Here is a 167,895-nt window from a genome sequence, read left to right as displayed (position 1 = left end):
CGTATCACCGTGGAGGCACGGGGCGAGATCCTGGAGCTGAAGACGACGATCAACACCATGGTCGACCAGCTCTCCGCCTTCGCCGACGAGGTCACCCGCGTCGCCCGCGAGGTCGGCACCGAAGGAAACCTGGGCGGTCAGGCGCAGGTCAGGGACGTCTCCGGGGTCTGGAAAGACCTCACCGACAACGTCAACTTCATGGCGCTCAACCTGACATCCCAGGTCCGCAACATCGCCCAGGTCACCACCGCCGTGGCCAACGGCGATCTGTCCAAGAAGATCGACGTGGATGCGCGCGGCGAGATCCTGGAGCTCAAGGACACGGTCAACACGATGGTCCAGCAGCTGCGGGCGTTCGCGGACGAGGTCACCCGCGTCGCCCGCGAGGTCGGCACCGAAGGCCGGCTCGGCGGCCGCGCCCAGGTGCACGGCGTCTCCGGTGTCTGGAAGAACCTCACCGACAACGTCAACTCCATGGCCGACAACCTGACGTCCCAGGTCCGCAACATCGCCCAGGTCGCCACCGCCGTCGCGAAGGGTGACCTCTCCAAGAAGATCGACGTCGATGCCCGCGGCGAGATCCTCGAACTGAAGACGACGATCAACACGATGGTCGACACCCTCTCCTCGTTCTCCTCCGAGGTGACCCGGGTGGCCCGCGAGGTGGGCAGCGAGGGCCAGCTCGGCGGCCAGGCCCGGGTCGAGGGCGTCTACGGCACCTGGAAGCGGCTGACCACCAGCGTCAATGAGCTGGCACTGAACCTGACGACACAGGTCCGGGCGATCGCCGAGGTGGCCAGCGCGGTCACCCAGGGCGATATGTCCGGCTCGATCACCGTGGACGCCCAGGGCGAGGTCGCCGCCCTGAAGAACAACGTCAATCTGATGGTCGCCAACCTCCGCGAGACCACCCGCGCCAAGGACTGGCTGGAGTCCAACCTCGCCCGTATCGCCAGTCTGATGCAGGGCCACCGCGACCTCGTCGAGGTCGCCGATCTGATCCTGCGCGAGCTGACCCCGCTGGTGAACGCGCAGTTCGGCGCGTTCTTCCTGGCCGAGGCGGGTGCCGAACCGGGCGAAGGCCTGGAGCTGATCGCCGGGTACGGCACCGGCCAGCCCGAGGGCCGCCGCACCCTGCCGCGGCTGCGCCTGGGCACCCCCGGCTGGGGCCTGATCACCCAGGCCGCCATGGAGAAGAAGCGCATCGTCGTCGAGGCCGTCCCGCCCGACTACATCACCATCAGCTCCGGCCTCGGCGCCGCCGCCCCGGCCAGCATCGTCATCCTCCCCATCCTCTTCGAGGACCAGGTGCTCGGCGTCATCGAGCTGGCCTCCTTCAGCCGGTTCAGCGAGGTCCACCTCGCCTTCATCGACCAGTTCGTGAACACCATCGGCGTCTCGATCAACACCATCATCGCCAACTCCCGTACGGAGTCCCTGCTTTCCGAGTCCCAGCGGCTCACCGCCGAGCTGCGCCAGCGCTCCGACGAGCTCCAGCTGACCAACGCCGAGCTGGAGGAGAAGGCGGCCCTCCTCGCCACCTCCTCCCAGTACAAGTCGGAATTCCTGGCGAACATGTCGCATGAGCTGCGCACCCCGCTGAACTCCCTGCTGGTGCTCTCCCGGCTCCTCGCCGACAACCCCGACGGCCGGCTCTCCACCCAGGAGGTGGAATTCGCCGTCACCATCCACCGCGCGGGCTCCGACCTCCTCCAGCTCATCAACGACATCCTCGATCTGTCGAAGATCGAGGCCGGCCGGATGGACGTCCACCCCAAGGCCCTGCCGCTGATCAAACTGCTCGACTACGTCCGCGCCACCTTCAAGCCGCTCACCGTCGACCGCGGCCTCGCCTTCGACGTCCAGGTAGGCGAGCACGTCCCCAAGGAACTGTTCTCCGACGAGCAGCGCCTCCAGCAGATCCTGCGCAACCTCCTGTCCAACGCGGTGAAGTTCACCTCCACCGGCAGCGTGGAACTCATCGTCCGGCGCGTACCGGGCACGGATTTCGCGGAGGAGTCCCTCCGCACCGCCGACGACGTCATCGCCCTCTCCGTGAAAGACACCGGAATCGGCATCCCGCCGGAGAAACTCGACGGCATCTTCGAGGCGTTCCAGCAGTCCGACGGCACCACCAACCGCAAATACGGCGGCACCGGCCTCGGCCTCTCCATCAGCCGCGACATGGCGGCGCTGCTCGGCGGCCGGATCCTCGCCGAGAGCGAGCCCGGAGTCGGCTCGACCTTCACCCTGTACGTGCCCGCGCGCTACACCGGCCCCTTCCCCGCGCCGAGCCCCACCGCCGCGACCCGCCCCGCCGACAGCACCGCACAGGCCGGCCCCGCCCGCCCCGTCCTCGCCGAACAGCTCACGGCCACACCCCCCGGCCCCACGAGCACCACGAGCACCACACGCAGCTCCTCGTCCGGGGACGTCTTCGCCACCAAGGGGGCACAGGAACAGACCCCGCACCTGGGAGGCCACTCCGCCGACGGCGGCGATGTCACCTGGCCCGAGACCACCCGCCTCAAGGACTGGCTCAGCGGACGCCCCGGCGAGGTGCTGGCCAATCGCCGGATCCTCATCGTCGACGACGACATCCGCAATGTCTTCGCGCTCACGCACGTACTGGGCCGGGTCGGCATCAGCGTGAAGTACGCGGAGAACGGCCGCGAGGGGCTGGAGGTCCTCGACCGGACGCCGGACGTCTCGCTGGTGCTGATGGACATCATGATGCCCGAAATGGACGGTTACGAGATGATCAAGGCGATCCGACATGCACCTCGATTCGCGGCCCTGCCGGTCATCGCGCTCACCGCGAAGGCCATGCCGGGCGACCGCGAAAAGGCGATCGAGAGCGGGGCCAACGACTACATCCCCAAACCGGTGGACGTGGACCGGCTGCTGACCGTGATCTGCGGCCTCCTGGACCCCCGGAACGGCGACGATGGCGGCGACGACGGCAAGGGCGGCGGCGCCGGCGAGGAGACGGGCCAGGACGGCCGGGGAACGACGGGTGAGCAGTCATGACGACCACACCGGACACCTCCCCCAGCATCCTCATCGTCGACGACATGGAGGAGAACCTCGTCGCGCTGGAAGCCGTACTGGGCTCCCTCACCCAGAAAGTGGTCCGTGCGCGGTCCGGCGAAGAGGCCCTCAAGGCCATGCTCCGCGAGGAATTCGCGGTCGTCCTCATCGATGTGCTGATGCCGGGCATGAACGGTTTCGAGACGGCCGCCAACATCAAGGGCCTGGACCAGACGAAGGACGTCCCGGTCATTCTCCTCACCGGCGCGTCGGTCGACCCCAACTACGCCTACCGCGGCTACACGGTCGGCGCCGCCGACTTCCTGATCAAGCCGTTCGACCCCTGGCTGCTGCGCACCAAGGTGAATGTCTTCCTCGAACTCTTCCGCAAGAACCGCCAACTGGCCGCCCAGGCCGAGCAGTTGAAACGGCTCCTGACCTCGGACGACCAAGCCGGCGACGAGGTGGCCCCGCACACCACGGCGACGCCGCCGACCAGGACGGAAACGGCCTTGCCCACCGCCTCGCCCCTCGCCTCGGGCTCGGCCTCGGCACCCCCCTCGGTCACGACCTCGGCACCGGCAGCCCAGGAACGCCCCGGGCCCCAGCAGCCCCAGCGCCCCCAGCACCCCCGGCAGTCGGCCGCCCCGCACCCCCCGATTCCCCCGGAGAACCCCGCGACCCCGGCGCCTTCCGAGCCGCCCCCGCAGCCCGCCGCACCCGCCGCCGCCGACGCCTCCCGCCTCGCGGAAATCGCCGGTCAGCTCGCCGAGGTGGAACTCCTCCTGCGCGACGCCAAGGGCTCCGACAAGACCCGCCTGGCCGACCGCATCGCCGAGTTGGAGCAGGCGGTGGGGCGGTTGATGGTGGGCCGGGGGGCCTGAGAACTGAGTAGGGTCGGGGACCGGCGCGGTGGCTGATGCAGCTCGCACAACGTGTCCCCGCGCACGGTCGGGCAGTCGAAGAGGTCGTCCCGGAAGCGTGACGCCACCGCGAACGCTTCCCGCCGGACGCCGGGTTGCAGCAGACTCGTTCCCCCACGGCCTTCGTGCCGGCCATGTGCTTCTTTGGTCGGAGCACATGACCAGACGAAGGCCGTGTTCACGTCCCCGCAATCCTTGTACGAGCGATTACGTCCGGGGAATCGTTCAGGGTCAGACCATGGAGAACAAGCTCAGCGCATCCACTCAATGTAGAAGTTGGGGAGTCCGGGCTGGGGGTCGCTCTGGCAGGTGGCCTCGTGGTACTTGGGGTTCAGCGGCAGGTCACTCTTCAGCTGGTCGACGCACTGCTGAAAGGAGCCGAACGACTCGCCACCGACCTGCACCCAGCCGTCATTGGGCTGGGTGTCGGCGAAAGCGGCCGTGGCGGTCAGCGGCATGGTGACCGCGGCGGCGCCCACGGCGAGTCCGAGAGCGATACGAGTGCGCCAGGACTTCATGAATTCCTCCATTGGTTGGTTTCCGGTCGTTCTCCGCACAGCTCTCCTGGAGAGACGCTGCGGCCGAAAGCCGCCTGAGCTGTGCGTCGTTCACCAGGTTTGATGCGCGCACCGGGCCAGACGTTCACCAGAGGTGGCAAGTTTTTCGGGCCGGTGTGCCCGGGGGCCGGGAAGGAGGCGCTCCCGGAGGCGCGGTGGACAAGAGGAGCCTTAGACAAGGAGCACCTCGCCGACCACATCCCCGAATTGGGGCAGGCGGTGGGGCGGTTGATGGTGAGCTGGGGGCTTGACGAGCGTCCGCGCGGACGGTCCATGGCGGCCCAAAACCGGACCGAGCCCACGACCGAGCCTACGACCGCGACCGCGACCGTGGTGCAAACTTGCTATTCGACAAGCAAGTTAGTTCGGGTGCATGCGGCACGCTCGCGTTCATGCCGCCCGAACAGCCCGCCCCGACCCGCAGGGCGCGTCGCACCCAGGAGCAGCGGCGCACCGAGACTTCCTGCGTGCGGCTCTTCACTCTTTTGATTCACCTGGTGGCGGCAGTCGCGGCAAAGACCCGGGACGGGGGCGCGGAAGGCACGCTCGCAGCCGTCGCAGGTTTGGAGCGGTGGTGGGTCCGGGGGCCTGGGGGCGGAGGGGAGTGCCGCCGGGAGGGGTGGGGGCAAGAGCTCCGTGAGGCGGTGGGCGAGTAAGGCTGCCGGGTGGTGGAGGGTGGGTGGGAGGCCGCTGGTCAGGGCGCTGCGTACGGCGTCCGGGGACGCGCCGCGTTCCAGCCAGGCGGCCACGGGCGGGGTGAGGCGGTGGATGTCCCGTACGGAGAGCAGGAGGCGGGGGTCGTCGCGGCGGAGGTTCGCCAGGAGGGCGGCGGCCGGGGTGTGGTGCGCGCGGGTGCGGGGCTGAGGTGGCTGCGGGTGCGCTGACGGTCGGCGTGGCGGGGGTGCGGGCTCGGTTGGTCGGCGGGGAGGCTCAAGGGCCGAAGCCGGGGCCGGGGTCGGGGTCGGGGTCGGGTCTGAGATCGGGGCCGAGGTCGGGGCCGAGGTCGGGGCCGGGGTCGGGGCCGAGGCCGGGGCCGAGGCCGGAGCCGAGGCCGGAGCCAGGGCCGAGGTCGGGGCCGGGACAGCAGGGGGCGGTTCGACAGCAGCGCGGCGTTTGGCCTGCTCGGCGGCCTCGCGGGCGCGGCGGGCGCGGGTGGCTTCGGGGTTGTTGTACGAGATCGTGACCGTGACCACCCGCCCGTCATCGGTGCGCCGTCGGACCCGTTCGAGATAGCCGTGCGCCTCCAACTCCCGTAAGGCGGCGGCGATGCGGTCGCGGCCCTCGGGGAACCTCTTCGCGAGCGTACGGATGTCGACCGGCGCGCCCTCGGGCAGCGACTGGATGTGGGCGGCAAGCCCGATCGCCAGGCCCGACAGGGAGCGGTGCTGGGCGAGGTGGTTGCCGACGATCGTGTAGCCGGGGTCCTGGAATTCGGTGACTTTGCGGACGCCGGACGGGGATCGCCGAATCTCGTACCGGTCGCGCGCAGGCGCATTAAGCTTTTGCTCAGCCATCAGGAAGCGTCTCTTCCTCGTTGGTCAGGCCCTCGATCGGGATGCCAGTCCCGGCCGGGGGCCGTCGCATGTGTGCGGGTGGATGCGGGTTTTCGGGGTGTCATTACCGAGAGTGCACGGACGGAGGCCGCGGAGGCCAGTCTTCCGGTCGTGGATCACCCGAGTGAGTGACGGCGGTGCGGCCAGGGCCGGTTGGGCTGGGTGGGGTGGGTTTCTGTACCTGGGGTGATGAGGTCTTTTACGGGCCGAAACCCCGGCGCGCGGCTCACCGAAGCACGGTTTTCCGGCCTCCGGTTGACGGGCGGCCGGCCGATTCACCGGCCCCACATCGGCAGGTCGAACTCCGCCCAGACCGTCTTGCAGGGGAACGGTCCCTGCCGGGTGCCCCAGCGATCGGCGAGCACGTCGACCAGGACCAGGCCATGGCCCGATTCCCGCAGGCCTGAGCCCTGTGGGTCCGGGAGCCGGTCACCGCGTGCATCCGTCACCTCGATACGGAGCGTGTCCGCGTCGGACAGGACGGCGAGGCGGAAGTCCCGGCCCGGTACGCGTCCGTGCGTCGCGGCGTTCGCGGCCAGCTCGGCGATGACCTGCGCCGGTGATTCGAACGGCACGCCCCAGGAGCGGAGTTGTTCGGTGGCAAGGAGCCGTGCGAGGCGCGCGCCCCGGCGGGTGGCGGAGAGCTGGACCGTGAACTGCAGCTTGTGCTCGGCAATTTCCTGATTCATGTCACTCAGCGTGGTCGGGCGTGCTTACGCTGAACAGTGCTACGGCCGGTACGCACGGTGACTGTCCTGGCGTTGTCCAGGAGTGTCCCCGCTGTCCAGGAGGTGGGAGCGGATGAATATTGACGGAGCGGACGAGGCGGGTTGGGACGTCGATCCGGAAGACGAAACACAAGCCCTCGTCGAGGCGGTCGGCCGTCAGTTGAAACTCTGGCGTAAGGCTGCGGGCCTGCGCCCAGCGGAGTTCGGTGCGGCCCTGGGGTACGGGGAGAACCTGATCTACAAGATCGAGCGGGGTGCGCGTATTCCCCGCCCGGAGTTCCTCGACAAGGCAGACGAAGCGCTGGGAGCAGGCGGCAAGATCGCCGCGATGAAGAAGGACATGGAACAAGCCACTTACCCCAAGAAAGTCCGGGACCTGGCCAAGCTGGAGGCGAAGGCAGTCGAACTCGGCGCGTACGGCAACCACAACCCGCACGGATTACTGCAGACGAAGGAGTATGCGCGGGCGCTGATCCAAACGTGGCGTCCTGCCTACTCGCAAGACGAAGTGGAACGGATGGTGGCCGCGCGCATGGCACGGCGGTCCATCTTCGAGCGCTCACCCGCACCATCGCTCACTTTCGTCCAGGAAGAAGTGACGCTTCGTCGCCCCGTAGGGGGCAGAATGGTTCTGCGTCGGCAGCTCGAACGCCTGTTGGAGGTGGGTCAGTTGCGGAACGTCGAAATCCAGGTGATGCCGACCGACTGCGACGATCACGCCGGGATGGGCGGTCGGATCCAGGCGCTGAAGTTCGGAGATGGCTCAGCGGTGGGGCGTGACGAGGGCCAGGTCACCAGCCGTCCGCTGACCGACCCGAAAGAGATCCGAGTCCTTGAGCTGCGCTATGGCATCATCCGGGCCCAGGCACTCACCCCCCGGGAGTCGCTGGCCTTCATCGAAAAAGCGCTGGGAGAGACATGCCCCTGAAGCCCTCTGCGGTGAACGTTTCTGAGCTGGAGTGGACGAAGAGCAGCTACAGCGACAGCAGCAACGGCCACGACTGCGTCGAAGTCGCCTGGCAGAAGAGCAGCTACAGCGGCGACAGCAACAGCAACGAATGCCTCGAAGTCGCCACCACCCCCGACACCATCCGCATCCGCGACTCCAAGAACCCCCACGGCCCACAGCTCCACCTGCGCCCCGCCGCCTGGGCAGACTTCGTCGCCTACGCCGCCGCCGAGGGCTGAGTCAGCTCAGGACCTCGGCCGCCTTGGTCAGAGATCAGGTCAGGAGGCTCACCTCGTGGCGCGTGCTCCGGCCGTCGGGGGAAATGCGCAGCCGGTGTCTGTGCACGCCGGGGCGGCCGGCGGTCACGTACTCCTCGTAGGCCTGGGCAACCTCGTCCCACAGCTTCCTCGCGCCGTGCTGGGCCACCGCGAAAGCCGCCGTCTGCCGTCCGTCGTAGTCCACGCAGGCCCAGCCGGCCGCCTGGCCGTCGGCCAGCCACAGTCGCGTATGGGCCTCTTCCGCCTCGGTGTCCCACACATGCCAGACTCCCGGCACCCGTAGGCCGATATACATCTGCGCATCGAGGTCCTGCCCGGCAACTGCCCAGGGGGACAGTCCCGTCGTGGAACGCTCGGGCTCCCGACCCTCGTGACGGATGGCGCCCCGTAGTTCCGCGTCGACCTGCTGGGCGCGCATGAGCATGAACGAGCCGTACGGGGCGAGCGAGCCCTCGGCGGTTCCGTCGGCCTGCTTCGTGGCGATGAGAGTCCCGAAATTGCACCACGGGGTGTCCCACGGGATGACGAGGCGGCCACCGGTCACGGTCTGCTCCAGCCAAGGGAGCGGCACGGTCCTGACGGAGCAGGTGGCGATGATCCGGTCGTAGGGCGCGTTCGGCCGCCAACCGTCCGCGCCGTCCGCACAGACCACCTCCGGCCGCTGCCCGCTCGCCTTCAGCGCCCGCTGAGCCTCGCGGGCCAGCCGGGGGTCGACTTCGAGCGAGGTCACGTTCTCGGCACCGAAGAGGAAGGAGAGGAGGGCCGCATTGAATCCGGTACCGGTGCCGATCTCCAGTACGCGGTGTCCCGGCTGCACGTCCAGCTGCACGTCGAGGTCCCTCAGCATCCGTACGACCATGCTGGGCATCGACGCGGAGGAGGACGGCACCGTGTCGCCGTCGGAAAGCTCGGTGAACTGGGTGACCAGGGGGGCGTCACGGTAGGCCGTGCTCCACCAGCGATCGGGGTCCTGATCCCGGTCGCACGGCTCGTAACTGCCCTTTCCGTCACGCAACCACACTGTGGGCGGCAGAAAGAGAGGGCGAGGAACGGCCTGCAGGGCCGCGCGCAGAGGGGCGGGGACGGAGGAACCGAGCACTTCGGCGATCTCGTCCAGCAGATCGCTGATGGCTTCGTCCGGCACCGGGTGCGAGTTCAACGGGCCTGCTCGGGTTTCGGCGGCGGAGTCGGCTCCGGGGCCGGTGGGATCGGTCGGCCCGGCTGCTGTCCGTCCTCTCCGATCGGACTGCGATGCTTGCCCACTTCGTCCCCCTTCGCCGGATAGAGCCAAAGCCACAGAGAGCGTATGGCCGGCCTGAGAAGCGGTGGAAGGGCGCAGAGGGTGCATGCACCGGGCGCGCCCGGGTGGGCCGCACTCGGTGTCCAGATCAGGCCGAGATCATGGCAAGCTCCGGGTCCTCCCTGAGTTTGGCCAGGGCGCGGGAGACGGCGCTCTTGACCGTGCCGATAGAGACCTCCATGACCTCCGCGGTCTGGGCCTCGCTGAGATCCTCGTAATACCTGAGGACGACCATGGCCCGCTGGCGGGCGGGCAGGCGCATCACCGCGCGCCACATCGCGTCACGCAATCCCTGAAGTTCGGCCGGGTCGGGCACCGGCAGCGGGTCCGGCTCCGGCAGCTCGTCGACGGCGAATTCGTCGACCTTGCGCTTGCGCCACTGGGAGGTGCGGGTGTTGATCAGCGCGCGGCGGACGTAGCCGTCCAGGGCGCGGTGGTCCTCGATGCGGTCCCAGGCCACGAAGGTCTTGGTCAGCGCGGTCTGGAGGAGGTCCTCGGCGTCGTTCGGGTTGGCGGACAGCGACCGCGCAGTGCGCAGCAGGACCGGCCCCCGGGCCCGTACATAGGACGAGAACGTCGGGAACACAGCGGCGGTCGAAGCGCTTGTGCACACTGGCGTGGTCATGTGGACCACGCTAGAAGCGAGGGTGGTGCGGGGGGATCGCCCCAAGGTGCCGAAGCCCCATCCGTCTCAAGTTGTACGGGTAGGGCTTGCCCCACCTCCTCTGGGGGGACGGGCCGTCGTGTTCCCCTGAGTTCCATGAGTCATGAGCCATGAACAATAAACAATGAGCTATGAGCTATGAGCTATGAGCTATGAGCTATGAGCTATGAGCTATGGTCCGCGCCGGCGGTCGGGGCACTCAACCGTCCGCGCCCAGGATCAGCCCCGAGGTCGGGACGCCGGTCCCGGCCGTGACCAGGACACGGGCGGGGCGGCCGGCCTGGTTGACGGAGGTGCCGCGGAGCTGGCGGACGGCCTCGGCGATGCCGTTCATGCCGTGCAGGTAGGCCTCGCCGAGCTGGCCGCCGTGGGTGTTGAGGGGGAGGGTGTCCGCGGCGACGAAGTCCGCGGCCTCGCCCGGGGCGCAGAAGCCGAACTCCTCCAGCTGCATCAGCACGAACGGGGTGAAGTGGTCGTAGAGGATGGCGACATCGATATCGGCGGGGGTGAGGGCGGCGGTGCGCCAGAGCTGGCGGGCGACGACGTTCATTTCCGGGAGGCCGGTCAGGTCGTCGCGGTAGAAGCTGGTCATCTGCTCCTGGGCGCGGCCCGCACCCTGCGCCGCGGCCGTGATCAGCGCCGGTGGGTGGGGCAGCGCGCGGGCCCGCTCGGGCGAGGTCACCACGATCGCCTGGGCACCGTCCGTCTCCTGGCAGCAGTCCAGCAGCCGCAGCGGCTCCACGATCCAGCGCGAGGCGGCATGGTCGGCGAGGGTGATGGGCTTGCCGTAGAAGTACGCGGCCGGGTTGCGGGCGGCGTGGCGGCGGTCGGTGACCGCGACCGGCCCGAAGGCGTCCGGGGTCAGGCCGTAGGTGTGCAGGTAACGCTGGGCGGCCATGGCGACCCAGGAGGCGGGGGTGAGCAGGCCGAAGGGGAGGTTCCAGCCGAGCGCCGCGCCCTCGGCGGTGGGCTCGCGCTGCTGTACGCCGGAGCCGAAGCGGCGGCCGGATCGCTCGTTGAACGCGCGGTAGCAGACGACGACTTCGGCGATGCCGGTGGCGACCGCCAGGGCCGCCTGCTGGATGGTGGCGCAGGCCGCGCCGCCCCCGTAGTGGACACGTGAGAAGAAGGACAGCTCGCCGATGCCGGCCGCCTGCGCGACGGTGATCTCGGGGTTCGTGTCCATGGTGAAGGTCACCAGGCCGTCGACGTCCGCGGGGGTCAGCCCGGCGTCGTCGAGGGCGGCGCGTACGGCCTCGACGGCGAGCGTCAGTTCGCTGCGGCCGGAGTCCTTGGAGAACTCGGTCGCGCCGATGCCGGCGATGGCGGCCCGGCCGCCGAGGGAGTCGGGGCGGTGGACGCTCATGCCGTGCCCTCCGGGAGGCTTACCGCGCCCTCCGGGAGGCTTGCGGTGCCCTCCGGGAGGCCTACCGCGCCCTCCGGGAGGCTTGCGGTGCCCTCCGGGAGGCTTACGGTCACCGTGCCGGTGACGTGGTGGCCGATGCCGTTCGCTCCGACGACCCGCACCACCGCCGTGCCGTCCGCCACCTCGATGACGGTTCCGCTCAACACCATGGTGTCTCCGGGGTAGTTGGGGGCGCCGAGGCGGATGGCGACCTTGCGCAGGGTGCAGCGCGACCCGAAGTGGTCGGTGATGTAGCGGCCGACGAGCCCGTTGGTGGTGAGGATGTTCATGAAGATGTCCGGGGAGCCCTTCTCCTGAGCTGCCGCGGTGTCGTGGTGCACGTCCTGGTAGTCGCGGGAGGCGAGCGCTCCGGCGATGATCAGGGTGCGGGTGACGGGGAGGGTGAGGGGCGGCAGCTCGTCACCGGCCTTCATACGGGCTCCTTTCGGGCCGCCGGGGTGGCTCGGACGGCTGGGACGGCTGGGACGGCTGGGACGGCTGGGACGGCTGGGACGGCTGGGGTGGTGCGGGTGGCGCGGGTGGCGCGTCCGGACCGGCCCTTCCGTCCCGCCATGCGAGCAACTCACCCAATTCGTCCAGGACTTCGGCACCCGACCCCAGGTATCCGGCCAGCTGCCTGCCCCACAGGAAGTGCCGGTGGACGGGGTGGTCCACGTCGGCGCCGATACCGCCGTGCAGATGCTGGCCGGTGTGCACCACGCGGGTGCCCGCCTCGGACGCCCACCAGGCCGCGGTCAGCGCATGCGGACCGGCGTCCAGGCCCGCGTCCCGGCGCCAGGCCGCCTCGTAGGCGGTGACGCGGATCGCCTCGGTGTCCATGTAGGCGTCGGCGGCGCGCAGCTGCACGCCCTGGTTCGTACAGAGCGGGCGGCCGAACTGCTCACGGGTGGTGGTGTGGGACACCGCACGGGCCAGGGAACCGGCGCAGACCCCGGCCTGGAGACCGGCGAAGGCGGTGCGGGCGAGGGCCAGGACATCGGCGTAGGCGCAGGCGTAGGTGCCTGTGCGGGTGTCTGTGTGGGCGTCTGTATGGGCGCCTGTGCGGGTACCTGTATGTGCGTCTGTGCGGGTACCTGTATGGGCGTCTGAAATGTGTCCGCCCAGCGATTCGGCAGGGGCGTCATCCAGGGTGAGCCGGCCCGCCGACCACGGTGCGGTGGTGTCGACCGGGTCCCGCCGTACCCCGGTGTCGTCGGTGCGTACGAGCCACAGCGTGTGCGTCGTCCCGTCCGGCACCAGCACATGGGTGGCCTCGCGCAGCCACGGCACCACCGGGACGGTGCCGGTCAGCCGCCCCCTACCGTTCGCCGTGCCGTCCGCCGTGCCGTCCGCCGCCCCCTCGGCCCGTACGCCGCCCCGCCGCGCCGGGAAGGCCCCGGTGGCGACCGCTTCGCCGTCCCGCAGCGCCGGCAGCAGCCGCGCCCGCTGTTCCTGGTCCCCGTACGCACCGATCGCCAGCACGCCGTACACGCAGGTCGCGGCGAACGGTACCTGCGCCGTCGTACGCCCCTGTTCCTCCAGCATCAGTACGAGTCCGAGCAGCCCGGTCTCCTCCACGGCGCCGGGCAGTCCGGCCGCGCACAGCGCCTTCCACAGTGCGGCGTCCGTGCCGCTGCCGCAGGCGCCGAGGCGGTCCGGTGTGGCCAGGTCGCCGAATATCCGCGCCGCCAGCTCACGGGCCGCCGCCTGTTCCGGGGTGGGCGTGAAGTCCATCTCACCCCTCACCGCCCTCTGCCGCACGGAAGACCGGCAGCTCCAACTCCTCGTCCGTACGCAGGAATTCAAGCCGTACCGGCATCCCGATCCGCACCTTGTCGTAGGGCACGCCGACGACATTGCTGACGATCCGCACCCCCTCCGCCAGCGCGATCAGCCCGACCGCGTAGGGGCCGACGGCGTCGGAGCCGGGCGCGTCCGGGGAAGGGCCCGGGGGCTCCGGCGTCTCCCCGCCGGGCTCGGGCAGCGTGAACGCGGGGAAGGGCGGATGGTGCATCACAACATAGGAGAAGACCGTGCCCTCACCGCTCGCCTCGACGGTGTCCCACTCCGGCGACCCGCAAGCATTGCACCCCGGCAGCCAGGGAAAACGCAGCGCCCGGCATCCGGTGCAGCGCTGGATCAGCAGCCGGTGCCCGCGGACGCCCTCCCAGAAGCCGGCGTTGTCGCGGTTGATGACGGGGCGGGGCCGCCGGACTTCGCGCCGCCGGACTTCGGGCTGCTGAGGTGCGTCGAGCATCTTGGACTGCTGGGGCGTCTCGGACTGCCGGGAAGGGGTCGGCGGTTCGGCCGGGGGCTTGGGCGTCCGCACCGGCGGGGCGTATTTGAGGATCCGGAAGCGGTGCGTGCCGGCCGGTTCGCCGTCCGCGCGGACGTCCATCCGGGTCGTGATGAAGTGCCCCGTCCCCAGCTTCGTCGTCTTGAGCTCCGAGACCGACTCGATCACCGCGTCGAAGGTGATCCGCTCGCCGGACCGCAGCGGCCGCAGATACTCCTGCTCGCAGTCGGTGGCGACCACGGAGGTGTAGCCGGCGCCGTCCAGCAGTCCGGACAGTTCGTCGTACGCCCCCGAGCGGTCGGTGTGGCCGGAGAGGCCGCCCATCGTCCAGGCCTGGAGCATGGTCGGCGGAGCGACGGCGTCCGGCCCTTGGTAGGCGGGGTTGGTGTCGCCCACGGCCTCGCACCAGTGCCTGATCATCGGCCCGTTGACCAGGTCCTTTCCCACGCCGGCGGTCGCGGCCGGCCGGCCCTCGAAGGCCTTGAGCCGCTCGTGGGTGAGCAGCTCGTGGGTCGGCCCCTCGTGGGTAGGCCCCTCGTGCTCGTGGGTGAGCCGCTCCGCGCTCATCGCCGCCCCCTTCGCATCCCCAGCCGCATCGTCGCGACGATCTCCCGCTGGACCTCGCTCACTCCGCCCCCGAAGGTGTTGATCTGCGCCGCACGGTTCATCCGCTCCAGCTCGCCGTCCCCGAAGGCGCCCGGCGAACCGGCCCGCACCAGGGCGGCGTCGCCCACCACCTCCTGGCACATCCGGTAGACCTCGACGGTGCTCTCCGTGCCGGCGAACTTCACCCCGCCGGCGTCGCCGGGCGTCAGCGTCCCGGCGCCCACATCGCCGACCAGCCGCCAGTTCAGCAGCCGGGTGGCGGCCAGCCGGGCGTGCGCCTCGGCGAGCCGGGACCGCACCCAAGGGCGGTCGGCGGGCCGCTCGCCGGTCTCCGGTTCCGGCGTACGGGCATGGGCCAGCGCCGCGTCGAAGGCGTCCTCGGCCTGCATCCCGATCGCGGCCAGCGCCACACGTTCATGGTTGAGCTGATTGGTGATCAGCTGCCACCCGGCGTTCTCCTCGCCGACGAGATTCCCGGCCGGGACGCGTACGCCGTCGTAGTACGTGGCGGTGGTCGTCAGCCCGCCGACCGTCTCGATCGGCGTCCAGGAGAAGCCGGGTGCGCCGGTGGGCACGAGGATGATCGAGATGCCCTTGTGCTTGGGCGCGTCGGGATCGGTCCGGCAGGCGAGCCAGATCCAGTCGGCCTGCTGGGCATTGCTGGTGAAGCTCTTGACGCCGTTGATCAGCCAGTGGGTGTCGCGGGCGTCGGGCTCGCCGGGGGAGGAGGCGGAGCCGGGACCGGAGGCGGGACCGGGACCGGAGCCGGGACCGGAGGCGGGGCCCGGGACACGGCCGGGGCCCGAGCCGGGACCCTGGCCCGAGCCGGCGCCGCGCCCCTCGACGCCCCCCGCTTGTCGCACCGCGCGGGTGCGGAGCGCGGCGAGGTCGGTGCCGGCCTCGGGTTCCGTATAGCCGATCGCGAAGACCAGCTCGCCACTGAGAATCCGTGGCAGGAAGGAGTCCTTCTGCCGCTGGGTGCCGTACTTCATCAGGGTCGGGCCAACGGTGTTGAGGGTGACCATCGAGACCGGGGCGCCCGCGCGGTACGCCTCGTCGAAGAACACGAACTGCTCGTCGGGACCGCGCCCCTGCCCTCCGTACGCGGTCGGCCAGCCCAGGCCCAGCATGCTGTCGGCACCGATCCGGCGTAGCACCGCACGCTGCGCCGCGGGGTCCTGGACCGGCCCGTCCGGCAGCAACTCGCGGAAGTACGCCCGCAGTTCGGTGCGCAACTGCTCCTGTCGCGCGGTGGGGGCGAGGTGCACGTCGGCGGCTCCCCTTCTGATGGCCGTACGCCCGGTGCACAGAACGGTTGCGGGCATACGAACGAGCGAGCGGGTTTCTGACTGTCCGTCAGAAACCCGCTCGCTGTCAAGGTCGGCGCAGTGAACTCCGGAGAAGCCCCATTCTCTCCGTACCGGCCCTGACGTATCACCCCTCGGTCAGCCGCCGCTTCCCCTTGCGGCGGGCCGGGTCACCAGAGCTTGGTGAAGTTGACGGTGGCGTTGCTCTGGTCGATGCGCGTGGGGCCGGAGCCGTTCACGCTCGCGGTGTTGTTCTGATTGGAGGCGCCGGCGCCGTTGGCGACCTGCTGACCGGTGGTCGAGTTGCCGAGGTTGCTGCCGCCGACTCCGGTCCCCGTCTGGCTCGTGGCCGCCGAGCTCGACCCGTTGTTCGCAAGGCCGCCGTTATCGGCCTGCGCCACGCCGGTGAAGAGTGCAGCCGCAAGGGGCGGTGCGGCCGCAAGGGCGATGACGCGGGCGGCACGGGTGCTTGCCATGTCTGATTCCTCCTACGGAACACGACTTCTGGATCGCTGGAACTCCGCTTGCTCACCGGGCAGTTGGCCAACAACCACGGTGCCTGCTTCGACGTCGCGCACTCAGGCTTGCCCACGAATCCCCGGCGAACCCGCCGCCACGGAGCGATTCCCCCGCAAGCATGAGGAACCCCCGGTAAACCCCGTCGCCGCACGGCATGCCCGCCTGCACCCTCCTCAACGGCCCGGCAAGCCGCCTCAACCCGCCCGCAGCAAGGCCCGTGCACCCCACACGCCCGACCATCACAACCGGCGCACGCGGCCGCGACCGATGCGCCCCCTTCCCTTTCTCGAACATTCATACGAAAATAAAGCCATGGCACCGCACCGACGCCATAACGGAACACCGACGGACGACCGGTCCGAGCCGCGGCCCGAGCCGCGGCCCGACCGGCCCGCGGATGCGCATACCGCCGCCCTGACTCACGCCCTCCTTGCCGCCGCCCACGGCTACCCCGTCATCCCGCTGACCCGCAGCAAGCTTCCGGCCATCCGGTCCCCCCACCGCGGGCACCCCGAGGTCCCGCCCTGCCGCGGGGAATGCGGCCGGCTCGGACACGGCGTCCACGACGCGAGCACCGACCCGCTCACCATCCGCCGGATGTTCGCCACCGCCCCGTGGGCCACCGGCTACGGCCTCGCCTGCGGACTGCCCCCGCACCACCTCATCGGCATCGACCTCGACACCAAGAACGGCGCCGACGGCCTGACCGCCCTCCGGTTCCTCGCCGAACAACACGGCTTCCCGATACCGCCGACGGTCACGGTCCGCACCCCCAGCGGCGGCCGCCACCTCTGGCTCACCGGCCCGCCGTCCCCACCCGTCCCGAATTCGGCCGGCCGGCTCGCCCCCGGTATCGACATCCGCGGCGCCGGCGGCTATCTCGTCGGCCCCGGCTCGCTCACCGCCCGCGGGCACTACGCCCTCGCACCGGACACACCGCACCGTCCCGCCCCCGTGCCGGGCGCCCTGCTCGCCCTCCTCACGGCCCCGCCCGCGTCCGGCCGGCGCGAGCCCCCGGCCGGAGTCCCACCCCAGCCCGCCGCGGCGCTCGTACGGTTCGTCCGCGCCTCCCCGCCCGGCCAACGCAACGCCCGCCTCTTCTGGGCCGCCTGCCGCGCCGACGCGTCCGGCCTCGGCCAGGAACTCGCCACCAGACTGGCGGAGGCGGCCTGCCTCACCGGCCTGTCCGCGCAGGAGGCCCGCGCAACGATCGCCTCAGCGGCCCGACATCGGTAGGAGCCACCGGCCACGGCAGCCGGTAACCGGCAGTCGGTAACCGGTAGTCAGCCGCCGGTAGTCGGTAACCGGGCACGGAACATCAGCTCCGACGCGCCTCGATCAAGAACCGGGTCGTATGCGCCACGAACGCCCCCTCCCTGCGGATCAACTCATCCAACTCCCGCAAACGATCCCGGTATTGGACAACCGTGAATCCCGGAACCATCCACACCACCTTCCGCAGGAAGTAGACGACCGCCCCGATGTCGAAGAACTCGGTCCGCAGCGACTCCCTCCGCAGATCGACCACCTCTAGGCCCGCCGCCTCCGCCGCCCGCCGCGCGTCCTCGGGATGACGGCCCCGCCGTACGTGCTCCGGCTGCGGCCCCAGGAAGTACTCGACCAGCTCGAACACACTGGCCGGTCCCACCTGCTGAGAGAAGTACGTGCCCGAGGGCCGCAGTACGCGGGCGATCTCCTCCCACCACACGGTCACCGGATGACGACTCGTGACCAGGTCGAACGCCGCATCACCGAACGGCAGCGGCGGCTCATCCGCGTCGGCCACCACGACCGCGCCGCGCGGATGCAGCAGCGCGGTGGCCTTGGCGACATTCGGCGGCCAGGACTCCGTCGCCACCATCACCGGCGGCAGCTTCGCCGCCCCGGCGAGCACCTCACCGCCGCCCGTCTGGAGGTCCAACGCCGCCGAGGCCCGCGCCAACCGCTCGCTCATCGCCCGTTGATAGCCCCACGAGGGCCGCTCCTCCGTGGCCCGCCCCGCCAGCCACGAGAAGTCCCACCCCTCGACCGATACGGCATCGGCCTCAGCCACCAGCTCCTCAAAAGATCTCGTCATACCTCCACCCTCAACGGAGACGGACCTCACAGCCAACGATTTACTCCCGCCCCCGCCCCCGCCCTCGCCCCCGCTCCCCGGCCACTCCCCTTCCCCCCTATTCCCTTTCTCCCCTACTCCCCCACCAGGAATTCGAGTTCCGGACGGTCCCACATCACCGCCGGCGGCCTCGCCGGCACCGTGCCAATCGGCCGAGCGCCCACACTGCGGTAAAAACCCTCGGCAGGCGGATGCGAAACCACCCGCACCCTCTCGATTCCCGCACTCCGCGCCTCGCCCCGCATGTGCTCGACCAGCTGACGCCCGATGCCGTACCCCTGCGCCTGGTCCGCCACGAACATCAGATCCAGCTCAGCCGACTCCACCACGAGCGAATAAAACCCCCACACCCGCTCACCGGAACTCCCCGCCCCATCCCCGGGATTCTCCCCCACGGCTACAAAAACCCGATGCGCCGCAAGGTAATCCGGCCCCACCCGATACCCCTCGACCATCGCGGCATACCGCCCCTCATACGCCCGAGACCTCCGCACCAGCCGCGTAAGCCGCCCGGCGTCCCGTCCCTCAGCCCGCCGAATCACCAAAACTCCGCGCCGTCCCCCACCCGCTACCCCCGCCCTCCGCACACCCACGGTGACCACCACCCACTTTCCGCAGCACACCTAAAACGCAATCCACATTTCCCCCATCAGCCTACCGCGCCCACCAAAGAGCAATTATCGAGCCCAGGGAAAATATCCCATCACCCAGCATCCGCTTTCACACGGCAGAAACTTTCACCAAAACCCGGAAAAGCTAGAAACCAATTCGCCACGCACGCACCATAAGCATCCTTACAGGGTTTTCCCCTCTCCCGCTTTCCTCAGGAATGGGGAAAACAGCGGCCCCTGCAATTCAGACGAGACCCACCCGATCAGCATGCGCCAAGCCAGTCGGCTGATCACGGGCAGCGATGAACGGTCAGTCACCGCCGAAGAAACTGACCGCCTGGCAGCTGACCGTTCCGGTCCCTGTGGGGCGGGGCGCCTGCAGTTGCGGCCTGTGACCTGTCGGGACCCCTGGTTCCGGCACACAGCCGCGCGCCTCCCCACCAGGCGGACGCGCCTGGTTCTTCGGGTTCTCCTCGGCGTCCTTCCCCTGCTCACAGCCGTGTTAGCCGGATGTTAGCGGTACAGCAGGCTTGCGATAGCGGCCCCGGCCAGAGTGGTGGACGTACCGAGGAGAGAACAGCACCGACTGCCCGGGGGGACCCGAAATGAGCTCCAGCACCACTGTCCGCACCGCCCGTCGCCGCACCCTGCGCATTGCCGTCGCGGCCCTGACCGCAGCCGCCGGCCTCAGCCTGACCGCCTGCTCCGGCTCGGACGCCACCGCCGCCAAGCCCGCGGGCCAGACGGGCACGGGCGTGACCGCCGAGGCCGGCAGCACGGGCTCCTCCGCCGGAGCACAGGGCTCCGATGTCCAGGCGAGCCCCGATTCCCAGGCGGGCGCCGGTGCCCAGACGAGTGCCGGTGCCAAGGCCGACACCAAGGTGGACGCTGCGGACAAGCAGTCGGGCAGCGCGCAGTCCGCTGCCGGTGGCCGGGCGAGCTCGGGAGCCCAGCGCTGCCACACCTCCGGCCTGAAGGCGTCGTTCGCCACGGGCGGCGATGCGGCCCCGGACCCGAACGCGAGTGGGGACACGACCACCAGCATCGTGCTGACCAACAAGGGCAGCCGCGCCTGCGTGATCGGCGGCTTCCCGGGCGTGGACCTCAAGTCCGAGAACGGCGGTGAGCCCTGGTCGCTGGCCCGCTCGTCGAAGAAGTTCAGCTCGATCACCCTGCAGCCCGGGGACAGCACCGACTTCACGATCAACGTCGCCATGACCAAGGAAGAGACGGGCTTCTACCAGCCCGCCTATGCAGAGGTCACCCCGCCCAACGAGACCACCTCGCTGACCGTGCAGTGGCCCTGGGGCACGCTCGTCGACCAGCGGGGCGCCACGCACCCGGCCACCTTCGTCAACCCCATCGGCTGACCACCCCGGCGCTGCCCTGGACATGAGCCGAGAACAATTCTGAGCGGGACCAGCGTCGGTGGCCTGCGGCACCCGTCCGACACTGCGCCAAGACAGTCCGCTGCCCCGAGTGACACACCGGGGCAGCGGACTTTCGCTGCGCACAACGTCCAGCAGGGGTTACGCCTCGATCTCGCTCATCAGCATGCGCAGGGTGAGAGAGTGCTTCTCAGGCGGGAGCTTGTCGAGCGCCGCACGGGCGTAGGCAGTCCCGCCTGCCTTGTCGCCAGCCCGAGCAAGCATGAGGCCACGGTGCATCTCCAGATGCGTGGCGAAGCGCGGCAAGGAGGCCGGCAACTCCGCACGGGCCTGGCCCTGGGCCTCTACGGCACCCTTCTCATCTCCCAGCCGGGCGAGCAGCAAGGAGCGGAAGACGTTCATGCGCCACCAGGGCACGGCGTAGTCCGAGGTCTGTTCCTCCGAGGCGGCTTTGTCGAACACCCGCCGCCCCACGGAGTCGAGCTTCATCGCCGCTTCCCTGTCGCCGCGCAGCGCGGCAGCATGCGCCTTGCCCATGATGGCGTTGAGGAGGCCCAGGGACGGCTTGTTGCCGATCGCCATCGCCTGCTCGGCCAGAACGTCAGCGACGCCCAAGGATGCGCCCTCGTAGCCCAGGGCGATCGCGGCTCGGCCGCGGACCCAGACGCGGGTATCGCGGTCACCTGATTCGTCGGCAGCTTGGGCGGCCATCCGGTACCACGAGACGGCCTTCGCTCCGTCGGAGCCGGGGAACGTCTTGGCGTACAGGGTCATGAGCCGGGAGGCCACGGACCACAGATGCGGGGTGTCCAATTGCTGTTGGACCACGACCAATTCACCTGAGACACGACGTTGGATGTCGGCGGCACCCAGACTCATGTACTCGGTGCCATAGGTGGCCAGCTTCGCCTCCCACGCATCCGCGGAGGGACCTCCGTTCAGCCGGGCCGCGAAGCCGGAGGCGAGGAGGTCAGATGCGACCACAGGCGCTATGGCGGCTCCTGCGGCGTCGGTGAGGAACGTACGTCGTTTCACTTCGTCCTCTTCCAGAGCAGCTGAAGGGGCGTCGAGCACAGCGGACAGCGCCCTGAGGTAGAAGGCGCCGGGCCTGTGCTTGGAACACTCCCAGTTGCTGACGTACTCCCGGGAAAGAGTGGTCCCGAAGCGCTCGTTGACCATGGCGGCCAACTGGCCCTGGGAGAGGCCCCGAGCCAGACGAAGGTCCCTGATCAGCACCCCGATGCACATAGCCGCATCTTCCCTCCCGGTCGCCCTCCACGCCATCAGAAAGCCTCTGTGGCAGGCAACTTCACACTGGACATCACACTAGGCAGCGGCTATGGGCCTCGGGAGTCTGTAAGCGACTCGCTACGGAGGGAAACGAGGATCGCATGAACTCGCCGACCGACGAACAGCCCGAATACCCGAGCCAGGACCCGGCGCTTCAGAAGCGCACCATCGCCAGGGACATTGTGCGAGAACGCGTCGGCAAGGTGATGGACTACTTGCACGGCCTCTACTACCTCCGCCCCCTCGAAGGCGGCAAGGAGTGGTCCGCCGAGCACCACGAGCTGACTCCGATCCCTCTCAGCGAAGCACTGCGCGGCACCGTCGCCGATGTGAACCAGCGCCACCGGCCGACACCGTAAGCCCCCAGTACCCGAACCGTCCCATGCCGGTCGGCCCCACTTCGAAGCGGGCCGCACCACCGGCGACAACCCGATTGGAGAGGTATGCCCAGCAGCATCGAGTACGAAGTGAAGGTTCTGGAAGTCGACCCCGTGGAGATCGCGCAGCGGATCAAAAGCGCCGGCGGAACCTTCCACGGTGACCGCTTGATGCGCCGCTACGTCTACGACACGATCCCGGCGCAGAAAGGACGGTGGGTACGCCTGCGCGACACCGGGGCCGCCATCACTCTGTGCGTGAAGGAAATCTCCTCCGACCGGATCGACGGTACGCGGGAGACGGAGACCACGGTCGGCTCCTTCGAGGAGACCCACGCCTTGCTCGGACTCATGGGCCTTCGCCACCGCGGCTATCAGGAGAACTGCCGCAGTTCCTGGCTGCTGAACGGAGTGCGGCTGGAGATCGACCAGTGGCCGAGGATTCCGGCCTACCTGGAGATCGAAGGAGACGACGACCAGCAGGTCTGGAACGCTGCCGAACTCCTTGGCATCGAGCGGGACCAGCTCACCGGCAAGAACACGGATGCCGTCTACGCCGAGTACGGCATCGACCTGGACTCCATCACCGATCTTCGCTTCGAGTAGATCCGCCGTCGCAGTCGCCGGCCGGCGCACGAAAGCTCCGGTCGGCGTGGACAAGGAGGTCCACATGCACGACACGAGGAATCTGCCGGTGGAAGTCAGGCCGGATCGCACGTTACGGGTGAAGATCATCGACGCCTGCGGACTCGCCTGCTCGTTCGGCCACAACGAAGGCACCCCCGTAGCCACCGACAACCGCGACCGTGAGCCGGCCCAGTTCACCGGGACCCCCGGGGCTTCCGGTCGAGTCTCGATCTACCTCAAGACCAACGGCGCCGACTTCCTCCCGGCGCGCATCACCGCAGACTCCGACTTCGCCCTGGCGCTGGCAGCCGTACGCGGAAGCCTGCCGACCAACGAGGTCCACTTCACCGGCGGCGAACCGACACTTCACCCCGACCTTCCCGGCCTGATCACCATCGCACGACGACTCGGACTCACCGTCGGCCTCACATCCAACGGCGAGAACGGTGCAGCCGTGATGCCGGACTGCGCAGCCGCAGGACTCGACAGGGTGAACCTCTCGGTGTTCGGAACCACCCCGGAGGAGCTGGCGGCCGTCCAGGCACCACGCCTCGCGACCCCCAAGTTGGCGGCACGGAAGTTGGCCGCGCTGGACGAGACGATTGAGGCCGCCACTACGCACGGGATCAAGGTCTCGGCAAACATCGTGATTCCCAACCGGGGCCACGTGGAGCGTGTGCTGCGCATCATTCAGCGACACGGCCGCACGGTCGTTGTGCGCATGCTCGTATCTCTCGAAGACGACGGCGCTTCGCTGGAAGCCATGCAGGAAGTCGTCGATCACCTCGGAGGCATTCCCGACAGGCACATCGTCACAGCCGGCGCATCGGACCAACGAGTGCGCTACCGGCTCCCCGACGGGCGCACCTTGTACGCCAAGAGCATCCGCCCCGTCCGCCTGCCGTCCACCTGCGCCACCTGTCAGTTCAACAATCCCGACGACTGCCAGGAGGGCTACTACGGCATCCGCATGTACCGGGCCCAGAACGGCCCCTTCATGATCGGCGTGTGCATCCAGCGCATGGACTTGTGCCAGCCCCTCGGTCAGTTCGTGATGAGCCAGACCTGCCGAGAGGTGGCAGCCTTCCGCGAGGACGAGACCGCGAGGCTTATGCGGCTTCACAACGTTCCGGCGGCTGCAAAGTGACCATGTAGCCAACAAGGCTCCGACGCGCACCCTCGAGTGCCAGATCCGTGCCAGACGTGGTGGTAAGAGCCGGTCCCGAGCGGTCACCCACGGGCACACAACCACCAGGACATGCAACGGACCCTGACCGGGATTTCCCTGGTCAGGGACCATCTACCTGCGGAGGCTGTGGGATTTGAACCCACGGTGACGTTGCCGCCACGACAGTTTTCAAGACAAGGCCCGTGGATGCCGCGTCATGGCCCCTGACCTGCTTCGCGAGGCGCGAACGGTGGGTTTTGGCGCTGGCTCGTCCACGCCTCGTCCACAGGACCCGAAGACGATGGGCTACCCACCCACGCCCGCGACCGCTCGGGCGTGGTCCTTCCCCCAGACTGGAGGCAGCATGTCCCTTGCCTATTACGCTGGTATGCACCACCTCAGAACGGAGAGTGCTCCACGGATGGGACCGAAGACGACGAAGGTCTACGAGACGATTCGTGATCGGCTCGCTGCTGGCGAGTACGCTCCCGGCGCCAAATTCCCCTCAGAACGGACACTCGTAGAGGAACTCGGCATTGGCCGCACCGCACTGCGGCAAGTGCTGGCCCGGCTCGTGGCCGAAGGCGCCCTGGAGGTACGAGGCCGGAGTTCGTACCGGGTTCCCGGGGCCGTGAGCGTCAAGGCGCCCGAAGGGTTGGAACCCTGGCGCATCCACGGCGAGCGGGACCTCTACGACAGCCAATGGGTCAAACTCCAGCTCTGGGACGTGGAGCCACCGGGGGTAGAGCGCTTCGAGCATCACGTGGTGAAGCTTCACCACGTCGCCGTCACTGCAGTTCTGGACGACCAGGACCGCGTCCTGATGATGTGGCGATACCGCTTCGTCCCGCAGCAGTGGGGGTGGGAACTTCCTGGCGGCATCGTTGACGAGGGCGAGGACCCCTCAGAGACGGCACTGCGGGAAGTCGTGGAAGAGACCGGGTGGCGGCCTACGTCAGTGGAACACGTGGTCACCTATCAGCCCATGGTCGGCATGGTCGATTCGCCTCACGAGATCTTCGTGGCGGACGGGGCTGAACAAGTCGGTGCACCAACGGACCTCGAAGAAGCAGGGCATATCGAGTGGGTGCCGTTGGCCGACATTCCAGGGCTCATGGCACGCGGTGAGCTTATGGGGTCTGGCACTCTCGTCGGGTTGCTGCACATCCTGGCGAACCGCGGCAAGCAGGGGGTCACAGCCGCGCGCTGAGAAGGTCAACACGGCGCCGCTGACGTACGGAACCGGTGCGGCTCGCCAAGAGCCGCGCCTGCCTGAGGTGGGTGTTTGCGTCGTCGTACTCGGCGCGCGCGAGATGAGCTTGCGCGAGATCGGTGTGGAGTCCGGCCTGAGCACGGACAAACGTCGGGTCCGCCATCTCCAGGGCCCCGTACAGGCTGGTTACCGCGTCGCCGTCGCCCAGCAGGCCAAGGACGTTGCCGCGCCACCGGGCGAAGTGCCCGCCATTCAGGAAGATGCTCAGCATGTCAGGGTCTCGATCCTCGGGGCCCGGCGGGATGCTCGCCGCTGCCGCATCGAGCGCCCGCCGGCAGTCATCAGGCATTCCCGTGTGGGCGCACAACTCCGCTTCAGTCGCGTATAGCCATGCCCGCAGGCGGGGCGATCCGGCTTTGCCGAGGACACGCTGAGCATCGCGGACCAGGTCAAGGCCGAGAGACGGTCGGCCAGCCTCGCAGAGTACGTATGCCTGTTCGCCCATCGCGTGGGCGAGGTACATCGGGGCTTCGGCGTCGCGCGCGGCTCGCTTCGCAAGCTCGTAATGCCGCCAAGCCCGTTCGACTGCCCCTGAATCGATCGCTTGCCATGCAGCAAGGGTCGATGCTCCCGCGAGTGCGAGCGCCACCGGTCGGCGTGCGCTAGGGAGCACCGCGAAGTTCAGTGCATCTTCAAGCGCAGTGAGGTGCCCAGTCATCTGGTCCACGAGACCGGCCGCGCCCATCTGACGGTCCATGGTGCGCAGCAGTTCGGTCTGGTCGTTGAACGCCTTCACCATGGATTCACTGACGCTGCTGGCTGAGTCGATCCTGCTCAGGAGTTCGTCGTACCCATCGGCCACCGGTGGCGCCGCGGTGAGTTGCGCCCCCCTCAACTCCGCATCCGTGACGCCGAGAAGCTGACGCAGGATCGCCGCATAACGGTCCGAGATGGTGCGCTTACCGTTCTCCCACTCAGACACGTAGACCCGCAAACTCGCGATCGAGGCGACATCGGTGACGTGCCGTCGGGCGTACTGCCCAATCTCGCGAACCAGTCGTTCCTGAGACCAGCCACGCGCCGTTCGCGCACTCCGAAGTCCTGAAATCACAGGCCACCGCCCGGCGATAGGTCCACTCACTGACCTTCTCAGCATGCCTCACAACGCCGCAGGTCAACAGGGGTTAACAGTCCCCGAGTTAAGCCCTGTTGGCTACCGACACCCCTGCCCTGACGGGTCTTCTAGAGATGCACCGAGACGGACAACCGCCGCTCGAATGGGCGAAGGACCTTGACTCTGGTGCGCACCAGATGCCAACCTACTGGTGCGCACCAGATGATGGAGTCGCCTCCGATTCACGGTGCACAAAGGGTCGGGCCTCCTGTGCCGCTCCTTCGGTGAGGCGCCCGGACACCCCGGTGACAGGGGGTGGAAGGAAGCGCTCGTTGCTTGAGAACTCAACAGTGTGCGGGTTTCTGAGCCGTCTCCCCCGTAAGTGACGGCCGCGCGGGTGCAAGACCGCGCATGCACGACCTCAGACACGTCGCAGCCATAGCGCTGCGGCCGGTTGCCTCCTCCGCCCGTCCGGCTTCGCGCCGTACGGGCGGGGTTGAGGGGAGCCGGGACCGACTCCAACGGCAAGCGGCCCCCGGGGTGCCACCCGGGAGCCGCGTTCGGGCCGTTTCTCTCTGGAAGGAACCACGACCCATGAACCACATCGTCACTGTTCAGGACGCTGTTACCGCGTTCGAGCCGTGGATGGAACCCACGGATGCAGAGCTGGACGCGATCGAGCAGGAGATGCCCGTGATCCTGGCGGGCGTCGACCTGGTCGACGCTCAGATCGTCGCCCTTGACCACACCCCGAACCAGGTGGACAACCAGCGCATCCGCCGGGCCCGCCGCCGGGTGCTGGCCGCCCGCCGGGACCTCGCCAACCGTGCGGCCGGCGCGACACTGCCCGGGGGTGCCGCGTGAGTGCCACCGACCGGGACCTGACCGCCGCGCACGCTGAGGTGAAGGCGGAGATTGCACGGACGGACACCAAGACGGCGTTGTTGCTGGCGTTCGTCGGCGCGGTGCTCGCCGGTGCCTGGACGGTCGCCCGCGACGTGTCACTGACCGTGCCCGCCATCGTTGCGGGCGGTCTCGGCCTGGCGCTGCTGGTCGGTGCAGCCGGTCTGCTGCTGCGGTCGGTCCGCCCGAACCTGGGCGGCCGTCACGGCTTCCCCCTATGGGCAACCCTCGCCGCCGACGAGATCGGCGCCGCTGTCGCCCGTGATCTGGCCGCCGACATCGCCGGACTGTCCCGGCTGGCGGTCGCGAAGTTCACGTGCCTGCGCCGCGCGGTCGACCTCACCCTGACCGGCGGCGCCCTGCTCATCCTCGCCGCCCTGATCACGGCGGGGGGCGCGCTGTGACGCTGGACAACCTCATGGTCCCCCTGCGGGCGCTGCGGCTGCTGGCCGTCGACTTCCCGCACCTCCCCGCCCCCGACGTGGACGTGTCCCCCCTCTACCCGGAGCGGCTGCGACTGTCCTTCCACGACACCACGAGCGAGAGCCTGGCCGCGTTCGAGCAGTGGCGCACCGCGCTGCGCATCGCCCCGGAGGCGGTCAACTCCCGCACCCAGAACGACGGCTGCACCCGCGTGCTCGTGGCTGATGGGCTGTTCGCCGGCGCGGTCGTCGTGCTGACCGCGTACGCCGACGTTCCGGCCACCGACCGTGCCCCGGCGGGGCAGGCAGGAGGTGCCCTGTGACCCTCTACTCGATCGTTTACGGCCCCTGCCCCGGCAGGAACGCGGACTTCCTGACGCTGCTCGACCGGGCGTTGGCGGCCAACGTGGTCATGGCCCGTGCCTGCCTGCTGGCCGGTGACCGCGTGAATGAGGCGCTCCACCACCGCGAGATCAACAAACTGCTCGACCTGCGCGAGCAGGAAGGTGGTGTCCTGTGAAGGCGAAGACCGTGCTGCCGGCCGTCGCGATGACGGCCGTGTCCATGGTGCTGACCCTGGCCGTGGTCGTGATGTGGCTGGGCACCGCCGTGCCGTGGCCGGTGGCCGTGGTCGTCGGTCTCGGCATCGACGGCGGATGGCTGGCCACCCTCGCCTACGAACGCCGTCTCGCCGCGCAGGGCGACCACAACCGGGCCGTGACCGCCGTCGGCTGGTCCTTCGGAATCCTCGCCGCCGGCGTCCTGGTCGCGCACGCTCTGACCGCCGACCACTCCGCCGGCGCCTGGCTCGCCGTCGCCTGGCTGCCCATCGCCGCCAAGGCCCTGTGGCTGGTCCACAGCCTGTGGGAGCGGACCGCACTCACCCCGCGCGCGCTGGACGCGATCCGAGGCGTTCAGCAGGAGGCACGCGACGAGGCGGCCGTGGCTCGCGCTCGCCTGCGGGCGGAAGCGGCCACCGAGGAGACGCGGCTGACGGCCGTGACGGCCGCCGGGGCACGCGTCGCCCACGTCCAGGCCAAGACCGCCAAGACGCTCTCCAAGGCGTGGTCGACGCTGGAGGAGACGCGGGATGGAGCGGAGACCGGGCGGGCGCTGACCAGCGTGACGACCCCCGTCACGCCCGGTGTCACACCCCGCTGGGACCTGCCCGTCTGGGGCCCCACAGAGCCCGTACCCGCGCTCACCGGCGAAGCGCTCGCTGCCACGTTCGGCGGGACCGCCCTCGATCCCACTCCAGCCGCAAATGCGGAGGAATCTGCCGAGACCGAGAGGAAACGGTCTACGGCTGACCTGCCTGAATCGACCCCGGACCCGGTGGTGACGCTGACCCGGCTGACTCTGCCCGATCCGGTCGCGGTCGACCTGGGTAAGTCGACGCCGCTCAAGCCCCTCCCGCCGATCGGCCCTGCTCCGGTCGCCTCGATCAAGCGGCGTGAGGTGGCGGCCGAGTCGACCCGACCGCGCCGCGCCACCGGACGCGTCCCGGATGCGGCGAAGCCGAGTCGACCGAAGCGCACGCCGGAACAGTTGCTCGCCGAAGCGCGGGCGGCGACAGCCGATTGGCCGGACACGAAGGTGACCGCCGAGGGCATCCGCCGAGCGGTCCACACGTCGCCGGCGAACGCCCGAATGTTGCGGGACACGATCCTCGCCGAACGCGCCACATCGGCTGAGGCTGCGTGATGGCGGCGCTGCCGGTCTACCGGTGGCGCCTGGCCCCGGACGGCTACGCCACCCGCCGCCAACTCCGGGCGCGCGGCTTGCGGCCGGGTGGTCAGTGCGTGGCCGCTGAGCTCGAACGGCCACGCCGCCGCCGGGGGCCGTTGGTGGCCTCCCTCTACCGCCTCGACCTGGCCAAGCCCGTCCGGCCGATGACGCCGGGCCGGTGGGCTGCCTTGGCCAAGGCGAACGCTGCCCGCCGCATCTGCCCGCAGTGCCGTGCGGATGCGGGATACGTCATCCCCGCCTCGCTCGGTACGTGCGTGACCTGCGCTTACCCCGACCCTGCCGACTCTCCGAGGAGCGTCTGACCATGCGCAATGCCGATATCCGCCGCCTGGAGCGCGAGATCCAGGCGACCACGAAGAAGCTGGAAGCGGTCCGCCGGGGCGAGTCGTGGCCGATGAACGGCAGCGAGCGCCGCGCGATGGCCCGTGCCCTGGCCAGCGGCTCCTACCGCGCCGCGCGGGGCCGCAGCACGGGCCGTGCCGAGACGCAGATCGACTCTCTCGGCAGTGCTGCCGAGATGCGGCTGAACGCGGAGCTGACCGCCCTGCACGGCGAGCGTCAGCGGCTCATCACCGAAGCCGCCCGCGACAAGGCCAAGAAGAAGCCGACCGGCTGGTTCTGACCAGCCTCATTCGGCGCCGGGGCGGCCGCCTCTTTCCACGGACACGGCCACCCCGGCCCTCCCCCTCACTCCCGCCCCCGAGAGGGGCAGTCAGGAGCACTTCCAGCATGTCTGAGAACGTCGTCCACCTCCACAAGCCCACCGACCCCCCGACCCCCGACACCGCCCCCACCGTGCTCACGGTCGTGCCCGACGCGCCACCGGCCCGGCCTGTGCCGCTGTGGGTCCGCTCCGGACACGCGGTCAAGACCGCCGCCACCCACGAGTCGACCCGGGCCACGGTCCGCGCGGCAGCCCGGCACAGCCTCTACACCCTCAACGGCGGCCGGATCGTGGCCCGTCGGACGTGGGACGGCCGTACCGGGTCCCGGTATGAGCGGATGATCCGGGCGGCGGAAGCCGCGGGGAACCTGGAAGCGGCCGAAGAGTGGGAGGAGCGGTTGCAGCGCTTCCGCGCCGCCCGCCACCACCGCCGCATGGACCTCCTGCACTCGCCCGTGGAAGCCGCCAAGGGTGTGGCCGTCGGCGCCGGCATGAGTGCCGGTGTCCTGGTCGCCCTGGGCGTCGTCATGGCGCTCAACACCGGGCACGTCGGCGACGTGATCACGCCGCTGGCCGCAACCATCGACTTCATCGCCCTGCTGATCCGGATCGTGCAGGTCGTCTGGGGGCCCGCCCTTGCGATCGGCCCGTTCCTCGCGCTGCTCGCCCTGTGGTCCGTGGGCCGCAAGCAGCAAGCCGCCCCGAACTGGGCACTCCCGGCGAACGCGCGGTCCGACGAGGGCGAGCCGATCACCCCGTCGATCGTGGTCAAGGCCCTGCGCGACCTCGGAGTCCCGGCACTGCGCAACGCCATCAAGGAAATGGGCGACGCCGGCGCGTCCATGCTCGGTCCGATCACCATCGCCGGATGCGGTGTGGAAGTCGACGTGACCCTTCCCTCCGGGGTGTCGACCAACGAGGTGCAGAGCAAGCGCCGCAAGCTTGCCGAAAACCTGACCCGGCACGAGCACGAGGTGTTCATCACCATCCCAACCGCCGCGCGGACCGTGCGGCTGTGGGTGGCTGATTCCGGGGCGTTGGATGAGCCGATCGGGCCGTCGCCGCTGGTCACCGACGACACGATGACCGCCGACTACGCCAAGGGCAAGGCGCCCTGGGGTCAGGACCTGCGCGGAGATGCTGCCGCGCTGAGTCTGTACCAGCGCCACCTGCTGATCACGGGCCTGTCGAACCAGGGCAAGACCGTGGCCCTGCGCTCCCTGGCCCTGTGGCTCGCGCTCGACAGGTCGGTGCAGTTCCTCATGGGCGACCTCAAGGGCGTGGGCGACTGGGCCATGTTCGACGGGCTCGCCACGACCCTGATCCAGGGGCCGACGGATGAGCACGTGATCCAGGTGACCGAGATGGTCGAGAGCGCGGTGGACGAGATGAATCGCCGTATCCAGGCCCCGCCCGGCACCGTGTTCCCGCCGCTGATCGTGCTGGTTGACGAAGCGCAGGTGGCGTTCATGTGCCCGGCCAAGGACGCCGAAAAGCGCCCCTACGGCGGGTCGAAGGCCAACTCCCGGTACTTCATGGCCGTCCGCAAGATCCACAACCAGGGACGGGCCGTGAACGTCCTGATGTGGCAGGGCACCCAGGACCCGACCAACGAGAACCTGCCCAAGCTGGTCCGCGAAGGCGCCCACACCCGCGCCTCCCTCGCCCTCGGTACCGAATCCCAAGCCCGCATGGCCCTGGGAGACAAGGCCGTTGACGGCGGGGCGGCGCCGAACCTGCTGCGTCCGGGCCTGGACCGGGGAACCCTGGTTGTCGCCTCCGACGGTGTCACCATCCCGGCCGGACAGTCGTCCATCACCGTGCGCACGCACTACATCGACGACGACGCAGCCGAAGCCATCACCGACCGGGCCAAGGCCCTGCGCGACGGCGTGGCCACCCTGCACGCCATCGACCGCAGCGAGACCAGTGACCCGCTCGCCGACATCGCTTCCGTGGTTGGCGACGCCGAACGCGTTCTCACGCGGGACATCCTCAAGCGGCTCGACGTACTCAACCACGAGGCCTACGGCGACTGGACGTTCGCCGGCCTCAAGGCCGTGGTGGAGGCAGCCGGAGTCGAGCCGTACAAGTCGCACGGCCTGATGAACATCCGCCGGGGCGACGTCCTCGCCGCCCTCGCCGAACGCAACGCAGAGGGTTCCGCTTCCGCCTCCGAGTAGCGGGGAGGCGCACCCGCCCGACGCGGGGAGACGGGGAGAACTCCCCAACCGCCTCCCCGCCCCACGTCCCCCGCTCTGATCAGCGGAAACATCGTTTCGGGGAGGCGGGGAGGCATCCCAGGTCAGCCCCCTGAAACCCCCTCCACAACGCCCCCGGCAGGGGGTGTCTCTGCCTCCCTGGCCACGCGCCGGAAGGGATTCCGCATGTACCCCGACCACACCCACCACCCGCCCGTACAGCGGGCCGTGGAAGTCCACCAACCCACCCCGCTCCCACCCGCCGTCGCCACCCCGGCACCGGTCGTTGCGGTGCAACCGGGCCACGTTCCGACGGTGGCGAGCATCGTCCTCCCGGACGGACGCGTCGTCACCGGCTACGCCATTAACCCCACCCAGCCCGAGCCGGTCGCCGCCAAGCCGGCCGTCTCCCGCACGGCCGTGAACGTCGCCCTCGGGGGCGTTGGCTTCCTCGCGGTGTGCGGCGGGCTGCTCCTGCTCACCTCGTTCATCGCCGCGCTCACCGCGTTCATCACCCAGCTCATCATCCTGGCCGCCGTCATCTTCGGCGGATGGATCGCCGTGCAGCTCTTCAGCGCAAGCGGCCACCAGGGCGGCATCACCGTGAACATCCGCAAGGCCACGTTCAAGCGCAACCACTTCCACGGCTGACAGGAGACCAATCACCATGCTCCGACTCCGCTTCAAGGCCATCGGCTGGACCCGTCGGGCGCTGGTCCTGACCGACACGCCCCGCCCCGACTGCCCCGTCTGCCAGGGCGACGGCGGCACCGCACACGACTACGGCGACCACAACGGCGAGTACGCCGGCACCGAGTGGGAGCCCTGCACCTGCTGGAACGAAGACCGGCGCTGGCTCTTGACACCGCTGCCGCGCATGCCCCGCGCGCTGCGGCGGACGCCGCCCGGCGGCTACAGCGACGAACCGCCCTTCTAACGACGCCAAGGGCGGCCCACCCTCGTCACCCGTCCAGCACGAAGAGGAGGCATCCAGCGGCACGGGGCCGCAGCTCCCCACACCACTCTTCGGCCCGGAAATGCGGCTGAGCGGAGACCGGCATGCCACTGCTCGACTGGCGCGACAGCAAACACTTCGACCCCCACCAAAACCTGCCGTGCGTGCTGTGCGGCGGGCCCACCCCGATGCGCTCCCACGACCGCGAACCCGTCCACAAGGTGTGCGCCGAAACCTGGAACGAGCAGGCCGACGCGCCCCGCTACCTCATCAAAGTCGGCGAACGCCTCCGGGACGTGGGAACCCACCGATTCCACGACGACACCCCCACCCAACCGACCAAGGCCCCCACCGCACAAGCGAAACGCGATCGGCCCGCGCACGCCCCGTTCCCGCTCAGCGCCTGACCCAGCACACGCCAAGGGCGGCCCCTCTCACGCCAATGAATCGGGCCGCCCTCACCATCCAGCACTCATAAGGAACTGGAGACCTCCAGCATGACTCAACCCACCCCACAAATGCACCTGCGCACCGCGCTGAACCTGGCCGCCACCGGCGTGCCGGTCCTGCCCCTCAGCCGAGGCAAACGCCCCTTCGCCAACTGCTCGGACTGCGAGAAGAGCGCCTGCGGCGACCGGCCGCACATGAAAGCCGCCGGCCCCTGCCAGTGCCCGCGGCCGTGCCACGGCTGGGCCGCCGCCACCATCGACCCCGCAGTCCTCACGTCTCCGGAGTGGGCGGGAGCGTGGCGTGAGGCCTCAGCCGTCGCCTACCACCCCGCCGACGCCGGACTCACAGTCGTCGACCTGGACGACGCCGACGCCGTCGCATGGGCCCGCCGGTCCCTGCCGCCCACCCGGACCGTGCGCACGACGCGGGGGCAGCACTGGATCTACTTCCGCACAATGCAGTCCGCCAACCGGGTGCGCCCAGGAGTGGACATCAAATCCCGCATGTCGTACGCCCGTTGGCTCGGCCCCGGCACCGGCACCATGTCGGAGCTACCGGCAGCCGTCCGCGCCCTGGTCGAAGGAGAAGAGACCACCCCGCGCGAGGTGGTGGTCTCTTCTGTCTCCACTCGTATCACCGTTGACCGCACCGGGTCCACCGGGTGCCGCCACACCGAACGGTACGTCCTCACCGGCCTCATGCGCGGACTCGAAAAGATCCGCGCCCGCACCAAAACCGGCGCCGGATCCCAGGCATACGGCGCCGCCAGCTTCCTGGCCGCCCAGCACGCCGACTGCCCCGGACCGTGCGGCCTGGAAGCCCTCGGCCGACAGATCGTGGAGGCGGCCGTGTCCGTCGGCGTCCCGGAGCCCTACGCCCAGCGAGCCGTCACCCGCGGCCTCAACACCGCCACGGTGAGGGCATCGTGACCCGCGACCGCATCAGCTCCGCCGAACCGGCCCCCACCCCCACCGGCAGTGGTGCGCCGAGGGTCGTCGCCCGTCAGGGCGTCCTTTCAGCTCTTCGCCGTGACCAGCACCCGGGCACTCAGCCCGGCCAGCAGCCGGTCTTCTACGGGCTGCACATCGTCGCCCCGCCCGACTGGAACGCGCCCACCAGCGCCACCGCCGCGTGCCCGTGCAGCTACCAGCGCAGCGCCCAGGGCCGCGCCGCTGTCCTGCGCCTGGTCGAGGACTACACCGAACACAAAGAGACCACCTGCCCCCGTCACATCGGCATCGCCGAGAGGAGGAACGTCGCATGAGCACACAGCCCGTAGACGGTTCTGACCTGTGGGCGGGCTTCAACGCCCTCGACGCCCAGCAGGCCACCTCGGCCCCTTGGGAGGACCCCGCACCGCTCAAGGGCCCCCGCACCCTCACGGTCTTCCCCATCCATGCTCTGCCCGGCTGGCTACGTGACTTCGTGGCCGCGGTGGCCGAGGAGACGCAGACCCCGGCAGATCTGGCGGGGTGCATCGCGCTGTCAGTGCTGGCAACTGCTGCCGGTGGCAGGTCAGTGGTGCACGTGCGCGGAGCCTGGAGGGAGCCCACCAACCTGTACGTGGTGGTGGCCCTTCCCCCGGCGAACCGCAAAAGCGCCGTATTCGCGCTGCTGTCCGATCCACTCTTCGACGCCGAGGAGAAGCTGAAGGAGGTCACGGCGCCAGCCATTGTGGAAGCACAGATGACCGCGCGCCTGGCCAAGGAAGCCGCAGACAAGGCCACCTCAAAGGCCGCCACGGCGAAGCCGGACGAGCGCGATGAACTGGTGGCATCGGCGCTGGCACTGGCACAGACGGCGGAGTCGGTGAAGGTGCCGGTGGAGCCGCAGTTGCTCGCCGACGACGCCACCGCCGAGACCGTCACCAGCCGCCTGGCCGAGCAGGGCGACCGCATCTCCGTCATGTCGGCGGAGGGCGAGATCTTCGACATCATGGCCGGCCGCTACACCAGCGGCGGCGTCAACCTCGGCGTCTTCCTCAAGGGCCACGCTGGCGACCGGCTGCGCGTGGACCGGCAGACCCGCAAGGAGTACATCGAGAACCCCGCCGTGACCATGGGCATCTGCGTCCAGCCGCAGGTACTGGAGGCGATCGGCCGCAACGAAGCCGCCCGCGGGCGGGGCCTCCTCGGACGGTTCCTGTACTCCCTGCCGGTGTCCCTGGTCGGCTACCGCAAGTCGGAACCCGACCCCATCCCCGACGAGGTCAAGGCCACCTACAACCGCAACATCATCGGCCTGACCCTGGCGCTGGCCGACTGGACCGATCCCGCCGTCATCCAGCTCACCCCCGACGCATACGCGGCCCTGAAGCAGTTCCAAGACCGCGTAGAGCCCAAACTGCGGCAGCGGGAAGGCTCGTTGGGCCACATCTCCGACTGGGCGGGCAAGGTCGTCGGTGCCACCGCCCGCATCGCAGGTCTCCTCCACCTCGCCGAGCATCTCGACACCGGCCACACACAGCCGGTCTCGGAGGAGACGATGTGCGGCGCCATCGAGCTGGGCGAGTACTTCACCAGCCACGGCCTGGCCGCCTTCGACGCAATGGGAGCCGACCACACCGCCGACCGCGCCGGCAACCTGCTGGAGACGCTACGGACGCACGGCTGGGACGAGTTCAGCAAGCGAGACCTGATGCTCAAGGTCTCCCGCTCCGAATTCCCCACCGCCGATGCCCTCGACCCGGCCCTGGGACTCCTGGAAGACCACGGTTACATCCGCGCCCTGCCCGTCCAGCGCACCGGCGGACGCGGCCGACCGCCCTCCCCCCGCTACCTCACCCACCCCCGACTGACCACCCCGAACCACTGACCCCCGCCACAGAAACCACAGAAACGCAGAAATAACCCCGCACCGCCCCTGACCTGCGGCAACGATAGTGCGGAGGGGCGGTGTCTGGCTCACACAGAATTCCGCGGAAGTCGCACAGAAATGAGCCTGGCTCCGCTGGCAGCTCCACCAGGCGAACCGGCCAGTGGGGGGGAGCCGCAGGACTCCCGAGCCCCGCAGCTATTTCTGTGTGACTTTCCGCGATTTCTGTGTGAGCCCGCCTGGAGAACCCGAACCTGCCGTTCTCGCAGGTCAGATCATGCGTCCCGGCTTTCTGTGTATTTCGTGGTTTCTGTGGCGGCCTCCTGACACTCACACGGTTCAGCCCATGACAAAGGAGCACCTCAGTGTCCAGCCCGAAGATGCTCAAGCTCCCCGAAGTCCTCGCCGAACTCGACATGTCTCGCGCCGCCTTCTACCGCATGCGCGCCCGGGGCCAGGGGCCCCGGATCGTGAAGCTCCCGAATCACCAGATCCGCATCCGCCGCGCTGACCTCGACAACTGGCTGACCGAGCAGGAAGAACAGCTTGCCGCCTGATCTGTCCGCTCATCAGCGGGCCCGGCGACCTGCCGGGCCCGCTTCGTATTTCTGGAGCCAACCTTGCTGACCTTCGAATTCAAGATGTACGCGATCCGTGTGCGCCCGCAGTATCCGAAGCCCTACCAGGTCCGCTGGAAGGTCGGGATCAAGCCGCATGCCCAGAGCTTCCCTACCAAGACCCTGGCCGACGGTCGCCGGGCCCAACTCATGACTGCCGCCCACAGGGGCGAACAGTTCGATGTCGAGACCGGCCTTCCCAGGTCTGAGCTTGTCGCTCTCACGCCCCAGTTGACGTGGTTCGACCACGCCAAGGACTACGCCAAGATGAAGTGGGATGAGGCAGCGTCAGCGAAGGGCCGGGCCACGCGCGCAGACGGTCTTGCGTCCGTCACCGCCGCTCTGGTCAAGGACACGAAGGGGGCGCCAGCCCCGGCAGTCCTACGGCGGGCACTGACCGGCTATGCATTCAACTTCTCGGAGCACCGTGCGCCGCCGCCCGAACCTCTGGCCGCGGCTCTCACGTGGATCGCGTCCAAAGCCCTCCCCATGCCTGCACTGGAGGAGGACTCGGAGACGATCCGCGTCGCGCTGAAAGCGTTGAGTACGCGGCTCAACGGAAAGCGCGCAGCTGCGACCACCATCACGAACCGCCGCACGGTCTTCAACAATGCTTTCCGGTACGCAGTGGAACGGAAGCGCCTCACAGCTAACCCGTTGGTGTCCATCGACTGGTCTCCGCCGCCGACAGATGACGAGATCGACTGGCGCTATGTCCCCAACCCACAGCAAGCCATGGCGCTCATTGAAGCCGTTGGAAAGCTGGGTCCCCGTGGCGAGCATCTGCAAGCGTTCTTCGGGTGCTGCTATCACGCAGCCACTCGGCCGGCCGAGGCCATGAACCTCAGGAGGGCCGACTGCACGCTTCCCGAGACCGGGTGGGGGGTGGTGCTGCTCTCCGGAAGTTCGTCCCGTGTGGGTTCCGCCTGGACGGACGACGGTAAGTCCTACGAGGAACGGGGCCTGAAGCGTCGGGCTCGATCGTCCGTACGCGACGTGCCGATCCCGCCGGAGCTGGTGAAGCTTCTGCGCGCCCACATCGACCGCTACGGGGTGGCACCAGACGGACGGCTGTTCCGCGCGGCGCAGGGGGGAGTCCTGCTCAGCAAGGAGTACCCGGAAGTCTGGAAGGAGGCCCGGAAGGCGGTGCTCACCAACGAGCAGATCGCCAGCCCGTTCGCAGAGGTCCCCTACTGCCTACGGAAGGCCGGCATCTCGTTCTGGCTCGCCTCGGGTGTCGACCCGACCGAGGTCGCCCGCCGCGCCGGCCACAGCGTGGCTGTCCTCTACAAGTTCTACGCCAAGGTGCTGGACGGCAGGCGTGACCAGGCCAATGCGCTGATCGAACGGGCCATGCGCGCGGCGACTCAGGAACCCGAAGGAGCCTGAGCCCCGTCCACACCCCGTCCACACAGGCTGGTCAAAACCGGGATACGGGCGATCCAGGGTGAGACAACATGAACGCAGAAGGGGTGCCCGATTAGCTCGGGCACCCCTTCTGAACAGCTACTTCGCTGACCTGGGCGGAGGCTGTGGGATTTGAACCCACGGTGACGTTGCCGCCACGACAGTTTTCAAGACTGTTCCCTTAGGCCGCTCGGGCAAGCCTCCCCGCGGCACCGGCGCGCAGGGCGTGCGGGTGTCGCGGGATCAGACTAGCGCGTCACTTGTCGCCCGTGCGCTGGCCCAGGGTGACGTGGGCGGTGTGCTCCTTGCCGCCTCGCTTGTAAGTCAGGGTGATCTGGTCGCCGGGCTTGTGCTGCCAGATCTCGCTGATGAGGGTGGGGCCGCTGTCGATCACCGTGTCGTCGAGCTTGGTGATCGTGTCGCCGGGCTTCAGGCCCGCCTTGTCGGCCGGGCCGTTCGGGGTGACCGCATCGGAGCCGTTGTTGCCGGTCTGGGCGATCGTCGCGCCGTTGCCGCTGTCCCGCATGCCGACCTGGACGCCGATCTGGGGGTAGACCGGCTTGCCGGTCTTGATCAGGTCCTGTGCCACCCGCCGCGCCTGGTCGATGGGGATCGCGAAGCCCAGGCCGATGCTGCCGGACTGCTGGGAGTCGCCGCCCATCCCGCTGCCGTTGCCGGCCGACTGGATGGCGGAGTTGATGCCGATGACATTGCCGGCGGCGTCCATCAGCGGGCCGCCGGAGTTGCCGGGGTTTATCGAGGCGTCCGTCTGGAGGGCGCTCATGTACGAGGCGCTGGTGCCGCCCCCGTCGCTGGAGGCCACCGGGCGGTCCTTGGCGCTGATGATGCCGGTGGTGACCGTGCCGGACAGGCCGAAGGGCGCGCCGATGGCGATCGTGGCGTCGCCGACCTGCACATTGGAAGACTTGCCGAGCGGGAGCGGGTTGAGCGGGGCGCCGGAGGCGTTCTTCAGCTTGATCACGGCGACGTCGTAGCCCTGGGCATGGCCGACGACCTCGGCGTCGTACTTCTTGCCGTTGGAGAACGTCGCAGTGAGCTTGCCGCCGTCGGCCGCGCTGGCAACGACGTGGTTGTTGGTGAGGATGTGGCCCTGCTTGTCGTAGATGAAGCCGGTACCCGTGCCGCCCTCGCCGGTGGCCCCCTGCGCCTCGATCGTCACGACGCTCGGCAGCGCCTTCTGCGCTATCCCCGAGACGGAGGTCGGCTTGCGGTTCAGCGCCCCGGGGTCGCCGGACGCGGAGACCGTCGTCGAGGCGCTGTCGTTCTGGCCCGCGGCCCAGAAGCCGATGCCGCCGCCGACACCGCCGGCGACCAGCGCGGCCACCAGGACGGCCGCGATCAGGCCGCCGTTGCGCCGCTTGGGGGCGGGGCTGCCGGTCGTGCCCCAGGGGTCGCCGCCGCCACCGTAGGGAGGCTGCTGGCCCCAGCCGCCGCCGGCGCCTGCGCCGGGGGCGCCGTGTCCCGCTGCCGAGTAGGGGGGCAACTGGCTGGTCGGCTCGCCTGCGGGGTCGCCGGCGGGGTGGCCCTGGCCGGGCTGCGGGGGGCGTTGGGTGCCGTACTCCGGCGGCATCCGGCCCGGCTCGTCGAAGCCGCCGCCGGAGCCTTGGGCGACGGTCGGGGCGAAGTCCGGCGGCGGGGGCGCCGCGGGCGGAGCGCCCGGCGCGGGCGGGGCGCCGGGAGTCTGGGCGCCGGAGGCGGACGCGCGGTCCGGCTGCGGTCCGGTCGGCGGCTTGGCCTCCGACGGGACGGCGGCTCCCTCGTTCTCGGTGCTCACAGCTCTCTCCTCAGCTTCACGACTGTCGGCGCCCACGGCCCCGGCAGGAGGGTGTCCTGTCCGCCTCGTCCCTCAGCCATGTCTGAGTGCCGGGACGGGCCGTTTCTTCCGGCTTGCAGTTCGGCCGGACCCTGGGGTGGGTGCGTCCGGGTGGTGCGGTTGTGGTGGTCCGGCGGGCCGTGCGGTCCGTCGGGTGGTGCGGTTCCTGCGGTCGGCAGGCCCGCGGGCCTGTCCGTTCCTCTCTTCCGGTCCGGCGGGCCTGGCGGGCCCTCCGGGTCGTACGGCTCCTCCGTGCCGGTCGTACGGTTCCTCCGTGCCGGAGGACGGGGACCCGGTACTCCAGGATTAAGGATCCGGGCGGTACGGGCGAGTCCCGGCCCGCCGGTCCGGGCCGGCGGACCCTGATCCGCAGGCCCCGTCCCGCAGATCCCGGCTCTCGCGAGTCCCGGTCCGCAGGTCCGGCCGGGCACTGCCGGCCGGACGGTACGGGCGAGTCTCCCTGCAAGCCTTTCCCACCGCGCGTCAGAGCGCCGTAAGCCGAGGCTGTGACTGCCCCCTCATCCTTTATGCCGGACAAAACCGGCGCATCCCCTGTTCCGCGCCCGAGGCACGCGCCCGGCGGCCCGGCAACGGTGGATGGCACGATAACTCGGTGACCTATGCACGCCCCGCCCAGGCCCGTCCGGACCGTCCGGCTATTTCCGTCGTCGCCCATCGCGGCGCCTCCGAGGACGCCCCCGAACACACCCTCGCCGCCTACCGCAGAGCGATCGAGGACGGCGCGGACGCCCTGGAGTGCGATGTCCGGCTGACCGCGGACGGCCATCTCGTCTGCGTCCACGACCGGCGGGTGAACCGCACCTCGAACGGGCGCGGCTCGGTCTCCGCCCTCGAACTCGCCGACCTCGCCACGCTCGACTTCGGCTCCTGGAAGGACGACGGGTCCGCGAACGAGGCGCCGGACCGGCAGCACGAGGATCCCGAGCGGACCTCGGTGCTGACGCTGGAGCGCCTGCTGGAGCTGGTCGCCGACGCCGACCGCCGGGTCGAGCTGGCCATCGAGACCAAACACCCGACGCGCTGGGCCGGACAGGTGGAGGAGCGGCTGGTCGAGCTGCTCACCCGGTTCGGGCACACGAAACCGGCCACGGGGGCCGACCGGGACCCCGCGGTCCGGGTCATGAGCTTCTCGGCGCGCTCGCTGCATCGCGTACGGGCCGCGGCGCCCGGCATCCCCGGTGTGTACCTCATGCAATTCCTCACCCCGCGGCACCGCGACGGCCGGCTCCCGCCCGGCGTGGGCATCGCGGGACCCGGTATGCGGATCCTGCGCGCCCACCCCGACTACGTCGCCAGGGCGCACCGGGCCAGCCACCGGGTCCACGTCTGGACCGTCAATGACACCGCAGATGTCGAGCTGTGTCGGGAATTGGGCGTGGACGCGGTGATTACAAATCGCCCCAAACAGGTGCGAATCCAGCTCGGCCTTGATTAAAACTCCTCACAGGGTGTGCACCGGCGCATTCGAACCGTATGCGGTTATGTCCAGTGCGTCACTGTGTGCCGCTTGGCCGGTTTCCGGTCCAGTCCATTGGGGCATTCATCCCGTGGCGTGGGGCAAAGGAGGTCTCGGGGGTGGCGTTGATGGTGGCACAAGAGGTGCCGACGTCGTCGATCATGGCCGTACCTCATGGCCCAGTGGGTGTGGGCATGGCCAGGCGACGCATGCGAGAAGAGCTGTTGGCAAGTGGAGTTCAGGACACAGTCGTCGATGACGCGGTCCTGGTCCTTTCGGAACTGTTGAGCAATTCGTGTCGCCATGCGCGTCCGATATACGAAAACGGATCACCGGGTTCCGCAACGCCCGATACAAAGGACGCCCCCTTGGCATCCATCCGGGCTTCCTGGCGCATTGACGCGCAGGGCAGGCTGACCGTCGCGGTGACGGACGGCGGCGGCCCGACCCGGCCACTTCCGGCCACTCCGTCGGTCACGGCGCGCGGCGGCCGCGGACTGGCGATCATCCGGTCGCTCGCCAAGGACTGGGGCGTACGCGACACCATTGGCGGCGAGGTCACGGTCTGGGCTGTGCTCTCCCTTCAAGGCGCGTTCGCTACGCGCGTGGATCTGACGCCGGATCTGCCGCCCGCGCTCAGCACGGGCGCGGGCATCAGCACCCGGCGGACGTTGGGGCCGGCCTTCCCTGACTTCGGCGATCTGACCGATCTGACCGATCTGACGTAACGGCACGGCGGGACACGCCGGTGTCTGCCGCACCACGGCCGGACACGCCGCCGTCTGCCGCACCACGGCCGGACACGCCGGTGTCCGCGGCACGAGGGCGGGACACGGCCCGGCGCGCAACCGGACGCGACCTCGTACGCAATCCTCTAGGCTCGCGCCGAAACGCGTCCGCACGCCCAGGATCGACCAGGAGACACCGTCGCCATGGCCAAGAAGCGCCGTCCCCAGCCCCAGGCCGCAGCACCGCAGACCAAGGACGGCGAGGTGCCGGTCGTCGGCGCTCGTGAGCCCTGCCCGTGCGGCTCCGGCCGCCGGTACAAGGCCTGTCACGGGCGGCAGGCGGCACACGCCGCCACCGAGCTCGTACAGCGCCCCTTCGAGGGCTTGCCCGGTGAGTGCGACTGGGTGGCGCTGCGCGAGCTGGTGCCCGCCGCCACCGCCGAGTTGACGCTGAAGGGCGGGCTGCCCGAGGGCGTCCCGTCCGTGACGCTGGCGACCGTGCTGCCGATGGCCTGGCCCGCGCTGCGCCGCGACAACGGCGCGGTGCTGCTCGGCCTGCAGAACGACACCGCCTCCGGCGACCTCAGCCGCGACCTCGCGGACACCCTGCAGCGCGCGCTGGCCACGGAACCCGGCAACCCGGTCGCCGCCGGGCGGCACACCACCGACGGTCCGCGGCTGCAGGATCTGCTCGACCCGGACGCGGCTTTTGAGCCGGTCGTCCACACCGGCTTCGAGTTCTGGGTGGAGAACGCCGAAAACGCCACCGGCGAGGTCGCCGCCTCTCTGGAGCGGGCCAACGCCGCGGCCATCCCGACCGCCCGGATCCCCGGGCTGGAGGGCGCGTACTGGTGCCAGGCCCCGGAGAAGAACCACCTGCGCTGGGTCACCGGGCACCCCGAGGAGCAGCTGCTGGACGCGCTCGCCCGGCTGCATGTCGCGGGCGCCTCCTCGCTCGGTGAAGACACCCGTCTGGTGGGCTCGTTCCGCGCCCATGGACTGGTCGTTCCGGTCTGGGACCTGCCCTCGTCGATGAGCGCCGAGGACGTCGCCGAGCCGGCCGCGGCGTTCGCCGAGCGGCTGGCGAAGGCCCTGGCGTCGGACGCCCCGCTGACCCCCGAGGAGCGCCGGGCGCGCGGCGGCCTCACCAACCGTCAGGTCACCCTGAGCTGACCGTGCCGCCCGCATCGTGCGGACCGGACGCCGCCGCGGGACCCCGGGAGTGACGCCTGTCACAACTCCCCGTAACTGCCGGTAAATAGGCGTCCGGAAATCCACGATCGAATTTGCGAACCGCCGATCTCTTGTTACGGTTCTAGAAGCCCGGTCGCTGGTGCATCCCCCGTCGCCAGCGACCGGGCGCTTCCATGTCCGGAACCAGGCATTCCGCTTGGATCCGCCGGCCCTCTCCCGGCCCGCACCCTCAGCGGTCCGAAGAGCTGCCTTCCGGGGATGAGTTGCCGCCTTCCGCGGATGAGTTGCTGCCGGAGCGCAGCAGCAGCCGCTCCCCCGCCGCATCGGCGATCTCCGCGACCGCGGCGTACGGCAGCCGGCTCCGGTGCACGGTCGGTCCGGCGGGCGTCTCGCACATGCCCGGCGCGCCGCCCGGCCCCACCTCGCAGTTCACCTGGACGGTCCGGCCGTCCGGCCGCAGCAGCGTCAGCACGGCGCGCAGCCGGCCGCCGGTGCGGTTGCGGTAGTACGTACGCCCCCACGTCAGGCCGCCCTCGGCAAGGACGCAGGTCTGGGCCTGGATCCCTTGAGAAGCGGTGAGTTCGGGGCCGCAGCGGGAGGTGCGGCCGGCGAGGTGCGGCAGGCCGGGGCGGACGGAGGAACCGGCCCGCCCCTGGGAGCCGGCGGCGGCAACGGCGGGCCGTTTGCCCGACTTGGCGCCGTTGTCGGAGCTGTCTCCCTTTTCTTCCACAGGGCTGTTTTCGGCCTTGCCCGGCTCCCCGGCCCCCGTCCCCGAAGCCGGGCTTGTGGCCGGTCCGGCCATCGCGGCGCCCAGCGGCACGGCGATGGCGAGCAGCGCCGCGCCGGCGAGACCGATCATGCGGAGATTCTGCGCACGCTGCATGGGCCCCACCTGCGATTGAGATGCCGCTGACGACGGCTTGACGGTGGGCCGAACCTATCGGCCGACGGGGGTGACCCCGGACACCCGGACACCCGTTTCCCCATGAGATCGGGGCAGGTCACACCCGTACGGGTGATCCGCCACGGATGGTCTCGTCCGCCCGCGTCACCCGCCCGCCTCGCCCGCCTCGCCCGCCTCGCCCGCCTCGCCCGCCCGTCCGCCGGGCGTCCGTCGCTCACGCGGGGTCGGCGGTCGGGAAGGGGCAGGCCGCCCCGGCACCACGGACACCCATGCTCGACGGGCACCCGCACAGGACGGGCACTCGCACAGGACGGACGCCCCGGCGCACCACCGGCGCCCAGGGCATCCGCAGGCGTCAGTACGCGAGCCGGCTGCCGCCGTCGGGGGTGCTGGTGCTCGCCGTGACCAGTGCGTCCACGATCGTGGCCACCTTCGGCAGCCAGGGCGCGGCCGGGGTGACGGCCGGCGGCCGCTCCCAGCGGACCCGGCCGGCGCCGATCTGGGAGGGCGGGAGCACCACATAGCCGCCCCCGCCGTGGAACCGCAGCGAACTGGGCACCCAGTCCTGGGAGTGCAGCAGCTCGCCCAACTCCGGAAGGCCGTACGGCGATACGAGCAGCGACCAGCGGGTGGGCGTGGCCACGACGGGGCCCAGGCGTACGCCGAAGTGGTCCAGGGCCGCCAGTGCGCGGGCACCGGCGACGGCGGGCAGGCTCACCGCGCAGGGCGCGCTGCCGCCGGTGGCCAGCACGACCGGGGCATCGGGGCGGTTCGTCCACCACCACCGCACCATCCGGGCATCGGTGGTGGCCGCCAGCAGGCCGGGGTCGAAGGGGTGCGCGCCGGGCACCACACAGTCGGGGTCGGGGCAGCTGCACCGACGGGTGGTCCGCTCGCCGAGGCCGAGCAGGGCGCCGGCCGGCTGCCGGCCGGCGGACCTGAGTCCCACACCGGGAAGAACCGGCCACTGCCACTCGGTGGCGTAATGGAGCGCCGCACCGAGCTGCGCCGACCTTCCGCCGCGCCGGAACAGGAGCTTGCGTCGCCTTCCGAGGATCTCGCGCATGAGCGCTCGTTCCTTTCCGTTAACGCCGAGGGCTTTGTCCATCGCACTACAGGGCACTACAGGGCACTACAAGGTCCGGTTCACCATCGTTTCGCGCCGTGCCGCATCCTGCCGTTGTGGGGCGTGTCCTGCGGCCCGGCCGTGGAACCCGGGGTCGATCGCGGATCGATCACGCCACGTGGATCACTGGATCACCGCGTGTACAAGGCAGCGCATCACGCCGTACGCCGAGCGTGAAACATGGCGAGGGGTGGCGCGCGTAGGGCGCTTGCGCTTCCGTGGTGCAGTCCCCGCCGCTTGGGAGTGCGTCGCGGCCCGTCGCCGTCTTAGACGCCGGTGCCCGCCGGAGAGTTCCGGTGCGGCGCCAACTGACCCCGCACCTTTCCGAGTACGTACCCGCCACTGTGGTGATGACGCGCTGCTGATCGCCGTCAGTCGACCTCAAATTGACGTTCGGGGGGATTTTTTCAGGCCAATCTACAGACCTCGTTGACACCACAAACCCCATGGGGACAATGCTGGACATCACATCGCTGGTGCGTGTACATGTGGAGGCATTAATAGCGGAGCAGCATGACATGGGGGTTTGCGATGCTATTGAGGAAATTGAGCGGCCAACCGTACCGCACAACATCACTCAACAAGATGCCGCGCTCCCAACCAAAAAGCGGCCTGACCTGGGGCAATGCCAGGCGCGACGCGAGCCGTCGGCCATGACCGCCCCGCACGTACCGAAAGTGGCTGGAATCGAACCAGCCCTTCCCGCCCCCGCGCACACTGTCGACCCGCGCGTGGCGAAAGCCGCCGTGGACCCCGCCTCGGACACCCCGTCCGACGGCGCATCGGACGGTGCGTCAGACGGCCTGTCCGGCACCCCGGCAGGCACCTCCCGGGGCACCGCACCCGACGCCGCACCCGGCGCCCCCGACATCTCCGCCGCCGACCAACTCGCCGCCGTCCAGGACCGGCTGGCCGGCTGGATCTCCGACCTCAGCACCCTGCACGACCTGACCGAGCAGCTCGCACGCACCCGCACGCTGGAGGACGCCCTCCACGAGCTGCTGCGCGCCGGTGCCTCCCTGGTCGGCGCGCGCCGCGGCCTGGTCGTCCTCGCACCGTCCGACGGCCTCGGCCCGGAGACCACCGTCGGCCTCGGCCTCGGCCACGCCGACATCGGTCACATCGAGACCATCCCGCGCCACGCCCTGTCGTACGCGCGGATACTGGACGGCCTCCCGGAGCGGGACCCCGGCGACGACGCCCGGACCGACCCGCTCGACGACACCCGTCACGGGACGGGCGACGAGGGCCGTCCCCCCGGCCCCCGCACCGATGCGCCGCCCGGACCCTGCACCGAGATCGCCGAACCCGACATCCCCGGTGAGAAGGACCTCGACCCGCGGCTGCGCGAGGTCGCGGCGCGGCTCGGGTACGCCGCCAGCTACGCGGTCCCGCTCTGCGCCGACCCGATCGGCAGGACCGGCGCCGCGGTCTGGCTCTACGACGAGCCGGCCGAGCCCACCGAACGGCAGCGCCACCTCGTCGGCCTCTACCGCGCGCACGCCGCCGAGCACCTCGCCCGGCTCCTCGAACTCCACCGCAGCCGCCAGGCCAACCGGACCCTCCGCGAGGAGCTGCTGCCCCGCCGGCTGCCGCGGATCCCCGGCGTACGCCTCGCGGTGCGGCACAGCACCGGGCCGCGCGGCGGCGGCGACTGGTACGACGCGCTGCCGCTGCCCGACGGCGCACTGGGGCTGGCCGTCGGTTCGGTGACCGGCTCCGGGCCGAGCGCGGTGGCGGCCATGGGGCGGCTGCGGGCGTCGCTGCGCGCCTACGCCGTCATGGAGGGCGAGGACCCGGTCGCGGTCCTCTCCGACCTCGAACTGCTGCTCCGGCTGACCGAGCCGGCCCGCAGCGCCACCGCGCTGTTCGCCTTCACCGAGCCGCCGGCCGGCGCGCCGGGCGGCCCGCCCGCGGCGGCCGTGCCGGGCGGCATCACCGACCCCTTCGCCCGCAAGCTCGTGCTGGCCGGGGCCGGCCACTGCCCGCCGCTGATCCTCGGCGATCTGCGGACCGAGTTCGTGGAGACCTCGCTGTCCGCGCCGCTGGGCATGCTGGCCTGCTGGGAAGCGCCGAGCGTGGAGATCGAACCGGCCGGCGGCGAGACCCTGCTGCTCTACAGCGACGGGCTGCTGCACCGCACCGGTGAGCCCATGGACCGCGCCTTCACCCGGCTGCACAAGGCCGCCACGGGGGTCCCCCGGGCGGTCCGGCACGACCCGGAGGCCGTCGTCGACCACATCGTGCGCACGATGCTGCCGCAGGGCCTGGACGATCCGTCGTCGGAGGAGGACGTGGTGCTGCTCGCGGCGTACTTCGAGGAGTAGGCGCCGTTCTTCGAGGAGTAGGCGCCGTTCTTCGAGGAGTAAGAGCAGCAGGAGGAGCACAGGAGGAGCAGGGGAGGAAGGCGGGACGGCCGCCCGCCCTCCGGCGCACACCGGAGACCGGGCCCGGCCCCCCCGGACCGCCCCCGTGGGCGCGATGCACCCTATGACCGGAGTGCCGGAGAGGTCACACCTTTTTGCCCCTGGACCGCTTTCGATCCGCACATACGATGGAAAGCGGTTCAGTCTTTAAAAGGAGGCATTGTGACCGACGAGCTCACGCCGGAGACCCCGGACGAGGACGAGCAGCCGATCAAGCAGCGCAAGAACGGCCTTTACCCGGGCGTCTCGGACGAGCTCGCGGAGAACATGAAGGGCGGCTGGGCCGACACCGAGCTGCACGATCTGCAGCCGATCGAGCAGGCCCCGAACGCCGCCCGCCGGCGCGCCGCGCTGTCCGCGCGCTTCCCCGGCGAGCGGCTGGTGATCCCGGCGGGCAACCTGAAGACCCGCTCCAACGACACCGAGTACGGCTTCCGCGCCTCGACGGAGTACGTCTACCTCACCGGCGACCAGACCGACGACAGCGTCCTGGTCCTGGAGCCCACGAAGAGCGGCCACCGGGCGACGATCCACCGGCTGCCCCGGTCCAACCGCGAGAACGGCGAGTTCTGGCTCGACGGCATGGGCGAGCTGTGGGTCGGCCGGCGGCACAGCCTGACCGAGGCCGAGGCGCTGCTCGGCGTCCCCTGCGAGGACGTACGCGAGCTGGCCGGCGCGCTCAAGGAAGCCACCGGCCCGGTCCGGGTCGTGCGCGGCCATGACGCCGGCGTCGAGGCCGCGCTGACCGACAAGGTCACCGCCGAGCGCGACGAGGAACTGCGGGTCTTCCTCTCCGAAGCACGCGCGGTCAAGGACGAGTTCGAGATCGGCGAGCTGCAGAAGGCCGTCGACTCGACCGTGCGCGGCTTCGAGGACGTCGTCAAGGTCCTGGACAAGGCCGAGGCGACCAGCGAGCGCTACATCGAGGGCACGTTCTTCCTGCGCGCCCGCGTCGAGGGCAACGACGTCGGCTACGGCTCGATCTGCGCCGCGGGACCGCACGCCACCACCCTGCACTGGGTCCGCAACAACGGCGAGGTGCGCTCGGGCGATCTGCTGCTGCTGGACGCCGGTGTGGAGACCACCACCCTCTACACCGCGGACGTCACCCGCACCCTGCCGGTCAACGGCCGCTACACCGACCTCCAGCGCACGGTCTACGACGCGGTGTACGAGGCCCAGGAGGCGGGCATCGCGGCGGTCAAGCCGGGCGCGGCCTACCGCGACTTCCACGACGCGGCACAGCGGGTGCTCACCGAGAAGCTGGTCGAGTGGGGTCTGGTCGAGGGCCCGGTCGAGCGGGTGTTGGAGCTGGGGCTGCAGCGCCGCTGGACCCTGCACGGCACCGGCCACATGCTCGGCCTCGACGTGCACGACTGCGCTGCGGCCCGCACCGAGCACTACGTCAACGGCACGCTGGAGCCCGGCATGGTGCTGACCGTCGAGCCCGGTCTGTACTTCCAGGCGGACGATCTGACGGTGCCCGAGGAGTACCGCGGCATCGGCGTGCGGATCGAGGACGACATCCTGGTGACGGACGACGGCAACCGGAACCTGTCGGCCGGGCTGCCGCGGCGGTCGGACGAGGTCGAGGCGTGGATGGCGGGGCTGCTCGGCAAGTAGCCGCGCCGTACAGCGCGAGAGGGCGGGGCGGCCCCGGGGCGGCTGGTGCGGCCGGGGCGGCTGGCGCGGCCGGGGCGGCTGGCGCGGCCGGGGCGGAGCGCCCGCCGCAGGTGTCCGACCGTCCGGCGGACGGGGCCGGTTACCCGCTCTTGACGTCTCCCGGTGGCATCAGCCGCCGGGAGACGCCCCGTTCGCCGGCGCGTCGCCCTTCCGTACGTACGCACCGGCCCGCGCCGCCGCCCAGACGGCGCTGGCGGCCGACTCGGCGAGGTCCCGGTCGACGGGGCGACGGGCAATCAGCATCCGGTAGTGGAAGGGCGCGCCGAGCGCCGACATCACCTTCTCCGGGTCGGTGTCCACGGGCAATTCGCCGCGGTCGACGGCCCGTTGCACCATCCGGCCGGCCAGCGCCAGCCGCTCGCCGAAGAAGGTCCGCAGCACCGTCGCCGCCTGTGGGTCGCGGGCCGCGGCGGAGACCACCGCCTCGATCAGCCCGCGCATCCGTGCCTCCCCGTAGAAGGCGGCTATCGAGCGGGCCAGCGCCTGCAGATCCCCGGGCAGGGTGCCGGAGTCCGGCAGCGGCACATCGGCGCTCAGATCGGTCAGCAGGTCGCACACCAGACCCTCGGTACTGCGCCAGCGACGGTAGAGCGTCGCCACATGAATTCCCGAGCGCAGTGCGACCTTCTCCATGGTCAGCCCGGCGAACCCGGCTTCGCCCAACTCCTCGAAGACGGCGGTCAATACGGCGTGGCGGGTGCGGGCGGTGCGCCCGCCGGGCCTGGTCTCGCCCGGGGCATGGTGCGCTGTCATCACGACGGCTCCGTATTGCAGTGCGGGATCACGCCAAGTATTGTCCGGGAAAGGTTAACGCGAGCAACTTCGTGTTAACCATGGTGCGCGCTGGTCTCGCAGGGTCAGGGGACGCCGCGGGGGAGGTTCTCTCACCGCGAGACCGCGCTGCCCACTTCCCGCAATGGGCGATTTCCAGCCAGATTTCCGACTGCCGACGCCGATGCCGAACCGGATTGACAGCCCCGCCCGGCTTCCCCGCCCGGCTTCCCCGCCGGCTCAGGACGCCATCGGCAGCGCCGCGCCCTCGCGCCACTTGAGGATCAAATGCCGGGGCGGGCGGGTGACCCGCGGATTTGCCGTGAGAGCACTGCGGACCAGGAGCAACTACGCTCGGTAGTTCCACTGGTCCGTAGCGTTTTCCGGTGGGCCGTGCCCTGGTTGTGCCCCCGCGGGCACGCCTCCTCAGTCGGCGTAAGTCGCGACCAGGCGCACTTCGAGCTTCTTGGGGCCTCCGAATATTGGGCCGGGTTGATGACCTGCAGCGCTTCTTGCTGCAGGTCATTGACCGGGCCTTTTCCTGATTGATGGCGGTGGGGTATGACGGCCTTGATCGAGTGTCTTGCGAACTGCGTGGGGACCGACCCGGAGACCAGGGGTCGTCGTCCATTAGTTAGTACGGACCGCCCGGATGCAGGAGTCGATCCACCTACAGAGTTCGTCGAGGGCAGCCTCAGTCCGCTCCCGATCCCCCGTAATGAGCAAATCCCCCTGCAGGCTGGAGTAGGCGCCGTTGAGCAGCGTTGCCTTGGTAAGTGCGCTTCTCTCGGACATGCCACGCCGCATGAGGCAGGAGGCAACGAACTCGGCCCGCCCGCGGACGAATCCGGCACTCGGAAGCGGGAGCCGTCCCGCTGCTGCCAGCCCTTCGATCTCCCTGATCAGCCGGGTCATGGCGAGTTCCTGCGGAGCGAGGTTGCGCTCCCAAGCCGACCGGACGATGGAGCCGACCGTGACCTCCGGATCGTCCCAGCCCGGTGTCGACAGCAGAGCGGCATGCTGTCGCTCATCCAGCCGCAAGAGGACCGCCGCGAGAAGAGCGTTCTTGTCGGCGAAGTGATGGGTGAGGACGCGGGTGCTCTGCCCGATGCCCTCCGCCAGCGTACGGAGAGAGAAGCTGCCGATCCCCGTGGCGGCGAGCTGCTCGATCGCCGCGTCAGTCACCTCACGCCGGCGCTCCGGGTTGACGGGCCTAGGCACTCGGACACCCCCTTGGTTGGCGCACTCATACTCTGACACACCATTAAGGAAACGACTGTTACCCTCATGGTGTGAAGTCCTTGACGCGCACCCGTCCGGTGTGGCTGCTCGCCCTCACGCTCGCTGCCTTCGCCGTACAGACGGACGACTACATCATCATCGGGGTCCTCCCGGCGGTCTCGGACACCGTGCACCTGTCCGAGACCGCCACGGGCCAGTTGGTAACCGTCTACTCACTGACCTACGCCCTAGCCGCCCCGATGTGGGCACTCTTGCCGGTCAGGATCGGACGCAAGTGGGCGCTGTGCGGGGCACTCACCGCGTTCGGCGCCGCGAACTTCGCCGTTCTGCTCGTCGATTCGTATCCGGTACTCATGACACTCCGGGTCGTCGCCGCACTCGCTGCAGCCGTAGTCCTGCCTTCCGCGCTCGCTGCGGCCAGCGAGGAGGCTCCACCGGATCGGCGAGGCCGTTATCTGGCCACCGTCATGACCGGTCTGACCGGGGCGGTTCTGCTGGGCGTCCCCGCCGGCACCTGGATCGGTGCTGCCTTCGGCTGGAGGGCGACCTTCGTGTTCGGTGGTCTCCTCGGAATCTGTGCGCTCGTCATGCTCGTACGCACCATTCCCCGGACCGAGTCGTATGCGGCGGAGGGGCGCAAAACTCTCTCGTCCATGGTTCGGCCCCTGCTCAACGGCACCGTCACGGTAATCCTCATCGCCACCGTGCTCGCGGTTGCCGGCAACCTAGCGTTCCAGACGTATATCGCGCTCTTCCTTTCGAAGGTCTCGGGTGTGACGCCGACCGTGCTCGCTGTTCTGCTGGTCTGCTCCGGATGCGGAGGACTGCTGGGTACGCAGGCGTCCGGCCGCCTTATCGACCGGTACAGCCCTGGGAGAGTCTTTGCCGTAACGAGCTTGTTGTTCTGCGCGGCCATGCTGGCCTTTGCTGGGCTCTGGCTCATCCGACCGGTTCCGGTGATTCTTACCGCTGTGCTGTTGGTGTGCTGGTCGGCCGCCGCGTGGGCCGTCCCGCCTGGCATCCAGACACTGATGCTTGCCCGTGCGGGCAGGGAGGCAGCCGGCCAGGCAATGGCGGTGCAGAGCAGCTCCGTCTACATCGGGGCGGCACTCGGGGGAGCGGTCGGCGGGGGCGTCATCGCCGCCGGCATGGGCTTCATCCCGGCCGCTGCCGCGGTCCTGGCATTCCTCGGCCTCCTGGTCCTGCTGCCCGTCATGCGGAGCCCCACCCCCACGACGGAAACGAGGGGCGTCCAGGCAGAAAAGGCCCGCGAGACGACGTAACCGCCGCGCCCGGAACGCCTTCCGACGGAGACCGGCTCCGCTCACCGGCCAGACAGGCGGTGAGCACCTCGCCGGACACGGCAGGACCCGAGCCCGGATCATCGGCCCCCCTCCAGGACGAGCCCCCTAGGTACAGCCCCTTCTCGTCAGGTCGATCTGGTGGCGATGCCGAAGCCCAGCCCCGTTCGTCAAGTGCCGGAACTCGTTCTCCGTCAGATCCGCCCAGCAGCGCAAGCATGGCCATATCCCGTCGACTCCCGGCCAGTTGGTCTCGGGACTTCTGGTCCCGGCGTCGTCCGGCACAGCGCCCGCGAACCCCGAGGGCACACCCGCCGAGGCGCCATCCTCCGCCATGTGCCCTACCTGTGGCCTGCCCGCCTGAACGCAGCCGGTGAAGGGCGACCCAAGGGCCCAGCCCGACCATCCCAGCACAGCGGGTTTCAGCAGGTCAGAGCCCGGTTTCCCGCGCCCGACCGGTCACGACGCCATCGGCAGCGCCGCGCCCTCGCGCCACTTGAGGATCTTGTCGAAGCTGACGACCGCGCCGGGGCGGCCCGTGCGGTTGCGGTAGCGGACGTGGTCGGTGAGCGCCTCGATCAGAAAGAGCCCCCGGCCGTCCTCCGCAAAGACGGGGGCCTGTGCGGGGGTGGGCGCGGGGGCCGGCGGGAGGGCGCGGTCCTCGGCGGTATGGGGTGGGGCGGGGGGTGCGGGGCAGTGGCGGAAGCCGGGGCCCGAGTCGGTGACCTCGATGCGGCAGGTGTCGCCGTCGATGAAGGCCGTGACGCGGTAGTCCTCGGTGGCGGCGTCGCCGCCGTGCTCGACCGCGTTCGCGCAGGCCTCGGAGAGGGCCACCGCAAGGTCGTAACAGATGTCCGGGTCGACGCCCGCTGTCTCCATCGTGCCCAGGAGCAGACGACGGGCCAGCGGCACGCTCGCAGCCTCACGGCGCAAATGGAGTGACCACCAGATGCTCATCGCTCCAGCCTCCTGGCCGCGGCTCGACATATCGATACCTATTGCCGCGCCGCAAGGTCCGTAAGCATGTCCGGGACGTGATACCGCTCATTCGGCGGATGCGAAGAGCGAGCGCATCGGTGTAGGCGAAGCGCCGCCTCTGCGCTGCCACGCGCCCCGCCGCCCTCCCTGGACACCCGCCAGGGCGCCCCTCGGCGCCGCCCTGGCGTAGGCGGGAGGTGAGCACAGTGGGATGATGGCGCGGCCATGACTCCACCGCCCGCCTCCACAGCGCGCGCAGCCGCCGACCTTCGGCTGTTGAGGGCCGCGGTCTTCACCGCGGTCTGTGTTGCGCTGTCCGCGTGCGGGCACATCGCCGCGTCGTGCGCCTCGGTCCCGCTGTGGACCCTGGGGGTCGCGGCCGCCGCGGTGTTCGCGGTGGCGTCCGCGCTGGCCGGGCGGGAACGCTCGCTGCCGGGGATCGCCGCGGGTCTTGCCGCGGGGCAGCTCGCCCTGCACGCACTGTTCACCTGGGGCCAGCTTCCGATGCCCGCCATGGCGGGCGGCGGTGGCAGCGGCTCCCGCGACGGCGGGCTGTCCGACCGGGCCGCGATCGTCCTTGCCCAGCAGGTGATGTGCGGGCTCGGCACCGGCCCTGTGGACGGCGCGCAGGCGCGCCGGATTCTCGGTTCGGGCGGCTTCGATACGGCCTCCGCCGCCGGGATGGCCGCACCGGCCGGATCCGGACCGGCCGGTGGCACGACCGCCGCCGGCCCCGCGATGATGCACGGTCTGCTGCCGTCGCCGCCCATGCTGCTGGGGCATCTGCTGGCGGCGCTGGCCGTCGGCTGGCTGCTGCGGCGTGGCGAGGCGGCGCTGTGGCGGCTGGTCCGGCTGTCGGCTCCGGCGTACGAGATGGCGGTTCAGGCGCTGGTCGGTGCGGTGCGCGGGGCGCTCGCCCTCGTCCGTGCCCTGCTCACAGGCCTGAAAACGGCGCACGACAATGCACTGCGCGCCCCCGTTTCGTACGGGGATGACAAACCCGGCCCGAAGAACCTCGCACTCCACCACAGTGTCGTCAGGCGAGGGCCACCCACTCTTGCCCTCGCGGCCTGACGACGCGAAGCACGCCCCCACAGGACGGGTACGGGCTCACGCGCCGTTGCCGCACGCGCGCCACCTGCACCGTCACCAGCACCTCTCTCCTTCCTGTGGAGTGTTCTCGATGTCGAAGAATCCAAAGATGGCGAAGATGTCGCGGCAGCGGTCGGACGCGTCGCTCGCGCGCCGGCTCGCGCGGCGGCTGCCGCTCGTGGGCGCCGCCGCGGCCGGCAGCGTGCTGCTGCTCGCCGCCCCGGCCTTTGCGCACGTCAGCGTGCAGCCGTCGGGCCCGGCCGCCAAGGGCGGCTTTGCCACCGTCAACTTCAAGGTGCCCAACGAGAAGGACAACGCCTCGACGGTGAAGCTCGAGGTCACGCTGCCGACCGACCACCCGCTGGCGTCCGTGATGCCGCAGCCGGTGCCGGGCTGGAAGATCTCGGTCACCAAGACCAAGCTCGCCAAGCCGATCGAGATGGAGGGCGAGAAGATCAACGAGGCGCCCTCGAAGATCACCTGGACCGCCGACGGCAAGGGTGTGGAGCCCGGCCAGTTCCAGCAGTTCCCGCTCTCCGTCGGGCAGCTGCCCAAGGACGCCGACCAGCTCGTCTTCAAGGCCCTCCAGACGTACGACAACAAGGAGGTCGTGCGCTGGATCGAGCCGACGAAGGAGGGCGCCCCGGAGCCGGAGAACCCGGCTCCGGTCCTCAAGCTCACCGCGGCCGGGGACGACGGCCACGGCGCCGCCGCGAACGGCAAGAGCGGCGCCACGGCCGGCATGAAGGACACGGCAGCCGCCACGGACGCGTCCGGCAGTGACACCACGGCGCGCGTCCTGGGCGCCCTCGGCATCGTCGTCGGCATCATCGGCGTCGCCTTCGGCGTGTTCGCCGGCCGGCGCCGCAACGCCTGAATCACCGGCCGGGCCGGCGCCCGACCCGCGCCGGCCCGCCCCCGCCCCCTTCCCGGACCCCCGGGATTCCACGACACAGGATTCATCTGCCATGCACAGAAGGACTCTGCTCGCGTCCGCCCTCGCAGCGACCGCGGCCCTCAGCCTGACCGCCTGCAACAGCGACGACGGCAAGCCCGCCGCCGTTGTCTCCGGCGGCACCGCGGCCAAGCCGATCGTCACGCTCGACAGCCCGATGGAGAAGCCGGACCTCGTCCTGACCGACACCAACGGCAAGAAGTACGACCTGCTGGAGAAGACCAAGGGCCATCCGACGCTGATCTACTTCGGCTACACCAACTGCCCGGACGTCTGCCCGCTGACGATGGCCAACATCGCGGTCGCGGTGAAGCAGCTGCCGCAGGCCGAACGGAAGGACCTGCGGGTCGTCTTCGTCACCTCCGACCCGGAGCGTGACACCCCGGGCGCGCTCAAGAAGTGGCTCGGCGGCATCGACACGGACTTCACCGGTCTGACCGGCAAGTTCGACACCATCCAGGCCGGTGCGCGCAGCGTGAACATCGGGATCGAGAAGCCGGTCAAGAAGAAGAACGGCGATGTCGTCTCCACCCATGGCGCGCAGGTTCTGCTGAGCTCCCCCAAGGACGACAAGATCCACTGGATGGGCATGCAGGAGGCGACCTCCGACAACTACACCAAGGCACTTCCGAAGATCGTCAAGGGACAGAACCCGTGAACCGCCGCACCACCCTCACCGCCGCCCTCACCCTGACCGCCTCACTCGCGCTGGCCGGCTGCGGCGGCGCGGACGACGCCCCCCGCCTCAAGGTCGCCGACCCGTACATGCCGCAGCCGGTCGACCAGAACATGGCCGGTGCGTACTTCACCGTCAAGAACAACGGCGGCACCGCCGACAAGCTCACCTCGGTCACCAGCGACCTGTCGAAGGACATCACGATCCACAAGACTGTCGGCACCAAGATGGAGCAGGTCAATTCGCTGGCGATACCGGCGGGCGGCGAGCTCCGGCTCGGCCGCGGCGGCAACCACCTGATGTTCATGGGTCTGAAGAAAAAGCCGGCCGAGGGCGACACGGTCACCCTCGAGCTGCACTTCGCCACCGCCGGGCCGATCAAGGTCTCGGTGCCGGTCAAGGCCGTCACCTACGCGCCGAAGAAGTAGCAGAGGACCGCACAACCGCACAGGCCCGGACAGACAACGGGAGTAAGGGGAGCGATCACTATGGTCACCACCGGGCTCGGGCCGCGACGCCCGGCCGTGCTGCGCCTGCTGGTCGTCGCGGTGGCGCTGGCCGGCGCGCTGATCGGCGGGCTCGGCGGCGCCGCCCCGGCCTCGGCGCATGCCGCGCTGACCGGGAGCACACCCGCGCAGGGCTCGGTGGTGGACCATGCCCCCGAGCAGGTGACGCTCACCTTCTCCGAGGGCGTCGCCATGGGCAACGACTCGATCCGGGTGCTCGATCCGCGGGGCAAACGGGTGGACCGCGGCAAGCTGCGCAACCTGTGCAGCGACAGCATCGTCAAATACGGCGCGGGGCTGCCGCCGGGGCTGGGCAACGGTACGTACACCGTCACCTGGCAGGCGGTCTCCGCCGACAGCCACCCCGTGGCCGGCGCCTTCACCTTCTCGGTCGGCGCGCCCTCCAAGACCAGCGCCCCGGTACCCGAGCAGAAGGCCGGCGGCGGGCTGGTCGGCGCGCTCTACGGCATCGCCCGCTACCTCGCCTACGCCGGGTTCGTGCTGCTCGTCGGCGGCGCCGCCTTCGTGGTGGCCTGCCGGCCCGCCGCGGCCCTCGTACGGTCCGTACAGCGGTTGGTCGTACAGGGCTGGGCGCTGCTGGCGGGCACCACCGTCGCGATGCTGCTGCTGCGCACTCCGTACACCGGGTCCGGCGATCTCGCCGATGCCTTCGACCTCGGCGGCCTCCAGCAGGTCCTGGTCACCAAGCCGGGCGCGGCGCTGGTCTCCCGGCTGCTGCTGCTCGCCGCGGCGGCGCTATTCGTGGCCGTGCTCTTCGGGACGTATGCGCGGCTGCACGAGCCGGCGGAGGGGTTGACGGAGGTGCCGGCGGGCGAGCCGGCGGAGGTGCCGGCCGCGGACGCCGGGGAGAAGGGCGCGGGCGACGCCGGGGGGAAGGACGCGGGCGACGACGACACCGGGCAGCGGCCCATGAGCGCCTCCGAGCAGGCCAGGCAGCGCAAGGACCTCACGTACGGGCTCGCCATCGGCGGTGTGGTCGTCGCCACCGGGCTCGCCGCGACCTGGGCACTGGCCGAACACGCCTCGACCGGTCTGCAGCCGGCCGTCGCGATGCCGGTCGATGTGCTGCATCTGCTCGCGGTCGCCACCTGGCTGGGCGGGCTGGCGGCGCTGCTGGTGTCCCTGTACTGGGGGCCGCCCGTCGAGCGGACCGCCGTACGCCGCTTCTCGCGGATCGCGTTCGGCTCCGTGGTGGTGCTGGCGGCCACCGGCGTCTACCAGTCCTGGCGGCAGGTCGGCACCTGGCGCGCGCTGACCGACACCACGTACGGGTGGCTGCTGCTGCTCAAGGTGAGCCTGGTCGTGGTGCTCGTCGGGATCGCGTGGGTGTCGCGGCGGTGGACGGGGCGGCTGACGGAGGTCCGGACGGCAACGGTTCCGGTGTCCGGGGCCGGGACGGCGGAGGGGCTTGCCTCGGAGGGCAAGCCCTCGGAAGCCAAAACGTCGGAGGAGATCCGGGCGGCGGAGACCGGCCGGGAGACGGTGAACGACCGGGAGACCGAGAAGGACCGGGAGACCGAGAGGGCGGCCGTCGGCGCCTCGGCGGCTGCCCGCGCCGTTCCTGCCTCCGCCTCCGCCTCCGCGCCCGCGCCCGCGCCCGCTCCGCACGGCGCGCCCGCCCCCGACGGGGGCCCGGCCGGCAACGGCTCCCCCGACCCCGCCCGCGCCGCCCAACTCGCGCGTCAGCAGGCCGCGTTGCGGAGCGCCCGCACCAAGCGGCAGCGCGATGCCGACCCGGAGCGGCTGGCGCTGCGCCGGTCCGTGCTGGCCGAGGCGTCGGTCGCGGCCGTACTGCTCGTGGTGACCACGGTGCTGACCGCCACCGAACCGGCCCGTACCGAGGAGGCGGTCAAGGCCGCCTCGGGCGGGCAGTCCACCGCGGCCGGCCAGCCGCAGGTGCTGAACATCCCGTTCGACACCGGCGGCCCGCACGGCAAGGGCACCGCCCGCCTCGACCTCGACCCGGGGCGCAGCGGCAGCGCCAACGCGCTGCGGCTGCGGATCTCGGACCCGTCGGGCAAGGCGGTCGACGTCCCGGAGGTGAAGGTGTCCTTCACCCAGAAGGCCAAGAAGATCGGGCCGCTGCCGGTCGTCCCGAAGCACACCGGCAAGGGCCACTGGCAGGCGGACGGGGTCCAGCTGCCGGTACCCGGGCAGTGGCAGCTGTCGCTGCTCGTACGGACCTCCGACATCGACCAGGTGACCGAGATCAAGAACGTGAAGATCGGCTGATGAGCAACAAGCAGACGTCCAGCAAGAAGACACCGGGGACGAAGGCACCAAGGACGAAGGTACCCGGGACGAAGGCACCCGGCACCGGGTCCGGCGGGCCGGGCAGCGGGGCGACAGTGCCCGCCCCGGCCGCCGCCCCGGCATCCGAGACCGACGGCTCCCCCTCCCTGGAGCTCTCGCGCCGCCGGCTGCTCGGCACCGTCGGCGCGGCGGGCGCGGCCGGTCTGGTCGTCGGCGGGGCCGGTGGCGCCATCGGGGTCTTTGCGGCGCAGCCGGCCGGGCCGGACGCGGCCGCCAAGGCCGTGACCACGATCGGTTCGACCGAGGTGGCGTTCCGGGCGGCGCGCGCCGGGCACCAGGCGGGGATCACCACCCCGTTGCAGGCCAAGGGGCATCTCGTCGCCTTCGACCTGGCACCGGGGGCGGACCGCAAGGCCGCGGCCGCGCTGCTGCGCCGCTGGTCGCGGACGGCCGAGGAGCTGATGGCCGGGCACACCCCGGACGCCGACACGGGGGTCGCGCTCGACGCGGGCCCCTCCTCGCTGACCGTCACCTTCGGCTTCGGGCACAGCTTCTTCGGCCGTACGGGCCTGACGAAGCGGCGCCCCGTCCAGCTCGACCCGCTGCCCGACTTCTCCGCCGATGCGCTGGACCCCCGGCGCAGCAACGGCGATCTGTGGATACAGATCGGCGCCGACGATGCGCTGGTCGCCTTCCATGCGCTGCGCGCGCTGCAGAAGGACGCGGCCGGCACGGCGCGGCTGCGCTGGCAGATGAACGGCTTCAACCGCACACCGGGCGCCACCGCGCACCCGATGACCGCCCGCAATCTGATGGGCCAGATCGACGGCACCAACAACCCCAAGCCGTCGGACCGGGACTTCGACGAGCGGATCTTCGTGGGGCGGAACGCGGACCAGGCCTGGATGCACGGCGGCTCGTACGCCGTCGTCCGCCGGATCCGGATGCTGCTGGACGACTGGGAGAAGCGGTCACGGGGCGAACAGGAGAAGGTCATCGGACGCCGCAAGGACACCGGCGCACCGCTGACCGGCGGTTCCGAGACCACCCCGATGCGGCTGGACGCGAGCGGCCCCGACGGGCTGCCGGTCATCCCGGCCAATGCGCACGCACGGATCGCGGCGCCGGAGTCCAACCAGGGCGCGGCGATGCTGCGCCGCCCGTTCTCCTTCCACGACGGGTTCCGGGAGGACGGCGCCCCGGACGCCGGGCTGCTCTTCGTCTGCTGGCAGGCCGACCCGCTGCGCGCCTTCACCCAGGTCCAGCGGAAGCTGGACCGCGGGGACGCGCTGTCGCCGTTCCTGCGGCACGAGGCGAGCGGACTGTTCGCGGTGCCCCCGGCCGCCGAGCCGGGCGGCTATGTGGGCCGGCCACTGCTGGAGGGCTGAGGGACCGGCCGGCCGGCGGCGGCCCCCGGGGCCGGGCCCGCCGGGGAAGTCCCGCCCGGCCCGGGAAGGGCTGGGTATCGTGGCAGGGCAGGGAGAAGATCGGCGGGTTGCCCCCGCAGTGACGCGAGGGAGTCCTGATCCATGTCGGTCAGTCGCTATACCTATCTCGGCCCCGCGGGGACCTTCACGGAGGCCGCGCTGCGCAGCCTGCCCGAGGCGGCGACCCGCGAGCTGGTGCCCATGGTGTCGGTACCGGCCGCTCTGGACGCGGTGCGCGCCGGTGAGGCCGCCGCGGCGCTGGTGCCGATCGAGAACTCCGTCGAGGGCGGAGTGACCACCACCGTCGACGAACTCGCCTCCGGCAAACCGCTGATGATCTACCGCGAGGTGCTGCTGCCGATCGCCTTCGCGCTGCTCGTCCGCCCCGGTACGGTCCTCAGCGGGGTGAAGACGGTGACCGGGCACCCGGTCGCCCAGCCGCAGGTGCGCAAGTGGCTGGCGGCCCAACTCCCCGAGGCCGTATGGGAGTCGGCGGCCTCGAACGCCGACGGCGCACGGCTGGTGCAGGAGGGCCGCTACGACGGCGCGTTCGCCGGCGCGTTCGCGGCGGCGACCTACGGCCTGGAGCCGCTGGTCACCGACATCCATGACGCGCAGAACGCGGCCACCCGCTTCGTGCTGGTGGGCCGCCCGGCCCGGCCCGCGGCGCCCACCGGTGCCGACAAGACCTCGGTTGCGCTGTGGCTGGCCGAGGACCACCCCGGTGCGCTGCTCGAACTGCTGCAGGAGTACGCGGTGCGCGGGGTGAACATGATGCGGATCGAGTCCCGGCCGACCGGCGAGGGCATCGGACGTTACTGCTTCTCCGTGGACTGCGAGGGGCATGTCACCGACCGCCGGGTCAGTGAGGTGCTGATGGGCCTCAAGCGGATCTGCCGCGAGGTGCGGTTCCTCGGGTCCTATCCGCGGGCGGACGAGGTGGCGCCGAGCGTACGGCGGCAGATGACGGACGGCGCGTTCACCGAGGCGTCGGACTGGCTGGCGCGCTGTCTGGACGGACGGGGCTGAACCGGATCCGGGTGCTTCACGGACCGGCCGGCCGACCCGACGAAACAGCACGACCTGCGACTTTGGGCGGCCCGTGGGTTATCCACAAAGTTATCCACAGGCGCGGTTCTCGACCTGTGGGTAAGTCGACATGCGAGTCGGACAGAATCGACATATCGCCCTACTGGCCGCACACCCCTCCACAGCACCCCACGTCGGACACCGTCAGCACAATTCACGTGTCCAATCCTTTAGGGCGAGGCAATCCCACACGAAAGAGTGCGTGAACAGGGTTTGGACAAGGAATCCATAGCCGAGCATTTCGGGGGCGGAATGATCAGTTCCGACTTCCACAGATCTCACACACAGCCTGTGGATAAGAATCCCGAAACCTCGCCCCCCTGTGGACAACTGGGGGACCCCGGGGGATAACCAGGCCCCCGCACCCCCCTCCGACGCCCCCCAACTCCCCTTGTCCACACCGTGGATCACCCGGCACGCAGACCGCAAAAGCCCCGACACGGACACCGCGAAGATCTCGTGGCGGACGCCGCGAGGCCCCCGCCGAGCCTCGCGACGCCCCCGCCGGCCACGGGAAATCCGTCACCCGGCCGCCGCTGCACCGTGGAATACGCGCGAATTGCCCACCCGCATTTCCTCTCCCCTTCTCTCCCGCTCGCAAGGGAATAAATACCTCAAAACGGGCAAAATGACATGCCGGGGAATATCGCGTCGAGGGGCGGGGCAGCGCCCGGTAGCCTGGTGGGGTGATTGACCTTCGCCTGCTTCGTGAGGACCCAGACCGTGTGCGCGCGTCCCAGCGCGCCCGTGGAGAGGACGTCGCACTCGTCGACGCGCTTCTCTCCGCCGACGAACGGCGCAGGTCGTCCAGCGTCCGCTTCGATGAGCTGCGCGCCGAGCAGAAGGCGCTCGGCAAGCTCATCCCCAAGGCCGCCGGCGACGAGAAGGCCGTGCTGCTGAAGAAGGCCGGGGAGCTGTCCGCCGCCGTCAAGGCCGCCGATGCCGCCCAGGACGAGGCCAAGGAGGAGACGCAGCAGCTGCTGCGCAAGCTCGGCAACCTCGTCCACCCCGACGTGCCCGTGGGCGGCGAGGAGGACTTCACCGTCCTGGAGACGCACGGCACGATCCGTGACTTCACCGCCGAGGGCTTCGCGCCCAAGGACCACCTGGAGATCGGCGAGCTGCTCGGCGCCATCGACGTCGAGCGCGGCGCCAAGGTGTCCGGCTCCCGCTTCTACTACCTCACGGGCGTCGGCGCGCTGCTGGAGCTCGCGCTGGTCAACGCCGCCATCGCGCAGGCCACCGCGGCCGGCTTCACGCCGATGCTGACCCCGGCCCTGGTGCGCCCGCGGGCCATGGAGGGCACGGGCTTCCTCGGCCAGGCCGCGGAGAACGTCTACCACCTGGAGAAGGACGACTACTACCTGGTCGGCACCTCCGAGGTCCCGCTCGCCGCGTACCACATGGACGAGATCGTGGACGCCGCCAAGCTGCCGCTGCGCTACGCCGGTTTCTCGCCGTGCTTCCGCCGCGAGGCCGGCACCTACGGCAAGGACACCCGCGGCATCTTCCGGGTCCACCAGTTCGACAAGGTCGAGATGTTCTCGTACGTCGCGCCCGAGGACGCCCAGGCCGAGCACCAGCGGCTGCTGGACTGGGAGAAGCAGTGGCTGACCGGTCTGGAGCTGCCCTTCCAGGTGATCGATGTCGCCACCGGTGACCTCGGTGCCTCCGCCTCCCGGAAGTTCGACTGCGAGGCCTGGATCCCCACCCAGGGCAAGTACCGCGAGCTGACCTCGGCCTCCAACTGCGACGAGTTCCAGGCCCGCCGGCTCTCGGTCCGGATGCGCGAGACCGTCGACGGCAAGCAGAAGGTCCAGCCGCTGGCGACCCTGAACGGCACGCTCTGCGCCGTACCGCGCACCATCGTGGCGATCTTCGAGAACCACCAGCAGGCGGACGGCTCCGTGCGCGTCCCCGAGGTGCTCCGCCCCTACCTGGGCGGCCGGGAGATCCTGGAGCCCGTCGCCAAGTGAGCCCGTCCGCTCCGCTGCCCTACAAGCTCATCGCGACGGATCTCGACGGGACGCTGCTGCGCCACGACGAGACCGTCTCCGAGCGCACCCGCCAGGCGCTCGCCGCGGCCACCGCGGCGGGCGCGGCACATATCGTCGTCACCGGCCGGGCCGTGCCCTGGACCCGGCACATCCTCGACGCCCTGGAGTACAAGGGCCTTGCGGTGTGCGGACAGGGCGGCCAGGTCTACCACGCCGGTGAGCACCGGCTGCTGACGTCGGTGACGCTCGACCGCCGGCTGGCCGGCCTCGCCCTGTCCAAGATCGAGGCGGAGACCGGTCCGCTGCATCTGGCGGCGAGCCGGGACGGCCTGGAGGGCGAGGTGCTGGTCGGCCCCGGCTACCGCGTCCAGGAAGGCCCGCTGCCGAACGTCATGATGGACGACCCCGGCGAGCTGTGGGCGGCCCCGCTCAACAAGGTCTACATCCAGCACCCGACCCTGGACGACGATGCGCTGGCGCGGGCCGCGCGCCGGGTCGCCGGGGATCTGGTGGGCGTGACGGTGGCCGGCGAGGGCATCGTCGAACTGCTGCCGCTGGGGCTGTCGAAGGCCACCGGACTGTCGCTGGCCGCCCGCCGGCTGGGCGTCACCGCGAAGGAGACCCTGGCCTTTGGTGATATGCCCAACGACATCCCGATGTTCGCCTGGTCCGCGCACGGCGTGGCGATGGCCAACGCCCATGACGAGCTGAAGGCCGTCGCCGGCGAACTCACCGCCTCCAACGAGGAGGACGGTGTCGCGGTGGTGCTGGAGCGGCTCTACCTGTCCTGACGGCCCTCTTGACGGCCCTCCTGACGGCCCTCCTGACGGCCCTCTTGACCAGGATCCGGGTCCGGGGGTGGCCCGGCGGCCGGTTCCGTGGGCTGCTCAACGGGCTCCGGCTCCGGCTCCGGCTCCGGCTCCGGTGCCGGCCCCTCGGCCGCCGCCGGGGTCAGCGGCCAGGCCGCAAAGCCCATGACCAGCGCGATGGCATGGCCGAAGTCGGTGAACGAGGCGCCGGTCAGCAGCGGGATGGCGAAGAAGATCAGTACCGCGGAGAGATAGCCGTAGCGCCAGGGCGGCCGCAGCCGGTACGTCAGCACACCGGCGGCCGCCGCCAGCCCGTACGAGACGCCGATGTCCACGACATGGGTCATCGAACGCGGCAGCTGATGGCCCTCGATGGCCAGCAGGACGAGCTCCTGGCTGGCGAGGGTGGCGGCGACATGCGCCCCGCCGACGGTCAGCAGCCAGCGCGCGCTGCCCGTCCAGCGCTCCACATTGGCATGCACCAGCTCGAACATCACCACGTAGAGCAGGAACGACGCGGGGCGTTCGATCCAGAAGCCGCTGATGAGCAGCGACGGCAGCGGATGCTCGTTCAGCTCGTGGATATTGCTGCTGGTGCGGTGGACGAGGAACTGGCCCAGCCCCTCGGACGCGGAGGCGATGACCAGGCTGGTGATGCCGATGACCAGCAGCCAGATATGGGTGCCGGGACTGCTGCGTACCCAGTCCTTCACCCAGGTCAGGGGGTTGCCGGGGGACGGCTGCCGGCCGCCGCGGGGCGGCTCCATCAGGGGCCTCACCGCCGGCGCCCGGCGGCGGGAGAGGTGGTGATCAGCGGCCCCGGCCCCTTGACGTGCCGGATGCGGGGCGCGCTCTCCATCGCCCGTACGCCGGGCAGCGCCGAGACCTGGGTCGTCAGATACGTGTAGAGCGCGCCGACGCTCTGGCACATCACGGACGCGAAGAGGTTGTGGGGCCCGGTGGTGGCGCAGGCGAAGGCGACCTCGGGGTGTGCCGCCAGGGCCTCGCCGGTGGCGGCGAGTTCGGCGGGCGCGACGGACAGCCAGAGGGCGACCATCACGCCGTAGCCGAACTGCCGCAGGTCGTAGTCCACGTCGTAGTAGAGGACACCGTCCGCGCGCAGCTCCGCGAGCCGGCGGCGGACGGTGGTGGGCGACCAGCCGGTGACGGCGGCGAGCCCGCCCAGTGGTGCACGGCCGTCGCGGGCGAGCGCGTCGAAGAGCCGGCGGTCGGCGTCGGTGAGCGTCACCGGGGTGGCCGGCGGGTCCGGTGGCGGCGGGCTCAGTGCGGCGATCTGGGCGTCGGTGAGCGCCCCGGACTTGCTGATCAGGCTCTGCGGGCCGCCGAAGAACTCATGGAGCAGACAGTGCGCGGTGACGCCGACGACGCTCGGGGTGCGCGGCAGTTTCTGCAGCAGCAGCGCATCGCTGTGGTCGCTGCTCGCCGCGCGGCAGACCGCGCTGATCTCGGTGCCGCCGGACATCAGACTCACCCAGGACGTGTCCGAGCGACGGGCCAGCGCCTCGGCGACGGAGACGGCGGCGTCCGGCGTGCACTGGACCCGCACCAGCCATTCGACTTCGCCCAGCGCCTGGGCGTCGGCCAGCCCCAGCACCTTGAGCCCGCCGGTGGTGCGGTGCCGGGTGTAGCGCCGGGCGACGGTCTGGTCGGAGACGCCGAGCACGGCGGCGATCCGGCTGAACGGCGCCCGGCCGTCCAGCTGCAGCGCATGCACCAGCCGGCGGTCGAGGGGGTCGAAGCCGGTGGGGGCGCCGAGGGGGTGGGCGGTGACTCTCCCCTGGACCGTTCCGTCGGACTTCCGGTCGGACTTCCGGTCGGACTTCCCGTCGGACTTCCCATCGGACATTCCGTCGGACTTCCCATCGGACTCTCCGTCGGTTTTCACCATTCGAGGCTAGCGCGTGTCGGAATGCGCCGCCGGGAACCCGGTGGCTGGGAGAGCGGGCGGCGCGGGCCGCACGGTGGCGTCGGCACCACGGGGCGGTGCCGCAGCGCGCCGCCCCGGCAACACGAGTGGAGGAAAGATCATGGGGAGCGCACCGGAGCGGGGGACCGCGGTGGGCGGCCGGGCGGCGGGCACGGGCGGCAGACCGGGTGACGGACCGGGCGGCGGCGGACCGGGTAACGGACCGGGCGGCGGTAGACCGGGCGGCGGCGGACCGGATGCGGGCCCGGAGGGCGGCCGGGCCGGGAGGTGGTGGCCGCTGGTCGCCATCACCCTCGGCAACTTCCTGCTGCTGGTCGATGTGACGATCGTGAACACCGCGCTGCCCCGGATAGCCGACGGCCTGGGCGCCTCCTTCACCTCTCTCCAGTGGGTGATGGACATCTATGCGCTGGCGCTGGCCGCGCTGCTGATGGCGGCGGGCTCGGCCGCGGACCTCTTCGGGCGGCGCCGGCTGTACGTGGCCGGGCTGACGCTGTTCGCACTCGCCTCGCTGGCCTGCGGTCTGGCCCCGGACGCGGGCCTGCTGGTCGCGGCCCGCGCCGTGCAGGGCATGGGTGCGGCGGCGATGTTCGCCACCAACACCCCGCTGCTGATGGCGGCTTATCAGGGCCGGGACCGCGGTGTGGCGTTCGGCGTCTGGGGCGGCACCAGCGGCGCCGCCGCCGCGATCGGCCCCGTACTGGGCGGCCTGCTCACCGAATACGTGGACTGGCGGGCGATCTTCCTGGTCAATCTGCCGCTGACCGCCGTCGCGGTGTGGATCACCCTGCGCCGGGTCCAGGAGTCGTACGGCGGCCTCCCCCGGTCCCGGACGAATTCGGCCGGGCAGACCCCCGTCGCCCGTATCGACTGGCCGGGCGCCGCTTCCTTCACGGCCTGCGCGGGCGCGCTGACGTACGGGCTGATCCGCGGCGGCGAGCAGGGCTGGACCGAGGCCGGGACGCTCGCCTCGCTCGGCGGCGCGGCGCTCGCACTGCTGGTGTTCGTCGCCGTCGAGCGGCGGGTGCGCCGGCCGCTGCTGGACCTGCGGCTGCTGCGCCGGCCGTCGTTCGCGGTGCTGATGGCGGCGGCACTGCTGCTGCAGGCCGCGGCGTTCCCGTATCTGTCGTTCGTGGGGCTGTGGCTGCAGAACATCGTCGGCCTGAGCCCGGTGCAGGGGGGTCTCGCGGTGACACCGATGGCGCTGATGTCCCTGCTGGTCGGCGCGCTGGGCGGCAGGCTGCTGCAGCGGATGGCACCCCAACTCCCGGTCGGGGCCGGCATGTTGCTGGTCGGGGCCGGGGCGCTGCTGCAGTACGCGCTGCTGGACGACGGCTCCGGGTGGGCGGCGCTGGTCCCCGGGCTCGCGATGAGCGGGCTGGGCATCGGGATGGCGATGCCGGTCCTGGTCTCGGCGGCGCTCGGCGCGGCGCCCCCGCAGCGGGCGGGCATGGCGAGCGGCGCCGTGAACACCTTCCGGCAGCTGGGCTACGCCCTGGGCATCGCGGTCCTCGGCACCGTCTTCTCCTCCGCACTGCACGGCGCCGTACGGCCCGGCGCCTCCCGTACGGCCGTCGGGGCCGCCTATGTCTCCGGGCTGACGGACATCCTGCTGATCTCCGGGGTGGTGGCCCTGGCGGGCGGACTGCTGGTCCTTGCGGTGGTACGGCGCGGGGAGGGCGGTGACGGTCCGGCCGACCGACACGAGCGGCGGGCCGCGGCGGGGGCCGGGAACGGGGCCGGGGAGGGATCCGCGGCGGGATCCGGGGAGGGATCCGCGGCGGGATCCGCGGCGGCTCCAGTGCGGGCGGGTGCGCGAGCGGAGGCATAGCCGCGACGGAACACGCCCCTGCGCGGGTCGGCACCCGGAACCGTACGGCCGTACGCGGTTCCGGGTTGCCGCCCTGGGCCCTGCGACGAGCTTCCCCGTGTGCGCATACCCAAGTCAATCCTCGGGTTTCCTTCCAAATCCCTTAGAAAGAGCTTGGGTTGACGGCTACCGTGCACGCGTGACCCTCGACGATCTGCGCGTCTTCGTGGCCGTCTGCGAGGCAGGCAGTCTCAGTGCCGTCGCCCGTGAGCTCGGATGCACCCAGTCGGCCGTGAGCCAGCGCATCAAACGCCTCGAACGGGAGGCGGGCATCGGCCTGTTGGAGCGCCGGCCGCGCGGTGTGGCGCCGACCCAGGCGGGCCGGATCCTGCACCGCGCGGCGGCGGACGGCATCGGCGGGCTGGACCTGGCACTGCGCCGGCTGGCCGATCTGCGCGCGGGCGACGGCGGCACGGTCCGGGTGACCACCGGCGCCACAACCGTCCGGCACTTCATGTCCGAGGCCGTGGTCGCCTTCCGCGCCCGCCATCCGCACGTCAACCTGGAGTTCCAGACCGAGAGTTCCAGCCGGCGCTGCTTCGAGGCCGTCGCGGACGGCGGCTCCGAGCTGGCCTGGATCACCATAGGGCCGCCGGTACGCGGCATCGAGCAGCATCCGGTGGTCCGGCTGCCCTGGGTGCTCGCCGTACGCGCCGATGACCCGCTGGCCGGCCGGGAGCGGATCGAGCCCGAGGAGCTGGCCGGTATCCGGCACATCCGGCTGCCGGAGAACTCCACCTCCCGTATGCGCCTCGACGGACACCTCGGTCACCGGGAAGCCGGCCCCGTCCCGCCCCCGAGCACCACCAGCGTCGCCGACTGGGACACCGCCCTGCTGCTCGCCGAACTCGGCGTCGGCCATGCGGTCGTCCCCCAACTGCCGGGCCTGCACGCCGCCGCCCATCCGGCACTGCGGCTGATCCCGGTCGCCGCGCTGCCCCCACTGGCCACCGGCTGGGCGGTGCGCCAGTGGGAGGCGCTGAGCCCGGCGGCGGTGGCGTTCGCCGAGACGGTCACCGCGTGCCTGGGCGGCGGCGACACGGAGCGCCTCAGGCCCTGACCACCGGCTCCTGGATCTCGGTGACCCAGTTCTCCTGGTCCGGCGGGCACTCCGGATACCGCTCGCGGGCGTACCCGGCGGAGCGGTAGCCGTTGGCGCCGATCCAGTGCGCGAGGTTCTGGGCGGCGCCTCATGGGTGATCACCCTCCCCTCGTGGACGCGGATGGCGTCGCCGGCCGGGGCTGCGACCGGGTCGGTAGGGGCCGGGCGCAGCAGCCCGGTCGCGTCGTAGTGGCCCGGTCGCGTCGTAGTGGCGCAGCATGCGGGCCGGCACACGGCCGTACTGGGCGGAATCTCCGATGGTGAAACTGACGCCTTCCAGTGGAGTGCTCTCCCCAGTGTCAAGGTCAAGCGCGGCGGTCCACGGATGAGGGACGGTCCGGCGGACGCGGGACACGGCGACGGGCCAGGACTCGCACCGGAGCCGTGCCGCAGCCGTGCCGTACCCGCTCCGGAGCCGCGCCGGCACCGCCCCGGGCCCACGCCCGGCCGGCACCCGGCCGGCGCCGGGTCCTCCGCCGCAGCTGGACGGACCGCGCCTCAGCCGCACGGACCGCGCCTCAGCGTCACCATCACCGCACAATCGGCCACCGGACACCAGCATCGCGTCAAGTAGCGTCCACAACCCGTCAATGACGCGTCAGCGGACGGCGGAGTGCCCCGTTCCCCGGGAATAGCGTCAGGGCCGAGCCCCGGCATACGCGTTTCCCACCGGTCCGGGGCCGAGGTCCTGTTCGAGGAGCAACGCCGTGTCCCACCTCCTGTACGCGGAAGATCCCGAGCCTGCCGATCGTGTCCCGGCCGGGCTTCTCTTCGTCCCTGTCCGGTCGGGCCCCGCGGGCTGCACGGCCCGCCTGTTCCGCACTCCGCTCGGCGGCCGTACCGCCGTCGGCTTCACCTCGCCCCAGCGCCTCGCCGCGGCCCTCGGCAGCGACCAGCCCTGGGTCAGGCTCTCCGAGCCCGCGCTGCGTGCACTGGCCGAACCCGTCGGAGCGACGGTCCTGACCGTCGATCCGCGGTTCGCCCCGGCCATTCCCCGTGGTCACCACCTACAGGCCGTCTGAGGGAGGGGCATCCACCATGAGCCACAGCACACTGCCCCGGACCGCCCACGGCGCCGCCGCCCCGTCGCCGGCCACCGCCGTGGCGACCCCACGGCCCGGTGCCACCCGGCAGCCGTCCGGCGGCGAACCGCTGTCCATCTGGCCCGCTTCCACGGCGCCGCTCGGGCAGGACGACCTCGCCGTGGGCGGCGTCCCGCTCACCGAGGTCGCCGACCGCTTCGGCACCCCCGCCTATGTCCTGGACGAGGACGAGGTGCGCCACCGCTGCCGCGCCTACCTACGGGCCTTCCCCGATGCCGAGGTCTTCTACGCCGCCAAGGCGTTCCTGTGCCGTGCCATGGCGCACTGGGTGCGGGAGGAGGGGCTCGGCCTGGACGTCTGCTCCGCCGGCGAACTGGAGCTGGCCGTCACCACCGGCTTCCCGCCCGAGCGGATCGTGCTGCACGGCAACGCCAAGAGCCCGGCCGACCTGCGGGCCGCGCTACGGCTCGGCGTCGGCCGGATCGTCATCGACAGCACCTCGGAGATCGCCCGGCTGGCCGCCGCGGTCCCGGCGGGCAGCCGGCAGCGGGTGCTGATCCGGGTCGTGCCGGGCATCGCCGCCGGCGGCCACGCCAAGATCCGTACCGGGACGGACGACCAGAAGTTCGGGCTGTCGATCACCGATGGCTCCGCGCAGCACGCCATCGCCCGCATACTCAGTCAGCCACGGCTCGAACTGGTCGGCCTGCACTGCCACTTGGGCTCGCAGATCACCACTGTGAAACCCTATCTGTCGGCCGTACGCCGGCTGATCGGCCTGCTGGCCCGGATTCACGAGCAGCACGGCATCACGCTGCCCGAGCTGGACCTCGGGGGCGGCCACGGCGTCGCCTACCGCCCCGGCGAGCCCGTGCTCGACCTCTCCTCGCTCAGCGTCAAGATCCGTGCCGAACTGGCCGGCGGCTGCGCGGCGGCCGGGCTGCCGGTGCCACGCCTCGCCGTGGAACCGGGCCGCGCCATCGCGGGCCCGGCCGGCGTCGTCCTCTACCGGGTACTGTCCGTCAAACGGACCGGTGCGCACACCTTCGTGGCGGTGGACGGCGGGATGAGCGACAACCCGCGGCCCGCGCTGTACGGGGTGCGCTATGCGCCGCGGCTGGTCGGCCGCCGCCCGTCCGCCGCGCCGGAACCGGTCACCGTGGTCGGACGGCACTGCGAGGCCGGTGATGTGCTCGCCGCCGATGTCCCGCTGCCCGGCGACATCCGTCCCGGCGATCTGCTGGCCGTCCCCGTCGCCGGTGCGTACCACCTCTCGATGGCCTCCGGTTACAACCTCGTCGGCCGGCCGCCGGTCGTCGCCGTCACCGAAGGGCGGGCCCGCCTTCTCGTGCGGCGCGAATCCCTCGCGGACATCCAGGAGCGGGACATCGGGCTGTGAGGCCCGAGGGCCCGCCGGCCGCCCCGCGTTCCCGGGGGTGGCCGGCGGGCCCTCGTCGGCATGCGTCCCTCTGACAGCTCCCGCGGTTTCCACGGCTCTCACGGCTCTCACGGCTCTCACGGTTGCCACGACTCTCATGGCTGCCACGGCTCTCACGGTTGCCACGACTCCCATGGCTCCCACGACTCTCATGGTTGCCACCAGCCACAGATTCCCCAGTTTTCGTGTATGGTGAATGCATTATTTGTAGGATGACCGGGTGATCGGGCAAGGGGGATTTCGGCGATGGCGCTGCAGGCAGCGGGACGGCAATCCCTCGTGGACACCGTCGTCGACGCCCTGCGGTCCCAACTGGCGGCCGGGGAGTGGCGGGTGGGCTCCCGCATCCCCACCGAGCACGCGCTCGCCGAGCAGCTCCAGGTCGGCCGTAACACCGTCCGTGAGGCGGTGCGGGTGCTCGTGCATGCCGGGATGCTGCGCTCACGGCAGGGCGAGGGCACCTTCGTCGTCTCCACCGCGGACCCGGGCGAGATCATGCGCGGCGTCCAGCGGGCCGGTATCCGCGACGTACTGGAGCTGCGGATCGCCCTGGAGGCGGAGGCCGCCCGGCTGGCCGCGCTGCGCCATCGGCCCGCCGACCTGGAGCGGATGCGGGCGGCCCTGGATGCCCAGACCGAACTGGCGGACGCGGAGGGCCAGCCCCACTCCGACAGCCTGGAGCTCTATGCCGATCACGACATCGCCTTCCACAAGGCCGTCGTCGAGGCCGCGCACAACACCGCGCTGACGGCGACCTACGGCTGGTTCAGCAGCTCCGTAAAGGAGTCGCTGGTCAACTACCTCGACGACCGGGCGATGCCGAAAATCGTGCACGGCGATCATGTCGCGGTGATGGACGCGATCGCGGCGGGCGACCCGGAGGCCGCTCAACAGGCCATCCGCGACCTGCTGGAGAAGCCGAAGCGGGCCGTGGAGGCCCTGCTGGAAACCCGCTGATCCACGTTCGTTCCCCGCGATCCACGTTCGCTCCCCGTGATGCACGCTCGTTTCCCGCGATCCACGTTCGTTTCCCACGACCCACGTTCGCTCCGCGTGACGCACTTTCGTTTCCCTCGATCCACGTTCGTTCCGCGCGATCCGCGCTCTTTTCCCGCTTCTCGCGCCCTCTTCTCTCCCCCCGTTTCTCACTCACCGATCTGCTCTCCGAACACCGATCTCCTTTCTGAACGCACACTCCGATCGCACACCACTCTTGGCGAGGTACGCACGTATGGCAGGGCCCACGTTCGACGCACCCCTGATAGACGCTGAGGAAGATCTGGTCGCGGCACCGCCGGTCGCCGCGGCCCGCCGACGGCTGCGGGCTCACCCGGCCCTGCTCATGGCCGGAATCATCCTGGCCGCGCTCAACATGCGGGCGGCGCTGGCCGGGGTCTCGCCGTTGCTCAGCGAGATCGGCCGGCACTTCCGGCTGACCGCGACCGCCAGCAGCCTGGTGACGACCATCCCGCTGATCTTCATGGGCCTCGGCTCGATCCTCGCGCCGAAACTGGCACGTCGCTGGGGCACGGAGGCGGCACTGTGCGGGGCACTGGTGGCACTGTGCGGCGGCATCGTGCTGCGGATCGCCCCGCCGGTGGTCGCACTGTTCGTCGGGTGTGCGGTGGTCGGTGCCTCGATAGCCCTGCTGAACGTGCTGATGCCGGGCCTGATCAAGCGGGACTTCCCCGAGCATGCGGCAAGCATGACGGCGTTGTACTCGACCGCGATGATCCTGGGTGCGACCGTCTCGGCCGCCTCCGCGGTCCCGCTGGAGAGTGCACTCGGCAGCTGGCAGGGTGCACTGGTCTCCTGGTCGCTGCTGGCCGCCGTCGCCGCGGCCGTCTGGATCCCGCAGACGGTCATGGCCCGGCGGGGCACCCGCCATGGCGCGGCCGCGGCCACCCCGCTCCACGTCAGCGAGGACGGACCGAAGCTCAGCCGCTCCGCGCTGGCCTGGCAGGTCACGCTCTTCATGGGCTCGCAGTCGCTGATCGCGTACGTGAACATCGCCTGGATGCCGACGATCTTCACCGATCACGGCCTGGGCAAGGGCGAGGCGGGCCTGGTCTTCGCCTTCAGCACGCTGCTGCAGATGGTCGGTTCGTTCATCGTGCCGCTGCTGGCGGGTCGGATGCGGCGTCAGCGGATGCTGGGTGTGGCCGTGTCCGCGCTGATGGCCTGCGGTGTCATCGGGCTGCTGGTGGCGCCGGTGGCCGGTGCCTGGCTGTGGGCCGCGTTCCTCGGCATCGGGCAGGGCGGCGCACTGGGCCTGGCCCTCACGATGATGGTGCTGCGCTCCGACAACGCCCACACCGCTGCCCGCCTCTCCGGCATGGCCCAGGCCGGCGGGTACCTTCTGGCCGCCGTGGGGCCGCTCGCCATGGGAGCACTGCACCAGGTCACCAACGGCTGGACCCTGCCCCTCCTGCTGCTGATCGTGGTCTGCGCCGGCCTGGCCCTGTTGGGCTTGGGCGCGGGGCGGGACCAGCGGATCGGGGTACCGGCTGACCCGCGGATCGGGGTACCGGCGGACCGGCGCTGAAGTCGGCCGGCGCGCCGCCCGCCGGCGACTGGCTCTGCTTCGTCACCGTCAAACCGGGCGGCACCCGCCTCACCGCCGGCTACCGGGAGCATCTGCGGAACGTGGCGGAACGTGCAGGAGTTCAAGACCGTCGGCGGGGCACCGGAAGCAGCGACGGGAGCGACGGGAGCGACGACGGGACCTGGCTCGGCGTTCACCCTCAGCTCAGTGAGGGTTGAGGGTGAGGGTTGTGACCCGTCCGCCTCGCCGACCCGCCGCGCCGCGCCGCGCCCCGCCGCGCCCGGAGCGTCGTTTACTCCTCGCCCGCCAGGGTGAGCGCCTTCAGACGGCGGGCGGCGTACCAGCCGGCGAGGGCCGTGAGCGCCACCAGCAGGCCGACCGCCAGCGGCAGTTGGACATCGGACGTGATCGCGCCCTCCGCGGCCGCCTTCTGGCCGACCGCCAGCGCCCACTGCTGGATGCTGAGGGTCTTCGCACCGGGGACGAGGGTGCCCACCAGCGCCTCCCAGACCAGGGCGTAGACCAGGCCGAACACGACGGCGTGCCGGGTGATCGTGCCGAAGAGGAGGAACAGGGCGCTGTAGGCGACCGATGCGACGGCCGCAGCCACGGCGTATCCCACGGCCATCTGCTGGCTGTTGCCGTTGAGGAGGAAGCCGGCGAGCAGGACGGGGAGGGCCGAGAAGGCGACCGTGACGCCTATCGCGACCAGGAGTTTGGTGAAGATGATCGTCGGCCGGGACACCGGCTTGGCCAGGAGATAGACCACCGAGCCGTCGTCGATCTCCGGGCCGATCGCGCCCGTACCGGCGATGACACCGATCAGCGGCACCATCGTGCCCAGAGCGAAGCCGCCGAGGATGCCGCCGGCGGTGGAGTCGTCGGCGCCGGCCAGCACACGGACGGCGACCGCGAGCACCACCAGCAGAGCGGGCAGCACGAAGAGGATCAGGGCCCGCCGCCGGCCGAGCAGGGCACGGTAGGTGAGCCGGGCGACGGTCGGGTGGAACAGTGAGGCCTTGGGCGCGCCGGGGGTCACGGGCTTGGCCGTCGGAGTGGTCGTGGACATGCGTCAGGGCTCCTTTCAGGCCTCAGGCCGCTACGAGGTAGGAGAAGACGGATTCCAGCGACTCGTCGGAGGGCGAGACCGTCAGAAGGCGGATGCCGTGGTCGCGGGCGACCCGCGGCAGGAGTTCGGTGAAGCGGCCGAAGTCGACCGCCTGGATGCGCAGCGCGCCTTCGGCGAGGTCCACCTCGATGCCGGACGTCGAGGGGTCGGCGATCAGCGCACCGGCCAGCGCCCGGTCGTTGTCGGACCGGACCAGATAGCGGTGCGGGCGGTCCGTCATCAGTCGGCGGATCTTGCGGAAGTCACCGGAAGCGGCATGCCGCCCGGCCACCACCACCTCGATGTGTGAGGCGAGTTGCTCGACCTCTTCGAGGATGTGCGAGGAGAACAGGACCGTACGGCCCTCGTCGCCCATCCGCCGCAGCAGCTCCATCAGCTGCATCCGCTGGCGGGGGTCCATACCGTTGAAGGGCTCGTCGAGCAGCAGCACGGACGGGTCGTGGACCAGCGCGGACGCCATCTTCACGCGCTGCCGCATGCCCTTGCTGTACGTCGAGATCTTGCGGTCCTGGGCGTGCTCCATCTCGACGGTGGCCAGGGCCCTGGCCGCCTCCGCCCGGCCGAGGCCGTGCAACTCCGCATTGGCGAGGACGAATTCGCGCCCCGTGAGGAAGTCGTACATCGCCTCGCGCTCCGGAACGATGCCGATGTGGCGGTAGATTCCGGCGTTGCGCCAGATCGTCGTCCCGTCGAGGGTGACGGAGCCGTTGGAGGGCGCGAGGAAGCCGCCCATCATGTTGATGAGGGTGGATTTGCCGGCGCCATTGGGGCCGAGCAGGCCGGTGACGCCGGGGCCGATGGTCATCGTGATGTCGTTGACGGCGACGACATTGCCGAACCAGCGCGAGACATGGTCGATGGTGAGAGTGCTCATGGGCGCAGCCCATTCCTTCGGAGGGTGGTGGTCGGGCCGGGGGTGCCGGCCGGCCGGAACCGGCGGCGGGAGGTGGTCACAGTCCGGCCTTCCGGTAGCGGCGCATCAGCAGGCCGTAGCAGCCGGCGATGATGCCCAGCGTGACGAGGAGATAGATGAATCCGGCACCCGTCGACGGCGCCAGGCCGTTGGGGAAGGAGCTGGTGCCGCCGAGGAAGGCCGACTGCACTCCGTCGATCAGCGTGATGGGGGAGAACAGCCCCAGCCAGCCGACGGCGGACTCGTTGCCCTGGACGAAGGAGATCCCCTGGACTGCGCTCACCGCACCGTACGGAATGGTGAGTACGGCGATCACCGCGGCGACGCCGAAGCCCCGCCGGGGTGTGACCGCGGAGACGACCAGGCCGATCCCGGCGAACAGCAGCGAGAGCAGGACCACGGAGACCAGCCCCTGCGCCAGCCCCTTGGTCTGGTCGACGAAGTCCAGCTTCGCCAGCAGCGCCCCGACGTAGAGGACCAGCAGCGGGGCGCCGGTGAGGAGGAACAGGGCGCTCGCCATGGCCGCGAACTTCGATGCCACATAGTCGACCCGCTCGATGGGGCGGGAGAAGTACAGCGGTATGGACTTGAAGCGCAGATCGCGCGAGACCGACTGCGGGGCCTGGGCGGCCAGAAAGAGGCCGATGACGGCCTGGAGGTAAATGGCGTAGCGGGAGTAGCCGACCGGGAGGCTGCTCGCCTTGGTGAACACCGCCACCGCGACCATGATCGCGGCGGGCAGGCACATCACCGCGAACAGCAGCATCGGCAGCACCTTGCTCTTGGCCGAACGGCCCAGCCCGTAGGCGCCGCGCAGGCTCTGGGAGAAGAGCGAGCGGCGGGCGTAGGCCCGGCCCAGGCGGGGGCCGTCGTAGTGGCGGTAGCCGATGTTGTGGATGTAGGCGCCGCCCGGCGCGGCGGTTGCGGACGTCGTGGACGCCGGCGTCATGGGCTCAGGCGACATCGTGGGCGCCTCCGTCCTGGGTGGCGTGCGGGGCGCCCGGGGCGCCTGCGGTGACGGGGCTGGCAGGGGTGACGGGGGCGGCGGGGGTGGCGGGGGTGGCATGCGCCGCGTCCGCGTCGCGGAAGACCTCGGCGATCCGGTGCCGGCGCTGTTCCATCCGGATCAGGCCGAGGCCGAGGCCGGCGACGGTGTCCCGTACCAGGTCGTAGGTCTCCTCACCGGCCGTCTCCACGTACAGGAGGTGTCCGGCGGAGGCGAGGCTCTCCGAGCCCGCGGCGCCGGTGGTCACCGTGGCTCCTGCGGCGGCCAGGGCCGCGCGCAGCGCTCCGGTGCCGTCCGGATGGGCGTCGGAGTCCGTGACCTCGACCGCCAGCGAGGTCGTGACCTGCGTGAACTCATCGGTAGAGGAGGAGCGCAGCAGTGCGCCGCCGTCGATGACGACGACATGGTCACAGGTGCGCTCCAGCTCGCCGAGGAGGTGGGAGGTCACCAGGACGGAGATCCCGAAGTCGGTGTGAACGCGCCGGATCAGGCCGAGCATCTCGTCCCGCCCGGCCGGGTCGAGGCCGTTGGTGGGCTCGTCGAGGAACACCAGCTGTGGGTCGTGGACCAGCGCCTGGGCCAGCTTCACCCGCTGCTTCATGCCCGTCGAATAGCCGCCGATGGGGCGGTAGCGCTCCTCGTAGAGGCCGACATGGCGCAGGGTGTCCGCGGTGCGCTCACGGGCGGCGGCCGGCGGCAGACCGGACATCCGGGCCATGTGCACGACGAATTCGGTGGCCGAGACGTCCGGCGGCAGGCAGTCGTGCTCGGGCATGTAGCCGACCCGCTCACGAATGGTGCCGCCGTCCTTGGTCACGTCCAGGCCGAGAACATGCGCGGTCCCTTCGGTGGCCGGGGCCAGTCCGAGAAGGATCTTGATCAGGGTGGACTTGCCGGCACCGTTGGCACCCACCAGGCCCGTTACGCCGGGGGCGATGTCAAGGGAGAGCCGGTCCAACGCGGTCACCCGCGGGTACCGCTTGCTCAGGCTTTCGGTCACGATCACAGTCACGTCCTCGACGGTAGTGGCGCCGGCCACACCGGTCGTCAGACCAGACGATGGGATGTGCCTCCCCCTGCGGTATTACGTGCCCGTAGGGGTCTCCTGCTGGGAGCGGTCCCGGCGTCGGGGTGCGGCGCATGCCCGTACACCCTCTTGACGCAGCCGCCGGTCATTGTCAGATTCATCGGTGCCAAGTTACGGACACGTACCGCGATGCACCCCTCACGGACGGACGGGGTGGCGATGGCCTCAGGCACCACAGCGACCGCACCGCCTTCACCAACTTCCGCGTACCGCTGCAGTTCTTCCCGACCCACCGCGAGCTGGCGCCGGGGATGGCCTTCATCCTCGACATGGAGTGCATCTGCGGTTGATGCGGCCGGCGTCGACACCCGCTCCGGGCACCAGACCGGTGACGCGCCCTGATCCGACGGGGAGTCGTGTGGCGACAGCCGGAGCCTTTTCCTTCCGACGGCCGGGACCTGTCCCGACGGCCGGGACCTGTCCCGGCCGTACCGCCGTACCCACTCTTGAGTTGTCAAAGATCAGGCGGTGCGCGGCCCCACCGCGCCCTTCGGCTACGTCAACTGACCGGATCCGGAAGCCAGTTGCCGTGGAAGCCGTACGGCACTCGCTGCGGGAGATGGACCGTGGCAACCGGGTCGGCGGATATGTCTTCCGCGTCCAGTACGACGAGATCGCTGGTGTCGGTGGATGCGTCGTAGACATAGGTGATCAGCCAGCCCGGCCCTCCCGGACGGTCGTCCGCCGGGGCGAACACCGCCTCGGCCGGAGTGCGCCCCGGGCCGAAGTCATGGCGGACGACGCCACCGGTCTGCAGGTCGTAGCGGAGCAGGGCACCGGGCACCGGGCCGCTGTCCGGCAGCTCGCCGGTGGTGGCGTGGCCGAAGCGGGCCGGCAGCCCGGCGAGCCGGTCGTCCACCCTGGGGAACTCGCAGAACCGGTCGTCGAGCTGTTCCTCGGAGACCGTGCCCCGGGCGAGGTCGATCGTCCAGCGCCAGAGACAGGCCGGGGCCCTGCCGCCGTATTCGGCATAACGGGACACATACAGGACGATCCGCTGATCGCCCTCGTCATGGGCGTTCAGGGCGTGGAAGACATAGCAGGGGTCAATGGGCAGCCAGCGGACCTCGCCATAGGGGTCGTCACGCCGCAGCACACCGAGCCGGGCGCCGTACTCCGGGTTCCAGTGGAACGGCATGCCGGGGCGGCTGCGGTCGAAGACCACGGGAAGGTCCATGAAGATGACGTGTCCGGCGGTCAGATGGAAGTCGTGCATCATCGTGAACCCCGGGACATCGATGGGGCGGCTGATCACCAGCTCCCCTGACGCATCGGCGCGGTGGTAGGTGAGATGGGGCGGAGTGGGCCCGCCGTATCCGAAGAAATGCAGCTCGCCGGTGGTGGGGCACGTCTTGGGGTGGGCCGTCATGGCCGTGGTGAGCCGGCCCCCGAAGTCATGGGCGCCGATGGTCTCCAGCTCATGGCCGGGGCGGCAGTCGATTTCATAGGGGAGCGACGACTCGACCAGGGCGAGGGTGCGTCCGGCATGCCGGACGATATGGGTGTTGGCCACACCCGCCGCCAGATTGCGGCGGCCCTGCCCGTCCACCGACCGCACGCCGTCGGTGAAGGTGGAGGTACGGACCCAGCGGTTGCGGTAGGCGACGGCCCGGCCGCCCTCCAGGCGCAGGCCGTGGACCATACCGTCGCCGAAGAACCAGTGAGGAGTGGCGGCGTCCCTCGGGTTGGGGCCGTTGCGGAGGAACCAGCCGGTGAGTTCGGGCGGGATGGTGCCCGTGACCGGGAGGTCGTAGGCGGTCAGCTCGTCCTTCACCGGGGCGAAGTTGCCTGCCATGTGGGGGGCGGGGGCAGAGGATTCGGTTGCGGTGGTCGGGGGTGTGGTGGTCATAAGGCCAGGCCTCCTTGGGCGTCGGACCGCGCGCCGGAGTTCTCCATGAAGCGGGCGCGAGCACGCTCCGGGTAGGCGGCGGTGAAGTGGAAGGGAAGGACGAATCCGGCGATCTGGATGACGATCGAGAAGATGGCGTTCAACTCATAGGCGGAGACGACGGTCTGGGCGATCGCGGTGAGGGTGAAGGACAACGCCCATGCGGCCGTGAGCACCACATTGATGCGGCGGAACAGCGGGGTGCGCCAGACCTCCGGCGGGGCCATCCGTCGCGCGATCGCCATCGTGAAGGGCCGCTGCACGGCGATCGACACCCAGGCGATCAGCGCCAGCCAGCCCATCGAGAGGGCACTGCTGTACAGCTGGAGACCGCTGTCGGGACGGGCGAAGGCCAGCACGCCGAGGGCGGCGAAGAACACGATCGTGCCGTACTCCAGCAGGCGCTGGTCGAGCGAAAGACCCGCGGCCCGGTCGGCGATGAGCAGCGCGACGGATATCGCCAGGGCCGCGAGCGCCCCCCACTGCCAGCCGGCGGAAGACACCCCGGCAAAGACCAGCCACGGAATGAAGCTCCGCAGGTAGTTCATGATTCCCCCTCTTCACTCACGAACCGCGCGCCGCAACGCCGGGACGAGTCGCTGCATCTGCAACACATTCCAACTTCGACATGTCGAAGATAGAACACCCACCTTTGACATGTCAACACTGGAAGGTAAAGTGCCGACCATGAGCCTGAAACATGCCGTGCTGGGCCTGCTGGCCGAAGCACCGGCGAGCGGATACGACCTGATGAAGCTGTTCAACGCCTCGCTTCCGAATGTCTGGCCGGCGACCCAGAGCCAGGTGTACGGCGAGCTCACCAAGCTCACGACCGCCGGCCTCGTCGAGGTCGCCGCCCACGGCCCCCGCGGCCGCAAGGAGTACGCGATCACCGAGGACGGCCTGACGGAGCTGCGCCACTGGCTCACCGAGGTGGAGCCCAGCGGCCCCCAGCGCCATGACGGCTTGCTGCGCGTCTTCTTCCTCGGCATCGTCACGCCGCTCGAAGCACAGACGTTTCTCCTGCATCAGGCCGAACGCGCCGCGCGTACCCGCGCCACGCTCCAGCACATCGAAGAGACCGCGGACTGGGACGAGGAAATGATTTCGGTCTACGGGCGGATCGCCCTGGAGTACGGCCTGCGGATTTCGGCGACCCAGGAGGAATGGGCCCGTTGGGCAGCCGATGAGGTGACCAGCGCAAAGGCGAGAAGGGCGAGCGGACTCGCAAGGGCTCAGCACCCGGAGGACCGGCCGGGCGAAGAGGAGTGACGGGCCGGGCGACGACTGTCGGAGCCACCGGTCCCCCAGGCCGGCGGAACGACGACGGTCAGCGCCGCGCCGCACCTGCCGCAGCCGTCCCGGGCCCGCAAATTCAGGTGCCGTCGCACAGCGCGCGCGGCACGCTGGAGTAGGACCGGCCTGGCATCACCGCCCCCAGAGGGCCGGGCCCGGTGAGCCGCACGCGCCCCTCAGAGCCCCGGCGCACCCCACACCGGGAACCACCGGGCCAGATCCTGCTCGATCGTCAGATCGTCCCCGAGCATCGCCCGCACCTGCAGCTCCAGTGGATTGTCACGCTTCTCGCCGCCTCCCAGGTCCGGGGCGAAGGGGTAGAACGCGCCGCGCTTGTAGAGGTAGACGAGCGCCAGCGACCGCCCCCGCTCATCGCGGAAGCCGACCAGCGAACACAGCAGCTGCGGGCCGAAACCCGCCTCCTCCAGGGACGTGTTGACCGCGTGCAAGTCGTTGACCAGGCCCGCCACGTCCTCCGGCGGATGCCGTGCGAGCAGCCACGTATAGCCGTACGCGTCCTGCGTGAACTCCACCGAACCGTCCAGGAGGGACCGTGCCTCCTCCTGGATACGGGAAAACGTCCCGCCCTCGACGCTCGCGAAACACACCGACCCCAGGCCGGTGGGTTCAAAACCGGCCGCGGCCTGCAGCGTCACCGCGGCGGACGGCAGCGCGAAGAGCTGGTCGAGATCGGGGCGTACCGGCTTGCTGCGGCCGAGGAGGGCATCCAGAAATCCCATGCGCGACTTACTCCTTGCTCGTTACGGCCGGTCTCACTGCATCGTTCTTCACGTCCGTCCTTCACGCCCGTCCTTCACGTCCGTCCTTCACGTCCGTCCTTCACGTCCGCCGCAACTGCACCGTCCATCACGCCCGCCCCAGCTCCGCCGCGATCCTGGCCAGCTGGTCCAGCCGCTGTTCCAGCGTCGGGTGCGAGGACAGCAGACGGCTGAAGCTCTCCTTGTTGAACGCCGGGGCGAAGTAGAAGGCGTTGAACGGCTGGGCCTTGCGCAGATCTTCGGTCGGGATCCGCGCGATCTGGCCGGTGACCTTGGTCAGCGCGGCGGCCAGCGCCGAGGGACGGCCGGTGAGCAGCGCGGCGGCGCGGTCGGCGGACAGCTCGCGGTATCGGGACAGCAGCCGGGTCAGCAGGAAACTGATCGCGTAGACGACCACGCTCACGGCGGTCACGATGAGCACGGCGATGGCCGCGTTCTGGTCACGGTTGTTGCGGCCGATGCCGCTCCACAGCGCGGCCCGGGTGATGATCCCGGCCAGTACGCCGAGGAACGAGGCGATGGTCATCACCGCGACATCGCGGTGCGCGACATGCGAGAGCTCGTGGGCGAGCACCCCCTCCAGTTCCTCCGGCTCCAGCCGTCTGAGCAGTCCGGTGGTGGCACACACCATCGAGTTCTTCTGGTTGCGGCCGGTGGCGAACGCGTTCGGCACATCCGACTCGGCGATCGCGACCCGCGGCTTGGGCATGTCGGCCAGCGCACACAGCCGGTCGACGGCGCCGTGCAGCTCGGGTGCCTGCTCCGGCGTGACCTCGCGCGCGCCCATGCTGAACGCCGCGATCCGGTCGCTGAACCAGAACTGCGCGACGAAGAGGCCGCCCGCGATCACCAGCACCACCACCCAGGCGCCCTTGAGCAGCACCACCAGCACGCTGACGACGACCACGTACAGCAGCCCGATGAAAAACATCGTCATGACCATGCGTGAGGTCAGCCCGCGGTCCGGGGCGAATCGGGTCTGTGCCATGGTTCCTCCGCAACGCCGCACTTCGCGCAGTGTGCCGACCCGCTCGCGCGCCGTCCTCATACCGCACGCCACGGACCCCACACTGCGCCGCTGTCCCAATTCTCCCTCTTAACGGCTATATACGGGGTAAAGCCCAGGCCAGGGGACGGTCGGGCGCGTCGGGCCGACGGTATGGGACCGCCGGGCCGCGCCCCGCCTACCGGGCGAGCTGCGCCAACCCCTCCGTGGCAATCCGCTCGAAGACGGCGATATCGGTCTCGAAGACCGAATCGGCGATCGGCCAGTGGAGGACCAGCTCGTCGATGCCCAGCTCGGCATGACGCCCGGCGAAGTCGACAAAGGCGTCCACGGAGTCCAGCGGACGGTCCGGAGTGAAGCCGGTCAGCATGATCTTCCGCAGGTCAGCGAGGTCCCGGCCCTGATCCGCGCAGGCCTTCCCCAGCCGTTCGAGCTGTCCGCGGACCGCCTCGCGCGACTCGTCCGGCGTACCGCCCCCGTTGGAGACCTTGGGGTCGCCGGTCGTCACCCAGGCCTGGCCGTACTGGGCGGCCAGCTTCAGCCCGCGCGGCCCGGTGGCCGCCACCGCGAACGGCAGCCGCGGCCGCTGCACACAGCCGGGGATGTTGCGCACCTCGTGCGCGGAGTAGTGGTCGCCGGCGTAGGAGACGACATCCTGGGACAGCAGCCGGTCGAGCAGCCCGACGAACTCGGCGAAGCGGTCGGCCCGTTCCCGCGGCGCCCACGGCTCCTGGCCGAGCGCGGTGGCGTCGAAGCCGTTGCCGCCGGCGCCGATGCCCAGGGTGATCCGGCCCTCGCTGATGTCGTCGAGCGAGATCAGCTCCTTGGCGAGAGTGACCGGGTGCCGGAAGTTCGGCGAGGTGACGAGGGTGCCCAGCCGCATCCGGGAGGTCGCGGCGGCGGCCGCGGTCAGCGTCGGAAGGGCGCCGAACCAGGCCTGGTCGCGGAAGCTCCGCCACGAAAGGTGGTCATAGGTGTACGCGGCGTGGAAGCCCAGTTCCTCAGCGCGCTGCCAGACCTCCCGCCCGCCTTCGGACCAACGGCGGACGGGGAGTATCACGGTGCTCAGTCGCATACCCCCGAGCGTACGGCCGTCCGGACGGTACGGATGATGCGCCTCCGTGGCATGGACACATCCGTCCCCGCTGCCCGCACTCCGTCCCCGGCCGCCCGTACGCCCTCGCCCCGGCCCGGCCCGGCCCGGCCCGTCCCGGCCCGGCCACCGTGGGCTCATGCCCGCAACCCGCCGTGGGCTCATGCGCGCAACCCACCGCACGCTTGTGCACGGCGGTACGGGAAGATGGCCCCGTGACTGATGCCCCCGCCACGCCACCACGGGCGCCCGAAACGACCGTTGTGCCCCGGCTGATCGCCACCGACCTCGACGGCACCCTGCTGCGCGACGACAAGACGGTCTCCGGCCGGACGATCGCCGCGCTCGCCGCCGCGGAGCGGGCCGGCATCGAGGTGTTCTTCGTCACCGGGCGCCCGGCCCGCTGGATGGGCGTGGTCAGCGACCATGTACACGGTCACGGCCTGGCAATCTGCGCGAACGGCGCGGCCGTCGTCGACCTGCACCGTGGGGGCCGGATCGTCGAGGTCAGCCCCCTGGAGCGGGCCGTCGCCCTCGCCGTCGTGGACGCGCTGCGCAGCGCCGCGCCCGGCACCTCGTTCGCGGTCGAGCGCACCGGCGGCATCCACTACGAGCCGCAGTACCCGCCGCTTTTCCTGGACCCGGCCGCGGTCGTCGCACCTGCGGAGAAGCTGCTCGCCGAGGACTTCGTCACCACGCTGTGTCCGCACACGGCCGCGGCCGACGATGTCCGCGGGCCGCACGCCCCGTCCGAGGGCACCGACAGCTCCCTCGATCCCGCCGGCCCGGCCTTCCCCGACCAGCCCGTGATCAAGCTCCTGGCGCACCACCCCGAACTGGACCCCGACGCCTTCCTCGCGCTGGCCCGTACGGCGGCGGGCGGTCTCGCCTCCTTCACCCGCTCCAGTCCCACCGCCCTCCTGGAGATCAGCGGGCCCGGCGTCAGCAAGGCCGGCACCCTCGCCCACTGCTGTGCGGAGCGCGGTATCTCCCCGCAGGAGGTCGTCGCCTTCGGGGACATGCCGAACGACATAGAGATGCTGACCTGGGCCGGTACCTCCTACGCCATGGCCAACGCGCACCCGGACGTGCTGGCCGCCACTACGGGCCGGACCGAGTCCAACAACGACGACGGCGTCGCGGCCGTCATCGAGCGGATCCTGCAAAACGGCCCCCCACGGGCCGACCGGTAGCGGTGAGGCGGGGGCGCCACGGCGGCCGCCGCCCTCGCGTCCACGCCCGCAGCCGTCCCGCCCCCTCACAGCGGCGCCTCCCACCTGACCGTCGTCCCCGTGCCGTCCTCGCCCAGCCCCGGGCCGTACGAGCTGGAGCCGCCCAGCGACTCCGCGCGCTTGGCGAGGTTCTTGAGGCCGCTGCGGCGACCACCGTCCGAGATGCCGATGCCGTCGTCGGCGACGGTCAGGCGGACTCCGTCGGTGCCGTCCGGAAGCCGGATCGTGGCGTCGACGACGACCTCGATCCGGGAGGCCTGGGCGTGCCGGAAGGCGTTCGACAGCGCCTCGCGCAGTGCGGCGATCAGGTTTTTGCCGGTCAGCTCGCCGACCCGGGAGTCGACCGGGCCGATGAAGCCGGCCGACGGCTGGAAGCCGAGGGGGACGGCGGCGGTGCCGGTCTCGCGCAGGACCCGGGTCCGCAGACCGGACGGCGCCTCGGCCGGGCCCTGTTGAAGGGCGAAGATCGCGGTTCTGATCTCCTGAATGGTGACGTCCAGCTCGTCGACGGCCTTGCCGACGCCCTGTGCCACCTCGGGCACCACGGATCTGCGCTGGGCGCTCTCCAGGATCATGCCGGTCGCGAACAGCCGTTGAATGACGAGATCGTGCAGGTCACGGGCGATCCGGTCGCGGTCTTCGTAGACGGCGAGCCGCTCGCGGTCGCGCTGGGCGTCGGCCAGCACCAGCGCCAGCGCGGCCTGCGCCGCGAACTGGGTGGCGAGCGTCCGCTCGGCACCGGTGAACGGGCGCGCGCCCCGGGACCGCGGTGTCGCAAGGGTGCCGAGCACCCGGCCGCCGCTTTTGAGCGGCAGCATCATGCTGGGGCCGAAGCGGGCCGCGATGTCCGTGACCATCCGGGGGTCGGTGGCCGAATCGTGCACGAACACCGGTTCCCCGGCGAGGAGTTGTTCGGCCACCGGGCTGTCCGGCGGAATCTGTGTCCCCATGATCCCGGTGGGGTCGTCCGCCGAGACCGCGACGATCTCCAGACCGCCCTCCTCGTCGGGCAGCAGCACGATGCCGGCCGCCGAATCCGCCAGCTTGCGGGCCTGCTCGGCGACCACCGCGAGCGCATCGTCGACATCGCTGCCGGCCAGGAGTTCGGTGGTCACCGCCACGGAGCCGTCGATCCACCGCTCCCGCTGCCGGGTTGCCGCGTGCAGCCGGGCGTTGCCGATCGCGATCCCGGCCTCGGTGGCCAGCACCCGCATCATGTGCAGGTCTTCCTCGCTGAACTCCCCGCCGTCGCGCTTCTCCGTGAGATAGAGGTTGCCGAAGATCTCGCCCTGGACGCGGATCGGCACCCCGAGGAACGTCCGCATCGGCGGGTGTCCGGGCGGGAACCCGGCCGAGCGGGAGTCCTGCGTGAGGTCATCGAGGCGCAGCGGCTTGGGATCATGGATCAGCGCGCCGAGCAGGCCCTTGTGACCGTCGGGCAGCGCGCCGATCCGCTCGTGCACATCCGTGGTCACGCCGTACGTCACGAAGTCCGACAGCCCGTCGCGGGCATCGTCGATGATCCCGATCGCGGCATAGCGGGCATCGGCGAGTTCGGCGGCGGTCTCCGCGATCCGGTCCAGGGTGATGTGCAGATCAAGCCCCGCGCCGACCGTACGCATCGCTTCCAGCAGCTGCGGCACCCGGGCGGTCAGCTCGGACGACAGGCCCTGCAGACTGCGGGTCGCCTCGGTGGCGGCGTCCATGGGGTCGGGAACCGCGTTCGCGCCCACGCTCCCGAGATCCCTGGGGTCCGAGGGCGGGGGTTCTGCCATGGCTGCCATGCCTTGAGCCTAATAAAGGCTGTTTTCAGGGGAAAGTTCAGTTATGCGGAGGGGGGCGGCGGCGTGGCCCGACCGTCGCCGGGGGGCCGAGTCCGGCGCACATGGCGACGGCACGGCCGGGCGCGGGACGAAGCCGGGGCACGACATGGCCGGGGCCGGAGCACGGCATGGCCGGAGCCGGGACGAAGCGGTGCACGACACCGGACCGCCGGGTGCGGGACGAGGCCGGTGCCCGGTGCCCTGTCTCCTGCCGCCCGCCCCGTGTCGGCCTTACGCCACCGGCTGCGCCCCGCCGTACGCCGCGTCCACCGCCCGCTCGCGCTCCAGCATCCGCCGGAACGGGCCGTCGGCCGCGGCCAGCTCCGCGTACGTCCCGCGCTGCACGGCTCGCCCCCGGCCCAGGACCAGTACCTCGTCGACCGCGTCGAGGCCGGTGAGCCGGTGGGTGATCAGGACCGTCGTACGGCCCGCGGTCGCGGCCAGCAGATCGGCGGTCAGCGCATCGGCGGTGGCCAGATCGAGGTGTTCGGCGGGCTCGTCCAGGACGAGCACCGGGAAGTCCGCGAGCAGCGCACGCGCCAGGGCCAGTCGTTGCCGCTGGCCACCGGACAACCGGGCGCCGTGCTCCCCGACCATGGTGTCCAGGCCGTCGGGCAGGCTCCGCACCCAGTCCGCGAGCCGCGCCCGGCCGAGCGCGTCCCAGAGGTCCTGGTCCTCGTCGCCCGAGATGTCGTGCCGGTCCCGGCGGGCGAGCTTGAGGTTCTCCCGCAGCGAGCTGTCGAAGAGGTGCGCGTCCTGCGCACACAGCCCCACCAGGCGCCGGACCGCATCACCGTCCACCGTCCGGGCATCCGTGCCACCCAGCGTGTACGTCCCCGACTCCCGGTCCAGGAAGCGCAGCAGCACCTGCGCCAGCGTGGTCTTGCCGGAGCCGGACGGGCCGACGACGGCGAGCCGGCGACCGGACGCCACGGTGAAACCGACGCCGTCCAGGGCCGGCCGGTGCTGTCCCGGGTGGCGCGCGGTCAGATTCCGTACCGCAAGCGGGAACGGCGTCTCGGGAGCGTCGGCCGGGGAGACCGGCTCCTGCACCGGGACCGGGGCGTCCAGCACCTCGAAGACCCGCTCGACGGCATGCCGGGTACGCCGCCGGTACTGCACGGCGAGCGGCAGCCCCGCCACCGCCTCGAACGCGGCGAGCGGCGTCAGCACGACGACGGCCAACGCCACACCCGGCAACCGGCCCGCGTGGACGGCCTGGACACCGGCCACCGCCGCCGCGGCGACCGTCAGCCCGCACAGCAGCGCCGACAGCCCCGCGCCGGTCCCGGCCACGGCGGCCGAGCGGGAGGCGATCCGGGTCAGGTCCCGGTCCGCGCGCCGCACCGATTCCGTACGGGCAGGAAGGGCACCGGCCACCGTCAACTCGGCGGTGCCGGTGAGCACATCGACGACACGGGTGGCCAGCCGTCCGCGCGCCGGGGCCAGTTGGCGCTCCGCCCGCCGGGCCAGCGCACCCGAGAGCGCCGGCACCGCCACCCCTGCGAGCAGCAGTCCGGCGGCGAGAATCGCACCGGCCTCCGGCAACAGCCATCCGGTGAAACCGACCGCGCCCGCGCCGACCAGCGCTGCCGCCCCGACGGGCAGCAGCCAGCGCAGGAAGTAGTCCTGCCCCGCGTCGACATCGGCCACCAGCCGCGACAGCAGATCGCCGCGGCTGCGCTCCTTGAGACCGGCCGGCGCCAGCCGCTCCAGCCGCCGGAAGACGGCGACGCGTACATCGGCGAGCATCCGGAACACCGCGTCATGGGCGACCAGCCGCTCGGCATACCGGAAGACCGCACGGCCGATACCGAACGCCCGGGTCGCGGTGACCGCCACCATCAGATACAGCACCGGTGGCTGCTGCGCGGCCCGCGAGATCAGCCAGCCGGAGGTCGCCATCAGGCCCACCGCGCTGCCCAGCGCAAGGCTCCCGAGCAGCAGCGCCAGCGCGAACTGCGCCCGATGGGCACGGGCCGTCCGGCGCAGCCGGGTGAGTGCCGAGCCCCGGGAGAGGGCGGCCTCGGTGCCGGGTTCCGAGGACGGCGCGCCGTCCTCAGCCGGCTCTTCGGGCACACTGTCCGCTTCCGGGACCCCGGCCGCTGATCCGCCGGAGCCCCGGCCCCCGGCCGCCGGGTCCGCGGCCACCACCACGGCCGTCTCCAGGGGCGACGCCGCCGCGGCCACCCCGGCGCGCGGGCCCGCATCCACCGCGCCCATCGCCTCCGCCGTGCCCGTCGGCCCCGCCGGGTCCGGCAGCCGTACCACCCGGTCGGCCACCGCCAGCAGCGCCGGCCGGTGGACGACCAGCAAAACCGTGCGACCGGCAGCGAGCCGGCGGACCGCGGCCACGATCGCCTCCTCGGTCTCGCCGTCGAGGTTCGCGGTGGGCTCGTCCAGGAGCAGGACCGGGCGGTCGGCGAGGAAGGCGCGGGCGAGCGCGAGGCGCTGGCGCTGGCCGGCGGAGAGCCCGGCACCGGACTCGCCGAGGCGGGTCGCCATACCGTCCGGGAGCGCGTCGATGAAGTCCCGTGCGCCCGCGTCGCCCAGAGCGGTGCGTACCGCGGCGTCGTCCGCGTCCGGCCGGGCCAGCCGTACGTTCTCGGCGATGGTGCCGGCGAAGAGGTGCGGGTGCTGCGGCACCCAGGCGATCCGCTGCCGCCAGCTGTCGGGGGAGAGCGAGGCGATGTCCCGGCCGTCGACGAGGGCCCGGCCGCGGTACGGCTCGGTGAAGCCGAGCAGCACGCTCAGCAGTGTGGACTTGCCGGCGCCGGAGGGACCGACCAGCGCGACGGTCTCGCCGGGCCGGACCGCGAACGAGGTCGCTGGGAGCGAGTCGGCACTGCGACCGGGGTGGCGGACCACCAGGTCCTCGACGGCCAGCGCGGTGCCCTCGGGCGCGGGTGCGGTGCCGGTGGTACGCAGCGGTGTCTCCAGTACCGCAAAGACCTCCTCCGCGGCCGAGAGCCCCTCGGCCGCGGCGTGGTACTGCGCGCCGACCTGCCGCAGCGGCAGATACGCCTCGGGCGCCAGCACCAGCACCATCAGGCCGGTGTAGAGGTCGAGTTCGCCGTTCACCAGCCGCATCCCGATGCCGACCGCGACCAGCGCGACGGAGAGGGTCGCGAGGAGTTCGAGCGCGAAGGAGGAGAGGAAGGCGATCCGCAGGGTGCGCAGCGTGGCCCGGCGATAGGCGCCGGTGATGGCCCGGATGGAGGCGGCCTGGGCCTTGGCCCGGCCGAAGACCTTGAGAGTCGGCAGGCCCTCGACAACATCGAGGAAGTGGCCCGACAGCCGGGCGAGCAGCCGCCACTGGCGGTCCATCCGCGCTTGGGTGGCCCAGCCGATGAGGATCATGAACAGCGGGATCAGCGGGAGGGTGAGGACGATGGTGAGCGCCGAGATCCAGTCACCGGTGACGATCCGGGCCAGCACCGCGAGAGGGACGACGACGGCCAGTCCCAGCTGCGGCAGATAGCGGGCGAAGTAGTCGTCCAGGGCGTCGATACCGCGGGTGACGAGGGTGGTGAGTTCGCCGGTGCGCATCTCCAGGGTTCCCGCACCGGCGAGTGTGCCCGCACCGGCGGCCTCCCGGTCCTGAGCGCCGTCGTCCGTACGGCCGGTCACCGCGCCGGGCCCCAGCCGGGCCGCCCGCTCGATCAGCCGCATCCGCAGCTCGGACTTGACCGCCGCTCCGGCGCGGTGCGCGGCCAGCTCGGTGAGCCAGGAGACCAGGCCACGCCCGACGGAGACCGCGGCGAGCAACGCCAGCGGCGTGGTCAGGGCGCCGAGACCGAGATCGTGCTGGAACGCCCCGACCACGATCTCGGCGATCAGCATGGCCTGGCCGATGACCAGGCCCGCTCCGGCAAGCCCGAGGACCACCACCGCGACCAGGAAGCCGCGGGTGGCGTGGGCGTAGCGGAGCAGACGCGGGTCGACCGGTTTCACGTGAAACATCCGTCCTGCTGAGCCGCCCCGGAGGGCGGCGGCTCAGCTAGTGGGCATCGGCGATGTGCTGGGTACCGATTCGCTTACGGAACACCCAGTACGTCCACCCTTGGTAGAGCATCACCAGCGGTGTGGCGAAACCGGCACACCACGTGATGATCTTCAAGGTGTAGGGGCTGGACGAGGCGTTGCCGACCGTGAGGCTCCAGCTCTCGTTCAGCGTGGACGGCATGACGTTCGGGAAGAGCGTCAGGAACAGCATCGCGACCACGGCGACGACCGTGATGCCGGAGAAGGCGAACGCCCAGCCCTCCCGCCCGAGCTTGTTGGCCCAGAGCGCCGCGACCAGCGCGACGACCGCGACGATCATGGTGATCAGGCTGGTGCCGTCGCCCTTGTCGGCCTGGGTCCAGCCGAGGAAGCCGGCCACCGGCACCAGGGTGACCGGTCCGAGGACGGTCACCATCCGGCGCGCCCGGTCCCGGATGTCACCCGTCGTCTTGAGCGAGGCGAACACCGCACCGTGGAAGGTGAACAGCGTCAGCGTGACCAGCCCGCCCAGGATCGCGTACGGGTTCAGCAGGTCGAGCACGCTCCCCGCATATTCCTTGTGTGCGTCGATCTTGACGCCGTGCACGATGTTGCCGAACACGACGCCCCACAGCACCGCGGGCAGCAGCGAGGCCCAGAAGATCGCGTTTTCCCAGTTCCGCTGCCAGTGCTCCTCGGTCCGCTTGGCGCGGTACTCGAAGGCGACCCCGCGCACGATCAGGCACACGAGGATCAGCAGCAGCGGCAGGTAGAAGCCGGAGAAGAGGGTGGCGTACCAGTCGGGGAAGGCAGCAAAGGTCGCACCGGCCGCGCTGATCAGCCAGACCTCGTTGCCGTCCCAGACCGGGCCGATGGTGTTGATCAGTACGCGCTTCTCACGCCGGTCGCGGGCAAGGAGCTTGGTGTGGATGCCGATTCCGAAGTCGAAGCCTTCGAGGAAGAAGTACCCGGTCCAGAGGACGGCGATAAGGACGAACCAGACGTCGTGGAGTTGCACAGTCGCCTCCTAGTACGAGAAGGCCATCGGCCGGTCGGCGTCCGTGCTGTCGCCGCCGATCTTGGTGGGCGGGTTGAGGTCGGAGTCGGTGAGCTCCTGCGGACCGGCCTTGATGTACTTCACCAGCAGCTTGATCTCGACCACGGCGAGGATCGCGTAGAGCGCGGTGAAGACGATCATCGAGGTGATCACCTCGCCCTGTGAGACGCCCGGGGACACCGCGTCCGAGGTGCGCAGCACGCCGTAGACGGCCCAGGGCTGGCGGCCCATCTCGGTGAAGATCCAGCCCCACGAGTTCGCGATGAGCGGGAAGCCGAGGGTGACAAAGGCGAGCGACCAGTACCACTTGCTCAGACGGGCACCGAGCACCTTGTTCTTGGTGAGCGCGAGATGCGGTGGCTCCTCGTCCCCCGTACGCAGCCCCGGTGCCAGCCAGAACTTCTTACGGGTGAGCCAGAGCCCGGCGAGCCCGATGGCGAAGGACGACATCCCGAAGCCGATCATCCAGCGGAAGCCCCAGTAGGCAACCGGGATGTTGGGCCGGTAGTCGCCGGGGCCGAACTTCTGCTGCTCGGACTTGTTGACGTCGTTGATGCCGGGGACCGGCGAGGTGAAGTCGCTGTGCGCGAGGAAGGAGAGCAGGCCGGGTATCTCGATGGCGACGGTGTTGTGGCCCTTGTCGACATCGCCGTAGGCGAAGACCGAGAACGGCGCCGGCTGTTCCTTGTCCCACAGCGCCTCGGCCGCGGCCATCTTCATCGGCTGCTGCTTGAACATGACCTTGCCGAGCGAGTCACCGCTGACCGCGGTGAGGATGCCCGATATGACCAGTGTGATCAGCCCGAGCCGCAGCGACGTCCGCATGACCTTGATGTGCTTCTTGCGCATCAGATGGAAGGCGGCGATGCCGACCATGAACGCGGCGCCGGTCAGGAAGGCCGCGGTCAGTGTGTGGAAGGCGACGACCAGGGTGGTGTCCTGGGTCAGCACCTTCCAGAAGTCGGTCAGCTCGGCACGGCCGTTCGCGGCGTTGTACCGGTAGCCGACCGGGTGCTGCATCCAGGAGTTCGCCGCGAGGATGAAGTAGGCCGACAGGATCGTGCCGATCGAGACCATCCACATGCAGAAGCAGTGGATCTTCTTCGGCAGCTTGTCCCAGCCGAAGATCCACAGCCCGATGAAGGTGGACTCGAAGAAGAACGCGATGAGCGCCTCGAAGGCCAGCGGGGCGCCGAAGACGTCTCCGACGAACCGCGAGTAGGCGGACCAGTTCATACCGAACTGGAACTCCTGGACGATGCCGGTGACGACACCCATCGCGATATTGATCAGAAACAGCTTGCCCCAGAACTTGGTGGCCTTGAGGTACTTCTGCTTACCCGTCCGTACCCATGCGGTCTCGAGTCCGGCCACCAGAGCGGCGAGGGAGATCGTCAGGGGGACGAACAGGAAGTGGTAGACGGTGGTGATGCCGAATTGCCATCGCGCCAGAGTCTCTGGCGCCAACGCCAGCTCCATGCCGTGCTCCTTACGTCGCCGTTTGCACTACGGCAGTGCCCTGTATGCACCACATAAAGCGGCACATACAGGGACGCGCTTGTGAACGCGTTCACATTCACAAGCAATTATCTCCTACGGGTCTCAGCCATCTCCGCCGGGGGTACGTGACTGCGGTCACCCCGGATTCCAGGCCCTGCGACGCCCGCCCTCCGCCCCGTCCTGGGCCGCATCCACGGCGGCCACCGCGCCCTGACCACGCTCCGCGCAGTGGCGGAAACCGGGCACCCACGACGCGGGGCCGCAGGTCAGCAGACCCACGGCCCCGGAGCAACGTCGTGCGACGTTGGTGCCACGCCTTACGAACGGCCTACAGCGCCTTGCGGAACTCCTCCGCGGCCTGCAGGAACAGGTCCATCGCCGGGCTCTCGCCGATCGTCACCCGTACGCCCTCGCCGGCGAACGGCCGTACGACCACCCCGGCCCGCTCGCACGCCGCCGCAAAGTCGGTCGTACGGTCCCCCAGCCGCAGCCAGACGAAGTTCGCCTGGGTCTCCGGGACGGTCCAGCCCTGCCCGGTCAGGCCGTCCACGACCCGTGCCCGCTCGGTCACCAGCGCATCGACCCGCTCCAGCAGCGCCGCCTCGCAGCGCAGCGACGCCACCGCCGCCTCCTGCGCCAGCTGGCTCACTCCGAACGGCACCGCCGTCTTGCGCAGCGCGGCGGCCACCGGCTCATGGGCCACCGCAAAGCCGACCCGCAGTCCCGCCAGGCCGTACGCCTTGGAGAAGGTACGCAGCACACACACATTGGGGCGGTCGCGGTAGAGCTCGATGCCGTCCGGCACCTGGGGATCGCGCACGAACTCGCAGTACGCCTCGTCCAGCACCACCAGGACATCGCCGGGCACCCGGTCCAGGAAGGACTCCAGCTCCGCACGGCGCACGATGGTGCCGGTGGGGTTGTTGGGGTTGCAGACGAAGATCAACCGGGTCCGGTCGGTGATCGCGGCGAGCATCGCGTCCAGGTCGTGCACCTCGCCCGAGGTCAGCGGGACCTGCACGGAAGTGGCGCCGGAGACCTGGGTGACGATCGGGTACGCCTCGAAAGACCGCCACGCGTAGATCACTTCGTCGCCGGGCCCGGCCGTCGACTGGACCAGCTGCTGGGCCACACCGACCGAACCGGTGCCGGTCGCCAGATGCTCCAGGGGCACCGAGAACCGCTCGGACAGCTCCGCCATCAGGCCCGTACAGGCCAAGTCCGGGTAACGGTTGAAGGAGCCAGCCGCGGTCACCGCGGTCTCCAGGACCCCCGGCAGCGGCGGATAGGGGTTCTCGTTGGAGGACAGCTTGTACGTGACGGGGCCGCCGGCCGCCGCCGGCCGGCCCGGCTTGTAGGTGGGGACGCCGTCCAGCGCGGCACGCAGCTTCGGGCTCTTCTCGCTCACCGCAGGTCCTCCTCGACCGTCCGCTTCTCCCATACTGCACACCTTATGAGGATTGACCCGTTCGGCGGCAGCCCCGAACCGCCGCCGGGCCCACGCATCCCCCTGCCCGCCGCCTGGAAAGCCCCGCGCAGATCCTCCAGGGGGCGCCGTCCAATCCGGCGTGCGCCGGTGGCTTACGCCCTGGCGCGCATCCCCCGTCAAGGTGACTTGAGACCCCGTCGAGGCCTGAACCGATCGATAGGTGGAGGCACCATATCTCCCCCTGAACGATCAACTATTCCGCCAACTCCCTTTGTTTTCCCGAGAATTGCGCATTGATCGCCATGCAGAAACGTACCTCTTCACAGCCATCGGCCATGACCCGCGAATGGCCCTAATGAGCCCTACTATCGGCTCGCCATGACAGCAGCAGGGAAGCACCAGGTGAGCCGGTCGACCGGCCGCCGGCTGGGGCGGGCGGGCATCCGGGACGTGGCCGCCGCAGCCGGTGTGTCGATCACGACCGTCTCCGACGCGCTCAACGGCAAGGGCCGGCTTCCGGATGCCACCCGTAGCCATGTCCGCGAGGTGGCCGACCGGCTGGGCTATCGCCCGTCCGCAGCCGCCCGCACCCTCCGTACCGGCAAGTCAGGTCTCCTCGGACTGACCGTGACCACATACGGGGATGAGCCTTTCACCTTCACCGAATTCGCGTACTTCGCCGAGATGGCCAGAGCCGCCACCTCCGCGGCCCTGGCCCGCGGCTATGCGCTGGTCATCCTCCCCGCGACCTCCCGCCACGACGTGTGGTCCAACGTCGCCCTGGACGGCACCGTCGTCATCGACCCCGCCGACGGCGACCCCGTCGTCACCGAACTCGTCCGGCACGGCATCCCCGTCGTCTCCGACGGCCGCCCCGGCGGCGCCCTGCCCGTCACCGGCTGGGTCGACAACGATCACGAGGCGGCCGTCCTCGGTCTGCTCGACCATCTCGCCGACGCCGGCGCCCGCCGCATCGGACTGCTCACGGGCAACACCACCGACACCTACACCCGGCTGTCGACCACCGCCTATCTGCACTGGTGCAAACGCGTCGGCCAGGATCCGGTGTACGAGTCCTACCCGGCACACGACCCGTGCGCGGGCGCGGTCGCCGCCGACCGGCTGCTGGCCCGCCCGGACCGCCCGGACGCCGTCTACGGGCTCTTCGACCCCAACGGCACGGACCTGCTCGCCGCCGCCCGGCGCTACGGCCTGAGAGTGCCGGAGGACCTGCTGCTGGTCTGCTGCAGCGAGTCCACCCTCTACGCCGCCACCGAACCGCCCGTCACCACACTGTCCCTCAAGCCGCGCCGCATCGGGACCGCCGTCGTGCAGATCCTCATCGACGCCATCGAAGGCCTCGACAACGGCCGGCCCGTCGAACAGGTGATACCGACCGACCTGATCGTCCGGGCCTCGTCCCAGCGACGTTCGCCGAGAACGACCGTCAGTCCACCACGAGGACCCACCGGCGACTGAGCGTGCTCCCACATACGGGCGACGGGTCGATCTCTTCGACGAGGAAAAAACCGGGTGATCCCGGGATAAATCAGCAGTGAATGCCGGGCTTCGGCGGATTGACCACCCCCGGGTGCGTCACAACCTGCGATCGGCATTCCTATGATGGGCGCACGACACCGCGGACCGCCGTCGACCAGGCAAAGGTCCGAGAGGTGCACGGCGGCGCGACGGTGGAGGGGTCGATGACTCAGGGGGCCAGTCAGGGACCCATGGTGTGGACCATGGGGGGAGAAGCTCCGGCGTCTGCTCCGCCGCCCGGAGTGCCCTCCGGCGCGCCCGCCGGGTCCCCCGTGCCGCCGGTCGGCCCGCCGCTCCACCTGCCCGCCGGTTCTCAGCCCGCGCCTCCGGCAGCGCCCCCCGTGGTGCCGCCCGCCGCTCCGCCGGCCGAGCTGCCCGAGGAGTACACCCCGACCGCGCGCGACCTCCCGGTCATCGAGCCCGGCCGGACGGACACCCTCATCGACCACCCCGCCGTCGTACCGGTGCCCGAACCGGCCCATGGCCCCGACGCGCCCGAGGCCATGGGCCCGCTGTACGTCGTCGGCGATGTGCACGGCTACTACGACGAGCTGCGCGAGGCACTGGCCGCCGAGGGCCTGATCGACGCCGACGGCAACTGGGCCGCCGGCAACGCCCGGCTCTGGTTCCTCGGCGACTTCACCGACCGCGGCCCGGACGGCATCGGCGTCATCGACCTCGTCATGCAGCTCTCCGCGGAGGCCGCGGCGGCCGGCGGCTACTGCAAGGCCCTGATGGGCAACCACGAACTCCTGCTGCTGGGCGCCAAGCGGTTCGGCGACACCCCCGTACAGTCCGGTGCCGGCACCGCCTCCTTCCAGGCGGCGTGGCTCCTCAACGGCGGTCAGAAGACCGATATGGACCGCCTGGAGGACCACCACCTCCAGTGGATGGCCCGGCTGGACGCCGTGATGGAGGAGGACGGGCATCTGCTCGTGCACTCCGACACCACCGCCTACCTCGACTACGGCGACTCCATCGAGGCCGTCAACGACACCGTCCACGACGTGCTCACCCGCAGCGAGGCGGACGAAGTCTGGGATCTGTTCCGCAAGTTCACCAAGCGCTTCGCCTTCCGCGACGAGTCCGGCTCACAGGCCGTCCGCGAACTCCTCGACGCCTACGGCGGTGACCGCGTCGTACACGGCCACAGCCCGATTCCCTATCTGCTGGGCGAGGTCGGCACGGAGGAAGGCGAGAGCGAGAGCGTCGCGGTCGACGGACCGCATGTCTACGCCGACGGTCTGGCCATCGCCATGGACGGCGGCATCACCATGGCCGGAAAGCTTTTGGTCGTTCAACTTCCGCTGGCCGGCTGAGCATTACCGGGGCAGGCGTGCGGCGGTCCCTGCCAGGGGCGGCCGGCCCGCCGTCGGGGGCGGCACGGGCGGAAACCGGTCGTGGCATTACTCAAATTCCGTAAACTCTCTGTCACCCCGCGCCGGAGTCGCTCTACCATCGGTCTATCCGTAGCAGGCTCTCCTCCGTTTCCGCCCACTGCCCGGCCACGCGCCGGCCGTACGGCCCTACGGAGCATCGGGGGATCCACATGAACAGCGCTCCGCACCTGCTGAACGAGGACCGCGCGGAATTTGCGCGACTCCTTGATGAGGCGCTGCGTACCGCCGCATACCGCCCGGACGACTTCACCGCCGTCGCGGGAAACCACCTCAATACCGAGCAGTTGCGCACGATGGCGCTCAGCGCGACCACCGCCATTGCCGCGTGCGCCACGGCCGAATACCAACGCTATGTGCAGCTCCGCACCGAGTTGCGCGCGCCGGCTCCCGTACCGTCCCGTGCCGAAGCGGAGGACGCGGCGCCGGAGGCGGCGGCCGACGGGGAACCAGGACCGGCCACCCCCACCGACCTGACCGAGTCCAAAACCACCGGTGCCGGACTCACCGCCATGGTCGCCGTCCTCGCCCCCGTCCTCGCGGGCATCGCCGCGGTCCTCTTCCTCCTCATCGGCTATGTGCTGCGCGCCATCAGCCCCGACAAGTCCCTGGCGCAGCCACTGATCAGCGTCGGCTGGATCTTCGCCGCGCTGACCGCCGCGGGCACACTCGTCGCGATGGCCGGCCTGGTCGTCACGGCGCTGCGCAACGGCTCGTCCACCCAGGCCACCAGAGCCGGTGAACCGAGTGAGGCACTGGACACCGCTCGCGAGGCCTGGCGCCATGCCCTCCTGGCGCGCGGCCTGCTGCCGTTTCTCCGTGAGGCTCTCGCCGACCCCGGAGCCACCCCGGACGACGACCCGGCCCGCTACGTCCCCCGCCGCGCCCCGGCCCGCGAGAGCCGCATCCCCACGCTCGGCTACACCCGTCCCGAGTTCACCAGCCCCGACAGCGGCTCCTCGGGGTCCCGGCCGCGCTACTCCAGCCCGGACTTCACCAGCCCGGATCACGGGGGGCCGGACCGCCGGCCGGATTAGGGCCTGTCTTCACCTTCCTGTCCGCCCCGGTACCCACGAGCGTCACGGCACGCGCCGCCGCCACTACCCCGGCCCGGGAAGGCGGAGGGCCCCCGCCATGCGGCAGGGGCCCTCCCACGCAGGCGTCCGGACTCCGGACTAATCCGCGATCGGCAGATACACGCGGTTGCCCGAAGCCGCGAACTCCTTCGACTTCTCGGCCATCCCGGCCTCGGGGTCGATCGCCAGGTCACCGCCGTGTTCGCGGCGGATGTCCTGGCTGATCTTCATCGAGCAGAACTTCGGACCGCACATCGAGCAGAAGTGGGCCGTCTTCGCCGGTTCGGCGGGCAGCGTCTCGTCGTGGAAGGCCCGCGCCGTGTCCGGGTCGAGAGCCAGGTTGAACTGGTCCTCCCAGCGGAACTCGAAGCGGGCGTCGGAGAGCGCGTCGTCCCAATCCTGGGCGCCCGGGTGGCCCTTGGCCAGATCGGCCGCATGTGCCGCGATCTTGTACGTGATGACGCCGGTCTTGACGTCGTCCCGGTCCGGCAGGCCCAGATGCTCCTTGGGCGTGACGTAGCAGAGCATTGCGGTGCCCCACCAGGCGATCATCGCGGCGCCGATACCGGACGTGATGTGGTCGTAGGCGGGCGCGATATCGGTGGTCAGCGGGCCGAGCGTATAGAACGGGGCCTCCTCGCAGATCTCTTGCTGGAGGTCGATGTTCTCCTTGATCTTGTGCATCGGGACATGTCCCGGACCCTCGATCATCGTCTGTACGCCGTGCCGTTTGGCGAGGGTGTTCAGCTCACCGAGCGTCCGCAGCTCCGCGAACTGCGCCTCGTCGTTGGCGTCCGCGATGGAGCCGGGGCGCAGGCCGTCACCGAGCGAGTAGGTGACGTCGTAGGAGGCGAGGATCTCGCAGAGCTCCTCGAAGTGGGTGTAGAGGAACGACTCCTGGTGGTGCGCCAGGCACCAGGCGGCCATGATCGATCCGCCGCGGGACACGATGCCGGTCTTTCGGCGGGCCGTGAGGGGGACGTAGCGGAGCAGCACGCCGGCGTGCACCGTCATGTAGTCGACGCCCTGTTCGGCCTGCTCGATGACGGTGTCCTTATAGATCTCCCAGGTCAGCTCCTCGGCTTTGCCGTCGACCTTCTCCAGTGCCTGGTAGAGGGGGACGGTACCGATGGGGACGGGGGAGTTGCGCAGCACCCATTCGCGGGTGGTGTGGATATTGCGGCCGGTGGACAGATCCATGACCGTGTCGGCACCCCAGCGGGTCGCCCAGGTCATCTTCTCCACCTCCTCCTCGATGGAGGAAGTGACCGCAGAATTGCCGATGTTGGCGTTCACCTTCACCAGGAAGTTCTTGCCGATGATCATCGGCTCGATCTCCGGGTGGTTGATGTTGGACGGCAGCACCGCACGGCCGGCCGCGATCTCCTCGCGTACGAACTCGGGCGTGACGTTCTCGCGGAGGGCGACGTACTCCATCTCTGCAGTGATCTCGCCACGCTGGGCGTAGGCGAGCTGGGTGACCGGGGCACCGTCACGGCCGCGGCGCGGCTGACGGGGACGGCCCGGGAAGACCGCGTCAAGGTTCTTGAGACCACCACGCGGCGAGGTGTGCTTGAGGCCGTCGTCCTCCGGCTGTATGGGACGGCCCGCGTACTCCTCGGTGTCGCCGCGGGCGATGATCCAGTTCTCCCGCAGCGGCGCCAGACCACGGCGGACGTCGGTATCGATATGCGGGTCGGTGTACGGCCCTGACGTGTCGTACAGCGTCACGTCCTTGCCGTTGGTGAGGTGCACCCGTCGGACCGGAACCCGAAGGTCCGAGCGCGATCCGGAGACATAGCCCTTGTGCCAGCCGATCTGCGGCTCGCCGCCGCCGGCACCGTTTCCGTTTTCGGGCGTGCGTGCATCCTGCAGAGTCATGAGACCCAACTCCCTACGCCGGCATTACCCGGTAACAGGTTCGGCGGTCGACGCAGCGGCTTCCGTCCATGGGCGTTTCACGTGAAACGCCACTGGGGCGAAGGTCAGCGCCCTCTCAGCCCGGTGCTCCGAGCTCCCGCGATTGCAAAGGTGGCACCACGGTAGCGGCCGATGTGGCGGAGTGAACAGGGGGCCCCGAGAGTTCTTGCGATGATCGGGCGGTGAGCCCTTATGAGTCCCCTCACCCTTCCGCCGCGCACTCCCATGGGCACGGACATGGCCCTGCCACCCCCGTCTCCCGGCATCTGCGCAAGGTCATCGCGGCAGTGCTGATCCCCTTCGCGGCCGCGGTGGTGGTCGGTCTCGTCGTGCTCTGGCCGGGCGGCGCGCCACCCCACAAACCCTCCGGCGTCGGCTTCGACCAGCCCACGGAGCAAGCCAGAGTCATCAAGGTGGCGGAGGTGAACTGTGCGGATGTCCATGCCGAGCAGCAGCCCCAGCCGCCGTCTCCGACAGGACAGCCGCCGGCCGGGGGAGCGTCCAGGAACAAGCCCTGCCAACAGACGACGATCAAGGTCACCACGGGGGAGAACGCCGGGCGCACCTTCCAGACGGTGGTGACACCGGACGCCCTGCGCCACTACACCACCGGCCAGGACGTGGTGGTGGCTTACTCCCCCAAGGCGCCGAAGGATCTGCAGTACTCGGTCAGCGATGTCGACCGGACGCTCCCGATGTGGGTGCTGGCTGCGATCTTCGCCTTCGCGGTGGTGATCGTCGGCCGACTGCGCGGGGTCCTCGCGCTGGTGGCACTGGCGGCCAGCTTTGTGGTCCTCACGCTGTTCATCCTCCCGGCGATCCTGCAGGGCTCCAATCCCCTGGTGGTGGCGGTGGTCGGGGGGAGCGCGATCATGCTGATCGCGCTGTACCTGTGCCATGGACTGACGGCGCGTACTTCGGTGGCCGTGCTGGGCACCCTCGCCTCACTGCTGCTGATCGCACTGCTCGGGTCGGTATTCATCAACTGGGCGCTGCTCACCGGCAATACCGACGACACCACCGGGCTGGTGCACGGTCTGTACCCCGACATCGAGATCCGCGGCCTGCTGCTCGCGGGGATCATCATCGGGTCGCTGGGTGTGCTCGACGATGTGACGGTGACGCAGACCGCCGCGGTCTGGGAGCTCAAAGAGGCCGACCCCGCGGGCGGCTGGCGCAAGCTGTACGGCGCCGCGATGCGGATCGGCCGGGATCACATCGCCTCCGTCGTCAACACCCTGGTGCTGGCGTACGCGGGCGCCGCGCTGCCGCTGCTTTTGCTGTTTTCGATCGCACAGAGCAGCGTCGGCACGGTCGCCACGAGCGAGGTGGTCGCGGAAGAGATCGTCCGGACGCTCGTGGGCAGCATCGGCCTGGTCGCCGCGGTGCCGCTGACGACCTTGCTGGCAGCGCTGGTCGTCTCGGCGGACCGGAAGGGGCATGGCATTTCGGAGGGTGACGACGGCGGCGCAGGAGCCGGACGTGGATCCGGGGCAGGTGCGGAAGCCGGGGTAGCTGCCGGTGTACCGAGGGGCACCATGGAGGTCCGGCCGGGCCGGCGCGGGGGACGAGGCAAGCGGCGCAAGCGGTGAAGGGCCGGTAAGTACGGCCCGCGGCGGGCGACTTCAGGCGCGCGCCGCGGGCCGCAAAGGGAGCACGGGCATGGTCGGGTACGGGTGCGCGTAGACGGCGGACGGGGGCAACACGGGTACGCGGGATGACCGGCATACCCGCTGCGGCGCCGCCATGGACGGTCCGTCCGGCTCGGGATCAGCCGGCCGGCGCCTCCGTGAGGATCCGGTCCAGCACGGCCTCCAGTGTGTCGCAGACCTCTTCCTTGCCGAGCGGCACCAGCCGGTCCGTACGGTCCAGAAAGGCGACCAGCGGCGCCGCACTCACCCGGAACAGCGCACGCTCGGCGCCGACTTGCAGGCTGATGAAGACATCGCTGAGGCGCGCGGGGGAGGCAGGCTCGATGCGTACATCACCCTCACCGGACGGCCGGCTCAGCCCGTCCAGCAGCAGCTCTCGGCCGAACGCCCAGGTCACGGGCGCATCGCCGGGCAGATCGAAGGTGAGACTCACGGCGTACGGATCGGCGCTGGCAAAGTCCAGCTGCACCGGGATCCGGAACGCGAGCTCCTCCGAGACAACGAAGCTCATGATCACTTCTGCCTGAACTGTGTCGGTCATCAACCACTGCCCCGCACTTGATCGGAGATGGCCGGGAAACATCCCCCGTAGCCCTATTGGCGCCATCGTCTGCCACGCGCAAGCAGATCACAAGGAGTGAGTTTTCAGATACTGACAGAGAAGGCGAGTGTCGTTAGTGTCGCCTCCGCCATTTTTCGTAGTCGGTCTGTAACGGACCGCAATCGATGCAGTTCGTCCATGAGCGGATAAAGCGCCGGCGCCCCGGCGGCGGCCCCGGCCTGGACGGGGATGGCCGGACACACCGCGCCCAGGGCATATTTCCGATACCGGAAAGCCCTGCGATGACCACGCACCGTATCCAAAAGGTGCAGCAAATCGTCCTGAGATCGCACGGAAAAGGGTGTTATCGACTGGACAGGATGGGGTGCGAGACACTCGCCGCTCGATAAGCCGCTCGATACCTCGTCAAGCTGCGCGAGCAGACAGTGCCCGATCAGCTGGGCGTCCGCGGCGGTACGGAAGCCGACCCACTCCGTCACCGGCCGCGGGTCCCGATCGTCGGCAGCCGCGACCCACTCGACATCACCCTTGCGGTAGACGGCGAAGTAGACGACGGTGCGAAATCCTGCTCCGCGACGGTCGTCGCTTCGGGGATCCGGGCCGGTGCCGTCGTTCGGCTCCGGCCCGGCCGACGACCTGGGCGAGAGGCGGATTCGCTGTTCACGATTGCCAACGCCGGCTCCCTGGCTCACCGGAAGGAGGCGCGGGGGCCGGCCGGCGGGAGGACCGCGGCTTACCAGTCGCCCTTCGACGAGGACGATGACGAGCCGCTGGACCTGCGGACGAGGTAGATGACTCCGGCGATCAGGGCCGCCGCTATGAGCACCTTGAACAGCACGCCGATCAGGAACCCGAGCGCGGTGGTGATCAGTCCGCCGAAGACCACGATCAGGACGACGGGCACCACGACCCAGGTGACCCACCACGGAAGCCCTGCGAATATCCCCTTACCAGCCACTGCTCTGCCCTGCTTTCTATCTGTCGCGCTGTCGTTGTCCGTACCGCGCCATCCGTCTGCTGCGCTGCCGTTGTCGCGGTGGCACCGGCCGTATGCGGCGTGTCTTTCGCCTCACACTTCCGGTTCCCCTGCACCAACGATGCTAGGACGCGGACCGCGGCCGTGGGGGCTTCGCGGCCCCGGCCCTCCCCTGACCCTTCCCCTACGGGTTCCGGGGCCCTTCCCTTAGCTCTCAGGAGGAGAGAAGACCACCATCACCCGGAGGTCCTCACTGATGTGGTGGAACTTGTGGGGCACCCCGGCCGGCACATAGACCACGCTGCCCCGCGCCACCGACTGCGTCTCCGTCCCGACGGTGATCGCCGCCCGGCCGCTGACCACGAGATACACCTCGTCCTGGGCGTGTGGCTGCTGTGGATCGGTGCTGCCGGCATCCAGCGCGTACAGCCCGACCGACATCGTGCGTTCCCGGAGGAACTGAAGATACGCGCCGTCGTTCGCAGCCCGTTCCGCTTCCAGCTCGTCCAGTCGGAAAGCCTTCATGGCGCTCGCACCCCTCTGATGATTCAGACTCGTCTGCGACGATCTCACCATGAAGCATTTTCTGGTCAAGACGATCGCCAACGCCGCGGCGCTTGCCGTGGCCATCTGGCTGCTCAAGGACATCACGCTCACCGGTGAGAACACCGGCCGCAAAATACTCACCCTGATCCTGGTCGCGCTGATCTTCGGGCTGGTCAATTTCCTGGTCAAGCCCGTGGTGAAGTTGCTGTCCTTCCCCCTGTTCATCCTCACACTCGGCCTGATCACGCTGGTCGTGAACGCGCTGATGCTGCTGCTGACCTCCTGGCTCGCCGGCAAGGCCGACCTCGCCTTCCATGTGGGCGGCTTCTGGACGGCACTGCTCGGCGGCGTGATCATCTCCATCGTCGCCTGGGCGATGCACGTGATCCTTCCCGACGAGGACTGACCCTTGCCCGCCCCGTTCCGCATCTGCTTCGTCTGCACCGGCAACATCTGCCGGTCGCCGATGGCGGAGTCCGTCTTCCGCGCCCGCCTCGTGGAGGACGGACTCGGCGGCTCGGTCGAGGTCGACAGCGCGGGAACCGGCGGCTGGCACGAGGGCGATGGAGCCGACCCGCGCACAGCCGCCGTGCTGCGCGCGGGCGGCTATGAACACGCCCACACCGCCCGGCAGTTCCACGTCTCCTGGTTCGGCCACCTCGACCTGGTCATTGCGCTCGACTCCGGCCATCTGCGCGAGCTGCGCGGCCTGGCCCCCACCCCGCAGGACGCCGCCAAGATCCGTCTGCTGCGCTCGTACGGGACGGGTACGGCGGCGGGCCCCGGCCCGGGACCGGGGCCCGACCTGCTCTCCGGCCCCGGCCTCACCGGCAACCTCGACGTCCCCGATCCGTACTACGGCGATTTCGCCGGCTTCGAGGACTGCCTGGAGATGATCGAAGCGGCGAGCGACGGCCTGCTGGCGGCGGTCCGCACCGCGATCACGGCCCCCGGCACGGCCCACGTCGGCAGACACGACACCGGCCGGCACCAGGCGCAGAACCCGCATCCCACACAGGAGAAGGAGAGCGCATGACGGGCGACGGCACCCGCGCCGTACGCGCCGGGCTTCCGGAGCCCGACGCCTACGAGCCGGCCCTCCCGGGGCCGGTGTTCGCGGCGCATTACCACCTCCCCGGCGACGCCGTCGGCCCGTACACCTACGGCCGCGACGCCAACCCGACCTGGACCCGTCTGGAACAGGCCATCGGTGAGCTTGAATCACCGGATGAAAGCACCCATACCATCACCTTCGCCTCCGGGATGGCAGCGATCACCGCGGTCCTCTTCTCCCAGCTGCGCACCGGTGACGCGGTGGTGCTCCCCAGCGACGGATACCAGCTGCTGCCGGCCGTCCGCACCCGTCTGGAGAGCTACGGCATCGAGGTCCGTACGGCTCCCACCGCAGCTGACGCCCAGCGCGATGCGTTGGACGGCGCCCGGCTGCTGTGGATCGAAACGCCCTCCAACCCCGGCCTCGATGTCTGTGACATCCGGCGACTGGCCGACGAAGCACACCGCCGCGGCGCGCTGGTCGCCGTCGACAACACCCTTGCCACCCCGCTCGGACAGCGGCCGCTCGACCTCGGCGCGGACTTCTCGGTCGCCAGCGGCACCAAGGCGCTGACCGGCCACGGAGACGTCCTGCTGGGGTATGTCAGCACCCGGGATGCCGCGCTGGCCGATGCCGTAAGGCTGTGGCGCAAGACGGTGGGCGCGATCCCCGGCCCGATGGAAAGCTGGCTCGCGCATCGTTCACTCGCCACCCTTGCGCTGCGCGTCCGCCAGCAGTCGGAGGGTGCGTTGGCACTCGCCACGGCACTGGCCGACCGCCCCGAGGTGAGCGGCCTGCGCCACCCGGGCCTGCCCTCCGACCCGTCCCACGAGCTCGCCGCCCGGCAGATGCGCCCGGGACGCTTCGGCTCCGTGGTCTCCTTCGTCCTGCCCGACAGGGCCTGCGCGGAACGGTTCCTGGCCGCACTGACCCTGGTGGACGAGGCGACGAGCTTCGGCGGCGTACGGTCCAGCGCCGAGCGCCGGGCCCGTTGGGGCGGTGACGCCGTCCCGGAGGGCTTCATTCGCTTCTCGGTCGGCGTCGAGGAGCCGGACGATCTGGTCGCGGATGTTCTCCGGGCGCTGGACATGGCGACGCAGATCTGACGGGGCAACCGGGATGAACCGCGGCTGGGGGACAAGTCGAACAATCGGAGCGCGTCCCACACCCGGCGCACCGGCAGCGGTGGGAGGCCGGCCGGCAGGGTATCCCCCCTCGTCACCCTGCCGGCCTGCGGTTCCCCATGGCCCCGAGTCCACGCGTTTCACGTGAAACCCTGGGTTTCACGTGAAACGAACCGCTCGAACAAGGCTAGTTGACTGAGCGTCATTGTCCAATCACTCCAGCGACACAGCCCTATCGACAAATTTATAGTTGGCCCGCGACCAGGCTTCCGAGAGGCGCAGGAGGTACGCGATGGATCTGGCTTTGCTGCGCACCTTCGTGACGGTGCACCGAGCCGGCTCCTTCACCCGCGCCGCGGCGCTGCTCGGCCTCTCCCAGCCCGCGGTCACCAGCCAGATCCGGGCGCTGGAACGCCAGTTGGGACGTCCGCTCTTCCTCCGCTACGCCCGTGGTGTCACCCCCACCACCATCGGCGATGAACTCGCTCACAAAGTGGCACCGCATCTGGACGCACTCACCGAGATCACCCAGGCCGGTCTGGACCAGGAATCCGTCACCCGCACCCTCCATCTCGCCGGGCCCCCCGAGTTCCTCGCCGAACGCGCGCTCCCCGCGCTGACCCCGCTGATCGCCCAGGGCCTGTCCATACGCACCGCCTTCGGTCCCGCGGAGGAGTTGCTGACCGGCCTGGCAGCGGGCCACCACGACCTGACCGTCACCACCACCCGGCCGCGCGGCGGGCTGCTCACCGCCACCCCGCTCTGCGACGAGGAACATGTGCTGATCGCCGCGCCGCAGTGGGCGGACGAGCTCGGCGGGACCGCGGTGCTGCAGGCCGGGGGCGTCCGGGTGCTGGATCCCGTACCGCTCGTCGAGGTCCACGAGAGCCTGCCGCTGATCGCCCGCTACTGGTCCGCGGTCTTCGACGCCAAGCCCGCCGCCTCCGCCGCCGTGATCGCGGCGGATCTCCGGGCGGTGCTGTCCTGTGTCACGGCCGGCGCGGGGCTCGCCGTCCTGCCCCGCTACCTGTGCGCCGATGCACTGGACAGCGGCGATGTCGTGGCCCTGCTCGACCCGCCGGTGCCTCCACTGCGGACCTACTTCCTGGCCGTACGCACCGGGACGCTGGGGCTGCCGCATATCGCGCGGGCGCATGAGTGGCTGCTGCGCACCGCTGTCGACTGGTGACCGAGAGACGTGGGTTTCACCAGGCCGTGACTGCGGCATCTGTCCCCTATGAACGTACGGCCAGTCGTCAAACGCACCGCCCGCGCGATTCTGCTCGACGGCGCGGACCTCGTTCTGATCAAGCGCACCAAGCCGGGCCGGGCCCCGTACTGGATCACTCCGGGCGGCGGAGTGGAGCCCGGGGACGCCACCGTCATCGACGCCCTCCACCGTGAACTGGACGAAGAGCTGGGCGCGAAGATCAAGGACGTGGTGCCGGTCTTCGTCGACACCGTCGAGCACTTCAGCGACGGCGGGGTGGACGGCGTGAAGGTACAGCACTTCTTCGTCTGCCGGCTCGACTCGATGGATCTCTCGCGCCGGCACGGCCCCGAGGTCGAGGAGCCCTGCGGGGAGTACGAGATCGTGCGGGTGCCCTTCACCCGCGTCGGCATCGCCTCCGTCGAGGTCGTACCGCTGTCGCTGCGGCACTACCTCGACGGCAACATCGAGGGCGTATGGGCGATGCACGCTCCCGATCTGGGCTGAGCGGACCGCAGCCCCGCTACGGCACGCCGCTACGGCAGGCGCGTCAGTCGTCGCCGCGGTCGAACCAGCCGCGGAATTCCGGCCCGTCCTCCACGGGGCGACGGGGCTGGGCTCGGGCGAGCACCCGCTCGACCCGGTCGAGGAACTCCGCGTTCAGCTCCTCCACGAAGTCGTCCCGGCCCGGGACACGGGACCCGTCGGCGTACGCGGGACCGACCCGCGGGGCACGGGCCGTGCCGCCGCCGTACGCCGGATCGCTCCCGTCCCCCGGCGCCGCATCCCGGTACGCCGCGTCGTCCCTGTCCTCGTGCAGCCCGCCCCGGAGGTGCTCGTTCTCGCGCTCCGCGCGCCGGAAGGGCGGCCGCTGACCCGCTTCGGCAGCAGCACCGAAGAAGTCGCCGCCCTTGCGCTTGACGTCGTCGGTACCCCAGGCCCGCGCCCCGCGTTGCTGCGCCGGAACCTTCTGCAGATGCGGAATGTGCTTGGCGCAGTGGATGTACGCCTCTTCGACCTCGACGGTGACCCACAGCTGGGCACGCCGGCCGGGAACCGGGTCGACCGGCAAACCGGGGTGGTGCGCCCGCATTTCCTCGTCCATGACCACCCGCGCCCGGCCGTTGATGTGCAGCCCGATGCGGTCACGGGTGAAGTCGATCATCAAGATGCCCAGTCGCGGGTTCTCCGAGATGTTGCCGATGGACGCCATGACACCGTTGCCGCGGTATTCCGGGTACGCCAGCGTCCGGGCGTCGAGCACCTGGACGAAGCCCGGCGGCCCGGCCCGGAACGTCGAGTCGCATTCGCCGTGCCGGTCGGCCGTGGCCAGGAAGAACATCTCCTGCCGGGCCACGAACTCCTGCATACGGACGTTGAGATGGTCCAGGACCTGGTCCCCGTAGAAGCGGTCGGCGCGCTCGGTCATACCGAGCCTTTGCTGCACCAGGTGCTCGCCGTCGCTCCCGGGGCGTTCCTGCCGTGGCATGCCCTACCCCTCCCCTGTCGGACCGTATTCGACGTGTGCTGCCACGACCTCAATCTCCTGCCGAGACCAGCTCGTCCACGGAGTCGTGCCGTATGCGCTCGGTCGGGATGCCGACCCCCACCAAAGCGTCCACACCACTGCGGATCAACCCCGGCGGCCCGGAAAGATAGGCGTCGTACTCCCGGAACGGCCCGTATTGCCGCACGGCATCCGGGAGCTGGCCGGTTTCGCTGCTCGTCCCGCCACGGGCCGCGGGGCCGTTGGCGACGACCGGGCGGACGGAGAGCCAGGGGTGGGTCTGTTCCAGACGCAACATGGTGTCGAGGTCGTAGAGGTCGTGGTCGCTGCGGGCGCCGTAGAAGACCTCGACGGGACGGCGGACGCCGTGTTCCGCGACATCCTCGACCAGCGCCTTGATAGGCGCGATCCCGGTGCCGCCGCCGACGCACAGCAGACCGCTGCGCGTGCTGTGGTCGACGGTCATCGAGCCGCCGGGGGCACCGAGCCGGATGACATCACCGGGGCGGGCCCGGTGGACCATGGCGTTGGAGACCCAGCCGGCCGGAACCGCCTTGACGTGGAACGACAACAGACCGTCGGAGCGCGGTGCGGAGGCGAAGGAGTAATGCCGCCAGACCCGTGGCCACCAGGGGGTTTCCACGCTGGCGTACTGCCCCGCGAGGAATGGGTAGGGCTGGTCCGGGCGGACCAGCACCACCGCGATATCGGGCGTACGCAGCTCGTGCGAGACCACTTCGGCCTGCCACCAGGCGGGAGCCACGGCCTCGTTCTCGGCCGCCGCATCGATCATGATCTGCGAGATCGCGGTGTAGGCACGCACCCACGCGGCCTGGGTCTCCGGCCCCCAACTGGACGTGGCATAGCGCCCGAGCGCATTGAGCAGGCATTCGCCGACCGCCGGGTAGTGCTCGGGCCGGGTGCCGTATTTGCGGTGACCGCGGCCGAGGTTCGAGAGGTATGCGGTGAGCACCTCGGCGTCGTCGACATGCTGGGCGGCGGTGAGCAGCGCCTTGAAGAGCCGGTCGCGCTGGGTGTCCATCGCGGCGGGGAACAGCGCCCGCAGATCGGGGTACTGGACGAAGAGCAGCGCATAGAAGTACGAGGTGACCTTGTCGGCCACGGGCTCGATTTCCGCCATGGTGCGACGGATGAGGATCGCGTCGGGGGAGGCGGGTGCCGCGGACGAGACCGAGGTCTGCAGGGCATCGAGAGTGGGCTCCGGGGCGGGGGCGGCGGGACGCGCCTTGGGGGTGAAGGCGGAGGGAGCCGGGGCGAGCGCCTCGTTCCGGGCGGCCGGTTCCGTGGCGGGCGCCGTGCCGGTGGGGACACTTACCGCGGGCGCTCCGGTGGGACGCGCCGATTCGTGTACAGGCTCGGGCTCCCCGCCGGAGACGCGCTCCCAGACCGGCCGGCGGTCGGTGAGCTGCTCACCGCCCCAGGCGGGCTCCGCCTCACGGTGCCGCGGGGCAGAGGCCGGGGCGGCGTACCCAGGGGCTGTGGCGGGCTGCTCGGAGTAGGCAGCCGCGGCGGGCTGCTCGGGACGGGCGGCCGCCGTGAACGGCCGTCCCGCCTCGTGTCCCGGCGGGGGAGCCGGCGACGGCTCCGTCTCGCGTTCCCGCTCGGCGGCGGTGCCTACCGGACGGATCGGATTGACCGGCCGACTGGGTATCGGTTCCCGGTCGTTCCGGTTCTCTCGCTCGTTCCCCTCGGGGTGGTCTCTGCGGTCGCCGCGGTCGTGGTGTTCACTCCGGTCGTCCGGATCGGCCCGGCTGTCCTCGCCCTGTTGCCGGTCCTGGCCGTATTGCCGGTCCTGTTGTTCTTCGGAGGACTTCTTCGCCGGCGGAGTGAACCAACCCCAATCGCCACTGCTCCCGCCGGAAGAGCCGTTATCGGCCGACGTGGTGGTCGGAGCGTCCATGGTCTGCCTCGCCTCGAACGTCTTTCGGTTGTCTTCGCACTTCCGTGGATCGGAACTGCCCGGAATTCCCCCGCCTGCCCCGGAATTCTCCATCGACTCAAGCGATTCCGGCAACACCCTCCAAAGCGGACAAATCTCACTCCCTTGCGACAATGCGGAGCAGATGCCACGTCAACAGCATGCCACCCCTGCTCATCACATCGGACAAATAGTCGGAAGTCCGGGTACCGAGGGCCGCTTCGCCGCTAGGCTGACGAGCTTTGAGCCCGCTCTTCACGCACCCGCGGAAGCCCTACCTCCGCCAAGCCGGACTCGACCATACCGGCAGTAGTTGAATCCACAAGCCCTGATCTTGGAACACTCCGCGCGGCCCCTCCAATAACAGTGATCCTCCCCACAGAGCGCATTTTCGGCGCCCACAGCGGACGAATCCGCCGGGAAAGCTCGGAATTACCGGCCAGTACGCACCAGTTCGTATGCCTCACGCAGATCATCGCCGCCGTACACATATGAGGCCAGCCCACTGACATGGTGATCCGCATTCACGGCCACGGACTGCCCTACTGCCGCGAACAGTTCGGTGTCCGACAGGGAGTCGCCGTATGCCACACAGTCGGCTCGGGTCAGCCCGTACTGCACACAGAGTTCATCCGCGATCCGCACCTTGGCCGCCGGCGTGAGGATGCCGGCCGGCTCCACCGCCTCCCGGATCGGCACCGCGGGCCAGCGGGAACCGTGTGCCGCGTCGGCGCCCCAGACCAGCAGCCGTTCGACGAAGAAACCCGGCGAGAGAGAAATCACCGCGCAGCGTTCACCACGCGCCCGGATATCCGCCCAGACTTCCTGGATTCCGGCCAGCCATGGTGCGCCGTCAAAAGCCGCGGCCACCGTGAGTTCGGTCAACTCGGCGGCCCATAGATCGCATGCCCGCTGCGCGAACTGCGAAGGAGTCAGTTCTCCCGTGGCAAATCCGCGTTCCAACTCGGCGATCTCCCGGTCCAGTCCCAGCTGACGGGAGATCTCGATGGCGGCCGCGGAGCCGTGGAGCAGAGTCCCGTCCATGTCGAACAGATGCAGCTTGCCCATGCCCCGGAGCCTAGGACGCCCGGTGGCGGAACGAGTGGGCGGGGCCGAGGGAGGGTGCAACCGGTCCGCACGGTTACCGGGACCGGGAGCGGGCGACCCGGCCGTGGCTCGGTCCCCGGGAACGGACGGTGGCCGGCATCGCGCTTCGGGGCGTACTCAAGCCCGTGTACGCGCGGATACTCCCCCCGGCAGATGTGCCGCGGGGCGCGGGCCGCCACCGTGGAACGCGTACAGCAGCTAAGCCGACCCGCCCGCCGGGCCCTCCTCCCTCGTCCTTCATATCGCCGTCTCCGTCAGTCGGCGCGGTCTCACCCTGTCTCTTCATCACCGCGGCCTCCGTCCTCAAGCCCCGGAGGCTGGCCGCCCGCGGCAGCCGACTGCGCCAGGCACCGTTGGACGAGTCCCGCGCCGGCCGCGCACGAATAGTGATGCTGGTGATGCCAGTTGCGCCGGTGGTGGCTGTTGGCGCCTGTGGGTGCGGTGGTGCGTATAGCCCGGGTGATCCGGGGGCCGGTACCGCCGGATCCGTCAGCTGTGCGCCGCCGGTACAGGCTCGTCGGCGGCCGTAATGGATCCGCCGGCGGCCACCACACGGCCACGGCCCCGCTGACGCCGCTCCAGGGCGGAGGCGAATATCGCCACCCCCAGCGCCGCGGCAGTCATCAGCGCACCGACCCAGTTGGGCGCGGTGTAGCCGAGGCCGGCCGAGATGACGATCCCGCCGAGCCAAGCGGCCAGCGCATTGCCGAAGTTGAAGGCCGCGATATTGCCGGCCGAGGCGAGGGCGGGCGCCGAAGCCGCCTGGTCCATCACCCGCTTCTGCAGCGGCGGCACGGTGGCGAAGCCGAAGGTGCCGATCAGCGCGATGGTGACGACGGCGGTGGTCTTGTTGTGCGCGGTGAAGTTGAACGCGGCCAGCGACAGCGCCAGACCGGTCATCGACACGAACAGCATCGGCATCATGGCGCGGTCGGTGAAGCGACCGGAGACCAGGTTTCCGCCGACCATGCCGAGGCCGAAGACGGCCGTCAGCCAGATCACGGAGGACGGTGCGAAGCCGGTGACCTCGGTCATCATCGAGGCGAGGTAGGTGACGGCCGCGAAGACACCGCCGAAGCCCAGGATCGTCATCAGCATCGCGAGGCCGACCTGCGGGTTGCGGAACACCGCGAGTTCGCTGCCCATGGGGGAGGCCGCCTTCGCCCGCTGCGCCGGGATCAGTTTGACGATGCCCAGCAGACCGACCGCACCGAGCGCGGTGATCGCGTAGAAGGTGGTGCGCCAGTCGAACTGCTGGCTGAGCAGGGTGCCGGCCGGTACGCCCACGACGTTGGCGATGGTCAGGCCGCTGAACATCAGCGAGATGGCCGTGGCGCGCTTCTCGGGCGCGACGAGGTCGGCGGCCACGAGCGCGCCGATGCCGAAGAACGCACCGTGTGTGAACGCGGCGACGATCCGCCCGGCCAGCATGATCCCGAAGTTCGGCGCGGTGGCCGTGAGCAGGTTGCCCACGATGAACAGGCCCATCAGCAGCATGAGCATCTGCTTGCGGGTGAAGCGCGTGCCCAGAGCGGTCATCAGCGGCGCCCCGACGACCACGCCGAGGGCGTAGACAGTGGTCGCGTATCCGGCGAGCGGGATGGAGACGCCGAAGGCGGCCGCCATGTCGGGCAGCAGGCCCATGACCGCGAACTCGGTCGTGCCGATCCCGAAGGCACCGATGGCAAGCGCCAGGAGCGCGAGAGGCATGACGGATCCCTTCAAGTGATTGCGCCCATTCTTTACAAGCGTTCACAATAATTGCAGACGCGGGTTAATTGCAAGCGCCGTATATTTCGAAGGTGTCCTATCCTGGGTGGTGCGCCCCATCGGGTGCGCCCCATGAGGAGGTCGTCGATGACGCAGCAGACGCGGGAGAAGCAGGAGACGCAGGAGACGGCTGGGGCACCGCAGCCGGAAGCGTCGGCTGTCCCCGGATGTCCGCCGGCGTCCGCCCCCGGGCTTGCCCAGGGCTGGTGCGCGCTCTCCGCCCTGCACGGCCGTATCGAGTCCCACATCGAACGCGCCCTGCAGACCGGGCACACTCTCAGCGTCCGCGAGTTCTCGGTCCTCAACGTGCTCAGCGAGCAGCACGACGGACCCGGCGGCCATCTGCGGATGCACCAGGTCGCGGACTCCGTCGTCCTCAGCCAGAGCGCCACGACCCGCCTGGTCACGCGACTCGAGGAGCGGGGACTGCTCTCGCGCTACCTGTGCCCCGACGACCGGCGCGGCATCTACACCAACGTGACACCCGATGGCCTCGCGCTCCTGGTGGAGGCCCGGCCCACCCACGACGGCGCACTGCGCGCAGCCCTCCAGGACGCCGCACAGCGCCCCGAACTGGCCCCGCTGGTCACCGCCGTCGAGACGCTCGCACCGCCGGAGTGACGCCGGCGGTGCGAGCTCGCGCCCGCCGCTGAAACGGGCGCGCGGATGCCTGCCTGCCGCCCCGCGGCATAAGGTCGCGCCCATGAGCGATATCGAGATACGCCGTGCGACCGAGGCCGACCTGCCCGCCATCGTCGCGATGCTCGCCGATGACCCGTTGGGCGCCACCCGCGAATCGCCCGACGACCTGGCTCCGTACCGCGCCGCGTTCGAGGTGCTGGCCGCCGACCCGCACCAGCACCAAATGGTGGCGGTCCGGGAGGGGCGGACGGTCGGCACGCTCCAACTCACGGTCATCCCCGGCCTGTCCCGGCGCGGCGCCACCCGCGCCATCGTCGAAGGGGTACGGATCCACCGCGACGAGCGCGGCGGTGGCCTCGGCACCCAGCTCATCGAGTGGGCCATCGCGGAATCCCGCAGGCTCGGCTGTCAGATGGTTCAGCTCACCTCGGACGCGACCCGCATCGACGCACACCGCTTCTATGAGCGCCTCGGATTCGAGGCCTCTCACCTGGGCTTCAAGCTCCAGCTCTGAGAAGCGCGCCGGCCGGGCCCCGATCAGGTCTGCCGCGTACGCCCCCGCGCCCGGTGCGCCTTCTGCCGGCAGGCAGCCCCGCAGTACCGCGCCGGCCGGCCTGTGCGCGCCGTCGCGATCCCCGCGCCACACACCTCACAGCGCGGTTCGTTACGTTTCTCCGGAACCCTCGCGAGTTTCGTCACGGCGCGCTCCGGCCGCAGCGCATCGCACACCAGCGCCGTCATCCGGTCCTGCCCCTCGGCCGCCGCACCGGCTCCCGCCCTGGCCCGCACCATCGAAAGACAGCCCACCAGCAGGACCCTGAGATCCGTTATCCCGACGTCCGGCCTTACCGCGCCTGCCCCTTGGGCTCTCAGGAGCAGGACTTCCAGCGCATCGTCGAAGTCCTGCCCGACCCCCGGCGACGGCTCGAAGCGACCCGCTCCGGCCGCTTCCAGCGCGTCACACAGCGCCTTGTTCCGTGACGCCAGCCGTACGACGGAGGAAAGGAAGCGAAAGAACACCCCGCCGGGGTCCGGCACCTCGGCCAAGTCCCTTGCGGTGTCGGTGAAGAGCTCGATCCGGTCCACGATCGTCGCTCTGAACAGGGCTTCCTTGGAAGGGAAGTGGCGGTAGACCGTTCCCGCACCGACGCCGGCCCGGCGCGCGATCTCCCCGAGAGGAACACCCAGCCCCCGTTCCTCGAAGGCGAATCGGGCCGCCTGGAGCACCAGCGCCCTGTTGCGCCGTGCATCCGCACGGGAGGACGTGACACCACCGTCGATCACCGCCGGACCTCCCGAGAAACGTCTTCATCCGGTGCGCGCATGCCGTCTTTCCAAACGGGTCGTGCATTCCGATTCTACGGGAGGGTTCGTACATGATCGTTAAATGCCTCAGCGGCGCGGCGACCGGAGCAACGCGCCGACGGCCGAAGCCGGTGCGGACGTACAAACCGACGGCAGGACCCCACCCGCTGCGCCGAGGTCTGCGAGCGGCGCGCTACGACGCCTTCCGCGTCCCTTCCCATCTGCCTTCGGAGCCCCGGACACGCCACCGGACCGCCCCTGGCGGAAGACAGTCGGGAGCGGCGCCGAACTCAATGTCGCCGACGCTGCTCCGGGGACGTATGCGTCCCGCCTTCTCCTGCAGCGAATGCGTCCCGCTTCACTGCGGATAAAGGAGGTTGGAGACCGCTGGGCCATCGAGAAGCGCATTCGCGGCCAGGGTGTTTCACGTGAAACGACGCCGCTTTCGGACACACAGATGGGGCCGTGTTTCACGTGAAACACGGCCCCATCACGACGGCTCGCCCTACGGATGGGCGCCGGCTCGCCTCAGCGCGCGACCACCGCGTCCCACGCCGCACCGGCCGCCACGGCCGCGTCCTGAGCGTCCACAGGCACACCCAGGGCATGCAGCCCGCCCGCCAGCGCCACCAGCGAAGCCGTCACCACGGCCCGGTCTGCCGCGCGGCCATAGTGGTTCACCCGGATCATCTCCTTGGCCAGCGCCCCCGCCGCGGCCTGCACCGGCACCGCTGCGTCCACCGCGAGCGCGGCGGCCACGATCTCCCGGGCATCCACGCCCTCCGGCGCACGGAGCGTCGTGGCTGCCGGCGCCGCGTCCTCGTCGCGCGCAACGTACGAGGCGAGCCCGCCCAGCACCCGTACACCGGCCCTGGTCGCCGCAGCCGCCGCCCGGTGCCGGGTGATGACCGCATCCAGGCCCTCGGCGTTCATACGGTCCGCGGCCTGCTCCAGCGCGAGCATCTCCAACTGCGCAGGGGCATGGGGCAGTGCGGTGCGTCCGCCGTCGATCCAGCGCTCCTTCCAGTCCAGCAGTGAGAGGTACGAGCGCCGGGGAGCCTGCTCATTGGCAGCGATCCGCTCCCATGCACGGGCGCTGACCGATGCCAACGACACCCCGGCAGGCCCGGCCATCGCCTTTTGACCGCCGATCACACACAGGTCCACACCCCACTCGTCGGTGAGCAGCGGCTCGGCGCCCACCGAGGCGACCGCGTCCAGCATCAGCAGCGCGCCGTGCTCCCGCACCACCGCACCGATCTCCGCGACGGGGTTGGTGTTGCCGGTGGCTGCCTCCGCGTGCACCAGGCTCACAAAGTCGATCTCCGGGTGCTCCTGCAACGCGTCCGCCACCTGCCGCGGGTCGACCGCACCCGTGAACGGCGCGGTGAGGGTGATCACCTCGGCGCCGCAGGAGCGCAGCCAGCCGCCGAAGGTCTCGCCGTACGGACCGGTGATGATGTTGAGCGCGGTGTTGCCGGTCCGCACGGCGGAGCGAATGCAGGCCTCCAGAGGCAGCAGCGCCTCCCCCTGCATCGCCACCACATCGCAGCGGGTGCGCATCAGGGCGGCAACCTTGTCCTCGATCCGCGCGAAGTGGGCCGCGGTGAGCGGCGGCAGGTCGAGCAGTTCCGGAGCGGCGGCGTTCGCGGTCGGATCAGACACGGCAGTCACAGGGCCTTCCAGCGGTAGCGAGCCGGCTCGGCGCGGCTCCTGACATCTGGCTCGACTGTACGTCCGCGTCCCACGCCCCCGCCGGACGGGCCTCACACCCGCCAACCCTCCGGATCCACCCCGCCGGGCACCGGCTCCGACGGCGCGTACGGCCCGCGGGTGAAGACGAAGGTATTCAGGTCCAGATGGCTGACCGAACCGTCCTCGTCCCGCACCACCCGCAGCGTCTCGCCCGCGTAATAGCCGTCCAGCCCGGTCCATGTGCCGTCCTGTTCGGCCCGGAACCGCGAGGATCGCCCCGCCCCGGACAGCGGAGCCAGCTCGAGCCCGCGCCCGGCCCGCAGCCGCAGAACGTGCGGATTCGCGCCCCAGTACCAGGGCCCGGTCAACGCCAGCAGTTCCGGATCCAGCGGCCCGCGCAACGGCCGCCAGGGCTCGGGGATCCGGGGCTCGTGCTCGCTCACGATCCCGGTGAGTTCGGCAGCGAGTGCCGCGACGGCCGGGCCCGAGGTGCAGTTGGCCAGCACGACCCCGGCAACGTCCTCCTCGGGATCGGTCCACAGCGCCGCCAGAAACCCGGGCATGGAGCCGACGTGCCCGGCCAGCAGCCGGCCTTGCCGCCGTACGAGCTGAACGCCCAGTCCGTACCCCGCGTCCCACTCATTGCCCTCCGGCGGTACGGCCGGTGTCCGCATCTCGGCCAGGCTTGCGGCGGTGAGCACCCGTGCGTCGCCCCGCAGCAGAAACCCCGCCCACCGGCACAGGTCCTGGAGCGTCGACCACAGCTGCCCCGCCGGGGCCATCAAGCCGGTGTCCTCGGCCGGCTCCGGCAGCATGGCGTCGGCCCACGGATGGACCGCCCAGCCGTCGGCGTGCGGCTTCTCCGGCCGTGGCGTCGTACGCCCCATGCCCAGCGGTGCCAGCACCTCGTGCCGCAGCACCTCGTCCCAGGGGGTACCGCCCCGCAGCCGTTCGACCAGTGCGCCGAGCAGCGCATAGCCAGGGTTGGAGTAATGGTGGCGCCGTCCGGCGGGAAGCCGCTGCGGCCGCTCGCCGAAGAGGTCGGCGGGCCCGGGGCGCAGTTCGCCCGTCGTCCGCTCCCACCACGGGCCTCGTGCCTCGGCCGTCAGTCCCGCACTGTGCGCCAGCAGCTGGGCGATCGTCGCGTCGGGCACCGGAGTCCCGTCCAGGTGCCTGCCGACCGGGTCGTCCAGCCGCAGCAGCCCCTCGTCCCGGAGCCTCAGCACCAGCACGGCGACAAAGGTCTTGGTGAGCGAACCGATCCGGTACTGCACATCACCGTGCGGTGGCTTGCCCTCCACCGAGCCCCGGGCCCCCGTCCACACCACCCGCCCCCCGCGGACGACCGCACCCATCAGCGAGGGCGCCCGCCCCTCGGCCTGCCCGGCCGCCAGCCGGCGCAGCAATGCCCGCCGCGTCTGCGGCAACAGCTCCGCGAACTCATCGGGTGTAGCGCCGGCCTCCCGCCCGTGGCCGTCCTGCCCGGACTCATGGGGCTCCGTGGACTGTGCGGTGGTCATGGCGCTCCTCAAGGGGGGATCCGACGCGGCACCGCCCGTCGTCAGGCGGTCAGTTCCGCAGCGCTCCGGAACGTCCGCCGGTACACCAGCGGTGACACCCCCACCGCGCCGTGCAGATGCTGGCGCAGGGAGGTCCCGGTGCCGAAGCCCGCATGATGCGCGACGAGGTCGATGGACCAGTCCGTGGTTTCCAGCAGATGCCGGGCGTGTTCAATGCGCTGGCCGGCCAGCCACTGGCCGGGGCTCATGCCGACCTCGTCACGGAAACGGCGGGTGAGGGTGCGCACACTGACCCGGGCGTGCGCGGCGAGGGAGGCGAGAGTGAGCGGGTCACCGAGACGCTCCAGGGCCCAGGCGCGGGTGGCCGCGGTGCCGCCCACCGACGGGTGGGGGACCGGCAGCCGGATGAACTGGGCCTGACCGCCGTCCCGCCAGGGCGGCACCACACACATCCGGGACACTTCATTGGCGACGGCACTGCCGTGGTCACGGCGCACGATATGGACACACAGGTCCACACCGGCGGCAGCTCCGGCAGACGTGAGGACATCGCCGTCGTCGACAAAGAGCACATTCGGGTCGACACGGACGGTCGTGAAGAGGCGTTGCAGCTGCGCGGCCTCCCGCCAGTGCGTGGTGGCCGACCGGTGGTCGAGCAGCCCGGCGGCGGCCAGCACGAACGCCCCGGTACAGATGGCCACCATCCGGGTGCCGGGCCGGACGTGCTCCAGCACCTTGCGCAGTTCCCCGGGCAGCCGGCCGTCCTCGGCGATCGTGCCCAGCGCACGGGACGGCGGAATGACGACGGTGTCCACACTCGCGAGGACGGAGGCGTCCTCGGTGACCGCGATGTCGTAGTCGGCCGCCGCGCGCACCGGGCGCCCGTCAGGGCTGCAGGTGACGACGGAGTAGAGCGGCTCTCCGGCGGCACCGTGCGCGGCGCCGAAGATCCGCGCGGGGATACCGAGCTCGAAGGGGACGACACCGTCCAGGGCGAGAACACCGATGCGATGCATGACCCGATTCTTTCAAACGTTGGCCATCAGGACACCGCTGGGCCGCCGGCCGCCACGCAAAGCTGACAGCACCCGGGAAACGTGCCTGGCCAACGGCGCGTGAGCCCGGTCATCACCGCAGGAACCGCACAAAGGAGAGCCCATGTCCGAGACCCGGACCCCGCAGATGCGTGCCGTCGGCCAGGACACCGCCGGAGGCCCCGACGTCCTCAAGATGATCACCACCGACCGCCCGGTGCCCGGCCCGACGGAGATCCTGGTCCGGGTGCACGCCGCGGGCGTCAATCCGACCGACTGGAAGACGCGCGCCCAGGGCCAGTTCCTGGCGGGCGCCAAGCTCCCGTTCACCCTGGGCTTCGATGTGTCGGGGGTGGTCGAGGCGGTCGGCCTGGGCGTCACCCTCTTCGCGCCGGGCGACAAGGTCTTCGGCATGCCCCGCTTCCCGCACCCCGCCGGGGCCTACGCCGAGTACGTCACCGCCCCGACGCGCCACTTCGCCCACCTCCCGGCGAGTCTGGACCACATCCAGGCCGCCGCCCTCCCGCTGGCGTCGCTGACCGCCTGGCAGGCGCTGGTCGACACCGCGAAGGTGCAGCCCGACGCACGGGTGCTGATCCACGCCGCGGCGGGCGGAGTCGGCCATCTTGCCGTGCAGATCGCCAAGTCCCGCGGCGCGTATGTCATCGGCACCGCCCGGCAGGCCAAGCACGGCTTCCTGCGCGGCCTGGGCGCCGATGAACTGATCGACTACACCGAGCAGGATTTCGCGGAGACGGTGCGCGACATCGACATCGTCCTCGACACCATCGGTGGCGACTACGGTGCCCGCTCGCTGCGCACCCTGCGCCGCGGGGGCACGCTGGTGTCGATCCTGCCGCTGGACGACGCCTTCCCCACCGCGCAGGCGCGCGAGGCACAGATCCGCGCCGGCTTCCTGCTCGTCGAGCCCGACCAGGCCGGGCTGCACGCCGTCGCCGACCTGGTGAGCAGCGGAAAGCTGCAGGTCAACGTCGACACCGTCCTACCGCTTGAGGAGGCCGCGAAGGCACACACCCTCGGCGAGACCGGCCGCACCCTCGGCAAGATCGTCCTGGCCGTCGCGCCCTGACGCCGGTCACCCGCCGACGGGCCCGCCGGGCCGGCCCTTGGTGTGTGTCACGCCAGGTTTGCCAGATCTCAGGCCTGCGTCGGCCCCGGTCCGAAGCGACGAGCCCTGCCGTGCGTGCCCGCATTCGGACTGACGTGGTGGGTTGGTCATCCCGTCCATCCGGTGTGGTGCAGCCACGCCTCGAAGGTCATCAAATCGGGGTGCAGGCGGCGCAGGAGGTTGATGTCCCGGTCTCGGGCGTAGAGATCACGGTCGGCGAAGAACTGGAACATCGCTGCGTAGTCGTGGCTGAAGTCGGGGACGGCGGCACGCAGGTCGTCATGCGGCATCGGGATGTAGGTGCTGGGGGTGCCCGTGACCTGAGCGAAGGTAGCGGCGATCTCGTCGCCGGTGAGGCTGTCGCCGATCACCGCGAGGTCGCGGGCGCCCCAGGACTGCCAGTTGTCGAACATGTGGCCGGCGAACCAGGCGATGTCGTCGAGAGCGACGAGCGGGTAGTGGGCGGCGCCGAGGGGGAGCCTGAAGGTCAGGCCGCCCCGGCCGTCCGGTCGGGGGGTGAGTCGGTCCCGCAGGTTCTCGAAGTACGGCGCCGTGGTCAGTACCGAGACGTGGTCCGTGTACCAGCCGTCGGTCTCCTTGCGGAGCATTTCCTCCGACCGCATCAGGTCGATGTGGGAGGCGACGGCGGCTTTGCTGTCGAAGTGCGGGACGGGGCGGCCGGTCAGGGACACCGCGCTGTCCAACGAGGACCAGATGAAACGCTCCACGCCGGCCCGCTCCGCGGCGGCCAGCAAGCGCAGCCCTTGCCGATACTCACCCACGGCGCTGCCCGTCGCGAAGAAGTCGGTGTTGGCGAACACGCGGTCGGCCTGCCCGATCAGGACCTCAAGGGCCGCCGAGTCGGAGCGGAGCAGTCGCACGCGGTCGGGCGCGGTGGCGGCGAGTTCGGTGGCGTGGGCGGACTCCGGGTGGCGGGTGGGGACGGTGATGGTGGCGTCGGTGGTGGCCAACAGGTGTCGGATCACGTGGCTGCCCATGGCTCCGGTGCCGCCGACGACGAGGACGTGGGTCATGGCGTTCTTCCCTGGTGTGTCAGGACGTGTTCGGCCACCTGGGTGTGGGTGGCAACCCAGACGTCGCCGGACTCACGGATGTGGTCGAGGATCTGGCCGACCATGCCCGCGAGGAGCGGTCGGCCTCCGACGTGGGCATGGATCGTCAGGTGGAAGACGCCTGGGCCGGGGGCGGCGAGCATCTGGTTCAGTAGTTCACGGTGCAGGTCGCGGTAGACATCCGGGCCGGCCGCAGCGTCACGGACGTCGGAGTAGTCGCTGTGCATGAGGGAGACCAGAGGACCGTGAGCGGTGGACAGGACCTGCGGGAGGTCGTAGTCGCCGTGGTCGCCGGTCCAGCGGTAGCCGGCCTCGGCGAGCAGGTCGACAGTATGGCTCGAACCGGTGGCGCGCGGGCTCATCCACCCCGTCGGGCGAACGCCGGTGACTCGGCGAAGGATGTCGGTGCAGCGACGGATATTGGTCCGCTCGGCATCGACATCGAGCAGCGCGGGCACCACGTCCTGGGCCCAGGAGTGTGCAGCGATTTCGTGACCCGCCTCGTGCACGGCCATGACGGTCTCGGGGTGCCGCTCGGCCACCAGTCCATTGACCCCGACGGTGGCGGGCAGGTCACCGAGGACATCGAGCAGCCGCCAGATGCCGGTGGTGACGCCGTAGTCCGCCCAGGAGGTGCTGTGCGTGTCGTCGATGCCGGACAGCGGCCACGCCGCGGCCATCGGCGCGTAGGCGGGCCAGTGCCCTGGTGACCACAGCTCCAACGCGACGGTGACCAGCGCGACGACCTTCCGCCCGCCCGGCCATTCGGTCTCTGCCCTCATTCGGCTCCCCTGCTCAGTGGCTTCCGCCGTGGACGCTAGTGAGGCGGTAGGTACCTCCAGGTTCCTGGCAGCGGGCTACCGTCGGGGCATGCGTGAGTACTCCGGCAGCGTCTTCCTCGCCGACTGCCCGGCTCGGCTGGCGATCGAGATCATCGCCGACAAGTGGGCGGTGGTCGTGCTGTTCGCGTTGAGCCGGGAACCGTGCAGGCACGGCGAGCTGGTCGACCTGATCGGCGGAATCTCGCGGAAAGTGCTGACCCAGACGCTGCGGCGGTTGCAGGGGTACGGCCTGGTCGACCGCCACGCCGAGGCCGGGAAGGTCGAGTACGTGCTGACAGACTTGGGCCGGACGCTGGTGAAGCCGATCGCCGTGCTGACTGAGTGGGCTCACGAGCACGGCGTGGCCGTGGTGGGATTCCAAGAGTCCAAAACGGACTAACGGACTAGGTGTACTCGGCCTCCCCCTCCTGTAGTTCTCAGCTTCTCCTGTAGTTCTCAGCTTCTCTGTCGGGCGACGCTTCTGTGACCTGCGGGAGCGTTCAGGAGCTCAGCAGGGCCGCTGCCGGCCACCTGGTTCAGTCGTTGCACCGCTTGCGTTCGAACGCGGCCGGTCCGGTCACCAGGGTGTTGGGGGGCACGTCTTTAGTGACGACGGTTCCGGCCCCGACCACGGCACCGCGTCCGATCGTGACGCCGGGGAGAACCGTGACCGCCGCGCCGAGCCATGCGTTGGCTTCGATCGTGATAGGCGCCATCGTGATGAATTCGCTCCGCTGGGTGGCTCCCAGCGGGTGGTCGGTGGCGATGAGGTTGGTCTTCGGGCCGATCAGGACGCCGTCGCCCAGACGGATTCCACCTTGGTCCGTGTTGTCCATGAAAGTGCAGCCCTGGTTGACGAAGACGTGCTCACCGAAGTCGATGCCGAGTCCGTGGTGGCTGTAGAAGGGCGGATAGACGGTGACGGAGCTGGGGACCGGCTTGCCGGTGATCTCGGACAGCAGGGCGCTGCGGGTGGCCTTGTCGTCATAGGGCAGGGCGTTGAGCCGTGAGGTGAGCGTGTTCACGTACTCGATTCGCTCGGCTATGCGTGCGAACTCGGCTGTGCGGACGTAGAGGCGGTCTTGACCAGGCATGAGGGTTCCTCACGAGGGGGCGCTCGGGCCGGAGCCGTTGAGTGGCACCCGTCGCGGACGACAGGTGATCAACCACAGGTTGACCACAGTCATCAAAGCGATCAGGGCAGGCTGGAATCAAACAACAATCACGACGGCCATCATCAACGGTTGGTTGTCTGCCTAGGATGAGCGGCATGGACGTCACAGCCGTGCGCACCTTCGTCACCGTCGCGGACGCGGGACAGTTCCAAGAGGCCGCCATCGCCCTGTCGGTCACTCCGCAGGCGGTGTCCAAGCGCGTTGCCGCGCTGGAGACGGAGCTTGGTGTCCAGCTCTTCACCCGGGACGCGCGCGGAGCGCGGATCACTATCGACGGGCAGGCGTTCCTGCCCCACGCCCGTGCTTTCCTCCAGGCCGCTGAACGGGCCGTCGCCTCGGTGCGGCCAGGCAGTCGGGCGTTGCGCGTCGACGTTATCGGCCGCCAGCTCTCCCCGGCGGGTCTGCTGCGCGGCTTTCACCTGGCCCACCCCGAGACCGCGCTGGATGTCGTGACGCTGTTCGACTCCGACGCAGCCATCGCCGCCGTCCAGGCGGGGACGATCGACGCGACGTTTCGTGCCGTGACCATGCCGGGCCGACAACTCCCCCGCGGCGTGGAAGCCACTCCCGTCTTCGACGAACCGCTGCACCTGTTCACCGGACCGGGGCACGAGTTCGCGAACGCCCTCGCGATCGTTCCTGCCCAGCTCGCCGGCCGGCGGATCTGGATGCCCGGCAACATGCCCGGCACCGAGTGGGCCGCCTACTACGACGAACTCGCAGCCACCTTCGGGATCGTCATCGACTCAGTCGGCCCGGACTTCGGGATCGAGCCCCTGCTCGACACCATCGCCAACTCCACGACGCTGGCCACTTTCGTCAGCGAACAGACCCCCTTGGTCTGGCCCGCCGGGCACGGCCTGCACCGCGTCCCCATCAAAGACCCGACCCCGGTCTATCCCCACTTCCTGATCTGGCGCACCGACAACCCCCACCCCGCCGTGGCCGTCCTGCGCAGCCATCTCACCTCCGCCTATCCCGGACGCCCCAGCAGTGGCGTCTGGGCACCGGCGTGGACCCAGTCCGTGCAGCCTGAGCGCGCTTGACTTCCGCCCTCAGACCGGCAAGCGGTGCGACCAAAGTTCGGCCACCTGCGACGGCTCTGTGAGGTCTCAAGATCCTTGACATGAGAGGTCGAGCTGGCCTCGGCGTTCTCCGAAGGTCTCACCGCGTAAGCGGGGCCGGCGTGGTGTTGTGGACCATTCCGCAGATATCGCGGCAAATTCGCTCGCATGGTGCGCCTGCGGGTTCTCACGACTGACGACTGGCCGTTGTGGCGGGACGCTTGTCTCGCTGCGCTGGCTGAGGCTCCGCACTCCTTCACGTCCCGGATCGAGGACTGGCACTGCGGTGGGCAGGAGCGGTGGCGTGCGCGTCTGGACATTCCGGGGGCTCACACATCGTCGCGTTTGTGCGCGGGCAGGCGGTAGGAATGGCCAGTGGGCTTCCTGTGGACAGCCACACGCGCGAGCTGAGATCGGTATGGGTTGGCCCCGAGGCTCGGGGCTGCGGCGTCGGAGACCTCCTGGTCGCGGTGGTCGAGGCGTAGGCCCGGCGGTCGGGCGCCACCACGTTGAGCGGCGCCCAGCGGGCCATGTTGGCGGTGCTCATGCCCTTCTCGCGGGCGAGGTCGGGCAGGGTGCGCCGACGGTGGACACACTGCTCGATGAGCCAGACACGGTCGATGCTCCCGCGAGACCTGTAGTCCCGGCGCCCGTCGTGGAGCACGATGCCGGGCGCGTACTCGGGGCGGGGCTCGCCCTGCCCCGCAAGCTCGGAGCTTCCAGAGCGGTAACCGGTAAGGACCTCGCGGACGTGCTCAGCCCGCTCCAGCAGGGCTCGACGCTCATCCTCCCGCAACTGGCCCGGCCACCGCTTGGCCACCATTCGTGAGATTCGGCCACGAAATCTGAGACCCTGCACACGTGTAGGTTCTCAGCTTCGCTGTCAGATGACAGCGCCGTGACCTGCGGTTCTTCTGGTTGTCTCAGGTCGTTTCGCTGAGGTGCTGTCTCAGGGACGTGTCAGTTCCTCAGTAGGGGTCGGGGCCGTGCCGGTGGGCGGGTTCGGGCAAAGCAAGGGCTCGGGCCAGCTTGTGATAGCCCCGTAACAAAGGATCTTGAGCCCTTGAAGCGTCATTCGAACGTGTGGTGGGGTTCAGGTGTCCGAAAAGATCTTGGAGCGCGACGCGGCGCTTCGCCGCGGCCGGACACGACTGCGGCCGACCGCGGGGCCGGTCCCATCCAGCCGCGCTCCGCGAGTAGCGGGCCCGCGCGCCGCAGAGGCGCACACGCACCAATGAACGTACGCACGTAAAGGAGAGAAAACATGCGCAAGTTCCAGCGCGCAGCAGTCGCCGCCGCCGGCATCCTGGCCTTCTCCGGCCTGGCCATCGGAGCCGCCCAGGCCGCCGACCTCCCCTTCGTTGAAACGCAGGGCGACGCCGCGACGGACTGCTTCACCCAGGAGACCCAGCAGCAGATGGACCAGGGAGCGGGCCACCACGTCACGATCGTCCACTGCGAACGCGATCCCCAGAACCCGGGCAGCATGCTGGTCTTCTACCGGGGCTGAGTCACGAGGCGGGTCACCTCCGGCCCTCTCCACCGAGGCCACGGTCTCCTTGGCCGCGCGCACATCGGAGAAACCGGACGCCGCACCCGCACCCGGCGTTCCGCCGACGTGACGGACGAAGGCGGCCCCTCTACCCCCTGAACGGGGAGGGGCCGCCTTCGTGCTGTTCGGTGACAGCGATGGTCGGATGGTGGGCGACGGCCACGGCACGTACGCCGAGAGCCTGAACACCGCACTCCCCCACGCCACCGGCGCCGCGCCGGGCCACAACGGGGTCCCCGATCACACGGCGGTGCCGCCGCAGATGCTGTGCGAGGCTGCGGTTCTTCTCGTGGTCTCAGGTGCCAGCGCTCGCTCCCGCGTGGAGAGGTCCCCCCTCACGCCAACCGGAAGAGTGAACGCTCCGAGCTGTGAGTCTCAAGACCGTGTCGTATCCGACTCTGACCCGACATCAGCCCTGAGATTCCGACATGAAATCTGAGACCCTACAACACGCGTCCCTCACGTCTGTGCCATGTCCACGAATCGTGAGTAGTGACCCTGGAACGCGACCGTGATCGTCGCCGTGGGGCCGTTACGGTGCTTCGCCACGATGAGGTCGGCCTCACCGGCGCGCGGGGATTCCTTCTCGTAGGCATCCTCGCGGTGCAGCAGGATGACCATGTCGGCGTCCTGCTCGATCGAACCGGACTCACGGAGGTCGGAGACCATCGGCTTCTTGTCCGTGCGCTGTTCGGGGCCACGGTTCAGCTGGGAGAGCGCGATGACCGGGAGCTCCAGCTCCTTCGCCAGCAGCTTGAGGTTTCGGGACATGTCCGAGACCTCCTGCTGGCGGCTCTCGGCACGCTTCGAGCCACCGGACTGCATCAGCTGCAGATAGTCGATGACCACCAGCTTGAGCTCATTGCGCTGCTTGAGCCGGCGGCACTTCGCGCGGATCTCCATCATCGACAGGTTCGGCGAGTCGTCGATGTACAGCGGCGCGGCCGAGACATCCGGCATCCGGCGCGCCAGCCGCGTCCAGTCCTCGTCCGTCATGCTGCCGGAGCGCATGTGATGCAGCGCGACCCGTGCCTCGGCGGACAGCAGACGCATCGCGATCTCGTTGCGCCCCATTTCCAGCGAGAAGATCACACTCGGCAGATTGCTCTTGATCGAGCAGGCCCGCGCGAAGTCCAGCGCAAGGGTCGACTTACCCATGGCGGGACGGGCCGCGATCACGATCATCTGTCCCGGGTGCAGGCCGTTCGTCAGGGAATCCAGGTCGGTGAAGCCGGTCGGCACTCCCGTCATCTGTCCCTGGCGTGAGCCGATCGCCTCGATCTCGTCGAGGGCGCCCTCCATGATGTCGCCGAGCGGCAGGTAGTCCTCGCTGGTCCGCTGCTCGGTGACGGCGTAGATCTCCGCCTGGGCGCTGTTGACGATCTCGTCGACATCGCCGTCCGCGGCGTATCCCATCTGCGTGATACGGGTGCCCGCCTCGACCAGCCGGCGCAGCACCGCACGCTCGTGGACGATCTCGGCGTAGTACTCGGCGTTCGCGGCGGTCGGTACGGACTGGACGAGGGTGTGCAGATACGAGGCGCCGCCGACCCGCGCGATCTCACCGCGCTTGGTCAGCTCCGCGGCAATGGTGATCGGGTCGGCCGGCTCGCCCTTGGCGTAGAGATCGAGAATCGCCTGGAAGACCAGCTCATGGGCGGGACGGTAGAAGTCCTCCCCTTTGAGCACCTCGACGACATCGGCAATCGCGTCCTTGGACAGCAGCATGCCACCGAGCACGGACTGCTCGGCGTCCAGGTCTTGCGGGGGCACCCGCTCGAAACCGCCGGCCCAGGAACCGCCGTCGTCGTCGCGCTCCTGGCGGTCACCGCGGCCACGGCCCTTGCCCTCGCCCCTACGGGAGCGGGCGGCCGGCAGCAGGTCGCTGGGACCGGAGTCCGCCCAGGGGTCCTCCATGGGCTCGGGAATGCTCACCCCGGCACCTCCTCCCGTCCGCGACGCGGACCTTGCTGTGCTGTTCTTTCTTACGGCACAGCTCTGACAATCGAGACGCCCGACTCCGGTTACGGCGCGTCGAGTTCGGACGATTTCTCAGGCCGGAACAGGCGGCGGGTGCCGGACCACGGTAGGCCCGTGGGCACCGTCCGCCAATCTGGTTATCCACAGGCCATGTGGATGACTGGCCTACAGCTGTGGAGAAGTCCCCGGATCCTGTGCACGGCACGGGGGAAACTTCTGTGGACAAGCACACAATCACCCCACCCTTACCCCTCTGACCTGCAGCTTTCTCATCCATAGGCTGTGGGGGAGAAAAACTTCTGCCAACGGCTCAAGATCGCAACAAACGGCACAGGGAAGGCAACTCCGCACAGCGGAAAGTAAGGACTGCAAGCGGCTTGCATCTCTTACCTGTGGACGATTACATTGACGCCATGACCCAGGCTCCCGCGACACCGCGGCGCACCGACCGCCGCCATGACCGCGAGATCATCGCCCTCGCCCTGCCTGCGTTCGGCTCACTGGTCGCGGAACCTCTCTTCGTCATGGTCGACAGCGCCGTCATCGGCCACCTCGGCACCCCCCAGCTCGCCGGCCTCGGCGTCGCCGCCGCCCTGCTCACCACCGCCGTCTCCGTCTTCGTCTTCCTCGCCTACGCCACCACCGCCGCGGTCGCCCGCAGGGTAGGCGCCGGCGACCTCCCCGCCGCCATCCGGCAGGGCATCGACGGCATCTGGCTCGCCCTGCTGCTCGGCGCCGCCGTCATCGTGACCGTGCTGCCCGCGGCCCCCTGGCTCATCGAGGCCTTCGGCGCCTCCGGCACCGCCGCCCCGTACGCCACGACGTATCTGCGCATCAGCGCGCTCGGCATCCCCGCGATGCTCGTCGTGCTGGCCGCCACCGGCGTGCTCCGCGGGCTCCAGGACACCAGGACCCCGCTCTGTGTCGCCATCGGCGGCTTCTCCGCCAACGCCGCCCTCAACATCTGCCTGGTCTACGGCGCCGGTCTCGGCATCGCGGGCTCCGCCTGGGGCACGGTCATCGCCCAGTGCGCCATGGCCCTCGTCTACCTCGCCGTGGTCGTCCGCGGTGCGCGACGGCACGGCGCCGCACTGCGCCCGGACGCCGCGGGGATCTGCGCCTCGGCCCAGGCGGGCGTCCCGTTGCTGGTCCGTACGCTCTCGCTGCGCGCTGTGCTGATGATCGCCACCGCCGTCGCCGCCCGGCTCGGCGACGCCGAGATCGCCGCCCACCAGATCGTGCTCACGCTGTGGTCCCTGCTGGCCTTCGCGCTGGACGCCATCGCCATCGCCGGGCAGGCCATCATAGGCCGCTACCTCGGTGCGGGGGACCGCGACGGTGCCAGGGCCGCCTGCCGCCGCATGGTCCAGTGGGGCATCGCCGCCGGCCTGGTCCTCGGGGTGCTGGTCGCGCTCGCGCGCCCCCTGTTCATCCCCCTGTTCACCTCCGACCCTGCCGTGCAGGGTCCGCTGCTGAGCACGTTGCTGGTCGTGGCCGTGACACAACCGGTGTCCGGCATCGTCTTCATCCTCGACGGCGTACTCATGGGCGCGGGGGACGGGCCGTATCTCGCCGGGGCCATGGTGGTGACGCTGGCGCTTTTCGCTCCGCTCGCCCTGGCCGTACCCATCCTCGGCGGCGGACTGGTCGCGCTGTGGTGGGCGATGGCGCTGATGATGACCGTCCGCATGCTGACACTCTGGCTGCGCACCCGCTCGGGCCGGTGGATTGTGACCGGAGCCTCGCGCTGAACCACCTCCCGCAATACGCAGCCCGAGTCAATAATGACCGTGTGCGCTCGTTTGCCAGGAAGTCCGTGCTGCCCCTGACGTTCGTCGTCATCGTGGCTGCTGCCGTGGTGGGCTACGCCTCGGAGGAAGCCGATACGAGCAGAAGCGCCGTCAGTGGTCGCAGCAGCTTCGGCAAGTCCGGCGAATCCGGCCAAAACCCTCAGGATCAGGATCCCGCCGCGACGGCCCCGGCCCATGACGGCAGTGCGTACACCCCACGCAGAACCGAGCAGAACGCCCGGGTCGGCGCAGTCTTCGAGAAAGACGACTCCGGCGACCACTTCTGCACCGCGAGCGTGGTGCAGAGCCCGGCCCGGAACATGCTCATCACCGCGGCGCACTGCGCCTTCGACGCCGACGCCGGGAAGACCGTCAACGATCTCGTCTTCGCGCCGGACTACCGCAACGGCGATGAGCCCACCGGCCTGTGGAAGGTCAAGAAGGTGATCGTCGACGACCGCTGGGCCAAGTCGCAGGACGAGAATCTCGATGTCGCGTTCCTCGTGCTCGACAAGAACAACGGCAAGCAGATCCAGGACGTGCTGGGCGGCAACACCCTCGGCATCGACCGCGGCTTCGACAACGAGGTCAAGATCACCGGCTACCCCACCAGCCGTGACACCCCGATCTCCTGCCAGAACCGCACCACCAAGTACAGCGACACCCAGCTGCGGATCCAGTGCACCGACTTCGAGGGCGGTACGAGCGGCAGCCCCTGGCTGGCCGACTACGACCCCAAGAGCCACACGGGCACGGTCATCGGGGTCCTCGGCGGCCACGAAGGCGGCGGCGACCAGGACGATGTCTCCTACGCCACCTACTTCGACGACGACGTCGCCAAGCTCTACAGGCACGCGCAGGACGAGGACTGACAGCGGTCCGTCACCTGCCCCGGACACGGCAAAGGGCCGCATCCCGTCACTTGGGTTCTAGGAGTCGTTGCAACACCCCAGTTCAGGGGATGCGATGGACTTCGAAATCCGCAAGGTCCGGTCTGCTGCTCAGGGCCCTGTGAAACTGAGCCGGGAGAGGGCGGCATACTCCCGGCTCATGCAGCAGGGCTACAGCAACTCGGAGGCGTGCCGGATCGTCGGTATCGACACGCGGACCGGCCGGAAGTGGCGCAACGGTCGCAGTGCCGACCGTCGGCAGAAGGCGGCACCACCGATTCGTTCGGTGGTGCCGCCTTCTGGTGCGTCCAGGTATCTGCGCGAGGACGAGCGGATCCACATCGCCGACCGGTTGCGGGAGAAGGCGACTGTGCGGGTGATCGCGGCCGAGCTGGGCCGTAGTCCGTCCACGATCAGCCGGTAGACCCGCCGCAACCGCACCACCGGGACTCGCGGTCAGTGGCACTACCGGCCGCACGCGGCCCAGGCCCGCGCGGACGCCCGCCGGCCCCGCCCCAAGCACCGCAAGATCAGTGGGAACCCAGAGCTGCGGCACGCCGTCCAGGCCATGCTGGAGGAGAAGTGGAGCCCGGAGCAGATCTGTCACGCTCTTCGGCAGCTGTTCCCCGACCGGCCGGAGATGCACGTGGTCCACGAGACCGTCTACCAGGCGCTCTACGTCCAGGGCAAAGGCCAGCTGCGGCGCGAGCTTGCCGGAGCCCTGCGCAGTGGACGTGCCCGCCGCAGGCCCCAGCGGCAGGCCAACTGCCGCCAGCCGCGCTTCACCACCCCGATGGTGATGATCAGCGAACGGCCCGCCGAGGCCGATGACCGGGCCCTGCCCGGCCACTGGGAGGGCGACCTGATCATCGGCAAGGACGGCAAGTCCGCGATCGGCACCCTGGTCGAACGTGCCACCCGCTATGTGATGCTCCTGCACCTGCCGGGCGACCACGGGGCCGAGGCCGTCCTGGGCTCACTGACCACCACCGTCCAGACCCTGCCCGCCCATCTCAAACGGTCCCTGACCTGGGACCAGGGCAGCGAGATGGCCCGGCACGCGGAATTCACCCTCGCGACCGACATCCCGGTCTACTTCTGCGACCCCGCCAGCCCCTGGCAGCGCGGCTCGAACGAGAACACGAACGGCCTGCTGCGGAAGTACTTCCCCAAGGGCACCGACCTCTCCGCCCATGCACCCGAACACCTTGCCGCCGTCGCCGACCAGCTCAACCGCCGCCCACGCAAAACGCTCGGCTGGGAAACCCCAGCCGAGCGCCTGCATAAACTGCTCGCGGCCTAAACAACCGACCACGTGTTGCAACGACCGCTAGAAACCGCCTCACCGGGAGGCGGCCCTTCGGCGTGGTGCTGCGCTTACGCGGCGACGACCTCGACGCCGAGCTTCGCCACGACCTCGGCGTGCAGACGCACGGAGACCTGGTGCGCGCCCAGGGTCTTGATCGGCGTGCCGAGCTCGACACGACGCTTGTCGACGTCCGGACCACCGGCGGCCTTGATCGCCGAGGCGACATCGGCCGGGGTGACGGAGCCGAACAGGCGGCCCGCGTCGCCGGCGCGAACGGCCAGCTTCACGTTGACGCCCTCAAGCCGGCCCTTGACCTCGTTGGCCTGCTCGATCGTGGCGATCTCGCGGATCTTGCGACCGCGGCGGATCTGCTCGACGTCCTTCTCGCCACCCTTGGTCCAGCGGATCGCGAAACCACGCGGAACCAGGTAGTTACGGGCGTACCCGTCCTTGACGTCAACGACGTCGCCTGCGGTGCCGAGGCCGGAGACCTCGTGGGTGAGGATGATCTTCATGATTCGGTCACCCTTCCCTTATCGCGCGGTGGACGTGTAGGGCAGCAGCGCCATCTCACGGCTGTTCTTCACGGCCGTGGCGACGTCACGCTGGTGCTGAGTGCAGTTGCCGGTGACCCGGCGGGCACGGATCTTGCCGCGGTCGGAGATGAACTTCCGCAGCAGGTTCGTGTCCTTGTAGTCGACGTAGGAGATCTTCTCCTTGCAGAACACGCAAACCTTCTTCTTAGGCTTGCGAGCAGGCGGCTTCGCCATTATCTCTCTCCAATGAGTTCAAGAAGTTTGTGCTGACGCCCTCAAGGCCCCTGGCCGCTTCGCCGCGCGGTTTCACGTGAAACAGCGCGGAGTCGGGCCAGCTGCACGGACCTAGAAGGGCGGCTCGTCCGAGTAGCCACCGCCGGAGCTACCGCCCCAGCCACCGCCGCCACCCTGCTGACCACCGCCGGCAGGACCATTGGTCGCCCACGGGTCATCGGCGGGAGCACCGCCGCCGCCCTGCTGGCCGCCGCCGGAGCCGCCGCCCCAGCCGCCGCCACCCTGGCCACCGCCCTGCTGACCGCCGCCGAAGCCGCCGCCGCCCTGGCCACCGCGACCGCTGGTCTTGGTGATCTTGGCTGTGGCGTTCTTCAGGCTCGCGCCGACTTCCTCGACGTCGAGCTCGTAGACCGTGCGCTTCACGCCCTCGCGGTCCTCGTACGACCGCTGCTTGAGGCGGCCCTGGACGACCACGCGGGTACCCCGCGTCAGGGACTCGGCGACGTTCTCCGCCGCCTGGCGCCACACCGAGCAGGTCAGGAACAGGCTCTCGCCGTCCTTCCACTCATTGGTCTGACGGTCGAAGGTGCGGGGAGTGGACGCGACGCGGAACTTCGCGACCGCCGCACCGGACGGGGTGAAGCGCAGCTCGGGGTCGTCGACAAGATTGCCGACAACCGTGATGACGGTCTCGCCTGCCATTAGGGGAACCTCTCGGCGGGTGTGCTGCTGGCTGCTGGTGTTGCTGCTACTCGGACCCGGTTACCGCTGGACGCTTGCGCGCTCAGTGGGTCTCGGGACGAAGGACCTTGGTCCGGAGGACCGACTCATTCAGGTTCATCTGACGGTCGAGCTCCTTGACGACCGCAGGCTCGGCCTGCAGGTCGATGACCGAGTAGATGCCCTCGGGCTTCTTCTTGATCTCGTAAGAGAGACGACGACGGCCCCAGGTGTCGACCTTCTCGACCTTTCCGTTGCCCTCACGGACGACGGAGAGGAAGTTCTCGATCAGCGGGGAGACAGCGCGCTCCTCGAGATCGGGGTCGAGGATGACCATCACCTCGTAGTGACGCATGTAGAACCCACCTCCTTTGGACTCAGCGGCCACGGTCGTTCCGTGGCAGGAGGGTCGTATGCGTTCCACGCCGAATCCGTCCGGTCATCCGGGCAGACATGGGCGCAGACCGTACAGAGTACCTTCCTGAAGCCTTCCGGTTGAAATCCGCCCGCTCCACCCCTCAATCTGGAACACAACGGGTGTGAGCGGCGTTACAGTGCGCCGCCCTGTCATCGGAGGTGCCGCATGGCACAGGCAGCACGGACCCAGCGCAGTCTGCTCTCGCTACTCAACAGCGACGGCAAGGACCATCCCGTCGAAAACACCATCGCCATTGTGACCGTGGTCCTCGGCGCGATCGCCATCTTCACCACGCTCTCTCCCAGCCTGCACCTGGTCAGTTCCTGGGTCGGCCTGATCGGAATCGGCACCGGCCTGTGGGGACAGTTCATCTCGTCGACAACGGGTGAACGCTTCCTGTCGATCATCGGCCTCGGGGCAGCGGCCGTCGGCTTCTACATCGGCCTGGCTCATGGCGGCCTCTTCGGCGGCATTATCGGCTAGCCGATGCGGCATACGGGGCCCCGGCCCGTATGGCCCAGACGGGGCGCTCCGTGGTCACAGTAGGCTTCGGCGCGAGAGCCGGAGCCCCGACCAAGGGGACACACCTGCCGAGGAGCGCCCCGCATGAGCCTGACCCTGAGGACCATCAGCCGAGAGCAGCATCTGGCTTATATCCAGAGCCTGCCCGCGGCCAGCCACATGCAGGTCCCCGCATGGGCAGACGTCAAGGCCGAATGGCGTTCGGAGAGTCTGGGCTGGTTCGACGCGAGCGGTGAACTGGTGGGCGCGGGGCTGGTGCTCTACCGCCAGCTGCCCAAGATCAAGCGTTATCTCGCCTACCTCCCCGAGGGCCCGGTCATCAACTGGTTCGCGCCGAACCTGGAGGAGTGGCTGCAGCCCATGCTCAGCCACCTCAAGCAGAAGGGCGCCTTCTCCGTGAAGATGGGCCCGCCGGTGATCATCCGCCGCTGGGACTCCGCCGCGATCAAGTCCGGCATCCAGAATCCGGACGTCAAGCGGCTGCGAGACATCGAGGCGACCCACATCGAGCCACGCGCGTTCGAGGTGGCGGACCGGCTGCGGCGCATGGGCTGGCAGCAGGGCGAGGACGGCGGCGCCGGCTTCGGCGATGTGCAGCCCCGCTACGTCTTCCAGGTGCCGCTGGCCAACCGTTCGCTGGAGGATGTCCACAAGGGCTTCAACCAGCTGTGGCGCCGCAACATCAAGAAGGCCGAAAAGGCCGGTGTCGAGGTCGTCCAGGGCAGCTACGAGGAGCTGGCCGAATGGCAGCGGCTCTACGAGATCACCGCGGAGCGTGACCGCTTCCGCCCCCGGCCGCTGGGCTACTTCCAGCGCATGTGGACGGCCCTCAACTCCGAGGACCCCAACCGTATGCGGCTCTACTTCGCCCGCCACGAGGGTGAGAACGTCGCGGCGGCCACGATGCTGATCGTCGGTGGCCATGTCTGGTACTCCTACGGCGCCTCCGCCAACCACAAGCGCGAGGTCCGGCCCTCGAACGCGATGCAGTGGAAGATGCTGCAGGACTCCTATGCCCTCGGCGCCTCGGTCTACGACCTCCGCGGCATCAGCGACTCGCTGGACGAGAACGACCACCTCTTCGGTCTGATCCAGTTCAAGGTCGGCACGGGTGGACAGGCAGCGGAGTACCTCGGAGAGTGGGACTTCCCGCTCAACAAGCTGCTGCACAAGGCGCTCGACCTGTATATGTCGCGCCGCTGACCGTTTCACCGCACCGTCCGTACTCCTGACACACCCCAGCCACGAGAAAGGTTCCGGGCCCGGCCATGGCGCTCACCCTCTACGTCGACACCGCGCGCTGGCGGGCGCATCAGCAGAGCGTTCTCCAGCAGTTCCCCGGGCTGGTCCCGGTCTGCAAAGGCAATGGTTACGGCTTCGGCCATGAGCGCCTTGCCGACGAGGCAACCCGCCTGGGTGCCGACATCCTCGCGGTCGGGACGACCTATGAAGCGGCCCGTATCAAGGACTTCTTCAGCGGCGACCTGCTCGTCCTGACCCCGTTCCGCCACGGCGAGGAGCCGGTGCCGCTGCCCGACCGGGCGATCCGCTCGGTCTCCTCGGTCGAGGGCGTGGGCGGCCTGGTCGGCGCCCGGGTCGTCATCGAGGTCATGAGCAGCATGAAGCGCCATGGCGTCAAGCCGGAGGATCTGCCGAAGCTGGCCGCGGCCATCGAGGACATCCGGCTCGAAGGCTTCGCCCTGCACCTGCCGCTGGACCGCACCGACGGGTCCGACGCGGTCGACGAGGTCATCGGCTGGATGGACCAGCTCCGTGCCGCCCGTCTCCCGCTGCACACCATGTTCGTCAGCCACCTCAAGGCCGATGAACTCGCCCGTCTCCAGCAGCAGTTCCCCCAGACCCGGTTCCGTGCGCGGATCGGTACGCGGCTGTGGCTCGGCGACCACGACGCCACCGAATACCGCGGCTCGGTGCTCGATGTCACCCGGATCGCCAAGGGCGAGCGCTTCGGCTACCGCCAGCAGAAGGCGGCCTCCGACGGCTACTTGGTCGTGGTGGCCGGCGGCACCTCGCACGGTGTCGGTCTGGAGTCGCCCAAGGCGCTGCACGGGGTGATGCCGCGCGCCAAGGGCGTGGCCCGAGCCGGCCTGGCCACCGTCAACCGCAATCTGGCGCCGTATGTGTGGGCCGGGAAACAGCGCTGGTTCGCGGAGCCGCCACACATGCAGGTGTCGATCCTGTTCGTGCCGGGAGATGCACCGCAGCCGCAGGTCGGTGAGGAACTGGTGGCCCATCTGCGGCACACCACCACCCAGTTCGACCGCATCGTGGAACGCTGAACCGGACGCGCCCCAGCTCGGACACGCCAAGGGCCCGGTGCCGCAGACGTTCTCTGCGCCACCGGGCCCGGTGCATGGAGGGGACCGGGGCCGCTCATTCCCGCACGACGCCCCAGCGGACCTGCGGCGCCGCCTCGAACTGCACGGCATGCCGGGGGTGGTGCTGGGCCCGGCCGAGCACGAACACATCGGGGCTGCGGTCCAGGACTCCGCCCGAGGGGTCGTCGTCCCCGTCCCTGCGGACCACATCGCGCTCGGGCAGCAGGATGTCCCGTACGACCACGGCGCACAGATAGAGCGTGCCGAGCAGGTGCAGCACGATGGCCAGCTGATAGCCCTCCGGTGGCAGACCTTGGTGCTTGTCACCGTTTCCCGTGTAGGCGAGGTACATCCAGATCCCCAGGAAGTACATGACCTCGCAGGCCTGCCAGATCAGGAAGTCCCGCCAGCGCGGCCGGGCCAGCACGGCGAGCGGGGTCAGCCACAGGACGTACTGCGGCGAGTAGACCTTGTTGGTGACGATGAACAGCGCGACGACGAGGAATGCCAGCTGCGCGAACCGCGGCCGGCGCGGCGCATAGAGGGTCAGCAGGCCGATGGCACCACAGCCCAGGATCATCAGCAGCGTGGCGTAGGTATTGGCGTTCTCCAGGGGGTTGCCGGTGCGCTGCGAGATCAGGAGCCAGAGGGAACCGAAGTCGATGGGCCGCTCCTGGCTGAAGGTGTAGAACTTCGCCCAGCCCTCCCGGATGTGGAATCCCGCGGCATCATGCGTGATCATCACCGGCAGATTCACCAGCAGCCAGGACGCCACGGCGCCGGCCAGCACCCTCCCGTACGCGCGCCAGGCTCCCGCGCGCCAGCACAGCACCAGCAGCGGCCCCAGCAGCAGCACCGGGTACAGCTTCGCCGCCGTGGCGAGCCCGATGAGGACGCCGGCGGCCAGCGGGCGACTGCGTGACCACATCAGCATCCCGGCAGCGGTCAGGGCGACGGCCAGCAAATCCCAGTTGATGGTGGCGGTGAGGGCGGCAGCCGGCGCCAGGGCGACAAGGAGGCCGTCCCAGGGGCGTCGCCGGTGGGTGCGGGTCACGCACACCGCGATGACAGCGGCGCAGATCATCAACATGCCGGCATTGACCAGCCAGTAGATCTGTTCGCGATCCTGGATGACCCCTGAATGCGGCGTCATCCAGGAGGCGACCTCCATGAAGAGGCCGGTGAGCACTGGGTACTCGAGATACTCCATATCGCCGGGTAGCCGGTCGAAATAGGGGATCAGCCCATCGGCGAAGCCCCGCCCCGCATAGAGGTGGGGAATGTCCGAGTAGCAGGCGTGGATGTACTGGCTCGTGGCGCCGAAGAACCAGCCACCGTTGTAGCAGGGCAGCTTCTGCACCATGCCGAGCGCGAACATGCCGATGGCGATGAGCGCGATGATCCGCACCGGCGTCAGCCAGTGCGTCCCGAGCAGGGCGCGTCGGCCGATCGGTCCGCCGATCAGCTCGCTGCCGGCCGCCGCCACCTCATCCCGCCTCGTCGGCCGTACCGACTCGTCCCGTCGCGCGCTCATCATGGGCCCATCCTGCCGTACGACACTGTGCAGGAGACGGCGAAGCCCCCGCCCGGTCAAGCCGGGCGGGGGCTTCGTGACTCCGCGTTTCACGTGAAACATTCAGCGTTTCACGTGAAACGGTCCATTACCCGTTCGGGCCACCGAACAGGCCTCCACCACCGTTCGTGTCCGTTGGGCCGGGCGTCGGACTGGTGCCTCCGGTGCCGCCACCCGGTCCACCCGGTCCGCCCCCCGGCCCTCCGCCGTTGCCCCCGCCATTACTTGTCCCACCGCTGTTCTTGCAGTTGACGTCCCACGGAGAACAGCTCTCTGTCGGGCTCGGGCTGGGAGATTTCGACGGGGAAGGGGACTTACTGGGAGTCCCCGACGGAGTCTCCGACGGCGTATCCGACGGCGTGGGCGTCGGCGTCGGGGACGGCATGCCGGCCTCGTCCGCCCGCTGCCCGATGGGCGTAGCGGGCTGGAAAGTCTCGGGCGTGACGCCGTGCATCGCCTGCAGCATGTACTCGGTCCACACCTCCGTGGGCAGCGCACCACCGTGGATCGAGTCGAAGCCACCGACGCCATTCATGGACAGCTGACGCGGATTCTGTGCGTCCTCACGGAACATGGTGACGGCCGTCGAAAGCTGCTTGGTGTAGCCGACGAACCAGGCCGACTTGTTCTCGTCGGTGGTGCCGGTCTTGCCCGCTGCCGGCATGTTCAGCCGCTTGGCCAGCTTTCCTGTGCCGTTCGTGATGACGTTCTGCAGCACCTTGGTCACGTTGTTGGCAATGTTGGGATCCATCGCCGTCTCGTGCTTGGGCTTGTCGAAGCCCTTCAGGTCTTCACCCTCGAACGTCACCTTGGTCACCGAATACGGCTCCACCTTCGTTCCCGATTCAGCGAACGTCGCATAGGCATCCGCCATACGAATCGCGCTCGGTGTGGAGGTACCCAGGGCGAAGGACGGGTTGAGGTTCTTGTCGAAGCTGGCCGGCGAGATGCCCGCGGCCTCCGCCATGTCCCGGACCTTGCTCATCCCGACATCCATGCCGAGCTGCACGAACGGAGTGTTGACGGACTGTTCCATCGCCTTGGTCAAGGGGATGTAGCCCCAGGGATGATTGCTCTCGTTCTCCTGGTAGAAGGGCGAGTTGTCCTTCTTCATGACGTCGTGACCGTTGGCGTCCTTCACCTTCAGGTGATCATCGCCGTTGTAGCGGCTGTCCGGCGAGATCGGCCCACCGCTATTGGCCGTTCCGTACCTCATTGCCGCTGCGAGCACGAACGGCTTCCAGGTCGAGCCGACCGGCACGCCGAAGGTGTCGGCGTTGTTACTGAAGTGCCCCTTGTCGTAGCCCTCACCGCCGTACAGGGCGACGATCTTGCCGTCTCCGGGCACCACGGAGGCACCACCGAACTGGACGTATTTGTCCTTGTCACGCTTCTTCGGATCGATGTACCGCTTGTCGACCTTCTTGACCGCGCCCTCGAGCTCATTGGTCTTCTTCGCGTCGAAGGTCGTCCGGATCGTATAGCCGCCCTTGTCGAACTGCGCCTCACTGAGACCCGCGTGCTTCAGCACATACTTCTTCGCGGTGTCCATCATGTAACCGACCTGGCCGCCCTTGCTGGCCACCGGCTTCGGCAGGTGCGGCGTGGGGAAGTGCCCGCGGTACGTGTCTCGCTGCGCCTTCGACATGAGGTGGTTGGCGACCTCTCGGTCGAGGATCCAGGACCACCGCACCTCGGCACGCTTGGTGTTCGCCGCCCGCGTGGCTCCCGGGCTGGTGCCGCCCGCCGGGTCGTACAGGTCCGCACCCTTGAGCACGGTAGCCAGGAAGGCGCTCTGGTCCGGCTTCAGCTTGTCGGCATCCACCCCGTAATACGCCTGAGCCGCTGCCTGGATCCCGTAGGCTCCGCGGCCGTAGTAGCTGGTGTTCAGATACCCCTGAAGGATCTGGTCCTTGTTCTTCGACCAGCCGACCTTGATCGCGATGAACAGTTCCTTGAACTTCCGGTCAAGGGTCTGCTGCTGGCTCAGCATCGCGTTCTTCACATACTGCTGGGTGATGGTCGAGCCACCCTGGGTCTCGCCGCCCTTGGCCATGTTGACCACCGCACGCGCAATACCCATCGGGTCCACACCCGAGTCCGTCCGGAACGACGCATTCTCCGCAGCAATCGCCGCATTCTGCATCGAGCGGGGAATTTCGGTGATCGTGATGTTCTGCCGGTTCGTCTCACCATCGCGCGCCATGACCTTGCCATTGGCCCAGAGGTAGACGTTGTTCTGCGACTTGGCGGCGTCACTCTCACTGGGCACGCTCACCAAGGCCAGCGCGACCCCGGACACACCCACGATCAGCCCTATGAAGCCGACGCTCAAGCTGGCGACCTGTTTCCAGGACGGCACAAAGCGCCGCCACCCGACACGGTTGGCGCGCGGGTAGTCGATCAGACGCTTCTTGGCGGGCTTCCCGCCGCCACGACCGCGGCCACGGCCTCCCTCGGGGCCGCTGCCGCCACCGCCCCGCCGACCGCCACCACCACGGCCGCCGACGCCGTCACCGGCAGCCATCTCAAAGGCATCGGACGCCCTACGGCGGCCGCTGCGCTGGGCAGCTCTGCGGGCCTCCGCACGCCCCCCTTGCCGCGGCTCATGACCGGTCGGCTCGGAGTGGGAGGCAGGACCGGCAGCGGATCCACGTGAGGGGGCGCTACGACGCCCCGGTGGCTGCTGTGCGGCGCGTCGGGCCGCGGCACGTCCGCCACTTTGCGGCTGTGGCGGTTTGCGACGGTGCTCGCTCATGGAACGAATACTCCTCGGGCAGGCGCGCTATCTCGTCGCCTGAAGGCGGCAGTTGTCTTCAGGTCCCCCCGATGCACAGCTCGCTCCTGAGGCGCGAGCCGCACTACACCGAGGATGGTGACGCCAGATATAGGCCCACGGTTCCCGGCAGTCTTCATGCCGCACAGACTACGCACGGCCAAAACCTGCCCAGTGTTGAAATTCACTCCAAATCAGTCAGGTTGATGAGAACGATTCGGTGATGTGATGCCGTTCACCGTGCCCCCTCTTGTTCCGCTCGGGCGACCGTTCTATCGTCTGGATGTATCGAGTCGATACATCAGCACGACATAAAGAACGCACAGGACCCAGGAGGCGGAGGATGAGCAGACGTTCCGGCATCCTCGAGTTCGCCGTCCTCGGCCTGCTCCGCGAGTCCCCGATGCACGGCTATGAGCTGCGAAAACGGCTCAACACCTCACTCGGGGTCTTCCGTGCGTTCAGCTATGGCACCCTCTACCCCTGCCTCAAGGCGCTGGTCGCGAGCGGCTGGCTCATCGAGGAGACGGGCGAAGCCCCGGAGGACGTGCCGGCCGCGGCACTGACCGGCCGCCGAGCCAAGATCGTCTACCGATTGACCACATCGGGCAAAGAGCACTTCGAGGAACTGCTCTCCCACTCCGGACCGGATGCGTGGGAGGACGAACACTTCGGTGTCCGGTTCGCATTCTTCGGCCAGACGTCACGGGACGTACGGGTGCGTGTGCTGGAAGGCCGCCGCAGCCGGCTGGAGGAGCGCCTCGAAAGAATGCGCACCTCCTTGGCCAGGTCCCGCGAGCGGCTGGACGACTACACCCTCGAACTGCAGCGGCACGGCATGGAGTCCGTGGAGCGCGAAGTCCGTTGGTTGAACGAGCTCATCGAGAGTGAGCGCGCCGGGCGTGATCAGCGCGCACCAGGGCCCGCAGCACAGGACAAGAAGAACCAGTCAGGAGATACGGGCGGCCTGCCCCGGCACCGGGGTGGTTCCCGGCCGGATCCGTCCGATGACACCACCACATGAGGCTCTGCTGTGCAGGTCCTCATCGAGAACACAGGGAGCAACCGGAATGGGTTCGGTTCGCGTAGCCATCGTCGGCGTGGGCAACTGCGCCGCCTCGCTGGTACAGGGCGTCGAGTACTACAAGGACGCCGACCCGAAGAGCCGTGTGCCCGGCCTCATGCACGTGCAGTTCGGCGACTACCACGTGCGTGACGTCGAGTTCGTGGCGGCATTCGACGTCGACGCCAAGAAGGTCGGCCTCGACCTCGCGGATGCCATCGGCGCCAGCGAGAACAACACCATCAAGATCTGCGATGTGCCCAACGCGGGTGTGACGGTCCAGCGCGGCCACACCCTCGACGGCCTGGGCAAGTACTACCGCCAGACCATCGAGGAGTCCACCGAGGCCCCGGTCGACATCGTCCAGATCCTCAAGGACAAGCAGGTCGACGTCCTGGTCTGCTACCTCCCGGTCGGCTCCGAGGACGCCGCGAAGTACTACGCCCAGTGCGCCATTGACGCCAAGGTCGCATTCGTCAACGCCCTCCCGGTCTTCATCGCCGGCACCAAGGAGTGGGCGGACAAGTTCACCGAGGCCGGCGTCCCGATCGTCGGCGATGACATCAAGTCGCAGGTCGGCGCCACGATCACGCACCGCGTGATGGCCAAGCTCTTCGAGGACCGGGGCGTCGTCCTGGACCGCACGATGCAGCTGAACGTCGGCGGCAACATGGACTTCAAGAACATGCTCGAGCGCGAGCGCCTGGAATCCAAGAAGATCTCCAAGACGCAGGCCGTCACCTCCCAGATCCGGGACCGTGAGCTGGGCGAGGACAACGTCCACATCGGCCCCTCGGACTATGTGGCCTGGCTGGACGACCGCAAGTGGGCCTACGTCCGCCTCGAGGGCCGCGCCTTCGGTGACGTCCCGCTGAACCTGGAGTACAAGCTCGAGGTCTGGGACTCCCCGAACTCCGCGGGTGTCATCATCGACGCCCTGCGCGCCGCGAAGATCGCCAAGGACCGGGGCATCGGTGGCCCGATCCTCTCCGCGTCCTCGTACTTCATGAAGTCCCCGCCGGTGCAGTACTTCGACGACGAGGCACGGGAGAACGTCGAGAAGTTCATCAACGGCGAAGTCGAGCGCTGAGACGCCCGACGCCTCCCTCCCTGCGCAGGCCCCCGGGTATTCCGCCCGGGGGCCTGCGGGCTGTGTGAGGCTGTGCCTCATGCATGCTGTGCGCGACCTGCGCGTCTTACTCCGGCTACGCGACTTCCGTTCGCTCCTTGCCGCACGGCTTCTCTCCCAGGCGGCCGACGGGGTGTTCCAGGTCGCGCTCGCCGCCTTCGTCGTCTTCTCGCCCGAGAAGCAGACCTCGCCCGCGGCCATCGCCTCCGCCATGGCGATCCTGCTGCTCCCCTACTCCCTCCTCGGCCCGTTCACCGGTGTGTTCCTCGACCGCTGGCGGCGCCGTCAGGTCCTGCTGTACGGCAATCTGCTGCGCGCCCTGCTGGCCATGGTGACGGCGGCACTGATCGTGTCCCAGGTCCCCGACTGGCTCTTCTACGTCTCGGCCCTGTCCGTGACCGCCGTGAACCGTTTCGTCCTGGCCGGGCTCTCGGCCGCGCTCCCGCGCGTGGTCGGCGGTGAACAGCAGCTGGTCATGGCCAACTCCCTGACACCCACGGCCGGAACGCTCGCGGCGACGGCCGGCGGTGGGCTCGCCTTCGCCATCCGGCTGGCCGGCTCGGATGTGGACGCATATGTCGTGCTGCTCGCCGCGGCCCTCTATTTCTGCTCTGCCCTCACCGCCCTGCGCATGGCACCACAGCTGCTCGGCCCCGACCCCGCACGCCTCCCACCACACCTGTACGAAGCCTTGTTGAGCACGGTGCGAGGACTTGCGGACGGGCTGCGCCATCTCGCCGAGCGGCGCGCCCCGGCCCGCGCGCTGGCCGCCATGACCGTGCTCCGCTTCTGCTACGGAGCCCTGACCGTCATGGTGCTGATGCTGTGCCGGTACCTCTGGTCCGGCACCGAGTCGGAGGGCCTGGCCCTGCTCGGGATCACTGTCGGGGTGTCAGGAGCGGGCTTCTTCGCGGCTGCTGTGGTCACGCCCTGGGCCGTCGCCCGGCTCACCGCGTCCGGCTGGATCGCCTGCTGTGCCGCGATGGGCGCCGTGTTGGTGCCGTCCCTCGGGCTGTTCTTCGCGCCGGGTCCGATGATGGCCGCCGCCTTCGTGATCGGCCTCGGCACCCAAGGGACCAAGATTTCCACCGACACGATCGTCCAGTCATCCGTCGACGATGCCTTCCGCGGCCGGATCTTCGCCATCTACGACGTGCTCTTCAACGTCGCTTTCGTCGGTGCTGCCGCTGTCGCCGCCCTCATGCTGCCTCCGGATGGAAGGTCAGTCGCTCTGCTCGGCGTGGTGACCGTGCTCTACGCGCTGACCGCCGCGGCAGTGATCCGCTGGAGACGTGGTTAGGCACTGTTTCTCGGATCTCCGGACGTGGGTGGGGTGTTGGGGTCAGGCTGGTTCCATGGGTCGTGGGGATTTGACGAATGCGGAGTGGCATCGACTGGAGTCGTTCTTGCCTCGTGGTGGTGCGCGTGGGGGTCGGTGGAGTGATCATCGGCGGGTGATTAACGGGGTGCTGTACCGGGTGCGGACGGGTGTGCAGTGGCGGGATCTTCCCGAGCGGTTCGGGCCGGTCTACAAACGTCATCGCCGCTGGTCAGCGGACGGAACGTGGGCGATGCTGCTGTCCCGTGTCCAGGCCGCCGAGGATGCTGAGGGCCGAATCGACTGGGACGTGTCAGTGGACTCCACCGCGGTGCGGGCTCACCAGCACGCCGCCGGCGCGAGGAAGGTGCCCCCAGCCGCGGTTCCTCAAAAGGGGGCCGGGCAGGGGACAAACCGGGTCGGTCCGGTGCTGCGGAAACTGGCCGTCCGATGGGAGGAGGTGGTCAGATCGGCGAATGCCTGGGACGCTCGCGCGGCGGCTTCACCACCAAAATCCACCTCGCCGCCGAGGGACGATGCCGACCCCTCGCGCTCGTTGTGACACCCGGGCACTACGGTGACGGTCCCCAGCTCGACCGGGTGCTGGAGCAGGTTTCCGTGCCCCGCATCGGAGTCGGACGGCCACGCAGCCGACCCGACCACGTCCTGGCGGACAAGGCCTACACCTCCCGCAAGAACCGCCGTTACCTGCGACGACGCGGAATCCGGCACACCATCCCCGAACGCCTCGACCAGCAACGACACCGGCACAACCGCGGCTCCGACGGCGGCCGGCCCACCGGATTCGACAGCGAACGCTACAAGAAACGCAACACCGTCGAGCGAGCCATCAACCGCCTCAAGGGCTTCCGGGCCGTCGCCACCCGCTACGAGAAACGCGCCTACGTCTACCTCGGAACCGTCACGGTCGCGACCCTCATGATCTGGCTCCGAACATGATCCGAGAAACAGCGCCTAGTACTCCAGCAGGATTTCGCTGCCTGACCTGCGGGTTTCGCTGGGCGGCTGGAGTGTAGCGGGCTGTGGAGTGGTCAGGGGCGGTCTCAAGGGGACCGCCCCTCGAACGTGCGACAACGCCGCAGGTAATGACAGCGACGGGCGACTGCCTGGCGTCGTCGGCGCCAGTTCGACCAGCTCATGGCGTGGCGTCGGCCTCGGCGTCCGCGCAGGTGCGGGGGCCGGGGACGACAAGCTGCCAAGAGTCGCCGAACCTCCGCCACTGTGAGCGCGATGACCCCGGCTGCCTCACCGGTTCCGCCCCCTTTTCCTTGGCCTGGTGCGTGGTGGCTGCCAGGAAGGCGTGCGCGAGCATGACGAGGGTGATGTGCCGATACCAGCCCACGTAACGGCGGACTTCGTACTGGTCCAGGCCGCACTCGTTCTTCGCGGCCTGGAAACACTCCTCGATCGCCCAGCGCGACCCGGCGATCCGCACCAGCTGCCGGGCGGTGGTCTCCAAGGGGGCGTAGGCGAGGTAGTAGGCGATTTCGTCGGGCTTGCGGATGCTGCGACGGGCCAGCGCCCACCGCATCCGGTGAGGGACTTCGCCCTGGTAGTCGAACTCGGCGACGGCCGGCAGCCGCACCGCCGCCCAGTGGTAGACGCGCGGTCCCTTCGCGCCGTCTCCGCATGAGATCTTCTCCCACGCCTCGGCCGGGGCCTGGGCGAACAGGCCCTCGATGCGGGGACAACCCACGGTGAACTGGGACTTCGGCACGGCCAACACATAGCCGACGCCCGACTGCTCCAGCAGCCGTGGGAAGCGACTCTCCTGTCCGTAGGCGGAATCCGCAGTGACCCAGGCGATGGGCAGCGGTGAGGCGAGGGCACGTAGAACCATGCGCCGGGCGAGTTCGCCCTTGGTGGCGAACGCCTGGTCGTCGGGGACTTTGGCCGCGCGGCAGCGTTCACGGTCCTCGGCCCAGGTCTTGGGCAGATACAACTCCCGGTCCACCAAGGCGCGTCCGCGGCCGGAGGCATAGGCGGCGAAGACGCCGATCTGGCAGTTCTCGGTGCGGCCGGCGGTTCCGGAATATTGACGCTGAACCCCGGCGGAGGTGGTGCCCTTCTTGATGAAGCCGGTGTCGTCGACGATGAGGACCCCGCCGTCCTCACCGAGCCTGTCGGCGACGTATTGCTGCAGGTCGTCGCGGATGTCGTCGGGCTCCCACTTCGCGCCGGCGAGTAGGTGCTGCAGACCGTCGGGGGTGGCGTGGCCTGCCTGTTCGGCCAGCTGCCAGCTGTTCTTTCGGGCCACCGGGGCGAGCAGTCCGCGTACGTAGTCACGTATGCGGCGGCGAAGTTCCACACGGCCGAAGCGATGACCGACGGTCACGAAGAGGTCGTCCAGTTCAAGGTCCCACTGCTCGGCAGCACTTTCGAAGATCACGTGGGGAGCTTTCCCACACGCTGTCATTACCTGCGGCGTTGTCGCACGTTCGAGGGGCGGTCCCCTTGAGACCGCCCCTGACCACTCCACAGCCCGCTATACTCCAGCCGCCCAGCGAAACCCGCAGGTCAGGCAGCGAAATCCTGCTGGAGTACTAGCCAGGGCCGGGGCCGACAGCAGCCCTTACGCCCGGTCGGCGGGCACCTGCGTTCCTCCTTCAACGCAAGGACTGGCACAGCTCCACCGCCGCCCAGATCGCCGTCCCCCACGCAGGAGGGAGGGATCCACAACACCTCGCCGCTCTCGCCGCCCAGTTGTGCCACCAGTCCCTGGCCTGGGACGCGCGCACCCGCCACCCGTTCCCGCTGCATGTTGCCGACGCCATGGACCGCGCCCACCCCGAGTACCGCGGCCCCAGCATCGAGCCCACCGTCACGCCCGAGCCCGACGAAACACAGGACGGCGTGTAGAACACCGACTCCGGCTGTCAGCAGGTGCGTTCCGTATAGAGGGACTGCCCGGCGTGCCCAGCTACGCCGTCCGGCCTGTTCCATCGGCGGTGATCTATCGAGCTGAAGGGTCGCAGGGGTGGGGCCGTGTGCCTGGGGCCGAGGATCGTACGAAGTCCAGGAAATCCCGGTCCACTATGCCGTCAGGCCTCACGGATGCCCTATTACGCAGCTTGGAACTCGGATCCGACCAGGTGGAAGACTTCTCGGGAGGCGCTTTCGCCAAGCCGAGGATGGCCTCGCCGAGCACACGGAGCGCAGCGCCTTGATGCTGTCTGGTCGGCGTGTGGGCAAGGACGGCGAGGGTGCATGCGACCAGCGGACCGGCACCGGCCATGGCCGTGTACAGGCCCAGCCGGTCGCCGAGCGAGGTGCACAGACCCGCGACCGCGGCACCGGCGTCGATGATCACTCTCTCCAGGAACGCCTGCACCCGGCCCTCGTCCGGGGCCGCGCCCGAGGTGACCTCGGCGGACGTCGCCATGGCCCTCGCCTCCTCGTCCCTCTCACTGCAGCAGTCCGGCCACCCCGCGCGCCATACGGGATTTGCCGTATACGACCGGGGGCGGCGACCGGCCGACACTGGGAGAGGAGGAGGTGCACCATGCGGAAGAAGGTCGACTGCCGGGACTACCCGAGCGAGATGAACTGCACCTCGTCATCGCCGGCGAGGAGGAGGAAGTGGTCCGCGCCGCCAGCGAGCACGCCGTCTCCGTCCACGGCCACACGGACAGCCCGGAGCTGCGGGAGCAGATCAGGGCGTCTGAGAAGGACGAGATTCCGCAGCACGCCTGACGCGCGCGGCCGGCCCGCCGCCCCTGACGCGGGGCGGCGGTTGCGCGGTGCCCGGGCGTCGTCGCGGTGACTGAGCGCTTCAGTCGGCGAGCTTCGCCGGCTGAAGCGCTCGGCGCGGGGCGTGTCCGTTACCGTCTTGGTCCTGCGATGGCGTACACCACGGTGCCGATCGCGAACAGGGCCCACGCGGTCCCGGTGGACGCCGTCGTGGCAGGGGAATAGATCATCCACATGACCACGTCTCCCGCGGTGCCGCCCGGAGGCGGTCCGAAGAGGGTGAACGCGAGCCAGCCGGTCGGCAGGGTCCATGCGAACTGTGCCCCGCACAGCGCCGCTCCGAGCGCGGCCAGGCCGACCAGGCCCGCGCTGTCCCGGACGACGACCTCGGCGGGGGCGAGCTTCACTCCCGCCGCCTGGACCGTCAGCAGCGCCGCACCGGCGCACGCGCCGGCCAGCAGCACGTGCGCCGCCCGGCGGGGCATCCACCGGATCGCGGCCGTCCTCTCCAGCACGACGTCCCACCCACCGAGCCCGACGGAAGCGGCCGCCACGTTCGCGGTGAGGAGCAGGACCGCCATCGCCTGATCCACCGGTCCTGGGCCGTGGAGGGCCCACACCGCCAGCGCGACGAGCGCGACCGCGGCGGCCGAGGCGGGCACCTGCCGTGAACGGGCGTGCAGGATCAGCCACCTCATCGCGTCGCCTTCCCCGCCAGCACCGCAAGCTGGTGGTCCGCCGCGCAGGAGAGGCCGGCGGTGTGCAGTTCGGCGATCCGCGAGCGCTGCTCGGCCGGTGACAGCGCCGTCAGCCTCTGCCAGGCGACGTCGGCGTCCGGCCAGATCGTGCGCAAGTACGCGTCGCTGCCCCTCTCCGCCAGCGGTTGGAGCCGGGAATCGTGCAGGGCCCAGCTCACGGCGACGCTCTGGACAGGGACGTTGCCTTGCCCCCCGCCCTCCCGGTCGTTGTTCCCGTAGCAGCTGGGTGCCAGACCCTGGGCGATCAGCGCGCGGGTCAGTTTCTCACCTGTCGCATCGGCGAGCAGCCGGTCGTCGAAGTCGACCAGCACCACGTCGACGGAGGGTTCGCGTTTGTCGGCGATCGCGCGCAGCCTGGTGTCCTCCCGCACCGCGTTCGGCGCCTTGTCGCCCAGGACCTCGTGCAGCACGCGCAGCGCCTCCTTGCCGCGCCGTGCGAGCTCGGGCAGGCGTGAGCGGTTTGCCTGCGTCACGCACACCGGTCCGTCGCAGACCAGGGCGGCGGCGGCCTTGTCGACGACGTAGGTGTCGCGTGCAGCGGCCGGGAGAACCAGCAGGGCCAGGGCCGCACCGGCCAGGACGGGGATCACCGCGAGCAGCCGGGCCCGGCGGGTCACGGCCGACAGCAGTGCGAAGCCGGTGGCGAGCAGGCCGAGCAGCCAGAGCGTCTGACCGAGGTGCACGGAGCCGGACAGGGTCAGCAGCATCTCCCGCGGCTCCGCGGTCACCGGGAGCAGCTGGGCGAGCCGGTTCGGCGCGATGCTCGACGGCAGTGTCTCGTCACTGTTCTGCTGTAGAAGGGCCGTCAGCATGAGGAAGAACAAGACCAGGCCCGGCGGGGTGAGCACGGAGGGCAGGGCTCGCGCGACGCCCATGCCGAACACGGCCCCCGCGACGAGGGCCAGCGCCGCCACGAGTGAGATCGGCAGCCAATCGAGCGGCGTGTAGGTGGTCCGGCCGAGGGCCACCTGGACCCCGCCCACGAGGACCAGGAGGCCGAAGCCCGACGCCAGCGCGAGCGCCATCGCACCGGCCGGCAGTGCCGCACGGCGCCAGGCCGGCCGCGGCACGGTCGTCAGCAGTTCGGCCATCCGCGAGCGGGGTTCGCGCAGCCCGTACACCGCTCCCGTGCCCACCGCGAGCGGCCACAAAAAGGTCAGCAGGGACCGGGTCCACAGGGCCATGGAGGTCCACTGGGCCGTCCACCCCGCGGTGCCCCTCCACCAGAGCCCGTCGTACAGACAGAAGATCGCCAGGCTGCCGCCCAGGACGACGATGCCGGGCCACGGGGCGACGGAGCGCTTTAGCTCGATGCGCAGAACACGTCCGGTCACCAGGCGCCTCCCCGCTGCCCGGAGTTGCGGAGCAGCGCCGAGTAGCCGCGCTCCAGGGGGCTATCGCCCGGGAAATCGGTGCTGCCCGCCGCGGCCAGGTCCTCCGGCGTGCCCTGGAAGACGAGGCGGCCGTCGGCGAAGAGCACCACGTCGGAGCAGGCGGCCGCGACGTCCTCGACCAGGTGGGTGGAGACGACCACACAGGTGTCGCGGCCCAGCTCCTGGAGCAGCTCGCGAAAGCGCAGTCGCTGCGCCGGGTCCAGGCCTGCAGTCGGCTCGTCCAGCAGCAGCACCGCGGGGTCGTTGACAATGGCCTGGGCGATGCCGGCCCGCCGCACCATGCCGCCGGACAGGGTCTTCATCCGATGGTCGGCGCGGTCCGCCAGGCCCACCCGTTCCACGGCCCGCTGGACGGCCGCGGGGACGTCCGCCTTCGGGACCTCCTTCAACCAGGCCATGTACTCGACGAACTCGCGCACCGTGAAGCGCTTGTAGTAGCCGAAGTCCTGCGGCAGGTAGCCGATCCGGCGACGCAGGGCCCGATGGTCGACCATCCTGCCCAGGGAGGTGCCGAGCAGCTCCAGTTCGCCCTCGGTGGGGCGCAGCACGGTGGCCAGCGTCCGGATCAGGGTGGTCTTTCCCGCGCCGTTGGGCCCCAGGAGGCCGTGGGTGCCGATGCCCAGGGAGAGGTCGAGCCCGTCGACGGCCATCTTCTTCCGTCCGACGCGTACTCTCAGGCCACTGGCCCGGATCTGCCAGGCGTAGGTTTTCGGCGCGGTGTCGGCTGCGCTCGTGGTGGGCGTCATGCGGTAGTCCCTTGCGAGGGTCGACGATGGTTTCACAGCGTTGAGTACGCGTTTCTGCGGGCGATCACGGCGCCGATGCCGAGCGCCAAGAACAGCCCCCACGCGGGCAGTTGGTCCGGCTGTAGGACACGCTCCAGGTCCACGGGGCCGTGGTCGGTGGCCCACGCGAGTACCACGACGACGCCCCAGGCGCCCACCAGCCCGGTGGCGGCGCGGGTCACGCCGACCACGCTGCCCAGCGCCAGGGCGGTGGAGGTGAAGGCCAGGGAGGGCAGCAGCCACTGCGCGGCCGACATCGTTCCGGTCAGCCATCCCTCCACCACGAGCGCGGGCAGGACCACCACGAGAACCACCGCGGTGCGCCGGAGAAGCAGGGGCAGGCCGGCTCGGGCGGTTGAGGCCGTCAGTTCGTGCGCCGGGTCCAGGCCGCGCGACCACGATGCGGCGACACCGCACAGCGGCAGCACGGGTGCGATCGCCAACACGGGAGAGACGCCGCCGAGGGACATGGGCCGCGCCACTGCGTCCAGCAGCAGCGCCATCAGGGTGACGAGGACGGTCATGACCAACCACGGGGCCATGACCGGCGTCAGCCAGGCAGCGACCCACCTCGGGCGGTGTCGCCGCGAGGGCGCCCTGACGGCCGCGTCCAACTGCGGTTCCAGACCGGCCCGGACGGTGTCGACGAGCGCGGCGATGCCGGGCGCCTCGGTGGCCACACAGGCCGCCAGGTGGCTCCGGCACAACGCGCAGGTCTCCAGATGGGCCTCCAACGCCCATACCGTGTCCGCAGCCATCGTCGCGTCACCACGTGCGTAGTCGTCGATCAACTGCCTCGACGCGTGTTCCCCGCTCATGTCAGCGCCTCCCGCATCGCGATCCGGGCCCGGCGGGCGCGGGTCTTGACCGTGCCTTCGGGCAGTCTGAGCAGGACGGCGGTCTCCCGGATGGAGAGCCCGTCGAGCACCGTGGCCCGTAGCACTTCTCGGAGTTCCGGCGCCAGCCGCCGCAGGGCGTCGCCGACGTCGCCGCCGACGGTCCCGGCGAGTGCCTCTTCCTCCGCCGCGGGCACCACCGCCCGCTCGGCGGCGGCGACCGGCGGTTCGGCGTGGTGGGCACGGCGCCGGAACGCGTCGACGAGGCGACGCGCCGCGATCGTCCACAGCCACCCGACGGCCGTCCCGCCGACCGCGCTCCCGGCGAACGCGCCGGCCGCGCGCCACACCGCCAGATAGGTCTCCTGCATGACCTCGGCGACGATCTGCTCGTCCGCGCAGCGGCGGCGCAACCGCACCACCAGCCACGGCGAGGTGCGCCGGTACAACTCGTCGAACGCCCCGCGGTCACCTCTGGCCACCAGCCGGACAAGGCGTTCCTCGTCCAGTTCGTCCAGTGCTCTCCTGCGTGATCTCACACCAGCCAGACGCCCGGTGCCGCGCGCAGGTTCTGGATCTACTGTGAACTGAGTCACAGATCGAGACCAAACTGGCTGCCGAGGAGCTGGTCGCCACCTGCGCCGTTTCTTCGGTCACGCTGCGCATATCACGGTGCTTTCCGGAACCACTGCCTGTGCGGGCCCGCCACCTGCTGCACCGGGCAGTCGACGTTGCCGACGTAGCAGCGGCGGGGGTCCTGGCCGTGGCGGACCCCACCGTGACCGACAGGTTCAATATCTCCGGGCCGCACCCATTTCACCGCCAGGACTGCCTTGCCCTTTCCTGCGATGCGGGCGCGGTGCTCGCCGAACGGGTTCCGGACGTCGTCCAGGCATTCCGCGACCAGGGGTGGCCAGTGCCCGATCGCCTGGACCGGGTGTACGACTCGACTGCCGCCACAAACGCGTTCGGTTACCGACCTGTTCGCGGAGTCCGGCAACTACTGCGCGATGCCGCGGGCGGGCCGGGCCATGAGTGATCGGACGGCTCAGCTCGCCCTCGATGACTTCCGTGGAACCAACGTCGTGAGAGACCACTCTTGTCCCATAGCTGCTGGGCACGGTGAAATGATCTTGGCGTGACTAGTGTGATCACGGCGTTGGAGCCTTCCTGGATAGCCCCGTTCACCGGGCTGAGCCCGCGCTGTTTCCGTAAGCTCGTGACCGCGTTACGCCGTGAGGGAGCAGACGCGGTCCGGCGAGGCCGGCCGTGGAGTCTGCCACTGGAGGACCGGGTCCTACTGGTCGCCACCTACTGGCATACCAACCTGACGCTGCGCCAGCTCGCCCCGCCGTTCGGCGTCTCGAAATCCGCGGCCGACCGCGTCATCAACCACCTCGGACCTCTGCTGGCGCTCCGGCCCCGCAAGCGGTTCCGCAAGGACTCCGTGCTCATTGCGGATGGCACCTTGGTGCCCACCCGTGACCACGCTGTGGCCGAGAAGTCGAAGAACTATGGGTACTCGACCAATGACCAGGTCGTCATCGACGCCGACACCCGCCTCGTTGTCGTGGTGGGCCGGCCTCTGCCCGGCGACCGCAACGACTGCAAGGCGTGGGAGCTGTCCGGCGCCAAGGACATCGTCGGGAACGCCACGGTGATCTGACATCCCGTGGTGCTCGGGCCCGGCGACGCGGCGCGCCGTCTCAGGGCCGGCAGTCCTACGGCCAGGCGCCCTAGGGTCAAGCACCGTACGGACGGCAGCCGTATGGCCAGCAGCCTTACGGGCAGACCCCGTACCCGCTGGTGCCGCCGGCACCCCACGGCCGCCCCCAGCCGCCACGGGCCCCCAAGCGATCCGCCAAGACGGTCCTGAGAGGTATTGACCGTCGTCATCGGGCTGATCGTCTTCGGTGTCTTCTGGATCAGCCGCATGAGCGACGCAAGCAGTGCCGAGGCCGGCGACTGCGTGAAGAAGTCCACCAGTGCGTTCGACGTCTGACCTCGGCGAAGTAGCCCCGCCGCGCAAGTGGTGGAGGAAACATGGGGCGGTGTTTCACGTGAAACACCGCCCCATGTTTCACGTGAAACATAGAGGGTCGTCGCCCGCCTGTTTCACGTGAAACATCAGCCCTGCGTGGCCCACCACTCCTTCAGAGCGGCGACTGCCGCCTCCCGCCCCATGGGCCCGTGCTCCAGCCGGAGCTCCAGCATCTGCTTGTACGCCTTGCCGACCTCTGGCCCCGGGCGGATGCCCAGGATCTGCATGATGTCGTTGCCGTCCAGGTCTGGGCGGATCGCCTCCAGCTCCTCCTGTTCCTGCAACCGCGCGATGCGCTCCTCAAGCCCGTCGTAGGCGCGCGACAGAGCACTGGCCTTGCGCTTGTTGCGAGTGGTGCAGTCCGAGCGCGTCAGCTTGTGCAGCCGCGACAGCTGCGGGCCGGCGTCCCGCACATACCGACGGACCGCGGAGTCCGTCCACTCACCCGTCCCGTAACCGTGGAAGCGCAGATGCAGCTCCACCAGATGCGAGACGTCCTTGACCATGTCGTTGGAGTACTTCAGAGCGGTCATCCGCTTCTTGGTCATCTTCGCGCCCACCACCTCGTGGTGGTGGAAGGAGACTCGCCCGTCGTTCTCGAAGCGCCGCGTCCTGGGCTTGCCGATGTCGTGCAGAAGGGCCGCCAGCCGCAGCACGAGATCGGGCCCGTTCTCCTCAAGGTCGATCGCCTGCTCCAGGACTGTCAGCGAGTGCTCGTAGACGTCCTTGTGACGGTGATGCTCGTCACTTTCCAGCCGCAGCGCGGGCAGCTCGGGCAGGACCTGGTCGGCCAGGCCCGAATCGACGAGCAGCCGCAGCCCCTCGCGCGGGTGCGCCGACAAGATCAGCTTGTTCAGCTCGTCCCGTACGCGCTCCGCGGAGACGATCTCGATGCGGTCCGACATCGCCTTCATCGCAGCGATGACCTCGGGGGCCACCTCGAAGTCCAGCTGGGCGGCGAAGCGGGCGGCGCGCATCATCCGCAGCGGATCGTCGGAGAACGACTCCTCCGGCGTCCCCGGCGTGCGCAGCACGCGCGCGGCCAGGTCCTCCAGGCCGTCGTGCGGGTCGACGAACTCCTTCTGCGGCAGCAGCACCGCCATGGCGTTCACCGTGAAGTCCCGGCGCACCAGGTCTTCCTCGATGGAGTCGCCGTACGACACCTCGGGCTTGCGCGAGGTGCGGTCGTACGCCTCGGAGCGATAGGTCGTGACCTCGATGTCGAACGATTCCTTCTTACAGCCGACCGTCCCGAAGGCGATGCCGACATCCCAGACCGCGTCTGCCCACGGCCGGACGATCTTCAGAACGTCCTCGGGGCGGGCATCGGTGGTGAAGTCCAGGTCATTGCCGAGCCGGCCCAGCAGCGCGTCCCGGACCGAGCCGCCGACCAGGGCAAGCGTGAACCCGGCCTCCTGGAATCGGCGGGCCAGGTCATCCGCAACGGGGGACACCCTCAGCAGCTCGCTCACGGCGCGGCGCTGGACATGGTTCAGCGCGTTCGTCGACTGCGGGGTCCGCTCGGCGATCGGGGCGGGGAGGTCATTGTTGGCGTTCGGCACAACAAAACAGGGTACGTGGCCGCGCAATGCAAAGCGTCACGTAATAAAGGGGACAGGCTGGGCGCGCGGCCCTCTGTGCCGCGATCATGTGGAGCAGTCCCTGGCACTCCATCGCAGCGGGTCTCGTTACCATTCGTGGACGCACATTCCGAACGACCACTGACGACGACGAGGGACGGGCGAGCGCGTGGCCGAGGCGGCAGGGTTCCAGGGGACTGAACGGCCGCGTGGTCGATGGCTGCGAAGGACCGTGACACTGCTCACTGGAGTACTCCTTCTCATGGGGCTGCTCCAGGTTCCGCATGCCTCTTCCGCCCAGGCGGCCCCGACGGGCTCGCGCACGGTCGACGTCACCATCGACTCGATGTCCCCGTCCACTCCTGCCAAGGGCGGCACGGTCACCGTCTCCGGCTCGCTCACCAACGACGGCCGCAGCACCATCACGGATGCGCATGTCGGAATGCACCGTGGATCCGCGCTCGGCGGGCGTAGCTCCATCGAGAATGCGTCCCGTCGTACCAGTTATCTGCCGGGCACGGACGGCAAGGAGATCAAGGGGCACACCGAGAAGATCGGCACACTGGAGCCCGGCGTCAGCCGCCCCTTCAGCCTGAGCATGCCGGTCAACGATCTCGACCTCGGCAATAACGGTGTGTACCAGATCGGCGTCTCTCTGTCAGGACGCTCCCAGGCCGCGCCCTACGGACAGGTCCTCGGCTTCGACCGGACGTTCCTGCCCTGGCAGACGGCCGCCGACGGGAAGAAGACCCAGCTCACGTACATGTGGCCGCTGATCTCCCCCACCCATCTCACCGCGGAGACCGACGCCGACGCCCAGCAGACGCCGGTCTTCCGCAACGACGACCTCGCCGCCGAACTCGCGCCCGGAGGCCGGCTGAAGCAGATGGTCGCGCTCGGCAAGAACCTGCCCGTGACCTTCGTCATCGACCCCGACCTGCTCGCCACCGTCGACGCGATGACCAAGTCGTACCGGGTGGACGGGCCGGACGGGCCCATGGGCAAGAACCAGGCGGTCGCCAAGCAGTGGCTGCACGACCTCGAAGAGGCGGTCAAGTCGCACGAGGTCGTCGCGCTGCCCTTCGCCGACCCCGATCTGGCCGCGCTCGCCCACCACGGCAAGGGTGTGCCCAGCGCACTCAGCCACCTCGGCCCGGCCACCGACCTCGCCGACAAGACCGTGGACACGATCCTCGGCGTCAAGCCGCGCACGGACTTCGCCTGGCCCGTCGACGGCGCCATCGACTCTTCCATCGTGGATGTCGCCACCTCGGCCGGGGCACACAACGTGATCACCCGCAGCGACAGCCTGCGGGACGCCGACAGGCTCTCCTACACACCCACGGCGGCCCGCCCCATCGGCGGTGGCAACACCGCCGTCGTCGCCGACGCCCAGCTCTCGCGGGCCTTCGAAGGCGATATGTCGAAGGCCGGCGACTCCACCCACGCGGTCCAGGAGTTTCTCGCCCAGACCCAGATGATCAGCCTTGAGGACCCGGGCCGGCAGCGCAGCATCGTCGTCGCGCCGCAGCGCATGCCGTCGGTCAGCCAGGCTCACGCCATGGCCACCGCTCTGCGGGATCTGGACGAGTCCGGGAACTGGACCCAGTCGCTGAACCTCAGCGACGCGGCCAAGGCCAAGCCCGACCCCGCAGCCACCCGTCAGGTCCCGAGCGGCGCCGCCTACCCGCCATCCCTGCGCAGGCAGGAACTCCCCGTCAACGCCTTCCGGCAGATCGAGGGCACCCAGGCCGCCCTGGACGACTTCCAGGTGATCCTGGCCCAGCCGGAGCGCGTGGTGACCCCGTTCGGCAACGCCATAATGCGCGAGATGTCGACGCAGTGGCGGGGCAATGCCACCGGCGCCAAGACGTTCCGGCACTCCGTTCGCAGCTACCTCGACGGTCTGACCAAGAAGGTTCACCTGATCCAGAAGTCGGGGGCGACGCTCTCCGGGCGCAGCGCCACGATTCCGGTGACGGTGCAGAACAACCTGGTTCAGGGCGTCAGGGGCATGACGCTGAAGCTGACCTCGTCCCAGCCCAACCGCCTGGACGCGGGGAAGTCGCAGCGGATCACGGTGGACGGCGGGCACAGTCAGTCGTTCAAGTTCGACACCACGGCGAACGCCAATGGCCGGGCGTGGGTGACCGCCCAGCTCTACACGGCGGACGGAAAGCCCTACGGTGACCCCATGATGTTCCAGGTGAACGTCACGGAGATCACCGCAACGGTGATGCTCGTCATCGCGGGCGGCGTGCTGCTGCTCGTCCTCGCCGGGGTTCGGATCTACCTCCAGCGCAAGCGGGCGGCCACCAAGCAGACCGAGGACGGACCCGACGGCGACGGTCCCGATGACGACACAGGCACGGACGGCGACAACGGCGGCACGGACGGCGACGAGCCGGAGCAGCCGGGTGACCCCACGCCGGACACCGGATCGGAAAGCTCCGACCCGTCCGGCTCAGGTGAGAAAGTGGACCGTTGATAGATGGCGGGGCCGGATGGCCGGCGACGGATGAGGTGGGGCAGCGATGAATGCGCCGTATGACGGTGACCGGGGCCGGGGCGCCAACGGCGACCCCACGGGGCCGGTCCCTCCTACGCCTCCGCCGCCCGCGGACCAGGACCCGTACGTCGAGGACCCCTATGTCCAGGACGCCTACCGCAACGATCCGCACCGTGCGCAGGACCCGACGGCTCAGGATCCGGTGACCGAAGCGCTCTACGACCGCGCCGCGCACCCCCCGCCGCCCCCGGGACAGCCCGAGTACCCGCTCTACCAGCAGCCTGCCACGGGCCGCCACACACCCGACCCGCAGCTGTGGGCCTCGCCCCCGGCGCCCGAGCCACAGGGCCCGACCCGCAATCTCCCGTACGGCGATGCCGCCGCAACGACACAGTTCGTGGGCGTCGACGACCTGATCACCCAGGCCGCCGACGAGCGTCCGGAGCCCGATGCCTTCGCGCACCTCTTCCGGGACCAGCAGTCCTACGAGCCTCAGCACACCTCTCCTGCGCCGACGGGCCCCTTGATGGCCGGTGTGGCGCCCGGGTCGGAGGCCGTGCCGCAGCAGCCCGCGCCGGAGCCGGAGCCGGCCCCCGTCGCCGCGGCCGGCAAGCCCTCCGGTGGCCGCGCCTCCGGCCTGCTGAAGTCCAGCGCCGTCATGGCCGCCGGCACGATGGTGTCGCGTCTCACGGGCTTCATCCGCTCGGCACTGATCGTCGCGGCCCTCGGTGGTGCGGTGCTCGGTGACTCTTGGCAGGTCGCCTACCAGCTTCCGACGATGATCTTCATCCTGACCATCGGCGGCGGTCTGAACTCCGTCTTCGTGCCACAGCTGGTGCGCGCGATGAAGGAGGACGAGGACGGTGGCGAGGCCTACGCCAACCGGCTGCTGACGCTGGTCATCGTGGTTCTCGGCGTGCTGACGGTCCTCGCGGTCGTGGCGGCGCCACTCCTGGTGAAAATGGTCTCCTTCGACATCTCCCGGGACCCGGCGGCCAACGAAGTCGCCGTCGCGTTCACCCGCTACTGCGTACCCACGATCTTCTTCATGGGTCTGCATGTCGTGATGGGCCAGATCCTCAACGCCCGTGGCCGCTTCGGCGCGATGATGTGGACGCCGGTCCTCAACAACATCGTCATGATCGCCACCTTCGGCCTGTTCATCTGGGTCTATGGCACGGCGAAGACCTCGCACATCGGCGTCACCACCATTCCCGACGAGGGCATCCGGCTGCTGGGGATCGGCACCCTCCTCGGGCTCGTCGTCCAGGCGCTGGCGATGATCCCCTACCTGCGCGACGCCGACTTCACGCTCCGGCTGCGCTTCGACTGGCGCGGTCACGGCCTGGGCAAGGCCGCCAAACTCGCCAAGTGGACGGTGCTGTTCGTCCTCGCCAACCAGGCAGGTGTCCTCGTCGTCACCCAGCTCTCCACATGGGCCGGAAACACCGCTGACCAGCAGGGACACCCGGGCACCGGCTTCATCTCATACGCCAGCGCACAGCTGATCTGGAACATGCCGCAGGCGATCATCACCGTCTCCGTGATGGCGGCGCTGCTGCCGCGGCTGGCCCGGTCCGCGCACGACGGTGACACGGGAGCCGTCCGCGACGACATGTCGCAGGGCCTGCGCACCTCCGCCGTCGCCATCGTCCCGATCTCGTTCGGCTTTCTCGCCCTCGGCATCCCGCTGTGCACGCTGGTCTACGGCTCGTCCGGCGCCGGCGTCCCGATGGGCTACATGCTGATGGCCTTCGGCGTGGGTCTGATCCCGTTCTCGGTCCAGTACGTCGTCCTGCGCGCCTTCTACGCGTACGAGGACACCCGCACCCCCTTCTACAACACGGTGATCGTCGCCGCCGTCAACGCGGCGGCCTCCGGCCTGTGCTTCCTGGTGCTGCCCGCCCGCTGGGCCGTGGTGGGCATGGCGGCCTCGTACGGCCTGGCGTACATCATCGGCGTCGGTGTGGCCTGGCGCCGTCTGAGCAAACGCATGGACGGCGACCTCGACACCGCTCATGTCGTCCGGACCTACGCACGGCTCGCGGGCGCCAGCATCCCGGCCACGATCATCTCGGGGGCCGTGGTGTACGGCATCATGCAGACGCTCGGCAGCGGGTTCCTCGGATCGCTGGCCGCTCTGGTCGCCGGTGCTGCCGCACTTCTGGGCGTGTTCTACGTGGCAGCACGCAAAATGCGCATCGAGGAACTCAACGCCCTGGTCGGCATGGTCCGGTCGAAGCTTGGGCGTTGATTGCGCACAACCATCGACTGCCACCGTGTGTCGTGCATAGTGGCGGACTGTGGGCACAATTGTCTTGGCTCATGGAGCCTGCAACGGATGGGGAGGCAGGAACGACGGTGGCGGAACGGAGCACGGCTGCCGTCGACGTGGCTGATACGAGCGGTGAGGAACCGCTGACCGCCAAGGCGGGTAAGGCCACGGACGACGGTGCTAAGGCCGAAAAGGTATCCGGCGGGGAAAAGGACGCCGCAGGCACCGACGAGGAGTGTGCCGCGGCGATCGAAGCCCAGCCACCGGAACTGCACAGCGGCCACAAGCTTGCAAGACGCTACCGCCTCGAGGAGTGCGTCACCCGTCTGGACGGATTCAGCAGCTGGCGTGCGGTCGACGAAAAGCTGCGCCGCGCCGTCGGCGTGCATATCCTGCCCGCCGACCACCCGCGGGCCCGGCCGGTGCTGTCCGCCGCCCGTTCGTCGGCGCTGCTGGGTGACCCACGGTTCGTCCAGGTCCTGGACGCCGTCGAGGAGAACGACCTCGTCTACGTGGTCCATGAGTGGCTGCCGGACGCCACCGAACTCACCACGGTGCTCGCCAATGGCCCGCTGGAGCCGCACGACGCCTACCAGCTCGTCAGCCAGGTCTCCCAGGCCATGGCTGCCGCGCACCGCGAGGGCCTGTCCCATCTGCGGATCACCCCGGGCTCGGTGCTGCGCACGGAGTCCGGGCAGTACCGCATCCGTGGGCTGGCCGTCATGGCGGCGCTGCGTGGCATCACATGCGAGCACCCGCAGCGTACGGACACGGAGGCCATCGGCGCGCTGCTCTACGCCGCGCTGACCCAGCGCTGGCCGTACGAGAACGACGCCCACGGCCTCACCGGCCTGCCCAAGGGCGTCGGGCTGATCGCACCCGACCAGGTGCGTGCCGGCGTGCACCGCGGGCTGTCCGAGCTCGCCATGCGCGCTTTGATCAACGATGGCGCCACGGCTTCCCGCCAGGAGCAGCCGTGCACCACTCCGGAGGAACTGTCCAAGGCCGTCGCGGCCATGCCGCGTATCCGGCCCCCGGAGACCGCCTTCAGCACGCCTCCGCCGTATCAGCGCACGGGATTCCAGCAGGGCAGCTACCGGCAGTCGTCGGGACAGACGGCGCCGTCGACCCGGGCGGCGCAGCCGGTCTCCACGCCACCGCCCCCGCTGCAGAGCCGCACCGGCCGGGCACTGAAGTGGTCCGTCTCCGCGTTGCTCATTGCCGCGCTGGGACTGGGCAGCTGGCAGCTGGCGGACACCCTGCTGAAGCGCGAGAGCGACCAGGACGATCCGGGTAACTCTCAGCCGAGCAGCGGCACTGCCAAGAAGCAGCCCAAGGGCAAGCCGATCAAGATCATGGGTGCCGGGGAGTACTACCCCGACGGCCAGCCGCAGCATGCGAATCAGGCACAGGACACATACGACGGGAATCCCAGCACCTACTGGGGCAGCAAGGGCTACCACGAGGGCCCTGATCTGAATCCGGCCTTCAAAAAGGGCGTCGGCCTGGTCTACGACCTCGGCTCGAAGCAGCAGATAAGGGGCGCGTCGATCGGGCTTCATTTTGCCGGCGATCACACGACCGTGACGCTCTATGCCGCCGATTCGCTCTCCCCTTCGCAGCCACTGAGCTCGATGCGCCGGCTCGGAACGGACAAGACCTCCAGCTCGACTGCAAAGGTCGACCTGAAGCAACCGGCAAAGACGCGCTATGTCGTCGTGTGGATCACTGCGATGCCGTATGCGCCAGGTGACGGCTACAGCACCGCCGGTTACCGGCAGGGTGTGACAGAGGTGTCCTTCACCAGCTGAGCAGGTGGCGAGCACGGCGCGACAGTCCAGAACGGTGTGGGGCTCCGGTCCGGGATTCCGAATCGGAGCCCCACACCCGTAGGCTCAGCTGCTGTGCGGACCGCCCACGCATGAACGGCGCATATCGGCCACCTGCCTGCTCAGCAGCGGCTTTGACAGCATTTACTTTCGTGACCTGGCGGGCTTCAATTGGACCGAGATCAGGCAGCTACGGCCGGGGGGCCCGTGTCCACCGACAGCGACAAGGCTTCGACACCAACCGACGCCGATCTCCTCGCCCTGCATGTAAAAGGTGACCCGGATGCGTTCGGGGAGATAGTCCGACGCCATCGCGACCGGCTCTGGGCGGTGGCACTGCGCACCCTCGGTGATCGCGAAGAAGCCGCAGACGCCGTGCAGGACGCCCTGGTCTCCGCTTATCGCGCCGCCCATACCTTCCGTGGGCAGTCCGCCGTGACGACCTGGCTGCACCGCATCACGGTCAATGCCTGTCTGGACCGGGCTCGTAAGGCCGCCTCGCGACGCACCTCGCCCGTTGCCGAGACCGAGCGGCTGGAACAGCTGCTCGAGCCCGAGGAATCCGCCGCGGCGCCCGCCGAGCGCCAGGATCTGCACCGGCAGGTGCTCAGTGCTCTGCGCACCCTTCCCGACGAGCAGCGTGCCGTGCTCGTCCTCGTTGATATGCAGGGCTACCCCGTCGCGGAAGCCGCGGCGATCCTCGACATCCCCACCGGCACGGTGAAAAGCCGCTGTGCACGGGGCCGAGCTCGCCTCCTCCCCTTGGTCACCCATCTGCGCGCCGACAACGGGGATAGCAATCCCGCGGGTGGGGGAAGGAACCGGGCGCAGGGGACATCCGTCCCACCGACGGCAGGGCCGAAGGACACAGGTGCCGTGAAGGGCGGAGGTGGGCGAGCGTGACGTCGACGACCGGCACGGGTGAGCACCCCACAGGTGAGCACCCGGAAGTCTCCGAGATCTCTGACCTCACGGAGGGGCTGCTTTCTCTCTCCCGCAGCGCGGATGTGCGCGAGCATCTCGCCGGCTGTCCCCTGTGCGATGACGTCTATGCCTCCCTGGAAGAAATCCGGGCGCTGCTCGGCACGCTCCCCGGCCCGATCCAGATGCCTGCCGACGTGGCCGGCCGCATCGATGCCGCCCTCGCCGCCGAAGCACTCCTGGACGCCACCACTCCTGGCGCCAGGGCTCATGTTTCACGTGAAACAGCCACCGTCCCCGTCGTTGTTTCACGTGAAACCGACGACGAGCCGCCCAGCCGTGCCGTGCCGCCTACCCGGCCGGCCGGACGGCCCCGGGGCTCGTCCGGGCCGGGTCGCCAGTCGCCCGGTGGGCGCTCGCCCCGTGCGCGGCGCTGGCCTCGGATTCTGCTCGGCAGCGCTGCGGCCGCGGCGCTTCTCAGCTTCGGCGGCCTGCTCATTCAGAACGCCACTGTCGACAGCACCCAGGCAAGCAGCCATGATCGGGCCGCTGCCACTCCCGAAAAGACCACGGGTGGTGCTGCCGATCTGACCGTCGCCAGCCTTGGATCGCATGTCCATGATCTGCTGGCGGCGAAGGGCTCGCACAAGTCCCCGGACATCGGCACGCGGACCTCCCCGGAGTCGACGCTGCGCGGCGGTGCCGACACAATCCCCTCCTGTGTCCGCCTGGGCACCGGCCGGACGGAAGCTCCCCTCGCGTCCAGCCATACCCGGTACCAGGGCAAAGACGCCTACCTCGTGGTGCTCCCGGACCCTGCCGATGCGCAGCGTGTCTTCGCTTATGTCGTCAGTTCCTCTTGTGTCTCGGCCACACCGCCAGTTCCCGGAAAGGTCCTGCTGTCTCACTCGTACCAGCAAGACTGAGCGACGAGAAGTGCGCTGTGACACTCCGGGAATGCTCGCCCCGTAGGATCCGTTGGGTGGGGTGAGAGTTCCGAGAGCCCCAGCAAGCAGTCGGCAGAGACAAGGAAGACACCCGTGAGCGACGTCCGCAACGTGATCATCATTGGCTCCGGGCCCGCGGGCTACACCGCAGCGCTCTACACCGCCCGCGCGTCCCTGAAGCCGCTGGTCTTCGAAGGTGCCGTCACCGCCGGAGGCGCGCTGATGAACACCACCGACGTGGAGAACTTCCCCGGTTTCCGCGACGGCATCATGGGGCCGGACCTGATGGACAACATGCGTGCCCAGGCGGAGCGCTTCGGCGCCGAGCTGGTGCCGGATGACATTGTCTCGGTCGACCTCTCCGATGAGATCAAGACCGTCACGGACACCGCCGGCAATGTGCACCGGGCGAAGGCCGTGATCGTCAGCACCGGATCCCAGCACCGCAAGCTCGGCCTGCCCCGTGAGGACGAGCTGTCCGGCCGTGGCGTCTCCTGGTGCGCCACCTGTGACGGGTTCTTCTTCAAGGACCAGGACATCGCCGTCATCGGCGGAGGCGACACCGCGATGGAAGAGGCCACCTTCCTCTCCCGCTTCGCCAAGTCGGTCACCGTCGTCCACCGCCGCGACACCCTGCGGGCCAGCAAGGCGATGCAGGATCGTGCCTTCGCGGACCCGAAGATCAAGTTTGTGTGGGACAGCGACGTCGCCGAGATCCACGGTGAGAGCAAGCTCTCGGGTCTGACACTGCGCAACCGCAAGACCGGCGAGACCTCCGAACTCCCTGTCACCGGCCTCTTCATCGCGATCGGCCACGACCCGCGGACCGAGCTCTTCAAGGGGCAGCTGAACCTCGACGACGAGGGCTACCTCAAGGTCGATGCGCCCAGCACGCGGACCAACCTGTCGGGTGTCTTCGCCGCCGGTGATGTTGTCGACCACACCTACCGCCAGGCGATCACCGCGGCCGGCACCGGCTGCTCCGCCGCCCTCGACGCCGAGCGGTTCCTCGCTGCGCTGTCGGACAGCGAAGCCTCCGAGCCGGACAAGACCGCCTCCGTCTGATCCGCGCACCCAGCTTTCCCACCACCCACCCAGTAAGGAGATTGCCATGGCCGGCGCCACGGTGACCGTCACGGACGACAACTTCGAAGAGATCGTCCTCAAGAGCGACAAGCCCGTCCTCGTGGACTTCTGGGCCACCTGGTGCGGCCCGTGCCGCCAGGTCGCCCCGTCCCTGGAGGCGATTGCCGCTGAGCACGACGAAATCGTCATCGCCAAGCTGAACACCGACGAGAACCCGGCTATCACCGCAAAGTACGGCGTCATGTCGATCCCGACGATGAACGTCTACCAGGGCGGCGAGGTCGTGAAGACCATCGTCGGTGCCAAGCCGAAGGCCGCGATCGAGCGCGACCTGTCGGACTACCTCGCCTGAGTCGCGCCACTCCGTTTCACGGGAAAC

Annotated in this window: 148 protein-coding genes, 1 tRNA gene and 8 pseudogenes; 87 read left to right on the top strand and 70 right to left on the bottom strand. The window is 69.8% G+C overall.

Going from position 1 to position 167,895, the window contains the following annotated elements; translation table 11 throughout:
• Together ACWGJY_RS02955 and ACWGJY_RS02950 are read left to right on the top strand one after the other, a co-directional pair.
• On the top strand, window positions 1–3,030 hold a 3,030-nt coding region (locus tag ACWGJY_RS02955), incomplete at its 5' end, for a HAMP domain-containing protein (RefSeq protein WP_453259021.1).
• A pseudogene (locus ACWGJY_RS02950) lies at window positions 3,027–3,476 on the top strand (response regulator); the annotation flags it as partial. The gene ACWGJY_RS02955 and the pseudogene ACWGJY_RS02950, both read left to right, overlap by 4 nt.
• A gap of 728 nt (window positions 3,477–4,204) precedes the next feature.
• On the opposite strand, the gene ACWGJY_RS02945 reads toward ACWGJY_RS02950, so the two are convergent.
• The 3 genes from ACWGJY_RS02945 to ACWGJY_RS02935 all read right to left on the bottom strand — a co-directional run bounded on the left by ACWGJY_RS02945 (window position 4,205) and on the right by ACWGJY_RS02935 (window position 6,752).
• Window positions 4,205–4,471, bottom strand: coding sequence for a hypothetical protein (locus ACWGJY_RS02945; RefSeq protein ID WP_453259020.1), 267 nt, complete (start codon window positions 4,469–4,471; stop codon window positions 4,205–4,207).
• Window positions 4,472–4,854: 383 nt separating this feature from the next.
• On the bottom strand, window positions 4,855–6,024 hold the full coding sequence (locus tag ACWGJY_RS02940) for a hypothetical protein (RefSeq protein ID WP_453259019.1): 1,170 nt from the start codon (window positions 6,022–6,024) through the stop codon (window positions 4,855–4,857).
• A gap of 314 nt (window positions 6,025–6,338) precedes the next feature.
• Window positions 6,339–6,752 (bottom strand): ATP-binding protein, encoded by a 414-nt coding sequence (locus tag ACWGJY_RS02935; protein ID WP_453259018.1) that lies wholly within the window; start codon window positions 6,750–6,752, stop codon window positions 6,339–6,341.
• 112 nt (window positions 6,753–6,864) lie between these two features.
• Between ACWGJY_RS02935 and ACWGJY_RS02930 the strand changes: the two genes are divergently transcribed.
• Together ACWGJY_RS02930 and ACWGJY_RS02925 are read left to right on the top strand one after the other, a co-directional pair.
• On the top strand, window positions 6,865–7,719 hold the full coding sequence (locus tag ACWGJY_RS02930; protein WP_453259017.1) for a helix-turn-helix domain-containing protein: 855 nt from the start codon (window positions 6,865–6,867) through the stop codon (window positions 7,717–7,719).
• 11 nt (window positions 7,720–7,730) lie between these two features.
• Window positions 7,731–7,979 (top strand): DUF397 domain-containing protein, encoded by a 249-nt coding sequence (locus ACWGJY_RS02925; RefSeq protein WP_453259016.1) that lies wholly within the window; start codon window positions 7,731–7,733, stop codon window positions 7,977–7,979.
• A 34-nt stretch (window positions 7,980–8,013) separates the two neighbouring features.
• Here the strand turns inward: ACWGJY_RS02925 and ACWGJY_RS02920 are convergent, their stop codons facing one another.
• From ACWGJY_RS02920 to ACWGJY_RS02885, 8 genes and pseudogenes are all read right to left on the bottom strand, one after another.
• Window positions 8,014–9,177: a methyltransferase domain-containing protein gene (locus tag ACWGJY_RS02920; protein ID WP_453259015.1), complete on the bottom strand. Its 1,164-nt coding sequence runs from the start codon at window positions 9,175–9,177 to the stop codon at window positions 8,014–8,016.
• A gap of 229 nt (window positions 9,178–9,406) precedes the next feature.
• A complete protein-coding gene (locus ACWGJY_RS02915) occupies window positions 9,407–9,943 on the bottom strand; it encodes a SigE family RNA polymerase sigma factor (RefSeq protein WP_453259014.1) in 537 nt (178 codons plus the stop codon).
• Window positions 9,944–10,181: 238 nt separating this feature from the next.
• A complete protein-coding gene (locus tag ACWGJY_RS02910) occupies window positions 10,182–11,348 on the bottom strand; it encodes a lipid-transfer protein (RefSeq protein WP_453259013.1) in 1,167 nt (388 codons plus the stop codon).
• An 80-nt stretch (window positions 11,349–11,428) separates the two neighbouring features.
• Window positions 11,429–11,821 (bottom strand): annotated as a pseudogene (locus ACWGJY_RS02905) (MaoC family dehydratase); the annotation flags it as partial.
• Window positions 11,808–13,121: an acyl-CoA dehydrogenase family protein gene (locus ACWGJY_RS02900; protein WP_453259012.1), complete on the bottom strand. Its 1,314-nt coding sequence runs from the start codon at window positions 13,119–13,121 to the stop codon at window positions 11,808–11,810. The gene ACWGJY_RS02900 and the pseudogene ACWGJY_RS02905, both read right to left, overlap by 14 nt.
• Window position 13,122: 1 nt before the next feature.
• On the bottom strand, window positions 13,123–14,250 hold the full coding sequence (locus tag ACWGJY_RS02895; RefSeq protein ID WP_453259011.1) for a bifunctional MaoC family dehydratase N-terminal/OB-fold nucleic acid binding domain-containing protein: 1,128 nt from the start codon (window positions 14,248–14,250) through the stop codon (window positions 13,123–13,125).
• Window positions 14,247–15,557 (bottom strand): acyl-CoA dehydrogenase family protein, encoded by a 1,311-nt coding sequence (locus ACWGJY_RS02890; protein ID WP_453259051.1) that lies wholly within the window; start codon window positions 15,555–15,557, stop codon window positions 14,247–14,249. The genes ACWGJY_RS02895 and ACWGJY_RS02890 overlap by 4 nt, the downstream gene beginning before the upstream one ends.
• A 209-nt stretch (window positions 15,558–15,766) precedes the next feature.
• Window positions 15,767–16,072: a hypothetical protein gene (locus ACWGJY_RS02885; protein WP_453259010.1), complete on the bottom strand. Its 306-nt coding sequence runs from the start codon at window positions 16,070–16,072 to the stop codon at window positions 15,767–15,769.
• A 355-nt stretch (window positions 16,073–16,427) separates the two neighbouring features.
• On the opposite strand from ACWGJY_RS02885, the gene ACWGJY_RS02880 reads away from it, so the two are divergent.
• On the top strand, window positions 16,428–17,351 hold the full coding sequence (locus ACWGJY_RS02880) for a bifunctional DNA primase/polymerase (protein ID WP_453259009.1): 924 nt from the start codon (window positions 16,428–16,430) through the stop codon (window positions 17,349–17,351).
• 82 nt (window positions 17,352–17,433) lie between these two features.
• Here the strand turns inward: ACWGJY_RS02880 and ACWGJY_RS02875 are convergent, their stop codons facing one another.
• Together ACWGJY_RS02875 and ACWGJY_RS02870 are read right to left on the bottom strand one after the other, a co-directional pair.
• A complete protein-coding gene (locus ACWGJY_RS02875; protein WP_453259008.1) occupies window positions 17,434–18,192 on the bottom strand; it encodes a class I SAM-dependent methyltransferase in 759 nt (252 codons plus the stop codon).
• Window positions 18,193–18,305: 113 nt separating this feature from the next.
• Window positions 18,306–18,776 (bottom strand): GNAT family N-acetyltransferase, encoded by a 471-nt coding sequence (locus ACWGJY_RS02870; protein ID WP_453259007.1) that lies wholly within the window; start codon window positions 18,774–18,776, stop codon window positions 18,306–18,308.
• A gap of 671 nt (window positions 18,777–19,447) precedes the next feature.
• Between ACWGJY_RS02870 and ACWGJY_RS02865 the strand changes: the two genes are divergently transcribed.
• The gene (locus ACWGJY_RS02865; RefSeq protein ID WP_453259006.1) at window positions 19,448–20,212 is read left to right on the top strand and encodes a DUF4232 domain-containing protein; all 765 of its coding nucleotides are present in this window, start codon (window positions 19,448–19,450) and stop codon (window positions 20,210–20,212) included.
• Window positions 20,213–20,371: 159 nt separating this feature from the next.
• On the opposite strand, the gene ACWGJY_RS02860 is transcribed toward ACWGJY_RS02865, so the two are convergent.
• The gene (locus tag ACWGJY_RS02860; RefSeq protein ID WP_453259005.1) at window positions 20,372–21,478 is read right to left on the bottom strand and encodes a helix-turn-helix domain-containing protein; all 1,107 of its coding nucleotides are present in this window, start codon (window positions 21,476–21,478) and stop codon (window positions 20,372–20,374) included.
• Window positions 21,479–21,621: 143 nt separating this feature from the next.
• Between ACWGJY_RS02860 and ACWGJY_RS02855 the strand changes: the two genes are divergently transcribed.
• The 4 genes from ACWGJY_RS02855 (at window position 21,622) to ACWGJY_RS02840 (ending at window position 24,902) form a co-directional block, all read left to right on the top strand.
• Window positions 21,622–21,879 (top strand): hypothetical protein, encoded by a 258-nt coding sequence (locus tag ACWGJY_RS02855; RefSeq protein ID WP_453259004.1) that lies wholly within the window; start codon window positions 21,622–21,624, stop codon window positions 21,877–21,879.
• Between the two features lie 84 nt (window positions 21,880–21,963).
• On the top strand, window positions 21,964–22,503 hold the full coding sequence (locus ACWGJY_RS02850; RefSeq protein WP_453259003.1) for a class IV adenylate cyclase: 540 nt from the start codon (window positions 21,964–21,966) through the stop codon (window positions 22,501–22,503).
• 64 nt (window positions 22,504–22,567) lie between these two features.
• Entirely contained in the window at window positions 22,568–23,671 is a 1,104-nt protein-coding gene (locus ACWGJY_RS02845; RefSeq protein WP_453259002.1) for a radical SAM protein, read from the top strand.
• A gap of 442 nt (window positions 23,672–24,113) precedes the next feature.
• Window positions 24,114–24,902 carry an NUDIX domain-containing protein gene (locus tag ACWGJY_RS02840; protein WP_453259050.1) on the top strand — a complete coding sequence of 263 codons (789 nt, stop codon included), beginning with the start codon at window positions 24,114–24,116 and terminating at the stop codon, window positions 24,900–24,902.
• On the opposite strand, the gene ACWGJY_RS02835 is transcribed toward ACWGJY_RS02840, so the two are convergent.
• A complete protein-coding gene (locus tag ACWGJY_RS02835; protein WP_453259001.1) occupies window positions 24,886–26,016 on the bottom strand; it encodes an XRE family transcriptional regulator in 1,131 nt (376 codons plus the stop codon). The two genes, ACWGJY_RS02840 and ACWGJY_RS02835, sit on opposite strands and share 17 nt — an antisense overlap.
• Before the next feature lie 597 nt (window positions 26,017–26,613).
• On the opposite strand from ACWGJY_RS02835, the gene ACWGJY_RS02830 reads away from it, so the two are divergent.
• The 16 genes from ACWGJY_RS02830 (at window position 26,614) to ACWGJY_RS02755 (ending at window position 38,183) form a co-directional block, all read left to right on the top strand.
• Complete coding sequence (locus ACWGJY_RS02830) at window positions 26,614–26,883, top strand: DUF6284 family protein (RefSeq protein ID WP_453259000.1); 270 nt, start codon at window positions 26,614–26,616, stop codon at window positions 26,881–26,883.
• Window positions 26,880–27,326, top strand: a complete 447-nt coding sequence (locus tag ACWGJY_RS02825; RefSeq protein WP_453258999.1) for a Pycsar system effector family protein — start codon at window positions 26,880–26,882, stop codon at window positions 27,324–27,326. The genes ACWGJY_RS02830 and ACWGJY_RS02825 overlap by 4 nt, the downstream gene beginning before the upstream one ends.
• The gene (locus ACWGJY_RS02820) at window positions 27,323–27,667 is read left to right on the top strand and encodes a hypothetical protein (RefSeq protein WP_453258998.1); all 345 of its coding nucleotides are present in this window, start codon (window positions 27,323–27,325) and stop codon (window positions 27,665–27,667) included. The genes ACWGJY_RS02825 and ACWGJY_RS02820 overlap by 4 nt, the downstream gene beginning before the upstream one ends.
• Window positions 27,664–27,864, top strand: coding sequence for a hypothetical protein (locus tag ACWGJY_RS02815; RefSeq protein ID WP_453258997.1), 201 nt, complete (start codon window positions 27,664–27,666; stop codon window positions 27,862–27,864). Before ACWGJY_RS02820 ends, ACWGJY_RS02815 begins: the two co-directional genes overlap by 4 nt.
• A complete protein-coding gene (locus ACWGJY_RS02810) occupies window positions 27,861–29,048 on the top strand; it encodes a hypothetical protein (RefSeq protein ID WP_453258996.1) in 1,188 nt (395 codons plus the stop codon). Before ACWGJY_RS02815 ends, ACWGJY_RS02810 begins: the two co-directional genes overlap by 4 nt.
• Complete coding sequence (locus ACWGJY_RS02805; RefSeq protein WP_453258995.1) at window positions 29,048–29,395, top strand: RRQRL motif-containing zinc-binding protein; 348 nt, start codon at window positions 29,048–29,050, stop codon at window positions 29,393–29,395. The genes ACWGJY_RS02810 and ACWGJY_RS02805 overlap by 1 nt, the downstream gene beginning before the upstream one ends.
• Window positions 29,396–29,397: 2 nt before the next feature.
• Window positions 29,398–29,715: a hypothetical protein gene (locus tag ACWGJY_RS02800; RefSeq protein ID WP_453258994.1), complete on the top strand. Its 318-nt coding sequence runs from the start codon at window positions 29,398–29,400 to the stop codon at window positions 29,713–29,715.
• A gap of 107 nt (window positions 29,716–29,822) precedes the next feature.
• Window positions 29,823–31,940: an FtsK/SpoIIIE domain-containing protein gene (locus ACWGJY_RS02795; protein WP_453258993.1), complete on the top strand. Its 2,118-nt coding sequence runs from the start codon at window positions 29,823–29,825 to the stop codon at window positions 31,938–31,940.
• 204 nt (window positions 31,941–32,144) lie between these two features.
• Complete coding sequence (locus ACWGJY_RS02790) at window positions 32,145–32,609, top strand: hypothetical protein (RefSeq protein WP_453258992.1); 465 nt, start codon at window positions 32,145–32,147, stop codon at window positions 32,607–32,609.
• A 16-nt stretch (window positions 32,610–32,625) separates the two neighbouring features.
• Window positions 32,626–32,895, top strand: coding sequence for a hypothetical protein (locus tag ACWGJY_RS02785; RefSeq protein ID WP_453258991.1), 270 nt, complete (start codon window positions 32,626–32,628; stop codon window positions 32,893–32,895).
• A 122-nt stretch (window positions 32,896–33,017) separates the two neighbouring features.
• On the top strand, window positions 33,018–33,320 hold the full coding sequence (locus tag ACWGJY_RS02780; protein WP_453258990.1) for a hypothetical protein: 303 nt from the start codon (window positions 33,018–33,020) through the stop codon (window positions 33,318–33,320).
• A gap of 90 nt (window positions 33,321–33,410) precedes the next feature.
• A complete protein-coding gene (locus ACWGJY_RS02775; RefSeq protein WP_453258989.1) occupies window positions 33,411–34,292 on the top strand; it encodes a bifunctional DNA primase/polymerase in 882 nt (293 codons plus the stop codon).
• The gene (locus ACWGJY_RS02770) at window positions 34,289–34,627 is read left to right on the top strand and encodes a hypothetical protein (protein WP_453258988.1); all 339 of its coding nucleotides are present in this window, start codon (window positions 34,289–34,291) and stop codon (window positions 34,625–34,627) included. Before ACWGJY_RS02775 ends, ACWGJY_RS02770 begins: the two co-directional genes overlap by 4 nt.
• Complete coding sequence (locus tag ACWGJY_RS02765) at window positions 34,624–36,177, top strand: YfjI family protein (protein WP_453258987.1); 1,554 nt, start codon at window positions 34,624–34,626, stop codon at window positions 36,175–36,177. The genes ACWGJY_RS02770 and ACWGJY_RS02765 overlap by 4 nt, the downstream gene beginning before the upstream one ends.
• Window positions 36,178–36,542: 365 nt before the next feature.
• Window positions 36,543–36,734 (top strand): helix-turn-helix transcriptional regulator, encoded by a 192-nt coding sequence (locus tag ACWGJY_RS02760; RefSeq protein ID WP_453258986.1) that lies wholly within the window; start codon window positions 36,543–36,545, stop codon window positions 36,732–36,734.
• A gap of 63 nt (window positions 36,735–36,797) precedes the next feature.
• Window positions 36,798–38,183 carry a tyrosine-type recombinase/integrase gene (locus ACWGJY_RS02755; RefSeq protein ID WP_453258985.1) on the top strand — a complete coding sequence of 462 codons (1,386 nt, stop codon included), beginning with the start codon at window positions 36,798–36,800 and terminating at the stop codon, window positions 38,181–38,183.
• 135 nt (window positions 38,184–38,318) lie between these two features.
• Here the strand turns inward: ACWGJY_RS02755 and ACWGJY_RS02750 are convergent.
• A tRNA-Ser gene (locus ACWGJY_RS02750) sits at window positions 38,319–38,405 on the bottom strand.
• Window positions 38,406–38,457: 52 nt separating this feature from the next.
• On the bottom strand, window positions 38,458–39,996 hold the full coding sequence (locus ACWGJY_RS02745) for a S1C family serine protease (RefSeq protein WP_453258984.1): 1,539 nt from the start codon (window positions 39,994–39,996) through the stop codon (window positions 38,458–38,460).
• A 652-nt stretch (window positions 39,997–40,648) separates the two neighbouring features.
• On the opposite strand from ACWGJY_RS02745, the gene ACWGJY_RS02740 reads away from it, so the two are divergent.
• Window positions 40,649–41,491, top strand: a complete 843-nt coding sequence (locus ACWGJY_RS02740; RefSeq protein ID WP_453258983.1) for a glycerophosphodiester phosphodiesterase — start codon at window positions 40,649–40,651, stop codon at window positions 41,489–41,491.
• Between the two features lie 58 nt (window positions 41,492–41,549).
• On the opposite strand, the gene ACWGJY_RS02735 is transcribed toward ACWGJY_RS02740, so the two are convergent.
• Window positions 41,550–41,675, bottom strand: coding sequence for a hypothetical protein (locus tag ACWGJY_RS02735; protein WP_453259053.1), 126 nt, complete (start codon window positions 41,673–41,675; stop codon window positions 41,550–41,552).
• On the opposite strand from ACWGJY_RS02735, the gene ACWGJY_RS02730 reads away from it, so the two are divergent.
• Complete coding sequence (locus ACWGJY_RS02730) at window positions 41,632–42,240, top strand: ATP-binding protein (RefSeq protein WP_453258982.1); 609 nt, start codon at window positions 41,632–41,634, stop codon at window positions 42,238–42,240. The genes ACWGJY_RS02735 and ACWGJY_RS02730 overlap by 44 nt on opposite strands.
• A gap of 204 nt (window positions 42,241–42,444) precedes the next feature.
• Window positions 42,445–43,413 carry a DUF5926 family protein gene (locus ACWGJY_RS02725; RefSeq protein WP_453258981.1) on the top strand — a complete coding sequence of 323 codons (969 nt, stop codon included), beginning with the start codon at window positions 42,445–42,447 and terminating at the stop codon, window positions 43,411–43,413.
• A 250-nt stretch (window positions 43,414–43,663) separates the two neighbouring features.
• Here the strand turns inward: ACWGJY_RS02725 and ACWGJY_RS02720 are convergent, their stop codons facing one another.
• Both ACWGJY_RS02720 and ACWGJY_RS02715 read right to left on the bottom strand, forming a co-directional pair.
• Window positions 43,664–44,317 carry a hypothetical protein gene (locus ACWGJY_RS02720; RefSeq protein ID WP_453258980.1) on the bottom strand — a complete coding sequence of 218 codons (654 nt, stop codon included), beginning with the start codon at window positions 44,315–44,317 and terminating at the stop codon, window positions 43,664–43,666.
• Window positions 44,318–44,693: 376 nt separating this feature from the next.
• Window positions 44,694–45,404 carry a bifunctional DNA primase/polymerase gene (locus ACWGJY_RS02715; protein ID WP_453258979.1) on the bottom strand — a complete coding sequence of 237 codons (711 nt, stop codon included), beginning with the start codon at window positions 45,402–45,404 and terminating at the stop codon, window positions 44,694–44,696.
• A 515-nt stretch (window positions 45,405–45,919) separates the two neighbouring features.
• Here ACWGJY_RS02715 and ACWGJY_RS02710 point away from each other — a divergent pair.
• Both ACWGJY_RS02710 and ACWGJY_RS02705 read left to right on the top strand, forming a co-directional pair.
• Window positions 45,920–47,791: a SpoIIE family protein phosphatase gene (locus ACWGJY_RS02710; RefSeq protein ID WP_453258978.1), complete on the top strand. Its 1,872-nt coding sequence runs from the start codon at window positions 45,920–45,922 to the stop codon at window positions 47,789–47,791.
• Window positions 47,792–48,052: 261 nt separating this feature from the next.
• The gene (locus tag ACWGJY_RS02705; protein WP_453258977.1) at window positions 48,053–49,513 is read left to right on the top strand and encodes an aminopeptidase P family protein; all 1,461 of its coding nucleotides are present in this window, start codon (window positions 48,053–48,055) and stop codon (window positions 49,511–49,513) included.
• A 168-nt stretch (window positions 49,514–49,681) separates the two neighbouring features.
• On the opposite strand, the gene ACWGJY_RS02700 is transcribed toward ACWGJY_RS02705, so the two are convergent.
• Together ACWGJY_RS02700 and ACWGJY_RS02695 are read right to left on the bottom strand one after the other, a co-directional pair.
• Entirely contained in the window at window positions 49,682–50,326 is a 645-nt protein-coding gene (locus tag ACWGJY_RS02700) for a TetR/AcrR family transcriptional regulator (RefSeq protein ID WP_453258976.1), read from the bottom strand.
• A gap of 648 nt (window positions 50,327–50,974) precedes the next feature.
• Complete coding sequence (locus ACWGJY_RS02695; protein WP_453258975.1) at window positions 50,975–51,565, bottom strand: TetR/AcrR family transcriptional regulator; 591 nt, start codon at window positions 51,563–51,565, stop codon at window positions 50,975–50,977.
• Between the two features lie 80 nt (window positions 51,566–51,645).
• On the opposite strand from ACWGJY_RS02695, the gene ACWGJY_RS02690 reads away from it, so the two are divergent.
• Window positions 51,646–52,869, top strand: a complete 1,224-nt coding sequence (locus tag ACWGJY_RS02690) for an MFS transporter (protein WP_453258974.1) — start codon at window positions 51,646–51,648, stop codon at window positions 52,867–52,869.
• A 477-nt stretch (window positions 52,870–53,346) separates the two neighbouring features.
• Here ACWGJY_RS02690 and ACWGJY_RS02685 read toward each other — a convergent pair whose 3' ends face one another.
• Window positions 53,347–53,844, bottom strand: a complete 498-nt coding sequence (locus ACWGJY_RS02685; RefSeq protein WP_453258973.1) for an ATP-binding protein — start codon at window positions 53,842–53,844, stop codon at window positions 53,347–53,349.
• A 246-nt stretch (window positions 53,845–54,090) separates the two neighbouring features.
• Here ACWGJY_RS02685 and ACWGJY_RS02680 point away from each other — a divergent pair, with 246 nt between their 5' ends.
• The 9 genes from ACWGJY_RS02680 (at window position 54,091) to ACWGJY_RS02640 (ending at window position 64,672) form a co-directional block, all read left to right on the top strand.
• Complete coding sequence (locus ACWGJY_RS02680; RefSeq protein WP_453258972.1) at window positions 54,091–54,939, top strand: hypothetical protein; 849 nt, start codon at window positions 54,091–54,093, stop codon at window positions 54,937–54,939.
• A 136-nt stretch (window positions 54,940–55,075) separates the two neighbouring features.
• On the top strand, window positions 55,076–55,834 hold the full coding sequence (locus ACWGJY_RS02675; RefSeq protein WP_453259049.1) for a YcnI family copper-binding membrane protein: 759 nt from the start codon (window positions 55,076–55,078) through the stop codon (window positions 55,832–55,834).
• Window positions 55,835–55,925: 91 nt separating this feature from the next.
• The gene (locus tag ACWGJY_RS02670; protein ID WP_453258971.1) at window positions 55,926–56,570 is read left to right on the top strand and encodes an SCO family protein; all 645 of its coding nucleotides are present in this window, start codon (window positions 55,926–55,928) and stop codon (window positions 56,568–56,570) included.
• Window positions 56,567–57,016: a copper chaperone PCu(A)C gene (locus ACWGJY_RS02665; protein WP_453258970.1), complete on the top strand. Its 450-nt coding sequence runs from the start codon at window positions 56,567–56,569 to the stop codon at window positions 57,014–57,016. Before ACWGJY_RS02670 ends, ACWGJY_RS02665 begins: the two co-directional genes overlap by 4 nt.
• Window positions 57,017–57,076: 60 nt before the next feature.
• Complete coding sequence (locus ACWGJY_RS02660) at window positions 57,077–59,347, top strand: copper resistance CopC/CopD family protein (protein WP_453258969.1); 2,271 nt, start codon at window positions 57,077–57,079, stop codon at window positions 59,345–59,347.
• Window positions 59,347–60,756 (top strand): iron uptake transporter deferrochelatase/peroxidase subunit, encoded by a 1,410-nt coding sequence (gene efeB / locus ACWGJY_RS02655; protein ID WP_453258968.1) that lies wholly within the window; start codon window positions 59,347–59,349, stop codon window positions 60,754–60,756. The genes ACWGJY_RS02660 and efeB overlap by 1 nt, the downstream gene beginning before the upstream one ends.
• Window positions 60,757–60,897: 141 nt before the next feature.
• A complete protein-coding gene (gene pheA, locus ACWGJY_RS02650; protein WP_453258967.1) occupies window positions 60,898–61,824 on the top strand; it encodes a prephenate dehydratase in 927 nt (308 codons plus the stop codon).
• Window positions 61,825–62,570: 746 nt separating this feature from the next.
• Window positions 62,571–63,860: a serine--tRNA ligase gene (gene serS, locus ACWGJY_RS02645; RefSeq protein WP_453258966.1), complete on the top strand. Its 1,290-nt coding sequence runs from the start codon at window positions 62,571–62,573 to the stop codon at window positions 63,858–63,860.
• Entirely contained in the window at window positions 63,857–64,672 is an 816-nt protein-coding gene (locus ACWGJY_RS02640; RefSeq protein ID WP_453258965.1) for an HAD family hydrolase, read from the top strand. Before serS ends, ACWGJY_RS02640 begins: the two co-directional genes overlap by 4 nt.
• Here the strand turns inward: ACWGJY_RS02640 and ACWGJY_RS02635 are convergent.
• Window positions 64,660–65,457 carry a rhomboid-like protein gene (locus tag ACWGJY_RS02635; protein ID WP_453258964.1) on the bottom strand — a complete coding sequence of 266 codons (798 nt, stop codon included), beginning with the start codon at window positions 65,455–65,457 and terminating at the stop codon, window positions 64,660–64,662. The genes ACWGJY_RS02640 and ACWGJY_RS02635 overlap by 13 nt on opposite strands.
• Before the next feature lie 8 nt (window positions 65,458–65,465).
• Window positions 65,466–66,557 carry an Lrp/AsnC family transcriptional regulator gene (locus ACWGJY_RS02630; RefSeq protein WP_453258963.1) on the bottom strand — a complete coding sequence of 364 codons (1,092 nt, stop codon included), beginning with the start codon at window positions 66,555–66,557 and terminating at the stop codon, window positions 65,466–65,468.
• Window positions 66,558–66,738: 181 nt separating this feature from the next.
• Here ACWGJY_RS02630 and ACWGJY_RS02625 point away from each other — a divergent pair, with 181 nt between their 5' ends.
• The 6 genes from ACWGJY_RS02625 to ACWGJY_RS02600 all read left to right on the top strand — a co-directional run bounded on the left by ACWGJY_RS02625 (window position 66,739) and on the right by ACWGJY_RS02600 (window position 74,636).
• Window positions 66,739–68,469: an MFS transporter gene (locus ACWGJY_RS02625; RefSeq protein ID WP_453258962.1), complete on the top strand. Its 1,731-nt coding sequence runs from the start codon at window positions 66,739–66,741 to the stop codon at window positions 68,467–68,469.
• Window positions 68,470–68,647: 178 nt separating this feature from the next.
• Window positions 68,648–69,568, top strand: a complete 921-nt coding sequence (locus tag ACWGJY_RS02620; RefSeq protein WP_453258961.1) for a LysR family transcriptional regulator — start codon at window positions 68,648–68,650, stop codon at window positions 69,566–69,568.
• 749 nt (window positions 69,569–70,317) lie between these two features.
• Complete coding sequence (locus ACWGJY_RS02615; RefSeq protein WP_453258960.1) at window positions 70,318–70,632, top strand: SAV_915 family protein; 315 nt, start codon at window positions 70,318–70,320, stop codon at window positions 70,630–70,632.
• A 16-nt stretch (window positions 70,633–70,648) separates the two neighbouring features.
• Window positions 70,649–72,052 (top strand): diaminopimelate decarboxylase, encoded by a 1,404-nt coding sequence (lysA, locus tag ACWGJY_RS02610; RefSeq protein WP_453258959.1) that lies wholly within the window; start codon window positions 70,649–70,651, stop codon window positions 72,050–72,052.
• A gap of 285 nt (window positions 72,053–72,337) precedes the next feature.
• Window positions 72,338–73,048, top strand: coding sequence for a FadR/GntR family transcriptional regulator (locus ACWGJY_RS02605; protein WP_453258958.1), 711 nt, complete (start codon window positions 72,338–72,340; stop codon window positions 73,046–73,048).
• A gap of 274 nt (window positions 73,049–73,322) precedes the next feature.
• Window positions 73,323–74,636, top strand: coding sequence for a CynX/NimT family MFS transporter (locus ACWGJY_RS02600; protein WP_453258957.1), 1,314 nt, complete (start codon window positions 73,323–73,325; stop codon window positions 74,634–74,636).
• A gap of 292 nt (window positions 74,637–74,928) precedes the next feature.
• On the opposite strand, the gene ACWGJY_RS02595 is transcribed toward ACWGJY_RS02600, so the two are convergent.
• The 4 genes from ACWGJY_RS02595 to ACWGJY_RS02580 all read right to left on the bottom strand — a co-directional run bounded on the left by ACWGJY_RS02595 (window position 74,929) and on the right by ACWGJY_RS02580 (window position 78,696).
• Window positions 74,929–75,648 carry an ABC transporter permease subunit gene (locus tag ACWGJY_RS02595; protein ID WP_453259048.1) on the bottom strand — a complete coding sequence of 240 codons (720 nt, stop codon included), beginning with the start codon at window positions 75,646–75,648 and terminating at the stop codon, window positions 74,929–74,931.
• Window positions 75,649–75,727: 79 nt separating this feature from the next.
• Window positions 75,728–76,639 (bottom strand): ABC transporter ATP-binding protein, encoded by a 912-nt coding sequence (locus tag ACWGJY_RS02590; protein WP_453258956.1) that lies wholly within the window; start codon window positions 76,637–76,639, stop codon window positions 75,728–75,730.
• A gap of 76 nt (window positions 76,640–76,715) precedes the next feature.
• A complete protein-coding gene (locus ACWGJY_RS02585) occupies window positions 76,716–77,627 on the bottom strand; it encodes an ABC transporter permease (protein WP_453259047.1) in 912 nt (303 codons plus the stop codon).
• Window positions 77,628–77,631: 4 nt separating this feature from the next.
• Window positions 77,632–78,696: an ABC transporter ATP-binding protein gene (locus ACWGJY_RS02580; RefSeq protein ID WP_453258955.1), complete on the bottom strand. Its 1,065-nt coding sequence runs from the start codon at window positions 78,694–78,696 to the stop codon at window positions 77,632–77,634.
• A gap of 254 nt (window positions 78,697–78,950) precedes the next feature.
• On the opposite strand from ACWGJY_RS02580, the pseudogene ACWGJY_RS02575 reads away from it, so the two are divergent.
• A pseudogene (locus tag ACWGJY_RS02575) lies at window positions 78,951–79,043 on the top strand (M24 family metallopeptidase); the annotation flags it as partial.
• 227 nt (window positions 79,044–79,270) lie between these two features.
• Here ACWGJY_RS02575 and ACWGJY_RS02570 read toward each other — a convergent pair.
• Both ACWGJY_RS02570 and ACWGJY_RS02565 read right to left on the bottom strand, forming a co-directional pair.
• Window positions 79,271–80,620, bottom strand: a complete 1,350-nt coding sequence (locus tag ACWGJY_RS02570) for a carotenoid oxygenase family protein (RefSeq protein WP_453258954.1) — start codon at window positions 80,618–80,620, stop codon at window positions 79,271–79,273.
• Window positions 80,617–81,207, bottom strand: a complete 591-nt coding sequence (locus ACWGJY_RS02565; RefSeq protein WP_453258953.1) for a hypothetical protein — start codon at window positions 81,205–81,207, stop codon at window positions 80,617–80,619. Before ACWGJY_RS02565 ends, ACWGJY_RS02570 begins: the two co-directional genes overlap by 4 nt.
• A 139-nt stretch (window positions 81,208–81,346) precedes the next feature.
• On the opposite strand from ACWGJY_RS02565, the gene ACWGJY_RS02560 reads away from it, so the two are divergent.
• Window positions 81,347–81,931, top strand: a complete 585-nt coding sequence (locus ACWGJY_RS02560) for a PadR family transcriptional regulator (RefSeq protein ID WP_453258952.1) — start codon at window positions 81,347–81,349, stop codon at window positions 81,929–81,931.
• Window positions 81,932–82,131: 200 nt separating this feature from the next.
• Here the strand turns inward: ACWGJY_RS02560 and pspAB are convergent, their stop codons facing one another.
• The 3 genes from pspAB to ACWGJY_RS02545 all read right to left on the bottom strand — a co-directional run bounded on the left by pspAB (window position 82,132) and on the right by ACWGJY_RS02545 (window position 84,815).
• Window positions 82,132–82,695: a PspA-associated protein PspAB gene (gene pspAB, locus ACWGJY_RS02555; protein WP_453258951.1), complete on the bottom strand. Its 564-nt coding sequence runs from the start codon at window positions 82,693–82,695 to the stop codon at window positions 82,132–82,134.
• 127 nt (window positions 82,696–82,822) lie between these two features.
• Window positions 82,823–83,722 carry a zinc metalloprotease HtpX gene (gene htpX, locus ACWGJY_RS02550; RefSeq protein WP_453258950.1) on the bottom strand — a complete coding sequence of 300 codons (900 nt, stop codon included), beginning with the start codon at window positions 83,720–83,722 and terminating at the stop codon, window positions 82,823–82,825.
• Window positions 83,723–83,918: 196 nt separating this feature from the next.
• The gene (locus ACWGJY_RS02545; RefSeq protein ID WP_453258949.1) at window positions 83,919–84,815 is read right to left on the bottom strand and encodes an LLM class flavin-dependent oxidoreductase; all 897 of its coding nucleotides are present in this window, start codon (window positions 84,813–84,815) and stop codon (window positions 83,919–83,921) included.
• Between the two features lie 233 nt (window positions 84,816–85,048).
• On the opposite strand from ACWGJY_RS02545, the gene ACWGJY_RS02540 reads away from it, so the two are divergent.
• The gene (locus ACWGJY_RS02540; RefSeq protein ID WP_453258948.1) at window positions 85,049–86,026 is read left to right on the top strand and encodes an HAD hydrolase family protein; all 978 of its coding nucleotides are present in this window, start codon (window positions 85,049–85,051) and stop codon (window positions 86,024–86,026) included.
• 65 nt (window positions 86,027–86,091) lie between these two features.
• On the opposite strand, the gene ACWGJY_RS02535 is transcribed toward ACWGJY_RS02540, so the two are convergent.
• From ACWGJY_RS02535 to hisC, 5 genes are all read right to left on the bottom strand, one after another.
• Complete coding sequence (locus ACWGJY_RS02535; protein WP_453259046.1) at window positions 86,092–87,771, bottom strand: sensor histidine kinase; 1,680 nt, start codon at window positions 87,769–87,771, stop codon at window positions 86,092–86,094.
• Window positions 87,772–88,119: 348 nt separating this feature from the next.
• On the bottom strand, window positions 88,120–91,851 hold the full coding sequence (gene cydD / locus ACWGJY_RS02530) for a thiol reductant ABC exporter subunit CydD (RefSeq protein WP_453258947.1): 3,732 nt from the start codon (window positions 91,849–91,851) through the stop codon (window positions 88,120–88,122).
• 37 nt (window positions 91,852–91,888) lie between these two features.
• Window positions 91,889–92,890, bottom strand: coding sequence for a cytochrome d ubiquinol oxidase subunit II (gene cydB / locus ACWGJY_RS02525; protein ID WP_453258946.1), 1,002 nt, complete (start codon window positions 92,888–92,890; stop codon window positions 91,889–91,891).
• A gap of 9 nt (window positions 92,891–92,899) precedes the next feature.
• Complete coding sequence (locus ACWGJY_RS02520) at window positions 92,900–94,408, bottom strand: cytochrome ubiquinol oxidase subunit I (protein WP_453258945.1); 1,509 nt, start codon at window positions 94,406–94,408, stop codon at window positions 92,900–92,902.
• Window positions 94,409–94,757: 349 nt separating this feature from the next.
• A complete protein-coding gene (hisC, locus tag ACWGJY_RS02515; RefSeq protein ID WP_453258944.1) occupies window positions 94,758–95,837 on the bottom strand; it encodes a histidinol-phosphate transaminase in 1,080 nt (359 codons plus the stop codon).
• Between the two features lie 399 nt (window positions 95,838–96,236).
• Here hisC and ACWGJY_RS02510 point away from each other — a divergent pair, with 399 nt between their 5' ends.
• The 3 genes from ACWGJY_RS02510 (at window position 96,237) to ACWGJY_RS02500 (ending at window position 99,831) form a co-directional block, all read left to right on the top strand.
• A complete protein-coding gene (locus tag ACWGJY_RS02510; protein WP_453258943.1) occupies window positions 96,237–97,337 on the top strand; it encodes a LacI family DNA-binding transcriptional regulator in 1,101 nt (366 codons plus the stop codon).
• A gap of 224 nt (window positions 97,338–97,561) precedes the next feature.
• Window positions 97,562–98,716: a metallophosphoesterase gene (locus tag ACWGJY_RS02505; protein ID WP_453258942.1), complete on the top strand. Its 1,155-nt coding sequence runs from the start codon at window positions 97,562–97,564 to the stop codon at window positions 98,714–98,716.
• Window positions 98,717–98,946: 230 nt separating this feature from the next.
• Window positions 98,947–99,831 (top strand): hypothetical protein, encoded by an 885-nt coding sequence (locus ACWGJY_RS02500; RefSeq protein WP_453258941.1) that lies wholly within the window; start codon window positions 98,947–98,949, stop codon window positions 99,829–99,831.
• Between the two features lie 138 nt (window positions 99,832–99,969).
• Here the strand turns inward: ACWGJY_RS02500 and thiC are convergent, their stop codons facing one another.
• The gene (gene thiC / locus ACWGJY_RS02495; RefSeq protein ID WP_453258940.1) at window positions 99,970–101,751 is read right to left on the bottom strand and encodes a phosphomethylpyrimidine synthase ThiC; all 1,782 of its coding nucleotides are present in this window, start codon (window positions 101,749–101,751) and stop codon (window positions 99,970–99,972) included.
• A 221-nt stretch (window positions 101,752–101,972) separates the two neighbouring features.
• On the opposite strand from thiC, the gene ACWGJY_RS02490 reads away from it, so the two are divergent.
• Window positions 101,973–103,382 (top strand): YibE/F family protein, encoded by a 1,410-nt coding sequence (locus ACWGJY_RS02490; protein ID WP_453258939.1) that lies wholly within the window; start codon window positions 101,973–101,975, stop codon window positions 103,380–103,382.
• Between the two features lie 178 nt (window positions 103,383–103,560).
• Here the strand turns inward: ACWGJY_RS02490 and ACWGJY_RS02485 are convergent, their stop codons facing one another.
• The 4 genes from ACWGJY_RS02485 to ACWGJY_RS02470 form a co-directional block, all read right to left on the bottom strand.
• A complete protein-coding gene (locus ACWGJY_RS02485; protein WP_453258938.1) occupies window positions 103,561–103,983 on the bottom strand; it encodes an SsgA family sporulation/cell division regulator in 423 nt (140 codons plus the stop codon).
• 104 nt (window positions 103,984–104,087) lie between these two features.
• Window positions 104,088–104,696, bottom strand: a complete 609-nt coding sequence (locus ACWGJY_RS02480; protein ID WP_453258937.1) for a hypothetical protein — start codon at window positions 104,694–104,696, stop codon at window positions 104,088–104,090.
• 41 nt (window positions 104,697–104,737) lie between these two features.
• Entirely contained in the window at window positions 104,738–104,962 is a 225-nt protein-coding gene (locus tag ACWGJY_RS02475; protein ID WP_392376560.1) for a DUF5326 family protein, read from the bottom strand.
• A gap of 225 nt (window positions 104,963–105,187) precedes the next feature.
• A complete protein-coding gene (locus ACWGJY_RS02470; RefSeq protein ID WP_453258936.1) occupies window positions 105,188–105,505 on the bottom strand; it encodes a cupin domain-containing protein in 318 nt (105 codons plus the stop codon).
• A 49-nt stretch (window positions 105,506–105,554) separates the two neighbouring features.
• On the opposite strand from ACWGJY_RS02470, the gene ACWGJY_RS02465 reads away from it, so the two are divergent.
• The 5 genes from ACWGJY_RS02465 (at window position 105,555) to ACWGJY_RS02445 (ending at window position 109,421) form a co-directional block, all read left to right on the top strand.
• Window positions 105,555–105,932: a phage holin family protein gene (locus tag ACWGJY_RS02465; protein WP_364873404.1), complete on the top strand. Its 378-nt coding sequence runs from the start codon at window positions 105,555–105,557 to the stop codon at window positions 105,930–105,932.
• A gap of 3 nt (window positions 105,933–105,935) precedes the next feature.
• Window positions 105,936–106,562, top strand: a complete 627-nt coding sequence (locus ACWGJY_RS02460) for a low molecular weight protein-tyrosine-phosphatase (protein WP_453258935.1) — start codon at window positions 105,936–105,938, stop codon at window positions 106,560–106,562.
• On the top strand, window positions 106,559–107,686 hold the full coding sequence (locus ACWGJY_RS02455; RefSeq protein WP_453258934.1) for a cystathionine gamma-lyase: 1,128 nt from the start codon (window positions 106,559–106,561) through the stop codon (window positions 107,684–107,686). Before ACWGJY_RS02460 ends, ACWGJY_RS02455 begins: the two co-directional genes overlap by 4 nt.
• Before the next feature lie 310 nt (window positions 107,687–107,996).
• Window positions 107,997–108,893, top strand: a complete 897-nt coding sequence (locus ACWGJY_RS02450) for a LysR family transcriptional regulator (RefSeq protein ID WP_453258933.1) — start codon at window positions 107,997–107,999, stop codon at window positions 108,891–108,893.
• A gap of 48 nt (window positions 108,894–108,941) precedes the next feature.
• Window positions 108,942–109,421, top strand: coding sequence for an NUDIX domain-containing protein (locus ACWGJY_RS02445; RefSeq protein ID WP_453258932.1), 480 nt, complete (start codon window positions 108,942–108,944; stop codon window positions 109,419–109,421).
• Between the two features lie 43 nt (window positions 109,422–109,464).
• Here the strand turns inward: ACWGJY_RS02445 and ACWGJY_RS02440 are convergent, their stop codons facing one another.
• The 4 genes from ACWGJY_RS02440 to ACWGJY_RS02425 all read right to left on the bottom strand — a co-directional run bounded on the left by ACWGJY_RS02440 (window position 109,465) and on the right by ACWGJY_RS02425 (window position 115,177).
• Entirely contained in the window at window positions 109,465–110,403 is a 939-nt protein-coding gene (locus tag ACWGJY_RS02440; protein ID WP_453258931.1) for a pyridoxamine 5'-phosphate oxidase family protein, read from the bottom strand.
• Window positions 110,404–110,452: 49 nt separating this feature from the next.
• On the bottom strand, window positions 110,453–112,342 hold the full coding sequence (locus ACWGJY_RS02435) for a globin domain-containing protein (RefSeq protein ID WP_453258930.1): 1,890 nt from the start codon (window positions 112,340–112,342) through the stop codon (window positions 110,453–110,455).
• 450 nt (window positions 112,343–112,792) lie between these two features.
• Window positions 112,793–113,428, bottom strand: a complete 636-nt coding sequence (locus ACWGJY_RS02430; RefSeq protein WP_453258929.1) for an HAD family hydrolase — start codon at window positions 113,426–113,428, stop codon at window positions 112,793–112,795.
• 528 nt (window positions 113,429–113,956) lie between these two features.
• The gene (locus ACWGJY_RS02425; protein WP_453258928.1) at window positions 113,957–115,177 is read right to left on the bottom strand and encodes an MFS transporter; all 1,221 of its coding nucleotides are present in this window, start codon (window positions 115,175–115,177) and stop codon (window positions 113,957–113,959) included.
• 147 nt (window positions 115,178–115,324) lie between these two features.
• Here ACWGJY_RS02425 and ACWGJY_RS02420 point away from each other — a divergent pair, with 147 nt between their 5' ends.
• The gene (locus ACWGJY_RS02420; RefSeq protein WP_453258927.1) at window positions 115,325–115,858 is read left to right on the top strand and encodes a MarR family winged helix-turn-helix transcriptional regulator; all 534 of its coding nucleotides are present in this window, start codon (window positions 115,325–115,327) and stop codon (window positions 115,856–115,858) included.
• Window positions 115,859–115,940: 82 nt separating this feature from the next.
• Complete coding sequence (locus tag ACWGJY_RS02415) at window positions 115,941–116,393, top strand: N-acetyltransferase family protein (protein WP_453258926.1); 453 nt, start codon at window positions 115,941–115,943, stop codon at window positions 116,391–116,393.
• 23 nt (window positions 116,394–116,416) lie between these two features.
• Here ACWGJY_RS02415 and ACWGJY_RS02410 read toward each other — a convergent pair whose 3' ends face one another.
• The 4 genes from ACWGJY_RS02410 to ACWGJY_RS02395 form a co-directional block, all read right to left on the bottom strand.
• Window positions 116,417–117,163 carry a TetR/AcrR family transcriptional regulator gene (locus tag ACWGJY_RS02410; RefSeq protein ID WP_453258925.1) on the bottom strand — a complete coding sequence of 249 codons (747 nt, stop codon included), beginning with the start codon at window positions 117,161–117,163 and terminating at the stop codon, window positions 116,417–116,419.
• A gap of 549 nt (window positions 117,164–117,712) precedes the next feature.
• Entirely contained in the window at window positions 117,713–118,849 is a 1,137-nt protein-coding gene (locus ACWGJY_RS02405) for a pyridoxal-phosphate-dependent aminotransferase family protein (RefSeq protein ID WP_453258924.1), read from the bottom strand.
• 101 nt (window positions 118,850–118,950) lie between these two features.
• Window positions 118,951–120,399: a serine hydrolase domain-containing protein gene (locus ACWGJY_RS02400; RefSeq protein ID WP_453258923.1), complete on the bottom strand. Its 1,449-nt coding sequence runs from the start codon at window positions 120,397–120,399 to the stop codon at window positions 118,951–118,953.
• Window positions 120,400–120,440: 41 nt separating this feature from the next.
• Window positions 120,441–121,415, bottom strand: a complete 975-nt coding sequence (locus ACWGJY_RS02395; RefSeq protein WP_453258922.1) for a GlxA family transcriptional regulator — start codon at window positions 121,413–121,415, stop codon at window positions 120,441–120,443.
• A 142-nt stretch (window positions 121,416–121,557) separates the two neighbouring features.
• Between ACWGJY_RS02395 and ACWGJY_RS02390 the strand changes: the two genes are divergently transcribed.
• Window positions 121,558–122,523, top strand: a complete 966-nt coding sequence (locus ACWGJY_RS02390) for an NADP-dependent oxidoreductase (protein WP_453258921.1) — start codon at window positions 121,558–121,560, stop codon at window positions 122,521–122,523.
• Window positions 122,524–122,669: 146 nt separating this feature from the next.
• On the opposite strand, the gene ACWGJY_RS02385 is transcribed toward ACWGJY_RS02390, so the two are convergent.
• Together ACWGJY_RS02385 and ACWGJY_RS02380 are read right to left on the bottom strand one after the other, a co-directional pair.
• Window positions 122,670–123,596 carry an NmrA family NAD(P)-binding protein gene (locus ACWGJY_RS02385; protein ID WP_453258920.1) on the bottom strand — a complete coding sequence of 309 codons (927 nt, stop codon included), beginning with the start codon at window positions 123,594–123,596 and terminating at the stop codon, window positions 122,670–122,672.
• A complete protein-coding gene (locus tag ACWGJY_RS02380) occupies window positions 123,593–124,417 on the bottom strand; it encodes a polysaccharide deacetylase family protein (protein WP_453258919.1) in 825 nt (274 codons plus the stop codon). The genes ACWGJY_RS02385 and ACWGJY_RS02380 overlap by 4 nt, the downstream gene beginning before the upstream one ends.
• An 88-nt stretch (window positions 124,418–124,505) precedes the next feature.
• Between ACWGJY_RS02380 and ACWGJY_RS02375 the strand changes: the two genes are divergently transcribed.
• Window positions 124,506–124,856, top strand: a complete 351-nt coding sequence (locus ACWGJY_RS02375; RefSeq protein WP_453258918.1) for a winged helix-turn-helix transcriptional regulator — start codon at window positions 124,506–124,508, stop codon at window positions 124,854–124,856.
• A gap of 136 nt (window positions 124,857–124,992) precedes the next feature.
• Here ACWGJY_RS02375 and ACWGJY_RS02370 read toward each other — a convergent pair whose 3' ends face one another.
• A complete protein-coding gene (locus tag ACWGJY_RS02370; protein ID WP_453258917.1) occupies window positions 124,993–125,550 on the bottom strand; it encodes a DapH/DapD/GlmU-related protein in 558 nt (185 codons plus the stop codon).
• Between the two features lie 176 nt (window positions 125,551–125,726).
• Here ACWGJY_RS02370 and ACWGJY_RS02365 point away from each other — a divergent pair, with 176 nt between their 5' ends.
• The 3 genes from ACWGJY_RS02365 to ACWGJY_RS02355 all read left to right on the top strand — a co-directional run bounded on the left by ACWGJY_RS02365 (window position 125,727) and on the right by ACWGJY_RS02355 (window position 128,205).
• A complete protein-coding gene (locus ACWGJY_RS02365) occupies window positions 125,727–126,677 on the top strand; it encodes a LysR family transcriptional regulator (RefSeq protein ID WP_453258916.1) in 951 nt (316 codons plus the stop codon).
• 386 nt (window positions 126,678–127,063) lie between these two features.
• Entirely contained in the window at window positions 127,064–127,180 is a 117-nt protein-coding gene (locus ACWGJY_RS02360) for a GNAT family N-acetyltransferase (protein WP_453258915.1), read from the top strand.
• A 779-nt stretch (window positions 127,181–127,959) separates the two neighbouring features.
• Window positions 127,960–128,205 (top strand): hypothetical protein, encoded by a 246-nt coding sequence (locus ACWGJY_RS02355; protein ID WP_453258914.1) that lies wholly within the window; start codon window positions 127,960–127,962, stop codon window positions 128,203–128,205.
• Between the two features lie 501 nt (window positions 128,206–128,706).
• Here ACWGJY_RS02355 and dnaB read toward each other — a convergent pair.
• On the bottom strand, window positions 128,707–130,164 hold the full coding sequence (dnaB, locus tag ACWGJY_RS02350) for a replicative DNA helicase (protein WP_359004881.1): 1,458 nt from the start codon (window positions 130,162–130,164) through the stop codon (window positions 128,707–128,709).
• Between the two features lie 476 nt (window positions 130,165–130,640).
• Between dnaB and ACWGJY_RS02345 the strand changes: the two genes are divergently transcribed.
• The 3 genes and pseudogenes from ACWGJY_RS02345 (at window position 130,641) to ACWGJY_RS02335 (ending at window position 134,210) form a co-directional block, all read left to right on the top strand.
• Window positions 130,641–131,978, top strand: coding sequence for an MATE family efflux transporter (locus tag ACWGJY_RS02345; protein ID WP_453258913.1), 1,338 nt, complete (start codon window positions 130,641–130,643; stop codon window positions 131,976–131,978).
• Window positions 131,979–132,019: 41 nt separating this feature from the next.
• Window positions 132,020–132,889 carry a trypsin-like serine peptidase gene (locus ACWGJY_RS02340; protein ID WP_453258912.1) on the top strand — a complete coding sequence of 290 codons (870 nt, stop codon included), beginning with the start codon at window positions 132,020–132,022 and terminating at the stop codon, window positions 132,887–132,889.
• 94 nt (window positions 132,890–132,983) lie between these two features.
• Window positions 132,984–134,210: pseudogene (locus ACWGJY_RS02335) on the top strand (IS30 family transposase).
• Window positions 134,211–134,284: 74 nt separating this feature from the next.
• Here the strand turns inward: ACWGJY_RS02335 and rplI are convergent.
• The 4 genes from rplI to rpsF all read right to left on the bottom strand — a co-directional run bounded on the left by rplI (window position 134,285) and on the right by rpsF (window position 136,061).
• The gene (rplI, locus tag ACWGJY_RS02330) at window positions 134,285–134,731 is read right to left on the bottom strand and encodes a 50S ribosomal protein L9 (protein ID WP_411143175.1); all 447 of its coding nucleotides are present in this window, start codon (window positions 134,729–134,731) and stop codon (window positions 134,285–134,287) included.
• Between the two features lie 18 nt (window positions 134,732–134,749).
• Entirely contained in the window at window positions 134,750–134,986 is a 237-nt protein-coding gene (gene rpsR, locus ACWGJY_RS02325) for a 30S ribosomal protein S18 (protein WP_003978893.1), read from the bottom strand.
• Window positions 134,987–135,097: 111 nt separating this feature from the next.
• Entirely contained in the window at window positions 135,098–135,688 is a 591-nt protein-coding gene (locus tag ACWGJY_RS02320; RefSeq protein ID WP_453258911.1) for a single-stranded DNA-binding protein, read from the bottom strand.
• Window positions 135,689–135,770: 82 nt separating this feature from the next.
• On the bottom strand, window positions 135,771–136,061 hold the full coding sequence (rpsF, locus tag ACWGJY_RS02315; RefSeq protein WP_006604399.1) for a 30S ribosomal protein S6: 291 nt from the start codon (window positions 136,059–136,061) through the stop codon (window positions 135,771–135,773).
• 228 nt (window positions 136,062–136,289) lie between these two features.
• On the opposite strand from rpsF, the gene ACWGJY_RS02310 reads away from it, so the two are divergent.
• The 3 genes from ACWGJY_RS02310 to ACWGJY_RS02300 all read left to right on the top strand — a co-directional run bounded on the left by ACWGJY_RS02310 (window position 136,290) and on the right by ACWGJY_RS02300 (window position 138,946).
• Window positions 136,290–136,607, top strand: a complete 318-nt coding sequence (locus ACWGJY_RS02310) for a hypothetical protein (protein WP_453258910.1) — start codon at window positions 136,290–136,292, stop codon at window positions 136,605–136,607.
• Window positions 136,608–136,730: 123 nt separating this feature from the next.
• A complete protein-coding gene (locus ACWGJY_RS02305; RefSeq protein ID WP_453258909.1) occupies window positions 136,731–137,849 on the top strand; it encodes a lipid II:glycine glycyltransferase FemX in 1,119 nt (372 codons plus the stop codon).
• 65 nt (window positions 137,850–137,914) lie between these two features.
• Window positions 137,915–138,946, top strand: a complete 1,032-nt coding sequence (locus tag ACWGJY_RS02300) for an alanine racemase (protein WP_453258908.1) — start codon at window positions 137,915–137,917, stop codon at window positions 138,944–138,946.
• A 94-nt stretch (window positions 138,947–139,040) separates the two neighbouring features.
• Here ACWGJY_RS02300 and ACWGJY_RS02295 read toward each other — a convergent pair whose 3' ends face one another.
• Both ACWGJY_RS02295 and ACWGJY_RS02290 read right to left on the bottom strand, forming a co-directional pair.
• Window positions 139,041–140,522, bottom strand: coding sequence for a glycosyltransferase family 87 protein (locus tag ACWGJY_RS02295; protein WP_453258907.1), 1,482 nt, complete (start codon window positions 140,520–140,522; stop codon window positions 139,041–139,043).
• Between the two features lie 124 nt (window positions 140,523–140,646).
• A complete protein-coding gene (locus tag ACWGJY_RS02290; RefSeq protein ID WP_453258906.1) occupies window positions 140,647–143,316 on the bottom strand; it encodes a transglycosylase domain-containing protein in 2,670 nt (889 codons plus the stop codon).
• Window positions 143,317–143,677: 361 nt separating this feature from the next.
• On the opposite strand from ACWGJY_RS02290, the gene ACWGJY_RS02285 reads away from it, so the two are divergent.
• The 4 genes and pseudogenes from ACWGJY_RS02285 to ACWGJY_RS02270 all read left to right on the top strand — a co-directional run bounded on the left by ACWGJY_RS02285 (window position 143,678) and on the right by ACWGJY_RS02270 (window position 147,804).
• Window positions 143,678–144,358: a PadR family transcriptional regulator gene (locus ACWGJY_RS02285; protein WP_453258905.1), complete on the top strand. Its 681-nt coding sequence runs from the start codon at window positions 143,678–143,680 to the stop codon at window positions 144,356–144,358.
• A gap of 46 nt (window positions 144,359–144,404) precedes the next feature.
• Window positions 144,405–145,487: an inositol-3-phosphate synthase gene (locus tag ACWGJY_RS02280; RefSeq protein WP_453258904.1), complete on the top strand. Its 1,083-nt coding sequence runs from the start codon at window positions 144,405–144,407 to the stop codon at window positions 145,485–145,487.
• A 79-nt stretch (window positions 145,488–145,566) separates the two neighbouring features.
• Window positions 145,567–146,826 carry an MFS transporter gene (locus ACWGJY_RS02275; protein ID WP_453258903.1) on the top strand — a complete coding sequence of 420 codons (1,260 nt, stop codon included), beginning with the start codon at window positions 145,567–145,569 and terminating at the stop codon, window positions 146,824–146,826.
• 55 nt (window positions 146,827–146,881) lie between these two features.
• Window positions 146,882–147,804, top strand: a pseudogene (locus ACWGJY_RS02270) (IS5 family transposase).
• Window positions 147,805–148,000: 196 nt separating this feature from the next.
• Here the strand turns inward: ACWGJY_RS02270 and ACWGJY_RS02265 are convergent.
• Window positions 148,001–149,281, bottom strand: coding sequence for an IS701 family transposase (locus ACWGJY_RS02265; RefSeq protein ID WP_453258902.1), 1,281 nt, complete (start codon window positions 149,279–149,281; stop codon window positions 148,001–148,003).
• Window positions 149,282–149,484: 203 nt separating this feature from the next.
• Here ACWGJY_RS02265 and ACWGJY_RS02260 point away from each other — a divergent pair.
• Window positions 149,485–149,724, top strand: a pseudogene (locus ACWGJY_RS02260) (RNaseH domain-containing protein); the annotation flags it as partial.
• A gap of 94 nt (window positions 149,725–149,818) precedes the next feature.
• On the opposite strand, the gene ACWGJY_RS02255 reads toward ACWGJY_RS02260, so the two are convergent.
• On the bottom strand, window positions 149,819–150,247 hold the full coding sequence (locus tag ACWGJY_RS02255) for a hypothetical protein (RefSeq protein WP_453258901.1): 429 nt from the start codon (window positions 150,245–150,247) through the stop codon (window positions 149,819–149,821).
• Between the two features lie 120 nt (window positions 150,248–150,367).
• Here ACWGJY_RS02255 and ACWGJY_RS02250 point away from each other — a divergent pair.
• Window positions 150,368–150,558, top strand: a pseudogene (locus ACWGJY_RS02250) (DUF1059 domain-containing protein).
• Between the two features lie 128 nt (window positions 150,559–150,686).
• On the opposite strand, the gene ACWGJY_RS02245 reads toward ACWGJY_RS02250, so the two are convergent.
• Genes ACWGJY_RS02245 through ACWGJY_RS02225 form a run of 5 tightly spaced genes read right to left on the bottom strand, consistent with a single transcriptional unit; the run spans window position 150,687 to window position 154,867 of the window.
• Window positions 150,687–151,253, bottom strand: a complete 567-nt coding sequence (locus tag ACWGJY_RS02245) for a hypothetical protein (RefSeq protein WP_269777109.1) — start codon at window positions 151,251–151,253, stop codon at window positions 150,687–150,689.
• Window positions 151,250–152,647, bottom strand: coding sequence for a hypothetical protein (locus tag ACWGJY_RS02240; protein WP_453258900.1), 1,398 nt, complete (start codon window positions 152,645–152,647; stop codon window positions 151,250–151,252). The genes ACWGJY_RS02245 and ACWGJY_RS02240 overlap by 4 nt, the downstream gene beginning before the upstream one ends.
• On the bottom strand, window positions 152,644–153,453 hold the full coding sequence (locus ACWGJY_RS02235; protein WP_262042774.1) for an ABC transporter ATP-binding protein: 810 nt from the start codon (window positions 153,451–153,453) through the stop codon (window positions 152,644–152,646). The genes ACWGJY_RS02240 and ACWGJY_RS02235 overlap by 4 nt, the downstream gene beginning before the upstream one ends.
• A 32-nt stretch (window positions 153,454–153,485) precedes the next feature.
• Window positions 153,486–154,310: a zf-HC2 domain-containing protein gene (locus ACWGJY_RS02230; RefSeq protein WP_453258899.1), complete on the bottom strand. Its 825-nt coding sequence runs from the start codon at window positions 154,308–154,310 to the stop codon at window positions 153,486–153,488.
• On the bottom strand, window positions 154,307–154,867 hold the full coding sequence (locus ACWGJY_RS02225; RefSeq protein ID WP_453258898.1) for an RNA polymerase sigma factor: 561 nt from the start codon (window positions 154,865–154,867) through the stop codon (window positions 154,307–154,309). Before ACWGJY_RS02225 ends, ACWGJY_RS02230 begins: the two co-directional genes overlap by 4 nt.
• A 239-nt stretch (window positions 154,868–155,106) precedes the next feature.
• Between ACWGJY_RS02225 and ACWGJY_RS02220 the strand changes: the two genes are divergently transcribed.
• Both ACWGJY_RS02220 and ACWGJY_RS02215 read left to right on the top strand, forming a co-directional pair.
• Entirely contained in the window at window positions 155,107–155,367 is a 261-nt protein-coding gene (locus ACWGJY_RS02220; RefSeq protein ID WP_453258897.1) for a hypothetical protein, read from the top strand.
• Between the two features lie 99 nt (window positions 155,368–155,466).
• A pseudogene (locus tag ACWGJY_RS02215) lies at window positions 155,467–155,991 on the top strand (helix-turn-helix domain-containing protein); the annotation flags it as partial.
• A gap of 464 nt (window positions 155,992–156,455) precedes the next feature.
• On the opposite strand, the gene ACWGJY_RS02210 reads toward ACWGJY_RS02215, so the two are convergent.
• Complete coding sequence (locus ACWGJY_RS02210) at window positions 156,456–157,931, bottom strand: CCA tRNA nucleotidyltransferase (protein WP_453258896.1); 1,476 nt, start codon at window positions 157,929–157,931, stop codon at window positions 156,456–156,458.
• A gap of 250 nt (window positions 157,932–158,181) precedes the next feature.
• On the opposite strand from ACWGJY_RS02210, the gene ACWGJY_RS02205 reads away from it, so the two are divergent.
• The 7 genes from ACWGJY_RS02205 (at window position 158,182) to trxA (ending at window position 167,868) form a co-directional block, all read left to right on the top strand.
• Window positions 158,182–160,437: a DUF6049 family protein gene (locus tag ACWGJY_RS02205; RefSeq protein ID WP_453258895.1), complete on the top strand. Its 2,256-nt coding sequence runs from the start codon at window positions 158,182–158,184 to the stop codon at window positions 160,435–160,437.
• 46 nt (window positions 160,438–160,483) lie between these two features.
• Window positions 160,484–162,712, top strand: coding sequence for a murein biosynthesis integral membrane protein MurJ (gene murJ, locus ACWGJY_RS02200; protein WP_453258894.1), 2,229 nt, complete (start codon window positions 160,484–160,486; stop codon window positions 162,710–162,712).
• Window positions 162,713–162,819: 107 nt separating this feature from the next.
• Window positions 162,820–164,544, top strand: a complete 1,725-nt coding sequence (locus tag ACWGJY_RS02195) for a serine/threonine protein kinase (protein WP_453258893.1) — start codon at window positions 162,820–162,822, stop codon at window positions 164,542–164,544.
• A 225-nt stretch (window positions 164,545–164,769) separates the two neighbouring features.
• A complete protein-coding gene (gene sigM / locus ACWGJY_RS02190) occupies window positions 164,770–165,465 on the top strand; it encodes an RNA polymerase sigma factor SigM (protein ID WP_453258892.1) in 696 nt (231 codons plus the stop codon).
• Window positions 165,466–165,569: 104 nt separating this feature from the next.
• Entirely contained in the window at window positions 165,570–166,409 is an 840-nt protein-coding gene (locus ACWGJY_RS02185) for a hypothetical protein (RefSeq protein ID WP_453258891.1), read from the top strand.
• A 114-nt stretch (window positions 166,410–166,523) separates the two neighbouring features.
• Window positions 166,524–167,495 (top strand): thioredoxin-disulfide reductase, encoded by a 972-nt coding sequence (trxB, locus tag ACWGJY_RS02180; RefSeq protein ID WP_453258890.1) that lies wholly within the window; start codon window positions 166,524–166,526, stop codon window positions 167,493–167,495.
• A gap of 46 nt (window positions 167,496–167,541) precedes the next feature.
• A complete protein-coding gene (gene trxA / locus ACWGJY_RS02175; protein ID WP_453258889.1) occupies window positions 167,542–167,868 on the top strand; it encodes a thioredoxin in 327 nt (108 codons plus the stop codon).
• The last annotated feature ends 27 nt before the right edge of the window (window positions 167,869–167,895 follow it).

The sequence above is a fragment of the Streptomyces sp. NPDC054765 genome (genome assembly GCF_053612065.1).
This window is presented reverse-complemented; position numbering and strand designations above follow the sequence as displayed.

What these genes read in the sequence shown, in the direction of transcription:
- ACWGJY_RS02945 (WP_453259020.1), bottom strand. Translation starts at nt 4,471, where the DNA reads ATGAAGTCCTGGCGCACTCGTATCGCTCTCGGACTCGCCGTGGGCGCC.
- ACWGJY_RS02940 (WP_453259019.1), bottom strand. Translation starts at nt 6,024, where the DNA reads ATGGCTGAGCAAAAGCTTAATGCGCCTGCGCGCGACCGGTACGAGATT.
- ACWGJY_RS02935 (WP_453259018.1), bottom strand. Translation starts at nt 6,752, where the DNA reads ATGAATCAGGAAATTGCCGAGCACAAGCTGCAGTTCACGGTCCAGCTC.
- ACWGJY_RS02930 (WP_453259017.1), top strand. Translation starts at nt 6,865, where the DNA reads ATGAATATTGACGGAGCGGACGAGGCGGGTTGGGACGTCGATCCGGAA.
- ACWGJY_RS02915 (WP_453259014.1), bottom strand. Translation starts at nt 9,943, where the DNA reads ATGACCACGCCAGTGTGCACAAGCGCTTCGACCGCCGCTGTGTTCCCG.
- ACWGJY_RS02910 (WP_453259013.1), bottom strand. Translation starts at nt 11,348, where the DNA reads ATGAGCGTCCACCGCCCCGACTCCCTCGGCGGCCGGGCCGCCATCGCC.
- ACWGJY_RS02900 (WP_453259012.1), bottom strand. Translation starts at nt 13,121, where the DNA reads ATGGACTTCACGCCCACCCCGGAACAGGCGGCGGCCCGTGAGCTGGCG.
- ACWGJY_RS02895 (WP_453259011.1), bottom strand. Translation starts at nt 14,250, where the DNA reads ATGAGCGCGGAGCGGCTCACCCACGAGCACGAGGGGCCTACCCACGAG.
- ACWGJY_RS02885 (WP_453259010.1), bottom strand. Translation starts at nt 16,072, where the DNA reads ATGGCAAGCACCCGTGCCGCCCGCGTCATCGCCCTTGCGGCCGCACCG.
- ACWGJY_RS02880 (WP_453259009.1), top strand. Translation starts at nt 16,428, where the DNA reads ATGGCACCGCACCGACGCCATAACGGAACACCGACGGACGACCGGTCC.
- ACWGJY_RS02875 (WP_453259008.1), bottom strand. Translation starts at nt 18,192, where the DNA reads ATGACGAGATCTTTTGAGGAGCTGGTGGCTGAGGCCGATGCCGTATCG.
- ACWGJY_RS02865 (WP_453259006.1), top strand. Translation starts at nt 19,448, where the DNA reads ATGAGCTCCAGCACCACTGTCCGCACCGCCCGTCGCCGCACCCTGCGC.
- ACWGJY_RS02860 (WP_453259005.1), bottom strand. Translation starts at nt 21,478, where the DNA reads ATGTGCATCGGGGTGCTGATCAGGGACCTTCGTCTGGCTCGGGGCCTC.
- ACWGJY_RS02855 (WP_453259004.1), top strand. Translation starts at nt 21,622, where the DNA reads ATGAACTCGCCGACCGACGAACAGCCCGAATACCCGAGCCAGGACCCG.
- ACWGJY_RS02850 (WP_453259003.1), top strand. Translation starts at nt 21,964, where the DNA reads ATGCCCAGCAGCATCGAGTACGAAGTGAAGGTTCTGGAAGTCGACCCC.
- ACWGJY_RS02845 (WP_453259002.1), top strand. Translation starts at nt 22,568, where the DNA reads ATGCACGACACGAGGAATCTGCCGGTGGAAGTCAGGCCGGATCGCACG.
- ACWGJY_RS02840 (WP_453259050.1), top strand. Translation starts at nt 24,114, where the DNA reads ATGGGACCGAAGACGACGAAGGTCTACGAGACGATTCGTGATCGGCTC.
- ACWGJY_RS02830 (WP_453259000.1), top strand. Translation starts at nt 26,614, where the DNA reads ATGAACCACATCGTCACTGTTCAGGACGCTGTTACCGCGTTCGAGCCG.
- ACWGJY_RS02805 (WP_453258995.1), top strand. Translation starts at nt 29,048, where the DNA reads ATGGCGGCGCTGCCGGTCTACCGGTGGCGCCTGGCCCCGGACGGCTAC.
- ACWGJY_RS02800 (WP_453258994.1), top strand. Translation starts at nt 29,398, where the DNA reads ATGCGCAATGCCGATATCCGCCGCCTGGAGCGCGAGATCCAGGCGACC.
- ACWGJY_RS02795 (WP_453258993.1), top strand. Translation starts at nt 29,823, where the DNA reads ATGTCTGAGAACGTCGTCCACCTCCACAAGCCCACCGACCCCCCGACC.
- ACWGJY_RS02790 (WP_453258992.1), top strand. Translation starts at nt 32,145, where the DNA reads ATGTACCCCGACCACACCCACCACCCGCCCGTACAGCGGGCCGTGGAA.
- ACWGJY_RS02785 (WP_453258991.1), top strand. Translation starts at nt 32,626, where the DNA reads ATGCTCCGACTCCGCTTCAAGGCCATCGGCTGGACCCGTCGGGCGCTG.
- ACWGJY_RS02780 (WP_453258990.1), top strand. Translation starts at nt 33,018, where the DNA reads ATGCCACTGCTCGACTGGCGCGACAGCAAACACTTCGACCCCCACCAA.
- ACWGJY_RS02775 (WP_453258989.1), top strand. Translation starts at nt 33,411, where the DNA reads ATGACTCAACCCACCCCACAAATGCACCTGCGCACCGCGCTGAACCTG.
- ACWGJY_RS02765 (WP_453258987.1), top strand. Translation starts at nt 34,624, where the DNA reads ATGAGCACACAGCCCGTAGACGGTTCTGACCTGTGGGCGGGCTTCAAC.
- ACWGJY_RS02735 (WP_453259053.1), bottom strand. Translation starts at nt 41,675, where the DNA reads ATGATCGACGACGTCGGCACCTCTTGTGCCACCATCAACGCCACCCCC.
- ACWGJY_RS02725 (WP_453258981.1), top strand. Translation starts at nt 42,445, where the DNA reads ATGGCCAAGAAGCGCCGTCCCCAGCCCCAGGCCGCAGCACCGCAGACC.
- ACWGJY_RS02720 (WP_453258980.1), bottom strand. Translation starts at nt 44,317, where the DNA reads ATGCAGCGTGCGCAGAATCTCCGCATGATCGGTCTCGCCGGCGCGGCG.
- ACWGJY_RS02715 (WP_453258979.1), bottom strand. Translation starts at nt 45,404, where the DNA reads ATGCGCGAGATCCTCGGAAGGCGACGCAAGCTCCTGTTCCGGCGCGGC.
- ACWGJY_RS02710 (WP_453258978.1), top strand. Translation starts at nt 45,920, where the DNA reads ATGCTGGACATCACATCGCTGGTGCGTGTACATGTGGAGGCATTAATA.
- ACWGJY_RS02700 (WP_453258976.1), bottom strand. Translation starts at nt 50,326, where the DNA reads ATGACAGCGCACCATGCCCCGGGCGAGACCAGGCCCGGCGGGCGCACC.
- ACWGJY_RS02685 (WP_453258973.1), bottom strand. Translation starts at nt 53,844, where the DNA reads ATGAGCATCTGGTGGTCACTCCATTTGCGCCGTGAGGCTGCGAGCGTG.
- ACWGJY_RS02680 (WP_453258972.1), top strand. Translation starts at nt 54,091, where the DNA reads ATGACTCCACCGCCCGCCTCCACAGCGCGCGCAGCCGCCGACCTTCGG.
- ACWGJY_RS02675 (WP_453259049.1), top strand. Translation starts at nt 55,076, where the DNA reads ATGTCGCGGCAGCGGTCGGACGCGTCGCTCGCGCGCCGGCTCGCGCGG.
- ACWGJY_RS02670 (WP_453258971.1), top strand. Translation starts at nt 55,926, where the DNA reads ATGCACAGAAGGACTCTGCTCGCGTCCGCCCTCGCAGCGACCGCGGCC.
- ACWGJY_RS02660 (WP_453258969.1), top strand. Translation starts at nt 57,077, where the DNA reads ATGGTCACCACCGGGCTCGGGCCGCGACGCCCGGCCGTGCTGCGCCTG.
- efeB (WP_453258968.1), top strand. Translation starts at nt 59,347, where the DNA reads ATGAGCAACAAGCAGACGTCCAGCAAGAAGACACCGGGGACGAAGGCA.
- pheA (WP_453258967.1), top strand. Translation starts at nt 60,898, where the DNA reads ATGTCGGTCAGTCGCTATACCTATCTCGGCCCCGCGGGGACCTTCACG.
- ACWGJY_RS02635 (WP_453258964.1), bottom strand. Translation starts at nt 65,457, where the DNA reads ATGGAGCCGCCCCGCGGCGGCCGGCAGCCGTCCCCCGGCAACCCCCTG.
- ACWGJY_RS02630 (WP_453258963.1), bottom strand. Translation starts at nt 66,557, where the DNA reads ATGTCCGATGGGAAGTCCGACGGGAAGTCCGACCGGAAGTCCGACCGG.
- ACWGJY_RS02625 (WP_453258962.1), top strand. Translation starts at nt 66,739, where the DNA reads ATGGGGAGCGCACCGGAGCGGGGGACCGCGGTGGGCGGCCGGGCGGCG.
- lysA (WP_453258959.1), top strand. Translation starts at nt 70,649, where the DNA reads ATGAGCCACAGCACACTGCCCCGGACCGCCCACGGCGCCGCCGCCCCG.
- ACWGJY_RS02605 (WP_453258958.1), top strand. Translation starts at nt 72,338, where the DNA reads ATGGCGCTGCAGGCAGCGGGACGGCAATCCCTCGTGGACACCGTCGTC.
- ACWGJY_RS02600 (WP_453258957.1), top strand. Translation starts at nt 73,323, where the DNA reads ATGGCAGGGCCCACGTTCGACGCACCCCTGATAGACGCTGAGGAAGAT.
- ACWGJY_RS02590 (WP_453258956.1), bottom strand. Translation starts at nt 76,639, where the DNA reads ATGAGCACTCTCACCATCGACCATGTCTCGCGCTGGTTCGGCAATGTC.
- ACWGJY_RS02585 (WP_453259047.1), bottom strand. Translation starts at nt 77,627, where the DNA reads ATGACGCCGGCGTCCACGACGTCCGCAACCGCCGCGCCGGGCGGCGCC.
- ACWGJY_RS02570 (WP_453258954.1), bottom strand. Translation starts at nt 80,620, where the DNA reads ATGACCACCACACCCCCGACCACCGCAACCGAATCCTCTGCCCCCGCC.
- ACWGJY_RS02565 (WP_453258953.1), bottom strand. Translation starts at nt 81,207, where the DNA reads ATGAACTACCTGCGGAGCTTCATTCCGTGGCTGGTCTTTGCCGGGGTG.
- ACWGJY_RS02560 (WP_453258952.1), top strand. Translation starts at nt 81,347, where the DNA reads ATGAGCCTGAAACATGCCGTGCTGGGCCTGCTGGCCGAAGCACCGGCG.
- pspAB (WP_453258951.1), bottom strand. Translation starts at nt 82,695, where the DNA reads ATGGGATTTCTGGATGCCCTCCTCGGCCGCAGCAAGCCGGTACGCCCC.
- htpX (WP_453258950.1), bottom strand. Translation starts at nt 83,722, where the DNA reads ATGGCACAGACCCGATTCGCCCCGGACCGCGGGCTGACCTCACGCATG.
- ACWGJY_RS02545 (WP_453258949.1), bottom strand. Translation starts at nt 84,815, where the DNA reads ATGCGACTGAGCACCGTGATACTCCCCGTCCGCCGTTGGTCCGAAGGC.
- ACWGJY_RS02535 (WP_453259046.1), bottom strand. Translation starts at nt 87,771, where the DNA reads ATGGACGCCGCCACCGAGGCGACCCGCAGTCTGCAGGGCCTGTCGTCC.
- cydD (WP_453258947.1), bottom strand. Translation starts at nt 91,851, where the DNA reads ATGTTTCACGTGAAACCGGTCGACCCGCGTCTGCTCCGCTACGCCCAC.
- ACWGJY_RS02520 (WP_453258945.1), bottom strand. Translation starts at nt 94,408, where the DNA reads ATGGAGCTGGCGTTGGCGCCAGAGACTCTGGCGCGATGGCAATTCGGC.
- ACWGJY_RS02510 (WP_453258943.1), top strand. Translation starts at nt 96,237, where the DNA reads ATGACAGCAGCAGGGAAGCACCAGGTGAGCCGGTCGACCGGCCGCCGG.
- ACWGJY_RS02505 (WP_453258942.1), top strand. Translation starts at nt 97,562, where the DNA reads ATGACTCAGGGGGCCAGTCAGGGACCCATGGTGTGGACCATGGGGGGA.
- ACWGJY_RS02500 (WP_453258941.1), top strand. Translation starts at nt 98,947, where the DNA reads ATGAACAGCGCTCCGCACCTGCTGAACGAGGACCGCGCGGAATTTGCG.
- thiC (WP_453258940.1), bottom strand. Translation starts at nt 101,751, where the DNA reads ATGACTCTGCAGGATGCACGCACGCCCGAAAACGGAAACGGTGCCGGC.
- ACWGJY_RS02485 (WP_453258938.1), bottom strand. Translation starts at nt 103,983, where the DNA reads ATGACCGACACAGTTCAGGCAGAAGTGATCATGAGCTTCGTTGTCTCG.
- ACWGJY_RS02470 (WP_453258936.1), bottom strand. Translation starts at nt 105,505, where the DNA reads ATGAAGGCTTTCCGACTGGACGAGCTGGAAGCGGAACGGGCTGCGAAC.
- ACWGJY_RS02465 (WP_364873404.1), top strand. Translation starts at nt 105,555, where the DNA reads ATGAAGCATTTTCTGGTCAAGACGATCGCCAACGCCGCGGCGCTTGCC.
- ACWGJY_RS02455 (WP_453258934.1), top strand. Translation starts at nt 106,559, where the DNA reads ATGACGGGCGACGGCACCCGCGCCGTACGCGCCGGGCTTCCGGAGCCC.
- ACWGJY_RS02450 (WP_453258933.1), top strand. Translation starts at nt 107,997, where the DNA reads ATGGATCTGGCTTTGCTGCGCACCTTCGTGACGGTGCACCGAGCCGGC.
- ACWGJY_RS02445 (WP_453258932.1), top strand. Translation starts at nt 108,942, where the DNA reads ATGAACGTACGGCCAGTCGTCAAACGCACCGCCCGCGCGATTCTGCTC.
- ACWGJY_RS02440 (WP_453258931.1), bottom strand. Translation starts at nt 110,403, where the DNA reads ATGCCACGGCAGGAACGCCCCGGGAGCGACGGCGAGCACCTGGTGCAG.
- ACWGJY_RS02435 (WP_453258930.1), bottom strand. Translation starts at nt 112,342, where the DNA reads ATGGACGCTCCGACCACCACGTCGGCCGATAACGGCTCTTCCGGCGGG.
- ACWGJY_RS02430 (WP_453258929.1), bottom strand. Translation starts at nt 113,428, where the DNA reads ATGGGCAAGCTGCATCTGTTCGACATGGACGGGACTCTGCTCCACGGC.
- ACWGJY_RS02425 (WP_453258928.1), bottom strand. Translation starts at nt 115,177, where the DNA reads ATGCCTCTCGCGCTCCTGGCGCTTGCCATCGGTGCCTTCGGGATCGGC.
- ACWGJY_RS02420 (WP_453258927.1), top strand. Translation starts at nt 115,325, where the DNA reads ATGACGCAGCAGACGCGGGAGAAGCAGGAGACGCAGGAGACGGCTGGG.
- ACWGJY_RS02415 (WP_453258926.1), top strand. Translation starts at nt 115,941, where the DNA reads ATGAGCGATATCGAGATACGCCGTGCGACCGAGGCCGACCTGCCCGCC.
- ACWGJY_RS02400 (WP_453258923.1), bottom strand. Translation starts at nt 120,399, where the DNA reads ATGACCACCGCACAGTCCACGGAGCCCCATGAGTCCGGGCAGGACGGC.
- ACWGJY_RS02395 (WP_453258922.1), bottom strand. Translation starts at nt 121,415, where the DNA reads ATGCATCGCATCGGTGTTCTCGCCCTGGACGGTGTCGTCCCCTTCGAG.
- ACWGJY_RS02390 (WP_453258921.1), top strand. Translation starts at nt 121,558, where the DNA reads ATGTCCGAGACCCGGACCCCGCAGATGCGTGCCGTCGGCCAGGACACC.
- ACWGJY_RS02385 (WP_453258920.1), bottom strand. Translation starts at nt 123,596, where the DNA reads ATGACCCACGTCCTCGTCGTCGGCGGCACCGGAGCCATGGGCAGCCAC.
- ACWGJY_RS02380 (WP_453258919.1), bottom strand. Translation starts at nt 124,417, where the DNA reads ATGAGGGCAGAGACCGAATGGCCGGGCGGGCGGAAGGTCGTCGCGCTG.
- ACWGJY_RS02375 (WP_453258918.1), top strand. Translation starts at nt 124,506, where the DNA reads ATGCGTGAGTACTCCGGCAGCGTCTTCCTCGCCGACTGCCCGGCTCGG.
- ACWGJY_RS02370 (WP_453258917.1), bottom strand. Translation starts at nt 125,550, where the DNA reads ATGCCTGGTCAAGACCGCCTCTACGTCCGCACAGCCGAGTTCGCACGC.
- ACWGJY_RS02365 (WP_453258916.1), top strand. Translation starts at nt 125,727, where the DNA reads ATGGACGTCACAGCCGTGCGCACCTTCGTCACCGTCGCGGACGCGGGA.
- ACWGJY_RS02360 (WP_453258915.1), top strand. Translation starts at nt 127,064, where the DNA reads ATGGCCAGTGGGCTTCCTGTGGACAGCCACACGCGCGAGCTGAGATCG.
- ACWGJY_RS02355 (WP_453258914.1), top strand. Translation starts at nt 127,960, where the DNA reads ATGCGCAAGTTCCAGCGCGCAGCAGTCGCCGCCGCCGGCATCCTGGCC.
- dnaB (WP_359004881.1), bottom strand. Translation starts at nt 130,164, where the DNA reads ATGGAGGACCCCTGGGCGGACTCCGGTCCCAGCGACCTGCTGCCGGCC.
- ACWGJY_RS02345 (WP_453258913.1), top strand. Translation starts at nt 130,641, where the DNA reads ATGACCCAGGCTCCCGCGACACCGCGGCGCACCGACCGCCGCCATGAC.
- rplI (WP_411143175.1), bottom strand. Translation starts at nt 134,731, where the DNA reads ATGAAGATCATCCTCACCCACGAGGTCTCCGGCCTCGGCACCGCAGGC.
- rpsR (WP_003978893.1), bottom strand. Translation starts at nt 134,986, where the DNA reads ATGGCGAAGCCGCCTGCTCGCAAGCCTAAGAAGAAGGTTTGCGTGTTC.
- ACWGJY_RS02320 (WP_453258911.1), bottom strand. Translation starts at nt 135,688, where the DNA reads ATGGCAGGCGAGACCGTCATCACGGTTGTCGGCAATCTTGTCGACGAC.
- rpsF (WP_006604399.1), bottom strand. Translation starts at nt 136,061, where the DNA reads ATGCGTCACTACGAGGTGATGGTCATCCTCGACCCCGATCTCGAGGAG.
- ACWGJY_RS02310 (WP_453258910.1), top strand. Translation starts at nt 136,290, where the DNA reads ATGGCACAGGCAGCACGGACCCAGCGCAGTCTGCTCTCGCTACTCAAC.
- ACWGJY_RS02305 (WP_453258909.1), top strand. Translation starts at nt 136,731, where the DNA reads ATGAGCCTGACCCTGAGGACCATCAGCCGAGAGCAGCATCTGGCTTAT.
- ACWGJY_RS02300 (WP_453258908.1), top strand. Translation starts at nt 137,915, where the DNA reads ATGGCGCTCACCCTCTACGTCGACACCGCGCGCTGGCGGGCGCATCAG.
- ACWGJY_RS02295 (WP_453258907.1), bottom strand. Translation starts at nt 140,522, where the DNA reads ATGATGAGCGCGCGACGGGACGAGTCGGTACGGCCGACGAGGCGGGAT.
- ACWGJY_RS02290 (WP_453258906.1), bottom strand. Translation starts at nt 143,316, where the DNA reads ATGAGCGAGCACCGTCGCAAACCGCCACAGCCGCAAAGTGGCGGACGT.
- ACWGJY_RS02285 (WP_453258905.1), top strand. Translation starts at nt 143,678, where the DNA reads ATGAGCAGACGTTCCGGCATCCTCGAGTTCGCCGTCCTCGGCCTGCTC.
- ACWGJY_RS02280 (WP_453258904.1), top strand. Translation starts at nt 144,405, where the DNA reads ATGGGTTCGGTTCGCGTAGCCATCGTCGGCGTGGGCAACTGCGCCGCC.
- ACWGJY_RS02275 (WP_453258903.1), top strand. Translation starts at nt 145,567, where the DNA reads ATGCATGCTGTGCGCGACCTGCGCGTCTTACTCCGGCTACGCGACTTC.
- ACWGJY_RS02265 (WP_453258902.1), bottom strand. Translation starts at nt 149,281, where the DNA reads ATGACAGCGTGTGGGAAAGCTCCCCACGTGATCTTCGAAAGTGCTGCC.
- ACWGJY_RS02255 (WP_453258901.1), bottom strand. Translation starts at nt 150,247, where the DNA reads ATGGCGACGTCCGCCGAGGTCACCTCGGGCGCGGCCCCGGACGAGGGC.
- ACWGJY_RS02245 (WP_269777109.1), bottom strand. Translation starts at nt 151,253, where the DNA reads ATGAGGTGGCTGATCCTGCACGCCCGTTCACGGCAGGTGCCCGCCTCG.
- ACWGJY_RS02235 (WP_262042774.1), bottom strand. Translation starts at nt 153,453, where the DNA reads ATGACGCCCACCACGAGCGCAGCCGACACCGCGCCGAAAACCTACGCC.
- ACWGJY_RS02230 (WP_453258899.1), bottom strand. Translation starts at nt 154,310, where the DNA reads ATGAGCGGGGAACACGCGTCGAGGCAGTTGATCGACGACTACGCACGT.
- murJ (WP_453258894.1), top strand. Translation starts at nt 160,484, where the DNA reads ATGAATGCGCCGTATGACGGTGACCGGGGCCGGGGCGCCAACGGCGAC.
- trxA (WP_453258889.1), top strand. Translation starts at nt 167,542, where the DNA reads ATGGCCGGCGCCACGGTGACCGTCACGGACGACAACTTCGAAGAGATC.